The sequence below is a fragment of the Brevundimonas sp. DW-iso22 genome (genome assembly GCF_058725425.1).
On sequence record NZ_JBZXEB010000007.1, the window covers coordinates 1 to 220,587 of the forward strand.

General features: G+C 65.8%; 226 protein-coding genes, 3 tRNA genes, 1 riboswitch and 1 other annotated feature (1 of these 231 only partly in view). Of the genes, 126 read left to right on the forward strand and 103 right to left on the reverse strand.

Annotation, left to right across the window (positions count from 1 at the left end; all coding sequences use genetic code 11):
- Nucleotides 1-354 precede the first annotated feature (354 nt).
- The 5 genes from argB (at nt 355) to AC4PRM_RS12355 (ending at nt 3,895) form a co-directional block, all read left to right on the forward strand.
- Entirely contained in the window at nt 355-1,272 is a 918-nt protein-coding gene (gene argB / locus AC4PRM_RS12335; protein WP_373256215.1) for an acetylglutamate kinase, read from the forward strand.
- A complete protein-coding gene (locus AC4PRM_RS12340; RefSeq protein WP_492040094.1) occupies nt 1,269-1,943 on the forward strand; it encodes a pyrimidine 5'-nucleotidase in 675 nt (224 codons plus the stop codon). Before argB ends, AC4PRM_RS12340 begins: the two co-directional genes overlap by 4 nt.
- Nucleotides 1,940-2,800 carry a 2,3,4,5-tetrahydropyridine-2,6-dicarboxylate N-succinyltransferase gene (dapD, locus tag AC4PRM_RS12345; RefSeq protein WP_492040095.1) on the forward strand — a complete coding sequence of 287 codons (861 nt, stop codon included), beginning with the start codon at nt 1,940-1,942 and terminating at the stop codon, nt 2,798-2,800. Before AC4PRM_RS12340 ends, dapD begins: the two co-directional genes overlap by 4 nt.
- Before the next feature lie 91 nt (nt 2,801-2,891).
- On the forward strand, nt 2,892-3,128 hold the full coding sequence (locus AC4PRM_RS12350; protein ID WP_373256218.1) for a hypothetical protein: 237 nt from the start codon (nt 2,892-2,894) through the stop codon (nt 3,126-3,128).
- 77 nt (nt 3,129-3,205) lie between these two features.
- Nucleotides 3,206-3,895 (forward strand): Crp/Fnr family transcriptional regulator, encoded by a 690-nt coding sequence (locus AC4PRM_RS12355; RefSeq protein ID WP_492040096.1) that lies wholly within the window; start codon nt 3,206-3,208, stop codon nt 3,893-3,895.
- A gap of 6 nt (nt 3,896-3,901) precedes the next feature.
- Here the strand turns inward: AC4PRM_RS12355 and AC4PRM_RS12360 are convergent, their stop codons facing one another.
- Nucleotides 3,902-5,128 (reverse strand): PQQ-dependent sugar dehydrogenase, encoded by a 1,227-nt coding sequence (locus AC4PRM_RS12360; protein ID WP_492040097.1) that lies wholly within the window; start codon nt 5,126-5,128, stop codon nt 3,902-3,904.
- A 222-nt stretch (nt 5,129-5,350) separates the two neighbouring features.
- Between AC4PRM_RS12360 and AC4PRM_RS12365 the strand changes: the two genes are divergently transcribed.
- Nucleotides 5,351-5,427 (forward strand) — tRNA-Met (locus tag AC4PRM_RS12365).
- A 269-nt stretch (nt 5,428-5,696) separates the two neighbouring features.
- Here AC4PRM_RS12365 and AC4PRM_RS12370 read toward each other — a convergent pair.
- Entirely contained in the window at nt 5,697-5,885 is a 189-nt protein-coding gene (locus AC4PRM_RS12370) for a hypothetical protein (protein WP_492040098.1), read from the reverse strand.
- A gap of 50 nt (nt 5,886-5,935) precedes the next feature.
- A complete protein-coding gene (locus AC4PRM_RS12375; protein WP_492040099.1) occupies nt 5,936-6,199 on the reverse strand; it encodes a YegP family protein in 264 nt (87 codons plus the stop codon).
- A gap of 500 nt (nt 6,200-6,699) precedes the next feature.
- On the opposite strand from AC4PRM_RS12375, the gene AC4PRM_RS12380 reads away from it, so the two are divergent.
- The 3 genes from AC4PRM_RS12380 (at nt 6,700) to AC4PRM_RS12390 (ending at nt 8,108) form a co-directional block, all read left to right on the forward strand.
- Nucleotides 6,700-6,903 (forward strand): hypothetical protein, encoded by a 204-nt coding sequence (locus tag AC4PRM_RS12380; RefSeq protein ID WP_492040100.1) that lies wholly within the window; start codon nt 6,700-6,702, stop codon nt 6,901-6,903.
- A gap of 66 nt (nt 6,904-6,969) precedes the next feature.
- Nucleotides 6,970-7,635, forward strand: a complete 666-nt coding sequence (locus tag AC4PRM_RS12385; protein ID WP_492040101.1) for a hypothetical protein — start codon at nt 6,970-6,972, stop codon at nt 7,633-7,635.
- Between the two features lie 167 nt (nt 7,636-7,802).
- Nucleotides 7,803-8,108, forward strand: coding sequence for a hypothetical protein (locus AC4PRM_RS12390; protein ID WP_373256221.1), 306 nt, complete (start codon nt 7,803-7,805; stop codon nt 8,106-8,108).
- Between the two features lie 4 nt (nt 8,109-8,112).
- Here the strand turns inward: AC4PRM_RS12390 and AC4PRM_RS12395 are convergent, their stop codons facing one another.
- Nucleotides 8,113-8,676, reverse strand: a complete 564-nt coding sequence (locus AC4PRM_RS12395) for a TlpA family protein disulfide reductase (RefSeq protein ID WP_492040102.1) — start codon at nt 8,674-8,676, stop codon at nt 8,113-8,115.
- Between the two features lie 100 nt (nt 8,677-8,776).
- Between AC4PRM_RS12395 and argH the strand changes: the two genes are divergently transcribed.
- The 3 genes from argH to lysA are packed head-to-tail and all read left to right on the forward strand — an operon-like array spanning nt 8,777 to nt 11,672.
- The gene (gene argH / locus AC4PRM_RS12400) at nt 8,777-10,144 is read left to right on the forward strand and encodes an argininosuccinate lyase (protein WP_492040292.1); all 1,368 of its coding nucleotides are present in this window, start codon (nt 8,777-8,779) and stop codon (nt 10,142-10,144) included.
- 11 nt (nt 10,145-10,155) lie between these two features.
- Nucleotides 10,156-10,389 (forward strand): hypothetical protein, encoded by a 234-nt coding sequence (locus AC4PRM_RS12405; protein WP_373256223.1) that lies wholly within the window; start codon nt 10,156-10,158, stop codon nt 10,387-10,389.
- Nucleotides 10,390-10,397: 8 nt separating this feature from the next.
- Nucleotides 10,398-11,672 carry a diaminopimelate decarboxylase gene (gene lysA, locus AC4PRM_RS12410; protein WP_492040103.1) on the forward strand — a complete coding sequence of 425 codons (1,275 nt, stop codon included), beginning with the start codon at nt 10,398-10,400 and terminating at the stop codon, nt 11,670-11,672.
- On the opposite strand, the gene AC4PRM_RS12415 is transcribed toward lysA, so the two are convergent.
- Complete coding sequence (locus AC4PRM_RS12415; protein ID WP_373256225.1) at nt 11,669-12,202, reverse strand: phosphoribosyltransferase; 534 nt, start codon at nt 12,200-12,202, stop codon at nt 11,669-11,671. The genes lysA and AC4PRM_RS12415 overlap by 4 nt on opposite strands.
- On the reverse strand, nt 12,195-13,166 hold the full coding sequence (locus tag AC4PRM_RS12420; RefSeq protein ID WP_492040104.1) for an MJ0042-type zinc finger domain-containing protein: 972 nt from the start codon (nt 13,164-13,166) through the stop codon (nt 12,195-12,197). The genes AC4PRM_RS12415 and AC4PRM_RS12420 overlap by 8 nt, the downstream gene beginning before the upstream one ends.
- A 69-nt stretch (nt 13,167-13,235) precedes the next feature.
- Here AC4PRM_RS12420 and AC4PRM_RS12425 point away from each other — a divergent pair, with 69 nt between their 5' ends.
- From AC4PRM_RS12425 to AC4PRM_RS12440, 4 genes are read left to right on the forward strand one after another with little or no spacing between them, the layout of a single operon-like run.
- The gene (locus tag AC4PRM_RS12425; RefSeq protein WP_492040105.1) at nt 13,236-13,940 is read left to right on the forward strand and encodes a cell division ATP-binding protein FtsE; all 705 of its coding nucleotides are present in this window, start codon (nt 13,236-13,238) and stop codon (nt 13,938-13,940) included.
- A 23-nt stretch (nt 13,941-13,963) separates the two neighbouring features.
- A complete protein-coding gene (locus AC4PRM_RS12430; protein WP_492040106.1) occupies nt 13,964-14,818 on the forward strand; it encodes a cell division protein FtsX in 855 nt (284 codons plus the stop codon).
- Nucleotides 14,819-14,828: 10 nt separating this feature from the next.
- The gene (locus AC4PRM_RS12435) at nt 14,829-15,476 is read left to right on the forward strand and encodes a YdcF family protein (protein WP_373256229.1); all 648 of its coding nucleotides are present in this window, start codon (nt 14,829-14,831) and stop codon (nt 15,474-15,476) included.
- On the forward strand, nt 15,473-16,210 hold the full coding sequence (locus AC4PRM_RS12440; protein ID WP_492040107.1) for a lysophospholipid acyltransferase family protein: 738 nt from the start codon (nt 15,473-15,475) through the stop codon (nt 16,208-16,210). Before AC4PRM_RS12435 ends, AC4PRM_RS12440 begins: the two co-directional genes overlap by 4 nt.
- A 112-nt stretch (nt 16,211-16,322) precedes the next feature.
- On the opposite strand, the gene pdeM is transcribed toward AC4PRM_RS12440, so the two are convergent.
- From pdeM to AC4PRM_RS12455, 3 genes are all read right to left on the reverse strand, one after another.
- Nucleotides 16,323-17,054: a ligase-associated DNA damage response endonuclease PdeM gene (pdeM, locus tag AC4PRM_RS12445; protein ID WP_492040108.1), complete on the reverse strand. Its 732-nt coding sequence runs from the start codon at nt 17,052-17,054 to the stop codon at nt 16,323-16,325.
- Entirely contained in the window at nt 17,051-19,483 is a 2,433-nt protein-coding gene (locus AC4PRM_RS12450; RefSeq protein ID WP_492040293.1) for a ligase-associated DNA damage response DEXH box helicase, read from the reverse strand. The genes pdeM and AC4PRM_RS12450 overlap by 4 nt, the downstream gene beginning before the upstream one ends.
- A gap of 71 nt (nt 19,484-19,554) precedes the next feature.
- Nucleotides 19,555-19,773, reverse strand: a complete 219-nt coding sequence (locus AC4PRM_RS12455) for a hypothetical protein (RefSeq protein ID WP_492040109.1) — start codon at nt 19,771-19,773, stop codon at nt 19,555-19,557.
- Between the two features lie 227 nt (nt 19,774-20,000).
- Between AC4PRM_RS12455 and AC4PRM_RS12460 the strand changes: the two genes are divergently transcribed.
- Entirely contained in the window at nt 20,001-22,700 is a 2,700-nt protein-coding gene (locus AC4PRM_RS12460; RefSeq protein WP_492040294.1) for an ATP-dependent DNA helicase, read from the forward strand.
- A 7-nt stretch (nt 22,701-22,707) separates the two neighbouring features.
- Here AC4PRM_RS12460 and AC4PRM_RS12465 read toward each other — a convergent pair whose 3' ends face one another.
- Nucleotides 22,708-22,905, reverse strand: a complete 198-nt coding sequence (locus AC4PRM_RS12465; protein ID WP_492040110.1) for a hypothetical protein — start codon at nt 22,903-22,905, stop codon at nt 22,708-22,710.
- 402 nt (nt 22,906-23,307) lie between these two features.
- Nucleotides 23,308-23,826: a hypothetical protein gene (locus AC4PRM_RS12470; RefSeq protein WP_492040111.1), complete on the reverse strand. Its 519-nt coding sequence runs from the start codon at nt 23,824-23,826 to the stop codon at nt 23,308-23,310.
- Between the two features lie 138 nt (nt 23,827-23,964).
- Between AC4PRM_RS12470 and AC4PRM_RS12475 the strand changes: the two genes are divergently transcribed.
- Genes AC4PRM_RS12475 through AC4PRM_RS12490 form a run of 4 tightly spaced genes read left to right on the forward strand, consistent with a single transcriptional unit; the run spans nt 23,965 to nt 27,570 of the window.
- Entirely contained in the window at nt 23,965-25,167 is a 1,203-nt protein-coding gene (locus tag AC4PRM_RS12475; RefSeq protein ID WP_492040112.1) for a threonine ammonia-lyase, read from the forward strand.
- A complete protein-coding gene (gene bamJ, locus AC4PRM_RS12480) occupies nt 25,148-25,672 on the forward strand; it encodes a BamJ family beta-barrel-assembly machinery protein (protein ID WP_492040113.1) in 525 nt (174 codons plus the stop codon). Before AC4PRM_RS12475 ends, bamJ begins: the two co-directional genes overlap by 20 nt.
- Nucleotides 25,673-25,715: 43 nt before the next feature.
- On the forward strand, nt 25,716-26,729 hold the full coding sequence (locus AC4PRM_RS12485; RefSeq protein ID WP_492040114.1) for a UbiA family prenyltransferase: 1,014 nt from the start codon (nt 25,716-25,718) through the stop codon (nt 26,727-26,729).
- A gap of 10 nt (nt 26,730-26,739) precedes the next feature.
- Nucleotides 26,740-27,570, forward strand: a complete 831-nt coding sequence (locus tag AC4PRM_RS12490; RefSeq protein WP_492040115.1) for a DUF3298 and DUF4163 domain-containing protein — start codon at nt 26,740-26,742, stop codon at nt 27,568-27,570.
- A gap of 4 nt (nt 27,571-27,574) precedes the next feature.
- Here AC4PRM_RS12490 and AC4PRM_RS12495 read toward each other — a convergent pair whose 3' ends face one another.
- The 5 genes from AC4PRM_RS12495 to AC4PRM_RS12515 all read right to left on the reverse strand — a co-directional run bounded on the left by AC4PRM_RS12495 (nt 27,575) and on the right by AC4PRM_RS12515 (nt 31,211).
- Entirely contained in the window at nt 27,575-28,513 is a 939-nt protein-coding gene (locus AC4PRM_RS12495; RefSeq protein WP_492040116.1) for an alpha/beta fold hydrolase, read from the reverse strand.
- Nucleotides 28,514-28,546: 33 nt separating this feature from the next.
- On the reverse strand, nt 28,547-28,744 hold the full coding sequence (locus AC4PRM_RS12500) for a helix-turn-helix transcriptional regulator (RefSeq protein WP_373256239.1): 198 nt from the start codon (nt 28,742-28,744) through the stop codon (nt 28,547-28,549).
- Nucleotides 28,741-29,154 (reverse strand): hypothetical protein, encoded by a 414-nt coding sequence (locus AC4PRM_RS12505; RefSeq protein ID WP_492040117.1) that lies wholly within the window; start codon nt 29,152-29,154, stop codon nt 28,741-28,743. Before AC4PRM_RS12505 ends, AC4PRM_RS12500 begins: the two co-directional genes overlap by 4 nt.
- A gap of 70 nt (nt 29,155-29,224) precedes the next feature.
- The gene (locus AC4PRM_RS12510; protein WP_492040118.1) at nt 29,225-29,662 is read right to left on the reverse strand and encodes an acyl-CoA thioesterase; all 438 of its coding nucleotides are present in this window, start codon (nt 29,660-29,662) and stop codon (nt 29,225-29,227) included.
- Nucleotides 29,663-29,729: 67 nt separating this feature from the next.
- On the reverse strand, nt 29,730-31,211 hold the full coding sequence (locus tag AC4PRM_RS12515) for a SulP family inorganic anion transporter (RefSeq protein ID WP_492040119.1): 1,482 nt from the start codon (nt 31,209-31,211) through the stop codon (nt 29,730-29,732).
- Between the two features lie 54 nt (nt 31,212-31,265).
- Nucleotides 31,266-31,319 (reverse strand) — a sequence feature (sul1 is cis-regulatory element that is thought to sense ions involved in sulfur or methionine metabolism; They are found in Alphaproteobacteria).
- Between the two features lie 54 nt (nt 31,320-31,373).
- On the opposite strand from AC4PRM_RS12515, the gene AC4PRM_RS12520 reads away from it, so the two are divergent.
- The 3 genes from AC4PRM_RS12520 (at nt 31,374) to ypfJ (ending at nt 33,431) form a co-directional block, all read left to right on the forward strand.
- Nucleotides 31,374-32,030, forward strand: coding sequence for a class I SAM-dependent methyltransferase (locus AC4PRM_RS12520; protein ID WP_373256242.1), 657 nt, complete (start codon nt 31,374-31,376; stop codon nt 32,028-32,030).
- Nucleotides 32,031-32,087: 57 nt separating this feature from the next.
- Complete coding sequence (locus AC4PRM_RS12525) at nt 32,088-32,486, forward strand: hypothetical protein (RefSeq protein ID WP_492040120.1); 399 nt, start codon at nt 32,088-32,090, stop codon at nt 32,484-32,486.
- A 90-nt stretch (nt 32,487-32,576) separates the two neighbouring features.
- Nucleotides 32,577-33,431, forward strand: coding sequence for a KPN_02809 family neutral zinc metallopeptidase (ypfJ, locus tag AC4PRM_RS12530; RefSeq protein ID WP_373256246.1), 855 nt, complete (start codon nt 32,577-32,579; stop codon nt 33,429-33,431).
- A gap of 43 nt (nt 33,432-33,474) precedes the next feature.
- On the opposite strand, the gene AC4PRM_RS12535 is transcribed toward ypfJ, so the two are convergent.
- From AC4PRM_RS12535 to AC4PRM_RS12570, 8 genes are all read right to left on the reverse strand, one after another.
- Nucleotides 33,475-34,845 carry a sulfite reductase subunit alpha gene (locus AC4PRM_RS12535; RefSeq protein WP_373256247.1) on the reverse strand — a complete coding sequence of 457 codons (1,371 nt, stop codon included), beginning with the start codon at nt 34,843-34,845 and terminating at the stop codon, nt 33,475-33,477.
- Nucleotides 34,842-35,858, reverse strand: a complete 1,017-nt coding sequence (locus tag AC4PRM_RS12540) for an FAD:protein FMN transferase (RefSeq protein WP_492040121.1) — start codon at nt 35,856-35,858, stop codon at nt 34,842-34,844. Before AC4PRM_RS12540 ends, AC4PRM_RS12535 begins: the two co-directional genes overlap by 4 nt.
- A gap of 8 nt (nt 35,859-35,866) precedes the next feature.
- On the reverse strand, nt 35,867-36,679 hold the full coding sequence (locus AC4PRM_RS12545; RefSeq protein WP_492040122.1) for a DUF4198 domain-containing protein: 813 nt from the start codon (nt 36,677-36,679) through the stop codon (nt 35,867-35,869).
- Between the two features lie 15 nt (nt 36,680-36,694).
- The gene (locus AC4PRM_RS12550; RefSeq protein WP_492040123.1) at nt 36,695-37,222 is read right to left on the reverse strand and encodes a DUF2271 domain-containing protein; all 528 of its coding nucleotides are present in this window, start codon (nt 37,220-37,222) and stop codon (nt 36,695-36,697) included.
- A gap of 21 nt (nt 37,223-37,243) precedes the next feature.
- Nucleotides 37,244-37,897, reverse strand: a complete 654-nt coding sequence (locus AC4PRM_RS12555) for a PepSY-associated TM helix domain-containing protein (protein ID WP_492040124.1) — start codon at nt 37,895-37,897, stop codon at nt 37,244-37,246.
- Between the two features lie 54 nt (nt 37,898-37,951).
- Nucleotides 37,952-39,985, reverse strand: coding sequence for a TonB-dependent receptor (locus AC4PRM_RS12560; protein ID WP_492040125.1), 2,034 nt, complete (start codon nt 39,983-39,985; stop codon nt 37,952-37,954).
- An 82-nt stretch (nt 39,986-40,067) separates the two neighbouring features.
- Entirely contained in the window at nt 40,068-41,675 is a 1,608-nt protein-coding gene (locus tag AC4PRM_RS12565; RefSeq protein WP_492040126.1) for an ATP-binding protein, read from the reverse strand.
- Nucleotides 41,676-41,772: 97 nt separating this feature from the next.
- Nucleotides 41,773-43,191: a glutamate ligase domain-containing protein gene (locus AC4PRM_RS12570; protein ID WP_492040127.1), complete on the reverse strand. Its 1,419-nt coding sequence runs from the start codon at nt 43,189-43,191 to the stop codon at nt 41,773-41,775.
- 75 nt (nt 43,192-43,266) lie between these two features.
- Between AC4PRM_RS12570 and AC4PRM_RS12575 the strand changes: the two genes are divergently transcribed.
- The gene (locus AC4PRM_RS12575; RefSeq protein WP_487921559.1) at nt 43,267-44,088 is read left to right on the forward strand and encodes an LD-carboxypeptidase; all 822 of its coding nucleotides are present in this window, start codon (nt 43,267-43,269) and stop codon (nt 44,086-44,088) included.
- A gap of 219 nt (nt 44,089-44,307) precedes the next feature.
- Nucleotides 44,308-45,255, forward strand: coding sequence for an aspartyl protease family protein (locus AC4PRM_RS12580; protein ID WP_487921558.1), 948 nt, complete (start codon nt 44,308-44,310; stop codon nt 45,253-45,255).
- Here the strand turns inward: AC4PRM_RS12580 and AC4PRM_RS12585 are convergent.
- Nucleotides 45,252-46,469 carry an NAD(P)/FAD-dependent oxidoreductase gene (locus AC4PRM_RS12585; protein ID WP_492040128.1) on the reverse strand — a complete coding sequence of 406 codons (1,218 nt, stop codon included), beginning with the start codon at nt 46,467-46,469 and terminating at the stop codon, nt 45,252-45,254. The genes AC4PRM_RS12580 and AC4PRM_RS12585 overlap by 4 nt on opposite strands.
- An 88-nt stretch (nt 46,470-46,557) precedes the next feature.
- Between AC4PRM_RS12585 and AC4PRM_RS12590 the strand changes: the two genes are divergently transcribed.
- From AC4PRM_RS12590 to AC4PRM_RS12650, 13 genes are all read left to right on the forward strand, one after another.
- Entirely contained in the window at nt 46,558-46,869 is a 312-nt protein-coding gene (locus AC4PRM_RS12590) for a YerC/YecD family TrpR-related protein (RefSeq protein WP_373256258.1), read from the forward strand.
- A 9-nt stretch (nt 46,870-46,878) separates the two neighbouring features.
- Nucleotides 46,879-47,760 carry an ATP phosphoribosyltransferase gene (hisG, locus tag AC4PRM_RS12595; protein WP_373256259.1) on the forward strand — a complete coding sequence of 294 codons (882 nt, stop codon included), beginning with the start codon at nt 46,879-46,881 and terminating at the stop codon, nt 47,758-47,760.
- The gene (hisD, locus tag AC4PRM_RS12600; protein WP_492040129.1) at nt 47,760-49,067 is read left to right on the forward strand and encodes a histidinol dehydrogenase; all 1,308 of its coding nucleotides are present in this window, start codon (nt 47,760-47,762) and stop codon (nt 49,065-49,067) included. The genes hisG and hisD overlap by 1 nt, the downstream gene beginning before the upstream one ends.
- The gene (gene hisB / locus AC4PRM_RS12605; RefSeq protein ID WP_492040130.1) at nt 49,064-50,503 is read left to right on the forward strand and encodes an imidazoleglycerol-phosphate dehydratase HisB; all 1,440 of its coding nucleotides are present in this window, start codon (nt 49,064-49,066) and stop codon (nt 50,501-50,503) included. Before hisD ends, hisB begins: the two co-directional genes overlap by 4 nt.
- Nucleotides 50,500-51,102: an imidazole glycerol phosphate synthase subunit HisH gene (hisH, locus tag AC4PRM_RS12610; protein WP_492040131.1), complete on the forward strand. Its 603-nt coding sequence runs from the start codon at nt 50,500-50,502 to the stop codon at nt 51,100-51,102. The genes hisB and hisH overlap by 4 nt, the downstream gene beginning before the upstream one ends.
- A complete protein-coding gene (locus AC4PRM_RS12615) occupies nt 51,099-51,827 on the forward strand; it encodes a 1-(5-phosphoribosyl)-5-[(5-phosphoribosylamino)methylideneamino]imidazole-4-carboxamide isomerase (protein WP_492040132.1) in 729 nt (242 codons plus the stop codon). Before hisH ends, AC4PRM_RS12615 begins: the two co-directional genes overlap by 4 nt.
- A 31-nt stretch (nt 51,828-51,858) precedes the next feature.
- Complete coding sequence (hisF, locus tag AC4PRM_RS12620) at nt 51,859-52,626, forward strand: imidazole glycerol phosphate synthase subunit HisF (RefSeq protein WP_492040133.1); 768 nt, start codon at nt 51,859-51,861, stop codon at nt 52,624-52,626.
- Nucleotides 52,623-53,249, forward strand: a complete 627-nt coding sequence (gene hisIE / locus AC4PRM_RS12625) for a bifunctional phosphoribosyl-AMP cyclohydrolase/phosphoribosyl-ATP diphosphatase HisIE (protein WP_492040134.1) — start codon at nt 52,623-52,625, stop codon at nt 53,247-53,249. The genes hisF and hisIE overlap by 4 nt, the downstream gene beginning before the upstream one ends.
- Nucleotides 53,250-53,277: 28 nt before the next feature.
- Nucleotides 53,278-54,735, forward strand: coding sequence for a glucose-6-phosphate dehydrogenase (zwf, locus tag AC4PRM_RS12630; protein ID WP_492040135.1), 1,458 nt, complete (start codon nt 53,278-53,280; stop codon nt 54,733-54,735).
- On the forward strand, nt 54,728-55,447 hold the full coding sequence (pgl, locus tag AC4PRM_RS12635; RefSeq protein WP_492040136.1) for a 6-phosphogluconolactonase: 720 nt from the start codon (nt 54,728-54,730) through the stop codon (nt 55,445-55,447). The genes zwf and pgl overlap by 8 nt, the downstream gene beginning before the upstream one ends.
- The gene (gene edd, locus AC4PRM_RS12640; protein ID WP_492040137.1) at nt 55,447-57,339 is read left to right on the forward strand and encodes a phosphogluconate dehydratase; all 1,893 of its coding nucleotides are present in this window, start codon (nt 55,447-55,449) and stop codon (nt 57,337-57,339) included. Before pgl ends, edd begins: the two co-directional genes overlap by 1 nt.
- 57 nt (nt 57,340-57,396) lie before the next feature.
- The gene (gene glk, locus AC4PRM_RS12645; RefSeq protein ID WP_492040138.1) at nt 57,397-58,374 is read left to right on the forward strand and encodes a glucokinase; all 978 of its coding nucleotides are present in this window, start codon (nt 57,397-57,399) and stop codon (nt 58,372-58,374) included.
- 70 nt (nt 58,375-58,444) lie between these two features.
- Nucleotides 58,445-58,744, forward strand: a complete 300-nt coding sequence (locus AC4PRM_RS12650) for a hypothetical protein (protein WP_373256270.1) — start codon at nt 58,445-58,447, stop codon at nt 58,742-58,744.
- An 88-nt stretch (nt 58,745-58,832) separates the two neighbouring features.
- Here AC4PRM_RS12650 and AC4PRM_RS12655 read toward each other — a convergent pair whose 3' ends face one another.
- The 4 genes from AC4PRM_RS12655 to AC4PRM_RS12670 form a co-directional block, all read right to left on the reverse strand.
- On the reverse strand, nt 58,833-59,225 hold the full coding sequence (locus AC4PRM_RS12655) for a hypothetical protein (RefSeq protein WP_492040139.1): 393 nt from the start codon (nt 59,223-59,225) through the stop codon (nt 58,833-58,835).
- Nucleotides 59,222-60,517 carry a homogentisate 1,2-dioxygenase gene (gene hmgA / locus AC4PRM_RS12660; protein WP_492040140.1) on the reverse strand — a complete coding sequence of 432 codons (1,296 nt, stop codon included), beginning with the start codon at nt 60,515-60,517 and terminating at the stop codon, nt 59,222-59,224. The genes AC4PRM_RS12655 and hmgA overlap by 4 nt, the downstream gene beginning before the upstream one ends.
- A gap of 377 nt (nt 60,518-60,894) precedes the next feature.
- The gene (locus tag AC4PRM_RS12665) at nt 60,895-62,016 is read right to left on the reverse strand and encodes an acyl-CoA dehydrogenase family protein (RefSeq protein WP_492040141.1); all 1,122 of its coding nucleotides are present in this window, start codon (nt 62,014-62,016) and stop codon (nt 60,895-60,897) included.
- 4 nt (nt 62,017-62,020) lie between these two features.
- On the reverse strand, nt 62,021-63,205 hold the full coding sequence (locus tag AC4PRM_RS12670) for an acyl-CoA dehydrogenase family protein (protein WP_492040142.1): 1,185 nt from the start codon (nt 63,203-63,205) through the stop codon (nt 62,021-62,023).
- Nucleotides 63,206-63,334: 129 nt separating this feature from the next.
- Between AC4PRM_RS12670 and AC4PRM_RS12675 the strand changes: the two genes are divergently transcribed.
- Both AC4PRM_RS12675 and AC4PRM_RS12680 read left to right on the forward strand, forming a co-directional pair.
- Nucleotides 63,335-63,616: a DUF427 domain-containing protein gene (locus AC4PRM_RS12675; RefSeq protein WP_492040143.1), complete on the forward strand. Its 282-nt coding sequence runs from the start codon at nt 63,335-63,337 to the stop codon at nt 63,614-63,616.
- A 39-nt stretch (nt 63,617-63,655) separates the two neighbouring features.
- Nucleotides 63,656-64,318: a DsbA family oxidoreductase gene (locus tag AC4PRM_RS12680; protein ID WP_492040144.1), complete on the forward strand. Its 663-nt coding sequence runs from the start codon at nt 63,656-63,658 to the stop codon at nt 64,316-64,318.
- Between the two features lie 5 nt (nt 64,319-64,323).
- On the opposite strand, the gene AC4PRM_RS12685 is transcribed toward AC4PRM_RS12680, so the two are convergent.
- The 5 genes from AC4PRM_RS12685 to thiC form a co-directional block, all read right to left on the reverse strand.
- Nucleotides 64,324-64,749: an endonuclease domain-containing protein gene (locus AC4PRM_RS12685; protein ID WP_492040145.1), complete on the reverse strand. Its 426-nt coding sequence runs from the start codon at nt 64,747-64,749 to the stop codon at nt 64,324-64,326.
- A 177-nt stretch (nt 64,750-64,926) separates the two neighbouring features.
- Entirely contained in the window at nt 64,927-65,394 is a 468-nt protein-coding gene (locus tag AC4PRM_RS12690) for a hypothetical protein (RefSeq protein ID WP_492040146.1), read from the reverse strand.
- Between the two features lie 605 nt (nt 65,395-65,999).
- Nucleotides 66,000-66,932, reverse strand: a complete 933-nt coding sequence (locus AC4PRM_RS12695; protein WP_492040147.1) for a hypothetical protein — start codon at nt 66,930-66,932, stop codon at nt 66,000-66,002.
- 4 nt (nt 66,933-66,936) lie between these two features.
- Nucleotides 66,937-67,608, reverse strand: coding sequence for a hypothetical protein (locus tag AC4PRM_RS12700; protein WP_492040148.1), 672 nt, complete (start codon nt 67,606-67,608; stop codon nt 66,937-66,939).
- A 67-nt stretch (nt 67,609-67,675) separates the two neighbouring features.
- On the reverse strand, nt 67,676-69,505 hold the full coding sequence (gene thiC, locus AC4PRM_RS12705; RefSeq protein ID WP_492040295.1) for a phosphomethylpyrimidine synthase ThiC: 1,830 nt from the start codon (nt 69,503-69,505) through the stop codon (nt 67,676-67,678).
- 142 nt (nt 69,506-69,647) lie between these two features.
- Nucleotides 69,648-69,756: riboswitch (TPP riboswitch) on the reverse strand.
- 84 nt (nt 69,757-69,840) lie between these two features.
- Between thiC and AC4PRM_RS12710 the strand changes: the two genes are divergently transcribed.
- Entirely contained in the window at nt 69,841-71,085 is a 1,245-nt protein-coding gene (locus AC4PRM_RS12710; protein WP_492040149.1) for a bifunctional alpha/beta hydrolase/OsmC family protein, read from the forward strand.
- Between the two features lie 5 nt (nt 71,086-71,090).
- Here the strand turns inward: AC4PRM_RS12710 and AC4PRM_RS12715 are convergent, their stop codons facing one another.
- Nucleotides 71,091-71,702 (reverse strand): TetR/AcrR family transcriptional regulator, encoded by a 612-nt coding sequence (locus tag AC4PRM_RS12715; RefSeq protein WP_373256283.1) that lies wholly within the window; start codon nt 71,700-71,702, stop codon nt 71,091-71,093.
- Nucleotides 71,703-71,983: 281 nt separating this feature from the next.
- Here AC4PRM_RS12715 and AC4PRM_RS12720 point away from each other — a divergent pair, with 281 nt between their 5' ends.
- Both AC4PRM_RS12720 and cuyA read left to right on the forward strand, forming a co-directional pair.
- Entirely contained in the window at nt 71,984-72,397 is a 414-nt protein-coding gene (locus AC4PRM_RS12720; RefSeq protein WP_492040150.1) for a BLUF domain-containing protein, read from the forward strand.
- A 55-nt stretch (nt 72,398-72,452) separates the two neighbouring features.
- On the forward strand, nt 72,453-73,451 hold the full coding sequence (cuyA, locus tag AC4PRM_RS12725; protein ID WP_492040151.1) for a D-cysteate sulfo-lyase: 999 nt from the start codon (nt 72,453-72,455) through the stop codon (nt 73,449-73,451).
- Nucleotides 73,452-73,487: 36 nt separating this feature from the next.
- Here the strand turns inward: cuyA and AC4PRM_RS12730 are convergent, their stop codons facing one another.
- The gene (locus AC4PRM_RS12730) at nt 73,488-74,753 is read right to left on the reverse strand and encodes a DUF819 family protein (RefSeq protein ID WP_373256286.1); all 1,266 of its coding nucleotides are present in this window, start codon (nt 74,751-74,753) and stop codon (nt 73,488-73,490) included.
- Nucleotides 74,754-74,833: 80 nt separating this feature from the next.
- Between AC4PRM_RS12730 and cuyB the strand changes: the two genes are divergently transcribed.
- Entirely contained in the window at nt 74,834-75,508 is a 675-nt protein-coding gene (gene cuyB, locus AC4PRM_RS12735; protein WP_373256287.1) for a cysteate racemase, read from the forward strand.
- 509 nt (nt 75,509-76,017) lie between these two features.
- On the opposite strand, the gene AC4PRM_RS12740 is transcribed toward cuyB, so the two are convergent.
- Together AC4PRM_RS12740 and AC4PRM_RS12745 are read right to left on the reverse strand one after the other, a co-directional pair.
- Nucleotides 76,018-76,671 (reverse strand): response regulator, encoded by a 654-nt coding sequence (locus AC4PRM_RS12740; RefSeq protein WP_492040152.1) that lies wholly within the window; start codon nt 76,669-76,671, stop codon nt 76,018-76,020.
- Nucleotides 76,668-78,557 carry a sensor histidine kinase gene (locus AC4PRM_RS12745; protein ID WP_492040153.1) on the reverse strand — a complete coding sequence of 630 codons (1,890 nt, stop codon included), beginning with the start codon at nt 78,555-78,557 and terminating at the stop codon, nt 76,668-76,670. The genes AC4PRM_RS12740 and AC4PRM_RS12745 overlap by 4 nt, the downstream gene beginning before the upstream one ends.
- Before the next feature lie 186 nt (nt 78,558-78,743).
- Here AC4PRM_RS12745 and AC4PRM_RS12750 point away from each other — a divergent pair, with 186 nt between their 5' ends.
- The 3 genes from AC4PRM_RS12750 (at nt 78,744) to AC4PRM_RS12760 (ending at nt 81,823) form a co-directional block, all read left to right on the forward strand.
- The gene (locus AC4PRM_RS12750; RefSeq protein ID WP_373259043.1) at nt 78,744-79,196 is read left to right on the forward strand and encodes a peptidase S1; all 453 of its coding nucleotides are present in this window, start codon (nt 78,744-78,746) and stop codon (nt 79,194-79,196) included.
- Between the two features lie 77 nt (nt 79,197-79,273).
- Entirely contained in the window at nt 79,274-80,419 is a 1,146-nt protein-coding gene (locus AC4PRM_RS12755) for a TMEM43 family protein (RefSeq protein WP_492040154.1), read from the forward strand.
- A gap of 1,200 nt (nt 80,420-81,619) precedes the next feature.
- Entirely contained in the window at nt 81,620-81,823 is a 204-nt protein-coding gene (locus tag AC4PRM_RS12760) for a hypothetical protein (RefSeq protein WP_492040155.1), read from the forward strand.
- 27 nt (nt 81,824-81,850) lie between these two features.
- On the opposite strand, the gene AC4PRM_RS12765 is transcribed toward AC4PRM_RS12760, so the two are convergent.
- From AC4PRM_RS12765 to AC4PRM_RS12780, 4 genes are all read right to left on the reverse strand, one after another.
- A complete protein-coding gene (locus tag AC4PRM_RS12765; RefSeq protein ID WP_492040156.1) occupies nt 81,851-82,078 on the reverse strand; it encodes a DUF6894 family protein in 228 nt (75 codons plus the stop codon).
- A gap of 693 nt (nt 82,079-82,771) precedes the next feature.
- Nucleotides 82,772-82,933 (reverse strand): glycine zipper domain-containing protein, encoded by a 162-nt coding sequence (locus tag AC4PRM_RS12770; RefSeq protein WP_492040157.1) that lies wholly within the window; start codon nt 82,931-82,933, stop codon nt 82,772-82,774.
- Nucleotides 82,934-83,017: 84 nt separating this feature from the next.
- Nucleotides 83,018-83,254: a hypothetical protein gene (locus AC4PRM_RS12775; protein ID WP_374600386.1), complete on the reverse strand. Its 237-nt coding sequence runs from the start codon at nt 83,252-83,254 to the stop codon at nt 83,018-83,020.
- Between the two features lie 561 nt (nt 83,255-83,815).
- Nucleotides 83,816-84,268 (reverse strand): BLUF domain-containing protein, encoded by a 453-nt coding sequence (locus AC4PRM_RS12780; protein ID WP_492040158.1) that lies wholly within the window; start codon nt 84,266-84,268, stop codon nt 83,816-83,818.
- Nucleotides 84,269-84,565: 297 nt separating this feature from the next.
- Between AC4PRM_RS12780 and AC4PRM_RS12785 the strand changes: the two genes are divergently transcribed.
- Nucleotides 84,566-84,706, forward strand: a complete 141-nt coding sequence (locus AC4PRM_RS12785) for a hypothetical protein (protein WP_492040159.1) — start codon at nt 84,566-84,568, stop codon at nt 84,704-84,706.
- A gap of 200 nt (nt 84,707-84,906) precedes the next feature.
- A complete protein-coding gene (locus AC4PRM_RS12790) occupies nt 84,907-85,461 on the forward strand; it encodes a lipocalin family protein (RefSeq protein ID WP_492040160.1) in 555 nt (184 codons plus the stop codon).
- Nucleotides 85,462-85,488: 27 nt separating this feature from the next.
- On the opposite strand, the gene AC4PRM_RS12795 is transcribed toward AC4PRM_RS12790, so the two are convergent.
- The 5 genes from AC4PRM_RS12795 to AC4PRM_RS12815 all read right to left on the reverse strand — a co-directional run bounded on the left by AC4PRM_RS12795 (nt 85,489) and on the right by AC4PRM_RS12815 (nt 88,709).
- Nucleotides 85,489-85,899, reverse strand: a complete 411-nt coding sequence (locus tag AC4PRM_RS12795; protein WP_492040161.1) for a hypothetical protein — start codon at nt 85,897-85,899, stop codon at nt 85,489-85,491.
- 77 nt (nt 85,900-85,976) lie between these two features.
- Entirely contained in the window at nt 85,977-87,131 is a 1,155-nt protein-coding gene (locus tag AC4PRM_RS12800; protein ID WP_492040162.1) for a site-specific integrase, read from the reverse strand.
- A gap of 11 nt (nt 87,132-87,142) precedes the next feature.
- Nucleotides 87,143-87,439, reverse strand: a complete 297-nt coding sequence (locus AC4PRM_RS12805; protein ID WP_492040163.1) for a hypothetical protein — start codon at nt 87,437-87,439, stop codon at nt 87,143-87,145.
- Between the two features lie 107 nt (nt 87,440-87,546).
- Nucleotides 87,547-87,936 carry a hypothetical protein gene (locus tag AC4PRM_RS12810; protein ID WP_492040164.1) on the reverse strand — a complete coding sequence of 130 codons (390 nt, stop codon included), beginning with the start codon at nt 87,934-87,936 and terminating at the stop codon, nt 87,547-87,549.
- Nucleotides 87,937-87,959: 23 nt separating this feature from the next.
- A complete protein-coding gene (locus AC4PRM_RS12815) occupies nt 87,960-88,709 on the reverse strand; it encodes a Na+/H+ antiporter NhaA (protein WP_492040165.1) in 750 nt (249 codons plus the stop codon).
- Between the two features lie 74 nt (nt 88,710-88,783).
- Here AC4PRM_RS12815 and AC4PRM_RS12820 point away from each other — a divergent pair, with 74 nt between their 5' ends.
- The gene (locus tag AC4PRM_RS12820; RefSeq protein ID WP_492040166.1) at nt 88,784-89,014 is read left to right on the forward strand and encodes a hypothetical protein; all 231 of its coding nucleotides are present in this window, start codon (nt 88,784-88,786) and stop codon (nt 89,012-89,014) included.
- A 33-nt stretch (nt 89,015-89,047) separates the two neighbouring features.
- Nucleotides 89,048-89,371, forward strand: coding sequence for an HPF/RaiA family ribosome-associated protein (locus AC4PRM_RS12825; protein WP_492040167.1), 324 nt, complete (start codon nt 89,048-89,050; stop codon nt 89,369-89,371).
- Nucleotides 89,372-90,504: 1,133 nt separating this feature from the next.
- Here AC4PRM_RS12825 and AC4PRM_RS12830 read toward each other — a convergent pair.
- The 4 genes from AC4PRM_RS12830 to hemC form a co-directional block, all read right to left on the reverse strand.
- Entirely contained in the window at nt 90,505-91,020 is a 516-nt protein-coding gene (locus AC4PRM_RS12830) for a surface-adhesin E family protein (protein ID WP_492040168.1), read from the reverse strand.
- 178 nt (nt 91,021-91,198) lie between these two features.
- A tRNA-Thr gene (locus AC4PRM_RS12835) sits at nt 91,199-91,274 on the reverse strand.
- Nucleotides 91,275-91,315: 41 nt separating this feature from the next.
- Nucleotides 91,316-92,002: a uroporphyrinogen-III synthase gene (locus AC4PRM_RS12840; RefSeq protein WP_492040296.1), complete on the reverse strand. Its 687-nt coding sequence runs from the start codon at nt 92,000-92,002 to the stop codon at nt 91,316-91,318.
- Nucleotides 91,999-92,949, reverse strand: coding sequence for a hydroxymethylbilane synthase (hemC, locus tag AC4PRM_RS12845; protein ID WP_492040169.1), 951 nt, complete (start codon nt 92,947-92,949; stop codon nt 91,999-92,001). The genes AC4PRM_RS12840 and hemC overlap by 4 nt, the downstream gene beginning before the upstream one ends.
- On the opposite strand from hemC, the gene tsaD reads away from it, so the two are divergent.
- Genes tsaD through AC4PRM_RS12860 form a run of 3 tightly spaced genes read left to right on the forward strand, consistent with a single transcriptional unit; the run spans nt 92,948 to nt 95,588 of the window.
- Nucleotides 92,948-94,201 carry a tRNA (adenosine(37)-N6)-threonylcarbamoyltransferase complex transferase subunit TsaD gene (gene tsaD / locus AC4PRM_RS12850; protein WP_492040170.1) on the forward strand — a complete coding sequence of 418 codons (1,254 nt, stop codon included), beginning with the start codon at nt 92,948-92,950 and terminating at the stop codon, nt 94,199-94,201. The genes hemC and tsaD overlap by 2 nt on opposite strands.
- A gap of 8 nt (nt 94,202-94,209) precedes the next feature.
- The gene (locus AC4PRM_RS12855) at nt 94,210-95,208 is read left to right on the forward strand and encodes an NAD(P)H-dependent glycerol-3-phosphate dehydrogenase (protein ID WP_492040171.1); all 999 of its coding nucleotides are present in this window, start codon (nt 94,210-94,212) and stop codon (nt 95,206-95,208) included.
- Nucleotides 95,205-95,588 carry a Rieske (2Fe-2S) protein gene (locus tag AC4PRM_RS12860; protein WP_492040172.1) on the forward strand — a complete coding sequence of 128 codons (384 nt, stop codon included), beginning with the start codon at nt 95,205-95,207 and terminating at the stop codon, nt 95,586-95,588. The genes AC4PRM_RS12855 and AC4PRM_RS12860 overlap by 4 nt, the downstream gene beginning before the upstream one ends.
- A 3-nt stretch (nt 95,589-95,591) precedes the next feature.
- Here AC4PRM_RS12860 and AC4PRM_RS12865 read toward each other — a convergent pair whose 3' ends face one another.
- The gene (locus AC4PRM_RS12865) at nt 95,592-96,335 is read right to left on the reverse strand and encodes an SAM-dependent methyltransferase (protein ID WP_492040173.1); all 744 of its coding nucleotides are present in this window, start codon (nt 96,333-96,335) and stop codon (nt 95,592-95,594) included.
- An 82-nt stretch (nt 96,336-96,417) separates the two neighbouring features.
- Here AC4PRM_RS12865 and cobT point away from each other — a divergent pair, with 82 nt between their 5' ends.
- Both cobT and AC4PRM_RS12875 read left to right on the forward strand, forming a co-directional pair.
- A complete protein-coding gene (gene cobT, locus AC4PRM_RS12870; RefSeq protein WP_492040174.1) occupies nt 96,418-98,292 on the forward strand; it encodes a cobaltochelatase subunit CobT in 1,875 nt (624 codons plus the stop codon).
- Nucleotides 98,293-98,294: 2 nt separating this feature from the next.
- The gene (locus AC4PRM_RS12875) at nt 98,295-99,281 is read left to right on the forward strand and encodes an esterase-like activity of phytase family protein (protein ID WP_492040175.1); all 987 of its coding nucleotides are present in this window, start codon (nt 98,295-98,297) and stop codon (nt 99,279-99,281) included.
- Nucleotides 99,282-99,287: 6 nt separating this feature from the next.
- Here AC4PRM_RS12875 and AC4PRM_RS12880 read toward each other — a convergent pair whose 3' ends face one another.
- From AC4PRM_RS12880 to AC4PRM_RS12890, 3 genes are read right to left on the reverse strand one after another with little or no spacing between them, the layout of a single operon-like run.
- Nucleotides 99,288-99,872 carry a demethoxyubiquinone hydroxylase family protein gene (locus tag AC4PRM_RS12880; RefSeq protein WP_492040176.1) on the reverse strand — a complete coding sequence of 195 codons (585 nt, stop codon included), beginning with the start codon at nt 99,870-99,872 and terminating at the stop codon, nt 99,288-99,290.
- Nucleotides 99,850-100,380 carry a disulfide bond formation protein B gene (locus AC4PRM_RS12885; RefSeq protein WP_492040177.1) on the reverse strand — a complete coding sequence of 177 codons (531 nt, stop codon included), beginning with the start codon at nt 100,378-100,380 and terminating at the stop codon, nt 99,850-99,852. The genes AC4PRM_RS12880 and AC4PRM_RS12885 overlap by 23 nt, the downstream gene beginning before the upstream one ends.
- A 44-nt stretch (nt 100,381-100,424) precedes the next feature.
- Nucleotides 100,425-101,066, reverse strand: a complete 642-nt coding sequence (locus AC4PRM_RS12890; RefSeq protein WP_492040178.1) for an exopolysaccharide biosynthesis protein — start codon at nt 101,064-101,066, stop codon at nt 100,425-100,427.
- A 155-nt stretch (nt 101,067-101,221) separates the two neighbouring features.
- Between AC4PRM_RS12890 and AC4PRM_RS12895 the strand changes: the two genes are divergently transcribed.
- From AC4PRM_RS12895 to AC4PRM_RS12905, 3 genes are all read left to right on the forward strand, one after another.
- Nucleotides 101,222-101,662 (forward strand): VOC family protein, encoded by a 441-nt coding sequence (locus AC4PRM_RS12895; RefSeq protein WP_492040179.1) that lies wholly within the window; start codon nt 101,222-101,224, stop codon nt 101,660-101,662.
- A 3-nt stretch (nt 101,663-101,665) separates the two neighbouring features.
- Complete coding sequence (locus AC4PRM_RS12900) at nt 101,666-102,292, forward strand: DUF6655 family protein (RefSeq protein ID WP_373256325.1); 627 nt, start codon at nt 101,666-101,668, stop codon at nt 102,290-102,292.
- An 86-nt stretch (nt 102,293-102,378) separates the two neighbouring features.
- A complete protein-coding gene (locus tag AC4PRM_RS12905) occupies nt 102,379-102,702 on the forward strand; it encodes a TFIIB-type zinc ribbon-containing protein (protein WP_373256326.1) in 324 nt (107 codons plus the stop codon).
- On the opposite strand, the gene AC4PRM_RS12910 is transcribed toward AC4PRM_RS12905, so the two are convergent.
- Nucleotides 102,703-104,421: a hypothetical protein gene (locus tag AC4PRM_RS12910; RefSeq protein WP_492040180.1), complete on the reverse strand. Its 1,719-nt coding sequence runs from the start codon at nt 104,419-104,421 to the stop codon at nt 102,703-102,705.
- 189 nt (nt 104,422-104,610) lie between these two features.
- On the opposite strand from AC4PRM_RS12910, the gene chvI reads away from it, so the two are divergent.
- The 5 genes from chvI to AC4PRM_RS12935 all read left to right on the forward strand — a co-directional run bounded on the left by chvI (nt 104,611) and on the right by AC4PRM_RS12935 (nt 108,118).
- The gene (chvI, locus tag AC4PRM_RS12915; RefSeq protein WP_373256328.1) at nt 104,611-105,318 is read left to right on the forward strand and encodes a two-component response regulator ChvI; all 708 of its coding nucleotides are present in this window, start codon (nt 104,611-104,613) and stop codon (nt 105,316-105,318) included.
- Nucleotides 105,287-106,918, forward strand: coding sequence for a two-component sensor histidine kinase ChvG (chvG, locus tag AC4PRM_RS12920; RefSeq protein WP_487921514.1), 1,632 nt, complete (start codon nt 105,287-105,289; stop codon nt 106,916-106,918). Before chvI ends, chvG begins: the two co-directional genes overlap by 32 nt.
- A gap of 65 nt (nt 106,919-106,983) precedes the next feature.
- Entirely contained in the window at nt 106,984-107,343 is a 360-nt protein-coding gene (locus AC4PRM_RS12925) for an HPr kinase/phosphorylase (protein ID WP_492040181.1), read from the forward strand.
- Between the two features lie 86 nt (nt 107,344-107,429).
- Nucleotides 107,430-107,834, forward strand: a complete 405-nt coding sequence (locus AC4PRM_RS12930; RefSeq protein WP_292173642.1) for a PTS sugar transporter subunit IIA — start codon at nt 107,430-107,432, stop codon at nt 107,832-107,834.
- On the forward strand, nt 107,831-108,118 hold the full coding sequence (locus tag AC4PRM_RS12935) for an HPr family phosphocarrier protein (RefSeq protein WP_487921512.1): 288 nt from the start codon (nt 107,831-107,833) through the stop codon (nt 108,116-108,118). The genes AC4PRM_RS12930 and AC4PRM_RS12935 overlap by 4 nt, the downstream gene beginning before the upstream one ends.
- A gap of 55 nt (nt 108,119-108,173) precedes the next feature.
- On the opposite strand, the gene AC4PRM_RS12940 is transcribed toward AC4PRM_RS12935, so the two are convergent.
- Nucleotides 108,174-108,644, reverse strand: coding sequence for a peptidase S1 (locus AC4PRM_RS12940; RefSeq protein ID WP_492040182.1), 471 nt, complete (start codon nt 108,642-108,644; stop codon nt 108,174-108,176).
- Between the two features lie 103 nt (nt 108,645-108,747).
- A tRNA-Ala gene (locus AC4PRM_RS12945) sits at nt 108,748-108,823 on the reverse strand.
- Between the two features lie 154 nt (nt 108,824-108,977).
- On the opposite strand from AC4PRM_RS12945, the gene AC4PRM_RS12950 reads away from it, so the two are divergent.
- The 5 genes from AC4PRM_RS12950 to hisS all read left to right on the forward strand — a co-directional run bounded on the left by AC4PRM_RS12950 (nt 108,978) and on the right by hisS (nt 113,839).
- The gene (locus AC4PRM_RS12950; protein ID WP_373256334.1) at nt 108,978-109,298 is read left to right on the forward strand and encodes a YggT family protein; all 321 of its coding nucleotides are present in this window, start codon (nt 108,978-108,980) and stop codon (nt 109,296-109,298) included.
- Nucleotides 109,299-109,428: 130 nt separating this feature from the next.
- Nucleotides 109,429-110,307, forward strand: a complete 879-nt coding sequence (locus tag AC4PRM_RS12955; protein WP_373256335.1) for a 3-hydroxybutyryl-CoA dehydrogenase — start codon at nt 109,429-109,431, stop codon at nt 110,305-110,307.
- Nucleotides 110,308-110,316: 9 nt separating this feature from the next.
- On the forward strand, nt 110,317-110,886 hold the full coding sequence (locus AC4PRM_RS12960) for a phthalate transporter (RefSeq protein ID WP_373256336.1): 570 nt from the start codon (nt 110,317-110,319) through the stop codon (nt 110,884-110,886).
- A gap of 85 nt (nt 110,887-110,971) precedes the next feature.
- The gene (locus AC4PRM_RS12965) at nt 110,972-112,189 is read left to right on the forward strand and encodes a DUF418 domain-containing protein (protein ID WP_492040183.1); all 1,218 of its coding nucleotides are present in this window, start codon (nt 110,972-110,974) and stop codon (nt 112,187-112,189) included.
- Nucleotides 112,190-112,336: 147 nt separating this feature from the next.
- Nucleotides 112,337-113,839, forward strand: coding sequence for a histidine--tRNA ligase (gene hisS, locus AC4PRM_RS12970; protein ID WP_492040184.1), 1,503 nt, complete (start codon nt 112,337-112,339; stop codon nt 113,837-113,839).
- 286 nt (nt 113,840-114,125) lie between these two features.
- Here hisS and AC4PRM_RS12975 read toward each other — a convergent pair whose 3' ends face one another.
- Entirely contained in the window at nt 114,126-116,264 is a 2,139-nt protein-coding gene (locus tag AC4PRM_RS12975; RefSeq protein ID WP_492040185.1) for a M13 family metallopeptidase, read from the reverse strand.
- 177 nt (nt 116,265-116,441) lie between these two features.
- Between AC4PRM_RS12975 and AC4PRM_RS12980 the strand changes: the two genes are divergently transcribed.
- Together AC4PRM_RS12980 and AC4PRM_RS12985 are read left to right on the forward strand one after the other, a co-directional pair.
- Nucleotides 116,442-118,277 carry a cation:proton antiporter domain-containing protein gene (locus AC4PRM_RS12980; protein ID WP_487921507.1) on the forward strand — a complete coding sequence of 612 codons (1,836 nt, stop codon included), beginning with the start codon at nt 116,442-116,444 and terminating at the stop codon, nt 118,275-118,277.
- A gap of 235 nt (nt 118,278-118,512) precedes the next feature.
- Nucleotides 118,513-119,157: a TetR/AcrR family transcriptional regulator gene (locus tag AC4PRM_RS12985; RefSeq protein WP_373256341.1), complete on the forward strand. Its 645-nt coding sequence runs from the start codon at nt 118,513-118,515 to the stop codon at nt 119,155-119,157.
- A gap of 121 nt (nt 119,158-119,278) precedes the next feature.
- Here AC4PRM_RS12985 and AC4PRM_RS12990 read toward each other — a convergent pair whose 3' ends face one another.
- Entirely contained in the window at nt 119,279-120,394 is a 1,116-nt protein-coding gene (locus tag AC4PRM_RS12990; protein WP_492040186.1) for a Rieske 2Fe-2S domain-containing protein, read from the reverse strand.
- A 119-nt stretch (nt 120,395-120,513) separates the two neighbouring features.
- Here AC4PRM_RS12990 and AC4PRM_RS12995 point away from each other — a divergent pair, with 119 nt between their 5' ends.
- Together AC4PRM_RS12995 and AC4PRM_RS13000 are read left to right on the forward strand one after the other, a co-directional pair.
- A complete protein-coding gene (locus AC4PRM_RS12995) occupies nt 120,514-121,452 on the forward strand; it encodes an alpha/beta fold hydrolase (RefSeq protein ID WP_492040187.1) in 939 nt (312 codons plus the stop codon).
- A gap of 119 nt (nt 121,453-121,571) precedes the next feature.
- Nucleotides 121,572-123,692, forward strand: coding sequence for a transglycosylase domain-containing protein (locus AC4PRM_RS13000; protein WP_492040188.1), 2,121 nt, complete (start codon nt 121,572-121,574; stop codon nt 123,690-123,692).
- Here the strand turns inward: AC4PRM_RS13000 and AC4PRM_RS13005 are convergent.
- The 3 genes from AC4PRM_RS13005 to AC4PRM_RS13015 all read right to left on the reverse strand — a co-directional run bounded on the left by AC4PRM_RS13005 (nt 123,689) and on the right by AC4PRM_RS13015 (nt 126,397).
- Entirely contained in the window at nt 123,689-124,417 is a 729-nt protein-coding gene (locus AC4PRM_RS13005; RefSeq protein ID WP_492040189.1) for a M48 family metallopeptidase, read from the reverse strand. The genes AC4PRM_RS13000 and AC4PRM_RS13005 overlap by 4 nt on opposite strands.
- A complete protein-coding gene (locus AC4PRM_RS13010) occupies nt 124,383-125,663 on the reverse strand; it encodes a polyhydroxyalkanoate depolymerase (RefSeq protein ID WP_492040190.1) in 1,281 nt (426 codons plus the stop codon). The genes AC4PRM_RS13005 and AC4PRM_RS13010 overlap by 35 nt, the downstream gene beginning before the upstream one ends.
- Nucleotides 125,664-125,767: 104 nt before the next feature.
- Complete coding sequence (locus tag AC4PRM_RS13015) at nt 125,768-126,397, reverse strand: SCO family protein (RefSeq protein ID WP_492040191.1); 630 nt, start codon at nt 126,395-126,397, stop codon at nt 125,768-125,770.
- 53 nt (nt 126,398-126,450) lie between these two features.
- Here AC4PRM_RS13015 and AC4PRM_RS13020 point away from each other — a divergent pair, with 53 nt between their 5' ends.
- Both AC4PRM_RS13020 and AC4PRM_RS13025 read left to right on the forward strand, forming a co-directional pair.
- Complete coding sequence (locus AC4PRM_RS13020; protein WP_492040192.1) at nt 126,451-127,950, forward strand: ActS/PrrB/RegB family redox-sensitive histidine kinase; 1,500 nt, start codon at nt 126,451-126,453, stop codon at nt 127,948-127,950.
- Nucleotides 127,951-128,021: 71 nt separating this feature from the next.
- Entirely contained in the window at nt 128,022-128,588 is a 567-nt protein-coding gene (locus AC4PRM_RS13025; RefSeq protein WP_292172316.1) for an ActR/PrrA/RegA family redox response regulator transcription factor, read from the forward strand.
- A gap of 3 nt (nt 128,589-128,591) precedes the next feature.
- Here the strand turns inward: AC4PRM_RS13025 and AC4PRM_RS13030 are convergent, their stop codons facing one another.
- Entirely contained in the window at nt 128,592-128,858 is a 267-nt protein-coding gene (locus AC4PRM_RS13030; RefSeq protein WP_373256349.1) for a DUF6356 family protein, read from the reverse strand.
- Nucleotides 128,859-128,997: 139 nt separating this feature from the next.
- On the opposite strand from AC4PRM_RS13030, the gene AC4PRM_RS13035 reads away from it, so the two are divergent.
- Nucleotides 128,998-130,188, forward strand: coding sequence for an acyl-CoA dehydrogenase (locus AC4PRM_RS13035; RefSeq protein ID WP_492040193.1), 1,191 nt, complete (start codon nt 128,998-129,000; stop codon nt 130,186-130,188).
- A 106-nt stretch (nt 130,189-130,294) separates the two neighbouring features.
- Here AC4PRM_RS13035 and AC4PRM_RS13040 read toward each other — a convergent pair whose 3' ends face one another.
- Nucleotides 130,295-131,068 carry a DUF3313 family protein gene (locus AC4PRM_RS13040; protein ID WP_492040194.1) on the reverse strand — a complete coding sequence of 258 codons (774 nt, stop codon included), beginning with the start codon at nt 131,066-131,068 and terminating at the stop codon, nt 130,295-130,297.
- A gap of 147 nt (nt 131,069-131,215) precedes the next feature.
- Between AC4PRM_RS13040 and AC4PRM_RS13045 the strand changes: the two genes are divergently transcribed.
- From AC4PRM_RS13045 to AC4PRM_RS13060, 4 genes are all read left to right on the forward strand, one after another.
- Nucleotides 131,216-132,010 carry a response regulator transcription factor gene (locus AC4PRM_RS13045; RefSeq protein ID WP_492040195.1) on the forward strand — a complete coding sequence of 265 codons (795 nt, stop codon included), beginning with the start codon at nt 131,216-131,218 and terminating at the stop codon, nt 132,008-132,010.
- A complete protein-coding gene (locus tag AC4PRM_RS13050; protein WP_492040196.1) occupies nt 132,007-133,476 on the forward strand; it encodes a sensor histidine kinase in 1,470 nt (489 codons plus the stop codon). The genes AC4PRM_RS13045 and AC4PRM_RS13050 overlap by 4 nt, the downstream gene beginning before the upstream one ends.
- Nucleotides 133,477-133,517: 41 nt before the next feature.
- Nucleotides 133,518-134,819, forward strand: coding sequence for a trypsin-like peptidase domain-containing protein (locus AC4PRM_RS13055; protein WP_492040197.1), 1,302 nt, complete (start codon nt 133,518-133,520; stop codon nt 134,817-134,819).
- Nucleotides 134,820-135,134: 315 nt separating this feature from the next.
- A complete protein-coding gene (locus AC4PRM_RS13060) occupies nt 135,135-135,467 on the forward strand; it encodes a DUF2794 domain-containing protein (RefSeq protein ID WP_373256356.1) in 333 nt (110 codons plus the stop codon).
- A gap of 97 nt (nt 135,468-135,564) precedes the next feature.
- Here the strand turns inward: AC4PRM_RS13060 and AC4PRM_RS13065 are convergent, their stop codons facing one another.
- Nucleotides 135,565-136,320 (reverse strand): Bax inhibitor-1/YccA family protein, encoded by a 756-nt coding sequence (locus AC4PRM_RS13065; RefSeq protein WP_373256357.1) that lies wholly within the window; start codon nt 136,318-136,320, stop codon nt 135,565-135,567.
- A gap of 126 nt (nt 136,321-136,446) precedes the next feature.
- Here AC4PRM_RS13065 and thpR point away from each other — a divergent pair, with 126 nt between their 5' ends.
- The 8 genes from thpR to AC4PRM_RS13105 all read left to right on the forward strand — a co-directional run bounded on the left by thpR (nt 136,447) and on the right by AC4PRM_RS13105 (nt 142,872).
- Nucleotides 136,447-136,986, forward strand: a complete 540-nt coding sequence (gene thpR, locus AC4PRM_RS13070; RefSeq protein ID WP_492040198.1) for an RNA 2',3'-cyclic phosphodiesterase — start codon at nt 136,447-136,449, stop codon at nt 136,984-136,986.
- On the forward strand, nt 136,983-137,519 hold the full coding sequence (locus AC4PRM_RS13075) for a GNAT family N-acetyltransferase (protein ID WP_492040199.1): 537 nt from the start codon (nt 136,983-136,985) through the stop codon (nt 137,517-137,519). The genes thpR and AC4PRM_RS13075 overlap by 4 nt, the downstream gene beginning before the upstream one ends.
- A gap of 65 nt (nt 137,520-137,584) precedes the next feature.
- A complete protein-coding gene (locus AC4PRM_RS13080) occupies nt 137,585-138,829 on the forward strand; it encodes an NAD-dependent epimerase/dehydratase family protein (protein WP_492040200.1) in 1,245 nt (414 codons plus the stop codon).
- Between the two features lie 7 nt (nt 138,830-138,836).
- On the forward strand, nt 138,837-139,706 hold the full coding sequence (locus AC4PRM_RS13085; RefSeq protein ID WP_492040201.1) for an NAD-dependent epimerase/dehydratase family protein: 870 nt from the start codon (nt 138,837-138,839) through the stop codon (nt 139,704-139,706).
- 92 nt (nt 139,707-139,798) lie between these two features.
- Nucleotides 139,799-140,422: a hypothetical protein gene (locus AC4PRM_RS13090; RefSeq protein ID WP_492040202.1), complete on the forward strand. Its 624-nt coding sequence runs from the start codon at nt 139,799-139,801 to the stop codon at nt 140,420-140,422.
- Nucleotides 140,419-140,748 carry a winged helix-turn-helix domain-containing protein gene (locus tag AC4PRM_RS13095; RefSeq protein WP_487921492.1) on the forward strand — a complete coding sequence of 110 codons (330 nt, stop codon included), beginning with the start codon at nt 140,419-140,421 and terminating at the stop codon, nt 140,746-140,748. Before AC4PRM_RS13090 ends, AC4PRM_RS13095 begins: the two co-directional genes overlap by 4 nt.
- A 49-nt stretch (nt 140,749-140,797) precedes the next feature.
- Entirely contained in the window at nt 140,798-141,580 is a 783-nt protein-coding gene (locus tag AC4PRM_RS13100) for a tyrosine-protein phosphatase (RefSeq protein WP_492040203.1), read from the forward strand.
- Nucleotides 141,577-142,872, forward strand: a complete 1,296-nt coding sequence (locus AC4PRM_RS13105) for an anthranilate synthase component I family protein (RefSeq protein ID WP_492040204.1) — start codon at nt 141,577-141,579, stop codon at nt 142,870-142,872. Before AC4PRM_RS13100 ends, AC4PRM_RS13105 begins: the two co-directional genes overlap by 4 nt.
- Here the strand turns inward: AC4PRM_RS13105 and AC4PRM_RS13110 are convergent.
- The 3 genes from AC4PRM_RS13110 to AC4PRM_RS13120 are packed head-to-tail and all read right to left on the reverse strand — an operon-like array spanning nt 142,869 to nt 144,364.
- The gene (locus AC4PRM_RS13110; protein WP_492040205.1) at nt 142,869-143,414 is read right to left on the reverse strand and encodes a TadE/TadG family type IV pilus assembly protein; all 546 of its coding nucleotides are present in this window, start codon (nt 143,412-143,414) and stop codon (nt 142,869-142,871) included. The two genes, AC4PRM_RS13105 and AC4PRM_RS13110, sit on opposite strands and share 4 nt — an antisense overlap.
- A complete protein-coding gene (locus AC4PRM_RS13115; RefSeq protein WP_492040206.1) occupies nt 143,404-143,934 on the reverse strand; it encodes a TadE/TadG family type IV pilus assembly protein in 531 nt (176 codons plus the stop codon). Before AC4PRM_RS13115 ends, AC4PRM_RS13110 begins: the two co-directional genes overlap by 11 nt.
- Before the next feature lie 4 nt (nt 143,935-143,938).
- Nucleotides 143,939-144,364 carry a pilus assembly protein N-terminal domain-containing protein gene (locus tag AC4PRM_RS13120; RefSeq protein ID WP_492040207.1) on the reverse strand — a complete coding sequence of 142 codons (426 nt, stop codon included), beginning with the start codon at nt 144,362-144,364 and terminating at the stop codon, nt 143,939-143,941.
- A gap of 279 nt (nt 144,365-144,643) precedes the next feature.
- Here AC4PRM_RS13120 and AC4PRM_RS13125 point away from each other — a divergent pair, with 279 nt between their 5' ends.
- The 9 genes from AC4PRM_RS13125 to AC4PRM_RS13165 all read left to right on the forward strand — a co-directional run bounded on the left by AC4PRM_RS13125 (nt 144,644) and on the right by AC4PRM_RS13165 (nt 153,982).
- A complete protein-coding gene (locus AC4PRM_RS13125) occupies nt 144,644-144,814 on the forward strand; it encodes a Flp family type IVb pilin (RefSeq protein ID WP_373256367.1) in 171 nt (56 codons plus the stop codon).
- 118 nt (nt 144,815-144,932) lie between these two features.
- Nucleotides 144,933-145,445 (forward strand): A24 family peptidase, encoded by a 513-nt coding sequence (locus tag AC4PRM_RS13130; RefSeq protein WP_492040208.1) that lies wholly within the window; start codon nt 144,933-144,935, stop codon nt 145,443-145,445.
- A gap of 133 nt (nt 145,446-145,578) precedes the next feature.
- The gene (gene cpaB / locus AC4PRM_RS13135; RefSeq protein ID WP_487921486.1) at nt 145,579-146,499 is read left to right on the forward strand and encodes a Flp pilus assembly protein CpaB; all 921 of its coding nucleotides are present in this window, start codon (nt 145,579-145,581) and stop codon (nt 146,497-146,499) included.
- A complete protein-coding gene (locus AC4PRM_RS13140) occupies nt 146,496-148,085 on the forward strand; it encodes a type II and III secretion system protein family protein (RefSeq protein WP_492040209.1) in 1,590 nt (529 codons plus the stop codon). Before cpaB ends, AC4PRM_RS13140 begins: the two co-directional genes overlap by 4 nt.
- A gap of 8 nt (nt 148,086-148,093) precedes the next feature.
- Nucleotides 148,094-148,756: a CpaD family pilus assembly lipoprotein gene (locus AC4PRM_RS13145; protein WP_373256371.1), complete on the forward strand. Its 663-nt coding sequence runs from the start codon at nt 148,094-148,096 to the stop codon at nt 148,754-148,756.
- A 5-nt stretch (nt 148,757-148,761) separates the two neighbouring features.
- Entirely contained in the window at nt 148,762-150,351 is a 1,590-nt protein-coding gene (locus AC4PRM_RS13150) for a CpaE/TadZ family protein (protein ID WP_492040210.1), read from the forward strand.
- Nucleotides 150,352-150,471: 120 nt separating this feature from the next.
- On the forward strand, nt 150,472-152,007 hold the full coding sequence (locus tag AC4PRM_RS13155) for a TadA family conjugal transfer-associated ATPase (RefSeq protein WP_492040297.1): 1,536 nt from the start codon (nt 150,472-150,474) through the stop codon (nt 152,005-152,007).
- Nucleotides 152,008-152,013: 6 nt separating this feature from the next.
- A complete protein-coding gene (locus AC4PRM_RS13160; protein WP_373256373.1) occupies nt 152,014-152,991 on the forward strand; it encodes a type II secretion system F family protein in 978 nt (325 codons plus the stop codon).
- 10 nt (nt 152,992-153,001) lie between these two features.
- Nucleotides 153,002-153,982 carry a type II secretion system F family protein gene (locus AC4PRM_RS13165; RefSeq protein WP_373256374.1) on the forward strand — a complete coding sequence of 327 codons (981 nt, stop codon included), beginning with the start codon at nt 153,002-153,004 and terminating at the stop codon, nt 153,980-153,982.
- 14 nt (nt 153,983-153,996) lie between these two features.
- Here AC4PRM_RS13165 and AC4PRM_RS13170 read toward each other — a convergent pair whose 3' ends face one another.
- Genes AC4PRM_RS13170 through AC4PRM_RS13180 form a run of 3 tightly spaced genes read right to left on the reverse strand, consistent with a single transcriptional unit; the run spans nt 153,997 to nt 156,144 of the window.
- Complete coding sequence (locus AC4PRM_RS13170; RefSeq protein ID WP_492040211.1) at nt 153,997-154,431, reverse strand: SRPBCC domain-containing protein; 435 nt, start codon at nt 154,429-154,431, stop codon at nt 153,997-153,999.
- A gap of 36 nt (nt 154,432-154,467) precedes the next feature.
- A complete protein-coding gene (locus AC4PRM_RS13175) occupies nt 154,468-155,769 on the reverse strand; it encodes an MFS transporter (RefSeq protein WP_492040212.1) in 1,302 nt (433 codons plus the stop codon).
- 39 nt (nt 155,770-155,808) lie between these two features.
- Complete coding sequence (locus AC4PRM_RS13180) at nt 155,809-156,144, reverse strand: hypothetical protein (protein WP_487921482.1); 336 nt, start codon at nt 156,142-156,144, stop codon at nt 155,809-155,811.
- Nucleotides 156,145-156,423: 279 nt separating this feature from the next.
- On the opposite strand from AC4PRM_RS13180, the gene gcrA reads away from it, so the two are divergent.
- On the forward strand, nt 156,424-156,933 hold the full coding sequence (gene gcrA / locus AC4PRM_RS13185; RefSeq protein WP_373256796.1) for a cell cycle sigma 70 cofactor GcrA: 510 nt from the start codon (nt 156,424-156,426) through the stop codon (nt 156,931-156,933).
- Nucleotides 156,934-157,253: 320 nt separating this feature from the next.
- Here gcrA and apaG read toward each other — a convergent pair whose 3' ends face one another.
- Nucleotides 157,254-157,661, reverse strand: coding sequence for a Co2+/Mg2+ efflux protein ApaG (apaG, locus tag AC4PRM_RS13190; RefSeq protein ID WP_492040213.1), 408 nt, complete (start codon nt 157,659-157,661; stop codon nt 157,254-157,256).
- Nucleotides 157,662-157,741: 80 nt separating this feature from the next.
- Between apaG and AC4PRM_RS13195 the strand changes: the two genes are divergently transcribed.
- On the forward strand, nt 157,742-158,773 hold the full coding sequence (locus tag AC4PRM_RS13195) for a 2'-deoxycytidine 5'-triphosphate deaminase (RefSeq protein WP_492040214.1): 1,032 nt from the start codon (nt 157,742-157,744) through the stop codon (nt 158,771-158,773).
- 4 nt (nt 158,774-158,777) lie between these two features.
- Nucleotides 158,778-159,335, forward strand: a complete 558-nt coding sequence (locus AC4PRM_RS13200; RefSeq protein WP_492040215.1) for a hypothetical protein — start codon at nt 158,778-158,780, stop codon at nt 159,333-159,335.
- A gap of 8 nt (nt 159,336-159,343) precedes the next feature.
- Here AC4PRM_RS13200 and AC4PRM_RS13205 read toward each other — a convergent pair whose 3' ends face one another.
- Together AC4PRM_RS13205 and AC4PRM_RS13210 are read right to left on the reverse strand one after the other, a co-directional pair.
- Nucleotides 159,344-160,627: an MFS transporter gene (locus tag AC4PRM_RS13205; RefSeq protein WP_492040216.1), complete on the reverse strand. Its 1,284-nt coding sequence runs from the start codon at nt 160,625-160,627 to the stop codon at nt 159,344-159,346.
- On the reverse strand, nt 160,624-161,094 hold the full coding sequence (locus tag AC4PRM_RS13210) for a cupin domain-containing protein (protein WP_492040217.1): 471 nt from the start codon (nt 161,092-161,094) through the stop codon (nt 160,624-160,626). Before AC4PRM_RS13210 ends, AC4PRM_RS13205 begins: the two co-directional genes overlap by 4 nt.
- Before the next feature lie 47 nt (nt 161,095-161,141).
- On the opposite strand from AC4PRM_RS13210, the gene dapE reads away from it, so the two are divergent.
- Nucleotides 161,142-162,356 (forward strand): succinyl-diaminopimelate desuccinylase, encoded by a 1,215-nt coding sequence (gene dapE / locus AC4PRM_RS13215; RefSeq protein ID WP_492040218.1) that lies wholly within the window; start codon nt 161,142-161,144, stop codon nt 162,354-162,356.
- Here the strand turns inward: dapE and AC4PRM_RS13220 are convergent.
- Together AC4PRM_RS13220 and AC4PRM_RS13225 are read right to left on the reverse strand one after the other, a co-directional pair.
- A complete protein-coding gene (locus AC4PRM_RS13220) occupies nt 162,353-162,490 on the reverse strand; it encodes a hypothetical protein (RefSeq protein WP_373256384.1) in 138 nt (45 codons plus the stop codon). The genes dapE and AC4PRM_RS13220 overlap by 4 nt on opposite strands.
- Nucleotides 162,491-162,586: 96 nt before the next feature.
- Nucleotides 162,587-163,900 carry an amidohydrolase gene (locus AC4PRM_RS13225; protein WP_492040219.1) on the reverse strand — a complete coding sequence of 438 codons (1,314 nt, stop codon included), beginning with the start codon at nt 163,898-163,900 and terminating at the stop codon, nt 162,587-162,589.
- Nucleotides 163,901-163,991: 91 nt separating this feature from the next.
- Here AC4PRM_RS13225 and AC4PRM_RS13230 point away from each other — a divergent pair, with 91 nt between their 5' ends.
- The 8 genes from AC4PRM_RS13230 to AC4PRM_RS13265 all read left to right on the forward strand — a co-directional run bounded on the left by AC4PRM_RS13230 (nt 163,992) and on the right by AC4PRM_RS13265 (nt 171,938).
- Nucleotides 163,992-164,813 carry an ABC transporter permease gene (locus tag AC4PRM_RS13230; protein WP_487921473.1) on the forward strand — a complete coding sequence of 274 codons (822 nt, stop codon included), beginning with the start codon at nt 163,992-163,994 and terminating at the stop codon, nt 164,811-164,813.
- 39 nt (nt 164,814-164,852) lie between these two features.
- Nucleotides 164,853-165,491, forward strand: coding sequence for a hypothetical protein (locus AC4PRM_RS13235; RefSeq protein ID WP_492040220.1), 639 nt, complete (start codon nt 164,853-164,855; stop codon nt 165,489-165,491).
- Entirely contained in the window at nt 165,488-166,204 is a 717-nt protein-coding gene (locus AC4PRM_RS13240; protein WP_492040221.1) for a DUF2459 domain-containing protein, read from the forward strand. The genes AC4PRM_RS13235 and AC4PRM_RS13240 overlap by 4 nt, the downstream gene beginning before the upstream one ends.
- A gap of 63 nt (nt 166,205-166,267) precedes the next feature.
- The gene (gene rbfA / locus AC4PRM_RS13245) at nt 166,268-166,726 is read left to right on the forward strand and encodes a 30S ribosome-binding factor RbfA (RefSeq protein WP_492040222.1); all 459 of its coding nucleotides are present in this window, start codon (nt 166,268-166,270) and stop codon (nt 166,724-166,726) included.
- Between the two features lie 139 nt (nt 166,727-166,865).
- Nucleotides 166,866-167,798, forward strand: coding sequence for a tRNA pseudouridine(55) synthase TruB (gene truB, locus AC4PRM_RS13250; RefSeq protein ID WP_373256391.1), 933 nt, complete (start codon nt 166,866-166,868; stop codon nt 167,796-167,798).
- 90 nt (nt 167,799-167,888) lie between these two features.
- Nucleotides 167,889-168,158, forward strand: coding sequence for a 30S ribosomal protein S15 (gene rpsO, locus AC4PRM_RS13255; protein ID WP_287397201.1), 270 nt, complete (start codon nt 167,889-167,891; stop codon nt 168,156-168,158).
- A 261-nt stretch (nt 168,159-168,419) separates the two neighbouring features.
- A complete protein-coding gene (gene pnp / locus AC4PRM_RS13260) occupies nt 168,420-170,648 on the forward strand; it encodes a polyribonucleotide nucleotidyltransferase (RefSeq protein WP_373256392.1) in 2,229 nt (742 codons plus the stop codon).
- Nucleotides 170,649-170,747: 99 nt separating this feature from the next.
- Nucleotides 170,748-171,938: a CaiB/BaiF CoA transferase family protein gene (locus AC4PRM_RS13265; RefSeq protein WP_492040223.1), complete on the forward strand. Its 1,191-nt coding sequence runs from the start codon at nt 170,748-170,750 to the stop codon at nt 171,936-171,938.
- On the opposite strand, the gene AC4PRM_RS13270 is transcribed toward AC4PRM_RS13265, so the two are convergent.
- From AC4PRM_RS13270 to AC4PRM_RS13300, 7 genes are all read right to left on the reverse strand, one after another.
- Nucleotides 171,925-172,368 (reverse strand): putative signal transducing protein, encoded by a 444-nt coding sequence (locus tag AC4PRM_RS13270; RefSeq protein WP_487921467.1) that lies wholly within the window; start codon nt 172,366-172,368, stop codon nt 171,925-171,927. The two genes, AC4PRM_RS13265 and AC4PRM_RS13270, sit on opposite strands and share 14 nt — an antisense overlap.
- A gap of 83 nt (nt 172,369-172,451) precedes the next feature.
- On the reverse strand, nt 172,452-174,032 hold the full coding sequence (gene odhB, locus AC4PRM_RS13275) for a 2-oxoglutarate dehydrogenase complex dihydrolipoyllysine-residue succinyltransferase (protein ID WP_492040224.1): 1,581 nt from the start codon (nt 174,030-174,032) through the stop codon (nt 172,452-172,454).
- Nucleotides 174,033-174,087: 55 nt separating this feature from the next.
- The gene (locus AC4PRM_RS13280; protein WP_492040225.1) at nt 174,088-177,108 is read right to left on the reverse strand and encodes a 2-oxoglutarate dehydrogenase E1 component; all 3,021 of its coding nucleotides are present in this window, start codon (nt 177,106-177,108) and stop codon (nt 174,088-174,090) included.
- A 187-nt stretch (nt 177,109-177,295) separates the two neighbouring features.
- A complete protein-coding gene (sucD, locus tag AC4PRM_RS13285; RefSeq protein WP_492040226.1) occupies nt 177,296-178,198 on the reverse strand; it encodes a succinate--CoA ligase subunit alpha in 903 nt (300 codons plus the stop codon).
- A gap of 59 nt (nt 178,199-178,257) precedes the next feature.
- Complete coding sequence (gene sucC, locus AC4PRM_RS13290) at nt 178,258-179,448, reverse strand: ADP-forming succinate--CoA ligase subunit beta (RefSeq protein ID WP_492040227.1); 1,191 nt, start codon at nt 179,446-179,448, stop codon at nt 178,258-178,260.
- A 78-nt stretch (nt 179,449-179,526) separates the two neighbouring features.
- Nucleotides 179,527-181,065 (reverse strand): spinster family MFS transporter, encoded by a 1,539-nt coding sequence (locus tag AC4PRM_RS13295; RefSeq protein WP_492040228.1) that lies wholly within the window; start codon nt 181,063-181,065, stop codon nt 179,527-179,529.
- A 118-nt stretch (nt 181,066-181,183) separates the two neighbouring features.
- Nucleotides 181,184-183,454 carry a TonB-dependent receptor gene (locus AC4PRM_RS13300; protein WP_492040229.1) on the reverse strand — a complete coding sequence of 757 codons (2,271 nt, stop codon included), beginning with the start codon at nt 183,452-183,454 and terminating at the stop codon, nt 181,184-181,186.
- A 179-nt stretch (nt 183,455-183,633) separates the two neighbouring features.
- Between AC4PRM_RS13300 and AC4PRM_RS13305 the strand changes: the two genes are divergently transcribed.
- The gene (locus AC4PRM_RS13305) at nt 183,634-184,380 is read left to right on the forward strand and encodes a TetR/AcrR family transcriptional regulator (RefSeq protein ID WP_373256402.1); all 747 of its coding nucleotides are present in this window, start codon (nt 183,634-183,636) and stop codon (nt 184,378-184,380) included.
- On the opposite strand, the gene AC4PRM_RS13310 is transcribed toward AC4PRM_RS13305, so the two are convergent.
- A complete protein-coding gene (locus AC4PRM_RS13310) occupies nt 184,367-184,783 on the reverse strand; it encodes a DUF2141 domain-containing protein (RefSeq protein ID WP_373256403.1) in 417 nt (138 codons plus the stop codon). The genes AC4PRM_RS13305 and AC4PRM_RS13310 overlap by 14 nt on opposite strands.
- A 57-nt stretch (nt 184,784-184,840) precedes the next feature.
- On the opposite strand from AC4PRM_RS13310, the gene AC4PRM_RS13315 reads away from it, so the two are divergent.
- The gene (locus AC4PRM_RS13315) at nt 184,841-185,611 is read left to right on the forward strand and encodes a LytTR family DNA-binding domain-containing protein (protein ID WP_492040230.1); all 771 of its coding nucleotides are present in this window, start codon (nt 184,841-184,843) and stop codon (nt 185,609-185,611) included.
- Here AC4PRM_RS13315 and AC4PRM_RS13320 read toward each other — a convergent pair.
- From AC4PRM_RS13320 to AC4PRM_RS13330, 3 genes are all read right to left on the reverse strand, one after another.
- Complete coding sequence (locus tag AC4PRM_RS13320; protein WP_492040231.1) at nt 185,608-187,086, reverse strand: carotenoid oxygenase family protein; 1,479 nt, start codon at nt 187,084-187,086, stop codon at nt 185,608-185,610. The two genes, AC4PRM_RS13315 and AC4PRM_RS13320, sit on opposite strands and share 4 nt — an antisense overlap.
- Before the next feature lie 91 nt (nt 187,087-187,177).
- Nucleotides 187,178-187,600 carry a DUF2141 domain-containing protein gene (locus tag AC4PRM_RS13325; protein WP_492040232.1) on the reverse strand — a complete coding sequence of 141 codons (423 nt, stop codon included), beginning with the start codon at nt 187,598-187,600 and terminating at the stop codon, nt 187,178-187,180.
- A gap of 162 nt (nt 187,601-187,762) precedes the next feature.
- Entirely contained in the window at nt 187,763-189,040 is a 1,278-nt protein-coding gene (locus tag AC4PRM_RS13330; protein WP_487921455.1) for a YihY/virulence factor BrkB family protein, read from the reverse strand.
- A gap of 83 nt (nt 189,041-189,123) precedes the next feature.
- Here AC4PRM_RS13330 and prmC point away from each other — a divergent pair, with 83 nt between their 5' ends.
- The 6 genes from prmC (at nt 189,124) to AC4PRM_RS13360 (ending at nt 195,463) form a co-directional block, all read left to right on the forward strand.
- Nucleotides 189,124-190,017 (forward strand): peptide chain release factor N(5)-glutamine methyltransferase, encoded by an 894-nt coding sequence (gene prmC, locus AC4PRM_RS13335; protein WP_492040233.1) that lies wholly within the window; start codon nt 189,124-189,126, stop codon nt 190,015-190,017.
- A gap of 313 nt (nt 190,018-190,330) precedes the next feature.
- A complete protein-coding gene (locus AC4PRM_RS13340; RefSeq protein ID WP_492040234.1) occupies nt 190,331-191,332 on the forward strand; it encodes a DUF4167 domain-containing protein in 1,002 nt (333 codons plus the stop codon).
- Nucleotides 191,333-191,411: 79 nt separating this feature from the next.
- Nucleotides 191,412-192,770 carry a hybrid sensor histidine kinase/response regulator gene (locus tag AC4PRM_RS13345; protein ID WP_492040235.1) on the forward strand — a complete coding sequence of 453 codons (1,359 nt, stop codon included), beginning with the start codon at nt 191,412-191,414 and terminating at the stop codon, nt 192,768-192,770.
- 47 nt (nt 192,771-192,817) lie between these two features.
- Entirely contained in the window at nt 192,818-193,480 is a 663-nt protein-coding gene (locus AC4PRM_RS13350; RefSeq protein WP_492040236.1) for a DUF4893 domain-containing protein, read from the forward strand.
- A 5-nt stretch (nt 193,481-193,485) separates the two neighbouring features.
- Nucleotides 193,486-194,667 carry an FAD-dependent oxidoreductase gene (locus AC4PRM_RS13355; RefSeq protein WP_492040237.1) on the forward strand — a complete coding sequence of 394 codons (1,182 nt, stop codon included), beginning with the start codon at nt 193,486-193,488 and terminating at the stop codon, nt 194,665-194,667.
- Between the two features lie 52 nt (nt 194,668-194,719).
- Nucleotides 194,720-195,463 (forward strand): DUF4893 domain-containing protein, encoded by a 744-nt coding sequence (locus tag AC4PRM_RS13360; RefSeq protein WP_492040238.1) that lies wholly within the window; start codon nt 194,720-194,722, stop codon nt 195,461-195,463.
- A 3-nt stretch (nt 195,464-195,466) separates the two neighbouring features.
- Here AC4PRM_RS13360 and AC4PRM_RS13365 read toward each other — a convergent pair whose 3' ends face one another.
- Complete coding sequence (locus tag AC4PRM_RS13365) at nt 195,467-197,152, reverse strand: serine hydrolase (protein WP_492040239.1); 1,686 nt, start codon at nt 197,150-197,152, stop codon at nt 195,467-195,469.
- Nucleotides 197,153-197,400: 248 nt separating this feature from the next.
- Between AC4PRM_RS13365 and AC4PRM_RS13370 the strand changes: the two genes are divergently transcribed.
- Nucleotides 197,401-199,719: a TonB-dependent receptor domain-containing protein gene (locus tag AC4PRM_RS13370; RefSeq protein ID WP_492040240.1), complete on the forward strand. Its 2,319-nt coding sequence runs from the start codon at nt 197,401-197,403 to the stop codon at nt 199,717-199,719.
- Nucleotides 199,720-199,738: 19 nt separating this feature from the next.
- Here AC4PRM_RS13370 and AC4PRM_RS13375 read toward each other — a convergent pair whose 3' ends face one another.
- On the reverse strand, nt 199,739-200,380 hold the full coding sequence (locus AC4PRM_RS13375) for a LysE family translocator (protein ID WP_492040241.1): 642 nt from the start codon (nt 200,378-200,380) through the stop codon (nt 199,739-199,741).
- A 173-nt stretch (nt 200,381-200,553) separates the two neighbouring features.
- Here AC4PRM_RS13375 and clpB point away from each other — a divergent pair, with 173 nt between their 5' ends.
- The 3 genes from clpB (at nt 200,554) to AC4PRM_RS13390 (ending at nt 205,162) form a co-directional block, all read left to right on the forward strand.
- Nucleotides 200,554-203,142, forward strand: a complete 2,589-nt coding sequence (gene clpB, locus AC4PRM_RS13380) for an ATP-dependent chaperone ClpB (RefSeq protein ID WP_492040242.1) — start codon at nt 200,554-200,556, stop codon at nt 203,140-203,142.
- A gap of 139 nt (nt 203,143-203,281) precedes the next feature.
- A complete protein-coding gene (locus tag AC4PRM_RS13385) occupies nt 203,282-203,911 on the forward strand; it encodes a hypothetical protein (protein ID WP_492040243.1) in 630 nt (209 codons plus the stop codon).
- 84 nt (nt 203,912-203,995) lie between these two features.
- A complete protein-coding gene (locus tag AC4PRM_RS13390) occupies nt 203,996-205,162 on the forward strand; it encodes a helix-turn-helix domain-containing protein (protein WP_492040244.1) in 1,167 nt (388 codons plus the stop codon).
- On the opposite strand, the gene AC4PRM_RS13395 is transcribed toward AC4PRM_RS13390, so the two are convergent.
- Both AC4PRM_RS13395 and AC4PRM_RS13400 read right to left on the reverse strand, forming a co-directional pair.
- Nucleotides 205,159-205,344: a GrpB family protein gene (locus AC4PRM_RS13395; protein WP_492040245.1), complete on the reverse strand. Its 186-nt coding sequence runs from the start codon at nt 205,342-205,344 to the stop codon at nt 205,159-205,161. The two genes, AC4PRM_RS13390 and AC4PRM_RS13395, sit on opposite strands and share 4 nt — an antisense overlap.
- Nucleotides 205,345-205,521: 177 nt before the next feature.
- Nucleotides 205,522-206,679: a zinc-dependent alcohol dehydrogenase gene (locus AC4PRM_RS13400; RefSeq protein ID WP_487921445.1), complete on the reverse strand. Its 1,158-nt coding sequence runs from the start codon at nt 206,677-206,679 to the stop codon at nt 205,522-205,524.
- Between the two features lie 236 nt (nt 206,680-206,915).
- Here AC4PRM_RS13400 and AC4PRM_RS13405 point away from each other — a divergent pair, with 236 nt between their 5' ends.
- A complete protein-coding gene (locus AC4PRM_RS13405; protein WP_492040246.1) occupies nt 206,916-207,512 on the forward strand; it encodes a COG3650 family protein in 597 nt (198 codons plus the stop codon).
- 11 nt (nt 207,513-207,523) lie between these two features.
- Nucleotides 207,524-208,189, forward strand: a complete 666-nt coding sequence (locus tag AC4PRM_RS13410; RefSeq protein WP_492040247.1) for an SOS response-associated peptidase family protein — start codon at nt 207,524-207,526, stop codon at nt 208,187-208,189.
- A gap of 326 nt (nt 208,190-208,515) precedes the next feature.
- Here the strand turns inward: AC4PRM_RS13410 and prfA are convergent, their stop codons facing one another.
- Nucleotides 208,516-209,583: a peptide chain release factor 1 gene (gene prfA, locus AC4PRM_RS13415; RefSeq protein ID WP_492040248.1), complete on the reverse strand. Its 1,068-nt coding sequence runs from the start codon at nt 209,581-209,583 to the stop codon at nt 208,516-208,518.
- 169 nt (nt 209,584-209,752) lie between these two features.
- On the opposite strand from prfA, the gene AC4PRM_RS13420 reads away from it, so the two are divergent.
- Nucleotides 209,753-210,532, forward strand: coding sequence for a sulfite exporter TauE/SafE family protein (locus AC4PRM_RS13420; RefSeq protein ID WP_492040249.1), 780 nt, complete (start codon nt 209,753-209,755; stop codon nt 210,530-210,532).
- Between the two features lie 61 nt (nt 210,533-210,593).
- On the opposite strand, the gene AC4PRM_RS13425 is transcribed toward AC4PRM_RS13420, so the two are convergent.
- The 5 genes from AC4PRM_RS13425 to AC4PRM_RS13445 all read right to left on the reverse strand — a co-directional run bounded on the left by AC4PRM_RS13425 (nt 210,594) and on the right by AC4PRM_RS13445 (nt 217,130).
- Entirely contained in the window at nt 210,594-210,965 is a 372-nt protein-coding gene (locus AC4PRM_RS13425; protein ID WP_487921441.1) for a hypothetical protein, read from the reverse strand.
- A gap of 139 nt (nt 210,966-211,104) precedes the next feature.
- Entirely contained in the window at nt 211,105-212,265 is a 1,161-nt protein-coding gene (gene ispG / locus AC4PRM_RS13430) for a flavodoxin-dependent (E)-4-hydroxy-3-methylbut-2-enyl-diphosphate synthase (protein WP_492040250.1), read from the reverse strand.
- A gap of 60 nt (nt 212,266-212,325) precedes the next feature.
- Nucleotides 212,326-213,441, reverse strand: a complete 1,116-nt coding sequence (locus tag AC4PRM_RS13435; protein ID WP_492040251.1) for a helix-turn-helix domain-containing protein — start codon at nt 213,439-213,441, stop codon at nt 212,326-212,328.
- Nucleotides 213,442-213,550: 109 nt separating this feature from the next.
- Nucleotides 213,551-215,818, reverse strand: coding sequence for a phosphoenolpyruvate--protein phosphotransferase (gene ptsP / locus AC4PRM_RS13440; protein ID WP_373256427.1), 2,268 nt, complete (start codon nt 215,816-215,818; stop codon nt 213,551-213,553).
- 52 nt (nt 215,819-215,870) lie between these two features.
- Complete coding sequence (locus tag AC4PRM_RS13445; protein ID WP_373256428.1) at nt 215,871-217,130, reverse strand: aspartate kinase; 1,260 nt, start codon at nt 217,128-217,130, stop codon at nt 215,871-215,873.
- A 127-nt stretch (nt 217,131-217,257) separates the two neighbouring features.
- Between AC4PRM_RS13445 and ubiG the strand changes: the two genes are divergently transcribed.
- A complete protein-coding gene (gene ubiG / locus AC4PRM_RS13450; RefSeq protein WP_492040252.1) occupies nt 217,258-218,013 on the forward strand; it encodes a bifunctional 2-polyprenyl-6-hydroxyphenol methylase/3-demethylubiquinol 3-O-methyltransferase UbiG in 756 nt (251 codons plus the stop codon).
- Nucleotides 218,014-218,017: 4 nt separating this feature from the next.
- On the opposite strand, the gene AC4PRM_RS13455 is transcribed toward ubiG, so the two are convergent.
- The 5 genes in view from AC4PRM_RS13455 to AC4PRM_RS13475 are tightly spaced (at most 59 nt apart) and all read right to left on the reverse strand, a layout consistent with a single transcriptional unit that may run on beyond the window.
- Nucleotides 218,018-218,524 carry a GNAT family N-acetyltransferase gene (locus tag AC4PRM_RS13455; RefSeq protein WP_492040253.1) on the reverse strand — a complete coding sequence of 169 codons (507 nt, stop codon included), beginning with the start codon at nt 218,522-218,524 and terminating at the stop codon, nt 218,018-218,020.
- Nucleotides 218,524-218,955, reverse strand: coding sequence for a DUF1178 family protein (locus AC4PRM_RS13460; RefSeq protein WP_373256431.1), 432 nt, complete (start codon nt 218,953-218,955; stop codon nt 218,524-218,526). Before AC4PRM_RS13460 ends, AC4PRM_RS13455 begins: the two co-directional genes overlap by 1 nt.
- Nucleotides 218,952-219,791 carry a carbon-nitrogen hydrolase family protein gene (locus tag AC4PRM_RS13465; RefSeq protein WP_373256432.1) on the reverse strand — a complete coding sequence of 280 codons (840 nt, stop codon included), beginning with the start codon at nt 219,789-219,791 and terminating at the stop codon, nt 218,952-218,954. Before AC4PRM_RS13465 ends, AC4PRM_RS13460 begins: the two co-directional genes overlap by 4 nt.
- A gap of 9 nt (nt 219,792-219,800) precedes the next feature.
- On the reverse strand, nt 219,801-220,058 hold the full coding sequence (grxC, locus tag AC4PRM_RS13470) for a glutaredoxin 3 (RefSeq protein ID WP_373256433.1): 258 nt from the start codon (nt 220,056-220,058) through the stop codon (nt 219,801-219,803).
- Nucleotides 220,059-220,117: 59 nt separating this feature from the next.
- A protein-coding gene (locus tag AC4PRM_RS13475; protein WP_492040254.1) for a ComF family protein crosses the window boundary here: on the reverse strand, nt 220,118-220,587 show its 3' portion. 334 nt of this gene lie beyond the right edge of the window; the window shows 470 of its 804 coding nt (coding positions 335-804); the start codon falls outside the window, past its right edge — the gene reads right to left on this strand; its stop codon occupies nt 220,118-220,120.

Below are 220,587 nucleotides of genomic sequence, written 5' to 3' on the forward strand. Positions count from 1 at the left end.
AACCGGCGTCGATCGCACCGTACCAGCCGTTCGGCTCTGCCGAGGCCGTTCCGGCCGAAAGGGCGAGTGCGCCCGCGGCGCTTGTCGCCAGGATAAAAGTCTTAACGCGCATGGGGAAGTGCCCTCCGCAGCCCAAAATGAAGTCGTGGACAATCGACGGACCGCCACAGGTCCGCTCATAACAGGCCGCAATGTCAAGGTCGAGCCGTCCCTACGGTATTGCGATGCGACGTGGCGCCCACGCTACATCATAGTTGCATCACCAATTCACGCAACCAACGCCCGATGACACCCTCCGTTTGATAATGACATGGCCCCGGCTTGGCCTTAGTGACCCGACAGATGGACGAGACGATGCGCCAATCCGAAGACCGCGGCTGGGACACCGCCAAGACCCTGGCCGAGGCCCTGCCCTACATCCAGGTCTATGATCGCAAGATCGTGGTCATCAAATACGGGGGCCACGCCATGGGCGAGAGCACCGTGGCCAAACAGTTTGCGGCCGATGTGGTTCTGCTGAAGCTGATGGGCGTCAATCCCGTCGTCGTCCACGGCGGCGGGCCTCAAATCAGCGCCATGCTGGACAAGGCGGGCGTGAAGTCCAGCTTCGTCGACGGCCTGCGCGTCACCGATCCCGCTACGATGGAGGTGGCCGAGATGGTCCTGTCCGGCGCGGTCAACAAGGAGATCGCCCACTGGATCACCATGGCCGGCAAGGAGGCAGACGTGCGCGGCGTCGGCCTGTCGGGCAAGGACGCCGGCCTGCTGACGGTCGAGAAGACCAAACGCACCCAGCGCGACCCCGACAGCATGATCGAGCACGAGGTCGATCTGGGCTATGTTGGCGAGCCTACGAAGGTGGACCCCAAGCTGATCGCAGGCCTGATCGCATCGGAGACAGAGGACTGGGTGCCCGTCATCGCCCCGATCGGTGTGGCCGAGGACGGTCAGACCTACAATGTGAATGCCGACACGGTAGCCGGGGCCCTGGCCGGATCGTTGAATGCCAAACGCATGCTGCTGCTGACCGATGTGCCCGGCGTGCGCGGCGCGGACGGCGAGATCATCCGCCAGATGACGGTAGGCGAGGCGTCGAAGCTGATCGAAGACGGCGTCGCCACGGGCGGCATGATCCCCAAGCTGCAAACGGCCATGGCCGCCGTGCGCGCCGGGGTCGAGGCCGTGGTCATCCTGGATGGTCGCCGGCCGCATGCCATGCTGGTCGAGCTGTTCACCGAGCACGGTGCCGGCACCCTGGTGAAAGCCGGATGAGCCGTCCCGTCGGCGCTGGACTGGATCATGTCCGCCACTGGGTGTTCGACATGGACGACACCCTTTATCCGCGCGAACAAGGACTGATGTCGCTCGTTCAGGCCCGCATCAATGCCTTCGTGGTCGAGGCCGTAGGCATGGCCCCGGATGAGGCGGCCGTGCTGCAACGCCAGTTTCTGGACGAGCACGGCACGACCCTGGCCGGTCTGATGGCCAGCTACACCATCGACGCCGACCGCTTCCTGCATGAGGTTCACGACGTGCCCCTGGACGGGCTGGAGCCAGACCCGCGTCTGGCGGATCAACTGAAGGCCCTGCCGGGTCGATGCTATGTCTTTACCAACGGTGCGCGTGAGTATGCGCATCGGGTGTTGGCCCATCTGGGCATCGCCGACTGCTTCGAAGGGGTTTTCGCCATCGAGGATGCCGAACTGACGCCCAAGCCCGCACCCGCGACGTTTCGTAAGATGCTTGACCGGTTCAGCATTGATCCGCACCGCGCGGCCTTCTTCGAGGATACGCCCCGCAATCTGGAGCCCGCCAAGATCCTGGGTATGGCGACCATCCTGATCGGGGACGGCCATGGCAAGCCATTGGGCGACCACATCGACCACATCGCGCCCGACCTGCACGACTTCCTTTCCGACCTGAGCTTCAAGGACGCCGCATGACCGCGCATGCCGATCTGGAAACCGTCATCGAACAGGCCTGGGACAACCGGGCCGACATATCGACCGCCACCCACGGCGATGTCCGCAAGGCCGTCGAACAGGCGCTGGCCCTGCTGGATTCCGGTCAGGCGCGCGTCGCCTCGCGGGGTGAAGACGGCGTCTGGACGACACATCAGTGGCTGAAGAAGGCGGTGCTTCTGTCCTTCCGGCTGAATCCCAACGTCCGCATGGGGGCCCATGTCGGGGCGACCATGGGTCAGATCGACCCGACTCCCGGTCCCTACTGGGACAAGGTGCCGGTCAAATGGGCCAACTGGACCGAGGCCCAGTTCGAGGGTGCAGGCTTTCGCGCCGTGCCCGGTGCGGTGGCGCGTCAGGGGGCCTTCATCGGCCGCAACGTGGTGCTGATGCCGTCCTTCGTGAACATCGGGGCGTATGTCGATGAAGGCTCCATGGTGGATGCCTGGGCCACCGTCGGGTCCTGTGCCCAGATCGGCAAGAACGTCCATCTGTCCGGCGGCGCGGGCATCGGCGGCGTGCTGGAACCCCTGCAGGCCAATCCCACCATCATCGAGGACGGCTGCTTCATTGGCGCGCGCGCCGAGGTGGCCGAGGGCGTCATCGTGCGCGAGGGCGCGGTCCTTGCCATGGGCGTCTATCTGTCGGCCTCGACCAAGATTGTGGACAGGGCGACCGGCGAAGTCTTCCGCGGCGAGGTCCCGGCCTACAGCGTGGTGGTGCCTGGCGCGATGCCCGATCCGAACGGGGGTCCATCCTTGTATTGCGCTGTCATCGTCAAGCGCGTTGATGCCCAGACTCGCGCCAAGACCGGCGTCAACGAACTGTTGCGGGACTGAAGCGGGAACACCGTCTGGCCGCAAAGTGGCCAATCCGACAGACGATACCGGCAGGCAGCGCTAGAGATGCCCCTCAAGCGAGGGGGCTCCCATGCGCATCTACCAATTCCATTTCTTCGACCCGCGCGGCAATGTCCCGGCGCTGGATCTGGCCGAATACGAAGATGACGGCGCGGCCAGCCGCTCCGCGATGAAGCGACTGGATGAACATGCCAGTTGCCAGGGCGTGGAGCTGTACGAAGGCGATCGCCTTGTCCTGCGTGTCGAACGTGCGGGCGGCACGAAGCGCCCGAATACGTTCGTCCACGACCAGGCCCTTACGGCCTGAGAACCATCCTGACACGTCGTTTCGCCTAAGTCGGTTTCCGGCGGACGAACCGTCCAGCCATCGCCTATCGGGCGACTATGCATCAAGCCTTGCCGTCGAATGCCCTGCTCGCTGCCCTGTCGCCTGAAGACCGCGAGGCCCTGACCGGGGCGGCCACCCTCTTCCCCTTTAAGGTCGGCCACGTCTTCGTGGAGGCGGGCGAACCCGTTACGCACGTCTATCTGATCCGGCGAGGGATCGTTTCTGCCGTCGCCGCTATGGCGGACGGACGCACGGTCGAGGTCTTCATGGTCGGGCGCGAGGGCATTACCCACCCCGCCGCGAGTGCAGCGCCTGTTCGCACCTATTCGCGCCATGCCGCCCAGGCCGATGGCGAGGCCTGGAAGATCGAGGTCGGTCGGCTGCGCCAGTTGTGCCAGGAACGCCCGGCCATCCAGTCCGCCATCCTGTCCTATGCCTCGACCCTCCAGTCGGAGTTGGAGCAATCCGGGGCCTGTAATGCCCTGCACAGGGCCGAGCAGCGGTTCGCCAAATGGCTGCTGCGGTGTCACGACCGGCTGGACGGCGACACACTGAACCTGACTCAGGAATATCTGGCCGCCATGCTGGGGTCTCAGCGGACCACGGTGAATGAGGCCGCACAGGCCCTGCAGAAGACGGGGGCCATCACCTATTCGCGGGGTAAGATCACCATCATCGACCGGGCCATGCTCGAGCGTACGGCCTGCGAATGCTACAATGGACGCACCGCAGAGCCGCCACTCTGAACAGGCCTAGTTCGCGGTCGCGAGCCGGACCAGCTTGCCGTTCTGCTCGTCGGTAATGGCCCAAACGGCACCGTCCGACCCCACCGCCACGTCGCGCACACGCTCGCCCAGATCGGTCAGCAGGCGCTCTTCGCCGACGACGCGGTTATTCTCCAGCACCAGCCGCGCGATCTGCTTGTCCTTCAGGCCTGCAACCAGCAGATTGCCGTTCCAGCCCGGGAACATGGCCCCTTGGTACAGGGTCATGCCGCCCGGCGCGATGACGGGATCCCAGTAGTAGACGGGCTGTTCGGTGCCGTCCTTGGCGGTATTGCCCGCATTGATCGGGCCGCCACGATATTCGACGCCGTAAGCAGCATCGGGCCAGCCATAGTTCTTGCCCGCCTGATCCAGATTGATCTCGTCGCCGCCGCGCGTGCCGTGCTCGACGGTCCAGACGTCGCCGTTGGCGGCGATGGCGATGCCCTGGACGTTGCGGTGACCCAGGCTCCAGATCTCCGGCAAGGCTCCGTCCTGTCCGACATAGGGGTTGTCCTGCGGCACGGTCCCGTCAGCATTGATGCGGATGGTCTTGCCCATGTGTGAGCCCAGATCCTGGGCCTGGGGCCGCATCGGTGCATCGGACCGCTCACCCAAGGTGATGAACAGATGGCCATCGGGCGCGAAGGCCAGCGAAGAGCCGAAATGCTTGTCGCCGTCATAGACCGGCAGGGCGCGGAAGATGACCTGGGCGTTCTCCACGCTTGACCCATCATCCGACAGGCGGCCGCGCGCAACCGAGGTCGCATTGCCGCCGGTCCGGGCCTCGGAATAGCTCCAGTAGATCATGCGATCCTGACCGAACGTCGGGGCGATCACGACGTCCAGAAGGCCACCCTGACCGCGCGCATCCACGACGGGCAGGCCCGTGATCGGCTCGCCGACCACACCCTCGGCGGTGATGATGCGCAGACGGCCCGGCTTTTCCGTTACCAACCAGCGACCATCCGGCAGCATGGCCAGGCCCCAGGGGTGCTCCAGTCCCGAGGCGACGACCGTATGGGCCAGGGCCGCTTCGGTGCGGACGGCCGGAGCACGTGTCTGCTCAGGGAAGGCCGGGGTCTGGTTGGGCGCATTTGCCGGGCGGGTTTCAAGAGGGCCGCCGGTGGCAGCGGGCGCATCCTGGCCATTGGCACCACAAGCGGCGGCCAGCGTCAGGGAAGAAACAGTGGCTGCGAGGGCGATCAGGCGCATTGGGACACTCCGGCGGTCAGGTCTGGGATCGGGATTGGTCAAACAACGGTAGCGGCACCTTCGCCGTTCCGCGAGAGGATGATCGTACGATGCGACCGATCGCCTCTGGTCACGGCAACACCACGGCACCTTGAAACCGCCCGCGCCCGCCTATATAGGCGGGCCTCTTCCGGCGGACAGACCAGTTCCCGTCGGAACCTGAACGACTGGTTCGTCGATTGGGGCTGGATAGCTCAGCTGGTTAGAGCGGTGGATTCATAACCCACAGGTCGGCGGTTCAAGTCCGCCTCCAGCTACCACTCAATATACTTAGTTAAATCAACTGCCTAATGGGTCGATAACCAGCCTCATTCGGTCACCCAACGTATCTCTAATTTGTCCCGCCAATCGCGTTGAGCGTGAGCGCGAGCCATCGCCTCAACGATCCGCAAGAGGGCGGGGTCCAAGCCCTCGGGACTGGGTATTGGGGAAGGGCAGCAGGGGACAGTGGCGGTCATGGTCCACCGTCGCGGTATTACCGATTAAGGGTGCGTTTGCACCGAAGCTCTGGGCTTGTGGCAGACGGTTGCTATCCCTCGAACTCGGGATCGATCTCGCGCGCGACCTCTATGAGTTTGGCCAGGTCGGTGGCCGTATGGCGACCGGATTGGTCGCGATGCCAAGGGAACTGGTCGCCCAGCCTAGTCTCAATCTGCCAAATGGTGACGCCAGCGGGCCCACGCGGCGGCGTGACGTCGATGATACGAACTTCAGTCATGAAGTGTCCTTTTTGGAGAAGAGGGGTGCCAGGCGGCACCCCTCCCTACACTAACGAGTCATGAGAAGAGCGTTGCCGGCTCCGTAGAAGTTCGGGTCCAGCACCTCAGTGGCACCCAAGAGGGTGGCTCCAGGTTTATAGACTCCGACCCGACCGAACTCGGTGCGAAGGGTCCGCAGAGCATTGTCGCAGCCCGCTTCCCGTTCATACGCTTCGCCGCTTTCAGCCATGATGTTCCCGTTGTCGGACCAGAACCGCCAACGCCAGCCATCGGCTGCCCTCCATTTTTGTATTTTCAACTTAGTCTTCTCCACGGCTTGCGACTGCCCCTAAGCTGCGCTACCTGCGGATTGCACCCCGACAGAACGCTGCTCGGAACTGACGACATCGCCGCTGAACGGCGTCAGTTCGCTTAAGGCAGGAGAAGACTTCCCCTCCCAAACGCTGAGATGTGGGATAGCTTAACCATTTCGCAAGACCGGTCGCCCGCCCGTCCACAGGCGGGCGTTTCCTTTTGTCCGCCCGCGCCGCCCGCTTCGCATAACGCCCGATGTGCGCGGCACCGTCTAAGTGTGACTTATCGTCGGCTGTCGCCAACGAGCGAACAATGCAACACCAAATGCATAAACGTCGCCGTACCGCTTGTGTACCTCTTGTAGAGTCGGTTAAACGTTGAAAACGGTCTCCGCCAAAAACTCTTGACCATCAGGTTGAAAATCGCTAGGCGGCGCCCAAATTATGAACTCATTCCCCGTTAAGGGGTTTGGTTTAGTGAGTTGCGCAGATTTACGCGCACAGAAAGGAGGCCTTAAGAATGTCAGAAAAGCAAACGCTCGACGCGCGCTTCAAGGCCGATCGCGAAGCCGGGAAAGTGAAGGACCTCAAGTTTTTCCTTGCTCCCGTGTCGGAGATGACGGCCGAGGATGTATGTGGAGAAGTGAATCACTTCCTTGACGCGTACGAGAAGGGGAACTTCACTCGGATCGAATCCTGGAGTGATTCGAACCGCGTTCGATAACTCACCTTTCTGTGTGCTAGAACGAAAGGCTCCGGTTCGCCGGGGCCTTTTTTCGTTGGAGGAATAATGCAAATCACGTTGGAGGAGCTGGTCAAAGCCTTTCGCGAAGTGGCGAAAGTTCGCGAGGCCATGCGCGCCTACTGCGTGGGCCACGACGGCAGCAAACTGAGCTTGGACGACCTGACGGTTGCTATCAACGAATGTTATGGCATCAGGTTAGAAGCCGTTGAGATCAAGCCCCGGAACGGCAGCGTTCGCGGTTTGGTCATTACGCTCCCGAACGGCGAGGCCAAGGTTCTCATCCAACGCGGCTTGCCGGAGGACGGCCGCCGCTATGTTTTCGCGAAAGAAGCCGGTCAGATCATGATCGCAAATGGCGAAAACCTGACTGATCGCCCAAGCGGTATCATCGAATTTTATACTCAGGACGATTCGGCTCTTCCAAACGATGATGGCGTCGGCCAGGACATCCGGTCAGAAGAGCTTGCCAAGTTTATCGCGATCGAACTCCTGTTCCCTCGCCACTTACGTGATGGGGCCATCAAGCGCATCGCTGATAATGAAGAGAGCAGCCTCGAGCTCGCCGCCCAGTTAGAAATGCCAGACTACCTTGTCGAGTACGTGCTTAGCGATCGTTACCGTACAATTGCTGCCGCCGTATGGCAGCAAGTCGATGAGGCTGAAGCTCGAGTAGTCGAAATGATCTCGCCTAAAAAGGCTGTAGAGCGCTAGCATTAAGACTTCCGCTTTAACGGACGCATTTGCCGCTAAGCGCGTATGGCTATTATAGCATCAACCAAGTTGGGGGTCGGTACGAACCTGCCTCCAGCTACCATCGCCGCCGCAACCCCTCCAGACCTGTCGCGTTAACGGCCAAGGTTCAATCCTGGAGGACATTCATGCGTATTCGTATTCCCGCCGCCGCCGCCGCCATCGCCGCCCTGTCGCTGGGCATGGCTGCTTGTACAGAGTCCGAACAGGACAGGGCCGAAGTCGAGGCAGAAGCGGCGGCCGACACGGCCGGTGATGTCGCGGCGCAGGCTGGCGAAGTCATTGAGTCCGGTGCCATGAAAGCTGCCCAGGCCGTCGAGGAAGGTGCCAGCAATGTCGCCAATGAGCTGGAAGAGAACCAGGCCGAAGCGGCAGCAGAAGGTCGTGCCGGCGCAGTCAATCCTTCTACGGATGAGCGCGTACCGGCCAACTAATGGCTCAGCCCGGCTCCGCCAGAAGCGCCTCGACCAAGGCGCGAGCCTCGGGGCCGGCCCAGTCAGCACCGCCGGAATAGCTGGCCCGGACCCGCCCCTGACGGTCGATCAGGACCGTCTGGGGCATGGCCCCCTTGCCGGGCAGTTCAAACGGCAGTTGAAAACTTGGGTCGCTGTAGAACGGCAGCGGGGCGTGGTCGTCGATGAAGGCCGCGCCCGCAGCAATCTGATCGGGCGTCGCATCGACGTTGACCGGCAGGACAAGCAGGTCGGTACCCTCGTAGGCCTGCGCCAGGGTCGCCAGTGTCGGCATCTCTGTCCGGCACGGGGCGCACCACATGGCCCAGACATTGACCACCACGACCTTGCCGCGGAAGTCAGCCAGGGTCGCATCGGCTCCATCGCGAGTCTTGAACCCATGGTCCGGCGCGGACATCGGCGCGTCCGGAACGACCAGCGCGGCCAGCTGACCGGTGGCATAGCGGGACAGGTCGCTTTTGCCCGCCTGATGGGCGTATAGGGTGACACCCCCCGCGATCAGGCCCAGCAGCACGATCGCGGCTCCCACTGCCACTGCCTTCCTCGAGCCGTTCATGACCGAACCATCGACGCCTGCCCCCGACGCGGGGCGCGCGACCCAGACCAAGTCCGCGAGCGCCGGTCAAGACATGTGGGGGGGACGCTTTTCGTCGCGCCCCGCTGACATCATGCAGGCGATCAACGTCTCCATAGGGGTTGACCAGCGTCTGTGGGCCCAGGATCTGGCCGGATCGCGCGCCCACTGCCGCATGCTGATGTTGCAGTCGATCATCACCGAGGCGGATGGCCAGGCCATACTGGGCGGACTGGACACCATCGAAGCCGAGATCACGGGCGGCACGTTCCCTTTCCGCGATCAATACGAAGACATCCACATGAATGTGGAGGCGCGCCTGTCCGAACTGATCGGCGAGCCGTCGGGCCGGCTGCACACGGCCCGCAGCCGCAACGACCAGGTCGCCACCGATTTTCGCCTTTGGGTGCGCGACGCCTGCGACCGGGCGGTCAAACAGCTACAAGGCTTGCAGAAGGCCCTGCTGGTCCGCGCCGATCAGCATGCGGGTGACCTGATGCCCGGTTTCACCCACCTCCAGACCGCCCAGCCGGTGACCCTGGGCCACCATCTGATGGCCTATGTCGAGATGTTCGGACGGGACGCAGGGCGGTTCGCCGACGCCCGCACCCGCATGAACGAAAACCCGCTGGGAGCCGCTGCCCTGGCTGGATCGCCCTTTCCCATCGACCGCCACATGACGTCACAGGCCCTGGGCTTCGACCGGCCGATGGCCAACAGTCTGGACGCCGTGTCCGACCGTGACTTCGCCCTGGAAAGCCTGGCCGCCGCCTCCATCACCGCCGGGCATCTGTCGCGCCTGGCGGAGGAGATCGTGGTCTGGATGACGCCGATGTTCGGCTTTGCCAGCCTGCCCGACGACCTGACCACCGGCTCGTCGATCATGCCCCAGAAGCGCAATCCGGACGCCGCCGAACTGGTCCGCGCCAAGACGGGCCGCATCCTGGGTTCGCTGGTCGCCCTGTCGACGGTGATGAAGGGCCTGCCGCTGGCCTATTCCAAGGACATGCAGGAGGACAAGCCGCCGGTGTTCGAGGCCTTCGACGCCCTGACCCTGGCGCTGGGTGCCATGACGGCCATGGTCTCGGCCCTGCAACCGAACACGGAAAAGATGGCTTCGGCCGCGGGCGCAGGCTTCTCGACCGCCACCGACCTGGCCGATTGGCTCGTGCGCGAACTGAACCTGCCCTTCCGCCAGGCACACCATGTCACGGGTGCGGCAGTGAAACGGGCGGAGACCCTCGGCCTGGGGCTGGCTGATCTGCCGCTGGACGAACTGAAAAACCTGCATCCCGGCGTCACCGAAGCCGTGTATGAGGTTCTCAGCCCCCAAGCCTCCTGCGCCAGCCGCCAGAGCTTCGGCGGCACCGCGCCGGAACAGGTTCGCGCGCGCATCGCCGAGTGGAAGTCACGTCTCGCATGAAAGAGTTCACGATGAAGAAGGTCGTTCTGTTGGGCACTGTGGCGCTGTTCGCCGCCGGGGCTGCTGCCTGTGGTCGCATGGCCGACCTGGAGGCACCGCCCGCCCGTGAGACCGAACGCGCCCAGCGCGACGGCCGTGCGCCCAGCCTGCCCGAGCCCGCGACGGTCAACCGTCCGCCCAGCCAGATGCCGATCGACGGCGGCCCCAGCAGCCCCTTCGGCGGCTCGGGCTCCAGCCCCAACTAGGTCCGCGCTTGCACCATTTCGTTCTGAAGGACGGCGGGCTTTACGCCGAAGGCGTCGCACTGGAGACGCTGGCTGAGCAGGTCGGCACGCCGACCTATGTCTATTCGACTGCAACCCTGGCCCGGCATTACGGACTGTTGCGTGACGCGGTAGCGGCACATCGGTCCGCACTGGGCGACGCCCTGATCGCCTTTGCGGTCAAGGCCAACTCCAATATCTCGGTGCTGGCGACCCTGGCCCGAATAGGCTGCGGAGCCGATACGGTATCCGAAGGTGAAATCCGCCGGGCGCTGAAGGCGGGCGTGCCGGCCGACCGCATCATCTTCTCCGGCGTCGGCAAGACGGACGCCGAACTGGCCTTCGCCCTCGAACAGGGCGTACGCCAGATCAATGTCGAAAGCGGCGTCGAGCTGGACCGGCTGATCGCAGTCGCCACCCACAAGGGCCAGTCACCGGACATCGCCATTCGCGTGAACCCGAAAGTCGGGGCGGGCGGTCACGCCAAGATCACCACCGGAGGCGAAGGCGACAAGTTCGGCGTGCCGGTCGAGGAAGCCCTGGCCCTCTATGCCCGCGCCTCCGCCTCGCCGCATGTGACGCCCGTGGGCCTGGCCTGCCACATCGGCAGCCAGATCACGGACCTGGCCCCGCTGGAGGCCGCGTTCCGGACCCTTCGCGACATGACCCTGACCCTGCGGGCGCAGGGCCTGTCGGTGACCCGGCTGGATCTCGGCGGCGGGCTGGGCGTGCCCTATCACGGCCAGGCGGAGACCGCGTCGATCGCCGACTATGTCGCCATGTGCGCGCGCGTACTGGACGGACTGGAGGTCGAGGCAGCGTTCGAACCCGGCCGCCTGCTGGCCGCCAATGCCGGGGTGCTTCTCAGCCGCGTGATCCAGGTCAATGAGCGGGCCGACGGCCGTCGCTTTCTGGTGCTGGATGCGGCCATGAACGACCTGATGCGCCCGGCGCTGTACGACGCCTTCCACGAGGTCGTACCGGTTCGACCACACGGCGGCGACGCCTTATCCTACGACATCGTCGGCCCCGTCTGTGAGACCGGCGACACCTTTGCCCGCGATCGCATGCTGGCTCCGCTTCAGGCCGGCGATCTGGTCGCCTTCACAGGCGCGGGGGCCTATGGCGCAGTCATGTCCAGCGAATACAATTCCCGCCCGCTGGTGGCCGAGGTGCTGGTCGACGGCGACCGCTGGGCCGTCATCCGGGACCGGCCAACATATGAAGACATGTGGGCGCGGGAGCCGAAGGCGGACTGGCTCTAGTCCAGCGCGCACACATCCGGCAGGCCGCGCAGCGCGCCCGCGTGATCCAGCCCATATCCGACCAGGAACCGGTTCGGGGCGTCCCAGCCGACGAAGTCCGGCTCCGGCGCGCGCGGCAGGGGCCAGGGCTTCTTGGCGAAGACGGCGGTAACGACTTCGGAGGCACCGGCCGCCCGGGCGATCTTCACGGCCTCGGCCAGCGACAGGCCTGTGTCGAACACATCGTCCAGAATCAGGACGCGGCGGCCCTCGACCGAGCGTTGCAGCGGGGCATAGACGTCGATCCGTCCCCGGCTGGACTGTTCGTCGCCATAGGAGGCCAGCCATAGCGCGTCGAAGCGGACGTTGCGGCCCACGCGCGCCAGTGCCCGGGTCAGATCGGCGGCGAACCACAGGCCGCCCGTCAGCAGGACGACCGCCACCGTCTCGTCATCAATGACGGGGGCGATGCGCGCGGCCATGTCGGCGACGATGCGCTGAACCTCGGCCTCGGGCAGAAGGACGGTGGGTGTGGGTGCAGGGTCAGCCATGAGGGGCGGATACCGCCCCGCCACGGCTATTGTCGAGGGCCGTCGTGCTGACGTTGGTCGCCACCGCGTCGATCGGCTGCATATTCAGCGGCTCTGTCGAACTGGACGGAAGCGCAGGACGCAGCGCCCCGTCATCGGCGACAGGAAGCGGACGAGGGGCGGGTGCAGTTGCATGCTGAGTGGCTTCGCCGTGGTCGGCGGTCGGCCTTGCGTCATGCGGCTCAGCATGAGTTGGCTCAGATGTTTCGGTCAGGACAAAATCGACAGCCACACCACGACCCTTGCCGCCGGGGTCATCAACGATGCCGGCAAAACCCTGGACCTTGCCCGGCAGTACAGGGGCCGCGTCGATGCGCACGATGGCGTGGCCGATCTCGGCACCGTTCTCGTCCAGCAAAGCGACCCGCACCGGCGGCGCGACCCGCTCATTGTCCCTCACGTTCCGCAGGGCTCCAGAGATGACGATCTTGCCCGGATCGTTCGGCAGGGCCCGTCCCGTCAGCGCCTCGAAGTCCAGACCGGTCGGATTGACCTCCATCCCGACGGCCGCATAGGCGGCGGCCGTGCGCGGCATCATCTCCACGACCTCGACCCGGAACAGCCATGCAGCCCCAAGCAGAAGTGCGAAACCGGAGGCGATCCCAGCCCAGACCACGCCGTGGGTCGCGGCGCGCCTCAGGCGGCGCTGCTGTTCCACCTTGGCGCGGTAAGCCTTGGGCAGTTCGGGCGCGGGGGTCTCGGCCAGTGATTCGGATTCCGGCTCCTCGCGCTTGCCGAAGCTGGTGGTTTCCTGTGGGACAGTCTTGGCCACCACAGGCGGCGCTTCGCTGAGTTCCAGCGGCTCGTCCAGCGTCGCGCGCCAGGTGTGCTGGCACGTCTTGCAACGGACCGAGCGACCGCCCGGCCCGATCGCTTCATCGGGGGTGAAATAGCTGGTGGCGCATGACGGGCAGGTCAGTATCATGGGCGCTGACTGCGAGGCTCTTCGCCCCCTCCCGTCGCGGCGATCACACCGCGTCCTGATCCAAAATTCATGTCCGTCCAGCCCCGCCGCACGCCCGACACCGCCTCCGCCGCCGCGACCGTCCGCCTTGAGGGCGTGGGCTTCGGCTATGCGCAAACGCACCGCGCGTTGCGGGACATTAACCTTACCTTGCCTGCCGGCTCTTTCCATTTCCTTACCGGGCCGTCCGGAGCGGGAAAATCGACGCTGCTGAAGTTGCTGACCCTGGCCGAACGGCCAGTCTCCGGGCGGCTGCATCTGTTCGGCCAGGACGCGACGGCGGCGACGCGGCGCGAGCTGCCCGGTTTTCGCCGTCGCATGGGCATGGTGTTCCAGGATTTCCGCCTGCTGGATCACCTGTCGGCCTTCGACAATGTCGCCCTGCCGCTGCGCCTGACGGGCCAGAAGGCGTACCGGGCCGACGTCGAGGAGATACTGGCCTGGGTCGGGCTGGGCGACCGGATGGAGGCGCGACCCTCCACCCTGTCCGGTGGGGAGCAGCAACGGCTGGCCATCGCCCGGGCCGTGGTCACCCGCCCCGACCTGATCCTGGCCGACGAACCGACCGGCAGTGTCGATGCCGTCATGGCCGAGCGGCTGCTGAAACTGTTTCAGTCGATGAACCGGCTGGGCACCACGGTCCTGATCGCCAGCCATGACCAGGCCCTGGCCGAGCGGTCCGGGGCCACCCTGTTGCGGCTGGAGAGCGGTCGTCTGACAGGCGGTGATACATGATCGGCCGGCTGACCAGCAGCAGGATGAGCCTGCTGCCCCGTGACGCGGGCGGCGAGCGCTGGCTGGTGTCGCTGATCGCGGTGCTGTGTTTCCTCGCCTGTCTGGCCGCTGTCGGGGCCGCCGCAGCAGACCGGGCCGCTCACGGCTGGGCGCGCCAGCTGGGCACTGAGGCGACCGTACAGGTGCGGCCCCGCGTCGGCGAGACTGGGGCCGAGGCTGCCGCCCGCGCCGCCGAGACCCTGGCCGGGGTCACCGGCGTGGCCGAGGCCCAGACGATGGATCGAAAGACGGCGGAGGATCTGCTGCGGCCCTGGGTCGGGGATGCCGTCCTGCCCGACCTGCCCTTGCCCTATCTGATCACCGTGCGGCTGGACCGCGACGCCCCCGCCAGCGCCGTCACCCTCAGTCGCGCCTTGGCCGAGGCGGGGCTGGACGCCAGCGTCGACGACCACAGCCTGTGGCGCGGCGAGGTGGAACGGTCGGCGGGCCTGATAACGGCGCTCGCTATTGCCGCCTTCCTGCTGACCGCGGGTGCGGCGGGGGCGGCGGTCGTGTATGCGACGCGCGCAGGAATGGCGGCGCAAAGGGCGTTGATTGAGACGCTCAGCCTGAACGGGGCCTCCGACGGAGCCGTCGCCTGGCTGTTCCAGCGTCGATATGCCCTGTTGGCGGCCACGGCGGGGGCGATCGGTGCGGTCGCCGCCATGGCTGCGGCGTCGGCCCTGCGTCTGCTTGGAGGCACCGAGGGGATCACGCCGGCCCTGCCCGTGGCATGGAGCGATATCCTGCTGCTATCGCCATGTCCTCTGCTGGCCGCTACGGTGGCGCTTGTCGCGGCGCGCTTCACGGCGCTGGCGGGAATGAAGGACCGTCACTAGCTTGAAGCCCATGAAGTTTCTCACCTTTGTCGCCATCCTGGCCCTGATGTGGCTGGTCGGCCTGTTCGTCTTTGCCGAACGGGTGCGCGGCTTCACCCCGGCCGAGGACCCCGCACGCGCGGACGCCATCGTGGCCCTGACCGGGCCGTCGGCCGAGCGGGTCAATGTGGCCATCCGCCTGCTGGAAAACGACAAGGGCGACCGGGTGCTGATCTCGGGCGTCAATCGCGAGGTGCGCCGCCAGGAACTGCGCGCCCTGACCCCCGGCTCCAACCGTCTGTTCAACTGCTGTGTCGATCTCGGCTTCGAGGCGATGGACACCATCGGCAATGCCCAGGAGATCGCGGCCTGGGCCCGCGACAAGGGCTATACCCGCCTGATCGTGGTGACGTCCGACTATCACATGCCCCGGTCCATGGTGGAAATCCGCTCGGCCTATCCGGGCGTGGAGCTGACGCCCTATGCGGTCGAGACCCCGTCGCTGGACAACAGTGGCTGGTGGAAGGCGGCGGTCACGGCGCGGCGGATGACGCTGGAATACATGAAGTATCTGGCGGCTTTGGGTCGCGCGGTCTGGACGCGGGTCAGCGGCGATGCGCCCGCGCCGGTCGAACCCGCGTCCGATGACCAGACAGTCGAAGAGGCTGTCCGTCCATGACCACCTTCCGCTCCCTGCTGTTCGTGGTCTGGCTTTATCTGTCGATGGCGGTGTTCGCCGTCGGCCTGTCGCCCACCCTGCTGCTGCCCTATCGCGTCGCCATGACGGTGATCCGGGTCTGGGCCAAATTCATTCTGTTCGGCCTGCGCTGGATCGCGGGCGTGAAGGTGGAGTTCCGGGGGCTGGAGCATCGCCCGACGGGCGCGGCCCTGATGGCGGGCAAGCATCAGAGCATGCTGGACGTCATCGCGCCCTTCGCCATCCTGCCGGACAACTGTTTCATCATGAAGAAGGAGCTGATGCCGCTGCCCTTCTTCGGCTGGTTCGCCTGGAAGACGCGGATGATCGCCGTCGATCGCTCGGCCCATGCCAAGGCCCTTAAGGACATGGTCAAACAGGCCCGGGCCCGCCACGCCGAGGGTCGCCAGATCCTGATCTTCCCGGAAGGCACACGGGCCGAGGTCGGGGCCGCGCCCGACTACAAGCCCGGCATCGCCGCCCTGTACCGCGACCTCGACGTTCCTTGCACCCCCATGGCCACCAACTCCGGCGTCCACTGGCCCGCGCACGGGTTCCGCCGCTATCCGGGGACCGTGGTCTATGAGTTCCTGCCGCAGGTGCCTGCCGGTCTGAAGCGGGCGGAGTTTATGGCGCAACTGGAGGAGAGGCTGGAGGGGGCGTCCACCAATCTGCTCCCTCTCCCGGCGAGAGGGCTTGAGCCTCCGAGAGTGTAGCGATCGGCAAGGCGCAAGGGTGAGGGGCTACGGTCAGCGGCGGCTTCGCCGCTCCAACCAGCCGACCCTCATCCGGCGCTTGGCACCACCTTCTCCCTCAGGGAGAAGGATATCAGCGCAGTGTTTCCCAGCTCAACGCATGCACCCGGTCTCGCCCTAATGCGGCAGCCAGAGGCGCTTCGGTAAACAGCCCCGCTATCGCCGCGTCCCGCACATCCAGCCCGCCGGTGAACGCCCCGAAAGCCGGCAGCACAGCCCGGCGGCCATCCGTCACGAAGCAAGGGCGGCGCACGCTGCGTCGATAGGCGACGATGCGGGCGGCGGGGTGGAGGTGGCCGGCGATCTCGCCGGGCTGGACGCCACCCTGGGGTTCATGGATCAGGCGCAGTGAACCGAGGTTCATGGTCTGGATCACCTCGCCAGGCAGGGCATCGACCGATCCCGCCAGCGCCCCGATATCGTGATTGCCCTCCAGCCAGATCCAGTCGCGGCCCTTGGCCAGGCGGTCCAGTCGCTCCCGGTCGCCCAGAGCCATGCGCCCGATCGAGGCGGCGTCGTGGAAGCTGTCGCCCAGCAGCACCACCGAGGCGGGTTGCAGGGCCTCGATCTCCATCTCCAGCCGGTCCAGCGTGGCCGAGCTGTCATAGGGCGGCAGCATCTGGCCGCGCGCGGCGAAGGCCGAACCCTTCTCCAGATGCAGGTCCGCCGCGATCAGGGTCCGATGGTTGATGACCCACAGCGCTCCGGAGCAGCGCAGGACGCAGGGTTCACCCTCGATCAACACGCGAAGGCCACCACACGGATGCCGGGCCGGCGACAGGGTCTGGCGCAGGGCGGCGTTCATCGTGCGCCCTCCATCGCCGCCGGGGCTCCTTCCATGACCTCGGCCACCAGGGCCTCCAGCCCGAACTCGTGGGCGGTCTCGTCCAGGATCATCTCGGCCGCGCCACCGCCAACGCGTTCTCGCCCGATCTGGACCAGGACCGGCACGCTGAACGGCGAGGCCCGCTCCAGCGCGATGGGCCGGATGCGCCCCTGGATGCGGGTCAGCAACTGACCCAGCCGCGCGACGTCCAGCAGCCCCGAGGCCGCATCGGCGCGGGCGGTCTTCAGCAGCAGGTGGTCGGGTTGGTGGCGGCGCAGCACGTCGTAGATCAGGTCGGTGGAAAAGGTCACCTGCCGGCCCGTCTTCTCGGTCCCCGGCTGGCGTCGTTCGATCAAGCCCGAGATCAGGGCGCAATTGCGGAAGGTGCGCTTCATCATGAAGCTCTCTTCCAGCCAACTCTCCAGATCGTCGCCCAGCATGTCCGGCTCGAACAGGGCGTTCAGGTCCAGTCCGTCCATCGGCTTGATGGACCAGATGGCCAGGGCATAGTCCGTAACGACAAACCCCAGCGGCCCGACCCCCAGCCGGTCCAGCCGCCGCGTCAGCAGCATGCACAGGGTCGAATGGGCCAGGTTGCCCTCGAACGGATAGGCCACCATGAAATGCCGCGAGCCGCGCGGGAAGGTCTCGACCAGCATGGTCTCCTTGTCCGGCACGACCGAGCGTTCTTCCTGCAGCGCCAGCCATTCCTGCACATCGGGCGGCAGGACGCGCCAATGATCGCGGTCTTGGATCATGTCGCGGACGCGGGCGGCCAGCGAGGTCGACATCGGAAACTTCGACCCACCCCACGACGGGATCTTGGGGTCCTTGTCCTGGGCATAGGTCACGAGGGCGTCGGTGCCGGTGATCCCTTGGAACGCCCAGACCTGACCGGCAAACACGAAGGTGTCGCCGGGCGTCAGCTGTTCGAAATACCATTCCTCGGCCTCGCCGACCTTGCGCCCCCCCATCAATTGTTTGGCCGCCCCGCCGCGCCGCGAGGCCACGCGGATGTTCAGCGTCCCGGCCGAGACGATGGCCCCGACGTTCATCCGATGCCGCTGGGCCGTCTGGGCGTTGCGGACCTTCCATTTGCCGTCGCGCGTCCGCACGATCCGCGCGAACCGCTCATAGGTGCGCAGGGCATAGCCGCCGGTGGCGACCAGATCGACGACCTCCTCGAACTGCTCCCAGGTCAGGTTGCGATAGGGGCCGCAGGCCGTGACCTCGGCATAGAGGTCTTCCAGCGCGAACGGTTCTGAGCAGGCGCAACCCATGACGTGCTGGGCCAGGGTGTCCAGCGTGCCGGTGTGCACCGGCTCCCAGTCGAAGGTGTTCTCGGCCACCGCCTCACGCGCGGCCTGGCATTCCAGCATCTCGAACCGGCTGGCCGGCACCATCAGGGCGCGGCTGGGCTCGTCCAGGCGGTGGTTGGCCCGGCCGATCCGCTGGACCAGGCGGCTGGCCCCCTTGGGTGCCGCCATCTGGATGACCAGATCGACGTCGCCCCAGTCGATGCCGAGGTCCAGCGTGGAGGTGCAGACCACGGCTCTCAGATCGCCCCGCGCCATCGCCGCCTCGACCTTGCGTCTCTGCTCGGCGGCCAGCGAGCCGTGGTGAAGCGCGATGGGCAGGTTATCGTCGTTGATGGCCCACAGCTGCTGGAAGACGAACTCCGACTGCCAGCGGGTGTTGACGAAGATCAGGCTCATCCCCGCGTGTTTGATCGCCTCATAGACCTCGGGGATGGCGTGCTGGCCGGTATGCCCGGCCCAGGGGACGCGGCCGTCGGAGATCAGGACGTCCACCACCGGTGGGGCACCGGGGTCGCCGGTGACGATGGTCACCGAGTTGTCTCCAGCAGGAGCCAGCCAGTCCGCGATCATCGCCGGATCGTCCACGGTCGCGCTCAAGGCCACCCTTCGCATCCCCGGCGCGAACTGTTGCAGCCGCCCCAGCCCCAGGGACAGCAAGTCCCCGCGCTTGCCGCTCCAGATCGCATGCACCTCGTCCAGCACGACGCATTTCAGGTCGGCGAAATAGTCCCGTGCCCCGTCCCAGGCACAGAACAGGGCCAGCTGCTCGGGCGTGGTCAGCAGGATGTCCGGCGGGTTCTCGCGCTGGCGCTGCTTCTTGGACTGTTTGGTGTCGCCGGTGCGGCTCTCGACATGAATGTTCAGCCCGATCTCTCGGATCGGCGTCATCAGATTGCGCTCCACATCGGTGGTCAGCGCCTTCAGCGGCGACAGATAGAGCGTATGCACCCCGCTACCCGGCCCGAATGCGGGACGCGGCCCGCGCTCGGCCAGATCGATCAGACTGGGCAGGAACCCGGCCAGCGTCTTGCCGCCGCCGGTCGGGGCCACCAGCAACGCGTGTGCCCCCGCCTGACCCGCCGCGATCATCTCCAGCTGATGCCGCCGAGGCACCCAGCCGCGCTTCGCGAACCAGTCGGCGAAGAGGGGAGGAAGCGTCGTCACCCGCCGTACCGCGCGCCTTCGCAGTAGCCGCCTTCGGCCCAGCGCCCCCCCGAGTCGAGACAATAATCGATCGCCGCAGACTCGGAGCCCAAGAACCACCGCGCTCCAGCTATCACCGCAAGAAATAGAAGCGTGGCGATAATGACGATCCGCTTCAGCCGCTTGCGTTGTGAGCTGGGAAGGTTCGCCATGAATACGAAATAGAGCACGATCACTGTCTGCGCCAGATGTTCCCGTTCCGTTTCACGTCCCGAACCGCTATCTGTTGACGGTGACCCTCGACTCGCCTCTTTCCCGCACGGCCCCCACCGGCACAGAACCGTGGCTCGACCTGCCGCCCGCCTTGGCCGTGCCGCCTGGCGCTGGGGCGATCTGCGACGACAGCGGCCCGCGCAGGATCGGGCGGGGGGGGGCCGAGGGGGCGTTCACCACCAGCCCTGTCATGGTCGCCCATGCCAGTCTGACGGCGCGGCGTCTGGGGATTGCGCCGCCCGCCCGATCCGACGACCTGCTGGATGTGCTGGAGCTGTTCGCCTTCGTCCGGCCCGCGCGGTTCTGTGCGCCTTCGCCCAGTGGCCTGGCGCTTGCCATGGGGATGAGCGAGCCGAGGGGGGCGGAGGCGCAGGCTCAGGCGCTGATGGACGCCGCCGATGGCCTGCTGCGTGAACTGGCCGATCCGGCCTATCCGGGGCGGGAAGAGGCCTTCACCCTGGCCGAAACGCTATCACGCGCGGGCTGGAGCTGGGCGTCGCGGGTGACCGGGGCCTTGGCTCATCAGCCGATCCGCGATCGCGCCCATCGCGGTACGGGTCTGGACGCCTGGTCGCGCCTGCCGGAGTGGGAGGACGAGGCTCCGCGCGGCGAGGCCGGGTCCGCACCGGTCGATTCCGAATCCGCCCGCATCCGTCTCGAAAAACTGCTTCAGGCGTCCGGCCTGGACGAGACGCGCCCGACCCAGTCCGACTATGCGGCTGAGGCGGCCTATGCCTTTTCGCCGCGCAATGAGGAGGGTCGCCCTCGCGTCCTGCTGGCCGAGGCGGGGACCGGCACCGGCAAGACCCTGGGCTATCTGGCCCCCGCCAGCCTGTGGGCCGAGCGCAATCAGGGGGCGGCCTGGGTCTCGACCTATACCCGCGCCCTGCAACGCCAGATCGACCGCGAGAGCGCCGCCCTGTGGCCCGATCCCGCCGAGCGCAAGCGCAAGGCCGTGGTTCGCAAGGGACGCGAGAACTACCTGTGTCTGCTCAATCTTCAGGACATGATGCAGGCGGCCCAGCTAGGCAATGGCGACCTGATCGGCATGGCCCTGGTCAGCCGCTGGGCGATGCACAGCCGCGACGGCGACATGAGCGGGGGGGACTATCCCGGCTGGCTGCCTGGCCTGTTCGCCACCGCCCCCAGCGATCAGGCCAGTGCCGCCAATCTGGTCGACCGACGCGGCGAATGCGTCCATGCGGCCTGTCCCCACTACCGCACCTGCTTTGTCGAGAAGACCATCCGCGCCAGCCGCCGTGCCGACCTAGTGGTCGCCAACCACGCCCTGGTCATGACCCAGGCCGCCTTCGACGGGGCCCGCTCGGCGCGCGGCCTGAAACAGGACGGCGAGACCACCGCCCTGAAGCGCATCGTCTTCGACGAGGGCCACCACCTGTTCGACGCGGCCGACAGCGCCTTTTCCGCCTGCCTGTCCGGTCAGGAGGCCGCCGAGCTGCGCCGCTGGCTGCGCGGGCCGGAGGGGCGCGGGCGGCGCGGGCGCGGGCTGGAGCAACGGCTGGGCGACCTGTGTGCCGACAATGCCGAGGCGACCAAGGCACTTCAGGACGCCGTCCGGGCCGCCGCCCAACTGCCCGGTGAAGGGGTCTCGGGCCGCATCGCGCCTGCATCCGGCGAGGTCAATCCGATCGGACCGATCGAGCGGTTTCTGGTCGCGGCGCTGGAGCAGCTTCGCGCCCGGACCAGCGAGCAGTCCGGGCCAAGCGGCACCGAGTTCGGCATGGAGTGTTCCTTGCGCCCCGTGACCGACCCCGTGCTGGAGACGGCACGCGAGGCGGCCAGGGCCCTCGCCGATGTCGAGGCCCCGCTGCTGGCCCTGTCGCGACATCTGGAAGACATTCTGGACGACGAGGCCGCCGAGTTGGATGGGGCGGCGCGGGCGCGGATCGAGGGGGCACTGCGCGGGCTGGACCGCCGCGCTCGCATGACCCTGCCCGGCTGGCGCTCCATGCTGGCGGCGCTGGAGGTATCGTCGGACGAACCGGACCCCGATTTCCTGGACTGGCTGTCGGCCGAGGCCGCGTTCGGGCGCATCACCGACGTGGCCCTGCGCCGCCACTGGATCGATCCGACCGTGCCGCTGGAGGCTGCGGTCATCATGCCGTCGCACGGGGTGCTGGTGACCTCGGCGACGCTGTCCGATCCCCTGTCGGACGATCCGTTCGACATGGCCCGGCTGCGCACCGGCGCGGCTCGCCTGATCGAACCGGCCCGGACGCTGAAGGTCGAGAGCCCCTTCGACTATGCGACCAATACCCGGGTCATCGTCGTCAACGACCTGGTCAAGGACGACACCCGCCAGACGGCGGCGGCGATGCGGGAACTCTTCCTGGCGGCCGGTGGCGGGGGCCTGGGCCTGTTCACCGCCATCCGCCGGTTGAAGGCGGTCTACGAGCGGCTGGGACCCGACCTGGCCAAGGCGGGCATCCCGCTCTACGCCCAGCATGTCGATCCGCTGGAGGTGGGGGCCCTGGTCGACGTCTTCCGAGCCGAGCGGGACAGCTGCCTGTTGGGCACAGACGCCGTGCGTGACGGGGTGGATGTACCGGGCCGCAGCCTGCGCATCCTCGCCTTCGACCGCGTGCCGTGGCCACGCCCCGACCTGCTGCACAAGGCGCGGCGCGCGCGGTTTGGCGGCGGGCCCCAGGCGCGCAGCTTCGACGACGCCCTGGCGCGCGCCAAGATGGCCCAAGCCTTCGGTCGCCTGATCCGGCGCGCCGACGACAAGGGCGTCTTCGTCATGCTGGACGCCGCCGCCCCCACCCGCCTGTTCGCCAGCCTGCCGCCGGGCTGCGAGGTTCTGCGGATGGGTCTGGCCGAGGCGGTGGAACTCGTCAGCGGTTTTCTACCTGCCGACGAAGCGCTTTAGACAGATGTCAGCCGAACAGGGTCGTGCCGAAAACGGCAGCCATGGCGACGGCACCGCCGACGATGGCAACCACTGCACCAGCCACAAAGGCGGCCCAGGTGCGGGCCGCACGCTTGCGGCGGAAGGCACCGGTCTTGACCGAACGCAGCAGGACCATGGGCTTCTTGCCGAAGGCTTCGGACCCGGTGATGTTGTGCTGGGACATGGACGCGCTCCCTCTCAAATGGACGAACCGCGACCCAAGCGGGTCAGACAAGGCGAAACAAAGGCGAACGGGGTTCACAAACCATTCTGTGATCGGATGAACGGCGAAACTGAAGCATTTATGGAGGAGGCAAATTCAATACTTCACCCAGTGCCATTGCCCCCCAGCCAGTACAAAACGCGGCAGCGAACACTGCAGTCCCCAGCAGGACTTTGCGAGTGAACCCTTTGTGCTCATCCCGTGTGCGAAAGCGTGCGAACCACATTGGCATGAAGTGCCAGAAGGCCCACGCCCAGCCTAAGAGGCCGATAACCCAAGCAGCAATGAACACCAGTTGCAGGAGATCTCTAACGAAGATCACGGATCTGTCTGGCGTCATCACCTTGGGTCCAGACGTTCGCCCTACAGCGTCACCGGCACCCGCCGCCCGCCGCGCGTCTGGACCCGCTGCATCAGGACGATGGGGTCGCCGCCTGCGCTGACCGTGGCAATAACGAACCACTCGCCGTCCGGCAGGCCCGCATAGGCGAAGCGGTTGTTGGCGCAGGTCGCCTGGCGCACATAAGAGCGATAGTCCCCGTTCGGATCGGGCACATTGCGCGACCGCACGACGGAGGCCGGAAGCGCCGCACGATCCGTCGAACCGTACAGGATCTGGAACCGGTGACGGGTGTAGGGCGTAACGGGCGTCAGCACGACCGAGCCGGTGCAGGCAAAGGCCTGTCCGTCCCGGCGATAGTCGACACGTCCGTCGATAGAGGCCGGTCCCGAGCGTTCCGACCATGCAAAGTCAGCGGCACTGAAGGTCGAGGACATGGCCCCGCCATAGCCCCCACCGATCGGCGTGGTGGCGCAGGCGGCCAGAGTTCCGGCGGCGGCGAGGGCGATCATGGAACGGGCGAACGGCTTGAAGGCGGACATGGGCGGGTCTCCGTAAGCGTACGACTGGGTTGGCGCACAGAAGGCCCAAAGGGGTCGAAGGTCAAGGTTGCGGCCCGCCTTTCGCTGGGTCAAAAGCGGGCATCAGTCCGGCGTCAGACCGGACAGCAGGGACAGCCCATGAGCGTAACTTTCGATGACATCCTGGCCGCCCGCGACCGCATCGCCGGCCAGGTCGACCGCACCCCTGTGCGCCATTCGCGCCGTCTGTCGCAGCTGACCGGGGCCGAGGTCTGGGTCAAGTTCGACAATCTGCATTTCACCGGCAGCTTCAAGGAACGCGGGGCCTTGAACCGCTTGCTTCAGCTGACGCCGGACGAACGCAGGCGCGGCGTCGTGGCCGCCAGCGCGGGCAACCATGCCCAGGCCCTGGCCTATCATGGCGGGCGGCTGGGCATTCCGGTGACCATAGTCATGCCGGAGGGTACGCCCTTCGTGAAGGCCGATGGCACGCGGGCGCATGGGGCCACGGTGGTCATCAAGGGGCTGGATTTCACCGGCTCCACCGAAGAGGCGCACCGCCTGCGCGACGAGAAGGGCTATGTCTTCATCTCGGCCTTCGACGACGAAGGCATCGTGACCGGCCAAGGTGTCTGTGCCGTGGAATTCCTGGAAGACGCGCCTGATCTGGACGCCCTGATCATCCCCATCGGCGGTGGCGGCCTGATCGCGGGCTGCGCTGTGGCGGCCAAGGCTATGAAGCCGGATATCCGCATCTTCGGCGTCGAGGCGGCCATGTACCCCTCCTTTACGGCCAAACGCCGCGGCGAGACCCCGAAGTGCAGTGGTCAGACGATTGCAGAGGGCATCGCCATCAAGGCCGTGGGCGACATTCCCTTTGAAATCGCCGACCCGCTGATCGAAGACGTTCTGGTCTGTCAGGAGGCGGATTTCGAGACCGCCGTCTCCTACTACGCCACGCTGGAAAAGACGGTGGCCGAGGGCGCGGGCGCGGGTGGTCTGGCAGCCATGCTGGCCTATCCCGAGAAGTTCAAAGGCATGAAGGTCGGGCTGGTCCTGTGCGGAGGCAATATCGATGCGCGCATGCTGGCCGTGGTGCTGAACCGCGAACTGGTGCGCGAGAAGCGGCTGATCGTCTATCGCATCCTGGGCGACGACCGCCCCGGCATGCTGTCCAAGATGAGCGCGGTCATCGGCGGCCTGGGCGGCAACATCATCGACGTGGTCCACAACCGCCTGGCGCTGGATGTGCCGGCCAAGGGGGCGGAGTTCGACATCATGGTCGAGACGCGCGGCGCGGCGCATGCCGACGAGATCAGACAGGGACTTGAGGAGGCCGGTTATGCACTACGGATGGGCTAGGCCACTGGCCGTCATCGGAATGCTCGCGGCATTGTCCGCCTGCAACCGCGGCGAGGAAACGCCACCGGTCGATCCCGCCATCGCCGAGGCCGAGGCTTTCATGGTCGACAACGCCAAGGCCGACGGAATCCAGAGCACGCCGTCCGGCATCCAGTACAAGGTCCTGAAGTCCGGCCCGGCCGGCGGCGAAAGCCCCGACAGCAACGATCTGGTCAGCGTCCACTATGAGGGCACATTGACCGACGGCACGGTGTTCGACAGCTCCTACCAGCGCGGCATACCGGCGGTCTTCACCCTCAATGAGGTCGTGCCCGGCTGGACCGAGATCGTGCAGCGGATGAAGGTCGGTGACGAATGGCTGGTCTATATCCCGCCCGAGCTGGGCTATGGAGCGCGGTCGTCGGGGCAGATTCCGCCGAACTCGGTGCTGGTCTTCCGCATGGAGCTGCTGGCCATGGATAGGGTGCCGGGCGAGGCTCCACCTCGCAGCGCGGCGATGGGATAAAGCTGCCCTCCCGGTCGCAGACGGAATTGGCTAGAAGCGTCACATGACATCCGCCCCCCTTCCCGATGCCGGTTCGAACTGGGTGGACCAGCATGCGCCGGAGGGACTGAAGCCGTGGCTTAAGCTGGGGCGATTCGACCGGCCCATCGGCATCTGGCTTCTGCTGCTGCCGGGCTGGCAGGGGATTGCGCTGGCCTTGGGCCAATATCGCAAGACACCGGACCTTTATGACGCCTGGCTGGTGGCCGGATTTGCCATTGGAGCCTGTCTGATGCGGGCGGCCGGCTGCGCATTCAATGACATTGTGGACCGCGAGATCGACGCCCAGGTGGCGCGGACGGCTCAGCGGCCGATCCCGTCTGGCCGGATCAGGGTCCGGCAAGCCTGGGCTTTCGTGATCGGCTGCAGTCTGATCAGCCTGCTGATCCTGCTGACCCTGAACTTGACAGCCGTTCTGCTCGGCGTCGGATCGCTTGCGCTGGTCGCGGCCTATCCCTTTATGAAGCGGATCACCTGGTGGCCGCAGGCCTGGCTGGGTCTGACCTTCAACTGGGGCGCGCTGATGGGATTTGCAGCAGCGACGAGCAGTTTCGGCTGGTTAGCGATGCTCAATCACTGGGGCGCTGGTGGCGAGCTTGAGTATTTCCACTTGGATGGGGGTCGGCCTGGCCTGATCACCGCCGCAGCCGTCCTCCTCTACCTCGGCGGCGTGTTCTGGACCCTCGGTTACGACACAATCTATGCGCTTCAGGACATCGAGGACGACGCCATGGTCGGGGTGAAGTCCTCGGCGCGACGGCTGGGCGGCAATGTCAGAGACGGCGTCAGCCTCTTCTATGCACTGGCCGTTCTCTTTGCCGGTCTGGCGGGCGCGTTCGCAGGGCTCGGCCCCCTATTCTGGATGGGCCTGACGGCCTATGCAATTCATCTGGCATGGCAGACGCGGCGGGTGCGGGCCGAAGACGGCGCACTGGCCTTACGGCTGTTCCGATCCAATCGCGAGACAGGGTTCGTCCTGCTGATCGCCATTATTCTGGGTGCCGTATGGCCCATGTAAGGAGTTTCACATGAAGACCGTCCGCGCCCTGATCCTGACCGCCGCCGTCGCCGCGACCGTCGCCGCCTGCAACCGCGACCGCGAGACCGCGCCGGACGCCCCGGCACCAGACGCCGCTCCGGTCGTGGCCCCCGCCTCTGCTGCGGCCCCCATGAGCTTCGACAGCGAAACCCCCTATGCCAACGTCAAGCTGACCCTGCCCGACGCCATCAAGAGCCAGCCCGACCTGCACGCCAGTCTGTATGCCGGTGAGGTCCGCACCCTGCGCCAGTTTATCGAGGGCGCGCAGGGCGAACGCACCGAGGCCGGCTTCGATGAGGATCGCCCCCCCTATGAGAAGACCGTGACCGTCACCGCTGCGGGCGAGACCGGCGGCCTGCTCAGCCTCAAGCGCGTGGACTTCGACTATTCCGGCGGCGCCCACCCCAATACGCTGGCCAGCGGCCTGCTGTGGGACAAGACGGCCAAGCGGCAGATTTCCGGCACTGCCCTGTTCCGTACGGGAGCCGACATGACGGCGCTGGACCGCGCCCTGTGCGCCGCCCTGAACACGGCCAAGACGGCCCGGTCGCCGGGCAGCGCGCCTGTGACGCTGACCGGTTCCGACTGGTCCTGCCCCCGTGCATCAGCGACCCCCTTCGTACTGACCGGTGGATCGGTGCCGGGCAAGGCGGCGGGGCTGACGTTTCTAGTCGGCCCCTATCAGATCGGCCCCTATTCCGACGGGGCCTATGAGATCGCCCTGCCCGCCTCAACGTTCCGTACCCTGCTGGCTCCTCAATGGGCCGGGGAGTTCGCAGGCGATCTGAGCCGCGCGGGGGACGTCACCCCCACGCGGTAGGCGGTCATTCGGCCAGGAACCGATCCACGATGGCAGCGAAGCGCTCCGGCTGGTCGGCCATGATGAAATGGCGGCTGTCGTCGACCCGCTCCAGATGGACGCCCGGCAAGGTGGCGTATTCGCGGGTCCAGAGGCCGTCAGCCATGGCGGCAGGCGCACCGCCATTCGCATCCGAGGCATAGATCGCCCAGACCGGCGTGGTCATATTGGCCAGGGCCGGGCGCGCGTCCGTCGTCATGACTTCGCGGATGGCGGAGGCCAGGGCCTGACGATCAGAAGCCATGGACCAATCGACCATGGCGGAGCGGGTCGCAGGATCGCGGGCCAATCCCACGGCGCCTTGTGCCTGACCAGCCCGGAAGGCGTCGGCATCGGGGTTCAGCATGCTTTGCGCGGCCTGATCGGCGAACGGACGCGCCATCTCGGCCGTGACCTGTGGTCCGAACAGGGCGCTGAAGAAGGGCAGGCTGTCGACGCTCATGACCCGCCCGACCAGATCGGGATGCGCCTGTGCCAGCAGTATGCCGCTCAGCCCGCCCATCGAATGGCCGATGACGGCGGGCTTCTCCAGCCCTGTGTCGCGGATGTAGCGCGCCAGCTCCTCGATCATCGGCGCGACGAAGGGACCGTCGGCGTGGGTCCAGGGTTCGCCTGCGAAACCGGCCAGCTGGACCAGATGCATCCGGTGCGTAGCCTTCAACCGGTCCGCCTCGGTTCGCCAGACCTCGCGAGAGGAGGCGAAGCCGGGGATCAGGATGACGTCAGGGCCGGACCCGACCACCTCGACCGACATCCGGTCAGAATCAAAGGCAGGGGCTGCGACAGCGTCCGGTGCCTGAGCGAAGGCCTGCCCTACACCGACAGCGAAACAGGGGGCGCAGACGGCCAGTCCGAACAGGGCAGCACGCAGCCGGGGCCGCGCCTTGAAGAAGGCGTTCAACATATCAGTCTCCAGTTTTGAGGGTTGTCGCCGGCCTCAGCCGTGCGGGTTTTCGAAGATGTCTTCCACCGGCCGCTCGAACAGCACGGCGATGCGGTAGGCGAGGTCCAGCGAGGGGTCGTGCTTCTCGGTCTCCAGAGCATTGACCGCCTGGCGTGAGACCCCCAGCGCCTGACCCAGCTGTTCCTGGGTCCAGTTGCGCTCGACCCTCAGGAGTTTGAGGCGGTTCTTCATCCGTTGCTGGCCTTGATGAAGGGCGATACCGCGCCAAAGCTGGCCCAGAACAGCGGATAGATCAGCCAGGCGGGAATATGCGGTGCCGCCGCGAAACTCTCGGCAAAGCCCCAGAAGGTCGCCAGGGCCATGGCGATCCCGGCCGAGACGATGAATTGTTTGGCCGTCACCGCCCGAACGAATTCGTCGCTATCACGGATGAGGCTCAGCGTAGCCCAGATCTGACCGATGATCGGCGCGGACACGGCGGCGGCCAGGACCCATCCTGCGGGCTTTCCTATCACCTCGTCGAAGACGTCCGTCGCCATCATCGAAATGCAGACCAGCATATAGGGGATCATGAAGGCGAAGGTGCGCAACACATATCGACGGTGCGCCGCCGTCCCGCCCCTGGTCCAGACACTCAACATGACAGCCTCTCCTGACTTTGTGTAAGGCTCACCTTACATCAGCCATTTGTCATGTCAACCTGACTTTTCGTCAGGACGGCCTGACGTCGAGGGGATGGCCTTCGTACGCTTCGATCATGCTGACGACGAGGTCTGGAGGAGCCGTCTTTCCCGTCAGGGTGTCGACGCGGACATAGGTCAGGGCCACGTCCGCGATCAGCGTATCGTCTCGCCACATGGCAATCACGAACAGCAAACTGGTCCGCCCGCGATGGGCCACCCGCACCCCTATCGCAAGTTCATCATCAAACCGGGCCGACTGACGAAAGTTGACGTTGGCATTGGCGACGAACAGGTCCGACACATCAGCCCCGAACGCCCCGATGGCCCGCAAATATTCCGTTCCCGCCACGTCGGCGAACACCAGATAGTTGGGATTGAACACCACCCCTTGGGCATCCACCTCGCCCCACCGGACCCGCAGGTCATGAAAGAAGCGGAACTGGGCGCGTTCAGGCCGATCGTGCATTCAGGCTCTCCGTGACCCGTCCAGAATGACAAGCCACGGCCGGTGGTCAACACCCTCGACCGCCGCCCTAGTGCGCCGTCGCTGTCGGCAGATGGGCCTTGTCATGACGGCCGACCTTGTCGATCAGGGTCCGGCCGGCGGCGTTCATGCCGATGACCTCGACCTCGGCTCCTTGGCGGCGATAGCGGAAGACGACCTTGTCCACTGCGGCGACCCCGGTCAGGTCCCACAGATGGGCCTGCGTCATGTCGATCTCGACGTGGGTCGGATGGCCATGATGCTCGAAGGCGGCGGCAAAGACATCGGCGGAGGCAAAGAACAGATTGCCGGTCACCCGATAGCGCAGTCGACCTTCCTCCGGTGTCTCGATCTCCTCGACCAGGACGGTCTTGCCCACCTTGCGCATGAAGAAGATGGCCGACAGCACCACGCCCAGCACCACGCCCTTAGACAGGTCGTGGGTGATCACCACCGTCGCAGTGGTGGCGATCATCACGATGGAGGACTGGATCGGGGTAGAGCGCAGCTTCATCACCGAACCCCAGTCGAAGGTCCCGACCGAGACCATGATCATGACGGCCACCAGGGCCGCCATCGGGATCCGCGCCACCCAGTCCTGCAGCACCAGGATCAAGAACAGCAGAAACAGCCCAGCCCACAGGGTCGATAGTCGCCCGCGCGCACCGCTGGTCACATTGATGATCGACTGACCGATCATCGCGCAGCCCGCCATGCCGCCGAACAGGGACGAGGCGATGTTGGCGATGCCCTGGCCGCGCGTCTCGCGGTCCTTGTCCGACGGCGTGTCGGTGATATCGTCCAGCAGGTTGGCGGTCAGCAGGCTCTCCAGCAGGCCGACGAAGGCCAGGGTCGCAGATACCGGCGCGATGATCATCAGCGTCTCCCAAGTCAGGGGCACGGACGGGATGTGGAACATCGGCAGGGTCGACGGCATCTGGCCCATGTCGCCGACCGTGCGAACATCCAGCCCGCTCCAGATCACGAAGGCGCTCAGGGCCACGATGGCGATCAGCGGCGAGGGGATGGCCTTGGTAATGCGCGGCACGCCGTAGATGATGGCCAGCGCCACAGCCACGAGGGCAAAAGTCTGCCAGTTGGCCCCGATCAGTTCGGGCATCTGGGCCAGGAAGATCAATATGGCCAGGGAGTTGACGAAGCCGGTCATGACGCTGCGCGACACGAACTTGATGTACCGGCCCAGCTTGAACAGGCCGATGATGATCTGGAACACGCCGGTCAGAAGGGAGGCGGCAAACAGAAACTCCAGCCCGTGGTCACGCACCAGGGTGACCATCAGAAGCGCCATGGCCCCGGTGGCCGCGGAGATCATGGCGGGTCGCCCCCCCACGAAGGCGATGGTCACGGCGATCACGAAGCTGGCGTAAAGTCCCACCGCCGGATCGACCCCGGCGATGATCGAAAAGGCGATGGCCTCCGGGATCAGGGCCAGGGCCACGACGGTGCCCGCCAGCAGATCGCGGCGGGGATTGGCGAGCCATTGCTGGCGCGCGGAAGCGAGGATGGTCATTCGGTCCCGGTCAGTCTCATAACGGACCGGCGCAGTGCGCTTCGTGTCCGTTCAGGTTTCCCGAGGGATCGGCGCCCGGGATAGCCACCCGATCAAGCCGGGTCCTTGTGACGCCTTCGCAGATGCAGCAAAAGACCGAACTTGGCAAGGACCGACGACTTCATGACGATCGCCGACCCCGTGGCCTTCATCCGCGACAACACCCGCGTACAGACGGTGCCGCATGCGCCGGAAATCTCGCTGTGGCTGGCGGACGAGGTGACGCCGATCTGGCGACTGACCGAGGAAGCGCTGGAACAGATTGGACTGCCGCCCCCTTTCTGGGCCTTTGCCTGGTCGGGCGGACAGGGGCTGGCGCGGTGGTTGCTGGACAATCCGCAGGAGGTCGCGGGAAAGAGGGTTCTGGACTTTGCCACGGGGTCGGGCCTGGTCGGCATCGCAGCGATGAAAGCCGGCGCGGCATCTGTCCTTTGTGCCGACATCGACGCATTCTGCGAGGCGGCGGTGTCGTTGAACACGGAGTTGAACGACGTCGAGGCCGCGTTCACGGTTGAGAATCTGCTGGACGCCCCCGCGCCCGATGTTGATGTGATCTGCGCGGGCGACGTCTTCTATGAAAAGCCCATGGCAGAGCGCGTTCTGGTCTGGCTGAGCGAGGCGCAGGGGCGCGGCATCCGTGTGCTGGTCGGCGATCCGATCCGGACCTATTTTCCCGAGAGCGGCTTCGACCTGTTGGCCGAATATCAGGTGCCGACGACGCGCGAACTGGAAGACATGGCGGTCAAGCGCACGCGGGTTTGGGCGCTGAGCCCGCACTGACACGTCCTTCCAGCGGCTCCGCTTGGTGTCCGGGCCGGTCAGGATCATATTCAGCTCATGAAGCGTCTGTTGATCCTCCCTGCCCTGTTCGGCGTCACGGTGACAGGCGCAGCTCAGGCTCAGACCCCGCCGCCCGCTTGGCAGGTCCGCCCCGGCGCGCCAGCCATCGATGCCCAGCGCTATCGCGCGGACCAGAACCGGATGGAGATGGACCGTCTGCGGCTTCAGGCCGATCAGCGTCGGCTGGAGGCGCAGCTGGGCCAGATGGAGGCGCAGATCGCCCGCGACCGCATCGTCTCCGCGCGCCAGCCCGAGCCGGTTCAACCCGCGCCCCTGCCCGCCTTGCGCACCCCGGAACAGGAACGCGCAATGCGACAGGCCGCGGAACAGCGTCGCCGGTCGGATGCAGAGGCTGTGGGCCAGATCGACAGCTGGCTGGACCGCCCCTTGCCCTGAACAGCGCGATCGCACTGCATCCCTTCCCTGACTGCGGCGTTCCGGCCTAGCTTGGGCCATTGAGGGCTTCGGGGACGAGGGAGAACGAGCATGCGGTGGCAGGGCGGACGGCGTGGCGGCAACATCGATGACCGGCGCGGCATGGGCGGCGGCGTTGCTGTTGGCGGTCTGGGCATCGGCGGTCTGGTGATCGCCGCCATCGGCTATTTCGTGTTCGGTATCGACCCCTCCACGACCCAGCAGATCACCAGCCAGCTAGGCGGGGCCACCGCCTCCAGCGAACAGGGCCAGGCGGGCAGTCCCGAGGACCAGGCCGGTCAGTTCGTCGATGTCATCGGTACAAACATCGACGACGTCTGGCGCACCAAGATGGAAGGCTACCAGCCTCCCACCGTCGTCCTTTACGAAGGCGGTACGGGCACGGCCTGCGGCACCGGACAGGCCGCCATGGGCCCCTTCTACTGTCCCGCCGACCAGCAGGTCTATCTGGACCTGTCCTTCTGGCAGGAGCTGGAGACGTCCCTGGGCGGCTCGGGTGCCGAGTTCGCACGAGCCTATGTCATCGCCCACGAATACGGCCACCACGTCCAGACTCTGACGGGGACGTCTCAAGCGGCTCGGCGCGCGCAGCAACAGGCGCGGGGTCAGGCCGAAGCCAACCGCTATTCGGTGGCGCTGGAGCTTCAGGCGGACTGCTATGCCGGAATGTGGGCCCGAAATGCCTCGGCCGTGTCCAATGGTCAGGTGGCCGTTGAGGCAGGTGATCTGGAAGAAGGCATGCGCACGGCCTCGGCCATCGGAGACGACAATCTGCAACGACGCAGCGGTCGCGCGGTCCAGCCCGACGGCTTCACCCACGGCTCCTCGGCCCAGCGGGTCGCCGCCCTGCGTCGTGGCTATGAGACGGGCGATCCGGCCGCCTGCGATATTGACGGCATGGTCTGATCAGGACGAACGAAACGGCCCACCACACCCGCTGGTCCGAGCTCTAGTAGACGTCGCGACGATACCGTCCCGCTTCGCTTAGGGCCAGTAAACCCTCGCTGCCCAGCACCGCCTGTAGTGCTTCATGCACGCCCGCCGCCATGCCGTTCAGACTGCCGCAAACCATGATCGTGGCTCCCCGTTCGATCCAGTTAGCAACATCTGTCCCATGCTCATCGATCAAAGCCTGAACATAGCGGCCGTCATCTGCATCCCGCGAAAACGTGCGCTCCAGACGCGTCAAAAGACCCGACGCCAAGGCAGCCTGCAGCTCATCATCCAGCAGGGCGTCATGAGCGCGGGTACGCTCGCCGAACATCAGCCAGTTGCCGCCGTGAGCCCTCCCTTCACGTGCCCTCAGATGTGCTCGCAGACCCGCCAGGCCCGTGCCATTTCCGATCAGGATCAGCGGAACATCGACACCGGGCCCGTGAAAACTGCGGTTGGTCCGAATGCGCATGCCGATCTCGCCGCCGATTACGAGGTCGCCTGTTAGCCAACCGGAGCCCAGTCCCGGTGTCCCATCCGGCGCGATCATGCGGCGCACGACAAGGACGGCCTGACCTTCTGAGGGGAGAGACGCAACCGAGTATTCGCGGGAAAGAGCCGCATGGCTCTGGCGCGTTGGCAGGCCGATCTCCGCGATGTCACCGGCGACCCAGGCCGGCGCATGATCGATCGGTTCAAGAATGAGCCGCCAGGTTTCCCCGCCCGGGCTGCCGGGGTTCAAGTGAGTGCGATCAACTAACCTCCACCGATCATAGGCAGGCGGCGTCCAGTCCGTCTGGACGGCATGGCCGGTCAGCAGGCCAAGCTGATGCTGCCAGTGCCGGATCGCGCCAGTCTCTCCGTTGTCGACCTCGACCGTGTCGAACAGTCGGCTCGCGCCCGAGGCCTGTAGCCATCCGTCCAGCGCCCGGCCAAAACCGCAGAACCCGGCATACGTCCGGTCGCCCAACGCCAGCAGCCCGTAGCGCAGGCCGGAGAGGTCGGCGGGCGTGCTCATCTGCTTGCGTACAAACCAGGACATACTGTCGGGAGCATCCCCCTCGCCCGTTGTAGAGGCCACGATCAAGACCTGACCCACGCGTCGCAACTCCGCCGCGTCGACGTCGCCCAGTAGCACGACGCGCGTGGATGTCCCGGCCTCGGATAGACTGCGCGCGGTCATCCAGGCCAGTTCCTCCGCCAGCCCCGTCTGGCTGGCAAAGGCGACCAGCACGTCGGCCTGACCCTCTGTGGGGGCTAGGGCTGTAGCCTTGGCGGTGTCTCTGCTGCGAGCCAGTCTGCGCGCGACGACCACGGCGGCTATGACGGCCAACCAAAGCGCGACCGCCACGGCGGCCCACAGCCAGCGGACGGGATCGGCAGTCACTCCGCGCCCTCTTCCATCATGGCGATCATGGCGGGGCTGAGGTGTTCGGTCATGCCCTCGGCAGTTCGCACGATGAACAGGGCCGCCAGATCGGTGGCCTCGGCATAGGCGGGGCCATCCACTGGCCCCATGACCATCAGCGCTGTGGCCAGGGCGTCGGCGCGCATCGCGGTGTCGGCAAAGACGCTGACCGATGCCAGGCCGTGGGTCAGGGGCCGACCCGTACGACCGTCCAGCGTATGGCCATAGGTCTGGCCGAAGACATTGAAGCGACGGACCCAATCTCCGGAGGTGGCCACCGCAATGTCGAAAAGGGCCGCAAGTGTGCGTGGGCCCGGCGCGCCGGGCGCGGCCTGAAGTTCGCTCCACCAGGGACGGGCATCGGGCTTGACGCCCGCGCCCCGCAGCTCGCCGCCGATCTCCACCAGATGCGAGGTCGCACCCAGCGCCGTCAGCCGTTCGGAGACGCGGTCCACAGCATGGCCCTTGGCGATTCCGGACAGGTCCAGCTTCATGCCGCCGACCTGCTGCACCGCCCGCGCCTCGCGGTTCAGCCGCAAAGACCGCCAGCCGCTGACGGACAGGGCAGCCGCGATCTCCTCATCGCTCGGCAGGCCGGTGCGCGGGCCGGGCGGACCGAAGCCCCATAGATCGACCAGCGCCCCCAGCGTCGGATCGACCGCGCCGTCGGTGTCGTCGGCCAGGTCCATGGCCGCGTTCAGCACGGACCAGAACGGTTCGGACACAGCCCAGAAGCCTGCCGGAGCCGCATTCCAGCGCGACAGTTCCGACGTCGGGTCCCAATGGCTGAACAGGGCGATGATTTGCGCCAGTTCATCATCGATCGATGCTTGAAGCTCTGCACGCGTGCGACCGGTCGGCGCGACCAGACGCACCGACCAATCGGTGCCCATGCTCTGGCCCGCGAAGTCCCAGATCGTCCGGCCGGGCGGTCGCGAGGGAAGGCGGCCGTGGATCGGGATCAGGACGCGGTTGCCCGCGTCGCTCGGCATTGCGTCAGTCAGGGCAGCACTTCCACGACGCCGTTGTACTGGGCGCTGGCAGCCATCTGATCGCCCTGGGCGGGCGTCCGGACCGAGGCATTCATCCAGTACATGCCGGCCTCTGGCCAGGTGACGGTGAAGCTGCCGTCGGCGCCGGTCTTGACCGTCATCTCCTCGGGATTGTCGCGATAGCGGGTGCCGCCGCGTGCGATGGTGACGTCCAGATCGGCGGCGGGTTGGCCGTCGCGCACCAGTTTGAAGGTCGCGGCCTCACCGGCCACCAGGTCGTTGGGATGGGTCACGGGAACCAGCTCAATCCCCTTGCCGGTTGGAGCCAGGGCCGTCGTGCTCGGCGCACCCAGGGTCACGAAGGTTTCGATCCGGCTGTCGGAGCGGGTGGCCGACACATCGGTCGCGCCCGCCGGGATGGCCGCGGCCATCTCGACCTCCGTGCCGCGCCAGCGCTTCTGCTCGCCGTTTTCCTTGTAGCTCACCACGACGCCGCTCATGACATTGGCCACGCGCCAGGTGCCGGCTTGGGTCAGATGCAGGTCGAACGACGAGCGATAGCGGGCCCGCATCATGTTCTCGGGCGCAGCGGTCGAGCCGTCCGGGGCAGTGATGACCAGCCCGGCCAGATTCATCGCGGCATGGTCGGGGATGAAGACCCCGTTGGACATGCCCGCATCGAACCCGACCCAGGCGTCGGAGCCCGACAGGACGGTGGCGGTCGGGGCCAGCCAGGCGCGGTGAGCCTGGGCGGTGAGCGGCGCGGCCAGGGCGGCCAAGGCAGCCCCAATGGCGAGAGTGCGAGCGATCGACTTCTTCATGACGGTCCTTCCTGATTAGCGGGTGACGGTGACGCTGACCGCGCCCAGTTCGGTGGAGCCGGTAGCCCGGGCCGTATTGGCCCCGCCCCAGCGGAAGGGCACGCGCACGACTTCGCGTCCGCCCAGTTCGCGGGCGGCCTCGACGACCATGACATACTGACCGGCAGGCAGATCACGCAGGCGTGCACCTGGCAGGCTCACGGTGTGACGGCCAGGGGCCTTGGTGGCACTGGAGATGCCGTCGGCGGGCATGGTCATGGCGCGACCCCCGCGCCGCCACCAGGTCCGCATGTCCTTCAGCCAGTCCTTGCCGTCGCCCTCGTTATTGGCGGTCTGCTGATACCAGACGGCCAGTGTCCGCACGGCGATATTGTCCGGTCGCTCGATCCATACGGCCACATAGGGGCGGTGATAGGAGGCGCCCGACAGGCGCGGAATCTCGACCGACACATTCAGGTCGGCCGCCAAGGCCGGTCCGGCGACGGCGGTCGCGGCGGTAGCAGCCAGAACGGGCAGGGCGTGTGCGAGGGTGAGCTTGCGCATGGGCGAATGTCCGGTGAGCGGTCAGTGAATGAAGATGAGGGCGATGACGACGGGGATCAGCAGACCAAGCCCCAGCAACGGCCAGGTCGAGGGCCTCTGACGCGCATGCAGCCAGGTCAGGCCGCAACCGGTGACCGCAAAAACGATGCACGCCACGGCAAACACATCGATGAACCAGAACCAGACCGCCCCGGTGTTGCGCCCCTTGTGCAGGTCGTTGAGATAGGCGACCCAGCCTCGGGTCGTCCGCTCATGCACCGCCTCGCCCGTCGCGCGGTCGATCGTCAGCCACCCGTCGCCGCCCGGCTCGGCCAGGGCGACGTAGACTTCGTCCGGCGTCGTCTCGGTCGGGCGACCAGAGATGGAGACCTTCAGCGCTTCGGAGGCCCAGCGGGCGACGGCGTCGGGCACGGGATCGGTCGTCTCTTCCGGAAAGGCCTCCAGCCGCTCGACCAGGGGCGCGGGCAGGGTGGCGGTCTGTTCGGACACGACTGGCGTGGCCGGGATCGAGGCCGCGTGGTTCAGGGTGATGCCGGTGACTGCGAACAGGAACAGGCCGACCAGGCTGATCGCCGCCGAAATCCAATGCCACTGATGCAACTGCTTCAGCCAGAACGACCGTTTGGCGTTCAGGGCGGCTTTGGGCTTGGCAGGGGCTGCGGCGGTATCGGTCACCAGCGTTATTTGCCGAAAGTGAGAACCATTTGCAAGTGGGGGTCTGTGAGCCCTCTAACGCGCCAGTCTGATCCCGACGCGCAGCGTCTGCGGCGGGCCGAATGAGGCGACGCCCGTTCCCGTCTCGGCCACCTCGACATCGGCGTTGAACAGATTGTCGGCGGCCAACCAGAAAGTGGCCGACGGCGACGCCGCCCATTCCACACGCGCATCGACCGTCGCCGCGGCCTCGAGCACCCTGCTGTTCAGATCGTCCTCGAACCGGCGGCTCTCCCAGCGTGCGTCGGCGGCAAGGGTCAGGCGATCCATCGGCGACCATTCCAGCCCGGCCGTCGCGCTCCAGATCGGAGCCTGGGCCGGACGCAGGTCCGTCAGCTGCGCCGCCGCCGGGCCGCCGTCGACCCGCGCATCCGTGGCCGACACGGCCCCTCGCAGGGACAGAGTCTCGCTCAAGGCCAAGCGCCCGTCGACCTCCAGCCCCGTCGCCTCGATGGTCCCCGCATTCTGGCGCTGGCGCAGCACCCCGCCCGCCGGGACGAAGCCCGCGCGGGGGAAGGTGCCGGGCCCCTGGCCGATGGTGACGTTGACGATGGCGTCCTCGATCCGGTTCCAGAAGACGGTGGCCGACAGGGACGCGTTCTCCCCGCTCCATCCCCAACCGCCCTCCACGCCGGTCAGACGTTCGGGCTCCAGCGCCGCATTGGCCTCGGTCAGGTCGTTGCCGACGCGGAACGGTCGGTGCAGCTCGTTCAGGGTCGCGGGACGAAACCCGCTGTAGGCCGCCGCGCGTAAAGTCTGCCCGCCGCCCAGATCGCGCCTTATGCCCAGACGGGCACTGACCACCTCGCCCGACCGGTCCGGATCTGTCTCGTCCAGCGTCGGCAAACCCGTCGCCCGATCACGCTCGAACCGTCTTCCGTTGCTTGTGGACCAGCGGTCGTAGCGCAGGCCACCGGCAACCAGCCAAGGCCCCGAGGTCCATGACCCGTCGCCATAGAGCCCCGCCACCGTCGTCTCGCCGCCCGCGATCCGGTCACGCGTGAAAGCGCCGTTCATGTAGCGGAACCGCTCGCGCGTCTCGCCCTCGGCCAGCCGCGCATCCGCCCCGACCTCCCACTCCAGCCGCCCGCCGAAACCGGCATCCCCGATCCCGCGCAAGGCCGCGTTCACGCCCCAGCCGGTGGCAGGCGTCTCGAACTGATCGTTGGCGGGCGTCGTCGTGGCCCGGTCCGCCGAGACGGCCACGGAGGTATTGGCCAGATCGCTCTCCCGACGCCAGGCCTGCAACCGCCAGCCCGGCCGGTCGATCATCGGGGCTGTCGCCGCCGTCACGCTGAGGCTGTTGCCCGACGCTGTCGCCCGCGCCCCGGCCAGCCCCGAGCCGCGCTCTTCCTCGAAGGTCGAGGCGCGAAACGAGACCGTCGCAGCGCCCACCGGCACATCGGCCCGCAAAGCCGCGCTTTTCACCTCAAGATCGAGCGCCGTATCCGCCGCACCGGCCGCATCGCCACGCACCGGCACATAGCCGTCGCTGGTCTCATACAGGGCCGAGCCGACAAGCTGCACCGGCCCCAGCATCGCAACGCCCGCACCCGCTGCCCGCGCGCCGCCACGCTCGGCCAGCGACACATCCAGCACCGACCCACTGTCCCGCTCACGCAAGGCGATCACCCCCGTCAGCGCTCCGGCTCCATAAGGTCCCGCGCCCGCCCCGCGCACGATATCGAGACCGGACAGGCTTTCGGTCGGCACCTGGGACCAGATCACCCAGCCCCCGAAAGGATCGTTCAAAGGCACACCGTCCAGCGTCACCAGCGTTCGCCCGGCACCTGACGGCGCGATCGCCCGTAGTGATATGCCCTGGGTCGTCGGATTTGCCGCAAGGCTGGTCGTGCGCCGGAACAGCGACACGGCCGGAACCTGGGCCAGGGCCTCGTCCAGCCGCGCCTGATCCGAAAGATCGCCGACAGTCAGTCGCGTTACCGAAAATGCGGCTTCACTGGCGGCGGGAGGCAGCCGGGCGGCGGTGACCACCACCTCTGGCAACTGGGATACGGCGGGCGGAGGGGGAGGAGGAAGCTGGATCATTGCCCGCGACAATACCGCAAAGGCAAAGGGGTTGCGTGGCCCAAGACGAGTTAGGCCGCGTCAGAGCGACCCGCCCGGAACTTCAGGCCGCCCGCGATACCTCGGCGGCGACAGGCGTCAGGGCGCGTCGGATAGCCGCCAGAAGCACATCCGGCTGAATGGGTTTCTGAACAACGCCGTTCATGCCTGCCGCCAGATATTCGATTTCGTCACGCGGATCGGCATTCGCTGTCAGGGCGACGATGGGGATCAAGGCCTGCGTTGCGCCCGACGCCCTGATGGCGCGTGTCGCCTGCACGCCGTCCATGACCGGCATCTTCACATCCATCAGGACCAGGTCGAAGGGCCGCAGACCCACGCTTTCAAGGGCCTGCGCCCCGTCCTCGGCCGTTTCGTGCGTGCAGCCGAACATCTCCAGCAACTTGCCCGCGACGAACCGATTGGTGGCGTTGTCGTCGACCACCAGAACATGCAAGGTCTCGTGCGGCGTCGGTTCAGGCACCGCCTCAACCGCGCCGCGCATTTCCGGCCCGGCGCAGGGCAGGTCGAGTTCAAAGCGGAAGCGTGCACCACCCTGCGGCGATCGCTCCACAGCCAGCGCGCCCTGCATCCGCTCGACGATCTGGCGACAGATAGCCAGCCCCAGACCCGCTCCCGCCCCCTCGCGACCGGCCTTGCCTGTGTTGAAGGGCTGGAAGATGGTTCGCGCGGTCGCTTCGTCGATACCCGGGCCACTGTCGTCTATCGTTCCCGTCAATCCAACCACGCCATCGCGCCAGGCGCTGGCCAGATGGACGGAGACCTCACCGGCTCGGGTGAACTTCAAGGCGTTGCCGATCAGATTGTTGAGCAACTGCTTCAGCCGCATCTCGTCGCCCATGACCCAGTCATGACCGGTTGTGTCACAGCGAATACTCAGGATCAGGCCTTTCTCCTGGGCCCGAGGTGTCCACAGGGCAGCCAGATCCGCAGCGATGCCGTCGATGTGGACGGGCGCGGTCTCGAAACTCATCAGCCCGGCCTCGGCCCTGGACATGTCCAGAGCATCGGTCAGCAGTCGCAGCAGGCTGTGGCCCGAATCCAGAATGGTCCGCGCATAGGGCCGCATCGTCTCCTGGGTCAGCTCACGCTCCATCAGGGCGGCCACACCCAGTACGCCGTTCAGGGGCGTGCGGATCTCATGGCTCATCACGGCCAGAAACTCGGACTTGGCACGGCTGGAGGCGCGAGCCTCGGCCTCGGCGCGAACCAGGTCCTGGGCCAGTTCGCTCATGGCCTCTGCCCGGCGTTTGTGGATGGCGCTGCCGGCCTGAAGCACATGCACCCCCGCGCCGACGCCCAGATATCGGCCCGCCCGTGTGACCACGAAACCGTTCAGCAGCCCGCCCAGATTGGCCGCATCTATACTTTCGAACAGGATTTCTGCGTCTGCATCGGCGTCCAGCACGCGCGGACTAGCATCCATAAAGATCGATGCCGGGCGGCGGGCATACAGGGCGCGCCCGAACTCGGCGGCCATCTTCAGGGTAAAGGCATTGCGCTCGATAAGGCCCATCGGCCGCATCTCTTCATCGACAACAGCGATAACCAGAGTGTCCGCCTCACGCTGAAAGCGGTCGAAGACTTCGGCGCCGGGCGTGTCGGGGCCCACGGGGGGCGCGACGCTGGCAAAGTCTCCGATCCGGGCCATACGCTACTCCTGTGGGCAGCGAGCCATAGACGCGGGACCTTTAACGGCAGCTTTGCCGTTCATGAAACTTTCGCGATATTCTGTTTAAATACAGTCCTTAAGCGGACGGTTTCAGCCGCTCGACGAGGTTCGCTGCGAAATCGGACAGGGTGTCGTCCCGCGCGCCCATGACCACGATCCGGTCGCCCGCTTGCGCCAGCGCGATCAGGCGGTCGCCGCATGCCTGTCGCGTGGCCAGAGCCTCGGCACGATGATCATGGGCTCGCACGCCTGCCGCTATGTCCTCGCTGCCGACACTGCGATCCGTGGTCCCGCCATAGTATACGGGCTCTGGCATCAGCAGGACATCGTCGGGCCGCATCAGACCGGCGAACCCTTCGATGAACTCAGACTTCATCAGCTTCAGCGGTCCGAAGCCATGCGGCTGGAACAGGATCAGCAGCCGCCCGTCGAAGGCGTGCAGGGTCTTCAGGGTGGCGGCAATCTTGTCGGGGTTGTGGGCGAAATCGTCGATGACGGTGACGCCGCCGGCCGTCCCCACCACCTCCATGCGCCGCCGGATACCGGCAAAGGTCTCCAGCGCCGCGACCGCCTCGGCCAACGGCACACCCAGCGCCGTCGTCGCGCCCAAGGCCGCCAGGGCATTGGCGACATTGTGGGCCCCGGGCACATTGAGGGTCACGGGCAGGTTCGCGCCGCTTTTGCGATCTTTCAGCTTGAAGGTCATCCCTGTCGGCTGCGGCACCAGATCGTGCGCCGACAGATCGGCATCCTCGTTCCCCAGAGCGAAGGTCAGAACCGCATCAGGCCTCCCCGCCTCGACCAGGCCTTGTGCCAGAGCCGCCGTCTCCGGGTTGTCGAGGTTCAGGACAGCCCGGTCGGCCCGCCGGACGAAGCCGCCGAACAGATCGCGCAACTCCTCCATCGACTTGTGGTCCAGCGAGATATTGGAGACCACCGCCACCGTCGCGTCATAGGCGGCGATGGAGCCGTCCGATTCATCGACCTCCGAGACGAACAGGTCCTGACCGCCGATCAGGGCGCTGGCGAACGGGTGATCGCCATCGACAAAATTCCTCATCACCGCCCCGTTCATGACGGTCGGCGCGCGCCCGGCCTGATGCAGGATCCAGGCGACCATGCCGGTGATGGTGGACTTGCCGCTGGTGCCAGCAATGCCGACCGAGGTCGGGGCGGCGTTGAACAGCTGTGACAACATCTGCGGTCGGGTCACGATGCGTGCGCCGACCCGCCGGGCCGCGCCGATGTCGGGCACCGTATCCTCGACCGCACCCGTGGCGATGACGACCTGCTCAGCGCGGGTTACGCCCGATCCGTCCTGCGGATGCAAGGCGATCCCCTGACCGCGCAGCCAGTCGAACTTCTCCGGCGTGCGCCCCTGGTCGTTGGACCGATCCGAGCCCTCGACATGGCCGCCACGCGACTGAACGATCAGGGCCAGGGGCAGCATGCCCGAGCCGCCGATACCGCAGAAGAAATAGTCGTCTTGATGCACGCTTGATCTCGGGGGGCGAAACCGGGGAATGTCGGGCGGCCTGACTAGCACGGGCAAGGCGCGAGACCACACCCTATGAAGATCGGCATCGTCAACGCCAGCTCCCGCTTCGACCGCAGTCGCGCCGAGGCTGTCCATACCTGGATGGCCGATCATTATCCGGACGGCAGCGTGTCTGTGGTCTTTCACCCGGCCTGCTTCCTGAAACACGGGCATTTCGGCGGCGATGACGCGACGCGCGCCAGTGCCTTCGTGGAGTTCGCCAACGACCCGCGGCTGGATGCGATCTGGTTCGCGCGCGGCGGCTATGGGTCGTGCCGCATCGCGGAGGCTGTCCTGCCGCGCCTGACCGATGTGGCGCGGACCAAACGCTATCTGGGTTATTCGGATGCGGGCAGCCTGCTGGCCCTACTCTACAAGGCCGGTTTTCCCCATCTGGCCCACGGTCCCATGGCGTCGGACGCCGTGCGCGAGGATGCCGCCGCTTTTCGTGCACTGCGCTGGCTGACCAAGGGCGACCGCGAAGGGTGGGAGCCGACGCTGCACACCGATCCGCGGCCCGCTGTGGCCTTCAACCTCAGCATCCTGGACGCCCTCGTCGGCACGGCGCTGGAGCCCGATCTGACGGGGCACGTCCTGATGCTGGAGGATGTGGCAGAGCCGCTGTACCGGATCGACAGGATGATGTTTCACCTGACCGGCCAGGCGTCGATCCGCCGCGTTGCGGGCATCCGGCTGGGGCGGGTGTCAGACATCGTAGAGAACGATCCCGACTTCGGCCTGACGGCGGAGGAAATCGTCCGCTACTGGTGTGCGCGTTCCGGCATCGCCTGGCTGGGCACCGCCGACATCGGTCATGATACCGCCAACCGGATCGTGCCCTTCGGCCCGCGTTAGCCAGACTGTTCGCCTGTCGGGTGAAGGGGTTCGACGGCGCTCTGCACTCGTGGTCCTTTTGCCTTGCGTCCGGTTGCACACGGACGGCGAGCCGGGCGTCCGGGACGTCAGGTTCGGCCAAGGGGCCTGATGGATGTCGGGGGGCATCCATCAGGTCGCCGTTGCCCGCGACAAACGCGCTCTGGCATCGCCCCGCCCCAGCCGCCATGTTGAAGCGGCATGAACCGCCGCAACCTCCTGATCCGCGCCGCAGGACTGGCCGCCGTCGCCGGCGCGGCCTGGTGGGCCCGCGATAATCTGCTCTGGCCAAGGCCCGACCTGACCTTTGCCGACGGTCATGCGACGCCGTGGACCCCCTATGCTCGCCGAGCCAATGTGCCGACCATCCGGGCGACGATCGAGGGCCGGGACGTCATCGCCCTGATCGACACAGGGGCCCAGTATTCCGCCGTCGACCGCGCCTTCGTTGCCAGTCTGGGGGAGCGGCAGAGGTCGATGTTCGACATGCCCATGCTGGCCTATGGCGTCGGCGGCGGCTCCCAGGTCGGGCGCGGCACGACCCTGGACGTCGATCTGCCTGGACTGCAGATCGCAGGCCTTCGCGCCGCCATCCTCGATCTCGGTCCGCTGGCGGCCGAGGAGGGTCTGGCGACGCCACTGATCCTCGGGCGCGACGTGCTGGAGCATCTGATCCTGGCTCTGGATGCGGATCGTCGGCACGTCCGGCTGATCACGCCAGATGCCTTCGTCCAACCCGAAGACATGATCGAGGTGCCCGTGGTCCGGGACGGCAACGCCCTGAGCGCCGAGGTCACGATCGAGGGCAATGCGCTGCAGGCCGTCATCGACACAGGCTCATCTGCCCTGCTCAGCGTCTCGCAAAGGTCGGCCGCCGGCGTGGGCCTGCTGGATGGTCGCCCGCGCGAGAGCGGGATCAGCCTGGTCCTGGGCGGGGCCATGCGCGCCGATACCGTCGAGGCCCGCACCGTCACCTTCGCCGACCAGTTGTACCACCGCGTCCAGATCGGCGTCTTCGAACAGCCGCCCCTGCCGAACTTCCCCGACGGCTTGGTTGGGATGGAGGCCTTCACCGGGCGTCGTGCGGCCCTGGACCTGGGGGCCGGTCGGCTGCTGATCTCGCGGCAGCTCGACCTGACGGTGGGTTAGGCCGCCACAGCTTTCATCGACACCGACATGTCTGCCAGCTTGTCCGCATCCACCACAGTGGCTCGGGCGATCAGCTGCCGGCCCGCCATGAATTCGGCCGGCGCATTCACCGCCTCGACCGACACGATCCGGTCACCCGCCAGATGGAAGACGGCGAAACCGACGGGATCTGCATCAACGTCCGCCACACCGCGCACGATCTGGCGGTCGGCCCCGTCGGGCAGTCCCGCGATCTGCAGCTTCAGCTCATACTGGTCGGACCAGAACCACGGAACCTCGGGCGCGGGCGCGGGGCGTCCGGTGATGGCGGCGGCGGCCTGCTTGGCCTGCTCCAGCGCATTGGGCACGCTCTCCAGCCGGTGGCGTAGCGCCCCATGCACCGGGATCGGGCGGTGGGTCGCATCGCCTATGGCCCAGATGGCGGGGTCGCTGGTCCGCGCCGCCTCATCCACGACAATGCCGTTCAGGCATTCCAGCCCGGCCTGGTGCGCCAGCGCCTCATTGGCCATGGCCCCCACCCCGACCAGAATCGCATCCGCCTCGATCAGCTGTCCATCAGCCAGCCGAACGCCGTCCTCCTCGAACGCCGTCACCTCGGCCCCGGTCAGGATATCGACGCCCTGGGCGCGATGCCAGGCGGTGAAGAAGGTCGACAGGGTCTCCGACGCCACGCGGGCCAGCACCCGCTCCATCCGCTCGATCACGACGACCTCGGCCCCCAGGGCGCGGGCCGACGCCGCTGCCTCCAGCCCCACATAGCCACCGCCGACCACCGCCAACCGCTTGCCGGGCCCCAGCACCGCCTTCAGCCGTTCGGCATCCTCCAGCGTCCGCAGTTCGATCAGTTCGGGCCAATCAGCCCCGGGAATGGCCAGCTTGCGGGCCACCGAGCCGGTGGCCAGGATCAGGGCGTCATAGGTCTCGGTCGTGCCGTCCGAAAAGGCCACGCTGCGCCCCGCCCGATCGATGGCGGTCGCCGTCACGCCCAGCCGCAGATCGATATTCTGTTCGACATAGAAGCTGTCGGGCCTCAGCAGCAGATCGTCCCGCTCCGCATGTCCCTTCAGCCAAGCCTTGGACAGGGGCGGACGCTGATAGGGCGGCACGGTTTCCGATCCCGCCAGCACGATCTGCCCCTCAAATCCGTACTGCCGCAGCAGCGCCGCTGCCGTCCCGCCCGCATGCCCCGCGCCGATGATCACAACCTTGTCCATGAGGCTCAGATAGAGAGGCCTGCGACACCTTTCCATCCCGAACTTCGCCCCTTGACCGTTCCAGCGTTACACCATAGTGGAACGCTTCATGACCGACGCCGCGACCCGCCCCGCCGCCGACACGACCGTGAGCAGGGTCGCGCTCTATGACGCCCTGCTGACGCTGAAGACTCGCGAGGAGGTTCAGGCGTTCCTGAACGACCTGTGCACCCCGGCGGAACTGCGCGCCTTCGCCGAGCGCTGGGAGGTCGCCCGTCTGCTGGACAGCGGCGGCAAGTCGTATCGCGAAATCGCGGTGGAGGCCCATGCCAGCCCCACCACCGTCGTGCGGGTCGCCCGCTACCTCAAGGAAATGCCGCATCAAGGCTACCGCCTGGTGCTGGACCGGATCAAAGGCTGAGTTGATTACATGAGTACCGTGCAAGGGCGACTTCGCATCGCCATCCAGAAATCCGGCCGCCTGTCGGAACGCAGCCTGGACCTCGTCCGCGACGCGGGCCTGCGGGTCATCAAGGGCAATAACGACCTGCTGTATCGGGTGGAGAACTATCCGATCGACCTGCTGCGCGTCCGCGACGACGACATTCCCACCTTTGTGGCGGATGGCGTCTGTGACCTGGGCGTGGTCGGCGAAAATGTGCTGGAGGAGGCGCGCAACGGCGGCCCGGTGGCCGAGGTCGTCATGCCCCTGGGCTTCGGGCGCTGCACGCTGAAGATCGCCGTGCCCCCGACCCTGGCCTATGACGGCCCGGCATCGCTTGAGGGGCTGCGCATCGCCACCTCCTATCCCAAGATCCTGCGCCGCTATCTGAATGAGCGCGGCGTCGGCGCGGACATCGTCACCATGCGCGGGGCCGTCGAGGTCTCGCCCCGGCTGAAGCTGGCCAGCGCCATCTGCGACCTGGTCTCCACCGGCGCGACGCTGGAGGCCAACGGCCTGGTGGCCAAGGACACGGTGCTGGACAGCCAGGCCGTTTTGATCCGCTCACCCGTCGCCCCGGAACCGGGCCTGGCGCACCTGCTGGACAGCATCATCGAGCGGATGAGTGGCGTGGTGTCCTCGCAAGGAGCCAAGTACGTGATGCTGAACGCGCCGCGCTCGGCGCTGGATGCCATCACCGCCATCCTGCCGGGTGCAGGCTCGCCCACCGTCATGCCCCTGTCGGGCCGCGACGATGCCGTGGCCGTCCACGCCGTCTGTCAGGAGGCCGTCTTCTGGGAGACGCTGGAGAAGCTGAAGGCCGCCGGGGCCTCGGCCATTCTCGTCCTGCCCATCGAGAAGATGATGTGATGAAGCGCTTCGACTGGAATTCGCTGGACGACGTCGGCCGCATCGAAGCGCTCGCTCGTCCGCGCCAACGCACCGAAACCCGCGTCACCGACACGGTCCGCCAGATCATGGACGACGTGCAGGCCCGCGGCGGTCAGGCCGTCACGGACTGGAGCGTCAAGCTGGACGGTGCCCCGCCGCGTCGCCTGGCCCTGACCCCCGATGTCGTGGCCGAGGCGCGCTCCGCGCTGGCCCCCGCCGACACCCGCGCCATCCGCATGGCGGCAGAAAACGTCCGCATCTTCCATCAGGCGACGCGGCCCGAGGATTCCCAATGGGTCGAGATCACGCCAGGCGTCCGCTCGCGCTTGGTCTGGCGACCATTGTCCACCGTCGGCCTCTATGTGCCCGGCGGCTCGGCCCCTCTGTTTTCGTCCCTGCTGATGCTGGCCATTCCGGCCGAGGTCGCGGGCGTCGGTCGCCGCATCGCCGTGACCCCTCCGTCCAAGTCCGGTGCCCCTCATCCCGCCATGATCTTCGCCGCCGCAGAGGCCGGTCTGGACGACCTGTGGCTGGTCGGCGGGGCCCAGGCGATCGCCGCCATGACCTTCGGGGCCGAACTGGAGGACGGCACCATCCCGCCCTGCGACAAGCTGTATGGCCCCGGCAATGCCTGGGTCGCGGAGGCCAAGAAACAGGCATCGAACCGCCCCGGCGGTCCCGCCGTGGACATGCCGGCTGGACCCTCCGAACTGCTGGTCATCGCCGACCGCCGCGCCGATCCGGTTCTGGCCGCCGCCGACCTGCTCAGCCAGGCCGAGCACGATGCGGACGCCCAGGTCGTGCTGGTCTGTGACAGCGAGCGGATGATCGACGAAATCCTCGCCGAGGTGGACGAACAGATCGCCACCCTGCCCCGGGCCGACATCGCCCGCGCTTCCCTGGCCGAAGCCCGCGCGATCCGGGTGCCGGACCTGGACACCGCCTGCGCCGTCTCCAACGCCTATGGCCCCGAACACCTCGCGCTCCAGACCGAGGACGCCGAGACGCGTGTGGACAAGATCACCGCCGCCGGAGCCGTCTTCGTCGGGGCCTATGCCGCCGAGACGCTCGGCGACTATGCCGCCGGCCCCAGCCACGTCCTGCCCACCGACGGCGGGGCCAGGACTTTGGGCGGCGTCACCACGGCCAGCTTCATGACGTCCATGTCGGTGCAGTCGGTGTCCGAGAAAGGCGCGGCCGCCCTGGCCCCCGTCGCGGCCCGGTTGGCCCGGCTGGAGGGTCTGGAAGCGCACGCACGGGCGGCGGATCTGAGGGTCGAGGCATGATCGCCAACCTGCCCGCCCCTTTCGCGCCCCTCGTCTCCGGCGGCGAAGGGCTGGACCGCTATCCGGCCCAGCCCGCAGCGCTCGCCGCCCGCATGGCCGAGATCTATGGCGTCGCCATCGATCAGGTCCTGCCCGTGCGCGGCCTGACCCATGGGCTGGAGCTGGTCTATCGCCTCGCCGCGCGCGAGGGCATGGCCGTCGAGGCCCCGAAGGCCCAGCCCTATTCCACGCTGGCGGACATCTATGCCCGGCGCGGCACCACCGCCGAGACCGGGGCCGTCATCCTGCGCGCCCTCGGCTCGCCCGACGCCGTGGCCGAGATGGCCGAGCGGGTCGCCCCCGCCCTGCTGATCGTCGACGAAGGCATGGCCGAGTTCACCTCTGCCGCGTCGGCGGCCACCGTCATCGGCGACCACGCCAATCTGGTGGTGCTGCGCAGCCTGTCGCTGGCCTATAGCCTGGCGGGCGCGCGGGTCGGGGCGGCCTTGGGACAACCCCAGACCCTGGCTCGCCTGGCGTCGGTCATGGAACCCTACGCCCTGCCCGAGGTCAGCATTCGTCTGGCGCTTCAGGCCCTGGACCCGTCGCGCCTGCTGGAAACCCGCGAGCGCATCGCCGCCACGGTGCGCGAACGCGAGCGGCTCTCGAAAGCCATCGCCCGCGAGATGACGGTCGAGGCCGGTGTCGGCCCTGTCCTCATGGTCCGCCCCTCCGATCCCGCCGCCGTGCTGACAGCCCTGGCCCGGTTCGGCGTCGTGGCCGAACAGGCGGGCGAACGGTTGCGCCTGCCCGTCTCCTCGCGCCCGGAGATCAACGACCGCCTGCTGGCCGCGCTCGACCTGGCTCCCGGCCAGACCCGCGCCAACCGCACCGGACAGGCCGTACGCGACACCAAGGAAACCCGTATCGTCTGCGCCGTCGATCTGGACGCGACCGGCCCGGTCAGTATCCACACCGGCGTCGGCTTCTTCGATCACATGCTGGAGCAGGTGGCGGCGCACGGCGGCTTCTCGATCCGGCTGTCGTGCGAGGGCGACCTGCACACCGATCCGCACCACACCATCGAGGACAGCGCCATCGCCCTGGGTCAGGCCCTGAAACAAGCCCTCGGTGAAAGACGCGGCATCGCCCGCTACGGCTTCGTCCTGCCGATGGACGAGGCCAATGCCTCGGTGTCCATCGACCTTTCGGGTCGTCCCTATCCGCTGTTCGAGGGGACGTTCACGACGCCCTTCATCGGCGACTACCGGACCGATCTCACCGCCCACGTCTTCCGCTCGCTGGCCGAGGCCATGGGGGCGGCGGTGCACATCAGCGTCACCGGCAATGACGACCACCACAAGACCGAGGCGGTCTACAAGGCCTTCGGCCGCGCCCTGCGTCAGGCCATCCGCGTCGAGGGCGACGTCGTGCCGTCGACCAAGGGGGTTCTGTGATCCCCGTCACCGTCCTCTCCTACGGTGCCGGCAATGTCGCCTCGGTCCAGTTCGCTCTGGAACGGCTGGGGGCATCCGTGCGTCTGACCAGCGATCCCGCCGACATCGCCGACGCCGAACGATTGATCCTGCCCGGTGTCGGGGCCGCCGCCTATGCGATGGAGCGTCTGGAAACCCTGGGCCTGGTCGAGGCCATCCGCGCCTTTCCACGCCCATTGCTGGGCGTCTGCCTGGGCCAGCAACTGCTGTTCGACGCCAGCGCCGAGGGCGACGGCGTCGAGACTCTGGGGCTCATTCCCGGACACGTCACACGCTTCGAAATCGACCCTTCCCTGCCCGTGCCGCACATGGGCTGGTCCCGCCTGGAGGTCGTGCAAGACGACCCCCTGCTGGAGGGCGTCCAGCCTGGCGACTGGGCCTATTTCGTGCACAGTTTCGTCTGTCCCGACGGCCCGGCCACCCTGGCCCGCGCCGACTACGGCACCGTCGTCCCGGCCGTGGTTCGCAACGCCAACCGCTGGGGCTGCCAGTTTCATCCGGAGCGCTCGGCCAAGGCCGGGGCGCGCATCCTGCAAAACTTTCTGGGCCTGCCCGCATGATCGTCTATCCCGCCATCGACCTGAGAGCCGGCGTCGCCGTGCGCCTGATGCACGGGCGGTTCGATCAGGTGACCGCCTATGACACCAATCCGGCCGCGCGCCTGGCGGGCTTCGTCGCCTCGGGGGCCCAGTGGGCGCACATCGTCGATCTGGACGGGGCCGAGGCGGGCCACGCGGTCCAGCACGCCCTGATCGGCGAACTGGCCGGGGCCATCGACATCCGTATCCAGTCCGGCGGCGGGGTGCGATCCGCCGAGGATGTCCAGGCCCTGCTGGACGCCGGGGTCAGCCGCGTGGTGGTCGGTTCCCTCTCCGTCTCGGCCCCGAATACGGTCGCAGGCTGGCTGGAGCAGTTCGGGCCGGAGCGCCTGACCCTGGCCATCGACGTGCGCGCCGACGGCGAGCGCTGGGTGCCCTCGCTCAAGGGCTGGACCCAGGCGGCAGACATCGACCTGTGGGCCGCGCTGGACCGCTATCCGGCGGGGACCGCCAGGCACCTGCTGGTCACCGATGTCGGCCGCGACGGGGCCCTGACCGGTCCCAATCTGGAGCTGCTGACCGAGATCATCCTGCGTCGGCCCGACCTGAAGGTTCAGGCCTCGGGCGGCGTGTCCTCGCTGGAGGACCTGAAGGCCGCCCGCGCCATCGGCTGCGACGGTGCCATCGTCGGCCGGGCCATCTATGAGGGGCGGTTCACCGTGGACGAAGCGGTGGCGTTGCAATGACGGCCCATTTTGCATCAAGAAGGGCCGTCCAATGACGGCGAGACGCATCATTCCCTGTCTGGACGTGCGCGACGGGCGGGTCGTCAAGGGTGTCCGCTTCAAGGACCATGTCGACATGGGCGACGCCTCGGAACTGGCCGCGCGCTACCGCGACCAGGGGGCCGACGAACTGGTCTTCTACGACATCACCGCCAGCCCCGAGGGGCGCACCCTCGACTATGACTGGGTCAGCGATATCGCCCGGCTGCTGGACATCCCCTTCTGCGTGGCGGGCGGCATTCGCAGTGTGGAACAGGCCGCCCGCTGTCTGGACCACGGGGCCGACAAGGTCTCGATCAACTCCCCCGCCCTGGAACGCCCCGATCTGATCGGTGAGATGAGCGACCGCTTCGGTGCCCAATGTGTCGTGCTGGGTGTGGACTCCAAGCGCGCGGGCGACGACTGGGTCGTGCACCAATACACCGGCGACCCGACCGCCAGCCGGGGCGCGGGCCGCCGCACTCTGGACTGGATCGTGGAGGCGCAAGGCTTGGGGGCCGGAGAGATCGTGCTGAACTGCATGGACGAGGACGGCGTGCGGCGCGGCTATGACATCGCCCAGCTTCAGGCCGCCCGAGCCTGTCTGACCATTCCGCTGGTGGCCTCCGGAGGCGCGGGTGCGGCCGAGCATTTCCGTGATGTTTTCCAGCAGGCCGATGTGTCTGGAGCCCTGGCCGCCAGCGTCTTTCACTCCGGTGCCCTGGCCATCCCCGACCTGAAACGCCAGCTCGAGCGCGACGGCATAGAGGTAAGACTATGATCGACCCAGACACCCTCGACTTCGCCAAGGGCGACGGCCTGATCCCCGTGGTGGTGCAGGACGCCGCCACCCTGCAGGTGTTGACGCTCGCCTATATGGACCGCGCGGCCTTGGACGAGACGATCGCTTTAAAGGAAGCCACCTTCTATTCCCGCTCGCGGGGCGGGCGGTGGCGCAAGGGCGAGACCTCGGGCGACCGGCTGCATGTCGTCTCGATCACGCCCGACTGCGACGGCGACACCCTGGTGCTGAAGGTCAGGCCCGTCGGCAATGCCTGCCACCTGAACCGAGTCAGCTGTTTCGGCGACGAGGACGCGCCGGGTCTGGGCCGTATCGCCCGTCTGGAACAGACCATCGCCGAACGCGCGGCCGCCGATCCGTCGGAAAGCTGGACCGCCCGCCTGATCGCCGAGGGCCCCAAGCGCGTCGCCCAGAAGGTCGGTGAGGAGGGGGTCGAGACGGCCCTCGCCGGGGCCGCCGGTCCCGATGAGGAACTGACCAGCGAGGCCGCGGATTTGATCTATCACCTGCTGGTGCTGCTGCGATCGCGTAACTTGGTGTTTCAGGACGTGCTCGACGTGTTGGCCACACGCGCAAAACCGGCCAAAGACCCTGAGGGCTAGAGGGTCTGACGAGAGAGAAGGAGCGCAGATGGCGGCACTGGTGCTGTTCGGCGGCGGAGGCGATCTGGCCCTGCGGATGCTCCTGCCCTCGCTCTACTATCTGGAGCATGACGGCCTGCTGCCTGACGATCTGAAGATCATCGGCGCGGCCCGTTCCGAGGAAAGCCGTGACGACTATGTCGCCCGCGTCCGTCAGTCGGTCGAAAGCAAGGCCAGGGCAGACGACGCCTGGTCCGATGCGGCATGGGCCAAACTCGAGGCCCGCCTCGATTATCTGGCCGTCGACGCCACCTCGGCGCAAAGCCTGAAACCGCTCAAGGACAAGGTCGGCCCCGGCACCTGCACCAGCTTCCTGGCCGTCTCGCCGTCGCTGTATGCCCGCATCGTCACCGCCATGCGCGCCGCCGGCCTGGCCGAGGCCGACGACCGCGTCGTGCTGGAAAAGCCGGTCGGGCGCGACCTGGAAACCTTCCGCGAAATCGACGACGCCGTCGCCGATGCCTTCTCGGAACAGCAGGTGTTCCGCATCGACCACTATCTGGGCAAGGAGACGGTCCAGAACCTGATCGCCCTGCGCTTCGGCAACACCATCTTCGAGCCGCTGTGGAACAACCTGTCGATCGATCACGTCCAAATCACGGTGGGCGAGACCGTCGGCGTCGGGGACCGCTGGCCCTATTACGACGAGTACGGAGCATTGCGCGACATGCTCCAGAACCACATGCTCCAACTACTCTGCCTGGTCGCCATGGAGCCGCCCAGCGACCTTGAGCCCGACTCGGTCCGCAACGAAAAGGTCAAGGTGCTGCGCTCCCTGCGCCCAATCACCCATGACGAGGCCGAGCGCGTCACCGTGCGCGGCCAGTATGTTTCGGGCACCAGCGAGGGTCAGCCGGTCAAGGGCTATGACGATGAGCGCGGACTGGATTCGGACACCGAGACCTTTGTCGCCATTCGCGCCGACATCGACAACTGGCGCTGGGCGGGCGTTCCCTTCTTCATGCGCACAGGCAAGCGCCTGCCGGAAAAGCGCACCGAGATCGTCATCCAGTTCAAGGCCCTGCCCCACTCCATCTTCGACAACGACCGGGGCCAAGTGAAGGCCAATCGCCTGGTCATCGAACTGCAGCCACAGGAAGACATCTCGCTGTCGGTGATGAACAAGAAGCCGGGGCTGGACCAGCGCATGCAGCTTCAGCCCATCGAGATGTCCCTGTCCTGGGGTCAGAACGACAAGTCGGCCAAGCCGCCGCGCCGCCGCATCGCCTATGAGCGGCTGCTGCTTGACGCCCTGGCAGGCGACTCTACCCTGTTCGTGCGCCGCGACGAGGCCGAGCAGGCGTGGAAATGGGTCGATCAGGTCTCCGAAGCCTGGGAAGGTGCCGCCTTCAAGCCCAGGGACTATGTCGCCGGAACCTGGGGTCCACCGGAGGCCGATCTTCTGCTGGACCGGACCGGTCGGCGCTGGAACACCGGCAATGACTGATCACACCGCACCCGCCATCCGGGCCTTCGCCACCGGCACGGACTGGGCCGACGCCTGCGCCACCCTTCTGATCGACACCCTTGGCCAGGCCCTGTCCGAAACAGGCCGAGCCACCTTCGCAGGGTCCGGCGGCTCGACGCCTTCGCCTATCTATGCCCGGATGGCCGAAGCGGACCTCGACTGGTCCCGCATCGCCGTGACCCTGATCGACGAGCGCTATGTGCCCGAGACCTCGCCGGACTCGAACGCCGCCCTGCTCAAGCGGACGCTGCTGACCGGTCCCGCCGCCGCCGCGTCCTTCGTGCCGTTGTATCATGCCGAGGTCACCGTCGACCGGGCCGCCGCCCGCGCGGCTCAGGCTCTGGCTCCGCACGGCCGTCTCGACGCGGTCCTTCTCGGCATGGGGGAGGATGGCCATATCTGTTCCATGTTCCCCTACAGCCCGACCCTGAAGACGCTGCTGTCGCCCACGCTCAAGCCCACGGTTCTCGGCGTGCCGCAAGGCCGCGACGGCCTGGCCCCCAGCCTGGAGCGGCTGTCGATCAACCTGCCGTATCTGATGCAGGCGCGGCGTGTCGTTCTGGCCCTGACCGGTGCCGCCAAGCGCGACGTCTTCGAACGTGAAGCGGCGGGCGATCCCGCCATCCAGCCCATCGCCGCCCTGATCGCCGCCAAGGTCCCGCTGGATGTTCTGTGGACGGAGAAAGCCTGATGGCCAACCTGCACCCCGTCGTCGCCGAGGTCACCGCCCGCATCGTCGAACGCTCGCGCGCCACCCGCGCCGACTACATCCGCCGCATGGACGCCGCGCGCGACAGCGGGGCGGGCCGGGCCAAGCTGTCCTGCGCCAACTGGGCCCATGCCTTCGCGGGTCAGACCATTGCCGACAAGCTGACGGCGATGGACGGGTCCAAGCCCAATGTCGGCATCGTCACGGCCTATAACGACATGCTGTCGGCGCATCAGCCGTTCGAGCGCTTCCCCGCCGTCATCCGCGACGCGGTCCGCACCGTCGGTGCGACGGCACAGGTCGCGGGCGGCACCCCGGCCATGTGCGACGGTGTCACCCAGGGCCGTCCCGGCATGGAGCTGTCGCTGTTCAGCCGCGACCTGATCGCCATGTCGGCGGGCATCGCCCTGACCCACGACGCCTTCGACGCCGTCATGGCCCTGGGCGTCTGTGACAAGATCGTGCCCGGCCTGTTCATCGGCACCCTGGCGTTCGGCCACCTGCCCGTCGTCTTCGCCCCGGCCGGCCCCATGCCGTCCGGCATTCCAAATGCGGAAAAGGCCCGCGTCCGCGCCCTGTACGCCCAGGGCCAGGTCGATCGCCAGACCCTGCTGGACAGCGAGATCGGCAGCTACCATTCCCCCGGTACCTGCACCTTCTATGGCACCGCCAACTCCAACCAGATGATGATGGAACTGGGTGGCCTGCACCTGCCGTCCACCGCCTTCGTTCATCCCGAGACCGGCCTGCGTGACGCCCTGACCGCCGCCGCCGCCAGGCGCGCCGTCGAACTGGCTCGCAGTGGCGAGGGCCGGATGGCCGACGTCATCGACGAGAAATCCATCGTCAACATGATCGTGGCCCTTCTGGCCACCGGCGGCTCGACCAACCACGCCATCCATCTGGTCGCCATGGCGCGGGCGGCAGGCGTGCTCATCGACTGGACCGACATGGATCAGCTGTCGTCCGTGACGCCGCTGCTGGCCCGCGTCTATCCGAACGGCTCGGCCGACGTGAACGCCTTCCAGGCCGCCGGCGGCGTCGCCTTCGTGGCGCGCGAACTGGCCAACGCGGGCCACATCCATTCCGACGTGCACACCGTCATGGGCCAGGGCATCCACCACTATTTCCAGGAGCCGATCCTCCAGGACGGCGAACTGATCTGGAAAGACGGCGTCACGGAAAGTCTGGATACGGACATTCTGCGCCCCGCCTCCGACCCCTTTGACCGCGAGGGCGGCCTGCGGCTGGTCCAGGGCGATCTGGGCCGGGCCGTCATCAAGATCTCGGCGGTCAAGCCCGAGAACCGTATCGTCCAGGCCCCCGCCGCGGTGTTCGAGACCCAGGAAGACGCGCTTCAGGCCTTCAAGGACGGGAAACTGAACCGCGACGTCATCGTGGTGCTTCGTTTTCAGGGTCCCCGCGCCAATGGCATGCCGGAACTGCACAGCCTGTCGCCCGCGCTGGGCATCCTTCAGGACAAGGGCTTCAAGGTCGCCTTCGTCACCGACGGCCGCATGTCCGGGGCCAGCGGCAAGACCCCCTCCGCCATCCACGTCTCGCCGGAAGCTCTTGCCGGGGGCCTGATCGCTAACATTCGAGATGGCGACATCATCCGCCTGGATGCCGAGGCCGGGGTCCTGACCACGGTCGACATCCCCGATCTGGCCGGGCGCGGCCCCGTCGCACGCTCCAAGGTCCATGCCGAAGGCTCCACCTGGGGCTATGGCCGCGAACTGTTCGGAGCCTTCCGTCACGTCGTCTCGACCGCCGAAGAAGGGGCCAGCGTCTGTTTTGGCCTGCCCCCCGGCCAGACCGACCACAAAGACACGCCGCCCGACAACAACGTCAACGACCGGGCCGTGGACGCCTGAACCCCAAACGATCACAACGACCGGGCAACGGTCGGCTAGCTTAGTGAGGACTGCCTGATGACGGTGAACTGGGACAAGACCCTGCTGGTCGGGGACGTCGGCGGCACCAATGCCCGGTTCGCCATCGCCCACATGATCGACGGCAAGCCCGTGCTTGAGCATCACGAGAGCTTTCCGGCCTCGGAACACCCGACCTTCCTGGGCGGAGTCAAGGCCTTCATCGACGGCTGCGAGGTCAAGCCGACAGGCGGCGTCATCGCCGTGGCCGGGCCGGTCACCGACGGAGCCATCGACCTGACCAACTCGCCTTGGCAGGTTTCGGAGACCGAACTGGCCACCCTGGGCCTGAACCCCGTCAGACTGATCAACGACTTTGAGGCTCTGGCCTGGGGTGCCCCCGTCGTGCCGGAGGATCAGCTGGCTTCTCTAGGCGGTCCGGACGAGGGCGAGGGGCATTCCGCCATCGCCGTGCTGGGCCCCGGCACAGGTTTCGGCGTCTCGGCCCTGGCGCGCGATATTCATGGCAATGAAATCGCCATGCCGTCCGAAGGGGGCCACGCCTGTTTCGCGCCGGGCGATCCGATCGAGGACGAGATCCTGCGCATCCTGCGTCGCCGCTATGACCGTGTGTCCATTGAGCGGCTGATCTGTGGGCCCGGCCTGCTGAACATGCACCGCGCCCTGGCCGAGATCGACGGGCGCGAAACCCATATCGACGACCCGGCCCAGATCACGACCGAGGCGATGGAGAACCCCAACAGCGCCTGCGGGGCGACCCTGGCCCGTTTCTGCGCTGTCCTGGGGGCCGTGGCGGGCGACATCGCCCTGACCACCGGCGCACGCGGCGGCATCTATATCGCAGGCGGCATCGCACCGCGCATCCTGCCCTTCCTTCAGGCCAGCCCCTTCCGCGAGCGGTTCGAACGCAAGGGCCGGTTCGCTGACTATATGGCCGCCATCCCGACCAAGGTGATCCTGCACAAGCACGCCGCCCTGCTGGGCGCGGCTCGCGTGGCGTTCTCGGACGCCGGATGAAAAACTTCACGGGCGCGTGAACCGTTTGTGATCGGCGACGTTATTCCGGCCTCACTGGAGGAAACTACTCATGCGTAAACTGATCATCGCCGCCGCCGCTACCTTCGCCTTCGCTGGCCTCGCTGCCTGCGAAAACGCTGCCGAAAAGGAAGCCGGTGCACAGGCCGACGCCATTGAAGCGAACGCCAACGTCGAAGCGACCCAACTGGAAAACCAGGCTGACGCCGCTACGACCGATGCCGCGCAAGACGCTCTGAACGCCCAGGCCGACGCCGTGCAGGAAAATGCCGACGAACGCGCCGACGCCGTGGAAGCCGCTGCCGGCAACATGGACGGTGGCATGACCACCTCGAACACCCCCGCTCAGTAAGATCGGGCGTTCGCGTACCGGTCCCTGACCGGATGAACGATGTGAAGACCCCCGTCGCAATCGCGGCGGGGGTTTTTCGTGCCTGTCGTCAGTCGACGCAGATCGTCGCCTCGGCCTTGCCGCCCTCGACCGTGGTGTAGCAGCCGAAGCGGGTGCTGTTGGCCTGGCACTGGCCTACGGCAGCGGACCCGGCGTCGGGCGCGCCATTGACCTCTTCGATGCGGCAGTCGCCCTGGCAATCGTCTCCGTCCGTACAGCGACGACCGGCATCGGCGTAGGACACCACGCACTGCAAAGACTGAAGCCGTCCCTGCGGCAGCATCTTGCCGCCCCGGGCCGCACAGGCGGCCGCATCCGTGCCGGGCGCGGGTGTCTGCACCGCCGGCGTGTCGGTCGAGGCGGTCTGGGTCGGTGTGGTGGTCGGCACGGGTTGGCAGGCCGCCATCATCAGGGCTGCCGCCGCGATCAGTATACGCTTCATTCCACTCGTCCCTTGTCGAATCCGGTCCAGACGTCGTCGTAGTCCAACTGCATGGTCGGACTGGTTTGTGCCCATTCCGTGGTCCGGATCGGCATTCGGGTTTCGAACATGAAGGCCAGGGTGTTCTCGATCTTGACCGGCTTCAGATCCGCCGCGACCGCCTTGTCATAGCTGGCCTGGTCCGGACCATGTCCGCTCATGCAGTTGTGCAGGGACGCTCCGCCCGGCGCGAACCCGCCCTCCTTGGCGTCGTATTCCCCGGTCACCAGCCCCATGAACTCGCTCATGACGTTGCGGTGGAACCACGGCGGGCGGAAGGTGTCCTCGGCCACCATCCAGCGCGGCGGGAAGATCACGAAATCGCAGTTGGCCACGCCCGGCGTATCGGACGGGCTGGTCAGGACCGTAAAGATCGACGGGTCCGGATGGTCGAAGCTGACCGTGCCGATCGTGTTGAACCGCGCGGTGTCGTATTTGTAGGGCGCGTGATTGCCGTGCCAGCCGACGACGTCCAGCGGGCTGTGATCGAAGGTGGTGGTCCACAGCCGCCCCCCGAACTTCTGCACGCACTCGGTCGGCCGATCCACATCCTCATAGGCCGCGACGGGCGTCTGGAAATCCCGGGGATTGGCCAGGCCGTTCGAACCGATCGGTCCCAGGTCCGGCAGGCGGAAGGCCGCGCCATAGTTTTCGCAGACATAGCCCCGGATCGGGCCATCGCACTCCACCCGGAACCGCACCCCGCGCGGAATGACGACGATCTCGCCCGGCCGCGTGTCGATGCGTCCCATCTCAGTGACAAAGACCTGATGTCCCGCCTGCGAGACGATCAGCAGTTCGCCATCGGCGCAGTAGAAGACCCGGTCCACCATGGACCGGTTAGCGGCATAAAGGTGGATGCCCGTCCCGGCTCCCGCCTCCGCATCGCCGTTGCCGCCATAGGTGACCAGCCCCTCGACCCAGTCGGTCGGGTGATCGGGCATCGGCAGGGGGTCCCACCGCATCCGGTTGGGCGACGGCGGCGCATCGTGGAACGGCCCGGACCGCACGCGACCCTGGGCAAAGGGCTTGTAGGCCGGATGCTGGGCGCTGGGTCGCAGGCGATACAGCCACGACCGCCGGTTCTCTGACCGCGGTGCGGTGAAAGCCGTCCCCGAAAGCTGCTCCGCATACAGCCCCATCGGCACCCGCTGCGGCGAGTTGCGCCCCTCCGGCAAGGCTTCCGCCACCGCCTCGGTCGCGAAATGGTTGCCGAAACCGGACATGTATTCAGGCGCGTTGGCTCGCGTCATAGGCGTTCTCCCTTGGCGTAGGGTTTAGCGGGGCTCTCCCGCCGCGTCACCCACTGCCGATGCCTGTGGGGTGAGACGGACCGAAACGCGGATGGTTTGCGCGCCGATCAGGTCTTCGGAAGGCGAGCGCGTTCGTGCGATGGGCAAATTGCTCACAAAGCGCTCTGCAATGCCACGTGTTGCCACGGTGTCGGGCTCGACCGAAAGGATAACGCACCGTTCAAAAGCCCTATCCCGGCTGGGCAGCGGATGTTTCACGCAATCAAGCGTCACCCTCGGTCGGGCGGCATCAGCGGGTTCTGTCGCGGGCACAGTGGAGCATCCTGCTGACGCGAATGCCGCGATTATCAGCCCCACTCCACCTGCCGATTTCATCCTCAGAACCCCTTGGCCCGCGCCAGCCGTTCCGTATGGAACCCTGCATCCCCCAGCAGTTCGTTCAGCACCCGCACCCGCTTCATGAAGAGGCCGACGTCGAAGGCATCGGTCATGCCGACGCCGCCGTGCATCTGAACCGCCTCCTGCACCGCCAGTTCGGCGACGCGACCGGCCTTGGCCTTGGCGACCGAGACGGCCAGACCTGCATCCTCGCGTCCCGCATCCAGTCGCTGCAAGGCCCCCAGAACGGCGGCGCGGGCCAGTTCGATCTCGGTGAACAGATGGGCCGAGCGGTGCTGCAGGGCCTGGAACTCGCCGATCAGTTTGCCGAACTGTTTCCGGGTCCGCAGATACTCCAGCGTGGCCTGAAACGCCTGATCGCCCGCCCCGTTCAGCGAAGCCGCCGCGCAGGCCCGGCCCAGGTTCAGCGCGCCTTCCAGCAGCCCCTCGCCGCCATCGACCGCACCGACCACCGCGTCCGCATCGACCTCGACGTCGGTCAGCGTCACCCGCGCCGCATTGTGGGCGTCAACCATGACCGTGCGCTCGATCTCGACCCCCGCCGTCTTCGGATCGACCAGGAACAGCGTCAGCCCCTCATCCGTCTGCGCCGCCACGATCATGGCGTCAGCGATATGGCCGTCCAGCACGAAGCCCTTGGCTCCATTCAGTTTGAAGCCATTGCCCGATCGCTCCGCCGTGGTGGCTATTGCCGAGGGTCGATGCTTGGCCCCCTCGTCGACGGCCAGCGAAAGGATCGCCTCGCCCGCCGCGATGCGGGGCAGCCAGGCCGCCTGTTGCTCGGTCGACCCGCCATCGATCAGCACCTTGGCCGACAGCACGCCTGACCCCATGAAGGGCGACGGCGTCAGGGTCCGGCCCAACGCCTCAGCCACCACGCCCGCCTCGACCGCGCCCAGGCCGGTGCCGCCGTGCTCCTCGGGGATGATGACCCCCGCAAACCCCATCTCGCCGAACGCCTTCCACAGGTCGCGCGAGACGCCGTCGGCATCGTGGCTGTCACGCAGGGCCCGCAGATGGGCGATCGGCGCATTCTCGTTCAGGAAGCCATCGGCGGCCTCCTTCAGCATGGTCTGCTCTTCGGTCAGGATCAGCGGCAAGGTCTCAGGCTCCCGGCAGTTGCAGCAGGTGTTTGGCGATGATGTTCAGCTGGACCTCGCTGGTCCCCCCCTCGATGGAGTTGGCCTTGGTCCGCAGCCAGTCGCGGGCGGCGGTGCCCTCGCGCGAGCGTTCGCCTTCCCACTCCAGCGCATCCGAACCGCCCGAGGCCATGATCAGCTCGTGCCGCCGCTTGTTCAGCTCGGAGCCATAGTATTTCAGCATGGAGGCGATGGCGGGGTGGGCCTGACGCGCCTTGACCTGATCCCCCACCCTTTCCATCGACAGGTTGAAGGCGGCCATGTCGACGTCCAGATCGGCGATCCGTGCACGGAGGATGGGGTCGTCCAGACGCCCGTCGTCATCCAGCCCGACGCTGTCGCCCGCGACCTGGCCCAGCGGCCGTCCGGCCCCCAGGCTGCCCATGGCCCCGATCATCGTCCGCTCATGGGCCAGGAGCGCCTTGGCCACGTCCCAGCCGCGGTTCAGCGTGCCGACCAGGTTTTCCTTCTCCACCCGCACATCGTCGAAGAAGGTCTCGCAGAACGGGCTCTTGCCGCTGATCAGGACGATGGGGCGGGTCGAGACGCCGGGGCTGGCCATGTCGAACAGGACGAACGAAATCCCCAGATGCTTGGGCGCGTCCGGATCGGTCCGCACCAGGCAGAAGATCCAGTCGGCCTTGTCGGCATAGCTGGTCCAGACCTTCTGGCCGTTGACGATCCAGTGGTCGCCGCGATCCTCGGCCTTGGTCTGGATGGCCGCCAGGTCGGACCCCGCGCCGGGCTCGGAATAACCCTGGCACCAGCGGATCTCGCCGCGCACGATCTCGGGCAGGAAGCGCTTCTTCTGTTCCTCGGTGCCGAACTGCAGCAGGGCCGGGCCCAGCATCCAGATGCCGAAGGACGACAGCGGCATCTGGGCGTCGATGCGGCGCATTTCGCTGGCCAGGACCTTGGCCTCCTCGCGGCTCAGGCCCCCGCCGCCATATTCCGTCGGCCATTCCGGGGCGGTCCAGCCGCGCGCGCCCATGACCTCCATCCAGCGCTTGTGGGCCGGGGTCCGATAGGTGGCGTTGCGCCCGCCCCAGACCCGGTCCTCTTCGTTCTCCAGCGGCCCGCGGCATTCGGCGGGGCAGTTGGCCTCCAGCCAGGCGCGCGTCTCGGCGCGGAAGGTTTCCAGATCGGACATGACGGCCTCGCTTGCTTCCAGAGCGAGGACGTTAGCCGGTCCTTTTTGACAACGGAACCCACGATTTGACACATGGCGAAACCCGGCCAAGGCCCCATATCCCCGGCACACCCCTCACAGGAGACGACGATGGTTCAGGCGACATGGAACGGCACGGTGATTGCCCATAGCGACGACACCGTGGTGGTCGAGGGCAACCACTACTTCCCGGCAGATGCCATCACTGACGGCGTTCTGAAACCCAGCGACACCAAATCCACCTGCCCCTGGAAGGGCACGGCCAGCTATCATACCGTCGTCGTGGACGGTCAGGAGAACCGCGACGCGGCCTGGACCTATCCCGAGCCCAAGGACGCGGCCAGGGAGATCAAGGGCCGTATCGCCTTCTGGAAGGGCGTCACCGTCGCCTGACCCTCACCCCCTCTCTCCCCCTCTAATCAAGGCCCTCGCATGACCCGAACCCTCAGCATCGACTTCGTCTCCGACGTGGTCTGTCCCTGGTGCGTGGTCGGCCTGGGCGGGCTGGAACAGGCGCTGGCCACCGTCCGGGCCGAGGGGATAGAGGCGACCGTCACCTTCCAGCCGTTCGAGCTGAACCCCGGCATGGCCCCGGAGGGTGAGAACATCGGCGAGCACATCGCCCGCAAATACGGCTCCACCCCCGAACAGTCGGCCGCCAACCGCGCCATGATCACCGAACGGGCCGAGGACGCCTGGCCGGGGTTTGCGATGCGGATGGGTCCCGACAGCCGCATCTGGAACACCTTCGACGCCCACCGCCTGCTGCACTGGGCGCACGAAACCGGCGGCGCCCCCGCCCAGCGCGCGCTGAAGGAGGCCCTGTTCCGCACCCACTTCACCGACAACCGGTCCTTGACCGATCCGGACGTGCTGGCCGACGCCGCCGCGGCCGCCGGCCTGGACCGGGCCCGCGCGGTCGAGGTCCTGTCCGACGACCTGTATGCGCCCGCGGTCCGCGCCGCCCAGGCCCTGTGGCGCGCCCGCGGCATCTCCGCCGTCCCCGCCGTCGTCATCGAGGGCCAGTATCTGATCAGTGGCGGCCAACCGGCCGAGGTCTTCGCCGAGGCGCTGCGCAAGGTGGCGGCGGCGTAGCTGGCTTAATCCTCCCCCATCGGGGGTGGAGGAAGGGTCGCATGCGACCCGACGACCGGACCGCGAAGCGGTGGAGGGGGCACACCCTCGACCCGCTGCCTTATGGCGAACAACACGCCCTCCAGATTCCCCATCACATCCCTCGCCGCGACGCGGTACACCGCCACCCCGCGCAGGTTCAGCCACGCCGTCCGCCGCGCATCGTGCGCCATCTGGTCCGGATGTTCGTGCCCTTGCCCGTCCACCTCGACCGCCAGCCCCGCCGCCTCGCAATAGAAATCGAGAATGTAGGGCCCGATCGGATGCTGCCGCCGAAACCGCGCGCCAGCCAGCTTGCGTCCCCGGATCGCCTGCCACAACACCACCTCCGGCAGCGTCAGCTTGCGCCGTAGCTCTTTCGCACGCTCGACGGTTTTCTGCGGCGGATACATGGAACGACGCTACCAAATCCTCCCCCATCGGGGGAGGTGGCTCGAAGCGCAGCGGAGAGACGGAGGGGGCTAGCAGCAGCACCAGTCTCCCAAACACCGCACACGCATCCAGCCCCCTCCACCGCGAAGACGCGGTCCCCCTCCCCCGATGGGGGAGGATTTAGAAACAGAGTCCACTCAGTCCACTCGGTCCACTTCGGCGGGTGAGTGGAGGTAGTCCCAGCGGCGTTGTTCCTGCTCCATCGCCTGATCCTCCTCGACCGCCTCGGCGTCGAGGATGAGGCGGACGCGGCGCCAGCGCAGGGCCTCGGCCGCCTGGCCGCGCAGGACGGCGCGCTGCATCCGGCGCCAGGCGACGAAGGACAGCTGGCGCAGCTCGACCCGGTCCAGGTCGCCGTCGATCTCGTGTTCCAGCAACACACCCTCGTCATCGGGGTCCAGGGTGTTTGGCGGGGTGCAGGGCTGGTCCGTGCGCCGCCAGCCCTCGCGCGCCGCCCGGTTGCGCATGGCCGTCAGCCCCACCCCGTGCCGCCGACAGACCTCGATCCCCGGCAGGCCCGACAGATAGTCCTCCCGCACCCGCCCCCAGACCTCATCCGGCGCACTGCGCCCCTTGCCGTACAGCGTGGGTGATCCGTCTGCCATCTGTCTGCCTCCCCGTTTGCGAACGGAGGCAGGGCTAGCATGCGGCTACGTCAGGATCGGTCGTAGGGCCTGCGGTAGAGGCGCTGCGGGTGGCACGCTGGATAATACGGGTGCCCGCCGTGGTGGTGGAAGGGAAGTGGCTGATCTCGTGCGGAAGCCGGCGGTAGTGTTTGAGGAGGCGTTGCGGGAGATGTCCTGGGAGAAGTGAGTGAGGGGCAATCAAATCGCTATTGGATCGGGCTGCAATTATATGCGACTGAATCCCTTGATAATCACCACATTGATCAGGTTGAATTATTCGCGGTCAATGTCAGCGCATTCTTGGTTCACCATTTGGAAACCGTGTTTGTTGGTTGACGTTTAAACGCTAGAGCCATACATAGACATCTGACGACGTGGGCTTAACGCCAGCATCGGATATGGGTTGAAACTTCGGTTTGGGCCCTTTCTGAGGGAGATGCTGTCGGGACGCCTCATCCTAGTTGCCGGGCTATTGGTACCTAACACTGGCAATGAAGACACGAGAGCCGAGCGCTCAATCGTCCATCGACCCTCACAGCTGAATTAGGTTCCCCTTGCGCCCCATAGTCGGTGCGAGGGGATGCCTATCTCAGGCAATCATCAATCAATACATTGATGTAGCGTCCTTTGGGACGCTTCGTTGCGATCTTCTCATTTGGGTCGCATCGGCAATAAAACGAGTAATCGCCGCCCAAGTCGCTACGATCACCGGGCCGAACGTCCCAATGAAATTCGTCGTGATAGCTACAGCCAAGCCGATAGTGTTTTGAGAGCGCCAGTGCCGGATCGTGTTCGTCGGATGCGCTACCGTGGCGAGCATTACCTTTGGCCGGAGCGAACCGTAAATCCGATCGAGCTTTGAAGTTATTCTGACTCTTGTCCCAATTTTGGCGGCGGAATGCTGTTGCAACTTTGTCTGGCTCAGCGCTTCCAAGTGCGTTGAGCAACATCTTGTCTACCAGTCGTCCGGCTCCGAAATTCAAGGGAGGGAGAAGGAAAGGGCTCGCTCCTTGGCCATACGATTGTGCAATTCTTGGCAAGGCAGCGACGGCCGCACGGATGGCAGCCTCCAAATAGGCCGCCGTTCCTTCCGCAGCGCCGTAAACCCCCTGAGGAATTTCGATGGCGTAGGTCGAAAAATGCAGGCGTTTCAATAGGCGACCTGAGTCGGGACCCGCCTGATAAGCGAGGATGAGATAGTCCGGCTTTTTTAGGCTGCAGGTACTAGCATTGGTTTTTCTGCAAGGCTTTTTTTCATTAGCCGTCAGGGCGCAACCTGCGTTGGAGTGGCGGCAGAAGCCTAGCGGCCGACTGCTTGATCCGAACGCCGCATCGCTTAAGCCATCCAGCGCATCGTCGATATCTAGATCCGAATAGCTGGCAGCCCTACTAGCGCGCATCTTCGCGGCTTGAAAACGAAACAAATAGCCGTTTGGGAAGCGGCCTTCCAAACGTGCAAGGGTTGCGCGTCGCACGCTGTCGGGCGCACCCACGATGGCTACGGCGGTGAGGGCCATGACGTTATTGGCCGATGAGTTTGGCCAACAAATCTAGGCTCAGGTTGAAATCTTTCCGCTCGTTGGGCGGGATGGCCGCGACAAGTGATCTTATTGCAGCGAGACCGGCGTTGCCCTCTTCTGTGCCAAGTGTCTCTCGGTTCGGTTTCAGAGGACGAAGTAACGTTTCGTGGTCCACTCCGTTTGCATTGGCCCAGCTAGCGATCGATTCTTCGATTTTCTTGATACGCTGGGGGCGATCACCGTCGTCTGGAACGATCAGCGAGGTGGGCACTTCGCGTGCGTTCGGATCAGAACTCGTGTCGGACGAGTCTGTGAAGCTGAATGGTGGTAGCGTTCGAAGCCACCGCTTTAATCCTTGATCCAAAGTTTTGGAGAACGCCGAAAATACGGCCGCGTCGTATCGACGTTTTGTGCCAGCCGGCGGAGAGGTCGATAGGGCAACTTCAATGTCCGGCCCGTCTCCATGAATCTGGAGTTGATGGCCGTAGGTATCGCGAAGAACTTGGCTGAGTGGCTTGGAACCAAGAACTGCTCGGATCGATATCTGGTGCCGCTTTGCAACTAGTTGCCCTAGGCGAGCGAGAGACAGCGGGCCGCCGCCCTCTTCCTTAAGCAAAGCAACGGCGGCCTCAGCAATTGCCGCCGGTGTCATAGCGATTTGATTTGAATCCAAAACCTAGCTCCCAGCCCAGTGGATAGCCTTACATGCCGTAGATCGGTGATTCAACCGATCCGATAGCTCACTCCTTCACCTCCACCACCCCGCCCCCGGCGCGGAACTTGGCCGACATCTCCGCCATCCCGGCCTCCGCCTCGGTCAGCGAGCCGCCCGCGTCGTTCTGGGCCTGCGCATCCCTGCGGATGTCCTGGCTGATCTTCATCGAGCAGAACTTGGGCCCGCACATGCTGCAGAAATGGGCGGTCTTGTGGGCCTCTTTCGGCAGGGTCTCATCGTGGTATTTGCGGGCGGTTTCGGGGTCTAGGCCGAGGTTGAACTGGTCTTCCCAGCGGAACTCGAACCGGGCGCGCGACAGGGCATCGTCGTGCAGGCGGGCGGCGGGATGGCCCTTGGCCAGGTCGGCGGCGTGGGCGGCGATCTTGTAGGTGATGACGCCGTCCTTGACGTCCTGACGGTCGGGCAGGCCGAGATGCTCCTTGGGCGTGACGTAGCAGAGCATGGCCGTTCCGAACCAGCCGATCATGGCCGCGCCGATCGCGCTGGTGATGTGGTCGTAGCCCGGCGCGATGTCGGTCGTCAGCGGCCCGAGCGTATAGAAGGGCGCCTCGTGGCAGTGTTTCAGCTGCTCATCCATGTTGGCCTTGATCTTGTGCATCGGCACGTGGCCGGGGCCCTCGATCATGACCTGGCAGCCCTTGGCCCAGGCGATCTTGGTCAGTTCGCCCAGGGTGCGCAGCTCGGCGAACTGGGCCTCGTCATTGGCGTCGGCGATGGAGCCGGGACGCAGGCCGTCGCCGAGGCTGAACGACACGTCGTAGGCCCGCATGATGTCGCAGATCTCTTCGAAATGTTCGTAGAGGAAGCTCTCGCGGTGATGGCTGAGGCACCATTTGGCCATGATGGAGCCGCCGCGCGAGACGATGCCGGTGACGCGCTTGGCCGTCATGGGGATGAAGGGCAGGCGCACGCCCGCGTGGATGGTGAAATAGTCCACGCCCTGTTCGGCCTGTTCGATCAGGGTGTCGCGGTAGACCTCCCACGTCAGGTCCTCGGCGACGCCGTTCACCTTCTCCAGCGCCTGGTAGATCGGCACGGTGCCGATGGGGACGGAGCTGTTGCGGATGATCCAGTCGCGGATGTTGTGGATGTTGCGGCCCGTCGACAGGTCCATGACGTTGTCGGCGCCCCAGCGGGTGGCCCAGACCAGTTTGTCGACCTCGTCGTCTACGCTGGACAGGACGGCGCTGTTGCCGATGTTCGCATTGATTTTGACGAGGAAGTTGCGGCCGATGATCATCGGCTCGACCTCGGGGTGGTTGATGTTGTGCGGGATGATGGCGCGGCCGCGGGCGATTTCCTGACGCACGAACTCCGGCGTCACGAAGTCGGGGATGGAGGCGCCGAAATCCTCGCCGTCGCGGATGCAGGGGCTGTTCTGCTCGCGGCGCAGGTTCTCGCGGATGGCGACGTATTCCATCTCGGGCGTGATGATGCCGGCCTTGGCGTATTCGTACTGGGTGACCGGGCGGCCCTCGACGCCCTTGAAGACCCGGTGGTGCGAGGTGTCGAAGCGGGGGGCCAGGTTCTTGCCGCTGGCATGGCCGTTGTCCTCGGGCTTGACCTCGCGGGGGTTGGCGACGGGTGCGATGTCGCCGCGATCCAGCTGCCAGGACGACTTCACCCGCGGCAGGCCGCGCTTGATGTCGATGGTGACGGTCGGGTCGGTATAGGGGCCGGAGCTGTCATAGATGGTCACCGGCGGCTCGTTCGCCGACGGGTGGACGGCGACCTCGCGGAACGGGACCCGGATGTCGGGGTAGAGCTCGCCGGCCACATAGACCTTGCGACTGCCCGCCCGCTCGCCGGTCGGGATGGTGCCGGTCTCGCGCATGACTTCGTCACGGGCGTCTTTCAGAGCCAGTTCGACATTGGGCTCTTCGGGTGGGGTGTTGGTGACGTGGATGTTCATGGCGGCCTCTGGTGCAAGAGGGCTCCGCCGACGTCGGGCGCGGGGTCCTGTGGCGAGGGGCCGGTGGACCGCGTGTTACTCATCCCTTCGCCGGCATGACCCGGATCAGGTTCGACGGGTCAGGCGGCTACGCCAATCTCAGCCGCTTAGGTGCGACCCCCCGGAGAACGACGCGACGATAGGCGCATGGTCGGGGGCTGTCCATTCCTGACGCCGTCGCAAAAGATCGCCTAAGGTGCCGCTTCAGGAGAGACGACATGCAGAGCGACCCCTTCGACTTCACCTGTGACGACGGCCGGACGGTGCACGGGCGGCTGGACCGGCCGGCGGGCCAGGCGCGCGGCTGGGCCCTGTTCGCCCACTGCTTCACCTGCGGGAAGGACAATCTGGCGGCGACGCGGATCAGCCGGGCGCTGGCGGCGCTGGGGGTCGGGACGCTGCGGATCGACTTCGCCGGGATCGAGACCGGGGCCGAGCCCATGCCCCACGGCTTCAGCACCGATGTCGATGACCTGATCGCGGCGGGTCGGCATATGCAGGCGCACGGCTGTACGCCGCAACTGCTGGTCGGCCACAGCCTGGGCGGGGCGGCCGCGATCGCGGCGGCCGGGTCGCTGGACTGTATCCGGGCCGTGGCCACCATCGGCGCACCGTTCGACGTGGCCCATGTGCTGAAGCTGCTGGGGCCCGGCGTGCACGATCTGGAACACGGCGAGACCCACCGCGCCGACGTCGGCGGGCGGCCCGTATCGGTGGGCGCGGGCTTTGCCGACGACCTGAAGGCGCAGGACCAGGCGGCGCGGCTGGCCCGGCTGAACAAGGCGCTGCTGGTGCTGCACTCGCCGCTGGACCAGACCGTCGGCATCGAGGAAGCCAGCGGCATCTTCGGCGCCGCGAAACACCCCAAGAGCTTCGTCTCGCTGGATCACGCCGACCACCTGCTGAGCCGTGCCGAGGACGCCGACTATGCCGCCGGGGTGATCGCGGCCTGGGCCTCCCGATATCTGGACAGGGTCGAACCGCCCGTCGATGCCGCGCCCGCCGACGGCGTCGTGCGGGTCGCCGAAACGGGACAGGGCAAGTTCCAGGTCCAGGTCCAGGCGGGCGGCGCGGTCCTGATGGCCGACGAGCCCGTGGCGGTCGGCGGCCTGACCAGCGGGCCGACGCCCTACGAGTTGGTGGCGGCGGGTCTGGGGGCCTGCACGGTCATGACGCTGCGCCTCTATGCCGAGCGCAAGGGCCTGCCGCTGGCCCGTGCCTCGGTCGAGGTGCGGCACCAGAAACGCACGGGCCAGACGCCCGCCGATGTATTCGAGCGCGTGCTGACGCTGGACGGCGATCTGGACGAGGACCAGCGGGCCCGGCTGCTGGAGATCGCCGACAAATGCCCGGTGCACCGGACGCTGGAGGGCGGATCTCACATCGCGACCGTGGCGGCTCCGGAACTGCCCGCAGAGCCGGAGTGCGCGCATTTCCAGGCGATGGAAAAGGCCTGCGACTGAGGCGGCTAGTCCGGCCAGGCGGCCAGCAGGTGGCCGATCGCATCCTCGATGCGGGCGCAGCCGGCATCGTCCAGCACCACGCCCGAGACGCTGCCGCGCGTCTGGCTGGCCAGCGCCAGCGCCTGGACGGCGGCCATCAGCACGGCATTCAGCGCAGGCACGTCGGTGCGGGGCGGCGTGCGCAGGCGGGGGCGGCGCTCGCGCATCCAGGCCTGAAGCACCGCATTGCGCTCCGCCTCGATCTCGCGCAGCAGCGGACTGTCCTCGACCATGCCCCAGGCCATCAGCCGCAAAGCCAGCGGGCTGGCCCGCAGCGCGGCGAACCAGGTCAGCAGGCCGTGATGGGCGAAGGCGCGCGGGCTCTCGGCCTCCACGGGCGGGACGGCGGCCAGATGTGCGACGAGATCGGCATGGGCCTGGCGCGCCAGCAGGCGGACCACGCCATCGGTGCCATCGAAGTAGCGGTAGACCAGCTTGCGATCACAACCTGCCTGGGCGGCGATGGTCTGGACATTCAGCCCCGTGAAGCCGTCGCGCAACAGCACCGCCTCGCCCGCCTGAACGATGGCGGCCTCGGTCGCGGATCGGTCTCTCAGTCGCACGGTCGAATCGGCCATGCGTCAGGATCACGCCGGACAGCGGCGAGAGCAAGCGGACTTCCGAAGTAAAGGGTGCGGCCCGGCCAGCCGACGGGGGGACGTGCGACCGGGCCGCATGGACATGTCGAGCGCGCATCGCCGCAGGGTCCACCCTACAAAAGTCGTTCTGCGAAAAACCGTTCCCCGTTTGACGGATGGTGTGCGCACAACTCCATCCAAGCTCAAAAGCAGGCCGCGCAAATTATGCCTCGCAACCGTCTGTCCGCGTCGTCATTATTCCGCTGAAAGAGAGAGTTACCATGAGCGCACGGCTGGAACGGCTGGTCTATGAAAGCACGGCAACAGGGTCGACCGGCTCGCTGACCAATCTGGCGACGATCTTGGCGGAGTCGCAGCGCAACAACGACCGGGATGGTCTGACCGGGATTCTGGCCGCCCACCGCGACCGCTACATTCAGGTCATCGAAGGCACTTCGTCGACGCTGGATAGCCTGTTGGGACGACTTCAAAAGGACCCCAGGCACCGCGCCCTGAAGATCATCAGCCGTGAACCCATAGAGACCAGGAGGTTCGACGGCTGGAGCATGGCCAGTGCGCGGATCACACCGGCACAGGCCACAGCGCTGGATCGCGTGATCGATCAGGAAGCGCCCACACCTGATCGGATCGTTGACCTGCTAGGCGAGGCCCTCGACACCGCACCGGTGAACTGAGGTCGGCAAATCGGAGCCGGCGAGCTAGAAGAGGCATCACCTCCGGAGCCCGCCCATGCATCTCGCCCGTTTTCCCCGTGTCCGCCTGGCCCATCTGCCGACACCGCTGGAGCCGCTGCCGCGACTGTCGGAGGCGCTGGGCGTCGAACTGTGGATCAAGCGCGACGACTGCACCGGCCTGGCCGGCGGCGGCAACAAGACACGCAAGCTGGAGTTCCTGCTGGGCGACGCCTTCGAACAGGGGGCTGACACGCTTGTGACCCAGGGCGCGGTCCAGTCCAACCATGTGCGCCAGACGGCGGCGGCAGCAGCGGCCCACGGGCTGCATTGCGAGGTCATCCTGGAAGAGCGGACCGGGTCGAAGGCTACCGACTATGTCCACAACGGCAACGTCCTGATGGACCGGCTGTTCGGCGCGGGGATCCGCTTCGTCGACGGCGGATCGGATATGCCGGCCGAGCTCGAGAAGACGGCGGCAGAGGTCCGGGCCCGCGGCGGTCGGCCCTATATCATCCCCGGCGGCGGCTCCAACCCGATCGGGGCTCTGGGCTATGTGGATTGCGCGCGAGAGATCGTGGTCCAGGCCGATGAGCTTGACCTGCCCATCGACCGGATCGTGACCGCGACGGGCAGCGCGGGCACCCACGCCGGGCTCGTGGCCGGACTGGCGGTCATGGGGGCGGACATCCCGGTGCTGGGCATCGGGGTGCGGGCACCCAAGCCGAAACAGGAAGAGAATGTCCTGAAGCTGGCCCGCCAGACGGCTGCCCTGCTGGGTCGGCCCGACGCGGTGACGGCCGAGATGGTGGTGGCTGACTGCGACTATGTCGGCGAAGGCTATGGCCTGGTCGATGGCGCGGTGATCGAGGCGCTGAAACTGGCCGCGCGGACCGACGCCATGGTTCTTGACCCCGTCTATACGGGCAAGGCGATGAAGGGGCTAATCGCCCTGGCCAGGGCCGGACGGTTCAAGGACGAGACCGTGGTGTTCCTGCATACCGGCGGGGCGCAGGGCTTGTTCGGCTATCAGGGTGAGCTGGAGGGGACGCTGTAAGCGGGTTGGCTCCGGCCGGCCTTAAGGCGGCGCGCTCTAAGCGCCCGCCGCAATCTGCATCATGACCAGACCCGTGAACCAGGCCGCGGCCGTGCCCACGATGTAGCCGACGACCGCCAGAAGGACGCCGACCGGGGCCAGGGACGGATGGAAGGCTGCAGCCGCCACGGGCGCGGACGCGGCACCTCCGATATTGGCCATGGACCCAACGCCGAGGAAGAAGCTGGGCGCGCGAATCAGGAAGGCCATGCCGAACATCAGAGCAACGTGGACCAGCATCCAGACGCCGCCGATCAGGAAGTAGACAGGGCTATCCAGAATGGCCCCGATGTTCATGTTCAGACCGACAGTAGCGACCAGCACATAGACAAAGACCGAGCCGACCTTGGCAGCGCCCGGCCCCTGCAACTTCCTCGCGCCCGTGAAGGACAACGCTACACCGATCACCGTGGCAATCAGCACCAGCCAGAAAAAGCTGGAATCAAACGACAACCTCTGGGCCCAGTCGAAGCTGGCCCCGAACCAGGACGACAGGGGGTCGGCGATGGCGTGGGCAAGGCCGACGGCACCGAAGCCTACGGCAAGAATGAAGATCAGGTCCTTGAGGCTTGGGATGCGGGCGTGTTCGGCCTCATAGGCCTCGGCCTTGTCCCGGACCCGATCAACGGCGCTGGCATCGGCGCGAAACAGCTTGTCCATCCGGCGCTGGTTGGCGGCGATCCACAGGACGACGGCCATCCACAGATTCGCCACGACCACATCGACCGCGATCCAGATGGAGAAGGTGTCGGGGCCGGCCCCATAGATTTCGTACAGAGCCGTCTGATTGGCGGAACCGCCGATCCAGCTGCCGGCTACGGTGGCCATGCCGCGCCATATGGCCTCTGGCCCCGCACCCATGAGGTCAGGCGCGATCCAGCTGGTCAGCAACAGGGCCACTGGCCCACCGATCATCACCCCCAGGGTGCCGGTGGCGAACATGATCAGGGCCTTGGGCCCGAGCCCGAACACGGCTGGCAGGTCTGCCGAGACCGTCAACAACACCAGGGCCGCCGGCAGCAGAAAGCGCGAGGCTACGAAATAGAGGCGCGAGGCCTCCGGATCCACCACGCCGAAGGTCGTCAGCAGCGAGGGCAGGAAATAGCAGAGCAACAGTGCCGGAACGACCGCGAAGAACCGCTTCGCCCATGGATGCGTCAGGCTGGACGCCCAGAAGACACCCCCCAGTATGACCGCCAGCAGACCCAGGACGACGGCATCATTGGTGATAAGGGCCGTCGCTTCAGCAGCGTCTGTCGGCATGGTGTTTCCCTGTCGTTTCCGCGCATAAGGACGATGGATCGCCCGTTTGGCAAGGCGACCGTCAGTTTCAGGAGCATGTTATGGCAAAGGTGTTGGGCGTTCTGGGCGGCATGGGGCCCGCTGCGACCGTGGCCTTTCTGGCGCGGGTGCAGGCTTTGACGCCGGCCCAGGGCGACGCCGATCACATCCGCATCATCGCCGACATCAACCCCCAGGTACCCGACCGCAACCGACAGGCTGACGCCGCAGAGGCGGTCCTGGGCCAGATGGCCATGCGGCTGAGGGATGCCGGGGTTCAGGTCCTGGCCATGCCGTGCAACACCGCCCATGCCCAAGCGGCGGGAATCAGGAAGGTCGGCCTGCCCTTCATCGACATGATCATCGAGACGACGGAGGCGGCGCTATCGGCTACGGGCGACGCCGCGCCCAGGAAAGTCGGCGTCCTGGCTACGCCAGGCGGCGAGGCACTTTACACACGCTCGCTTCAGTCCAAGGGCTGCAAGATCGTGCGCCTGACCGGACCGGACCGCGAGACCTTCATGGGCTGCATCCATGCCGTGAAACGCGGTGACACCGGCGAGGCCCCACGCGCTGAAATGCGCCGTCTGGCGGCAGCGCTGGTCGCGGCCGGAGCCGAGGTCGTCATCGCGGGATGCACGGAAGTGCCGCTGCTGCTGGATGCCGACGGCGTGTCCGTACCTTTGGTGGATTCCGCCGAGGTTCTGGCCCAGGCCTGTGTGCGGGTCTGCGGGTGATCCGCCTAACATCCCTGGAACGGTGGTGCCTCTTAGGTGACTCGAACACCTGACCCCATCATTACGAAGTCTAAGAAAGCACGGGGCTGGAAGCTATGCCCAGCATCGGTTCTGACGATTTCAGCAGCTCGCGCAATCGCAGACCCACCCCCTTCCCAGTCCGGGCTGATGTGTCGATCGGGACGTTCTGAAGTTTACGCGCTTTAACGTGGGAAACCCCAAAATGCTGACCTGCCCTATACCTACGTTCGGCCTGATTTAGCGAAGGTTGACCTCGTAAACGATCTTATCGACGAACGTGTTCGCCTTCTTTTCGGAGGCGTAGATTCGGAGAAGGAATACTGCAGCCATCCATGAGTTGGGAAAGGGGGAATAGCGGTGCGAATGCCTTTACTACAGCGAATCTGTCCGCGATTGCAGCCTAGTATCGACGCATTCAGAAGACGAGCACATGCCTAAATAATGCAGCGAGGCTCCACACGCGATTGACAGCGACGAGCTGGCACCGGTTACAGGAGAAGCTGTCCCCGGCGCATGGCGACGTAGACGGCCTCGCCGCGCGATGTGACTTCCAGCTTGCGATAAATGGCCTTGACGTGATTACCCACGGTTAGGGGCGATATGCCTAGCGAGCGTGCGGCTTCCTTATAGCTTTGCCCGCGAGCGAAGACGGTCAGGAGTTCGACCTCCCGGCGCGTCAGGCTCTCTGCCGCGACGGCCGGAGGCGACTCCTCAACGTCCGACTGGCGCAGCCGATCCAGCAGGTAGACGGCGGCGGACGCGCTGATCGGGGCACCGCCCATCAGGGTTACATGGATGCCGTCCAGAATGGTTTCCGGCGCGCTGTCCTTGAGCAGATAGCCGTCGGCGCCTGCCCGTAGAGCCGCCACCACGGTGTCGCGATCCCCGAAGGCTGTCACCACCAGAACCTTGCAGTCCTGGGCCGCCTTCAACGTCCTGATAAAATCCAGCCCGCTGCCGTCGGGAAGCCCGATATCGGTCAGGACCAAATCGACGTTTCGCTCGAGAATGGCCTGCGCTTCCGCGATGGAGCCCGCCTGGGTGTCCAGCGCCAGACCGGGATCGCTAAGGATGATCTCTACGAAATGGGCGGCCACATTCACGTCGTCCTCGAGCAGGGCAATGCGTCTGGGCTCGGTCATGACCTGTCCGGAGTGGCATTGAGCGGCAGGACAAGGACGATCGTTGTGCGATTGGCCTCGCGGTTGCTTTGGAGGCTGGCTCCGATAGCGGCGGCCCGCGACTGCATGTTGCGCAGTCCATGTCCGGATTTGGCCGCATCACCCATCCCGTGAGGTCCATTGTCGCTGATCGACAGGCGGACGCCGCCGTCAGGCTCGGGTGCCACCACAATCTCGAGACGGTCCCCGCCAGAATGCTTGAGCGCATTCGTGACGGCCTCTTGCAGGATGCGGAAAACCTGCAGGACAGCCCGGGGCGGATAGTCCGGCAGGGGCGTATCAAGCAGCGTCGTCCAGGTGAAGGCAAAGCCGGCACGCTCGACAAGCGGACGCGAGCGTTCCTGAAAGGTGGTCAGGGCGGACGCCAGGGATTCACCGACGGAGTCCATGGAGTCGATCATCAGCCGCATCTCGTCGATGACGGATTGCAGGCCCTCGGCCATAGAGGCGGCATCGACCTTGCCGCGACGGGCGGCGAGCAGCATGCCCATCAGTTGACTGCCCAGACCGTCGTGCATGTCGCGCATGATGCGCCGCCGCTCCTCCAGATGCGCTTGCTGACGGAACAGTTCGCTCTCGCGGGCGCGGGCTATGGCCAGCTCCGCCTCGCGCGCCTCGAGCGTTTCGGACAGGTAGGTGTTGAGGCTGACCGTCGACTGGAAAAGGCGGAAGTTGCGCTGAACAAAGGCCACGATCAGTGCGAACAGCAGGACCGGCGCAGACTGGACGACATACTGCCCTGTGTTCAGGCCCAGGTGCTGACCCAGGGCATCCAGCACGATGCAGACGGCGATGATGCTCATCAGCGCCGCTTCCAGAAGCCGGGTTTCACCTGAACGAAACGCGTGCCAGCCCAGGCGTACCAGCACCCCGGCCCCGAGCGCCGTTGTGTACCAGGTCCAGATCTGGGCCGGGACATCGAACCCTTCCGGCATGGGCCGATAGACGAGCCAGAAGATGCTGATCAGGACGAACACCAGCCAAGAGGCCACCACGAACAGTTGCAAACCGCGTGAAGGCCGCCCCGTCCAGGTGTCGACAAAGCCCAGCAAGGACGCCGACAGCAGGCTGTTCAAGCCGAAGAACAGGACCATCCGCAGCGTCCCGCCGATCGGCTGATCCAGAACAAGGGCATAGGCCGCCAGGCCGGTCCAGGTGAAGCAGACCGTGGCCAGCCAGGCAGCAAACAGACGATTCTCCGCGCGCCAGATCAGGAGCATGGCGAACAGCCCCAGAAGGAAGGTGGTCCAGCCCGCGATCAGGAAATAGTCCCCCTGCTGCCACAGCCGGCGTGCGGCCCAGGGCTGGACCTGATCGAGCGGGGCGAGGATGGGGGAATAGAGGTCGGTGTAGGGATAGCCGTCGCGCACGATCACATAGGCGATGGTGTTGGAGCCTGCCCTCAACAGTCCCGACGGGATGCGAACGACCTTGCCCTGCTGACCTTGGAAAGTCTGGCGACCAAACTTCAGGCTGCCGTCGGCGACCACAATCGACCCGTTCACAGCAACCAGCATGTTGTCGACCTGATGATAGGTCAGCATGCCCAGCCCGCGAGCCGGTACGGCCTCCAGGTCGAAATTCATCTGCAAGGAGGCATAGACCGGCTCGCAGCACAGGGTGTGGGGCAGGTTCACCGAGGAATGCGCCGCGCCCTCGGCGGCTTCCAGGGACGGGACCTCAAGTGAGGCTATGCGTGCATTGGTCAGCTCGATCTTGTCGAGGTCGCGCGAGGGAGGAATCGACAGAAGCGGCTGGTAGACCGCAAACCAGAACGCCGCCTGGACGACGATGACGGTGATCGCAATCCGCGTCAGGCGCTGCAGACGATCGGTATTTCCAGCCATGCCCCCCCCAGCTTTAATCCGACACCCCCGCCGCGACCCGTTGGTTTGCCAATCACGGGCGACCCAAGCGCAACAACCGATGTTCGGCGACCGCCATATACGTGGTGGTAGCCATACGGCCAAGCTGAGTCCTATCAAGGCCATAGCCGACATAACGTCGCTCCATGAACCTGCTGAGGATCCATCATGAAAACCATCGCACTTGTCGCCGCTTTGGCCACGCTTGTGGCTGGACCCGTTGCCGCCCAGAACGCCGGGCTGACCGCCAACTATGGCGAGATCAGTCTGCGCTCGGGCTTCACCCCCGACCCCTACCGCGTCCAGGTCACGGCCGGCGGTTCTGTGAATGGCGGTGCCCTGCCCGGCTCGTGCACGGGCATGATCAGCGAGGCCCCCGATTTCGAGGTCAGTTATTCCGCCGGCAGCCTGCCGCTGGTGTTCCGCACGCTGTCGTCGTCGGACACGACCCTGATCATCAATGGCCCGGATGGCAGCTGGTCCTGCGATGACGACAGCTACGGCGACGGTGACGCCGAGGTGCGCTTCAACCGGCCCCAGAGCGGCACCTATGACGTCTGGATCGGCACCTTCGGCGGCGGCACATCGTCCGCCACGCTGCTGATCACCGAAACGCCCTGACGGCGGTCGAGCGGGGCTGGCAATGAGGCCAGCCCCGCCTCCGCGACCCAGCAACATCGTCCATTCGGAGGGCTGTCATGCCTCGAAACACAACCGTGGTGACGCGGCGCAACTACCTGCAGCGGCTTGGGGACAGCCTGGTCGGCACGCTGATCGGCATCGTCCTGATCCTGGCCAGTGTCGCCGTTCTCTTCTGGAATGAAGGGCGCGCCGTCGAGGCAAGCCGCGGTCTGGCTGCCGGCGAGCGCGTGGCCATCGCCTTGTCCCAACCGACCGTCTTGCCGGCGAACGAGGGCAAGCTGGTGCACCTGACCGGTCCGGTCGTCACCACTTCGACCCTCACCGATCCGGACACCGGGGCCGTCTTCCCCGCAGCCCTCGGGGTGCAGCGCAGGGTCGAGATGTTCCAGTGGATCCAGACCGCGTCTTCGCAGACCCAGGACAAGCTCGGGGGCACGCAGGAGACCACGACGACCTACAGCTATGCGCCCGGCTGGAGCGACACCCCCCAGGACAGCTCGACCTTTGCAGAGCCTCAGGGACATGCCAACCCCACCTTTGGCTTCCGCTCCCAGGCCTATTTCGCTGCCGACGCCAGGCTGGGTGGATTTGCCGTTTCACAGAATGTGCTCGAGCAGGTCCCGGCTGAAACGCCCATACGCCCAGAAATCATCCCGCAAGGCTGGACGCAGACAGAGGCAGGGCTTTATCGCGGCACCGGCTCCGCCGCTTCACCCAGAATCGGCGACATACGCGTGACCTACCAACAGCTGCCATCCGGCACTGTCATGTCCGCTCTGGGGGAGCAGTCGGGCGGTGAGTTGGCGGGATGGACGCCGCCAGGGAGCCGTTACACCCTGCTGAAGGCACGGGCGGGTTCATTCTCGGCGGCCGCCATGTTCGCCGATCAGAAGTCCAGCGAGGGGCTGGCGACCTGGGCACTGCGGGGCGTCGGATATGTGATGGCGATCGTCGGCTTCCTGATGCTTCTGGGTCCACTGTCTGCGCTTGCGAATGTCGTCCCCTTCATAGCCACCCTGCTGGGGACAGTGTCGGGGTGGATCGGCTTCATGCTGGCCACAGTCCTGACCACGGGCACCATCGCCCTGGCCTGGCTGGCCGTGCGCCCGCTTCTCGCGATTGGCCTGCTGGTCGCCGGTCTGGGTCTGTGGCTGGCCGTGCGCATGCTGGGTCGCCCTGAGCCGCGCTCGTCAAGGGGATAGATATCCGAGCGGCGCTAAAGGGATAAAGGTTTTACCCAGCTCGGAGGGCCGGCCTTCCCGTTTTTTTGCTTTTAGGAATTAGCCAGCTCTCACGATCGAGATCCACATTCTCCCAGTGGGCATCCAACAGTTCGCGCACACGAGCACTGGTCAGCAGCAGAAGGCCGACAATATGCTGCAGCTGAGGATTCTGCGTACTGGCAGACACTGTGTGTCCAAGCCACCAGCTGGATGCGTTCCCACTGGGTACCCACGCGACTCTCTTGCCAAAGTGCCTCCCGCCCATCACGGGACGGCTTCCTGTCTAGTGCTACTCTGGAAAGGTGGTGCCGCTTAGGTGACTCGAACACCTGACCCCATCATTACGAAATCTAGGAAAGCGCGAGGCTGAAACCCAAGCCGGGCATAACTTTCTGACGATTTCAGCAGCTCGCGCAACCGCAGACCCAACCCCTTCCCAGTCTGAGCTGATCCGGTGATCGGGGCGTTCTGAAGTTTGCGCGCTTTCACGTGGGAAACTCCAAAATCCCGACCTGCGCCATACCTGCGAAAAGGATTCGCACGAGCCAATCGCGCCCTCGCCGATCCAATTCCTCGGGCTGCTCGTCACCTGAATGGAGACGTCGTGTCATGGTTAGCAGGAGCCCCTGATCGGCTGGCCCGAGGTCTCGCAGCAACTTCTGAAGCCGCTGGTGCACCGACTAAGGAAATGTCTTCCCTTCACACCGTCAATAACTTGCCACGCTACTAGGACACGGGAATACCGCCCCGCACCGTCCTCAACCACCCTTGACGCCCCCCAAGCGCCGGCGTCTGCGCTCTAGTCTCCCGTCACTCGCGCACTCCGGCACATGAAAATAGCTTTTGCGGCAACGGGCAATCTATCCGAACGGCAAGCCCGCAAGCAGATACACTGGCTGGATACCCAGTTTAACAGGTCGCAGGGCGAGCTTGAGCTTCTCGGCACACTCTTAGTAGGTCTTTGCGCACGCTGCCAAGGGTCAGGTATGCAATCTCGACATTGCTGTAGCCCTCATTCTTCAAAGCCCGGTCAATGTCTTTGCTGACTTTGAACCGGCCTGAGCGTGCCAGTTCGAACGCGCGTTCCATCGCAGACTGTCGCACTGTTCGCTCTCCCCTAGGCTGGAACCGCAGATTCGAAGCGTTGAATTCTGCATAACCTCTGCCATACAAACGCGCATGGTTGAACCCCGAGTTGAGCTGCTGCGCCTGTTAAAGCGGACACTAACTCAGTGCCGCGAGACGCAGGATTTCTGGCTCGACAACGATTTTCGTCTGACTGTAGGTGGCATCGACATCACTGAAGCGGAGCGAGCAGCGGCCGATCAGCGGATTGAGCATCTCGAGAACTTGATTGCTGCCATGGAACGCGAAGGCGGTTAGCCGTACGGTGCTGATGCTCTCGTGTCTTCAGCCAGCCACCTTCGCCTGGACCGTCAGAATGCCAATCGTCTTTTCTTCATCGCGGACAACAATCTCAAGAATCTCGCCGTCCCATAGATGAGGCGCTCGACTAGGGGTCAACTCCGAAACGACCCGGATAGCCGCCTGTCGGGCCGCGTCGCGATCCTCTAACACCTCCCCGTCGTGGTCGATCACGTGTTCACCGTCGAGGGTGTCAAAGAAATAACGGGGCATAGTGCCTTAATCCGGCGTGGATTACCCGGTTCCACTGAACCGACAAGCTTCGACGCCTGTTCGCTCGGTCGACTACCAACTAAGGAGCCGACGTGCGCGCGATCTCCGATGCTCGACCAGTTTCGCCATCACCCCTATCGGCATCAGCTTGCTGACTGGTGTCAGTCTCCTGATCAACGTGGGGGCTTTGAAGACGGGGCTTCACAATCGCAAGCGCCAACACCAACGCTGCCAAAGCCACAAGCCCGGCCAAGATAAGTAGCCCATTCCATCGGTTGTGCTCCGCATCTTTCAATCGGTCTGGCATTTTGTGCTCCCTTAGGGGCAAGAACGCGTGAGAGCCGCGATAGCATCATTACCGTGGCTTCAACGTTTTGACAGGGGTAGGCAACTTGCCAGCGGCGCTCAACTGCCGCTGCTTAGCCTCAGCGAGTATCTGACGAACGATATCTCCACCGCCGAGGATGGGCATCGGCTCGCCAAACGTCGCTCTCCACTGTCGGTCGAGTTCCTGATCTTCCTTCGTGAGCGGGCTTTGCATCATGCCATTTTGGTAGGCCGACCATGGCGCGAAAATGGCTTTGCACCTACTTCCACGCAGGGCCCATCCATAATCTCTGGCGACGTCAATCAGGGTTTCCAGTACCTTTGACGGCAACGCTAGCTGAGCGGCGTTGCTCGCACCAGGAGCCCTTAGCCCGCGTCGCGTTTCCAGAAGGCGGACGTCATCCCCATGCCGATGGCCACGCCGATCGCGAGCCAAACGCCGATGTTGTCGGTTGCGGCTCCAATAGCGATCCCGGCACCTATCCCCGCGGCCAATGGCATCCACCTTTTGAAATCATTCTTCGACACTGTTGGCCTCCTTATCGCCATTGCGGCACTTGCGGCCAAATCCTGCTACTCGCGAGACAAGTGCTGGTCATTATCAGGCCTGGGTCAATGCCGGGGGCCACTCATCATCTTCTGGACGACAGGGTCCATCAGCGAGGCGACCACTTCTAGGTCGAATGCGTTTTCAGCCTCGGTTAAGTCCGCCAGCACACGCGGTTGGTTCTGTCTTATGGTCGATAAACGATAGTGGCAGCCACCGGCCCGTCCGAAGGACTTGGGCTCACCAACCTCGAAAAGTCTCACCCCCGCCTCTTCACGCAGCAGCTTTTTAAATGAAGCCATAACGATACCTCCTCGGGCAAAATATCATCACAAGGTGGTTCAGTTGTCGAATCGGGCGCCCTAGAGCGAGAGTGCGGAGTGCCGACCACAAGTTAGGGCGGACATTGACTGGACCATTCAGCGATCATAGCCCGGACATATGAAGGTTGCCCGCCAAGCTCTATTTCACTGCCTTATTGGAGTGGCGATTGCTCTCTTGTCGACGTTCGTTGCCTCCCGCTCCGCCTTGGTAGCGTACCCGGAAATTTTGGGCTGTGAGAAAGGATGCAACGTTGTAGCGACAGGATGGCCCTTCACATTTGTGAGCGACTATCTCGGTATGTCGGTGGTCAACAGCGCAGATATTACGGAGGTCTGGTTTGCAGCGGATCGCTTTTCCTGGGAACCGTTCCTGCTGAATGTAGGGGTATGGGCTCTCGCGTCTTCTGCCATAATGTGGGTGACTCGCCGCATTATCCGAACGCCATAGGTCCACGCGTAAATAGCTGCGGAACGGCGGGCGTGATGCGAATGATGGACTCAGCGGTAACCGCGATACTGAAACACCGGTTTATGGAACTCTCAGCCAGTGATCATCTCTGCGTCTCGACTTACGCGGGCCATATCCAACCTCATTCTTAGGGAGAGACCGTAAGGGGATTCACAACCTTCAACTAATCGCTTCAACAGCGCTGCATGTGCCGGACGCACCTTCGGCGTTTCCATGATCCAGGAGGTGAAGGCCCGGTCGGTTGATAAATCGGTTCCAAGAACGCGCATATTGCGGTGTCTGCCATCGTCCGCCAATCGAGATTCGAGGGCAGCGCGTCCTCCTGTGGAGGATTGATGCGCCCGAGCGCAGTCAGCCATCACCTCTATCGCCTGCTGTGTCGAACCTTCAGCCAGCCCGCTTCCGGTGACTCCCCAAGGCGACGACGACGTGTCATCGTTTCGTTTGAGAGGGAGATCGCGATGTCCAGTTTTACCGATGAAGACCGTCGCCAAGAAGCTGCCCGACGTCAGCGGCAGAGACACGACGTGACCCACCCAAACACCACGGAGTGCATCGTTTGCGGGCTTCGGTTCGCGTCACATGAAGCAACCGACCCTGACAACCCGATCTGCCCGGTCTGCCTATAAAGGTGGACGACCTTTATCCGGATGGGGCGCTAAGTTTGATCGAGGGCAGTCGTGATTAAGCGGGCGATAGTTCTGGCATCTGTTTTTGTTCTTGCGTCTTGCGGATCGTCTGACGGCGTTGAAGGCTATGATGCCCTGTCGAACTTCGTGGCGGACAATCGGGTTGGCGGAGGGTCAGATCAGTGGATCGAAATGATCACCGCGACGGGCACCTCGGAGCGTGTCGGTTTGATCTTCGGCTACATGGACGATCATCAAGCCTGCCTTGAAGCCGTGGCAGGAATGCAGGAAGCAAATCCCGGCCGCGTCTACGTCTGCACGCCCGCCAACTAAGCGCCGGCTGAATGAGGACCCACACGAGCTCACGCGCCTTGATAGGAGCGGGCATATCTCGGGCTTGACGTGAACGTCGAGGCGGTGACCACTGATCTCTGCGGTGCAATGTACACCGCAAGGCGGCCTGGCTCACGATGCCCCCTGCTGAAGAAGCCAGGCCGCCACCGTCTCTCCGAAGAAACTTCCGGGAAATGACAATGCCAATTAAACGCGTTTTCCCAATCGCGCTCGTTGTCGGTGCTGCAGTAGCCCTCTCTGCCTGCGCTACGTTCCAGCGAGGTCCCGTCGGCAACGCCGCCGTCCCGCAGCCGACCAAGGCTGTCGATCTAAACCGATATGCTGGGCTCTGGTACGAGATCGGCCGCTACGAGAATGGCTTTGAACGTGACTGCGAGGGCGTGACGGCTCGCTACACTGTCCGCGATGATGGCATCGTCGAAATCCTGAACACCTGCCGCCAGGGCGGTGTCACCGGCACGAGCAAGAGCTCTAGCGGCAAGGCCAAGATCGTAGAGGGTAGCGAGAACGCCAAACTGAAGGTCTCCTTCTTCGGGCCCTTCTACGTCGGCGATTACTGGGTGCTCGACCGCGCCGACGACTATTCCTGGTCGATCGTCGGAGAGCCATCAGGTCGGTATCTGTGGCTACTCACTCGTACGGCCCAACCGAGCGACGAAACGCGCGAGACGATCATGACCCGCGCACGCGATCTCGGTTACGATATGAGCCTGATCCGCGCGACGCAGCATTAGTCGATCAAGCAGACACTTCGCTCAACGTCATTTGCGGGAGTACGGAGCGTTCTGCACCGTCCAGACCGGGTGATGGCGCTGGATCATCGGCGTCCTCAATTGCCGAGCAATCTCCCGAGCATGTTCAACATTGCCGCCAGTCTCCAGGACCTCCAGCTCAAGCACATCAAGGTTTTTGAAAATCAGCTTGCCTGCATGATGATTGCGGCCGCTGACGCCGGTCCGGGTGAGATCAGCCAGTCTCTTTGCAATTCCTCGAGACCTGTCCACTGCCGTGCCGAGCGCCATGATCTGGCCTCGCAGCGTAAATCGAAACAGGCCCACCCTATGCCTCAGCTGGGATTGAGTCTTTCGCAGACCACCGGGAACATGCTCCCACTCTCGGTCCCATTCATCGATACTCATGGGACCGATTAACAGTGGCTGGTGCTTGGTCATTGTGGTGCTTTCAAAAAAAAATAAGGGAGCCCCGCCCCGCGCACCAGCCGAAGCCAGCGCACGAGGCGGGGTAAAGGTTAGGCCGCAGCCTGTTTCGCCGCGCCGGCCTCGACGGCGGCCAGCAGGGTGTCATTGGCGAGGTGGGAATACCGCTGGGTCGATTGGTAACTGGCATGACCCAGCACCTTGCCGACAGCGAACAGATCGACGCCGCTGTTGACCATGAAGGACGCCGCGGAATGCCGCAGATCGTGGATCCGCAGGCCGGGCAGCTTGGCCGCCTTCCTGGCCGTCTGCCATGAGTGCTTGATGGACACGAACGGCACGAGGGTGTCCGGATTGGGCACCAGCCATGGGCAGTTCTTGAAGCGTGGTAGGGCTTCGATGATCGCTATGGCATCCTTCGGCAGCGGCACATGGCGAGGCTTTCCTGTCTTGCTGGTCGGGATGAGCCAGGACTGTCGATCAACGTCCACGTTCTCCCATCGGGCGTCCAGGAGCTCGCGCACCCGGGCACCCGTCAGCAGCAGTAGGCCGACGATATGCTGCAACTGGGTGTTCTGCGACGCCGCCACAGCTTCGCGTAGCCGGGCCGCCTCCTCTGCCGACAAGAACCGTTCACGCGCATTGTTGAGGGGTTTCCTCGCAATGCCCCGCGTGGGATTTTTGTCGGTGCCCGGTATGTCCCAGCGCTGGCCGAGGACATAGGACCGCCCCAGCAACACCCGCATCCGCTCGACCGTCGCGGGTGACAACCCGGCAGCAAGTTTTGCGGCCAGGAACTGACTGACGCCCCGCGGGGTGATCTCGGTCAACCGCATCTTGCCGAAATGAGGCAACAGGTGGTTGCGCATGCAGGCTTCCATCGTGTCGTAGGACTTCAGGTGAAGCTTGGCGTCGGCGAGGTGCATAGCGGCCAGTTCACGATAGAGCGGGATAGCCTTGGCTTCTGCCTTTGCCGCGCCGGGGTCGCCGCCCATGACGACATCAGACCGCAGTCGCTCCGCCGCCTTCGCCGCCATTGCAAAGGAGATGTCCTCGACACGGCCGATCTTGAACTGGCGCTGACGACCAAACTTGTCGACGTAGCGGAAGTAGTAGGTCCGACCGCCCGAGACGCGGACTTCGAGGACGAAACCTTTCCGAACAGAACAGTAGTAGTCGGTTTTGTTCTGGCCAGGCTTACAAACGGCGGTGGTCACGAACGCATGGTCGAGTTTGGCTTTGGCCATGATGAGTTCCTTTATTGTTTTCGGCGGGCATCCAGGCGTGGCATCGCGTCAGAGCGTACGTCGTAGCTGTCGAGGTCGAAATAGACCCGGTCTCCGACGTTGACGACGAAGTCCTGTTCGGAGCCGGCAGCAGGCGCGCCCATGTTGTTGCCACCGATATTCTCGTTGCCTGAATACTGAGGATTGCCGGCAGGAGGCGGGGTGTTGCCAGCACCCGTATCAGCAGGGGTGCGCGGGCTGCACGCTGCCAGGGCGGTCAGAGCTACACCGACAGCAGCAGCGCGCATAAGGCGAGAGGTGTTGATCATCGTTCGTCTCCTTGGGTTAATGGATTTCATGCCCAGCTTCGCTTTGCGGGGTTGGGAGTCGGGCATCTCTTGCGAACCGCCCGGTAACGCGGCGTTCAATCGTGCGGTCATGCGACTAGCCAAGTGATTGCGATCCCGGCAGCGACCGATGGCAGGCCGATCAGCCGGACAGCCGGCTCCGAGATGCGACGGGACCACCAGACTGAGTAGGCTGAGTGCCAGCGCCTCGGCAGCGCCAGAAGAACCAGCGCCGAGATGATGAGAAAGCCTCCGAAGACGACGAAAGCCTGCTGCACAGAGGTGGCGCTGGCGCTCAGGATGAACGCCACACCGACGATAATCCTGATGACCAGTTCACCGACATGGATAGAGCGCGTGCTTCCCATTTTGGCCAACGGCGCAAGCGCCAGTCGAGGCATGGTCAGCATCAAGATTCCGAGGCAGCACATCCAGAGGCCGGCCAGCCCGACGGCCAACTTGGCCGCTGCGATGATCATGGGATGATCCATGGCGGCGATCCCTAGGACCGAGCGTCCGTGCCGATCGGTTCGACATCCGGATCGGCCGCAACGGGATCTACCTCGCGCCGACGGCTGGCCATCCCAAGCACGATAGCCGCACCAAGCGCCGATAGGATCGAACCGCCGATGACGCCCAGTTTGACCTCGATCTGCTCAGGCGAATCGACCGCCCCGGGGAAGGCGAGGACGCCAATGAACAGGCTCATGGTGAAGCCCACGCCACAGAGCATCGAGATGCCGTAGACCTGCAACCAGCTGGCTCCGGTCGGCCGTGCACCGATCTTGAGTGCCGACGCCAGCCAGGCCATCCCCATCACGCCGATCTGCTTGCCGACGAACAGCCCAAGCGCGATCGCGATGACCAGCGGAGCGAACGCCTGATCCATGGACAGGCCGGCGAATGACACCCCGGCCTTCGCAAAGGCGAAGAGTGGTAGGACCAGAAAAGCATTCCAGGGATGCAGATCGTGCATCGCTTCCTTAAGGGGGCTTTGCAGGTCCTCCTTGCGCGCGGCGATCGGGACAATCATCGTAAAGGCGACGGCCGTCAGCGACGTGCTGATCCCGGACAACACCGTCAGATACCAGACCAGTGCAAAGCCCAGGACCCAGAACGGGGCGGGGACGCGGAAGCGGTGCGCGACCAGACCTCCCGCCACCAGAAAGCCGAGCGCCGCGAACAGGGGCGTCCAGTTCGCTCCGTCGCTGAAAAGCACGGCGATGAGGGCGATGGCCCCGAGGTCACCCAAGCTTGATCGTGGTCACATGTTTTCGCGGCAACCGTCACCGTTCAGCCGGGTTGGTTTGGGGTACCGAAAACAGAATGGAGACCGCCATGTCCGATCCGGACACGTCCAAAGAGGCTGCCCAGGTGGAGCCCGCAAAGCTTGCCGCAGAACTGAAAGCTGAGGCCAAGTCCAGCGATCATCCGGCCGCCGGCCAGACGGCAAACGATGGCATGAACCCGACGCCCAATGGCTCGATCGCCCCGTCCGGCGCATTCGATGCCGAAGGCCAGCGGCCTGTTCTTGAGCGTTCGCGCAAGGCGCGCTGAAACAAACCTCAACGACATCAACTTGGAGAAATCATGGAAATTCTGATTAACATGTCCAACGCCGTCGACGGCACCGGCGGCTTCGCCAACGCCATGGAGGCCACCGCGCGCTCACGTCTGTCGAGGTTCGCCGACCGTCTGACGCGTGTCGAGCTTCATTTTTCGGACCACTCGTCGCAGCGTGACGTCGGCAACGACAAGCGATGCGCCGTCGAAGCACGTCTTGCTGGTGGCGATCCCATCACCGTGACCGACGAAGCCGCCACACTAGACGGCGCGGCCACCGGCGCACTTTCAAAGATAACGACTGCGCTAGAGCGGCATATCGGCAAGTCTACGAACCGCAAGGGCCACTAACCAAGATCGCAAAGCGGCTAGCTTTCGTATCAGGCAGCCTTTCAACTCCATGGACGATAGCTAGCCGCGCCCAACCCACCGTCCGCTTCGCTTCGCTACCCCACGCCTTCGCCTCAACTGCGATGGTTCGGGCGACGTGTTTCTGGCCGATTGCATGGCTGTTTAACCAACAGGCACCAACGCGAATGTCGCGGTGTCAGCTCTCCTCACCGCCATCGCCCGTAGCCTCCGCGATCACGCTCTTTCATCCCCAGCCGTCACGCTACGAGCTTGTGGTCATTGTGATTGGTGGACGAGGAAACATGAACCATTGGACCATTTTTCATGCTTCAGATTCGAACGCGTCGCTTGGCGTTGATCCTCTCGTTGTCATTCGGCGCATCCGCCGTTAGCGCTTGTGCAACCTCGCCCCTGCCGCCCGGCGTAGATCTTAGCCGTACCCAGGTGAACCAAGGCGGGACGACCTTTCGCCAAGGTTTAGGGACGGCCGCAACTGCACCGCTGGATGATCTGAACCTGCGCCGCAAACACGTGCCCGAGGTCCTCGTTGAGGCGCGACGGGATCCGTATTCCATTGAGCACTTGCGACGGTGCAGTGACATCCGCGCTGCCATCACCAATCTGGATGATGCGTTAGGACCTGACGTTGATCAGCCGCAGCCCCCCACATCCACTGGTGATGATGCTGCCAATGCCGCCCTCGCCATGGTGCGAGATACCGCGACCGATTTCATACCGCTGAGAAGTTGGGTGAGAAGGCTTTCAGGGGCTGATGCTCACGATCGGGAAGTTCAGGCCGCGATCCGCGCCGGACTGGTCCGGAGGGGTTTCCTGAAAGGCATCTCATGGCAGCGACAATGCCGGGCCTAATGGGCGAGCTGCTGCCGCAGGCGGCCTGATTGCTGCCCCTTTCGCTGGTCTCATCACTAAGTGCGTTCCGGCAAAAGTGCTGACCTATGCGGTCGGGTCGCTGCTGGTGCTGGTTTCGATATTCCAAGGATTGCAGTTGGCAGGTGTGCTCGCTTGATTGGGAATCGGCGCTGCCGGTTCGGCGTCGGATGTCCGCTTTCCACCCATAGCGGACGTTCGGGATGTCCGCTTTGCGCTCTGGTAGTTGGTTCAGCGGTAGCGTCTCAATCAGCTTGAAGCTCTCTCATGATATCCATCGCTTGTTCGTCGGAGATCATGAACTCGCCCTCGCATGCAGCGGCAGTTTGCGCAGCACCTAGGAAGCCTGGTCGGTCATAGGTCCATTCAGCCTCGTCGCTGTCCTCAGACGAGTTTGTACCGGTCAGATTATTGCCGGCGTAAAAAGTCATCGCGATGATTCTGGCTTTGCGGTCTGCACAATCGGCTTCTCGAAGCAGGAGAACAGAACGGCCGTACTCTACGAAGGGCGTGTCCGGTGACAGCGCATCCCAGCGAAACCAAGCGCGCGCGATGTTGCCGTTTCTGCGTAAACTCGACCTGTCCATTACAGATAGGGTGTCCTGGTCGGACCAGACGATATCGCGAGGCGCGACGTCTATATGCTCAATCTGCCAAGCGATTAGATCATCGTCGACTGGCCAAGAGGGCTGATAGCCATCCTGAGCGGCGACCTGCGGTGCCCATACAAGTGCCATCGCGCTCAAAAGCAGCATCTTCATAGAAGCCCCCATGTTTCACGAGGTGTTATAACTTTAGGTCGCAGGCGCTGCCATAGTCTCGTACGGACCAAACACGACGGACGTTCGCACGCCGACAACGACCACGCGTCATTTTGAGGCCCCGGCGTGCCCCAGAAACAACACTGGCCCAAAGGCACCTGCTAAGTCATTGAAAAGGTGGTGCCGCTTAGGTGACTCGAACACCTGACCCCATCATTACGAATGATGTGCTCTACCAGCTGAGCTAAAGCGGCCCGGCGCGGGCGGGAACCGGCTCGCGCGAGAGAGGCGCTCTTTATACGCCGGGCGCGGGCTTGCCAAGCGCCTCCAGCATCCCCGTTTCACTGGGGTGGTCGGCGATGCGCAGATCGACGGCCGACAGGTCGTTCAGGGGGACGGCCGCCTGCTCCGAAATGGCCACGATCAGCCGTCCTTCGAACGCCTGCGGTCCCAGAGCAGCCAATGCCACCGCCGCGCGGGGCGAATGGATCATTATAGCGTCGATGCTCTCGGGCGCATGAACCCCGGTCTCGACCGCCTCATAGACCGACACGGTCTCGACCCGGACACGGCCGGTCAGCAATCTCGCAAGATCGGCCACCGGTTCCTTTGCCACTGCGGCCAGTAGCCGCTCGTGAGGGTGCATTGCCCGCGACACCAGATTCACAAGATCGCTGACGGAGCCATTGGCCGAAACAACATCCGCAAACCCAGCGTCGCGCGCCGCCCCGGCCGTCGCATCACCCACGGTCAATACCCGGCGGTCGCGTCTGGGGGTTAATGCGGCGAAGGCTGCTACGCCATTGATGCTGGTGAAGGCGATGGCCGCGCAGTCATCCAGATCGGGCGCAGGCTGCGGAAGTGGGCGGATGGCAAGCAGCGGACAGACAACCGGTGTCCAGCCCGTCTCCCTCAACCGCCCGGCTGTGCGCGACGCGCCCGGCTCGGCGCGGGTGACCCAGACGAGGGAAGGGCCGGTCAGAGGTCCACCCTCTGATCGCCCGCCAGCGCATGAACCTCGGCTCCCAGACGAAGGCCCAGCGCGCGCGCCTGCGGGCCGGCGTCCTCCGCCTCGATCTCGAACATCTCGCCGCCGCGCCGCCAGCGGGTCGAACCGTCGGGGGCCAGCATTTCCGTCGTGAGCAGCAGCCGCCCGTCCGCTATCTCGGCGTGCGCACCCACCGCAGTGCGACACGAGCCTTCCAGAGCGGTCATCGCGCCGCGCTCGGCCTCGATGGCCAGGGCCGTCATGGGGTCGTTCAGCGCCGTAACCCAGGCCGCGCCCAGGTCCTCGGCCCGCGTCTGCAAGGCCAGCGCCCCCTGCCCCGGCGCCGGCAGAAATCGATCAAGCGACAGCCGTTCCCGGATCACGCTCTCGAAGCCCAGCCGGTTCAGGCCTGCGGTGGCCAACAGTATGGCGTCGAACTCGCCTTCGGCGAGCCTCCGCAGTCGCGTATCCACATTGCCGCGCAGCATCTCGATCTGCAGGTCCGGCCGCAGGGCCAGGGCCTGGGCCTGCCGGCGCAAGGAGGCCGTGCCTAGACGCGCGCCCATGGGCAGCTCGTCGAAGCTGGGGACCACATCGCTGATGAAGGCGTCGCGCGCATCCTCGCGCACCGGCACGGCGGCGATGCACAGCCCCGTGGGCTGGTCCGCCGGCATGTCCTTCATGGAATGGACCGCCACATCGACGCGGCCATCCAGCAGGGCCTCCTCGATCTCTTTGGTGAACAGGGCCTTGCCGCCGATGTCCATCAGACGGCGATCCTGCACCCGGTCCCCGGTCGTCACGATCTCGACCAGAGGTACCGCCGCCTCGATATCCGCCTCCGGCACACCCAGGGCGCGGCCGATGGCGCGCTGCATCATGCCCGACTGGGTCAGGGCCAGTTTGGAGCGACGCGTGCCGATGCGGACGAGTGGGGTCATGCGGGTGACGGGAACCGTTGCGGAACAGGAACGAGGTCGCTACCTCGACCCCATGAGTATCGGCGCGGACTATAGCAGCGAGACAGGCCGGGCAACCGACGCGACGTCGCTGCCCCTCGTCTCCATCCCGCCGCTTACAGTTCTGGGCCTCGAAACCAGCTGCGACGAAACCGCCGCCTCGGTCGTGCGTCTGGCCACCGACGGCAGCGCGACCGTTCTGTCGTCCGTGGTCCACAGCCAGATCGAGGACCATGCGGCCTTCGGCGGCGTGGTGCCCGAGATCGCGGCCCGAAGCCATGTGGAGATGATCGACGGTGTTGTCCGCCGTGCGATGGCCGAGGCAGGTCTGGGCTATGAGGCGCTGGACGGCGTCGCCGCCACCGCCGGGCCGGGCCTGGTCGGAGGCGTCATGGTCGGCCTCGGCTTCGGCAAGGCCGTAGCTCTGGCCCGCGACCTGCCGCTGATCGCGGTCAACCATCTGGAGGGGCACGCCGTCTCCGCCAGGCTGGGCCAGCCGGTCGATTATCCCTTCCTGCTGCTGCTGGTCTCGGGCGGGCACTGTCAGTTGCTTGAAGTGCGCGGCATCGGCGACATGACCCGGCTGGGCACCACCATCGACGATGCGGCGGGCGAGGCCTTCGACAAGATCGCCAAGGCCCTGGGGCTCGGCTATCCCGGCGGTCCGGCGCTGGAGAAGCTGGCGGCATCGGGCGACGGCTCGCGCTTCGACCTGCCGCGAGCCCTGCTGGGCCGCAAGGACTGCGACTTTTCCTTTTCGGGCCTGAAGACCGCCGCCTCGCGCCTGGCACAGACCTGTGAGACCCAGCAGGACAAGGCCGACCTGGCCGCCGCCGTCCAGACCGCCATCGCCCGCCAGCTCAGCGAACGCGCGGACCGGGCGATGAAGGACTATGCGACCCATGACAGCGCCATCGCCCTCAAGCAGCCTCACCCAGCGGGCGAGGCGTCAGGGCCACCTCTATTTGTCGTGGCCGGCGGCGTCGCCGCCAACACGACCATCCGCGCCACGCTGGAAGCCACGGCGGCCAAGAACGGCTTTGCCTTCCTGGCCCCGCCCATGGCCTATTGCACCGACAATGCGGCGATGATCGCGCTGGCGGGGGCAGAGCGGCTGCGGCTGGGGCTGGTTTCCGACATCGACACCGCCGCCCGGCCACGGTGGCCACTGGACGAACACAGCGCCCTGACAGCCCCGACGCACGCGCCGGGCCGCAAAGGGGCCAAGGCGTGAGGATGAGCATGGAATTTCGCACCGCAGGGGTGATCGGCGCAGGGGCCTGGGGAACGGCCCTGGCCCAGGTCGCCGGTTCGGCCGGTCTGGACGTGCTGCTGCAGGCGCGCGAGCCGGATGTGGTCGAGAGCATCCGCGACCGCCGCATCAACGAGGCCTTCCTGCCCGGCATCACGCTGGATGACCACGTGGCGGTGACCACCGAACTGTCCGATCTGGCGCACTGTGACCTGATCCTGGCGGTGCCCCCGGCCCAGTACATGCGATCGACGCTGACAGCATTTGCACCCTTCCACCGCGCGGGCGTGCCCGTCGTCCTGTGTTCGAAAGGGATCGAGCGCGGCTCGCTGAAGCTGATGACCGACGTCCTGGCCGAGACCCTGCCGCATGCGCCCGCCGCCGTCCTGTCCGGTCCCAGCTTTGCAGGAGAAGTGGCGCGCGGCCTGCCCAGCGCCGTGACCCTGGCCTGCGCAGACGAGGCCTTGGGCGAGCGGCTGATGGAGACGCTGTCCGCCCCGGCCTTCCGTCCTTATCTGGCGACCGACCTGATCGGCGCCGAGGTCGGCGGGGCGATCAAGAACGTCCTGGCCATCGCCTGCGGCATCGTCGAGGGGCGGGGCCTGGGCCGCAGCGCCCACGCTGCCCTGATTACGCGCGGCTTTGCCGAAATGACCCGGCTGGGCGTGGCCCTGGGTGGCCGGGCAGAAACGGTCGCGGGCCTCTGCGGCCTGGGCGACCTGGTCCTGACCTGCTCCAGCCCCCAATCGCGCAACATGAGCCTGGGCCTCGCTCTCGGTCAGGGCCAGACGGTTCAGCAGGCCCTGGCCGGCAAACGCTCGGTGGCCGAGGGCTATGAGAGCGCGCCCGCTGTGCGCGAACTGGCCGCCAGGACCGGCGTCGACATGCCCATCTCGCTCGCCGTCGCGGCCCTGCTGAACGGCGAGACCACCGTCGATCGGGTGATCGAGGACTTGCTGTCGCGCCCGCTGAAGGTCGAACGGGATTGAGCGACGCGCCTCCGCCTGCACCCGAACGCGCCCGTGTGTGGAAGACCCCGCCCAATGTCGCCCTGTGCGCCGAGGACGACATCGTCGATCCCGGTTCGCGCGGTTTTGTCCTCCAGATCGGCGAGGCCTTCTTCCACGGCTTCGTGGTCCGCAAGAATGGACAGGTGGCGGGCTATATCGACCGTTGCCCGCACGCCGGCTATCCGCTGGCGATCGAGCTGGATCGCTATCTGACCCCAGACGGGGCGCTGATCCTGTGCGGTTGGCACGGCGCGGTGTTCGAGCCACTGAGCGGCCTTTGCACCGGCGGCCCATGCGCTGGCGGGCGACTGACGCCCTGGCCGGTTCAGATCGTGGACGGAATACTGCGCACGGCCTGAGGCCTATTCGGGTACCCGGAACAGATAAAGCCCGAAGCCGATCAGGCCGTGACCGAAGTCGAACACCGCCTGCATCCTGTCGGCATGGAACCGCACGGTCTCGGCCTCGGCCGCATCCGGATGCGCCTCCAGCCAGCGTCGCGCCGCCCCGACCGCATCACTTGCATAGGCATCGAACACCGGCTGTGACGAGATTTCACGCCACTCCGGTACAAGGCCAACCGTCGCGGCCGCAGCGACCCAACCCATATCGTCCGTGTACTGATTTGTCGCCTCGACCACCTGCCTCAGCGGTGCCGGCGGCTCGGCCAGCCAGACCAGATCTCCCCATAACAGCCAGCCCCCCGGCCTGATCCGTCGCTTCAGAAAGGCGAACCCCGCCTCCGGCGTCGGTCGCCCCTCCCCCGTCAGATTGGTGGTCCCCAAGGCCACGATCAGGTCTAGCGGCTCGATCCCTTCCAGCACCTGCGCCGCCGACCCGACGACCAGATCGACCTCCATCCCCGCCGCCGCGATCCGCTCCGCCGCCAGTTCCGCCATCACTGGATCGAATTCGATCGCCGCGACATCCAGACCGAATGCCTGACTCATCCGGATTGCCACGCCGGCATTGCCCGTCCCGATGTCCGCCACCCGCGCCCCGGCTGACAGTCCAGTCCGCGCCACCGCCGCCTGTATTGTCGCCATGTTCACGCCATTGCAGACGTCGAGGGCTTCGTAGGCGATGCGGCCGAATGTCGTGGTCATGGGGTCTTGTCGCGTGGACCCGGCGGGCGTTCAAGGGTCGCGGCCACCTTCTCAGACCCGTTCCAACAGGCTAATCGACCGCATGGCCTCTGCCGATACTCCTGCCGACATCTTCAAGCGCGCCCTGGCCCATGCGGCAAGGGCGCTGGCCGAGCAGGCGGAGCTGGAGGTGACGTTCGGGTCGGACGGGCCGCGTCTGTCGAACGGCGTCCTGACCCTGCCGCATCCGCCGCGCGATCCGTCGGCGGGCGACAGCGCCACCCTGCGCGGCCAGGCGGACCGGCTGGCGCTGCGACTGGCCAATCATGACGAAGCGCTGAATGCTCGCCTGCGGCCGATAGATACTCTCGCCGCCGATGTCTTCGAAGCCGTCGAACAGGCACGGGTCGAGGCCGTGGGCTCGAAGTCGCTGGCCGGGGTCCGCGCCAATCTGAATGCGGCCCTGCTGACCCGGCTGGAGAAAACCGGAGCCTTGCGCGTCAATGAGGCCGCGCGGGTGCCGGTCGCCGAGGCCGTCGCCCTGCTGGTCCGCGAGCGCCTGACGGGTCAGCGCGCCCCGGATGGAGCGGGAACCCTGCTCGATCTGGTCCGGACCGATCTGGAGACCAGGGCCGGGCGCAAGCTGGACGCCCTGGCCGAGGTGGCCGACGACCAGACCGCCTTTGCCGACCGGCTGAAGGATGTGCTGCGCGCGCTGGACATGGACCCCGGCGACGGGCGTGGCGACGACCGCTCGGACAATGACGGCGAGGACGAGCCCGACCCGCAGGAGCCCGATCCGTCCGACGATCAGACCCAGGACGACGAAGACGAATCGGGCGCCGGCGACCAGTCGATGGAGGGCACCGCCGACGATCAGGAGGCCAGCGACGAGCGCGACAGCCGCCCCGACGGCACGCCCGCCGATCCCGACGGCGAGGCTTCCGACGACGGCCCGGAGATGAACGAGGGGGCCCTGCCCAATCTCCAGCAGAGCCAGGACGACGGACGCGCCATCGATGCCTATCGTGTCTTCACGACGGCCTTCGACGAGGTGGTGGACGCCGCCGGGCTGTGCGATCCGATGGAGCTGGAACGACTGCGGTCCCTGCTGGACCAGCAGTTGACGGCCCTGTCCAGCGTGGTGTCGCGTCTGGCCAACAAGCTGCAGCGCCGCCTGATGGCGCAGCAGAACCGCAGCTGGCATTTCGATCTGGAAGAGGGCGTGCTGGACACGGCCCGCCTGACCCGCGTCATCACCGATCCGACCAGCCCCCTGTCGTTCAAGGCCGAGAGCGAAAGCCCGTTCCGCGACACGGTCGTGACCCTGCTGCTGGACAACTCCGGCTCGATGCGGGGGCGGCCGATCATGGTGGCGGCGGTCTGTGCCGATATCCTGGCGCGCACCTTGGAGCGCTGCGGCGTCAAGGTCGAAATCCTGGGCTTCACCACCCGCGCCTGGAAAGGCGGCCAGGCCCGCGAGGCCTGGATCACGGCGGGCAAGCCGGCCAGTCCGGGGCGACTGAACGACCTGCGCCACATCATCTACAAGGCGGCGGACGCGCCTTGGCGGCGAGCCAAGAAGAACCTGGGCCTGATGATGCGCGAGGGCCTGCTGAAAGAGAACATCGACGGGGAGGCCCTGACCTGGGCGCACGACCGGCTGAAGGCGCGGCCCGAAAGCCGTCAGATCCTGATGGTCATTTCCGACGGCTCGCCGGTCGACGATTCCACGCAGTCGGCCAATGCGGCCCTGTACCTCGACAAGCATCTGCGTCAGGTGATCGAGCGGATCGAGACCCAGTCGCCCGTCGAGCTGATCGCCATCGGCATCGGGCATGACGTCACCCGCTGGTACCGTCGCGCGGTTACCATCGTCGATGTCGAGCAACTGGGCGGTGTCATGGTCGAGAAACTGGCCGAACTGTTCGAGGCCGACGACAAACCGACACCTGCCCGCCGCCGCCGCGCGGCCTGAGCATGCGGCTTCCGTCACTGAGCGTCCTGTCACGGCTGGTCCCCGCCTTCGCTGCCCTCGCCATCGCGGCATGCGCCGGGACATGGCCGCTTGTTCCGCCGACGATCCCGCCCGGCTGGACGCCCGCCAGCCCGGGCATCCGTCCCGCTGGCCTCGGCCTGCCCGGTGGTGCCCGGCTGGCTGAGGGCGTGCGGTTCGCGGGTGGTGTCGAACTTGTACTCGAAGCGGGCTCGCCCCTGCACAGCCTGTCGGATCTCAAACTGATCGGCGACGGTGGCTTCGTCAGCGTCAGCGATGCAGGCGACCTGGTGCACGGACATCTGGTCTTGAACCGCGGTGGAAGGCTGGTCGGTGTGACAGGCCTGGCCTGGCGACGACTCACCTTGTCCGATGGTACGCCCATCGCGGACAAGGCCGATGGCGATGCCGAGGGGCTTGCCATCACAGACACCGGCGACCTGCTGGTCAGTTTCGAGCGCGACCATCGGATCTGGAACTATGGACCGGCGGCAGCCCCAGCGAACAGCCCAACGCCTGTGCGACACCCCGACGTCGTCTTCAGCTCCAATGACGGCATGGAAGGCCTGTCAGCGCTCGACGCAGGCTGGCGGGTGGCGGGCGAATCCGGCGGTGTCTGGGACTGCACGCCCGCCGCCTGCGTTGTCGTCGCGCCTGTACCCGAGGAAGCTCTGGATGATGGGGCCTATCGCATCACCGGCATGGATCGTGACCCGTCTGGTGATGGCGTCTTCATCGTCCAGCGGTCTTATCGCCCGCCACTGGATGCCCGCGCTCAAGTCCGGCACATGACCGCCGACGGCACGCTTGGCCCGGTTCTGATCGAGCTAAAACTGCCTGGCACAACCGACAATTTCGAAGGTGTCGCGGCTGTGGCCCATGACGACGGGACTCGCCTCTACATCCTGTCCGACGACAACAACAATCCGGCCCAGCGAACGCTGCTGCTGGCGTTCGACATTCAACCCTGAAGACCGTCAGACCTTTTCGCTGACCTTGATCGCCACCTTGCATCCCGCCTTGATCACCGCGCTCAGCAGCCGATAGGCCGGGGCCTCGCGGCTGCCGTGTTCGATGGCGTGGTCGTGATGGGCCAATTCCTCATCGCGGAAAACGGTCAGTTCAGCGGCCAGCGCGGGGTCACTGTCAGACAGTTCGGCGATCTGATCGGCATAGTGTTTCTCGATCACGTCCTCGACCGCCTCGGTGCAGGCATGGGCCGCCTTCTCGCCCATCAGGGCCGTGCCAGCACCCAGCGCCAGTGCCGCCAGTCGCCAGACAGGGGTCATAACCGTGGGCCGGACCCGCTCGTCATTCAAAAGGGAACCGAAACGGGCCAGATGCACCGCCTCCTGGCCCTGCATCTCGGACATATCAGCGGCGATTCCGGCCTTGCCTTTTCGACCTTCAAAAACAGCCTGCTGGGCGCGATAGATATGGACGGCGGCGTATTCGCCTGCGTGGTCGACACGCAGGATTTCAGCGCGTCGTCGGCGGCTGGCCCCCAGACCGGGGCGCGGCAAGGGACCGCGACGGGTATCAGCTTCGAGGGGCACGGGCATCCTTGGGCCTCTTGGCGGCAAGCAGGCTGAACGCGGCCAGGACGACCGAGATCACGGCATTCCACCCTGCCATGCTGATACCCGCAAAGCGCCACGCCACGTCGCCGCAGCTGACCACTGGCTCGACGGCACCGGTGCCCAGCATGAAATCCACCGCCTGGCTGGCATCGACAGTTCCGCCCATGCAGGTCGCGGGCAAGGTCCACCAGTCCATCTCTCCGCCCATATGGAAGACGGCGGTAACGGCCCCGGTCGTGAAGATGAGGGCCAGCAAGAAAGCCGCAACGCGCGGTGTGCCCCGACTGCCCCGGCTGATCAGATGCCATCCCGTGGCCATGGCCGCGACCAGAACGGCACCCCAGTAAACCTCGCGCTGTTTCAGACACAGATTGCAGGGATCAAGCCCGCCAAACCGCTCAAAGGCATGGGCCGCCCCCAGGAGGGCAAGCGACGCCAACAGCGCGAAGGCGGTCCACCACCGGGTCAGGAGACGATAGGTTGCTCTCATCGGACCCCGTTCATAGCGGGGCTGCGGGCTGCCGTCGATGTGTCTTACCCGCCGAAGCGCGCGATCAGCGAAACCGCCCAGCCCGCGCCGACGAAGAAGCCGACACCGACGATGATCAAGGCTGTGGCCCAGGCCGTCGCCACGGTCGCGCCGGCGGCCACAAACAGTCCGTCGCGCTGGATCAGTCCCACCGACAGCAGGCTCAGGGCCACAGAAGGCACTGTATTGGTCATGGGCAAGACGATCGTAAGAGTCGCCAGGATCATGAAGAAGGCTGCGGCTCGTTCTGCCCAGCCTTCAGCGAAGATTCTCAGACGAGGGCGAGACAGGCGCTCGAGCCAGCCCATGCGCTTGGTGGCAAAATCAGCCATCCGCTCCAGCCATGCCTTCGTCACGCGTCGCTTGAGAATGGCCTCGGGCAGCCAGGGCTCGACCCGGCCAACCAGCATCTGTCCCGCCAGCAGAAGAATTGGAATGCCCACGATCTGCGGCACGCCATACAGAGCCGGGACGAGGCACGGGATCGCCAGAATCAGGATCATCAGACCGAAGGCCCGTTCGTCCAGCCGGTCACGAATTTCGCGAAGGGTGAGGCCATCGGGGCCGCTGATGGCCGCCAGATCGGCCACCAAGGCAATGAAGCTCTGGTGGGGATTGTCGACATGCTGGTCGTTATGATCGGACATGGGGCCTGCGTTTCGGACTGCGGCGGGTGGTTAGCCGGAATTCTGTGGCAGGGCGAGGGCAAGCGCCGTTGTCGTAACGGGCCGTGAGTCGCGAGCCTGACATTCTATCGCTATACAGCCGCACTTCCGCCCCATCACCTAAGGATACGGACGTCATGCGCTACCTTCACACCATGGTCCGGGTCGCCGATTTGGATGCGTCCCTGCATTTCTATTGCGAGTTGCTGGGCCTGACGGAGGTCCGGCGTATGGAGAACGAGCAGGGGCGCTATACGCTTGTGTTTCTGGCCGCGCCTGCTGACCAGGCACGCTCGGTAGCTGAACGGTCTCCCGAGGTAGAGCTGACCTTCAACTGGGACCCGGAAGACTACGAGGGCGGTCGTAATTTCGGACATCTGGCCTACAAGGTCGATGATATCTATTCCGCATGCGCCCGCTTGCAGGCCGGAGGGGTGACGATCAATCGTCCGCCGCGTGATGGCCGCATGGCCTTCGTGCGTTCGCCTGACGGCATCTCCATCGAACTGTTACAGGAGGGGGAGCCACTGGCTCCCGCTGAACCCTGGGCTTCCATGTCCAATACGGGGAGCTGGTAAGGCATGACGTCTGCGGCCCGCGCGCGCGCGCTCACAGCCCTGGCAGCAGCGGCTGCTTTGTCCGCCTGCGCCTCTACGTCCGAAACCTATCCGTCGCGCACGGCGACCGAGCAGTTGCTGGTGGCGCGTGCCGCTGACCGGGCCGTCGATGGGCTGACCCTGCCCATCCCCGTGGGGTCCAAGGTCTTCGTCGATGAACTCTATTTCCGGGCCGAAAGCGCCCCCTATGCGGTAAGCGCCATTCGCGCGGCCCTGTCGGAAGCGGGCTATTTCATCGCCCCGTCCAAAACCGAAGCTGATGCCGTATTCGAAATCCGGGCCGGGACCCTTTCGCTGGAGCAGATGCGCCGTGTCTTTGGCCTCCCGGAAATGCGGGTGCCGATCAACGACAGCTTTAACGTCGTCTCACTGCCTGAGCTTTCGGTCTACAGTCGACGGGATCGGGTAGGTGTAGCTGAGTTTTCCGGCTTCCTCTACGAGCCCAAAACGGGCGCACCGCTCGGCGCTGTCATTCCGATGACGGGCGAGTTCAACATCCGCAGCCACAAGCTTTTCATGATCATCGCCTGGGGCCAGCAGCGCCTGTCGCCGGGCGATCGCGATCCGGGTGACAGCTGGCTCCAGTTCTAGCCTGCCAGCAGCGCGGCGCATCGCCACTCTGGCGGAACATACAGACGGTCGCTAGCTTTACCGCTGACACTACACAGGAGACGACGATGCCACTGCTGATGTGCCCCAATGACAACTCTGCCATGCAGACGCTGGATCGGGATGGCGTGCAGTTTGACATGTGTCCGTCATGCCGCGGTGTCTGGCTGGATCGCGGCGAGCTGGAAAAACTGATGGCTTCTGCCACTGAGGACGGCCGCGCCTCGGCACCCGCTGCGCCTCCACCCCAGCAGAATTACGCTCCACCCCCTCAACAGCAGTCACAGCCCTGGGGCCATCAACAGGGGTATCGCGAGCAGCGCCCGTACCGGGATGACGATTACCGCTACAAGAAGAAAAAGCGCGACAGCATCTTCGACATCTTCGACTGATCAGGCCGCCAGTCCGGCCGCCCGCATGAGGGCCTTGATCGGGATGAGGTCCTGCGGCGAGCGCGACAGCACTTCGCGGTTTTCAGGCTGACGCAGCAGCTTCAGCGCCTCAGCCTTGGCGCGGTCGGCGACGGGGCCAAGCGGCGCGGTTTCGCCTGCTGCCATCTTCAACAACGCTGCCAGTTTCTGATGCAGCGAGGCCTTTGCCCGTGTCATCATGTGGATCAAGCGCGCCTCGGCCTCGACTCCACCGCCAACCAACCCGATGGCTGTCACGATCTCCTGTTCCTCGCGCTCTGCCAGAGCGCACGTCATCACGGCACGCTGCAGACCAGCCAGGATCATGAGAACCTGAGCAGGCGATCGTCCGCCGGCCCCGGACCTCATCTCGCTCTCGAAGCGCAGCGAGTTGATGCACGCCGCCAGCCACCGCGCCGCCGAACGTTTATTGGCATTGCCAGTGACATTTTCACACAACCGGGTCAGCGATTCGGCCTCGCACAGGACCGTATTGCAGGACGCCACATAGGCAGCGACGAAATCGGCGGTGATGATGCTTTTTGAACGTTCGCTGAAGGCGGATTGAACCTCTTCAAGCGTCAGCAGCCGACCCGCTGTCGCCGTGAGAACCATGGCCAGGGTCCGCATGATATCGATTTCGCCGACAGCATCACCTGGCCGCAGGCGACGCGGGCTCATGAGTTCACGCACCACCATGCGGGCCAGCGTCGAGGCCAGCAGCGGAAACTGACCCTCCTGCAACCGCTCGCCCAACCGCGCCGCAGGACCGGTCACCGCCGGTATCTGCAAAGCCAGCTTTTCGTCCTGGGCGATCAGGGCTGACACTTCCCTGGGAGCAACCATACGCACCACAGCGGCCAGCGAGGCCCCCTGGTCCAACGCGGGCCCCAGCACATCGGCCAGGCTGGTGCGCGTTGCCAGTATTTCACACAGGATCTGCTCGATCGGGACCATGACCAGTGCGTGGGGCGGCCCATCCATCGGTGCGCCTTCAGCCAGATCCATCAGCTTGTCGACCCGGGCCCGGCCACCCCGAATCCCCTTCAATGCACGCGCGACGACACCGCCCATGACGAATCCGCGCTCGGCCTTTCCCGCCAGACGATGGGCCAGATCGGCGATGGATCGCTCTTCAAGGCCGGGAAAACTTCCGCGCCGTCCAGCCGCCACCACACGCTCGAGAGTGCGCTCCGCCAGCTTCTGGTAGTGCCGCACCAGGTCGTGGACGGGCTGCCCGACCGATTGGCTCTCCGGCACCGCCACCTTCTGGATTGCATGTTGGAGTTCAAGGCCCGACGCCTCGAGCTTTTCGGCCAGGTCTGGTCGGTGAAGCAACTCGAACGGGGTCACGCCCTGACGCTTCAGCCAATCTTCCAGAACCCGCCCGATCGTCTCGCGCGCCAGGGGCTCGTACAAATCCGTCGGTGCCAGGCAGCGTGGGCCGTTCTGATCCTCAGACACCAGACGCTTCCGCTTGATCTCCGGTGCCCCCTTGGTCAGCAGGGTCAGGCTGTGGAACTCCATCGTGTCGGGGTCCAGCGTTTCCTTGGTCACGCGAACAGCGGCCGCGCGATCATCCCGCAGCAGTTCCTCGGCGGTCTGGATCGCCACAGCCCGTTCTTCAGTCGCCATCTGGAGGGCCCAGGGTGCCGGAGCGGTCTTGCGGATATAGACCTCGTAGTGAATCGAACCGGCCATGCCACACTCAACGCTGTTATGCTGCGACACTGGAGTGAAAGCCTTTAAGGCGGGGTTTCATTGCGCAAAAGAACCCGGCGGCCCATGTTTGCGCCGCATTCTTGCTGATGCTCCGTATCGAACGGTTACGCTTGTCGCGCGTTGATGCGATCAGTGCATCCACTTGACGACTGCTGAGGAGACCGCCCTTTGGCCAATATCACCCTGGTCGACGACGACGAGAACATCGTGGCATCCGTGTCCCTGGCGCTGGAAAGCCATGGGCACAAGGTCACCGCCCACCACGACGGTGCCGCCGGGCTGGAGGCGCTTGAAACTTCGCCGCCTGACCTGGCCATACTGGACGTCAAGATGCCCCGTATGGACGGCATGGAGGTGCTGCGCCGCCTGCGCCAGACCAGCCAGATCCCGGTGATCATGCTGACCTCCAAGGACGAGGAGATCGACGAAATCCTGGGCTTCAACCTTGGTGCCGATGACTACATCCACAAACCCTTCAGCCAGCGGCTGCTGATCGAGCGGGTCAAGGCGCTGCTGCGCAGGACAGGGGCTGACGGTGGCGAGCCCGAGCCCGCAGCAGGCGAAGGCGGCTCCAAAGCCATCAAGCGCGGCAAGCTCTCTATGGACCCGGCCCGTCACGAGAGCACCTGGGAGGGCAAGCCCGTCAAGCTGACGGTCACCGAATTCCTGCTGCTCCAGGCCCTGGCCCAGCGGCCCGGTTTCGTGAAGAGCCGCGACAACCTGATGGACGCCGCCTACGACGATCAGGTCTATGTCGACGACCGCACCATCGACAGCCACGTCAAGCGGATGCGAAAGAAGTTCCGGGTGGTCGATCCCGAGTTCGACGCGATCGAGACCCTGTATGGCGTCGGATACCGCTACCGCGAAAGCTGATCCGTCCGAAAAGGACGTGTCCCCGGGTCGCCGGCGGCTTGGCCGTTTCGGCGGCTCGCGGCTGGGCGGCTTCATACTGGCTCTCAACCTGCTCAGCCTGCTCATCCTGCTGGGCGGAGCCCTGGCCCTGAATGAGTGGACGCGCGGCCTGATCGAGTCGCGCCAGCAGACCCTGACCGCCCAGGCCGAACTGCTGGCCAATGTGCTGAGCCGGCAAGGGGTGACGACGGGCGAGCCCACGCCAGCCTTCGACGCGGTGGAGGCCTCAAGGCAACTTGTCGATACATTCATCCCGAATGGGCAGCGGGCTCGGCTCTATGACCTGGACGGCCTGCTGGTAGCCGACAGCTATCTGGTGACGGAGTCCATACCGGGCTCGGCCCTGCCTGATGCGCGTCCCGCAGGCACCCCACCATCACCCGATCAGCCCGAAACTGCCGAACGCAACAGCCGCCGGGTCGAGGAGGCCCGGCGCGAACTGGCCGAAGAAGTCGATGGGGCACTGGACGGCCAGAACCAGGCCGGCGTTCGGATGAATGAATCGGGCGACCGCGTCGTTTCGGTCTCCATACCCGTCCGGCATGTGCGTCAGGTCCTGGGCGTGCTGACGTTGGAAGCGGGCGACGTTGAAGAAACCCTGGCTGCCCAGCGGCTGGCCTTGATGCCGTTCGCCCTAGTCGCCCTGGCCGTCAACATACTGGGCTCTCTGGTGCTGCACCTTTTCGTGGCCCGTCCGATCATGCGGCTGTCGGCGGCGGCCGATGCAGTGCGGCTACAGCGGGCCCGCGCGATCTCCCTGCCTGATCTGGACGGCCGCAAGGACGAGATCGGCGATCTGGCCCGCTCGCTGGAGACCATGACCGAAACCTTGTCTGACCGGATGGATGCCATCGAGGCCTTCGCTGCCGACGTCAGCCACGAGATCAAGAACCCCCTGACGTCGATCCGCTCGGCGCTGGAAACCTTGCCGCTGGTCAAGACCGATGCGCAGCGTGAGAAGCTGACAGGTCTGTTGCAGCAGGACGTGCGACGCCTCGACCGGCTGATCACCGACATTTCGAACGCCTCGCGGCTGGATGCCGAGTTGAACCGTGACAGACCTCGCGCCGTGGACCTGACCGTCCTGTTGACCGAGATCACGGGGGTCTATTCCGCCGGTCACAAACCGGGCGAGGCGCGAGTCATTTTCTCGCCGCCGTCAGAGACGGTCCGCATCACCGGCCGCGACGGGCCCCTGGGCCAGGTGTTCCGTAATCTGATCGACAATGCCCGCTCGTTCAGCCCCCCAGAAGGGCAGGTCAGGATCACGCTGCATCGCAGCCTCGACCCCGACAGACCTATCAACGTGACCATCGATGATGACGGCCCTGGCATTCCGCCCGAGAACCTGGAGACGGTGTTCGAGCGTTTCTACACCTCGCGACCGCGCGGCACGGCCTTCGGGGCCAACTCTGGCCTGGGTCTCTCCATCGTGCGCCAGATCGTCGAGGCCCATGGCGGAGAGGTGCGGGCGATGAACCGGGCTGGAGCCGATGGCACGACCGAAGGCGCGCGCTTCGAAGTTGCCCTGCCCGTTATTGCCCAACCACGACGCGGATGAGCGACCAGCCCCGTCATGCGACCACGGTGGCACTGCACAGGTCGGGTCGCGGCTGGATCGGCGTCTTGCTGACCGGGCCGTCCGGCGCGGGCAAGAGCGATCTGGCTTTGCGTCTGCTCGAGCGCGGCGCGCGTCTGATTGCAGATGACTACACCCATGTCTTTGCTGCCGGTGACGATCTGTACGCGGCCGTTCCTGAACGGATCGAAGGTCGAATGGAGGTGCGCGGGGTCGGGATCGTCAATAAGCCGACAAGGCCTTTTGTCCGGCTGGGCTTGATCGTGGACTTGACGACGGACGCCATAGACCGCTTGCCAGAGCCGCTATTCGAACGCATCGCCGGGCGCGATCTTCCGCGTATCAGGCTGAATGGATTCGAGGCCTCGGCGGTCGAAAAGGTCACAGTCTTGTCACGACGACTTTAACCCCGCGCAGACTTGGGCTATTCCGCGCGGCTTGCGGCACGTCGAAGGGCGGTCGGAATGCGGGGCGTGAGCTTGGTATACCTGTCATGATCGGCCTGGTAATCGTCACCCACGGGGGGCTGGCCTCTGAATTCCTGTCGGCCATGGAGCACGTCGTCGGCCCGCAGCGCGGCGTCGCCGCCATCTGCATCGGCCCCGAGGACGACATGGAACGTCGCCGCCGCGACATCGTCGATGCGGCCCGCGCCGTTGACGATGGCGACGGCGTCATCCTGCTGACTGACATGTTCGGCGGCACCCCATCCAACCTGGCCATCTCCGTGATGGAAGAGACCCACGCCGAGGTCATCGCCGGGCTGAACCTGCCCATGCTGATCAAGCTGGCGGGCGTGCGTGGCCGCGAGCCACTGGAAGCCTGCGTGGCCCACGCCCAGGATGCGGGGCGTAAATACATCTCTGTCGCCTCATGGGTCCTGCAGGGCGAGAAATGACCGATACCGCCGCCCAGGCCTCGGCGACCGCCAACATCTGCAACACCCGCGGCCTGCACGCGCGGGCCAGCGCCAAATTCGTGAAGACGGCGTCAGCCTTCGAATCCGACATCCGCGTCACCCGAGACGGCGTCACCGTCAACGCCTTATCGATCATGGGCCTGCTGATGCTGGGAGCCGGAAACGGCTGCACCATCGACATCGTGGCCGAGGGCGACGACGCTCAGGATGCCATCGACGCGCTGATGGATCTGGTCGCCCGCCGCTTCGACGAAGACCAGTAGAAAGCCCCGACGGTGAACCGCCGGGGCTTCTGAGGCTCAGGCGGACTTTATCGGCTCAGGGCGTCTCGGTGATCAGCAGGGTCGCCGCTGCCGTCGAACCGCCAAAGGTGCCAACCCACACATCGTAGGTGCCGCTCTGAGGGCGATTGAAGCGCACCTCGGCATCCAGGTCGCCATAGCTGTCGTCGTCACAGGACCAGGAGCCGTCTGGGCCATTGATGATCAGGGTGGTATCGACCGACGACAGCGTCCGGAACACCAAGGGCAGGCTGCCGGCACTGTAGCTCACCTCGTAGTCCGGGGCGTCACTGATCATGCCCACGCAAGCTTCCGGCAACGGGGTGTCCTCATAGGCATCGATGGACCCGCCCGCCGTGATCGAGACACGATGCGGATCAGGCGTGAAACCGTTGTTCAGACTGACCGATCCGAAGTTCGCCTTCAGACTGGCGTCCTGCGCCAGAACCACCTGTGGCGCGACAACGATCGCCGCCACAAGGGCGACTGCACCGATGATCCTGTTCATTGTAGTCGTCCCCTCAAATTCCGATGAATTAACCCTCAAGTCGTCATCGCGCCGCCAAGCTTGGCCGTCAAGTCTGGATAACGCTGTAATGGAGCATAACGCCTGGTGGAGCCGAGGGGAGTCGAACCCCTGACCTCGTCATTGCGAACGACGCGCTCTACCAACTGAGCTACGGCCCCTTTTCAGGGATGCAGGCGAGCGCGGGACATAGGGGGGTCTAGGCCGGGGTGTCAACGGGCGCAAAGCCAGCCGCATCTGCGGCGTCGGAAACCTTGGCTTGGAGGTGCATGTGCCGCTAGAAGCGGGGATTATCTTGCAGGGAGCCTTTGCGGCATGGCGGCGATCATCGGATTTGTGTTCTTCATCCTGGGGGCACTGCTTCAGCTCTTGCTGCTGGCGATCATCGTGCAGGCGATCCTGAGCTGGCTGTTCGCGTTCGACGTGATCAATCACCGCAACCGGTTCGTGGCCCAGATCGCAGACTTTCTGGACCGCATCGTCGGGCCGGTGTTGGCCCCGTTTCGCCAGATCATCCCGCCGCTGGGTGGCATAGATATCTCTCCCATCATCGTCATTTTGATCATCCGCGGTATCCAGATTTTCCTGCTGCCCGCGTCGCAGGCGGCTCTGCTGAGCCTGGTCGGAGCCTATTGATCGAAAGCGGCCTTGAGGCCACGCCTGGTCGTGATCGTGCTACGGCGCGATATCCGGTCTTGCGCGGTCTGGTCACCGTCCTAAGGTGCCGGTCCGACAGGGCCAGGGGCCTGCCAGACCGCCGGACTTCATGACCACGATAAGAACAGTCGCCATAATCGGCGCGGGCCAGATGGGTTCGGGGATCGCCCAGGCGATCGCAGCCGGTGGCTATTCGGTCGTCCTGTACGACGCCGCTCCGGAGCGCGTGCCCCAGGCCCAGGCCGCCATTGCCGCCAGCCTGGCGCGCCAGGTTGAGCGCGGCCTGATCGATGCGACTGCCGCCGATGCCGCCCAGTCGCGCATAGCCCCCGCCGGCTCCTTGGCCGAAGCGGCCAAGGCGGATCTGGTCATCGAGGCTGCGGTCGAGGACGAGGCGATCAAGAAGACCCTGCTGGCCGAACTGGTGCCCCATCTGGGGGCAGACACCCTGCTGGCCTCCAACACCTCGTCCATCTCCATCACCCGCCTGGCCTCGGCGACCGACCGGCCGGAGCGGTTCATCGGCCTGCATTTCATGAAGCCGGCCCCCGTGATGAAGCTGGTGGAGATCATCCGCGGCATCGCCACCTCGGCCGCCACCTATGAGACGGCTGTCGCCTTCGCCGAGAGCCTGGGCAAGACCACCACCAATGCCGAGGACTTCCCCGCCTTCATCGTCAACCGCATCCTGGTGCCGATGATCAACGAGGCGATCTATGTGCTGTACGAAGGCGTCGGCAATGTCTCGTCGATCGACAAGGCGTTGAAGCTGGGGGCCAACCATCCGATGGGGCCACTGGAACTGGCGGACTTCATGGGTCTGGACGTGGTACTGGCCATCATGAACGTGCTGTACGACGGCCTGGCCGACAGCAAATACCGGCCCTGCCCGTTGCTGGTGAAATATGTCGAGGCCGGGTGGCTGGGACGCAAGTCCGGGCGCGGCTTTTACGACTATTCGGGCGAGACGCCCGTGCCGACCCGCTAGGGCGAGCGGATGAGCGACGCCGCGACACCGCTGAACCTGCCCGGCCGGGAACGCGTCACCTGGCGCAAGGAGCCGCACCGCATCGTCCTGGCCGCACTGGCGGGGGCCTGCTGGCCGCCCTTGATCCTGACCCTGCCGATCTGGAGACCCGCCGCCGACAACTGGATGCCGGGGCCGGAGATGGACTGGCGCCTGCTGGTCCTGCTGATCGGTCTGGTCGCCGTGCCCGGCTTCATGCGCTTGGTGGAGCGCGAGCGTCAGCGCGACGGGCGTCCGGCGACGCGGCTGGCCGTCATCTGGCGGTTCCTGTTGTACGGCGGGCTGCTGGCGGCCGCAGTCGCAGCGGCGGCAGCGTTGATCATGTCGGTGACCGGATCGCTGGAGGCGGGAACGCCGGGACGAGCAGCGGGTGCGACCGAGACGACGTTGCTGATCTATGGCGTCGGCGGCCTGCCCATCGCCGTGCTGGTCGGCGTCAGCTATGCCCTGTGGGCCGGCTTCTGCGTGGCCTTTCTGGCCTTCCGGCCACAGCCCGAGGTGCGCGACCGCCTGGGCGTCATGGATCGCCGCAAGCGCTAGAGCCCGGCACATTACGCGGAATTCAGTTTTCGATCCCGCTGTCTGATGTAAAACGTCCTTGTCTTCATTCTCGGGGGAGCAGGACATGACAGACGCCACCATGACGGCCGCGCCATCGGCGACGACGGAGCGCATTTTCAATCTGGACATGCTGCGCGGACTGGCCGTGCTGGGCATTCTGGCGGTCAACTGTCTGGCCTTCGCCTGGCCCGGCGAGATCATATCCATGCGCGAGGCCATGCCGTTCGCCGTCGATGGGGCCAATGAGACGGCGCTGTGGGTCGAGCGAGTCTTCTTCGAGGGCAAATGGCGGACGCTGTTCTCCATGCTGTTCGGGGTGTCGATCTTTCTGGTCGGGGGCGAGCGGTCGAACGAGGAGCGGGGTGCCCATTTGCAGCGCCGCCTGCTGTGGCTGCTGGCGTTCGGCTTGGCCCACGGCGTGCTGATCTGGTCCGGCGATATCCTGCTGCACTATGCCTACTGCGGCTTCATCATGATGATGATGCGCTCTTGGTCGGCGGGGCGGCTGATCAAGGTGGGCGGCGGCGTCATTTTGGGCCTGTCGCTTCTAAGCGGGCTGACGCTTTGGGGCTGGGGGGCCATGCCCGCAGAAATGAGCGCCGAGATCCGGACGAGCATGGGCGACAGTCTGTCGCCCGCAGGCACCCTGGCCAAGATTGAGCAAGTCCGTGGGGGAGGCTATTTCCTCTACAATCTGGTGAGCTGGATTCAGTATCAGATGGCTAGCGCCATCCTGATCCCGATCACCGTGTCGCTCATGATGCTCGGGCTCGGGCTCTTCAAGTCTGGCTTTCTGTCGGGTCGGGCACCGGTCTGGACCTATGTTCTGGCGATCGGCCTCGGTGCCGCCAATCTGATCGGTCTGGGAATCCTGATGGGTCAGAATCTGGCCGCGCCGGTGGAGGCGGATCCGACGCGCGGGTTGGCCGGCCTGTTCTCAGCCTTCGCCGTCGTCATCACTGTGGGCTATGTCGCCGGGCTGGTTCTGCTGGCCAAGACGCCGGTCAAGGCTGTGCTGGCGATCTTCGCGCCGGTGGGGCGGATGGCCTTCACCAACTATCTGATGACCAGCGTGATCTTCGTGCTGCTGGCGGTCATGCCCGGCGGGCCGATGATCTTTGGCCGCGCCGAGCCCGGGACGTTGTGGATGTGGGTGGTCGGGGTGTGGGCCGTGCTGATCGTCTGGTCGCCGCTGTGGCTGTCGCAGTTCCGGATGGGGCCGTTCGAATGGGTCTGGCGCAGCCTGACCCAGGGACGGCGGCTGCCCCTGCGCAGGTCTTAGGGATGAGGGATCAGGGATGAGGGATGAGTGGAGGCACCAGTCTGCGCGTATGGGTATGCGACGATATCGCAAAAACCTCGTCCCTCTTGCCTGGTCCCTCGTCCCTATCCCCTAGAACCTCGCCTCTCGTCCCTCTAAAGACCGGGCATGACCGACCCGACCGAGACTGCCCCCGCCCGCCCCGAGGCCCGCAATCCGCGTGGATTTGCCGACCGACGCGGGCGCGACCTGATCGCCGAGCGCCGCATCGTGCGCCAGGTGTCGGAGGTCTATGAGCGCTGGGGGTTCGAGCCGCTGGATACGGGCGCGTTCGAATATGCCGACGCCCTGGGCAAATTCCTGCCCGACGCGGACCGGCCGAACGAAGGCGTCTTTGCGCTTCAGGACGACGATGATCAGTGGATGGCGCTGCGTTACGACCTGACCGCACCGCTGGCCCGGTTCGCGGCGCAGAACTGGGAGACGCTGCCAAAGCCCTTCCGCCGCTATGCCTTCGGATCGGTGTGGCGCAATGAGAAGCCCGGTCCGGGCCGGTTCCGCGAGTTCACCCAGTGCGACGCCGACACCGTCGGCTCGGACCGGCCCGAGGCCGATGCCGAAATCATCGCCATGGCGGGCGAGGGGTTGCGGGCCGCAGGCCTGGACACGGATCAGGCCGTGATCCGCGTTTCGAACCGCAAGCTGTTCGACGGTCTGTTCGAGGCGGGCGGGGTGACCGATCCGGTCCAGAAGCTGACGGCGCTGCGGGCCATCGACAAGTTCGACCGCCTGGGCTGGGAGGGGGTCGCGGCCCTGCTGGGCGAAGGGCGTCTGGACGACAGCGGCGACTATACCAAGGGGGCGCAGCTGCCACTCGGTGTGGCCACGACCATCGAGGCTTTCCTGGCGTCAGCCGGAGATGCGGGGCTGAGCCGTGCGGGCACACTAGATGCGGTCGCGAGTGCAGGCGGGCTGGGCGCGATCGGCGAGGCGGCGCTGAACGAGTTGGCGGCCATCGATCAGGCGCTGAATGCGATGAAGGTGGGCCAGGATGCGGTGCGGTTCGACCCGACCATCGTTCGCGGGCTGGAATACTATACCGGTGCGGTCTTCGAGGCCGAACTGCTGCTGGAGACCACCGACGACAAGGGCCGCGCCGTGCGCTTCGGCTCCATCGGTGGCGGCGGTCGCTATGACGATCTGGTCGCTCGTTTCACGGGCGAGCGGTTGCCGGCGACGGGGTTTTCGTTCGGGGTGTCTCGTCTGGCCTCGGCCCTGAGAGCAGCGGGGCGCGCAGACGATGCTGCGGTGCGCGGGCCGGTCGTGCTGATCGTCTTTTCCGACGCCGACATGCCGCACTATCTGGAGGCCCTGGCCGAGCTGAGGAATGCGGGCATCGCCGCCGAACTGTATCTGGGTCGGGCGGGCATGAAGGCGCAGATGAAATATGCGGACCGCCGGGGATCACCCGCCGCCGTCATCCTGGGCGGCGACGAGATCGCGGCGGGCACCGTGACCATCAAGGATCTGGACGCGGGGCGGGCCGCCGCCTCTGCCGTCGCGGGCAATGAAGCCTGGAAAGCCGAGCGTCCGGGCCAGTTGTCTGTCGAGCGGGGCCTGATGGTCGAGACGGTTCGCCGTATTGTTTCAGCAACGCTTGGAACTGCGTAAGTTATCGTCGATAACCTGCGTCTGAAGACTGGTATTGCCTGTCCAATCATTGACTTGAACGCCGATTTGTCGTCATTTGGTCGTACTCGGAAGCGCAGCGTTTCGGCGCAGCAGCTCCTGGAGGCGTTTCGGGGAGGAAACGTCCGCTCCTTAGAGAGCGAAAGAAAGCCCGCTGCGTCGTATCCCCCGCAGCGGGCTTTTTCGTGCCTGATGCCTAGCCCGGGCCGGACATGAAAAAGGCCGGAGCGTTTCCACTCCGGCCCTCATCAACTTGATCCGCCAGTCGCTACCAGATCCGGACGCGCTGGTCCGAAGGTAGGTAGTAGGCAGCGTCCGGCTCGACGTCGAACGCCGTGTACCACTCGTCCACATTGCGAACAGGACCGATGACGCGGAACTCGGCCGGACTGTGGGGATCGGTGGCGATCTGCTGCTTCAGGGCATCTTCGCGGTATTTGGACTGCCAGACCTGGGCCCAGCCGTAGAAGAAGCGCTGATCACCGGTCGTGCCGTCCAGGATCGGTGCCTCGGCTCCATTCAGCGACAGGCGATAGGCGGCCAGACCCACGGCTACACCGGCGGCGTCGCCGATGTTCTCACCCATGGTCAGTCCGCCCTGCACATTGAAGCCGGGGATGGGTTCAAACTGGTCGTACTGGGCGCCGAGGCGCGTGGTCAGGGCATCGAAATTGGCCTTGTCCTGCGGCGTCCACCAGTTGCGCAGCACGCCGTCGCCGTCGGACTTGGAGCCCTGGTCATCGAAGCCGTGGCCGATCTCGTGACCGATCACGCCGCCGATTCCGCCATAGTTGACCGCCGGGTCGGCATCCGGATCGAAGAAGGGCGGTTGAAGGATGGCGGCCGGAAAGACGATCTCGTTATTGGTGGAGTTGTAATAGGCGTTCACCGTCTGCGGGGTCATGCCCCACTCATCCTTGTCGACGGGATCGTTCAGGCGGTTCAGTTGATAGTTCCACCGGAACAGGCCGGCCCGCTCGATATTGCCGAACAGATCGTCGGGGCGGACTTCCAGATCGGAGTAGTCACGCCACTTGTTCGGGTAGCCGATCTTGACTGTGAACTTGTTCAGCTTTTCTTCTGCCGCCGCGCGGGTCTCGGCGCTCATCCAGTCGTAGGTCTCGATCCTGGCAGCCAGGGCCAGGCGCAGGTTGGCGACCAGTTCTTCCATCTTGGCCTTGGATTCGGCGGGGAAGTATTCGGCCACATACTGGCGGCCGACGGCCTCGCCCAGCATGCCCTCGGCATGGCTGATGCCGCGTTTGTCGCGGGGGCGCTGCATGGGTTGGCCCTGCAGATCGCGCGAGCGGAACTCCCACTGGGCGTCTGCAAAGCGTTTTGACAGCTGACCTGCGGCATCGTCGGTGGTGTGGAAGGCCTGCCAGGCCTGGATCGTTTCCATCGGCGTCTCGGCATAGATGGCGGCGATCAACGGCATGGCCGTGTCCTGACGCACGATCAGGCGCGGTACCTCGCCGACGCCTACAGCAGTGTAATAGTCCTGCCACGGGAAGCCGGGGGCCTCCTGGGCAAGCTGGGCGATGGTGTATTCGTTGTAGGTCTCGTCGCGGTTGCGGTTCTGGATCGGGGTCCAGTGCGCTTCGGCAATCCGGGTCTCGAAAGCGACGATGGCGGCAGCGCTTTCGACCGGGTTTTCCCAGCCGATCATCTCCAGCATGCGGGCGACATAGGCCTGATAAAGCACCTTCTTGTCGGCCCAGCGCTGCTCCAGATAGTAGTCGCGGTTGGGCAGGCCGATGCCCGACTGTCCGGTCGAGACGACATAACGGGTCGGAGCCTTCTGGTCGGTCGAGATGCCGGTGCCGAAGATCGACCCGCCGATGCGGCCCTGGGTCTGGCCCATGTAGACGGCAGCCTTGTCATGGGTGTCGGCGGCGCGGATGGCGGCCAGATACGGAGCCAACGGCTGGGCATCCAGCGCCTCGATCCGTGCCTCGTCCATATAGGCGCGATAGGCGTCGGCAATCTTCTGCTCATCCGATCCCGCAGTCAGGTCGGTGCGGGCCGCCAGGGCGTCAATCATGACCTTGACCCGGTTGTCCGACAGTTCGCGCAGCAGATTGAACGAACCGTAGGACGTGCGATCCGAAGGGATCTGCAGGCGATCCAGCGCGGCACCATTGGCGTAGCGAAAGAAGTTGTCGCCGGGGTTCACAGAGGTATCGCGCCCGGCCAGATCAAAGCCCCAGGTGCCGTATTTCGGTGTTTCCGTGCCCTGATAGCCCTGTACGGTCGCGCCGTCGGCAGGTGCCTGAAACAGTTCGAAGACGGTGCAGGCCTCGTCGATGCAGGTGTGGTTGTGACCGTCGTCACTGAAATGCTGGGCCTGGGCGGCGGCAGGAAGGAGCAGGGCACCGATCGCGGCACCAAGGAGCAGGGTTTTCATCGTCGACTTCACCGTGATTGTTCAGGGGCTTCAGTGTCGGCGCGGACCCTACGCCCCGAATTTGCCTCCGTGACCTGAATTTTTTGTCATGAATGGATTTAAAGCCTGTGCTGCAAGGGTTTCGCTTGGCCTAGCCTGCGCATCGACCGATAGTGCGCCGCAACAGGCGGGAGCATCATGGCGGGCGGGCACGGCGGCGGAGAATACAAGGACCTGGTGGTCTTTCTGGCGGCCGCAGGCGTGGTCGTGCCCCTGTTCAACCGGTTAAAGATCAGCCCGGTGCTCGGCTTCCTGGCTGCCGGCGTACTGCTGGGCCCGCAGGGCCTAGCGCGTCTGACCGACACCGTCCCGTGGCTGAGCTGGCTGACCATTTCGGACGCCGCCCAGATTCGCTCGTTGTCGGAACTGGGCGTGGCCTTCCTGCTGTTCATGATCGGGCTGGAGCTGTCTTGGGAACGGCTCAAGGCTATGCGTCGGCTGGTCTTCGGTCTGGGCCTGACCCAGGTCGCGGCCTGCACGGTCGTACTGGGCGGCATCTTCATGTTGATGGGCCAGTCGCTGGTTGCTTCAGCCGTGCTGGGCATGGGGCTGGCCTTGTCATCGACAGCGGTGGTCATGCCGGTCATGGCGGAGCGCGGGCGCGTGACCACAACCAGCGGCCGGGCGACCTTTTCCATCTTGCTGGCTCAGGATCTGGCCGTCGCGCCGATCCTGATCACGGTCACGGTTCTGGCTGCACTGGCTCAGGGTGCTGCCACGGCGGGCGGCGACTTCGATCCGGCGGTGCTGAGGCCTGCGCTTCTGACCCTGGTTCCCGCCGCCATTGGCCTGGCGTTGCTGGTCGCGCTGGGTCGGCTGGTGCTGCGCCCCATGTTCCGCTCCGTGGCGAAGGCCAAGGCCAAGGGACAGGGCCAGGAGATGTTTGTCGCGGCAAGCCTGCTGGTCGTCGTCGGCTCGGGACTGGCGGCCCAGGCTGCGGGTCTGTCGATGAGCCTGGGGGCCCTGATTGCCGGGCTGCTGCTGGCGGAAACAGAGTTCAGGCGCGAGGTCGAAATCTCGATCGAGCCGTTCAAGGGGCTGTTGCTGGGTGTCTTCTTTGTCGGGGTCGGCATCGGACTGGACCTGGATGCCGTCGCCGCCAACCCGTGGGGCGTGTTCGGCCTCGCCGCCCTGCTGACGGGGGTCAAGATTGTCCTGATCTTTGGTGCAGCCCGCTTCTGGGGACTGAACAATCGCACCGCCATAGAGACAGCGCTGGTCCTGGGTCCGGCGGGAGAGTTCGCCTTCGTCATCTTGGGTGCCGGGGTGCTGGAGGGCATCGGTTCGGCGGCCTTCACCCAGACTGCCCTGCTGGCCGCGACCATCAGCATCTTTACCATTCCGCTTATGGCCTTGATCGCCAGTCGCCTGACGAGGCGGGTAGAAGCCGCGCACCCCGAACTGCCGCCCGAGGCAACGGTGCCCGTCGACACCGAAAATCAGGTCCTGATCGTCGGATTTGGTCGCGTCGGGCGGCTGGTAGGCGAAATGCTGACCGAGCACGGACAGGCGTTTCTGGCTATCGATGCCAACCCGTCGACGGTGTCAAAGGGGCGAGCAGAAGGTGCCAATGTCTTTTATGGCGATGCCGGGCGTGAGGAGATGTTGAGGCTGTGCGGCATCGACACAGCGCGCGCGGTCATCGTCACCATGGATGCGCCAGGCAAGGTGGACGAGGTTGTCGTCGCTGCGCGCGCCCTGCGGCCCGACCTGATCCTGATTGCCCGCGCCCGCGATGATCGCCATGCGGAACGCCTCTATCGGCTGGGCGTCACAGACGCCGTGCCTGAAACCACAGAGGCCAGCCTGCAGTTGGCCGAGAACACGCTTGTCGATCTTGGCGTGCCCATGGGACTGGTCCTCGCCTCCATCCACGAGCGTCGGGACCGCTACCGAAAGCTGTTTCAGGCCGCCATGCCAGACGGACAACAACCACGGCGACCCCGCGCGCTGCGCGCGACAACCCGTCGTTGATGCGCGCCGCCTGAAAGTCGCGGCTATCCTCAGCTTAACCTTCCCGAGACGGGTTCCATTAATCTGTGCACCCCAATTTGGTCATCGTTCGGTGGTCAACAGCCGCGCTGTCCGGAAAGACGTTCGGTGCGCTGATGCGGCCGTATTCCATTCCTTCCGTCACTTCGGTGATCCTGTTTCACGCGGCGTGTGCATGATGCCGCCAGTCGAGTAACCGTTTATGCGAGATTCCGCTTTGACCTCCCCCCAGACCAACGCAGACATCGACGCCCCACGCCTCAACCGCCGTCAGGCCGCCAAGGTCCGCACGCGGGGCAAGGTTCTGGAAGCGGCCCGCACCCTGTTCGCGGAGCGCGGCTATGACGCCGCCACTATTCGCGACATCGCCAAGGGTGCCGGCATGTCGACAGGCGCGGTCTTTGCCAACTTCCAGGACAAGTCCGAACTGTTCGAGGCCGTGTTGGCCGAAAATCTTGAAGGCACACTGGAAGCTTTTCAGACTGCGGCGAAAGAGGACGGCCGCGCCAGCGACCGCCTGACGGCCGCCCTGTCGGTCGGCTATCATCGCGGCCTGGAGCACCTGCCGCTTGTTCAGGCGATCTTTGCCCGGGCCTGGTTCCAGCCGGAAGACGCCAACGAACGCCAGCGCGCCATGGCCCGCCCGTTTGTTGAAGCCGTGGCCGGCATTCTCCAGGCCGGTATCCGCGAAGGCGAATTGCGCCAGGACATTGATGTGACGCTGATGACCCGGATGATCTGGGAAATCTACATGTCCAACTACCGTCATGCCGCGTACGACGGCTGGAGCATGGAAGAGCTGACCCCGCACGTCCGCAAGCAGATGGACCTGATCCTGTCAGGTCAGCTGACCAGGCAATAGTTCGAAAGAAGGCCCGTCGGTTCGCCGGCGGGCCGTTTTCTGGGCGCTATCGCTCCCGACTTGGTCGCTCGCTGCTTGAGCGCGAGTTAGCTCGCATCCAGCGCCTCATCGCGGGCCAGGGTTAGCTCTTCCACCTCAGAGTCGCGGCCTTGACGGGATTGGCGAAGGGTCGCTGTTCGGCGCGGCTCTTGATCCATTCGCGCTTCAACTGCTGATACCATTTCGCCTGTTTGTCGGCGTCGTCGATCCAGATCAGGGCCGGATCGTAGCGCAGGCCTTCGTTCTGCAGGTTCACCATACCGCCGTCCTGTTTCAGGAAGGCCCGCACACCCTGGCGCAGGAACGGCTTGGCGATGCCGAACACCCAGTGGTCGGACCAGAATATCTGGGTGATGCGGGTTTTCGTCTCCGTGACCGGTGTCAGGCAGGTCAGGGCCAGGACCTGCTTTTCACCCACCTGAATGTGCTCCCAGCGATAGCCGGGCAGGCGAAAGGTGATCTCGGTCGCCGGAGCCCCGCCCAGAATCTTGTAGGCCCGGCTGTTGGACGAGGGGGCGTGGCGGACCATGGCAAAACCGAGGTCACGCGGCTCGAAGGCCTTCGACTTTTCATGCATCGAATGTTCGGAGCGCCACCACCATTGCTGATGCACATACGGGCCATGGGCGGGGTCCATCAGGCCGACGACGGCGTGGTCGATATGGCTGTCGAAATCCATCGCCTCGACCAGTCTGGCCTCGCCGCCGACCACGCCGGGGAAGACGGGCGGTTCGTGATCCGGCTCTGCGGGGCTGCGCGGATCGGACGTCATCCAGACGAAGATCATGCCTTGGCTCTCGCGGACCGGATAGGACCGGACACGGATGCGCTCGGGCTCATAGGCCTGATCTTCGACAAGGGAGGGAATGGCGGCGCAGACACCGTCGGGGCGGAAGCGCCAGCCGTGGTAGCAGCACTCGATCGTCTCGCCCTCGCCCGGCTTGTCGACCAGACGCCCAGCGGATAGGGGGGCGGCGCGGTGCGGGCAGATGTCGCGCATGCCATAGACCTGGCCCGCCTTCGTCCGACCGATCAGGACCGGCTCGCCCAGCAGCTCGTGCCGCTTCATGTCGCCGGGCCTCACCTCGCGCGACAGGGCGACGAAATACCAGGTGTCCAGCACGAACCCCTTGCCGAAGGCCGTAGGCGCGGGCGAAGGTCGGGCGGCGGCGGAGAGATCGGCGGTATCGGCGGGCATGGGCCCATCGTATTGGGCTTCAACGCGCTTGTCGCCTGTCAGCGTCGCGCGATAAAAAAAGCACTTTACATAATAAAGTGAAGTGGTATTGAGCGGTCATCGTCGGGAGGACAACACGCATGAACAGAGCCCTTACCTTTATCGCCGCCGCCATTCTGGCGACCGCGGCCACCCCTGCCCTGGCCCAGCACGCCGACCATGCCGGTCACGCCGGTGCCGACCACGGCCATCAGCATGCCGACTTCGAATCCGGTCGTTTCCATGTCCGCGTCGACGGGCCGGAACAACCGATCGGCGACATCATCCTGATCCCCGGCCTGTCGTCCTCGCCGGAAGTCTGGGATGGGCTGACCGAGGCGCTGAAAGATCGCTACCGCATCCACCGCATCCATGTTCAGGGCTTCGCCGGTGCCCCGGCCGAGGACAATGCTCAAGGCCTGGTGGCCACGCCCGTCGCCGCCGATCTGGCTCGCTACATTCGCCAGCAGCAACTCGACAAGCCGGTGGTCATCGGCCACTCGATGGGCGGTACCATCGCCATGATGCTGGCGGCGCGTCAGCCCGCACTGGTCGGCAAGCTGATGGTGGTGGACATGATCCCCTTCATGGGTGCCATGTTCGGCGGACCGCAGGCCACGGCCCAGAGCGTCCAGCCCATGGCCGACATGGTCGCCACCGGCATGCGTAGCTCGCCGCCCGAAGCCTGGGAGGCCCAGGCCTCCCAGACCATTGCCGGCATGATCAACACCGAGGCTGCGCGCTCCGGCCCCATCCAGGATAGTGTGACCAGCGATCAGAACGTGGCGGCGGCGTCGATGCGCGAGCTGATCACCACGGACCTGCGTCCCGAACTGTCCCGCATCACGGCTCCAACCGAGGTGCTGTACGTCAAGTTCAACGACGCCCGCATGACCGATGAAGTCACCGACGGCATTTATGCCGCCTCCTTCGCCAATCTGCCCGGCGTCACGCTGAAGCGAATCGACGACAGCGCCCACTTCATCATGCTGGACCAGCCGGAACGCTTCCTGGCCGAGGTGAACGCGTTTTTAGACTAGCCCTTCGAACGGCCATGCTTTCGGCGGAAACGGTGCTCACGATCGTGTGAAACGGGGGGCACCGTTTCCGTATGCCGCGCGACCCGCTATGACCGGGCATCGGCTTGATGAGGGTTGCAATGGCGGGTTCAGGCGCGCGTTTCGGTAATGAGTCCAGTCCTGCCCCCGACGGCCGCAAGCCGAAGCGGACCGGGTGGAAGCGCTTCTTCTACTGGAGCGCGGTTCTGGCTGTCTGGGCGCTGATTTTCCTGGTGGTCTTCTTTGCCGTCTTTGCGCGCGACCTGCCCAGCACGGCCAGCCTGTACAATGTCGATCGCCAGCCCTCAATCACCTATCTGGATCGCAACGGCGCTCTGATCGCGGTGCGCGGCACCCAGATGGCCCCGCCCGCCGATCTGGATAGCCTGCCCGACTATGTGCCCGCCGCCTTCGTGGCGATCGAGGACCGGCGCTTCTATGGCCACCCCGGCTTCGACCCCATCGGCATGAGCCGGGCCATGGTCGCCAACATCCGCGCGGGGCGCGTGGTCCAGGGCGGTTCGACCCTGACCCAGCAACTGGCCAAGAACCTGTTCCTGTCGCCCGACCAGAACATGAAGCGCAAGGTTCAGGAGCTGATGCTGGCCGTCTGGCTGGAGATGAAATTCTCCAAGAAGGAGATCCTCGCCCTCTATCTGAACCGGGTCTATTTCGGTGCCGGGGCCTATGGCATCGAGTCGGCGTCGCAGCGCTATTTCGACAAGGGGGCCAAGGATCTGACGGTCGGTGAGGCCGCGCTTCTGGCCGGTCTGCTGAAGGCTCCGTCGCGCTATTCGCCCGTGTCCGAGAGCGAGCGGGCGGCCGGGCGGGCCACGGTCGTGCTGAACGAAATGGTCGAGGCGGGCGTGATCACGGTGGAGCAGCGCGACGCCGCCGCCGCCACGCCGGTTCGGGTCTCGCGCACCCTGGCGACCCAGCACGCCCAGTATTTCGTCGACTGGCTGGATCGCCAGATCCGCGAACTGGTCGGCGAACCGACCGAGGACCTGGTGGTGGAGACCACGCTGGACCTGACGCTGCAGACCTCGGCCGAGCGGGCCGTGCGGCGCATCCTGGATCGCGACGAAGGCAAGGGCGTGGAACAGGCCGCCCTAGTCGCGCTGGACGGCGACGGGCGGGTGCGGGCCATGATCGGCGGGGCATCTTACGCCGACAGCCAGTTCAACCGCGCCACCGAGGCACGGCGCCAGGCGGGATCGGCCTTCAAGCCGTTCGTCTATCTGGCCGCGCTGGAGGCGGGCTATACGCCCGAGAGCCGCGTCGTGGATCAGCCCATCACCATCGGCAACTGGTCGCCGCGAAACTATTCCGGCAACTTCATCGGCGAGACGACCCTGGCCAATGCCGTGGCCCAGTCGACCAATACCATCGCTGCCGGTCTGGCCGACCAGATCGGGCGCGACAATGTTGCTCGCACCGCACGCCGTTTGGGGATCACCAGCCGGATCGGGCTGGAGCCGGCCATGGCCCTGGGGGCCGTTGAGGTCAGCCCGCTGGAGATGGCCCAGGCCTATGACGCCTTCGCCAATGGCGGTCGCCGCGTCAGCGCCTATGGCATCAGCCGCATCCGCACGCCGCAGGGCCGGGTGATCTATCAGCGCGACGCGCGCCAGGGGGCACCAGTACAGGCGATTTCCAACCCCTTCCTCTATTACCAGAACCAGATGCTGCGCGGCGTCGTCACATCCGGCTCGGGCCGGTCGGCGGGAATCGCGGGGCGCGATATCGCGGGCAAGACGGGCACGACCTCGGACTACAAGGACGCCTGGTTCGTCGGCTATACCGGCGGCTTCGTCACCGCCGTCTGGGTCGGCAAGGATGACAATACGGCGATGCGCGGCATCACCGGCGGCTCGTCCCCCGCCGCTATCTGGCGCGGCTTCATGGAGGCGGCTCTACCCCGTCTGAACGCTCCGGCCATTCCCGACGGCCCGGCCATGCCCGAAGGCTGGCAGCCGCCGACCCCGATCGGGCAGATGCTGGAAGAGATCGGCGATCCTTACGGCGACAATCCTCCGGCACTGGTTGATGAGGGCCTGTACGACGAGCCCTCGGCACCTCCGGCACGGAGCGATCCGTACGGACCGCGCGATCGCGAGCCTGCGGTGGTCCGTCCGACGGCCCCGCAGCCACAACGGCCCGACGAGCGTCAGCTGGAACAGCGCCAGCCCGAGCGTCGCAACGAGCCGCTGTTTTTCTAACGCCCCACGGCGTGCAGGGCCGTGCCATTGTCCTTGAGCCAGCGGCGATAAGGACGATGATCGCCGATCAGGTCGTGGACGACCGACCAGTAGGCTGGGCTGTGGTCGGCGTGGACGAGATGGGCCACCTCGTGAGCGGCCAGATAGTCGACCACCGCATGCGGAGCCATGATGACCCGCCAGCTGTAACGGATGGTGCGGTTGTGCGGACTGCAGGAGCCCCAGCGCGATTTCGGATCGGCGATGGAGATTTTCACCGCTCCCTTGCCGGCTTTGAGACCGAGCGTCTTCAGATGCACATCGGTGCGGGCCTGAAGCGTGTCGCGGGCGATGCGTTTGAACAGGTTTTCGACACGGCGGGCAAAGGCCTCGCCCTCGCCGCCGGACAGGATGACGGGGCCGTCGGCGTCCTCGGTCAGTCGGGCGGCCCCGGCACCGGGCACGGCGAGCAGCCGGGTCGGCCGGTCGAACAGAGGAAGGACCCCGCCGGAGACTATCGGCGTGCCGGGCCGGCGCTGGGCCAGGCGATCCAACATCCAGTCCGTCTTGGTGCGGGCAAAGGCCACGACCTCGCCCAGCTTGCGCTCGCTGGGCGCGATCAGGACCGCCTCGCCCGCGCGCCCGTCGATGCGGATCGACAGGCGGCGGGCGCGGGGATTGACCGACAGCCGGGCGGCGACGCCAAGCGCTTCAGGCGGCAGCCGCTGGCCGTTCCGGTACTGCACTGACCACCTCATGGGCCGCGATGAAGTCGCGGACGCGCGGATAAATGTCGTCGCGGAACCGGCGACCGTTGAATACGCCATAGTGGCCGACGTCGGGATGGACATACAGCACGCGCTGATCGTCGGTCAGGCGCGTGCACAGACCATGCGCCGCTTGGGTCTGGCCGACGCCGGAGATATCGTCCTTGGCCCCTTCGACAGTCATCAGGGCGATGTCCGTGATCTTGGTCAGATCGACCTTGCGCCCGCGATGCTCCAGCAGGCCGCGCGGCAGCAGATGCTGCTGGAAGACGATGTCGATGGTCTGAAGATAGAACTCCTCCGAGAGGTCCAGCACCGAGAGGTATTCGTCGTAGAATTCCTCGTGCTTCTCCACCCCGTCGCCGTCGCCCGAGACCAGGTCCTGGAAGTAGCGGTGGTGGGCGTCGATATGCTTGTCCTCGTTCATCGACATGAAGCTGTAGAGCTGGACGAAGCCTGGATAGACGCGTCGCCCGAACCCCGGATAGGGCCAGGGCACGGTGTGGATCATGTTCGACTTGAACCAGGCGAAGGGCTTTTCCTCGGCCAGTTCATTGGTCACCGTCGGCGACAGGCGCGCATCAATGGGCGAACCCATGAAGGTCATGGAGGCGGGCCGGTTGGGGTCGTTGTCCTCGGCCATGAGGGCGCAGGCCGCCAGGACCGGGGGCCCGGGCTGGCAAACACCGACGACGTGGGCCCGCGGGCCGATGGCGGCCAGCATCTCGCGCACGTGGTCAATGTAGTCGGAGAAGTCGAACCGCCCTTCCAGCATCGGCACCTGACGGGCGTTGGACCAGTCGGTGACATAGACGTCGTGGTCCTGAAGGAAGCCTTCGACCGTCCCGCGCAGTAGGGTGGCATAGTGGCCCGACAGGGGCGCGACGATCATCACCGACGGGGCCGCCGTCGGCTTTCCGGCGCGTTTCAGGTCGCCGATGTTGCGGGCAAACCGGATCAGCCGGCACCAGGGCGAGGACCAGACGATCTGCTGGGTCGTACGCACCGGGCGATTGTCGACGGTAATGACGTCCAGACGCCAGTCCGGCTTGCCATACCGGCGCGTCACGCTCTCGAACAGTTCGGCCGAGGCGAAGGCGGTGCGGCCGATGGCGGTGTCTGCAGCGGGGTTCAGCGGCGACGACCAGAAGGTCCGGGCCATCTGGGCCCCAATCCGGAAGGGCGAGGCGGAGGCGTAGGCGAGTTCGTGCAGCGAATACAGCATGTCGATCCTGGTCGGCGACCGCGAACGGTCACGATACGGCACAGCAGCATATAGTGTGCCGCACTGCAAAATCATTAGCGTCGATCACGCAGTTGTGGGGAGCCCTATCCCCGCGCCATATTGCGCTCGATGACGTCGGCAGCCTGCTGGGGTCCCATGTCATGGGCCAGGGGTGCGCGGAACCTGCCGTCCGGGCCCATAAGATAGACGGTCAGCGAGTGGTTCATGGTGTAGCCCTCGCCTTCTCCGACCTGGCTGTAATAGGCGCGGTAGGCGTCGGCGGCGGCGCGGACCTGTTCGGGCGTGCCAGTCAGGCCGATGACGCCCTCGGGAAAGCCGTCGGAGGACAGATAATCCTTCATGGCCTGCGGCGTGTCGCGGGCGGGGTCGACCGTAATAAAGATGACCTGAACGTCCTTTGCCTTGTCACCCAGCTGACGCTGCGTCGCCTCCAGAGCCGCCAGTGTCGTGGGGCAATAGTCGGGGCAGTAGGTGAAGCCGAAGAAGACCAGCGACCATTTGCCGTTCAGGATCGACTGATCGACCGGCTGGCCGTCCTGATTGACCAGCTGGAAGGGGCCACCGACCTGGGGCTGTCCGGTCCCGGTTTCGGTGAAGGTGACGGCGTCCGTCGTCTGGCTGCGACCGCCGACGACGACCAGGGCGACGACCGCGATGGCGGCGGCGATGGCGATACAGGCCCCGGCGAACAACAGGATGGAACGGCGCGGCATCGTGACCCTCATGGAACATGCGTAAACACAGCAAGCCGGGCTATAGAAGAGGCGTGAGCCAGACCCAAGCCCCGTTTTCGTCGCAGCCGAGCCCGCCCGAGACGGGCCGTTTCGGCGGCTGGCGCAACCTGCCCCGCCGCAGCCGGGGTCTCAGCCTGCGCACCCTGATCATCCTGCGCTGGATGGCCATTGCGGGCCAGAGCGCCACCGTGGCGGTGGCGACCGGCTGGCTGCATTTCGACCTGCCGCTGTGGCCGTGTCTGGCCGTGATCGCCGCCAGCGTGGTGATGAACCTGAATGCCACCGCGCGGCTTAAGCGATCGGACGGCGCGGTCGCCGACGGGCGAATGACGGCCCTGCATCTGGGGTTCGACATCCTGCAACTCAGCCTGCTGCTGGGCCTGACCGGCGGGTTGCAGAACCCGTTCAGCCTGCTGCTGGTCGCGCCGGTGACGGTGGCGGCGGCCTCCCTGCCGGGGCGTCAGGCGGTGCTGATGGGCCTGCTGGTTCTGGCCGCGACGGTGGCGCTGTTCTTCATGTCCATGCCCCTGCCGTGGCAGGCGGGGACAGAGCTGGAACTGCCGCCTTTGTACCGGTTTGGAACGGGCCTGGCCCTGGTGACGGGCGTGGTGTTTACCGCCGCCTATGCCTGGCGGGTGGCGGCGGATGCGGAGAAGCTGGAACTGGCCCTGGCCACCACCCAGGATGTGCTGCAGCGCGAACAGCGGCTGGCGGCCCTGGGCGGACTGGCGGCGGCGGCGGCGCATGAGCTGGGCACGCCGCTGGCCACCATCCAGGTCGTGGCCAAGGAGTTGCTGCGGGCGTCGGTCAAGGATGGCCCGGCGGCGGAGGATGCCGCCCTGATCCTGCAACAGGCGGAGCGGTGCCGGGGGATACTGAAGCAGCTCTCGCAACAGCCCGAAGAGGGCGACGCCTCCTTTGCCGAGGTGGGGCTCAAGGGGCTGCTGGAAGAGGTAACCGAGCCGCATCGGGGTTTTGACCTGGCCTTCGACGTCTCGGTACGCACCGCCTCCGGAGAGCCCGAGCCACGGGTCCGTCGCCTGCCCGAGGTGATCCACGGTCTGTCGACCCTTGTGGAGAACGCGGCGGATTTCGCGGGGTCGAAGGTGCGGGTACGCGCCCTTGTCGATGCGGGCTTCATCGAGATCGAGATCGTCGATGACGGGCCGGGCTTCCCCGCCGACATTCTGCCCCGACTGGGCGAGCCCTATGTGACCAGTCGACCCCAGGGGAAGGCGCGCCGGGCGTTGGCCGCCCAGATCGCCTCCTCCGTTGCAGCCGCTACGCCGGGGCGCAAGGGGCGCAAGGCCAAGACGATGCCTGCGCCGGAGCCGGTGGCGATTGCGCCCAGTCAGGGGGGCATGGGGCTGGGCTTCTTCATCGCTCGCACCCTGCTGGAGCGGACCGGCGGCAAGGTAGCGGTGGGCCCCGGTGAGGGGGCGACCGATCGCAGCCAGCCGCGCGGGGCCCGGGTCGCCGTGCGGTGGCCCAGACCGGCGCTTGAGGTGGCGACCCAGGACCTCCCGGCGTAGTGTCGCACCCCTGACGCTGAACCTTGACCGCAGTCGTATCGTTACCGATGTCCCTGCCAAGGAGAACACCGATGGCCGAAGTCGAGACGAGCACCGAAGACCGCATCGCCGCCCTGGCGGACAAGAGCCTGCTGCTGCTGGACGACGACAATGCGCTGCGCACACGCCTGGGCCGGGCCCTGGAAAGCCGGGGGTTCGAGGTGACGCTGGCAGCGTCCCTGGCCGAGGCGCGCGATGCGTTGAAGACCGCGCTACCGGCCTTCGCCGTGCTGGACATGCGGTTGGAGGACGGCAACGGGCTGAAGATCGTGGAGGCCATCCGGGACAGGCGTGAGGACGCCAAGATTGTCATGCTGACCGGCTATGGGGCCATCGCCACGGCAGTCGCCGCCGTCAAGGCCGGTGCCGTGGACTATCTGCAGAAGCCCGCCGACGCCGACGACGTGGTCAAGGCCCTGTTGGCGACCGGCGAAGCGCCCGAGCCCCCCGCCAATCCGATGAGTGCGGACCGCGTGCGCTGGGAGCATATCCAGCGGGTCTATGAGCTGTGCGACCACAATGTCTCGGAGACGGCGCGGCGACTGGGCATGCACCGCCGCACCCTGCAACGTATTCTGGCCAAGCGCGCGCCTCGCTAGGCCTTACAGGCCAACGTCCCAGACGCCCGCGTCACGCATGCGGGTCTCGCGCGCCTCGTCTGCCCGGCCGCCCAGGTCACGCGCCATACCCCGAATGGATTCCGAGACGGTGCTCTTGTGCAGCCCCGGGATCAGGGCGTGGGTGAAGGCGCAGGCCGAAAGCCTGAGCAGCTTGAAACCGTAGCGGGAAGACGCCGCCATATGCTGGAAATAGGTTTCCTCTACCTCGCGCGGGTGGTCGGCGAACAGGCGCTTCAGGGTGCGGATCATGCGGACATCCTAACCTGCGACGGCGCGGGCCTCTACCCGCCACGCTCATTCTGTCCTAAACCGCGCGCCAGAACAGGGGTTCGATCGTCGTATTCGCCCACGATCGCATGAGGCCCCGCGACGCTTCAGGGACGACACCATGGCTGATGGCAGCACCAATCCGCAGAAGACGTTCCGCTGGGACGACCCGCTGGACCTCTCTGGACGGTTGACGGAGGACGAGCGGGCTATCCAGGACGCGGCGCGGTCCTATGCCCGTGACAGCCTGCTGCCTCGCGTGGTCGAGGCGTTCCGCGACGAAACCTTCGACCGGACAATCATGACCGAGATGGGCCAGATGGGGTTCCTCGGGGCCATGCTCCCGGAACAGTACGGTGGCTCGGCCGTCAGCCATGTCGCCTATGGCCTGATCGCCCGCGAGATCGAGGCGGTAGACTCAGGCTATCGTTCGGCCATGTCGGTACAGTCGTCGCTTGCCATGTATCCGATTTATGCTTTCGGCTCCGAGGAGCAGAAGATGCGGTTCCTGCCGAGGATGGCAGCGGGCGAGCTGGTCGGCTGTTTCGGCCTGACCGAGGCCGACGGCGGTTCGGACCCGGCCTCGATGAAGACCAAGGCGGTGAAGGTCGAGGGCGGCTATCGCCTGAACGGTGCCAAATACTGGATCACCAATTCGCCGATCAGCGACCTGGCGGTGGTCTGGGCAAAGCTTGACGACACGATCCGGGGCTTCATCGTCGAACGCGGCATGGACGGCTTCACCACCGACAAGATCGGCGACAAGCTGTCGTTGCGGGCCTCCATCACCGGCGACATCGGCCTGAACGACGTCTTCGTGCCGGAAGAGAACCTGTTGCCGGGCGTGAAGGGTCTGCGCGGGCCGTTCAGCTGCCTGAACAAGGCGCGCTATGGCATCGCCTGGGGGGCGATGGGCGCGGCCGAGGCCTGTTTCCACCTGACGCGCGACTATGTCGGGGAGCGGATGCTGTTCGGTCGTCCGCTGTCCAGCCGCCAGCTGGTGCAGAAGAAGCTGGCGGACATGCAGACGGAAATCTTCCTCGGCTTCGAAGGCGCGCTGGCGCTCGGTCGTCTGCTGGATCAGGGAGCCTGGGTGCCCGAGGCCATCTCGATGATGAAGCGCAACAACTGCGGCAAGGCGCTGGATATCGCCCGCGTCGCCCGCGATATGCACGGCGGGGCCGGCATCACCGGCGAGATGCACGTCATGCGCCACGCCATGAACCTCGAAACCGTCAACACCTATGAGGGCGCGCACGACGTCCACGCCCTGATCCTGGGCCGGGCGATTACGGGCGAGAGCGCTTTTTAGAAAAGGGCGCTAACGCTCGCGCCGCGGGCGCTCGCTGCTTGAGCGCGGGCCCTCCACCGCTTTGCGGTCCCCCTCCCCATCTGCGATGGGGAGGAGACGGTGGCAATCAGTCTTTCGGCGGCTCGGCCCGCGTGCCGGTGTTGATCTCGGGCACATAGAGGCCGGTGACCAGGCGGGTAGCGAAGCCGGCAGGCTGGGTGCGCGGGCCATAGGCCGCGCACGGGTCCGGATAGGCGATGGGGCGCACGGCCCGGCCCGTGGGGGCGAAGGCGTCGCCGACGGCATCGCCGAAGGGCTCGGCCATCTGCAGGGCGTCACCGACACGGGATAGCGAGGGGCTGTCGACGCCGACCACATTGGCATTGCGGGCCCAGGCGAGGGCAGCGACCTGCATCCCGCCCGGCGCGACCAGTTCCGCCTCGGCGGCGAGGCCTCCCGTGGTACCGGGCACGCGCAGGGTACCGGGCCCGGGGATCAGGACATTTGCGATAGCGGCGACGCCCGAGCCAGCAGCTCCCGTGGGGTTGATGCCGGTCACGGCCGTGCGCACGCGGGCGGCGTTGGCGGCATCGTTCACGACGGTGAACCGCTCGCTCATCTCATAGCAGACCTGACGGTCGACCTCGCGCAGGACCAGGGCCCGATCGGCCTCGGATAGGGCGTCGCCCGCGCCGGCGACCAGGACCGAGGGCTCCAGATAGACCTGCTCCACCGCCGTGGCCGCAGCCTCGTCGCGTCGCTCGCGGATCGAGGCGCGCAGAGTGTCGTCGCGGATCGTCAAGCCATCATAGGTGCTCAGGAACCCGGCGTTGGCGGCAGGCGCAGTCTGGCAGGCGGCGAGGGAGGAGCCCGCGAGCAGAAGAAGGGCGATACGCTTCATGATGGAAACCTGTCGATGGGAGAGACGCGCGCTGTAACGCGCATCCGTCAGAAAGGATCATGTTTCCCTGGATTGTCTTTGACCCACAGCCCCCTATCGTCCGGCCTCAGGATGGGAGACCTGATCGTGGACGGAGAAACGATGCCGATGTCCGAGACAGACGCCTTCGCTCAGCTTGGCGTGGTCTTCGCGGGGCGGCACGCCCTGCTGCTGGAAGACGATGCGGCGCTGTCGGCCCATGTGTCCGACAGATTGCTCGCGGCCGGGTTTGAGGGCGTGCGCCGCGTCGAGAGCGGCGAGGAAGCCCTGGCGGCGATCAAGGACGCGCCCTTCGACGTTCTGATCCTGGACCGGATGACGCGCGCCCTGGACGGGCTGGAGACGTTGAAACGTATCCGCTCAGGGGACAGCCTGTCCTATGATGCCCCGGCCCTGATGCTGACCGCTCTGGGAGCCGAACGGCAACGGGTCGAGGGACTGATCGCCGGGGCGGACGACTATCTGTCCAAGCCCGTCGGCGACGAGGAACTGCTGGCCCGGATCGCCGCCCAGCTGCGCCGCGCCGCGCGGCGGGCCAGGCCCGCCGGAGCGGATCTGATCAACGGACCATTCCGCCTGGCGACAGGCGCCCGCACGCTGAAGCTGGAGATTTGCGGTAAGTCGCGTCTGATCGAGCTGTCGCCGCTGGAGTTTGCCATCGTCAGCGAACTGATGGGCGCAAGAGGGCAGCCGGTGACCAAGACCATGCTGTGGGAGAAATGCTGGGTGGAGTGGACCTTTCTGCCCGACAATTTTGTCAACATCATCGATGCCCGCATCAGCGCCCTGCGGCGACGGTTGAAGGAACAGGTGCCCGAACTGGGCGAAGACCTGCACCCCCTGATCGTCTCGGCCCGCAGCCAGAGCCTGATCTTCCGCGAACTGTCCGACAGGACAGAATGACGCCGGCCCGCAGGCGAGACCGATTGACCCTGGGCGGCCTGCGCCGCTGGCTGGGACAGGGCACCTCGACCCAGTTGGTTGTGGGAATGGCCATCGTGGCGGCCTTGGCCCTGACAGGCTCGCTGTATGTGACGGGTGCGGCGGTGCGGGTGGATCAGCGCGAACAGGCAGCGTTGGCTGCACTGGATGACTATGGCTCCATGGTCCAGAAGCTGGGCATCGAGACGGGCCTGGGCACCGCGACACTGACTGAAGGCGATACCGCCTTCCTGGCGGGCTGGCTGGCCACCTTCCAGAGCGGCAATGCGCGAGGTGCACAAAGCCTGGAGGAGACGTGCCGTACAGGGCGCGGCGGGGCGGGCGTGCGCTATATTCGCTCGCCGGTCGGGCCGCCGGTAGGCCTGGCCGCTCTGGCCACGACACAGGCGGATCGCGCACCAGAGCTGGGCGAGGATGTCTATGTCGTCGCCCTGGCCAAGGGAGTCGTTTGTCCGAATCGTGCGGTCGAAGTGGTGGCCGTGCGTCGCCCTGTCGGACCGCTGGACATCATCGTGGGCCGCGTCGTCGATCGTTCGGGCGAGGCCTGGGGGCGGGCTGTGATCGTGGTCATCGGGGCCGGGCTGGCACTTCTGGCCATCGGGCTGGGCGCGGCCAGCTTCGCACGGCAGCGCCTGACCCGAGCCGTGACGGAGGTCAGCCAGGCGCTGGATCGGGCCGGGATCGGAGACTTTTCATTGAGGGCCCCGGAAACGGCCGTTGCCCCCGAGCTGACGGAGCTGACCGGCCATGTGAACGGCACGCTGGATCGGCTGGAGGAACTGCTGAGCTGGTTGCGGGATTCGGCCGACCAGCTGGCGCATGATTTCCGCACGCCCCTGGCCCGCGCGAGCGCAAGGCTGGACCGGCTGAAGGAGGCCGAACTGTCGCCCGAGGCCCGACGACTGGCCCAGGAGGTCAAGGCCGACCTGACGCAGCTGACCCGCGCGATGAACGAGGCCATGACCCTGCGCGACGGCGAGGCCTGGGTGTTCGAGACCATCCGTCTGGATCAGCTGGCTACTGCAGCCGCCGAACTGTACGAGCCGCTGGCCGAGGAGCACGGCGCAACCATCCGCGTCGTGGCCGAACCGGTCGAGGTGCTGGGCGTGCGGTCGCTGTTGCAGCGCGCCGTGACCAATCTGGTGGACAACGCGGTCAAGTTCTCACCGGACGCCGGCGTCGTCACCCTGACGGTTGCCAGAAACGGCGACCGTCCCTTCCTGTCGGTCGCGGATCAAGGCCCGGGTTTTGCGCCCGAGGCCCTGAGAGACCCCGCTGCGGCCGTATCCATGGCCGTCGCGCAGGGGCGGGAAAGCCACGGTATGGGGCTGGCCTTCGCGCGCACCATCCTGAAACGCCATGGGGCCAGCATGACGATTGGTGACGCCGCGCCGGGGGCGGTCGTCACGGCGCAATTCTCACGCTAGGGTTCATAACTGGACAACAGAGGTGTGCGATGCGGCGTTTCATGATCCGAGCTAACAGGCTGTCGGCTCTTGCGCTGATCGCGGCGGTGCCACTGACGTTCGCCCTGCCCGCTGCCGCCCAGGATCCGATCTTCTTCGACAACCAGCGGGGCGTGTTCAGCTTCGCCACCGGGCTGGAGCAATCCTTGCCCGCTGTGGTGCAGGTCACCACCCTGGCCCAGTCCAGCGGGCCGACGTCCGGCGAAAATGATCCCAAGCCCATCTCCAGCGGATCGGGCGTGATCGTCGATGCGGGTCAGGGCATCATCATCACCAACAATCATGTGGTCGAAGGCGGAGGCAAATACACGGTCGACCTGCTGGACGGGCGGCTGTTCGATGCCACCCTGGTCGGCACCGACAAGGCGACCGATCTGGCCGTACTGAAGATCGAGGCGACGGGCCTGGCCCAGGTCGAGGTGGCCGATTCCGGCACCCTGCGGACCGGCGACCTGGCCTTTGCCGTCGGCTATCCGCTGGGGCTGGATCAGACCCTGACCATGGGTGTCATCTCCGGCCTGGGCCGGTCGGGCATGGGCGACCGGATCGAGGACTATATCCAGACCGATGCGGCGGTGAACTCCGGCAACTCGGGCGGGCCGCTGCTGGACAGCCGGGGCCGGTTGATCGGGATCAACACCTCGATCCTGTCGGGTGGTGGGGGCGGCAACGATGGCATCGCCTTCGCCGTGCCGACCCAGATCATGCTGTATGTCACCAATCAGTTGCGTGAGACCGGAGAGGTCAAGCGCGGCAAGACAGGGGCCATCCTGGGCTCGCTGAACGCCACACGCGCTCGCAGCTTTGGCCTGCGGATCGTGCGCGGGGCGGTGGTGGAAGATGTGGCCCCGGGCTCCAGCGCCGATTTTGCGGGCCTGAAGCGTGGCGACATCCTCACGCGCATCCATGATCGCGCCGTCTCGAACGCCGGGACGGTCAATGCCACCATCGGCATCGCCGCACCGGGCACGGAACTGGCCGTGGTCTATCTGCGCGACGGGCAGGAATTGCGCACGACCCTGACGGTCGAGGCCTCTACGCCGCGCGATGTGACGGTCGGGGCCGAGGCTCTGATCGGACGCGGGGCCTCGGTGCGGGCGGGGTCGGATGGGCTGGTCGTGTTCGCGGTCGAGGGCGGTTCGTCCGCCGCCAATGCCGAGCTGATGGCCGGCGACGTGATCCGGTCGGTCGAGGGACGCCTTGTGACCACACTGTCGGCCCTCGGTCAGGCGCTGGGCGGCGAGGGTCAGCGTCGCGTGGTCGTCGAGCGCGGCGATGAAACGCCCACCCTCACACTGCAATAAGGGACCCTACACCAGACAGCAAAACGCCCGCCTAGCCGGAGGGGGGAGATGGCTGGGCGGGCGTCTCTGCTTTGGAGGAAGCATCGGCCCACCAGAGCCCATTATGGAGTGATCCAGGGGGGCTGGGGGGGCTGTTCAGGATCCGGGACCGCTCCGGACTCTGGCGAGCCGATGAGACAGGTGTCACCCTCCATGACGGCGGGCGATGGGCCGAATGGCGGCGATTTCGTGTTCGGGCATTTTTATTGACCAGGCGACGTTCGGTCGGCTCCGGATACTCTGGCATTTGGCCGGGTACGGCCTAATCTGGGAGGCATGAACGATGTCGCCGATCTGTCGTCTCAGGCCGGGCCGGTCTTCTTCGACCGCACCGAGCTGGCCCTGATCCTGAGGGTCTATGGACGGATGGTCTCGGCGGGCGAATGGCGGGACTATGCGATGATCGGGCATAAGGAGGTTGCGGAGTTCGCGGTCTTCCGCCGGTCCGGCGACGCGCCCCTGTACCGGATCGAGAAACGTCCGGCCCTGCGTCTGAAACAGGGGCAGTGGGCGGTCATCGGCGAAGGCGGCATCATCCTGCGCCGGGGACGCGAGCTGCCGCAGGTGCTGCGTGTGTTCGACAGTCGCAAGTTCCGGGTGGTGGAATAGAAAAGGGCCCCGGCGTTTCCGCCGAGACCCTGTCCAAAACACACATTGCGCTCAAGCAGCGAGCCGCCGCGCGTGGAGCATTAGCGCACTAAAGCGATCACCTACGCCCACCGAACAGTGCCAGCAGAAACTGGAACATGTTGATGAAGTTGATGTACAGGCTCAGCGCGCCGTAGCTGGTGGCCACGCCCATGGCGTTGCGATCGCCGCCCAGGGCATAGTAGGTCATCTTCAGGCGCTGGGTGTCGTAAGCGGTCAGGCCGGCGAAGATCAGCACGCCGAGGGCACTGATGATCAGCTGCATCATGCCGTTCTGCAGGAACATGTTCACCACCGAGGCGATGATCAGGCCGATGACGCCCATGATCAGGAAGCTGCCCATGCCGGTCAGGTCCTTCTTCGTCGTATAGCCGAACAGGCTGAGCGCGCCGAAGGCGGCCGCCGTGATCAGGAAGGTCTGGACGACCGAGGCCCCCGTATACATCAGCACGACCGTACCCATGGACGCGCCGATCAGGGCCACGATCAGCCAGTAGAGGCCACCCGCGCTAGCCGCCGTCGGGTTCTTCATGACAAAGTTGGAGCCCAGCAGAACGACCAGCGGCGAGAAGGCCACGATCATGCCCAGGATGGTGAAGCCGGTCAGGCGGGTCACGCCGTCGGGAAACACCTGGGTCGCGAACAGCAGGTCGCGCACCGCCGGCACCGAGCCCGTGATATAGGCCAACACGGCCGAGACCAGCAGGCCCAAGGCCACCTTGTTGTAGACGCCCAGCATGAAGCTGCGCAGGCCCGCATCGACCGACATGTCGGCGGTGACGGGGGCGGAATAGCCGTTTCTGAAATCGCTCATCGCGAGATCGTCCTCCAAATCGAGCCGGGCGAACCCCGGCCTTTGCGATAATATCGGGCGTGATCAGCCCTTCCGCAAGGAAAACCGGACTTGGGGCAAAGGCTGCATCCCGCTACGAACAGTCGCATGATCCGTCTGTTCACCGCCCTGTCGATCCCTGAGGATGTGGCCGAGACCCTGGCCGCACGCCAGACCGGCCTGCCCGGCGCACGCTGGCGGACGGCCGAACAGCTGCATGTCACCCTGGCCTTCTATGGCGAGATCGACGAGCGCCGGGCCGACGATCTGGCTCTGGAACTGGAGCGAGCGCAAGCGGGCGGTCCGTTCGAGATCGAACTGGCAGGGGTCGGCGCGTTTGGGGATGCGCAACGCAGCCACACCCTGTGGGCCGGGGTGGCGCCGTGCGAGCGGCTGAATGTTCTGGCCGCTCGTTGCAAGGCGGCGGCCGAACGGGCGGGCGTGACGATGGAGAAGCGGACCTATCATCCGCATGTCACCCTGGCCTATCTGAACAGCCAGACCGACCAGGCCAGACTTGGAGCCTGGGTGACCCAGAACAATCTGCTGCATTCACCGCCGATCCGCATCGACCAGTTCGGCCTGTATTCCAGCACGCTGAAGAGTGACGGCAGTCTGTATCAACTCGAGCAGGTGTACCGCCTATGACCGGACCCATCCTTGAAACCGAGCGCCTGACCCTGCGCCCCACGGCGATGGAAGACTTCCCACGCTGGGCCGAGCTGATGGCCGATCCGGCGACGGCGCGCTTCATCGGCGGAGTGCAGCAGCCCCCCGCGACCTGGCGGGCGATGATGTCGATGGCGGGGGCCTGGAGCCTGACCGGCGTTGCGATGTTCTCGGTGATCGAGCGCGAGACGGGGCTGTGGCTGGGCCGGATCGGGCCGTGGCAGCCGCTCGGCTGGCCCGGCACGGAGGTGGGCTGGAGCCTGCATCCCGACGCCCACGGCAAGGGCTATGCGATGGAGGCGGCGGTCGCCAGCATCGACTATGCTTTCGACGTGCTGGGATGGACCGAGGTCATCCACTGCATCGATCCGGACAATGTGCCGTCGCAGAAACTGGCCGAACGTCTGGGCTCCACCAACCGGGGTCCCGGGACCTTGCCGGCGCCGTTCGAGACGGCGCGTGTCGACATCTGGGGCCAGAGTCGGGATCAATGGCATGTGCGCGCGCGTTAAGGCCACGCTTTGCGCGCCCCTGCCCTTCGGCTAACGAGACGGCAGGGGCAAGTTTGGAAGGGTCGATGATGCGCGTACTGGTTCTGGGTGGTGACGGCTTCTGCGGCTGGCCGACGGCGCTGCACCTGTCAGCACGCGGCTGGGACGTCTGCGTTGTCGACAATCTGAGCCGCCGCAACATCGACAACGAACTGGAAGTCCAGTCGCTGACGCCCATTCGCTCCATGGGCGAGCGGATCGCGGCCTGGCAGGAAGTCAGCGGCAAGACCATCGACTTCGTCAACATGACCGTCGGCAAGGAGTTCGACCGGCTGGTCTCACTGATCCGCGACTGGGCACCCGACAGCGTCGTCCATTTCGCCGAACAGCGCGCGGCCCCCTATTCGATGAAGTCGGCGCGGCACAAGCTGTACACGGTCGACAACAATCTGAACGCCACCAATCACCTGCTGGCCGCCATCGTCGAAAGCGGCCGCGACGTGCATCTGGCGCACCTGGGGACCATGGGGGTCTATGGCTATACGACCGCCGGCCTGCGTATCCCCGAGGGCTATCTGAAGGTCACGGTGGACACGGATTTCGGCCCGACCGAGCAGGAGATCCTGTTCCCGCCGAACCCGGGGTCGATCTATCACATGACCAAGACCCAGGATGCCCTGCTGTTCCAGTTCTATGCCAAGAACGACGGCGTGCGGATCACCGACCTGCACCAGGGCATCGTCTGGGGCACCCAGACCGAAGAAACACGCAAGGACGAGCGGCTGATCAACCGGTTCGACTATGACGGCGACTATGGGACGGTGCTGAACCGCTTCCTGATGCAGGCGGCGGTTGGCTATCCGTTGACGGTGCATGGCACGGGCGGGCAAACCCGCGCCTTCATCCATCTTCAGGACACGGTGCGCTGCGTCGAGCTGACGCTGAAGAACCCGCCGAAGACGGGGGATCGGGTCAAGATTCTGAACCAGATGACCGAAAGCCGCCGGGTCCGCGACCTGGCCGGGATGATCGCCGGGATGACGGGGGCGGAGGTGCACAACGTCCCCAATCCGCGCCAGGAGGCGGACGAGAACGAGCTGGTGGTGGCCAATGACCAGTTCCGAGATCTGGGCCTGAAACCCATCACCCTGGCCCAGGGGCTGATGGACGAGGTGACCGACATCGCCCGCCGCTATGCCGACCGGGCCGATCCGGCCAAGGTGCCGTGCGTGTCGACCTGGAACAACAAGCGCGCCGAGGCGGTGAAGACGGAAACGGCGGTCGCGGTAACGCCGCTCCGCCCGGCCACGCCCCGCGCCGTCTCGGCCTGACACCTTCATGACCCACGTCGCCGAAGCCTCATGCCTGCTGATCTTCGGTGGCGGCTGGCTGGGTGAGGCCGTCGCCAAGGCGGCTGTCGCGCGCGGTGACCGCGTCGTCCTGACCAGTCGCGATCCCGCGCGAAGGGCAGAGCTGGCGGCCTCCGGTTTCGAGGCCATCGATCCCACCGACGCGTCGGCCCTGACGCAAGCTGTTGGCACGGCGAAAGCTATCCTCGTCACCGCACCGCCCGGGGCATCGGGCTGTCCGGGGCTGGAGGCCCTGGTGCCTGCGATCACCGCATCGGGGGCCTATCCGGACTGGATCGGCTATGTCTCTTCCACCGCCGTCTATGGCGACCGGGACGGAGGCTGGGCGTTCGAGGACGACGCGCTGAATGCCGCCAGCCTGGAGGGCGCGCGGCGGGTGCGGGCCGAACGGGACTGGCTGGATGCCGGGCAGGGGATGGGGCTGACGGTGCAGATCTTCCGCCTGCCCGCGCTGTATGGACCCGGCCGCTCGCCGATCGAGCGGCTGAGAGACGGCACGGCGCGACGGGTGCGCAAGCCCGGACAGGTGTTCAACCGCATCCATGTGGACGACGTCGTCAGCGGCCTGTTCGCCTCGATGGCCCGCCCGCAGCCGGGCCGGGCCTACACCCTGTGCGACGATGCGCCCGAAGCGGCGGACGTGGTCATGGAGTGGACCGCCGCCCAGATGGGCCTGCCCCAGCCGCCCGAGGTGGATTGGACCGATCCGTCCGTCAGCGACGGCATGCGGCGCTTCTATCTGGACTCCAAGCGGCTTTCGAACGCCCGGGCCAAGGCCGAGTTGGGTTGGCGGCCCAATTATCCGACCTACCGCGAAGGCCTGAAAAGTCTGATGTGAAGCCGCAAGCCGCCCCACACGACCTCGCCATGACAATGGACTTTACAATACAAAGCACTTGTCGTAAGTCCTCGGTCAAGGAGGACTTCATCATGACCCACGACCCTATCGACACCCCCAATGACATCGCCTGGATGCGGCAGCTGGCCGAGGAAGGCGCGCAGACACCTATGCGCGGCGGCTCGTTCCTGATGACCGGTGGATTGGTCTTCGGAATCGCAAGCCTGTTCCACTGGGCCTTTGCGACCGGCCTGCTGCCGGGCGGTATGGACGCCGTCTGGACCCCTTGGCTGGCGTCGGGCCTGATCTACGCCGCCTTCATCGCCATCGCGACGCCTCAGCTCAAGCGGACGGAGACGGTCCAGACGACGGCCAACAAGGCCTCAGCCATCGCGTGGTCGGCCATGGGTTGGGGCATCTTCGCGATGTTCGTCTCGATGGTGGCTCTGGGGTGGAAACTCGGTGTGGATACCATCCCCGTGATCTCCGCCCTGATCCCGTCCATCATCATGGTCTTCTACGCCACCGGCTGGGCCGTCAGCGCCGTCATGCACCGCTCGCGGGCCATGTGGATCCTGTCGATCGCCAGCTTCATAGCCGCACCCGTCCTGGCCCTGTTCGCGGGCAGCACGGCACAGTACCTGGCCTATGCGGCCGCCCTGATCGGTCTGATGGGCCTGCCCGGCTACATCTTCATGCGGGCGGCCGGGAAATGAGCGAGCCTGCGGCAAAGGTCGAAGAGGCGTTCGACATCAACCGCATCGACGACGTCATCCACGGACGGGTTCGCCTGGGGATTATGGCGATCCTGTCGGGGGTGGAGAGCGCGGACTTCAACACGCTGAAGACCCGGCTTTCGGCCACGGACGGCAATCTGTCGGTGCACCTGCGCAAGCTGGAGGATGCCGGGTTCGTGGCGGTGACCAAACGGTTCGAGGGCCGAAAGCCCCTGACCGAGGCGAGCATGACACCCTCCGGACGCAAGGCCTTCATCGCCTATCTGGATGCCATGCAGGGGCTGGTGAACGCACCCCCCACCTGAGACATCGATGCGGTGGCGAGCGGTCATGACGTGGGCTAGACATCCCGTCATGACCGACCGGATTCATCGCTTCGACGACCTGGATAATTTCCGTGATTTCGGAGCCTACGATACGGCGGCGGGGCGTCGGCTCAAGACCGGCCATCTGTTCCGCGCCGGACATCAGGCCCGGGCCAGCGAGGCGGATCTGGAACGGCTGGAGGCCTTGAACATCGCCACCGTGGTGGACCTGCGCCGCCCCAGTGAACGACGCGATCAACCCTCGCGGCGGTGGACCAGCTTCGACGGACTGGTGATCGAAAGCGATCTGGACGACGGCGGCGAGGCCCCGCACATGCGGTTCCTGCGCGAGGCCGAGCTGACCCCCGTGTCCGGCCGGGCCTTCATGATCGACACCTACAAGACCCTGCCGTTCGACGAGGGGCATCTGGATACCTTCAGCCGCTATTTCCGCGCCCTGGGCGACAGCGATCGGCCCGTGCTGATCCACTGTGCCGTCGGCAAGGACCGCACCGGGACGCTGGCGGCCCTGACGCATCACCTGCTGGGCGTGCACCGCGACGACATGATCGCGGATTATCTGCTGACCAATACCGCCGTCGATCTGGAGGCCCGTGCCCCGGCCATCGCCCGGCAGCTGGAGAAACGCACGGGCCGCGTGGCCTCGCATGAGGCGGTCGTCGCCTTTCTGGGCGTCGATGCCGTGTTTCTGGAGACGGCGCTGGCGACGATCATCGCGCGCCACGGCTCCATCGATGCCTATCTGGAGCAGGCGCTGGGTGTGGACGCTGGCTTGCGCGACCGGATCGGCGAGCGGCTGAGCGCGGCATGAGCCTGACGGCGCGTCATGTCCGGACGTGCGACTGGCGCGAGCCTCTGGCCGTGGCCAATGGCCTGAGGGACTACGACGGCCTGCTGGCCCTGTTGTCGGATGGCGGCGTTCTGGGACGGCGGTCCTTCGTGGCCGCCGATCCGGACCGGGTACATATCGGGGCCCTTGAACACAGCGGTCACCTCGACGCCTTGCGCGATCCCGAGTTCACCACCGGGGTCGTGGGTTTGATCGCCTACGACGCAGGTGCGCGACCGGCGACGGGGATGCGCCCCTCCGACTGGCCTGACCTGATGCTGGCCCGCTATCCGTCCATGCTCGTGTTCGACCACGAGGTCGGGGTCGTAGAGGCGATCGGGCGGGGACGCGATGAGGCGCAAGCGACGCTGGCCTGCGATCGCGCGGTGGGCTGGCTGGAGACGGCGAGAGCGCCGGACACGCCCTCGGTACCCGCGTTGACGTTCGAGGCGGAGGACGAACCGCATGTCTATCGCACCGCCGTCGCAGATGTCGTGAACCGCATCGCGACCGGCGAGCTATTTCAGGCGAATATCGCCAGGGCCTGGTCAGGCGAACTGAAGCCGGAAGCCGATCCATTCGACGTACTGCTGCGGCTGGCCGGTCGCGAAGCGGCATTCGGGGCTTATTGGCGGATCGGTGACCGGGCTATCGTATCCAACTCGCCCGAACTGTTCCTGACCTTCGAACCGGCGGACGGTCGGATCAAGACGCGACCGATCAAGGGCACGCGCATGCGCGATGATGATCCGGTGCGCGATGCGGCGCTAGCGACCGATCTGTGCGACAGCGCCAAGGACCGGGCCGAGAACCTTATGATCGTCGATCTGATGCGCAACGACCTGTCACGGGTGGCGGCACCTGGTTCGGTCCGCGTCGAACGGCTGTTCGAGATCGAAAGTCACCCAACGGTTCACCATCTCGTTTCCACCATTGTGGCGAAGGCGACGGACGGCACGACAGCGGCGGACCTGATTGAGGCGACCTTCCCGCCCGGCTCGATCACAGGTGCTCCCAAACATCAGGCCATGAAGGTCATCGCCATCCATGAAGGTCCGCGCGGTCCCTGGTGCGGCAGTCTGTTCCACATTGACGGGGACCGCGCGCTGACATCATCGGTGCTGATCCGGACAGCCGCCTTTGAACGCCCGGGCCAGGTCTGGCGATTCCGGACCATGGCCGGTGCCGGTATTGTGGCCGATAGCGATCCATATTCCGAACTGGCCGAGACCGAGGCCAAGATACGCGCGCTACGCGAGGCTCTGGTCGGCTAGCAGTCCGAACAGATCACCTTGTCGACGATGCGGGGCCGCAGATAGTAGGTGCGCTCCAACTCGGTAACGGTCGGCAGGAACCGATCAACCGGCGAGTCGTAGTCGTAAATAGACTCGGACATAATCAAGCTTTCGCCGTTATTGATCAGGCCCGCAGGCACAACGACCGTGCCGGTACGAGGAGCCATGCCGCGGGCAAAGCTCCAGTCCACCCGCACCACGCCTGTATTGTCGCGCGTGATGCTGGAGACACGCGTCTCCAGAGGGCCGGGCGAAAACGGCTGCATCACCTGATTGCCGATGTTGAATATGTCGTTCAGCTCGCTTCGCGACAGCGACTGCGCCCGCGCGGTCAGGTCAGCCACCATCGAGGTGACGTGGCTCATCCGCTTGTGTGCCATATGGGCCTGACAAAGCTCAGCCATGCCGAAATAGAGCAGGATCATGACCGGAGCCAGAAGGGCAAACTCTACGGCAGCGACACCGTCCTGGTTACGCCCGAACTGTCGCGGGGAATGAAAACCCTTGGCTTTACGGCTCATTTCGGAACGCCGTGATGGACATCAGTCGCGCGCTTCCATCACCCAGCCGCGAAAGGGCCTGGTTCAGAAACACAGTGACCAGCGGCTGGCGGTACCAGACGCGAACAACGACAAGACTGTTGATCGTGCCCGGATCGAACAACAGTTGCGAATCGTCAAAGGTGGTGCCGTCGACCATCGGGTCAGGCGGAACCGTGGCGAAAGCGGGAATAACCCGCACATCAATACTGATGCGCTCCTCACACTGGGTGGCGAACACGCTCATACGCCCGCACAGATCGTCGCGAAACTCACCGGCAGTCATGTTCGCGGACTGCGCCTGGCCTGTGCGGATCAGCCGACTGCTGTCGAGCATGGCGTTCGACAACACGGAATCCAGCGTGAAGATCACACCGAGTTCCAGCAAGGCAAACATCATGAAGCTGAACGGCAAGGCGACCATTGCAAACTCGACCGCCGCGGCACCTTCGCGCCTGCGTCGGCGCTGACCGCCCGGCTGTCGCTCATGCCGACGCCACATGGCCTTACTGCGAAGGGGTCGAGGACGCCGAGCCCCCGCCAGCTGCACTGCGCACGCTTGGAGAGCACGAGGATCCGCATGCCATCTCGGTCGCCTGGCCACCACGCCAGACGCGCACGCGACCAGTGCCGGTGCCCTCGCTGACCACGATTTGGCGTTGAAACACGGTACGACCTATGGCGTCCACAGCCACGATTTCGGTGATGCCGTAGCCCTTGCCCGTAATGTACAGCGTGTTGGAGTCCACCACCGTCACATCAGCGATCAGCGGATTGCCGACAATGACCGAACCCGCAGCAGCGCGAAGCGGAATGCGCATGGCCTGATCGATGCCTACGCTGAGAGGCGCTGACTGGGCAGCGGCCAGGGCCGGCGTACAGATGGCCGCCAGACTGAAGACGGTGGCGATGACAGTGTGTGGGCGAAACATGGCGTCGACTTCCAATGAACGGGCGCGCGCGTGAGCGTTGGCCGATCATCGGTCGCAATCCTCAACAAACGCTAAAGGTCGCGACGCATCATTCCGAATACAGCAGACGTAACCAAAACCGTCTGCAAATTCAGCTCATAAAGGTAAATTTCAAAGTAACCATGACGCACTACCTCACCTTAACTTCGGTCGGTGTTTATAGGCATTGTTACGGGGGTGAAGCGGGCGACCGACCTCTCCCACAGTTGTCCGCTAGACCTTTTTTGAAAGAGAACAAACATGACCAAGTTCATTTCCAAGTTCGTGTCCGACGAGTCGGGCGCCACCGCCATTGAATACGGCCTGATCGCCGCTCTCATTGCCGTCGTCATCATCGGTGCCGTCACCCTCCTGGGCGAGAACATCGACGCGGCCTTCAACGAAGTGGCCGGTGCCATCGGCGGCGCCTGATCCAGCCTGTTAGTATGGATCAGAAGGGGCCGGAGCGGAAACGCTCCGGCCCTTTTCTTGTCCTGCGTCGGGCACACGAGCAACCGGACCTTAACCGCTGGTCTCTAACGTGCCCGACATGGATACCTTGATCCTCCTGACCCTGTCCGTCATGCCGGCCCTGACCATTGTCGCGGGGCTGAAAGACATCACATCCATGACGATCCCCAACTGGATCTCTGCTGCGCTAGTCATCGGTTTCTTTCCAGCAGCGCTTGCTGTCGGCCTCTCACCGATGACGATCCTGGCTCATGTCGGGATCGGGATGGCGGCGCTGATCGTGGCCATGGTGATGTTTGCCCTTCGGGTATTCGGCGGTGGCGATGCCAAACTGATGGCCGCGACCTGCCTTTGGATGGGCCTTGCCGGGACCGGGCCCTTCGTACTGTGGACGGCTGTCATAGGGGGTGTGTTTGGCCTCGCACTTATTCTGGCACGCCAACACGCCCAGCCACTGGTCGCAGGCGCTCCGGCTTGGTTTGGCACTCTGATGACACCGAAGGGTGACATCCCGTATGGCGTGGCGATCGCTGCTGGAGCCCTGATGGCGTATCCGACTTCCCCGCTGATCCAGGCATTTCTGGCGCGCTGACCGAACCGCGATACTCCGAAGAACAACGGTCGCCGCGTTTAGGGGGGCGTTAACCCCCGGCCCTCATGATTGTTAACGGTAGAGCGCCACAGGACCAGTTCCTGACAAGGGTGCGATCCTGCCGGAGATCGTGATGAAGCCTGCAAAAATCGCCGTGATAGCTGTAGCCGCCGTCGCCGCCATCGGCTTGGCCCTGGTGGTCCGCGCGATGGGGTCGGGTGGGCAGCCCACCGCCGTCGCCACTGCAGCCCCTGTCGACACGCGGCCAATGGCGCAAGTTCTCGTCGCGGCCAAGGATCTGGCTCCCGGCCAGCGCCTAACCGACGCCGATCTGGCCTGGAAGGAATGGGCCGTTGACGAGGTCAACCCGGCCTTCATCACCGACGGCTCTGTACCTATTCCCACTGCCGCCGAACCAGACCCGGCGGCCGAAGAGCCCAAGCCGAAGGGAGCAGTCGCCACTGTGACCCGCGCGGCCACCAACCTGGCCACCGGTGGCGCCAAAGCCGACTATGTCGGCTCCGTCGTGCGGGAACCCATCCTCGCGGGCGAGCCCATCATCGCTCGCAAGATCGTTCGTGCGGGCGACAGCGGCTATATGGCCGCCTATCTGGAACCCGGCATGCGCGCCATGTCCATCAGCATCGCCGTCGACACTGCGGCCGGCGGCTTCATCCTGCCCGGCGACCGTGTCGATGTGGTCCTGACGCGCGAAACCAACTTCGGCAATGTCGGCGCCACGGAAGGCGACCGTGCAAAATTCTCCTCAGCTACCGTTCTGCAGAACATCAAGGTTCTCGCTATCGATCAGTCGACTCGTGCGGGAGATGATGCCCAGACCGTAGTCGGTGCCACCGCAACCCTGGAAGTGGCACCCAAGGATGCAGAAGTTCTCGCCCTGGCAAAGGCCGAAGGTGAACTGAGCCTTTCGCTACGCTCCTACGCCGATACGGGCGGCCCTTCCGGCCGCGCTTCGGCACCCGCACGTCAACAGCAACCTTCCGCCGTTCGCATCTATCGCGGCGGCGCGCCCGAAGTGGTGGTCGTCCAATGAAACAGCGCCTCCTCGCCGGTTGTCTGGCGATCCTGACGGTCGCCGCCATTCTCCCCTCCGCGTCGACATCGGCACAGGCGCAGTCCCGATCGGCCCTTCCGATGGGGGCCGGGGCCCAGCTGATTAATCTGCCGCGCGGCTCATCCATGGCAGTCGACCTGCCCGCCGACGCGCGGGACGTGATTGTGCCCAATCCCGTTGTGGCAGAGGCCATGCTTCATTCGCCGCGCCGCATCACCATCATCGGACTGCAACCCGGCGAGACCGACGCGGTCGTGCTGGACGCCTCGGGGCGAACGATCCTGTCGTTGAGAATCCGCGTCGACGCCGGCGTTTCGGCGCTTCAAGACACACTGGCGCGCATGATGCCGGGTTCACGCGTTCAGGCCGAGGCAGTCAATGACAGTATCATCCTGACCGGACCGGTCGGCAGCCCCGGCGAAGCGGATCGAGCCACCCAGGTCGCACGGGCATTCGTGTCCGCGCCTGAAAAGATCATCAACATGATGACCATAGCCGGTTCCGATCAGGTCATGGTCAAGGCCCGTGTGGTCGAGGTTCAGCGCAGCGCCATTCGACAACTGGGGCTTTCGACGAATGTCGTGATCAATGACGGCAACCAATCTTATGGGTTGGGCCGATCCAATACTTACGGCGTGAATGGGTCGTCGTTAGGCGGGTCCGGGCTGTGCTACGGGCAGACGGGACGCACCCAGAGCAACACAAGTTCCAATGGCCAGACAATCAATACCCAGTCGGGCAACTCTGTTACCGAAGTCGTGGAGGTCCAGGGCCCAGGCGGGACGACCACAACAACCACAACAACGTCGGGTGGCACGACTGGCAACGTCATCAGCAATCTGGTCAGTTCAGCCTTCCAGACTGTTCTCGGCACCAATGCGAACGCCTGTCTGCAAGCCTTCGAGCGGGCAGGTCTGGTACGCACCTTGGCAGAGCCCAATCTGACCTCGGTCAATGGCGAGGATGCTGAATTTCTCGCCGGCGGCGAGTTCCCCGTGCCAACAGGTCGTGACAACGACGGCAATATCCAGATTACCTTCAAGCCCTACGGTGTCCGTCTGGCCTTCCGTCCGATCGTACTCTCGGAAGGAAGGATATCGCTGCAGCTTTCCACCGAAGTATCCGAACTCTCGACCCAAGGTGCCTTCACCCTCGGCGGGTCCGCAGCTAACGCCCTTGTGATCCCCGCCCTGAGTGTACGGCGCACGTCCAACACGGTGGAGCTGCCGTCCGGTGGATCGCTGATGATTGCAGGGATGCTCAAGGAAGACACTCGCCAGACGATCGATCAACTCCCTGGTATCGGCAATCTACCTGTCCTGGGCTCGCTGTTTCGCTCCAGAGACTACCTCTCCGGCGAGACTGAATTGGTGATCATTGTCGAGGCCTACATCGTATCGCCGACGTCGCCCTCACGGATGCAGACTCCGGCTGACGGGCTTCAGTTTGCCAACGACGCCCAGACCATCCTGCTTGGTCAGATGGAACGTCAGTTTTCTCCCGACTCAACGGTGGGCGGCCCCTCCGACAACTGGGTCGGCCCGGTGGGATATGTGATCGAATGAGGTTCCCCGTGAGAACACCCATCCTCTTGATCAGCACACTTGCGCTGGGTCTGTCAGGCTGCGCCGGTTCAGCAAGTCTGAACGACATGCCGGTCACCCCCCTGTCGCAGTATGTGCTGCAAGTCGAACCGGACGTGGACCGTATCGCTCTTGCCGTGCATGATCACGGTCTCTCGGCCAATCAGCAGGATGCACTGCGCAGCCTTGTCGGTCGCTTCGCCGCTTCGCAAGCGTCTGTACTGAGGATTGAGGCCCCCTCCGGAAATGACCCCGTCGCTGCGGCCCAGGCCTATGCGACGCGCGACGCCATTCAAGCCATGGGCGTGCCCGGAGACCGGATTCAGATTGTCGGCTACCACGCACCCGACGCGCGCGCTCCTGTGCTTGCCGGCTTCGAGGTCCTTCGGGCGTACATCCCTGACTGTTCTACGGAGCCAAGAAGCCCGAGAGCCAGGACACCCGACGGCAAGACGGGGGGGTTCGGTTGCTCTGTCACCGCCAATATGGCCGCTCAGATCGCCAACCCGCAGGACATTCGCACGCCTCGCAGCCTGCAACCTGCGGATAGCGGTCGCGCGGCAGTGGTCTTCGCCCGGTATCGCCAGGGCCAAACAACGGCCGCGCCCCAGGAGACACTTGTCCGGGGTCGCGTCGCTGAAGCCGTGGAATAGATCAGATGAGCAACGCCTTCGCCCCCCGCGCCTTTGAAGATTTCGACGAGGACTTCGACCTGGACATGGGCAATGACCAACCGATGCCATCGGCCGCTGCGCCCAATGGCATGGTCGTGGCACCGGGCGAAATCGATGGCGATCAGCGGCAGCCGCTGCGCTTTACCGCACCAGCCGGAAGCGTTCCGGCCACCGCCACCATGCCCGCTCCCGACACATTCCCGGTCGAGCCTGACCCCGCCCCTGCGCCAGTGCGTCAGGTAGAAACCGGCGGCTTCGACCCCGTCGGCGATTTGGTGTCCGGCGCGGCTGCGGCCTTCTCGCCGCCTGTGGCCATGAGCCATACGCCCGAGGTTTCGGTTCCGCGGATCGCCATCCATGTCTTCGCCGAGCGCCAGGACACATTGGCTGCTGCAGAACGAGCCGGTCAGGACCGGCGTTTGTCGCGCGCCACGACCCAGATCCGGATCGGCGGCATTCCCGCGGCAGTCGAGGCCTATCAGCACGAGCCGACCCCGCCCCTGATCGTCGTCGAATGCCTGAGCGATCCGCAGCGTCTGCTGTGGGAGGTCGATCAACTGGCCGAGGTCTGCGACGCAGGGACCAAGGTCGTCGTGGTGGGCCCCACCAATGACATCCTGCTGTTCCGGGAGCTGATGCGGCGCGGGGTCAGTGAATATCTGGTCGCTCCGCTACAGCCACTGCAACTGATCACCGCCATCGGCGGCCTGTTCGCCGATCCGGCCCAGCCCTTCATCGGCCGCTCGATCGCCTTCGTCGGCGCCCGAGGCGGATGTGGTGCCAGCTCTGTCGCGCACAACACCGCCTATGCCCTCAGCGAGAAGATCGGGGCCAATACGGTCATCGTCGACTACGACCTGCCCTTCGGCACTGCCGGCCTGGATTTCAACCAGGACCCGCTGAGTGGCGTCGCCGACGCCCTGACCCAGCCTGACCGGCTGGATGCCACCCTGCTGGACCGGATGATGGTGCGCTGCACCGACAAGCTGAGCCTGTTCGCAGCGCCAGCGACGCTGGACACCGACTGGGACATCTCGGCCGATGCGTTCGAAGAGGTGACCAGCCAGATTCGCTCGACCGCCCCCTTCGTCATCCTGGACCTTCCGCACCTGTGGTCCGGATGGATGCGCCGGACGCTGATTACGGCCGACGAGGTCGTGGTCGTGGCCACGCCCGACCTGGCCAGCCTGCGCAATGCCAAGAACATGATGGATCTGATCCGTCAGGGTCGCCCCAATGATGCGCCGCCGCGCCTGGTCCTGAACCAGGTGGGTGTGCCGGGACGTCCCGAAATACCCGCCAAGGAGTTCGGCGCGGCCCTGGGCGTTCACCCCAGCCTGATCATACCATTCGATCCGAAGACCTTCGGCACCGCCGCCAACAACGGTCAGATGATCGTCGATGCCGGGGCCAAGTCCAAGGCCGCCGAAGCCTTCCAGACCCTGGCCCAGATCGTCTCGCAACGCGAATTGCCGCAGGCCCAGCCCTCGAAGATGCGGGCCCTGCCCGCACCCGCTGGTTCCAAGCCCGCCAGCAAGTCGCTGTTCGCCGGCCTGTTCAAGAAGAAGTCCTGATCCGTGTTCGGCAAACGCACAGGTCAGCCCGGCAGCCCCCCACCCGCAGCGCGTTCGCCATCGGCCGCGCCCACTGCAGCGGCCATGCCGAAGCCGGTATTGGGCGGCAACGACGATCTGATGCTGGACGAGGCTCCGGCAGTTCAGCCGCAGGCCTTTGCATTCGGCAGCACCGAATCCATCGCCGCCGCTGAAGTTCAGCAGCGCAAAAAGGACAGCTACACCGCCAAGCCTGCCTCCGAGGCCGCCGATCGCCTTGATGCCCTCGCCAATCGCCCGCGCGAGGTAGAGGCCAAGCCCAAGGATGGACCGGGTCCGAAGTCCACCCCGGGCTTCGAGCAGCTGAAGAAGGCCGGTGCCGTCGCCGAGATCGTGCGCGAGCAGTCCGACTATTATCACGCCACCAAGACGACCATCTTCAACGCCCTGATGAACACCATTGACCTGGCCCAGCTGGCTGGTCTGGAGACCAAGGCGGCAGCGGAGGAAATCCGCGACATCGTCGCCGAACTGGTGGCGATCAAGAACGTCTCCATGTCGGTGGCCGAGCAGGAACACCTGGTCCAGGACATCGTCAACGATGTGCTGGGCTATGGTCCGCTGGAGCCGCTTCTGGCGCGCGACGACATCGCCGACATCATGGTCAATGGTGCGGGCCGGGTCTTCATCGAGGTCAACGGCAAGGTCCAGCTGACCAATATCCGCTTCCGCGACAACGCACAGCTGATGAACATCTGCCAGCGGATCGTGTCGCAGGTCGGCCGCCGCGTCGATGAAAGCTCGCCCATCTGCGACGCCCGTCTGGCCGACGGCAGCCGCGTCAACGTCATCGCGCCGCCACTAGCCATCGATGGCCCGACGCTGACCATCCGGAAGTTCAAGAAAGACAAGCTGACGATGAAGAACCTGGTGGAGTTCGCCTCCATCAGTCCCGAGGGTGCCCGCGTTCTGGGCGTCATCGGTGCGTCGCGCTGCAATCTGGTCATCTCGGGCGGTACCGGCTCGGGCAAAACCACCCTGCTCAACACCCTGACGGCCTTCATCGACCCGACCGAGCGTGTCATCACCTGCGAGGATGCCGCCGAACTGCAGCTGCAGCAGCCGCACGTCGTCCGTCTGGAAACCCGCCCGCCCAACCTCGAAGGTCAGGGCACGATCACCATGCGCGATCTGGTCAAGAACTGCCTGCGCATGCGTCCCGAGCGGATCATCGTCGGCGAGGTCCGCGGACCGGAAGCCTTCGACCTGCTGCAGGCCATGAACACCGGCCACGACGGCTCCATGGGCACGCTGCACGCCAACAGCCCGCGCGAGGCCATCAGCCGAATGGAATCCATGATCACCATGGGCGGCTACGGCCTGCCGTCGAAGACCATTCGCGAGATGATCGTCGGCTCGGTCGACGTCATCGTTCAGGCCGCCCGCCTGCGCGACGGATCGCGCCGGATCACCCACATCACAGAGGTGGTCGGTCTGGAAGGCGATGTCATCGTGACCCAGGACCTGTTCGTCTACGAAATCACCGGTGAGGACGAGAACGGCAAGATCGTCGGCCGTCACCGCTCGACCGGCATCGCCCGACCCCGCTTCTGGGACCGTGCCCGCTATTATGGCCTGGAGCGTGAACTGGCCGAGGCCCTGGACGCGGCGGAGTAGACGCGGATGTTGCCCATACTTGCCGCCGTTCTGGCCTTCATCACCATCGGGGGTTTGGGCTGGGTCTTCGTCGGGGGCGGAGATTCCAGCGAACAGGCCCTGAAACGCGCGCAGACCTTTACCGGCACCGCCAGCGGAAACGCGGCCGTACGAAAGGCAGCCGCAGCCAACACACCCGAGGCACGCCGCAAGCAGATCATGCTGCAGCTGCAGGAATCAGAGCGACGCGAACGAAAGGCACGCGTGACCATCGCTGCCAAGCTCAAGCAAGCCGGACTGAAGATGCCCGTCAGCCTGTTCTGGATTTTGAGCGGCGTCACAGGTGTGTTCTTCGTCCTGCCGCCTCTGATCTTCGGACTGAACATCTTCATCGCACTGGGCATCGGCTTCGTCATGGGATTGGGCCTGCCGCGCTGGATCGTCGGCTTCCTGGGCAAGCGCCGGCGGGCGAAGTTCTCTGCGGCTTTTGCCGATGCCGTCGACGTCATTGTGCGCGGCATCAAATCCGGCCTGCCGGTCCACGACTGCTTCAAGATCATCGCCAAGGAAGCCCCGCTCCCGCTGGGCCCGGAGTTTCAGACCCTGGTCGAGGGTCTGGGCGTTGGTCTGACGCTCAGTCAGGCCCTGGACAAGATGTACGAGCGCATGCCGACGCCGGAGCTGAAGTTCTTCACTATCGTCATCGCCATCCAGCAGAAAACCGGTGGCAATCTGGCCGAGGCCCTGAACAACCTGTCCGTGGTGCTTCGCGCACGACGGATGATGGGCGAGAAAATCAAGGCCCTGTCGTCCGAAGCCACGGCCTCGGCCGGTATCATCGGCTCGCTGCCGCCAGCGGTCATGATCCTGGTCAGCCTGACGACCCCGGATTACATGTCCAAGATGTTCACCGAAACGCGCGGTCAGTTCATGCTGCTGATCGCGGTTCTCATGATGACCCTCGGGGTGTTCGTCATGAAGAAAATGATCTCGTTCAAGTTCTAAGGGCCCGGACATGAGCGACATCATCGCCTTCTTCACCAATATCCAGAACCTGCTGAGCATCGGCGTGGGCGTGCTGGTCTTCGCCACCGTGATGACGCTGCTCTCGGCCATGGGCGGCGGGGCCAAGCTGGAGGGACGGATGAAAGCCGTCGCCATACGCCGGGATGAGCTGAAGCGCCGCTCGCGCCAGGCAATCGCCAGCCAGAATGCTCCGGGTGCCCTGCGCCATACCGACGACGGCTTCAAGAAGACGGTCGTCGAGAAGCTGAACCTGTCAAAGATGCTGGAGGATCCCAAAGTCGCCGACCAGATGGCGCAGGCAGGCTTCCGTGGCCCCAAGCCTCTGACGACCTTCTACTTCTTCCGCTTCTCGATGCCTTTCGTCCTGATGACCGTCGCGGCCCTGTACGTCTTTGTGCTGAACGACTTCGGCCAGCCGGTCACGATCCGCCTGGGCATCGTCATTTTTGCCGCTGCTATCGGCTTCTATGCACCCAATCTCTATCTTCAGAACCGCATCTCAAAGCGCCGCGTCTCCATCATGCAGGCGTTTCCCGATGCACTCGACCTGCTGCTGATCTGCGTCGAGGCCGGTATGTCGATCGAGGCGGCCATCACCAAGGTCAGCCAGGAGATCGGTTCGTCGTCCATCGACCTGGCCGAAGAACTGACCCTGCTGTCGGCAGAGCTCAGCTATCTGCCGGACCGACGGATGGCATATGAAGGCCTGGCCAGGCGGACCAATCATCCAGGCGTGAAGTCGGTGGCCACAGCCATGACCCAGGCGGAGACCTATGGCACACCGTTGTCGACGGCTCTTCGCGTCATGGCCAAGGAAAACCGTGATCTGCGTCTGTCCGCCGCCGAGAAGAAGGCTGCCGCCCTTCCGGCCAAGCTGACAGTGCCGATGATCCTGTTCTTCCTGCCGGTTCTTTTCATCGTCATCCTGACTCCGGCGATCATCAGCATCCAGGATACGATGGCGAAGTAAGGACTGGCCTCGCTTCAGCCCTGGACAGCCGAACGCCAGGCTTCGGCGACCGTCTCGACAGCCGTGCGCAAAGTCTTCTTGTGCTTGTCGAAATACATTTCGCCGCGCAGGCCGGTGAAGATGTAACCGTTGGAGACGATGCTGCTGCCTGGCTCCAATTCCTCGATCTCGAAGTATCGCATCGACTGAAACCACAGACCGCGCTTTTCGGTCCAGACCAACTGGGAGTTAGGTTGCCAGTCGCTAACGCGGGCCTCGGCCGCACGCGGTGCAAGACCCGGTATGGTTTCGGTCAGACGAACATCGCCACCGAAGGCAATAGTTCCGCTGAGACCCGTCTCGACGGGATTCCAGCGATCCCAGCCATCCAGTTCCTCGATGACGGCCCAGATGCTCTCGACGGGAGCCTGGATGCCGAAGCGTTTTTCGATACGTGCGATCGTGGTCATGCCGCTGATCTGGCATGACTTCCGGGCAAGTTAAAGTCAGCGATTGCCTTCGGGGCCGGGCTGCGACGCCGGGGGCGTTTCCGGCGAGGGCGTCTCGTCGCGGCCCGGCAGGTCTTCTGGCCCCGTCTTCAGTCGCACGCTGACGAAGCACATGATCGTCGCGACGGCCAGCATCAGGGCGTTGGCGATGAAGGGTGCCGGTTCGCTGAGTTCGTACAGCGCCACCCCGATCACCGGCGGAGCCAGGAAGCTGAGACCGGCCAGCGACATCATCAGCCCGGCCACGGCCCCCTGCTCATGCGGGCCGACCGCCAGGGACGAGCCGGCGGTAAAGCCGGGCCGGGCGAAACCGACGCCCATGGATACCACCGCATAGCCCATGACCACGCCGTAATAGCCGGGCGAAGCGATGCTGAGCACATTGCCCACCAATGCCAGACCCGCGCCCCAGCGCATCAGATCGCGCGGTTGCAGCTTCAGCAGCGGGATCAGCCCCCATTGGGCCAGCAGGGTCGCCGCCGCGCCCGCGAACATGGCCAGGGCGATGAAGGGCTGGCTCTGGCTGACGGCCGTTCCGGTCGCGGCCAGTTCGTCGATGATGTGGAAGCCCAGCACCGAAATATTGACCGCCTGCGCCCCGGTGATCATCAGGCCGTACAGCAGATAGTCCCGGACGCGCGGGTCCTTCCAGAGACCTTTGCCGGTGGTATCGCGCCGTCCACTGGGCGATGGCGTCCGCGCCACATCGCCGCTGGGCAGGCGACGCCAGACCACGATCAGGGCGATCAGCCCCATGGCTGCAAACCCATACATGGGCCCGGCCAGACCGATCAGCGGCAGAACGAAGAGCGGGGCCAGGGTCGGACCAATCACGGTGCCCAGCCCCTGGGCCGAGGCCAGCAGGGACATGGCCTGCGTCCGCTGTTCCGGCGTGGTCCGGTCGGCGACATAGGCCTGGGACGCAATCGGGGCCGCCGAGCCGAACACGCCATAGACGGTGCGCGCCACGGCCATCAGCACAAAGGCCAGCCCAACACCCAGCCAGCGCTCCAGCCCCGCCGTCGTCGCCAGGCCGAAGCCGGTCATCGACAGCACAAAACCGGTGAGCCCGATCATCATGACCTTCTTGCGCCCCAGCCGATCCGAAAGCCGCGCCCAGAAGGGCGAGGCCACCGTCCACATCAGGGCGGAGATGGCGAAGGCCCCGGCCACGAGCGTGTCGCTCAATTCGAACGCGCGGCCGATATTGGGCAGAACCGACTGCAGGGCCATGTTCCCCGCCGCCGCGATCAGGCTGACGCAGAACAGGATGGCAAAGGCGGGCGAGCGGAGGTTCACAACCCAGTCCTAGACCCGCCGCCGCAACAGGTCACCCCATCATAGGGGCGGAAAGGCCTTCAGCCGCCGGTCGTCGTCCAGCCCCAGTCGCGCCTTGACCTCGAACAGATCTGCTCCGGCCGGCACGATCAGCAGGGCCTTGGGATTGGCGGCATTGACGGCCACCACCGCATTCTTCGGGCAGACGTCGAAACAGTCGGTACTGACCACGGCCAACTCAGCTTTACGTCCCTTGCCCGCCTTCAGATATTTGCGCAGCGCCTTCTTCAGCGTCTTGTCGCCGTCGGGGCCGAAGCCGCCGTCCAGCTTCTTCTGACATTTGCGACAGACCAGAACGACGTCGCGCCAGCGGGTTTTTGCGGTCTTCAGGGCCATGTCCGCCAGATCGCCGTTCCGCACGCTCGACGCAAGGGCGGCGTTTCAACGCGCCTAGAGCGAAATCTGGAGCCTGATTCACGGCATCAGCGGAATCGCGAAGCGATTCTTCCTCAGCCGATCAGGCTCTAGGATTAACCATACCAGATGTAGTTCCTGTGGACGGACCGAATCGCACATCTTGCGTGGATTAAGCGCTCGTTTACGATTGGTGGTAGGTCGAGACCTTCGGAGGGATGTCTGGACCCCATATATTGAATCCGTACCCCGGAGGGCATGATGACCGCAGGCTGGACAGAAGATCGCGTCGGCGCGTTGACGAAGCTGTGGCTGGAGGGTCAGTCGGCCAGCCAGATCGCCAAACAGCTGGGCGGCGGCGTCACCCGCAACGCCGTCATCGGCAAGGTGCACCGCCTGGGCCTGTCGGGCCGCGCCGCGCCGTCGCAGCCCGCACGCGCCACCTTCCGCACTGCGCGTCCTCGCCCCGCCCCTCAGGCGACGCAGGCCCCCTCGGCCCCGCGCCGCATCGAGGCGGTTCAGCCGCGTCCGGCCGCGCCTTCGGTGCCCGCGCCCATGCCCGACCTGCCCGGTACCGCCACGGTGATGACCCTGGGCGCGCACATGTGTAAATGGCCGATCGGCGATCCTTCGTCGTCCGAGTTCACATTCTGCGGCCGCCGGGCCTCCGAAGGCGTCTACTGCGTCGAGCACGCCCGCGTCGCCTACCAGCCCCAGGTCCGCAAAGGCGGCTCCAACGATCTAGCCCGAAGCCTGCGGCGTTACATCTAAGGGCGCTAACGCTCGGCTCGCGGAGCCTCGCTACTTGAGCGCGGTCGCGAGCGAACACCCATCCTGCATTTCCGGCGCTCAAGCAGGCGACAGCCGATAGCGCCCAAAGAAATGTCACGAATGGCTCCTAGAGAGCCGCCCTCCGCCTCGGCGATGCATCCGCATGCGCCGTCGAGTGACTGGGGCGGGGCTGCGGTTATCCGGGTTGACGCAGCCCCTCACCATTCTTTTGGGGCCTACCGCTCGCGACGCGGTCGCTTGCTGCTTGAGGCCCCACGGTGTTCGTGGTCGGGCCACCCAGACCGGCTCTAGCCACTCCCCTAGTTCAAAACCCGCCTTTGCCCCGGCACGTCTAGGCTAAACGCCGGGATGGCGGCGTCGAAACTGCGCCCCTCGCTATCCGTCATCGCATAGCTGCCGACCATGGAGCCCGACGGTGTCGTCAGAGGGCAGCCGGAGGCGTAGGTGTAGCTGCCGCCCGGCGCGATCACCGGCTGCTCGCCGACCACGCCGGGACCGCGCACGTCCTCGACCTGGCCGCGCGCGTCGGTGATGATCCAGTGGCGGGCCATCAGCTGTACCGACACCCCGGTCAGGTTCACGATCTCCACTTGATAGGCCCAGACCCAGCGCCCGGCATCCGGGTTCGACTGGCCCGCCAGAAAGCTGGGGCGGACGCGGACGACGATGCCGTCGGTCTCGGCTTCATAGGCGGGGGTGTCGTGCATCGCCCTATCGTCCGCCGCAGGGGCGAAACGTCAAGCGTCAGAGGGGGAGACACGGCGCGAATTCGTGTAAGTCGGCTCCCATGCAGTCCATCGACCTTTCCGTTGCGGGCATCCTGCCCTGCCAGTCCATCGAGACCCTGATCGCCACCGGCGCGATCGCGTCCGACACCCCCTTCGAGGCCGATCAGGTCCAGCCGGCCAGTCTGGACCTGCGCCTGTCCAATGAAGCCTGGCGGGTCCGCGCCAGCTTCCTGCCCGGTCAGCGCAAGGTTCTGGACCGGATCGCCGACGTCTCCATGCATCCCATCGATCTGTCGGGCGGCTATGTGCTGGAGAAGGGCTGTGTCTACATCGCCCGGCTGCAAGAGCGGCTGAGCCTGCCCAGGGGGCTGATCGCCCGCGCCAACCCCAAGAGCTCGACCGGGCGCGTCGATGTCTTCGTGCGCCTGCTGACCGATCAGGGGGCCTCGTTCGACGACGTGGCCGAGGGCTATGACGGGCCGCTGTATATGGAGATCGCGCCCCAGACCTTTTCCATCCTGGTGCGGCCCGGCACGCGGCTGAACCAGCTGCGGCTGAAGGCGGGCGAGCCGCCCAAGCTGGAGACCCGCAGCGTCGGCGTCGATCTTCAGGCGGGCGACAATGGCATCGTCGGCTATCGCGGTCGCCGCCATGCGGGCGTTGTCAACATGGACCACATCGATGGCCACGACCCGCGCGACTTCTGGGAGCCGCTGACCCTGCGGCGCGGCGAGCTGCTGCTGGACCCGGGCGAGTTCTATATCCTGGCCTCGTCCGACGACGTGGAAATCCCGGTCGATCAGGCCGCGGAGATGACTCCCATCGATCCTTCGGTGGGCGAGTTCCGCGTCCACTATGCCGGCTTCTTCGACCCGGGCTTCGGCACGGACGAGGCGCATGGGGCGGGGTCCAAGGGCGTGCTGGAGGTTCGCACACATGACACGCCGTTCCTGCTGGAACACGGCCAGATCGTCGCCCGCCTGGTCTATGAACCCCTGACGGAACGCCCCACCCGCCTGTATGGCGAAGGCGGCAGCCACTACCAGAGCCAGGGCCTGAAGCTGAGCAAGCATTTCAGGGTGTGGGGCTAAGGCGATGGGGGTCGAACTGGGTTCAGATGAGACGTTGATCTGGCGCGGACAGCCCACTCAAGGGCTTCGATTTTCCCCACAAGACATCTTTGCCGTGCCATTCGCTGCTCTTTGGCTGCTGCTGGTTATCGTCATGTTCGGCTTCGTGTTGACGGATGCTCAGGATGTCGATCCGTTTGCCTATCTCATGCTGCCAGTTTTCGTGGTGATCGGGCTCTACATGCTCGTCGGTCGGTTTGCCGTCGACATCGTCGCTCGCCGGCGCACTCATTACATGCTTACCGATCAACGCGCCGTCATCGAAAGTGGGCTGTTCACGGCGCACAGAGCATCGGTCAACCTGGCCGCAGCCGCAGAGATACAACTCCAGGGCGGCAGGAAGGGTCGAGGCTCCGTGAAGTTCGGCGCGACCAATGTTTTCTATGCGATGATCCCGCCAAGTTGGCCGGGAGCCGCCGCTTTTTTGCCGCCGACCTTCCATGACATCGCTGATGCGGAGCGCGTCTACAATCTGGCTGTAAAGGCTCAGAGAGATGCGATGCGACATGGTCGGACACGCTGACGACCCCCCTAACTCAGCCGATCCGCTTTCCTCAGACTCGGGAACACCTTGGCCCAGATCCCCGTCGCCGCCAGCGCCCCAAAGCCACCGAATACCGCCGCACCCACCGGCCCCAGGAAGCGCACAGCGACGCCGCTGTAGGCCTCGCCCAGTTCGTTGGAGGCACCGATGAACAGCATTGAGACGGACGACACCCGCCCGCGCATGTGATCGGGCGTGGCCAGCTGGATCAGGGTCTGACGAATATTGACGCTGATCATGTCCGCCCCGCCGCCGATGAATAAAGCGAGCGCACTGAGCCAGACAAAGTGCGACAGGCCGAACGTCAGGGTGCTGAGCCCGAATACGGCCACGGACGCGAACATCCACAGCCCGCCGTGCCGCACGATCGGAAACCGGCTGAGATACAGCGCCACCAGCAGGGCCCCGACCCCGAACGACGCCCTCAGCAGGCCGAACCCTTCCGGCCCCACATGCAGGATGTCGCGCGCGAAGATCGGCGTCAGCAGGGCCACCCCCGCCAGCAGCACCACGATCAGGTCCAGCGATATGGCCCCAAGCACGATCTTGGTCTTCCACACATAGTCCAGCCCTTCCTTGACCAGGGCCAGGGGGGACACGCCCGTGTCGGTGAAGATCGGCCGCCCGCTGGTACGGATCAGCAGGATCGAGCCGATGGCCAGAAAGAAAAGACCCATGGCCACGCCGTAAGCCCACGGCACGCTGAACCCGACGATGACACCGCCCAGGGCCGGGCCGGCGATGGCCCCGGTCTGGAAGGCGATGGACTGGGCCGCGATGGCGGGCGGCAGGGCCTTGCGCCCCACCACCATCGGCAGGAAGGCCTGGCTGGCCGGAGCCAGGAACGCCCGCGCCGCCCCGAACACCGCCGCGACGGCCAGCAGGCCCCATAGCGGGGGATTGCCGTGCAGCGCCATCAGCAGAAACCCAAGGGCGCACAGGGACTCCACGAAGACCGAAATGGTCACCGTGTGCTTGCGGTCGCGCCGATCTGCCATCGCCCCGGCGGGCAGGGTGAAGGCCAGCAGCGGCAGGAACTGACACAGCCCCACCAACCCAAGATACAGGCTGGCTTCGGCGATCGGATGATCCCGCCGCGCGATCTCATAGACCTGCCACAACAGGGCCGAGGACTGGATCTGTATCCCCAGCACCGCCGCCACCCGCCCCAGCCAAAGCAGGCGGAAGTCGCGGATGGCCCAGGGGCTGGACGGTTCGCCGGGGGGCGACGGCGGTTGAACGGGTTCAGTGGTCTCGATGGTCTCGGTCACGTGCGGCGATCGACTTTCGGAAAGGGGGTGCCGTCGCGGCGCAGAAACACATCCTGCCGGAACACCATGTCGATGTCTGGATAGTCGCCGTTGTCGCCGCCCGGCACGCGGGTGCCGACCTCCAGCAGAACGGCCTCTGCGCCTGACCGGTTCTCGATCTTGTGACCGTTGGGCACGCCCGCCTTGAAGCCGGCACAGTCGCCGGCGCGCAGAACGGTTTCGCCCTCATCCTCGATCAACACGACCTCGCCGGAGACGACCCAGACGAACTCGTCCTCGCCCTCGTGCCAGTGTCGCTGGCTGGACCAGGCCCCATCCGGCAGCCGCAGCAGATTGACCCCGAACTGATCCAGCCCGACGGCGTCGCCCAGCCGCCAGCGGCGGCGCGGCTTGCAAGGCGCGGCGAACTCTTCAGGATAGCCGGTGCCGTGGCCGGTGGGTGCGGCATCGATGTCGATCTTGGGCATGATGACGCTCTTTGCGCGGGTCGGGCCTTTGCGTAAAGCTTGGCACCATGAGCGCCCCATCACATCCCGTAATCGATCCTGTCGAACTGACGCGGGACCTGATCCGCATCCCCTCGGTCACCCCGGCCGACGAAGGCGCGATGGATGTGCTGGAGCGGGCGCTGACGGGTCTCGGCTTCACCTGCCGCCGCATGCGCTTTGGACCCGCCTCAAGTAGCGAAGCGGTAGGCGACAAGGATGTCATCGAGAACCTGTACGCCCGGCGCGGCACCGCCTCGCCCAATCTGTGTTTCGCCGGTCATACCGATGTGGTGCCGACGGGGCGGGTCGAGGCCTGGTCGTCCGATCCTTTTGCCGCCGAGGTGAAGGACGGTGTCCTGTATGGACGTGGGGCGGTGGACATGAAGGGCGGCATCGCGGCCTGGACGGCGGCCGTGTCGCGGGTGCTGGCCCAATCTTCCGAAGAGGGGCGAGAGCCAGCCGGCTCGCTGTCCTTCCTGATCACCGGCGATGAGGAAGGCCCGGCCCTGCATGGCACCAAGCGAGTGGTGGAGGCCCTGATGGCCGAGGGCGAGGTCATTGACGCCTGCGTTGTCGGAGAACCGTCCTCGCAACAGGCCCTGGGCGACATGATCAAGGTCGGGCGGCGCGGCTCGCTCAACACCTGGATCACGGTCCACGGCAAACAGGGTCACGTCGCCTATCCGGACCGGGCGGCCAATCCCGCGCCTGTGATGGCCCGCTTGCTGGCCCGGCTGGCCGACCACGAACTGGATCAAGGCTATGAGGCGTTTCAGCCCTCGAACCTGGAAATCACCACCATCGACATCGGCAATTCGGCCACCAACATCATTCCGTCAGAGGCAAAGGCGCGGCTGAACATCCGCTTCAACCCCTCCCATACGGGCGACGATCTGATCGCCTGGCTGAACAGCGTCGCGGGCGAGGCGCAGGCGGACAGCGGCCTGCGGATCGAGCTGGAGCATCTGTGCTCGGGCAATGCCTTTCTGACCCCCGCCGGCGATTTCGTGACGGCGGTGCAGGAAGCGGTGGAAACCGAGACCGGTCGCCGCCCCGTCGCCTCGACCACCGGCGGCACCTCCGACGCGCGTTTCATTCGGGCGATGTGTCCAGTGCTGGAACTGGGTCTGGTTGGCCAGACCATGCATCAGGTCGACGAGCGGGTGCCGGTCGCCGAGCTGGAGGCCCTGACCGGCGTCTATGAGCGGGTGATCGAGGCGGTGATGGCGCGACTGGCCTAGCCCAGCCAGTTCAGCACCAACAGGGCCGCGCCGAAGACCGCAGCGAACGAAATGCAGAAAAAGAGCCCCTCGCGCACGGGGCCGCCACGACGATGCCGCGGCATCGGTGGCAGATTGACTGGCAACTGGCGCATCCACGCCTCCTGAACCGTCCGATCCTGGACGGTACAGAAGACTGCGCTCGATCGGTTTCCGACCCGTTGACGATCATGGTTTCCGCGAACAATGTTTCACGAACGCTCCAGGAACCGCAACGCCGTCAGGACATGAGCCCGCACCCCGACCGGCAGCACGGCCTCGTTAACATCGAAGCTGGGCGAGTGGTTCGGCGGTGAGGTCGCCGGATCGACGCCCTCGGCACTGCCGCCCAGGTGGTAGAAGACCCCCGGCACTTCCTGCGACAGATAGCTGAAATCCTCGGCCACGGTGGTTTCCGGGCTGGCCGGATTGACCTTGCCTGACCCGGCCGCCTCTTCCAGCACGGGGGCCAGCCAGGCGGACAGTTCTTCGTCGTTGAAGACCAGGGCCGCGTTCTGGCGAACTGCGAACTCGGCAGTAGCCCCGTAGGCCTCGGCCACATGGCCGACCGCGGCCTCGGTCCGGCGGACCAGATCGTCACGCTGGGTGATGTCGAAGGTGCGCAGGGTGCCCGACAGCACGGCCCGGTCCGGAATAATGTTGTAGCGGACCCCCGCATCGATCGTGGCGATGGTAAAGACGGTCGGCGTCGTGGTCGGATCGATGGTGCGCGCGGTCAGGGTGTTGATCGTCTCGATGACCTGCCCCGTCACGGCGATGATATCGACGCCCTTCCACGGCCAGGCCCCGTGCGTCTGGCGGCCGTTCAGGACGATGTCCACCCGGTCCGACGCCGCCATGAAACCGCGCGGGCGATAGAAGATGGTCCCCGGTCGCCCCGGCACGACATGCAGGCCGAAGATGGCGTCGGGGCGCGGATCCCTCAGCGCCCCTTCCTCGATCATCAGGGCTGCACCGCCCTTGGGTTCTCCCGGAGGGGCCCCTTCCTCGGCGGGCTGGAAGATGAAGACGACCGTCCCGGCGATCTGATCCTTCATCCCGGCCAGAACCTCTGCGGCCCCCATCAGCATGGCGACATGGGCGTCGTGGCCGCAGGCATGGGCCACCGGCACGCTATTGCCCATATAGGTCCCGGTCGCGGTCGAGGCGAAGGGCAGGCCCGTCGCCTCCTGCACCGGCAGGGCGTCCATGTCCGCCCGCAAGGCCACCGTCTTGCCGCGACGGCCTCCGCGCAGGATGCCGACGACGCCGGTGCGCCCGACCTCCGTGCGGACCTCCAGCCCCAGCCCCCGCAGATGCTCGGCCACCGCCGCCGCCGTGCGCGTCTCAGCAAAGCCCAGCTCAGGGTTGGCATGGAAGTCGCGGCGCCAGGCGATGACGCGCGGATTGACCGCCTGCACCGCCGCCTCGACGCTGGCGACCGGAACCGCGTCCTGGGCTAGGGCGGTCCCGCCCGAAAGCGCAAGCACGACGGACGAGGCGAGAAGCAGGTGGCGCAGGCGCATGTCGGGCTCCGGAGCAGGAATAGTGTCCGTTCGCAGGTTGCGGGCATGTCAGGGGGTTGCGCAAGGGCCGTCGAACCGCGATCTGGCGGGGATGACCGATCTCAGCTCGACCCGTCCCTCAGGTTTGCCGCAACCGCGTCGCTACGACGGGGTCAACTGGGTGGGGGTCAAGACCCTGTACCTGCGCGAGGTGCGCCGGTTCTGGAAGGTTGGGGCCCAGACGGTCGCCGCGCCGGTGGTGACCACGCTTCTGTACATGCTGGTCTTCGTCGTCGCTCTGAGAGATTCCCGCCCACCCATCGACGGCACGCCGTTCGCCGAGTTCGTCGCCCCCGGCCTGATCATGATGGCGATCCTGAACAATGCCTTCGCCAATGCCTCCTCCAGCCTGATCCAGGCCAAGATCATGGGTACGGCGACCGACTTTTTGACCCCGCCGCTCAGCCCGCTGGAGCTGACGATCGGCTTTTCCATGGGGGCCGCCACGCGCGGCATCGTGGTCGGAGCGGTGACCGCCGTCTGCGTCATGCCGTTCGCGCGACTGGGCCTGGCCAATGTCGCGGCCATCCTGTGGTTCAGCCTGACGGCGTCCTTGATGATGGGGATGCTGGGCGTCTTCGCCGGGCTCTGGGCCGAGAAGTTCGATCAGCTGGCGGCGGTGCAGAACTTCCTGATCATGCCGATGACCTTCCTGTCCGGCACCTTCTACCTGGTCGGCAACCTGCCCGAGCCGTTTGCGACCATCAGCCATTTCAACCCGATCTTCTACATGATCGACGGCTTCCGCTTCGGCTTCATCGGCCATGCGGAGGGCAATGTCTGGGTTGGCGTCGCGACCAGCGCGGCCCTGACCGTCATCGGGGCCTACGCCTGCTGGCGCGTGTTCAAGTCCGGCTGGCGACTGAAAAGCTGAGTCTTCGCAAGCCCGTCTCGCCTCGTTAAACTGTGGTCGATGACCGCCGCCCATTATCCGTCGCAGAGCTCCTCGGCCCGCTGGCTGATGCCGCTGAATGCGGTGCTGGCGGTGGTGTGTCTGGTGCTGTTCCTGCTGGCCATCGAGCAGAGGCAGGCGGTTCAGGCCTGGCATGCGGTGCGCGACGGAGCCGCGCCGACGATGCAGCAGGCAAGCGACTGGCTGAATGTGCGGACATCCGATGTACGCGAGGCGATGGATCCGACCCCGCCCGTGGCCGCCGATCCCGTGGACGTCATCCTGACCGGGAGGTTCGTGTCGATCGACGGCGGGTCGCCGATGGTCGCCGCCTTCGAGGGTTCGCGCGTCACCCTGAACGACCAGACGCTGACCACCCGCCCCCTGCGCATCGCCGCCGGGTCCGACATCTTCACGCCCGGCCGGACCTTTGCCGAGCGGCTGAAGGCGCGAGCCGATGCCCAGATCGAACTGCGTGAAGTCATACCGACCGACCAAGCGAGCACCGTCGCGCCCTCAGCGTTATGTGCAGGTGCAGCGCCCACGACCCTGGCCCTGCTGCACCGCCAGCAAACGATCGATCTGATGCTGTTCTCGCAAGGCACCGAAGCGTCGTCCTTGGGCGAGCCGTGCGCCGTCTGGGCCTTGAAGGCGCAATGAGCCAAAGGCGCAGGTCCAGCCGCACCGGGGGCGTCCTGGCCCGAACGATTCTGGCCGCCCTCGCCGGCACCGTCGCCGCCCTCTGGACCTGGACCGCAGCGGGCGATCCAGGGCTGGCAGCGCGACCGGGCGAGGCGACCACCCGGGTCCATCTGCTGAACAACGGCTTTCACACCGACCTGGCCGTGCCACGCGCCGCCCTGACCCAGCGCCCAGGACCGCTGGGCGAAGCCGCGCGGTCGCTGGCCCCCGGCGACTGGATCCTGATCGGCTGGGGCGATGCCAAATTCTATGTCGATCAGAGCCCGATGGAGGGTCGGTTGCTGGACGGCGGCCGTGCCTTCTTCGCGCCCGGCAATCGCTCGGTCATCATGCTGGATCCGGACCAGACCGATCCGACGACGCGCTTCGCCGCCGCCAACCGCCACACCCTGACCCTGTCGCCCCGCGCCCTGACCCGGATGCTGGACCACATCGAGGCCTCGCTGGACTTGACCGACGGAGCCGCCCGCATCGCGGCCAGCCGCACCGGCGACGACGCCCGCTTCTATGCCAGCCACGAACATTTCTGGATTGGCCGTCTGTGCAACAACTGGAGCGCGGGCGTGCTGAATGCGGCTGGGGTGACGGTGCGCCCCCTGCGGTCCGTCACAGCGGGCGAGGTCATGAACGCCACCCGTGCTAGGCTAGACTTGGACGGCCCCGAGGCCTAGACCCCGCCCCTTCGCTTTTTCGAGCCGGGTCCGAGCCCCGGCAAGCGACGAGGAGATATCGCCATGAGTACCCGCAGGTCCAAACCCGCCGCCAAGGCCGGCACTGTCAGCCAGCGCCAGCTGCGCGCCTCCGAAATGATCCGCCACGCCCTGGTCGAGGTCATGCGCGAGAACGAGATCCATGATCCAGCCCTGACCGGCGTCTCAATCACGGTCAGCGAGGTGCGTCTGTCGCCCGACCTGAAACACGCCACCTGTTTTGTCGAACCGCTGGGCGCGGGCGTCGAGACGGCGCCGGTCGCAGGCCATGAGTCCGAGATCATCAAGGCGCTGAACAATCATGCCAAATTCCTGCGCGGTGCGCTGGGGCGGCACATCGACATGCGCTTCACGCCCGACCTGCGCTTCCGCCACGACGAAAGCTTCGTCGCCGCCGAACGCCTGAACCGCCTGCTGGACGATCCCCGCGTTCGGGCCGACGTCTATGTGTCGCCGTTCAAGGATGACGAGGAAGAGCAATGACAATCCTCCCCCATCGGGGGAGGGGGACCGCGTCTTCGCGGTGCAGGGGGCTAGCCGCGGGTGCCGGAGTCTGGGCCGAACCCCCTCCGTCGCTGCGCTTCGCTTCGCGCCACCTCCCCCGATGGGGGAGGATTTAAGGATGGCCCGCAAGAAGCGCGGGGACGTCGTCAACGGCTGGGTCTGTTTCGACAAGCCGTTCGAGATGGGGTCGACCGAGGCGGTGTCGAAGCTGCGGCGGCTGTTCAATGCCCAGAAGGCCGGTCATGCCGGCACACTGGACCCGCTGGCCAGCGGTATCTTGCCTATCGCCCTGGGTGAAGCAACCAAGACCGTGCCCTTCCTGATGGATGCGGAGAAGGTTTACCGGTTCACCATTAACTGGGGCGTCTCGACCGACAGCATCGACCGCGAGGGCGAGATTGTCGGACGGTCCGATGTGCGTCCCAGCGTCGAGGCGGTGGCAGCGGCCCTTCCGTCCTTCGTCGGCGACATCGACCAGACCCCGCCGCGCTTTTCCGCCATCAAGGTCGACGGGCAGCGCGCCTATGACCTGGCCCGCGACGGTGCGGAGTTCGAACTGGCCAGCCGCCGCGTGACCATCCACGAGGCCGCCGTGACCGACGCGCCGGATGCCGACCATGTCGAGATCACTATGCGGACCGGCAAGGGCGTCTATGTCCGCTCGCTGGCGCGCGACCTGGCGATCATGCTGGGGGCCGAGGGGCATGTTTCGGCCCTGCGGCGCGAACGGGTCGGGCCGTTTTCAGTCGATAACGCTGTGACACTGGATATTCTGGCCGATCTGGTGCATAGGGACGCCGCCTCGGAAGGCTTGCTTCCCGTTGCGACCGCCCTGGACGACATCCCGGAGCTGGCCGTGACGGATCAGGACGCCTTCTCGCTTCGGCAGGGACGGCCGATCGTACTGCTCCCCAGACAGGTCGAAACACTCAAGGGTCAGCTTCACGGCGACGCCCGGACGGTTTCGGTTTTTCTGGGCCAGACGCTCGTCGCTCTCGGTCAGTTGCGGGCCGGTCGCCTCGAACCCGACCGCGTATTCAACCTGTCCTGACGTATCCCTGCGGGGACCGAAGGGACACTTCCGCGCTCAAGCAGCGAGGCCTCGCAAGGCCGAGCCTTGGCGCACAGAAAGGAAGCTACGATGTCGATTACTGCTGAACGCAAGAACGAAGTCATCGCCGAGAACGCCCGCTCCGCTGGCGACACCGGTTCGGCCGAGGTCCAGGTCGCGATCCTGTCGGAACGCATCGCCAACCTCACCGAGCACTTCAAGACCCACAAGAAGGACAACCACTCGCGCCGCGGCCTGCTCAAGATGGTCTCGCAGCGTCGTCGCCTTCTTGACCACCTGACCAAGGTCGATCGCGAGCGTTACACCGCCCTGATCACCAAGCTGAACCTGCGCCGCTAAGGTGTAGTTCGCGGAAACCGTTTCGAGGCGCGGGCCATGTCCGCGCCTCTTTCCGCACCTAGAGCCTACCCGCGCGCAGCGGTTCGTGACTGCGCAGACGCGAGGGCCATACCGGTCCTCTTCCACTCCCGGATCGACCGCCATGGGGCGGCGCTCCCAGGATCGAAGGACTGAACACCCGACGCATCCGCACCCACTGATGGGACCCCTTTTGGGACGGCTTGGGCGGAATACGCCGCCCAGCACACGAAAGACGAAAACATGTTCGATATCAAACGCAAGACGATCGACTGGGCCGGCCGCCCGCTGACGCTGGAAACGGGCCGTATCGCCCGCCAGGCCGACGGTGCCGTTCTGGCCACCTATGGCGAGACCATTGTCCTGGCCACCGTCGTCTACGGTCGCGCGCCCAAGCCGGGCCTGGATTTCTTCCCCCTGACCGTCAACTACCAGGAAAAGACCTTCGCCGCCGGCAAGATCCCGGGTGGCTATTTCAAGCGTGAAGGCCGTCCGACCGAGAAGGAAACCCTGGTTTCCCGCCTGATCGACCGTCCGATCCGCCCGCTGTTCGTCAAGGGCTTCAAGAACGAGACCCAGGTCGTCGTCACCGTGCTGCAGCACGACATGGAGAACGATCCCGACATCGTCGGCCTGGTTGCCGCCTCGGCCGCCCTGACCATCTCCGGCGTGCCCTTCATGGGCCCGATCGGTGCCGCACGCGTCGGCTACATCGACGGCGAATACGTCCTGAACCCCACCCTGGACCAACTGCCTGACAGCCAGCTCGACCTGGTCGTCGCCGGCACCCAGGACGCCCTGATGATGGTCGAATCCGAAGCCAAGGAGCTGTCGGAAGAGATCATGCTGAACGCCCTGATGTTCGCGCATCGCGGCATGCAGCCCGTGATCGACGCCATCATCGAAATGGCCGAGCACGCCGCCAAGGAGCCCTTCGACTTCCAGGCCGAGGACCATTCCGACGTCGTCACCGCCATCCAGTCGCTGGTCGGCGAGGACATCAAGTCCGCCTATACCCACGCCGGCAAATACGAGCGCCGCACGGGTGTCGACCTGGCCAAGAAGAAGGCCGCCGAAAAGCTGGTCAAGACCGAAGAGAACCCCGACGGCGTCGATTCCGCCAAGTTCGGTGCGGCCTTCAAGGAATGCGAAGCCCACGTCCTGCGTCGCGACATCATCGACAATGGCCACCGCGTCGACGGCCGCGCCCTGGACAAGGTGCGTTCGATCGTTTCGGAAGTCGGCGTCTTCCCGCGCACCCACGGTTCGGCCCTGTTCACCCGCGGTGAGACCCAGGCGATCGTGGTCGCCACCCTGGGCACCGGCGAGGACGAGCAGTACGTCGACGCCCTGAGCGGCACCTACAAGGAGAAGTTCCTCCTGCACTACAACTTCCCTCCCTATTCGGTCGGCGAGACCGGTCGGATGGGCGGCGCAGGCCGTCGGGAAATCGGTCACGGCAAGCTGGCCTGGCGGGCGATCCGTCCCATGCTGCCGTCGTCGGAAGACTTCCCCTACACGATCCGCATCGTGTCGGAGATCACCGAGTCCAACGGTTCGTCCTCCATGGCTTCGGTCTGCGGCGCCTCGCTGGCGCTGATGGATGCGGGCGTACCGCTGGTTCGCCCGGTCTCGGGCATCGCCATGGGCCTGATCCTGGAGCCGTCGGGCGAGTTCGCCATCCTGTCCGACATCCTGGGTGACGAAGATCACCTGGGCGACATGGACTTCAAGGTGGCCGGTACGCGCGAAGGCATCACCAGCCTGCAGATGGACATCAAGGTTGCCGGCATCACCGAAGAGATCATGCGCAAGGCAATCGCCCAGGCTTCGGCCGGCCGCCTGCACATCCTCGACGAGATGGACAAGGCCATCGACGGTGCCCGCACCGAACTGGGTGAGTTCGCGCCCAAGATCGAGTCGATCAAGGTTCCGACCGACAAGATCCGCGACATCATCGGCACGGGCGGCAAGATCATCCGCGAGATCGTCGAAAAGACCGGCGCCAAGATCAACATCGAGGACGACGGCACGGTGAAGATCGCCGCATCGGACCAGGAAAAGATCGACGCCGCCAAGGCCTGGATCACCTCCATTGTCTCCGAGCCCGAGCCCGGCACCATCTACACCGGCAAGGTCGTCAAGGTCGTCGACTTCGGCGCCTTCGTGAACTTCTTCGGGGCCAAGGACGGTCTGGTTCACGTGTCCCAGATTTCCCTGGAACGCGTCGCCAACCCGGCCGACGTTCTGAGCGAAGGCCAGGAGGTCAAGGTCAAGTTCCTGGGTATGGACGATCGCGGCAAGACCAAGCTGTCGATGAAGGTCGTCGATCAGGAAACCGGTGAGGACATCACCGACAAGATCAACGCCGAACGCGCCGAACGTGGCGAGGCCCCGCTGTCCGACGACACCGGCGGCCGTCCCAAGCGTGAAGGTGGCGGTGACCGTGATCGCGGTCGCAGCCGTCGCTAGAACGCGGCGACTTCGCTGAATGAACGAGGCCCCGGTGGAAACGCCGGGGCCTTTTTCGTGGTTCTTCTCCCGACGGACGGTCGGGCTATAAGGTCCGTCATGACCCAGTCCTCAGGCCCGCTTGTCGGCATTCGCGTCCTCGACCTGTCCCGCGTTCTGGCGGGGCCTTGGGCGACCCAGACCCTGGCCGATCTGGGGGCCGAGGTGATCAAGATCGAACGGCCGGGCACCGGTGACGACACCCGCCAGTGGGGCCCGCCCTTTACGCAGAAGGCCGACGGCTCGCGCGGCGACGCGGCCTATTTCCTGTGTGCCAACCGGGGCAAGAAGTCGGTCGAACTGGATATCGCGACGCCGGAGGGCGCGACCGCTATCCGCGATCTGGTCGCGTCCTGCGACGTGCTGGTCGAGAATTTCAAGACCGGAGGGCTGAAGAAGTACGGTCTGGATTTCGCCAGCCTGTCGGCCATCAACCCCCGACTGGTCTATTGCTCCATCACCGGCTTCGGCCAGGACGGGCCGGATGCCCACCGCGCCGGTTACGACTATATGATCCAGGCCATGGGCGGGCTGATGTCGGTCACGGGCCAGCCGGACGGCGCGCCGGGGGCCGAGCCGATGAAGGTCGGGGTAGCGGTGGTGGATCTGTTCACCGGCCTGTACGCCTCCAACGCCATCCTGGCCGCCCTGATGCATGCGCGGGCCACCGGCGAGGGCCAGCAGATCGACATCGCCCTGTTCGATGTCCAGGCGGCCATGCTGGCCAATCAGGCGTCCAACTATTTCGTCTCCGGCACGGCCCCGAGCCGCATGGGCAATGCCCACCCCAATCTGGCCCCGTACCAGCCCTTTCCGTGTACGGACGGTATGGTCGTGATCGCCGTCGGGAATGATGGGCAGTTTCGCGCACTGGCACAGGCTTTGGGCGCGCCCGGCCTTGGCACCGACCCCCGCTTCGTCACCAATGCCCTGCGGATTGAGCATCGTGCCGCCATGACGGCGGAAGTCTCGGCCCTGACGGCCGGTCACGACATGGCAGGCCTGATGGCGCTTCTCGAGGCGGCGAACGTCCCTTGCGGCCCGGTCAACACCATCGATCAGGTCTTCGACGAGCCCCAGGCACGGCACCGCGGGCTGGAGATCGAACAGGCCCGCTCCGACCTGACCCACCCGGTCCGCACCGTCGCGTCGCCGATCCGCATGTCGAGGACGCCCGTCGAATACCACCGCGCCCCGCCCGCCCTAGGCGCGGATACGGACGAGGTGCTGGGTCCACTCAGGGCGGATTGAGCACCAGTTCCAGGGCCAGCCACACAGCCCCCGCGATTACAGCAAACAGCAGGCCGGCCAAGAGCATGCCCTGCCAGGCAATGGGCCGGAACCGGCGCGGCAGGCTGGTGCCCCAGAAGCCACCGGTGGCAAAGGCCGCCAGCGCCATCACTGATCCTGCCGCTTGGGTCCCGCCATCGACCGTATCCAGATCGTCGCCCTCATCGCTGGCGAACTCGCCTGACCTCGCCCGCGCCAGAAGATCTCGCGCCTGCTCCGCCACCGAGGCAGGCCCCATCAGACGGATGCCCAGCGCACGCTGCATGAGTGGATCCACCGTGGTCTGGAACCGCTCGGTGACGCTGACCTCGATCCCATGCGACGCCAGAAACGCCGCCGCCAGATCGGCTTCATAGACGTCGGTGAAGCGGACGATTTCAACCAAGGCCATGGTCGAACCCTAACACAGCCGCTTCAATTGCGAACGGCGGATCCTGGGACCCGCCGTTGATTAGTCTGGATATGGGGCGACCCCTAGAGGTCCAGCAGCGCCCGGGCCGGGTCTTCCAGCAGGTCCTTGACGCGGACCAGGAAGGTCACGGCTTCCTTGCCGTCGACGATGCGGTGGTCGTAGCTGAGGGCCAGGTACATCATCGGGCGGATTTCTACCTGACCGTTCACGGCCATCGGGCGCTGGACGATGTTGTGCATCCCCAGGATGCCCGACTGCGGCGCGTTCAGGATCGGCGTGGACATCAGCGACCCATAGGTGCCGCCGTTGGTGATGGTGAAGGTGCCGCCCTGCAGATTGTCCAAGGTCAGGTTGCCGTCGCGGGCGGCCTTGCCTAGGGCCCCGATACCTTTTTCAATCCCGGCCAGCGACAAGGTGTCGGCGTCCCGCAGGACGGGCACGACCAGCCCCTTGTCCGTGCCGACGGCCACGCCGATGTCATAGTGGTTCTTGTAGATGATATCGGTGCCGTCGATCTCGGCATTGACCGCCGGGATCTCCTTCAGCGCCGCGACCACCGCCTTGGTGAAGAAGGACATGAAGCCCAGCTTGACGCCGTGGCGCTTTTCGAAGGCGTCCTTATACTGGGTCCGCAGGGCCATGACATTGGTCATGTCCACCTCGTTGAAGGTGGTCAGCTGGGCGGCGGTGTTCTGCGATTCCTTCAGGCGGCGAGCGATGGTCTGACGCAGGCGCGTCATCTTCACGCGCTCCTCGCGTGGCTGGTCTGCGCGCGGGGTGGCCGGTGCAGCCGCCGGGGCGGGGGCCGCAGGTGCGGCAGCGGCGGGCGCAGTTGCCGATCCGATGGCGGCCACGGCATCGGCCTTGGTCACATTGCCCTTGGGACCGGTCGCCTTCAGGTTGGCGGCATCCAGATTGTTCTCGGTGACCACGCGCTGGACGGCGGGCGACAGGTGCGGGGCATCGGACGTGATCTGGGCCGAGCCGCTGTTGGCCGAACCGCCGCTGGCGGCGGCGGCGGCAGGCGCAGGAGCGGCGGATGCAGCGGCACCTGAGGCCGAAATGCTGCCGATCTGCTGGCCAGGCGTGACGGTCGAGCCATTGTCGACGCTGATAGTCAGGACGCCGTCGGCGGGCGAGGAGACCTCCACCGCCACCTTGTCCGTCTCGATCTCGACCAGCAGTTCGTCCTTCTTGACCGTGTCGCCGCTCTTCTTCAGCCAGGTGCCGATGGAGCCTTCGGCGACGCTTTCGCCCATGGTCGGTACGGCGATCGGCAGGCTGTCACCACCCGAGTCGGAGGCTACCGGCGCATCGGCACGGACGGTGTCGGCGGGCGCTTCGGCCTTGGCGGAGGCATCGGCTTTTTTCGCGGCGGGGGCAGCGGCGGCGGGCGCCGCAGCGGACGCGCCCTCGCTGATCACGCCCAGGACGGTGTTCGGCACGACCGTGTCGCCATCAGCCGCCTTGATCTCGCTCAGGGTGCCGTCGGCGGGCGCGACCACTTCCAGCGACACCTTGTCGGTTTCCAGCTCGACCAGGACTTCGTCCTTCTTCACCGCATCACCGACCTTCTTGGTCCATTTGGCGATGGAGGCTTCGGAGACGGATTCGCCGAGGGCGGGGGTCAGGATGTCGGCCATGTCGGGTCCAGGCTTTCGGTAAGGGCGTCAGGTCAGTGTGGCAGGCGAAACGGTGTCAGGCGAGGGCTTCGGTCGTGAAGGCTTCCAGTTCCTTCAGGTGGCGGCTCATCAGACCCGCCGCCGTCGAGGCCGAGGCCGGGCGGCCGACATAGCGGGCGCGCTTGGCCTTGATGTCGAGCTTCTCCAGCGTCAGTTCAAGCCATGGATCGACGAAGGTCCAGCCGCCCATGTTCTTGGGCTCTTCCTGGCACCAGACCAGCTCGGCCTTGGGGAAGCGCGCCAGTTCGGTCATCAGCGACTTCATCGGCCAGGGATAGAACTGCTCCAGGCGCAGGAAATAGACGTCATCCACCCCTTTGCCTTCCTTGGCCGCCTTCTCGCGGGCATCCAGCAGGTCGTAATAGACCTTGCCAGAGCAAAGCACGACGCGACGGATGTCCTTGTCGGCCTTGATCTTGATGCCCGAAACCTCGGGGCGCGTCTGGGCGTCGTCGTGCAGCACCCGGTGGAAGGACGACCCCTCCGCCATGTCGGCCAGGGTCGAGACCGCCTTTTTGTGACGCAGCAGGCTCTTGGGCGTCATGATGATCAGCGGCTTGCGGAACGGCCGGTGCATCTGTCGACGCAGGATGTGGAAGTAGTTGGCCGGGGTCGTGCAGTTGGCGACCTGCATATTGTCCTCGGCACAGGCCTGCAGGAACCGCTCCAGACGCGCCGACGAATGCTCCGGCCCCTGGCCCTCATAGCCGTGCGGCAGCAGCATGGTCAGGCCGCACATGCGCAGCCATTTGCGTTCGCCCGAGCTGATGAACTGGTCGATCACGACCTGGGCCCCGTTCACGAAGTCGCCGAACTGGGCCTCCCACATGACCAGGGTGTTGGGGTCGCTCAGCGCATAGCCGTATTCGAAGCCCAGTACGGCCTCTTCCGACAGGGCGGAATCGATGACCTCGAACTGGGACTGGCCGTCGCCCAGATTGTTCAGCGGCACATAGCGCGCCTCGGTCGTCTGATCGACGATGCCGGAGTGACGCTGGCTGAAGGTGCCGCGCACCGAATCCTGGCCCGACAGACGGACCGGGAAGCCCTCGGTGAGCAGTGAGCCGAAGGCCAGGCTCTCGGCCGTGGCCCAGTCGATGTTCTGGCCCGTCGTGATCATCTCGCGGCGGCCATCGATGACGCGCTTCAGCGTCTTGTGGATGTCGACCTGGTTCGGAATGGTCGTCAGACGGTGGCCGATGTCTTCCAGCCTGGCACGGGGCACGGCCGTTTCGCCGCGACGCTCGTCGCCCTCGGGCAGGCCGACGCCCTTCCATTGACCGTCCATCCAGTCGGCCTTCTTGGCCTCGAAGCTCTTGCCCGCATCGAACTCGGCATCCAGGAAGGCCTCGAAACGGGTGACCTCGGCCTCGACCTCGGCCTGGGTGATCACTCCCTCCTCGACCAGACGCTTCGAATAGATTTCACGCGTCGAGGGCAGGGCGCGGATCTTCGAATACATCAGCGGCTGGGTGAAGGTCGGGTCATCGCCCTCGTTGTGGCCGAAGCGCCGGTAGCAGAACATGTCCACCACCACGTCCTTGTGGAATTTCTGGCGGAACTCGGTGGCGACCTTGGCGGCGAAGACAACGGCCTCGGGGTCATCGCCGTTGACGTGGAAGATCGGCGCCTGAACCATCAGGGCCACGTCAGACGGATACGGCGAGCTGCGGCTGTTGCGCGGGCTGGTGGTGAAGCCGATCTGGTTGTTGATGACGAAATGCATCGTCCCGCCGGTGCGATAACCCTTCAGCCCCATCAGGGCGAAGCATTCGGCCACGACGCCTTGCCCTGCGAAGGCCGCATCGCCGTGGATCAGCAGGGGCATGACCTTGCTTCGGTCCAGCGCCCACTGCTCTTCGGGGATACCGACATTGGCTTCGCGGATATCGAACGCCTGTTTGGCGCGCGCCTTGCCCAGCACGACGGGATTGACGATCTCGAGGTGCGACGGGTTGGCGGTCAGCGACAGGTGGACCTTGTTGCCGTCGAACTCGCGGTCCGACGAGGCGCCCATGTGGTATTTGACGTCGCCCGAGCCCTCGATGTCGCTGGGCACGGTCGAGCCGCCCTGAAACTCGTGGAAGATGGCGCGGTAGGGCTTGCCCATCACCGCCGCCAGGGTGTTCAGACGACCGCGGTGGGCCATGCCGATGACGATCTCGTCGACGCCCAGGGCCCCGCCGCGTTTGATCATCTGCTCCAGCGCGGGCACCGCCGCCTCGCCGCCATCCAGACCGAACCGCTTGGTGCCGGGAAAACGCTTGTGCAGGAACCGCTCGAAGCCCTCGGCCTCGATCAGCTTGTTCAGGATGGCCAGCTTGCCCTCCCTGGTGAAGGCATTCTCGGCGAATTTGTCGGGGCCCTCGAACCGCTGCTGCAGCCAGGACTTCTCCTCCGGCTCGGCGATATGCATGAACTGGATGCCGATATTGCCGCAGTAGGTGCGCTTCAGGATCTCCAGCACTTCGCGGATGGTCCCGGTCTGCAGGCCCAGCACGCCGTCCAGATAGATGGGCCGGTCCAGATCGGCCCCGCTGAAGCCATAGAATTCCGGCGTCAGCTCAGGGTTTTGCACCGCCTGTTCGATGCCCAGCGGGTCCAGATTGGCCTGCAGATGCCCGCGCACGCGATAGCTGCGGATCAGCATCAGGGCGCGGATGGAATCGTGAGCGGCGGCGCGCACGGCCTCGGCCGAAATGTCGGCGGGCGCTGAGGTGGCGGGAGCGGCGGCAACCGGCGCGGCTCCGGGCTTCTTCGGGTCAGGCTTGGGCGCAGGCCAGCGGCCATCGAACACCGCCTCGGCCTCGGTCGGCTCCGATGTCACCGGACGACCCCAGCCGCCGGCTGCGCCAGAGGCCTTCACCGTCTCGGCATTGTCCCGAAGTTGGTCGAAGAAGGTGCGCCATTCGGCAGAGACGGAGCCCGGATCGGCAGCCCACTGCGCGTGCAGGTCCTCGATGAAGGCGGCATTGGAGCCATAAAGGAAACTGGTCTCGGCAAAGACCTGATTCAGTCGGCCGGCATCGTCCGCCATGTTCGTCTCGTCGTCCCTTCGGGCCCCACGGTCACAACCGCGTGAAGCCAGCGCAATGCATATAGGCGCTGTTTCCTGACGGGTCATGACCGAATGGGGGCAAACCGGCATGAATTTGGTCGCAGCCCCAAAGAAAAACGCCCCCGACCTTGGTCGGGGGCGCCCTCAGATGGACCGGACAGGCCCTTTAGCCCTTCAGCACTTCCACCAGGGTCTTGCCCAGGCGCGCGGGCGACGGCGACACGCGGATGCCCGCCGCCTCCATGGCCGCGATCTTGGATTCGGCATCGCCCTTGCCGCCCGAGACGATGGCACCGGCGTGACCCATGGTGCGACCGGCCGGGGCCGTGCGTCCCGCGATGAAGCCGGCCATGGGCTTGGAGCGGCCCTTCTTGGCTTCGTCGATCAGGAACTGGGCGGCGTCTTCCTCGGCCCCGCCACCGATCTCGCCGATCATGATGATGGAGTGGGTCTCCGGGTCGGCCAGGAACAGTTCCAGCACATCGATGAACTCCGTGCCCTTGACCGGGTCGCCGCCGATGCCGACCGCCGTGGTCTGGCCCAGGCCCTCATTGGTGGTCTGGAACACCGCCTCATAGGTCAGGGTGCCCGAACGCGAGACGATGCCGACATTGCCCTTGGAGAAGATGCTGCCCGGCATGATGCCGATCTTGCACTCGTTGGGCGTCAGGATGCCGGGGCAGTTGGGGCCCAGCAGGCGCGATTTGGAGTTTTCCAGACGGCGCTTGACCTTGACCATGTCCATCACCGGAATGCCTTCGGTGATGCAGGTGATGAAGGGGATCTCGGCCTCGATGGCCTCGATGATGGCATCGGCCGCGCCCGACGGCGGCACATAGATGACCGAGGCGTCGGCCCCGGTCGCGTCCTTGGCGTCCGCGACCGAGGCATAGATCGGCAGGGTCTCGCCGTGCGATCCGGTCCAGGTCTGGCCGCCCTTGGTCGGGTGCACGCCACCGACCATCTGGGTGCCGTGATAGGCCAGCGCCTGTTCGGTATGGAAACCGCCCGTCTTGCCGGTCAGGCCCTGGACGATGATCTTGGTGTTCTTGTCGACGAGAATGGACATGGGTCTATCGATCTCTGGAATGTGTCAGTCAGCAGGGCGGTGGCGGTGAGGCTGAAGCCTCAGCCGACCGCCGCGACGATTTTCTGGGCGGCGTCGTCGAGGTCGTCGGCTGACGTAATGGCCAGGCCGCTCTCGTTCAGGATCTTCTTGCCCAGTTCGACATTGGTGCCTTCCAGGCGGACGACCAGCGGCACCTTCAGGCCCACTTCCTTCACGGCCGCGACCACGCCCTCGGCGATGACATCGCACTTCATGATGCCGCCGAAGATGTTGACCAGGATGCCCTGGACGTTCGGGTCGGCGGTGATGATCTTGAAGGCCGCCGCGACCTTCTCCTTGCCGGCGCCGCCGCCGACGTCGCAGAAGTTGGCGGGCTCCTTGCCGTACAGCTTGATGATGTCCATCGTCGCCATGGCCAGGCCCGCGCCGTTGACCATGCAGCCGATGTTGCCGTCCAGGGCGACGTAAGCGAGATCCCACTCGGACGCCTCGATCTCCTTGGCGTCTTCCTCGGTCTCGTCGCGCAGGGCCTTGATGTCCTCGTGGCGGAACAGGGCGTTGCCGTCGAAGCTGACCTTGGCGTCCAGAACGCGCAGGTGGCCGTCCTTCATGACGATCAGCGGGTTCACCTCCAGCATGGCCATGTCGGTCTGGGTGAAGGCCTTGTACAGGATGGGGAACAGGCTCTTGCCGTCCTCGGCCGCATCGCCGCTCAGGCCATAGGCGGCGTTGATCGTGGCGACGTCGGCTTCGGTCACGCCGGTTTCCGGGTCGATGACCACGGTCTGGATCTTCTCAGGCGTGTCATGGGCGACGGCCTCGATGTCCATGCCGCCCTCGGTCGAGACGACGAAGGCGACCCGGCCATGCTCGCGGTCGACCAGCAGCGAGCAGTACAGCTCGCGCTCGATGTCGGCCCCGTCCTCGATGTACAGGCGGTTGACCTGCTTGCCGGCATCGCCGGTCTGGGCCGTGACCAGGGTGTTGCCCAGCATTTCCCGGGCATGGGACACAGCTTCCTCGACCGAGAAGGCCAGGCGAACGCCGCCCTTGGCGTCCGGGCCCAGCTCCTTGAACTTGCCCTTGCCGCGCCCGCCGGCGTGGATCTGCGACTTCACGACATAGAGCGGGCCGGGCAGGGACTTCGCTGCCGCCTCGACCTCGTCGACCGAGGTGACGGCCACGCCCGCCGCAACCGGCGCGCCAAAGCCCTTGAGAACCTGCTTGGCCTGATATTCGTGAATGTTCATGGAGGAGCCGTCCCTGGGGAAAAAGGTCGCCGTGCTTATAGGCGGCGACCGTTCGCAGGTGCAACCGTCCCCGCGACCTTAGTCGACCCAGTCCTTCTTCAGGGTGCGCGACGCCCCGATCAGCAGGATCGACGCCAGCACATAGAAACCCATGCCGGTATAGATGGCCCAGCGCAGGCTTTCGTCCCCGAAGCGGGGGGCCAGCAGGTCGCTCATCCAGCCGAAGTAGAAGAAGCCGACGGCGATCCCCAGCAGATTGTTCATCAGCAGGAACAGGGCCGAGGCCGTTGTGCGCATGGCCGGCGGCACCAGATGCTGGACCGCCGCCGTGATCGGCCCCAGCCAGGATAGGTTCAGCCCCGTCGGGATCAGGAAGATCAGGAAGGCCATGGTCAGACCCCAGGCCTTGTCCGCGCCCGGCATGATCTGTTCGATCACCCAGGCCGAGTTCATGGCCAGGATGAAGCACGGGGCCGAGATCAGGAAGGCGATGGCGGGCACCAGCGGATAGGCCCCCTTGCCGCGCTTGGCCAGCTTGTCGGCGATCATGCCGCCGCCCCAGATGCCCGCGATGCCGCCGATCAGGGCGATGCCGGAATAGTACCAGGACACCTCCGTCAGGGTCATGTCGAAGCTGCGGATGAAGAACAGCGGCAGCCAGCCGGCGATGCCATAACCGCAAACCGAGGATGATGCGGCACCCAGCGCCAGCAGCCAGAAGCTCTTCTTGGGCACGACGACCGAGGCGGTCGCCCGCGCGATGAACAGGGAGATGCCGATCACTCCGGCCAGCAGGGCGCCGAACCCGGCGGTCAACCCGGCGGATACAGCCCCGGCCGTGATGGCCTGGACCAGGCCGGTGGCGGCGGCGATGGCGGCCACGACCATCATGACGATGGCGGTGATGGCCCCGACGCGCGAGGTGCCGTGCATGACACCGGGGCGAACCTGGGCGACCGGCGGCGGGGGTGCGATGCGGGCCGCATCCTGGCCCCCGCGCGGCGGATCCTTGACCGTCAGGCGCAGCAGGGGCGCGACCAGCAGACCCAGCAGGCCCACCACGATAAAGGCCGTCTGCCAGCCATAGGCCACGGCCAGCAGACCGCCGACCAGCGTGCCCGCCGCCGTCCCCAGAGGAATGCCGAAGGCGAAGGCCGCCAGCGCCCGCGCCCTCTGATGCGGCGGGAAATAGTCGGCGACCAGCGAATAGGCCGGGGCCACGCCCCCCGCCTCGCCCACGCCCACGCCCATACGGAACAGGAACAACTGGCCGAACGATCCGGCCACGCCGCACAGGGCCGTGAACCCGCTCCAGACCGCCAGGGCCCCGGTCATGATCCACACCCGGCTGTAGCGATCGGCCAGCCAGGCCAGCGGAATGGCCAGGGTCGAATAGACCGAGGCGAAGGCGATGCCGCCCAGCAGGCCGAACTGGCTGTCCGACATGTTGAAATGCGCCTTCAGCGGCGCGGCCAGAATGCCGATGATCTGGCGATCCACGAAGTTCAGCATGTAGACCAGGATCAGGATCGCCAGCACATAGAAGCGATAGCCGCTCGAGGGCACCGGCACCTCTGGCGTGTCGGGCTGTGCTGCGGCGACGTCCGTGGTGCTCATGGCGTGTCCCTCGATGTTTTCTTGTCTTTGAACGAACCGTAGCGGCACCGTTGGCCACCGCAACGAAAAAGGGCGGCGGCCCTTGCGAACCGCCGCCCTGATCGAAAACCTCGGTCGCCTAGTAGCGGGCCGACAGCTTGATCATGAAGGTCTGGGGCGCACCGTAGTAGGCGGTGCGGATGTTGCCGACCGAGGAGAACTCCTGGGCGTCTGTCCGATAGACCTCGTTCAGGATGTTCTGGCCATAGACGCCGACGGTGTAGCGACCCGAGACATCGGTCCAGGCCACGCGGGCATCGAACAGCCAGTAGTCGTCCTGGAACATGCCGGGCAGTTCGACCGCGCTGTTGACCGGCGTGTTGTCGACGGCCAGCGCCATGCGGCTGCGGTACTTGGCGACCGCGCCGAAGGTCACGTCGCCACCGCCGTTTGGCACATCGGCGACATACTGGATGCCGTACCGGGCGGTGACGCGGGGCGAGAAGGCCGGTTCCTGGAAGGCGCGGCTGCCGCCAAAGGCCGTGAAGCGGGCATCGGCGAACTCGCCATATTCGGCGTCCAGAAGACCGATCTGGGTGTCGATCGTCAGGTTCGAGGTGATGGCAAAGGTGCCCTCGACCTCAAGTCCCGAGATTTCCAGATTACCGGCGTTGATCACGCTCAGCACGGGCGCTGGCAGGTTGGTGATCGGATCGACATCCAGACCGGACACACGCGCCTGGAAGTCTTCGTATTCCGTGGTGAAGGCCGCAACATTCAGGCGCAGGCGGTTGTCATAGCCGGTGGCCTTGAAGCCGATCTCAAAGCTCTCTGCAGTTTCCGGCGCATAGAGCGTCGCTTCGGCAGCCGAGTTGGCCCGGCCATTGTAGCCGCCCGACTTGAAGCCCTGCGAGAAGCGGCCGTACAGCATGACGTCGTCCGTCAGCTGATAGTCCACCGAGGCCATGAACGACGTGTCGTCGAAGCTGGCGACCGGGGGGGCAAACGGGAAGGTCGCATTGAAGGCCGGCAGGGCGCTGAAGAAGGTCGAGGTCGTACGACGGTAGTCCTTCTCCTCCTCCGTGTAGCGAACGCCACCCGAAATGCGCAGGGCATCGGTCAGGGCATAGGTCACATTGCCGTAGGCGGCCTTGGACGTCGTCTCCAGCGTGTCATCGACGGTGCGCAGGAAACCGGAGTTGAGGAACAGCGGGCCTAGCAGGTCGTCGGCATAGGCCTCCTGATGCGAATCGATGTTCTCGCGCAGGTAATACAGGCCGCCGACGGCCGTCAGCGGACCGGAATCGTAGGTCAGTTGCAGTTCCTGGCTGAACTGGTCCTGATCGACGGCGACCAGCGCGCTGGAAACTTCGCGCGGAGTGGCGTCGAAGTCGATGTAGTCGTCGGTGTTCAGGCGGCGATAGGCGGTGATCGACTTCAGGCTCAGGGCATCGCTGATGTCGTAACCGACGTTCAGCGCCACACCGCGCGATTCCAGACGGGTCTCGTTGGGCAGGCCGGGATCGACCTCGGTTTCGAAGTTATAGCCCGGCAGCGGGGTCGGTACGGCCACGATCACCTGCCCGCTGGACCCGACCAGGGTGTTGGTGTTCTGACCGACCGTCAGGCCAGCGTCGTCATGTGAATAGTCGGCGGTCAGATCGACGCGCAGGTTCGACATCGGGTCCCAGGCCAGCGTAGCACGGACGGCCTGGGTGTTCTTGTCGTTGTATTCCGCGCCCGTGACCGGGTTGGTGACATAGCCGCCACGCTCGGAATGCAGAGCCGACAGGCCAAAGGCCAGGGTGTCGCTGACAGGGCCGGAGACCGCACCCTGGATGTCGATCATGTCGTAGCTGCCGTAGGCGACCGAACCGCGCGCACGCAGCTCCTGCCCTGGACGGCGCGACACCAGACGCAGCGCGCCGCCGATGGTGTTCTTGCCGTACAGCGTGCCCTGGGGTCCGCGCAGGACCTCGATCCGCTCCAGGTCCAGCAGATCGAACTGGCTCCCCCGGATGCGGCTGTAATAGACGTCGTCGACATAGACGCCGACGGCCGGGTCGAAGGTCTGCAGCGCGTCGGGCTGACCGATGCCGCGGATGTAGATATTTGTGGCGTTAGACGAGCCGCGTCCCTGCACCAGGTTCAGGTTGGGCACCGAACCCTGCAGGTCCGTGACCTGGGTTGCGCCTGTGCGCTCCAGGGTTTCGCCCGAGAAGGCCGAGACGGCCAGCGGGGTGCGTTGCAGCGACTCACTGGTCCGGCGTGCCGTGACGACGATGTCTTCCAGACCCGTCACGTCTTCCTGAGGCGCAGTGGCGACAGGAGCGGTCTGGGCCATAGCCAGGCCGGACATCACGCTCCAGGCGGCGCCGGTGAGCAATGCGGTCTTTATGTAGCGATTCATGTTTAGCCCCAATCCTGATGTTTCGACCCGGACGCCTGTTTTATTCAGCGTTCAATGATTTTCCGCGAACGTAACCGCTTTCAGCCTGCTGTCAAACGGCGACGCTTGCGTAAGGACACGGGGCGATCGACCTGTGGCGCCGTTGCCATGACCCGCGAATGCGGCCTAAGCCTTGGCGCATGACCCGTATCGTAGCCGCCCCGGATGCCGAGACTGCGCCTGCGCCCAAGCCTGTGCCCGTGGTCGTGCCCGCCCGGCGCGGCCGTCCGCGAAAGACGGCGGTGCCGGGGGTGGCCGATACGCGTGACCTGATCCTGGATGCGGCCGAAGACCTGTTTTCCAAGCACGGCTTCTACGGGGTCACCATCCGCGAAGTGGCGCGCGAGGCGGGCGTCGATACGGCCCTGATCCACTATTATTTCGCGGCCAAACGCGGCCTGTTCGACGCGGTCTTTCTGCGGAGGGCAGAGGTCTGGAACAACGAGCGGGTGGACGCCATCAACCGCTACGCCGCCGACCATGCCGGGGCGATGACACTGGAGGGACTGCTGGAGGCCTTCCTGCGCCCGCCGTTCCAGTGGTCCCTGAAGGGCGGGCCGGGCTGGAAACATTATTCGGCACTGGTGGCCCAAACCAATGCCAATCCGGCATTCGGCGGCGAGACCATGGCCCGCTATTTCGATCCGGCCATCCATCGACTGATCGAACTGATCAAACAGGTTCTACCGGGCGCGAGAGAGGTCGACCTCTATTGGGCCTGGCATAATCTGTCGGGGGCGCTGACCCTGACCCTGGGCGAGACCGGGCGTCTGGACAGGCTGTCCGGGGGGCTGTGCCGCTCCGGCGACCTCGAGACGGCATCCGACTATATGGTGCGCTTCGCCGCAGCAGGCTTCCGCGCAGTCTGCGGGCCTAGCGAAGGGTAATGGCCTGACGCGTGCCTGTGGCCGGCAGATCGAAGGCAGCAGCCTCGAACGACGGCGGCCCGAACCGGCCCCTGGCATTGCGCGAAAACCCGTAAGCTTCCTTGGGCAGGCCGATCGGCCAGGTCGACAGCCGCCCGTTGCCGTCGGTGTCGTGGAACACGGCCACCACATAGCGCCCCGGCTCAAGGTCCGTCAGGGTCGTGGTCGTCACCGGTCCGGTCCTGTCGACCATGGCCGTCCGCACCGCCCCGGCGTTACGCCTCAGGCTCTCGGCGTCGCGATAGACGGCAATGGCGATTCGCCCGCCTGACGCCTCGGTCGTCAGCGACAGGGTCAGATCCCCGGCCAGAGCCGGGCTGGCGCTCAGCAGCGCGGCGGCCACGGCCATCGATAGCGTCTTCATCCGGGCTCCGTTTCGTGGTCTCAAAGGGCGAACGATACTTCGGGGGGCCTTTATCGCATGAGCGCGACGCCGACGACGCACGATGTCGTGCGCATCGCCATCGACCGCAGTTTCCTGCGCGGCATCGGCGTCGCCCTGGCGGTCGGCCTGATGCTGGCCCTCACCAGCGCCTTTGGCATGAGCGGCCTGTCTTTGACGGCACGGCTGGCCTACTGGCTGCCGCTGATGCTGGCCGGGGCCATCTGGGGCGAGGTCTGCTCCCGGCTGGTGGATCGCTGGATCGACATGGACCGGCGGCCCTGGCTGTCGGTGGTCGCCTTGACCGTTGTCATGTCAGGCCCCCTGTCCGTCCTGGTCTGGGCCGTGACCCGCAGCGTGTTCGACGGCGGCACAGGGGGCCTGCTGGACTACCTCGGGCCGGTCGTCATCGTGACCACGGCGGTCAGCACGCTGAATGTCTTCCTCTCGCGCAAGCCGGTCCAGACCCATGCGGCCCCGGTCGATGGCTCGGCCCCTGCCCGCTTCCTTGACCGCCTGCCGATGAAGCTGAAGGGCGCGACCATCCGGGCGGTGGAATCCGAGGACCACTACCTGCGCATCCATACTGACAGGGGCTCGGACCTGATCCTGATGCGGCTGTCCGATGCCCTGATCGAGCTGGAAGGTCTGGAGGGGGCCCAGACGCATCGCGGCTGGTGGGTCGCACGCGACGCCGTGCGCGGGGTCAGCCGGGGCGACGGCCGCGCCACCCTGACGCTGGAGGGCGACATCCAGGCCCCCGTCAGCCGCCGCTACGCCAGGGCCCTGCGCGACGCAGGCTGGTACTAGGCCCAGCATCCGTGGAAGCCGGCGGGCAGGGCCACATCGGCCCGCCAGGTGCAGACCGGCCCGTCCGAAACGTGCGCCGCCTCGAACACATGCAGTTCAGTCACCCCGCGACGCAGATTGATCGACGGCGCGACCAGCCAGGCCTCGCCCTCGCCTGACCGCCCCGGTTGGGGTACGAAGACCGCCTCCTCCATGATCTGGCCGTCACCGAACTCGAACGCATCCGATCGCCCGGTCTGCCAGTCGTGTACGGCCAGTCCGGTGGGCAGGGGGCGCCTGCCGCGTTCGCCCGCCACATGGACGGTCAGCCGACGCTCCAGTCCGGCCCGGCGCGGATCGCCCTTGGGGAATTCCGCTGTCACGCCCGACTTGACCATCTCGGCCCGGCCATCCGTGTGCAGGGTGATGAGCGACAGCTGGGCCGGCTCGCCCGGTACCGTGCCGCGCCCCTCGACCAGCACGCGGGCACCCTCGACCGCAAAGGCCACGTCCTTGCCCGCCGCCAGGTCGAACTGGATGGCTCCGTCCGCACGCTCCCCGGCATCGCCCAGGTGGAAGAAGCTGAAGGTCGGCAGTTCGTAGATGCGGCGGCGTCTCAGATCCGCCTTGTCCACCACCATGACCTGGGTGCCCATGTCGGCGTGCCAGGCGAATTGGCTGGCATAGGGCATGCCCGCATGGTCGAAGACCCAGGGCTGCATGACGATGATCAGATGCCGTTCCGTGGCGGTGAAGTCGTGCATATAGCTGGCGCGGGGCAGCTGGATCACCTGGGCGTCCCGCAGGCTGCGATCGGCGTTCAGGTGCCAGACCACGGCCTTGTCGCCGTTCATGCCGATGTTCCAGATCGTGCCGTCCGGCGCATACCGGGGATGGGCCTGGAACGGCATGCCCTTCAGATCATCCCTCAGGGCCACAAAGCCCCCCGTCGACAGGTCCGACCCCGACATTTCCAGCGGCGAGCCCCCTTCCCACAGGGCCCAGACCTTGTCGCCCGCCGTCATCACCGCCGTATTGGCGGCATTGGCGTCATCGTTGGAGCCGATGCGGGCCCGGCTGTCTCCGACCGTGCCAAAGCCCGGGGTGACCACGGCGTCGATCTCGGTCTCATGCCGGCGCTTGGGTGTGTCGGCGAACTTCGCCTCCAGCGTCGCCCGCCCGCCGTCGATGCGGAAGGCGCGCATCAGTCCGTCGCCGTCAAACCAGTGGGTCGCGCTGCCGCCCGCCCGCCGGAACTTGCCCGGCCCGTTGCGGAACAGCGTGCCCGCCAGCCCGGCCGGGGCCCGGCCCCGCACCAGGTTCAAGGCGCGCGGCGCGACATCAGCCTCCAGGTCCGCCGTCGCCAGGGCCCAGTCGGCGCTTCCCCAGTCCGCACTGGCCTGCATCGCCGCCATAGCCCGCACCGTCTCCGGCGTGACCACGGCAGCCGACAGGGCGGCGGCTCCCATCATGAATGAGCGACGAGAAGCGAGCATGGCGGACCTCGGGGGATCGTATCTGTTGTCAGGAAGAAGGGGGAATGGCCTCAAGCAGGGAGCCGCCGCGCGGCGACCGTTAGGCCCCACATCAGCGAATGCTGATCGTCTGAGCTGTGGCTCCACTCACGGCGAAGTGCGCACGATCCCATCCGGCTGGGCCCATGCTGCCCCGTGCATTGTTGGAAAAGGCATAGGGTTCGACCGGCATGCCGAAGGGGTTGGTGTCCATCCGGCCATTGCCGTTGACGTCGTGGAACGCCTTCACCGCATAGTCGCCGGCGGGCAGGTTCTCGAACACGGCCACGACGGGACCCGAGGCCGGCAGGGCCGTGGCTGCCACGGGGGCACCGCCGGAATAGGTGGCTTCGGAGTTGAAAACCGAGATCATCACCGTGCCCGTGGTCGCTCCGGTTTCGAACGTCAGGGTCAGGGTGTCACCCGCCGGTTCGGCCGAGACGGCGCTGGCTCCCAGCATCAGGGCGAAGGCGGTGGTTGCGGCGAAACGGATCATGGCGGGCGTCCTGTCGATGAGAGACCCGACCACCGGGCCTTTCGATGCCCAGACCGTGCCGCCGTACGTCAGTCTACGCCACGCCGTTTGCGGCCTTGCCCGCCGCTCGTTCGCCAATGAACACGGGTGTTCGTTCACGAAACGCGAACGGACAGCCTGCCGTCAGCGTTCGTCCTGATCTACGCCCGTGTCGCGCCGGACCTTCCGTCTCAGAACCCTGTCGGCCAGCGCCTCGGCATGCTTCAGCGTAAAGGCGAGCGCCGCCGGATTGCCGCGCCGCGGCCCGACGGAATCGGCCATGACCGCCCCCCGGTCGCCCAGAGGCGCAGGCGCGCCCGTCGTCGTATCCAGCGCCGTCTGATGCTCGATCTCGGCGTTCAGCTTGGCCCCCATCAGGATGATCTGCACGGACAGCCAGGTCCACAGCAGGAAGCCCATGATGGCCGCCAGTGGGCCATAGGAATCGGTGCGCACGAAGTTGGTCAGGTACCAGCTGAACACGAACGACAGCAGCACGCTGACCACCGCCGCGAAAACGGCTCCCGGGGTCAGCCAGCGCCACCGGGCCCGCGCCCGGCATGGACCCGTCCGATAGATCAGGGTCAGGGCCGCCGCATAGCCGACGAACAGCAGCGGCCATCTCAGCGGGGCCAGATAGGCCCACTCGTCCTGTAGTCCGAACAGGGCCAGAAAGATCGGCACCCCCACCACCAGACCCGCGCTGATCATGACGGCCAGCAGGCCGGACACGGTGAAGGCCATGCACAGCAGGTTGTAGGTGACGATGTTGCGCTTCTCGACCTCGTGATAGGCCAGGTTCAGCCCGTAGAAGAGCGTCTTGATCCCGTTGTTGGCGATCCACAGCGACAAGGCCAGGGTCCACACCAGGGTGAAGGTCAGCTGGCTGTTGGAGTTGCCAGCCAGCCGCGCCATCTCGTCCCCCAGGAACTGCACCACATTGCCGGGCAGGAAGGCATAGAGAAAGCTCAGCCGCCCCCAGGCATCCGCCGGATCGGCGAACAGCCCGTAGATGGTGACGAAGGCCGCCAGCGTCGGAAACAGCGACAGCAGGATGAAGAAGGTCACGCCCCCGGCGACGAAGCCGACGCGGTCGCCGAAATAGCCCATGGCCACGCGCCAGGTGATGTCGATCCAGCCCTTGCGCGGTATGTGATGCGGGTGTTCGGCCAGCCGCCCCCGACCCGGTTCCTTGGCATCGAAGTCATGCGGCTGCGGCGGGGCGGGTGGCAGGATTTCAGGCCGTGCCGGGCGAAGCTCGACACCGAACTTGTGCCCGCGCGTATAGAGCAGATGCGCCGCCCCGGCCCCCGCCGCCAGGCCGCCCGCGACCGACGCCAGCAGGCGCCAGACGCCCAGACCCTTTTCCGGGCCTGTCCCGTCATCGGGATGGGCGGTCGATCGGTCCGGCTTTCTGGTCATCCCGCGCACAACGATCCATCCTGCGGACGCGTTCCTGCACCCTGCGCTTGATATTCCCTCAAACCCGCGCCAAGGCCAGCGTCATGACCGAAACATCCGCTTCTCCCACCTTGGTAACCGCCTGGAAGGCCGCGACGGCGCGGCTGAAGGCCGGCCAGATCGATAGCCCCTCCATCGACGCCCGACTGTTGCTGGAAGTCGCTACCGGCGCGGGCCGGGCCGACATTCTGACCGATCCCTATCGCGCTCTGACGCCGGAGCAGCAGGCGACGCTGGACGGCTATGTCGAGCGCCGCCTGAAACGCGAGCCTGTCTCGCGCATCCTGGGCAAGAAGGGCTTCTGGAAAATCATGCTGAACGTTACCCCCGACGTTCTCAGCCCGCGCCCGGACACCGAGGCCATCCTGGATGTGGTCATGCTGGCGTTCGCGCCGCATCAGGCCTTCACCATGATCGACCTGGGCACCGGCTCGGGGGCCATCCTTCTGGCCACCCTGGCCGAGCGGGCGGGGGCGCGCGGCGTCGGCACCGACATCTCGTTCGAGGCCCTGGCTGTCGCTCGGGACAATGCCGCCAGCCTGGATCTGGACGGTCGCTGCGACTTCCTGCGCACAGAATGGGCGGCGGGCATGGCGGACCACAGCTTCGATCTGGTCGTCTCCAACCCGCCCTACATCCCGTCGGACGACATCGACGGACTGGACCCCGAGGTCCGCGATCACGATCCACGCCTGGCCCTGGACGGCGGCCCCGACGGGCTTCAGGCCTATCGCGACCTGGCCCCCGAGATCCAGCGCATCCTCAAGCCCGGCGGCATCTTCGCGGTCGAGATCGGCTGGGACCAGGGCCCGCAGGTCAAGGCCCTGTTCGAGGCGCAGGGGTTCGCCGACGTCATCGTGGTCAAGGACCTGTCCGATCGCGACCGTGTCGTCACCAATGGCCCCGACCCCCGGACCAATCCCATTCCGAAGATGTAGCTTCGGTCGCAAGGTCCGCCTACGATTAGCCCTTGGAAACGCCACGATCCCGCGCTACATCATCCTTGTCTCCCACCCAAAACGCACGCCTTGGACCGCTTCTGGCCCAGTCTCGCGCGTCCGGGCCATGTGAAGGTCGGGCCGGTCGCCCGGCGGACCACGGGGCGGCAACGGATTTCCGATCACATCGTCAGCGGGGATTGGCCTCGCACGAAACGGAAGACGACCCCGGACGGCGACAGGCTGCATCATCTTGCAGGCCCGCCCTCCCTCACGAAAAGCACGGTAAGCTCCGATGAGAGATTTCAAGGGCATGAAGCGTCAACGCGGACGCAACAGAAAGCCCGGCCAGGGCGGCGGCAACAACCACGCCAACGCCACCAACCCCAACCGGTCCTGGGACTCGCAAGGGCCCGAGAACATCAAGGTCCGGGGCAACGCCCAGACCGTCTATGAACGCTATATGCAGCTGGCGCGCGATGCGTCGGCCGGCGGCGACCGCGTTCTGGCCGAGAACTACACCCAGCACGCCGAACACTATTTCCGCGTCCTGCGCGCGCTTCAGCCCTCGCGTCCCGTGTCCGAGATCGCCCAGCGCGAACTGGCTGGCCAGGGCTTCGACATCGACTTCGAAGACGAAACAGGGGCCCAGGCCGCCGCCATCATGGCCGCCGAGAAGGCCGAGGCCGACCGCGTCGCCGCTGCCGAGGCCCGTCAGCGCGAACAGGAAGAGCGCCAGGCCGAGCGTCAGGCTCAGGGCGGCGACCAGCCCCGCCGCGAATGGCGCGACCGTCCCGAGCGCAATGATCGCGATCGCGCCGAGCGTACCGACGACCGCGAACCGCGCGAGCCTCGGAATGACGGCGAAGGCCAGGCCAATGCCTCTGGCGAGCCACGTGAAGGCGGACGCCGCGAAACCCGCCGCGAACGCTGGGAACGTCGCCGCGCCGAGAATGGAGGCCGCCGCTTCGAGAATGATGGCGAAGGGGACGAAGGCGAAACCTCGTCGTCCGAAGCCGCCGCCAGCGAAGCCAGCGAGTCCGCTTCGGCTGCGGTTCAGGAGGCTTCCGACGTCAAGGAGCGCCCCGTCCGCGAGCGCCGTCCGCGCCGCGACGCCCCGCGTGCCCGCGAGGACGACGCCGACGAGGCCCCGTCCGCCCTGCCCGGTTTCCTGACGCGCCCGACGTCTGCCCCGGTCGCTGCGGCCCCCGTTGTCGCTCCTGCCGAAGCCGGTGAAGATGCCGTCACCGAGGCTCCGGCACCTAAGCGCCGCGCCCCGCGTCGCAAGGTCGAGGCCGCGCCCGCCGAGGACTGACCACCACCTCAGGTCGCATTTTCATCATCGCTCAATCTATTCGCGCCAGAGTTGTCAGGCGTGGATGGAGACGCGTGCGATGGAAATGGTTCTGTTCCTGACGGCAATCCTGCTCACCGGCTTGCTGGGCGCGGTTCGGCTGGCGATGCGGGCCAGAGCCGAGGCCGTTCGGCTCCGCGCCATCAATAACGCTCTCGAATCCCGCGTTGCCGAACGTACCCGCTGCCTGCGCCAGGCGCTCGACGCCGCGGGAGAACAGGCCCAGGCGTTAGCAAGCGCCAACCAGGCTCGCGCCGACTTCCTGTCGGGCATGAACCACGCCCTGCGCACCCCACTCCACGCCGTCATCGGCTTTGCCGACCTGCTGACCCGGAATGCCGACCAGGAGCCACTGACCCGCAAACAGGGTCGCGCCGTCTCCGAAATCCGCGTCGCCGGATCTCGCCTGCTCGGCCTGATCGATCGCATTCTGGATTTCTCGGACATCGAAGCCGGGGCTGTGGCCCTGTCGATGCAGAGGGTCGATCCCCTGCTGATCGTGCGCCAGGCGGTCGAGGCCATGCGGGCCGAGGCCGAAGCCCTTGGCGTTACCCTGCAAGCGCCTGCCGCCAGTCCTGGCTATGCCGTCGCCGCCGACCCGGACCGGCTGCGTCAAATCCTGCTCAACCTGCTGTCCAACGCGGTGCGCCACAATCTGCGGGGCGGGACGGTCCTGATCGAGGTGCGCCAGGTCGGCGACCGGATCACGATGGCTGTTCACGACAATGGGCCGGGGATCGCACCGGAAAGACTGGAAAGCCTGTTCCAGCCCTTCTGTCGGCTGTCGCCCCTGGAAAATCGGCCTGACGCGGACGGCCAGATGGTGCTGGGCGTCGGCCTGGCCGTCGCGCGGCGTTTGGCCCAGGCCATGGGCGGCACCCTGACCGCAGCCAGCACGCCGGGCGAAGGGGCCAGTTTCACACTAGAGCTCGCCGTCGCCCTGGCATCCGCCAACCCGATCGAGGCCGAAACGGAAGACACCGCCTCCGGGGCGGAACTGTCAGACATGACCATCCTCTACATCGAGGACAATGCCGCCAACATCACCCTCATGCGGCACGTCATGGGAGCACTGGGCCCGGCGCTGCACATTGCGGAAACCGGCACGCAGGGCCTGGATCTGGCCCGCGATCTGCGGCCGGACATCATCCTGCTGGATATCCACCTGCCCGACTTCGATGGCTTCGAGGTCAAGGCCCGGCTCGCGGCGGACCCCTTGACCCAGGACCTTCCCGTGGTCGCCCTGACCGCAGGGTCCAGCCCCACCGATGCCCGGCGCGGGTGTGATGAAGGCTTTGCCGCCTGGCTGACAAAGCCATTGGACATCGCGTTACTGGCCAGCACCCTGCAGCAGGTTGCCGCATCAAGCCCACCCCCGGCGCGACGTCGCGCGGCTTGACCTTCACGGCACGGGATGGCCCTTAGGGGTCTGGTCCAGGAGTGCCCATGCCGCATCTGTTTCGATCCAGCCTTCTGCTCGCCGTCGCCGCCACGGCCCTGGCCGCCTGCGCCACCCCGGTGCCGCCGGTGCCGCCCGTCCCGCCCCTGCCCGGCCAGACCGCCGAGACGACCCTGCGGGACTGGCGCGGCATCGTCACCCGCGCGGACCGCGACCGTTTCGACCGTCGAGATGCCGCCTGGCGCGACGCCCTGCGCCAGGCACGCAGCCTGTCCGGCTCCGGCGACCTGGCCTCCACCGGAGCCCTGATCGATCCCGATGCCGGCATTGATGGCGTCACCCCGCCCGTCGGCGACTATCGCTGCCGCACCGTCAAACTGGGGTCTCAGGGTGACGACGAAGGTCTGGGCTATGTCGTCTACGGCTGGTTCGCCTGCCGGATCGAGGAGACCCCGACCGGCCTGAAGTTCATCAAGCGCACGGGCTCCCAGCGCCCCTCCGGCCTGCTGTTCCCCGAGAACGACGGTCAGATGGTCTTTCTCGGCTCCATGGCCCTGGGCAATGAGCCTGCCGCCAATTCCTACGGACGACAGCCCGACCGCGACATGATCGCCGTCCTGGAGCGGATCGGCTCTGCCCGCTGGCGCCTGGTCATCCCCTGGCCAACCGCAGAGTCCAGGCTGGACCTGATCGAGCTGGTTCCCGCCTGAAGACCGTGCAGCATATCGCGGTCGTCGGGGCCGGCCCCTCCGGCCTGGCCTTCGCCCTGATGCAGGCGCGCGAAGGGCGGCGGGTCACCCTGTTCGAACGGTTCGAGGCGGCGGGGCCCGTCGGCGCAGGCTTCATGCTGCAACCCTCGGGTCTGGCGGTCATGGACGACCTGGGTCTGACGCCGGACGTCACGCGACTGGCGCAACCCATCGACCACATCTTCGGCCGGGAGGCGCGTCGCGGCCGGGTGGTTCTGGACGTCCGTTACAGCGACCTGCATTGCCCGCGTCAGGCCCTGGGCGTCCACCGCGCCGCCCTGTTTCACGTCCTGCATGAGGCGGTGGTGAAGGCCGGTGTCGAGATCGTCACCGGGCGTGAAATGATCGCGGCCCATGCCGGCCGACTGACCGACGGGGCGGAGCGTCAGACCCCCGCTTTCGATCTGATCGTGGACGCCTCAGGGGCCCGTTCGCGCATCGCCGCCGACTATGGCGCGCGGCCTCGCCCCCTCGCCTTCGGGGCCCTGTGGGGGACGGTGCCCTGGCCCGGCGCACCGTTCGACGAAACCGCGCTGCAACAGGTCTATCGCGGCGCTTCAAAGATGATCGGCGTCCTGCCCGTCGGCACCCGTCCGGGCTCGGACGATCGCCTGGCCACCTTCTTCTGGAGCCTGAAGGCCGGGGACCACGTCGCCTGGCGCACGGCCGGGCTGGAGCGCTGGAAGGACGAGGTGCGCGCCCTCTGGCCGGAGACCGCCCCGATCCTCGACGGCATCCACGACCCGGATCAGATGACCCTGGCCCGCTATGGGCACCACACTCTGTGGCGGCCCTTCGCTGACCGTCTGGCCATCATCGGCGATGCTGCCCATTCGACCAGTCCGCAGCTGGGTCAGGGCGTCAACATGGGTCTGCTGGATGCCCAGGCCCTGACCACAGCCCTCCGGACCCGCGAGGACCTCTCATCGGCGCTTACTACCTATGCCCGCAGCCGCCGCCTGCATCTGAGCCTTTATCAGGCCCTCAGCATCGGGTTCACGCCATTCTATCAGGCCGACGGTCGTCTCAGGCCCTGGATCCGCGACCACATCCTTGGCCATGTCGCCCGCCTGCCGCTGGCTCCGAGGTTGCTGGCCGCCACGGTTTCGGGGCTGCTGCTGGACCGACGGTCTCTGAGCCGGGACTGAACCGCAGGCCATTCCGGTCGTTGATCACGGCGAACAGTCCGGAGCTTGCCTGATGCGTACCGTCCTCGCCGCCGCCTCGACCGCCGTTCTCCTCGCCGCCTGCGGCCAGGGGAATGCCCCGTCGCAAAACGCGGCGAGCTCCGGCGACCAGGCCGACACGGTTACGCAACCGGACACCAGCACTCCGGCCGCGTCGACGCCTCCCGCCCCGTTGCCCACGACCGACCCCGCCTCGAGCCCGGGCGAACAGGGCGGTACAGACGACTGGCGCCAGGTCGTGACCGCCGCCGACGCTTCCAGCCTGTCACGGCTGGACCAGGCCTGGCGGATGGCGCGGGCCGAGGCTGACGACAAGGGGTTCGCCGATGATGTCACGGCTCTGGGGCCGCTGGTCGACCCCAATGCGGGCCAAGCGGGCCGCCTCCAGCCCGCACCGGGCACCTATCGCTGCCGCACCATAAAAATGGGCACGAAGACCGAAGTCGGCCTGGCCTTCAATGCCTATCCCTTCTTTCAGTGTTCGATCGAGCTGACCCCCGGTGGCGACCTGACCCTGACCAAGACCACGGGGTCCCAGCGCACGCGCGGCCTGCTTTATCCGGACACGGATCGTCGCCTGGTCTTCGTCGGGGCCCAGGCCTGGGGCATGGATGAAACCGGCTTTCCTCGCTACGGCCAGATGCCGGAACGCGATCAGGTCGGCGCGTTCGAACGCATCGGCCCCAACCGCTGGCGTCTGATCATTCCCTGGCCGCGCGTGGAATCGAAGCTGGAGATTCTTGAACTGGTGCGCTGACAATCAGACCTTCGTCAGCCGCAGGTCGTGATAGTCATAGCTGAAGTCCGCGTCCGGACTGACGGCCTTCATCGTGGCCGAGACGGGCGCGCCGTTCTCGATCGTGAAGGTGATGAAGGCATCCTCCTCGCGCTTGTCGGCGAAACGGGTGCGCAGGGTGTCGCCGTCATAGGGTTCAAGCGGGCCGGTCAGCGCTTTGGTTCGAGAAAAACCTATCTCAAGATAGGGTGAGCGGGGGTGGTTAGGTCTCTGGACGCGAGTCGTAGAGTAGATTGGCCCCTCAATTACGATGTCGCCATACCAGGGATCGCGCCATGTCCCGACGTAGGCCTCCAGCGGCAGTGACGGCGGTGCCCCCGCCGCCTGTTTGGCATCGATCTCGGTGGCGGCGGCAATGGATTTGACATCACCCTCGGCCCGCAGCCGCGCGCTGTCGGCGATCCAGTCGAAGGCCGGGAACGTCCGATCCTGACCCAGGATGATGTCGATGATGCCGCTGCGCAGAGCCCGCAGCAGGTAGCTCTCCTCCGCATTGGTGAAGTAGGAAAAGCCCGTCTTGCGCCCGGGCAGCAGGACCGTGCCGGAGATATAGCCGGGCGCACCCCCGCCGTGGGTGATCATCCGCTCGCCGCGATAATCCATCACCTGCCAGCCCATGGCATAAGTGGCCGCGATCGCCCGTCCCGGCATGTCAGGCGTCGGCCCGCCCGAGTTGGAGATGATAATGTTGGGTTTCCACATCTCGTCGGCCCGCGCCTCGGCATACAGGCGCGTGCCGTCGGGCAGGAGGCCCTTGTTCAGCTGCACGGCAATCCACTTCGCCCAGTCCACGGGGTTGGTGACGAACCCACCGGCTGCCCCGGCCGAGGTCCAATTCCACACCTCCTGGATCGACTGGCCGATGACCTGGGTCTCGCCCTGATAACGCAGCGGTGGCCCGATCCGGCCGTGCGGCAGGGCCGAGACCGCCGGGTCCGCGCCCGCCATCACAGGCAGGGTCTCGGTCATGCCCAGACGGTCGAGGATGCGCGTCTGGACGAAATCCTCCCACGCCATGCCCGATGCCGCCGCGACGACCTCGCCCGCCACCACAAACATCAGGTTGCAGTAGTTGTAGCCAGCGCGGAACGCCCCCTCGATGGGCACATGCGGCACCGCCGCCATGATCTCGGCCCGCGTCCGATCGCTGTTGGGCCAGAACAGCAGGTCCCCGGCCCCCAGGCCGAACCCGATCCGGTGACTGACCAGATCGCGCACCGTCACCAGATCGTTCAGCTCGGGTTTCGACAGGGAGAAACCGGGCAGGTAGGTCCGCACCGGCTCGTCCCATTTCACCTTGCCCTCGTCGATCAGGATGGCCAGGGCCGCACAGGTCACCGCCTTGGTATTGGAGGCGATGGCAAAGCGGGTGTGCTCGTCGATGGGCGTCGCATCGCCCTGGCGGCGGACGCCATAGCCCCGGGTCAGGGCTGCCTGTCCGTCTGCAACCAGCGCCACCGATACCGCAGGCTGGTCCGGGAATGCGGCCATCGCCCGCTTCACGAACCCATCCACCTGATCTGCCAGCGACGCCCCTTCATTGGCTGCGGTCTGAGCCCACGCCCTTGCCGGCAACATCGCCGCACTGGCCGCCCCCATGCTGGTGAACAGGGCGGTGCGGCGGGTGGGGCGGACGGGACGAACAGGCATCGGGCAACTCCGGCTTCACGAAGGTCCAGACCTATCGTGCCGCAACCCTCAGCGCCAGTTCCCGTCCAGATCTTGAAGGTATCAGGGATATCGAAGTGTTCGAAAGTATAGATGACCGATCTGTAATGTTCGGCCCGTGCGCTATCTCGCCTTGATCATGACACCGAAGTAACTCGCAACGCGGTCAAGGAGGCTTTACGTCACCGGAAACAGCACCGCGTTATGTGACCGGTGCATCGGGGGTTCTCATGACGTCGTTCAAATTCATGCTGTTGGTCGGCACCGCGCTTGCTGCCACGTCGGGCCAGGCTCTCGCCCAGACGCCGCCCGCAACCCAGACGCCGCGCCCTGCGCCTGCAACGACGGCCCCTGCTACGACGGCTCCGGCCACTGCGACCCAGACACCAGCGCCCGCTCCGGTGCCCCAGACGCCGCCTGCGACCGAGGCAGCTCCGCCGGCCGAGGAAGACGAAGAAGAAACGGCTCTGACCGACGTCGTCGTCACTGCCCGGCCGAACGACGTCCGTACCTCCATCGATTCAACCAGCTACAGCCTGGCCAACGACCTTCAGGCCACCACCGGCACCCTGGCCGACGCCCTGCGCAATGTTCCCTCGGTCGAGGTCGATCCGGACGGTAACGTCAGCCTGCGCGGCGACGCCAACGTCACCATCCTGGTCGACGGTCGCCCCTCGACCCAGTTCAACGGCCCCAGCCGCGGCCAGATGATCCAGCAGATTCCGGCGGACCAGTATGCTCGCGTCGAGGTCATGACCAACCCTTCCGCCGCCTATAGCCCCGAGGGCTCTGGCGGGGTCATCAACCTGATCACCAAGCCCACGACCGTGCGCCCCGGCGTCACCACCAACGGCTCGGTCCGCGCCAATATCGGCGATGACGGCCGCTACAACATCGGGGCCAACGTCGCTCACGTGAACGGCAAGATGACGCTGTCCGCCGACGTCGGCGTGCGCCACGACGGCTTTGCCGCCGAGGTCGAGCGCGTGCGTGAAACCCTGGACACCGGCTCGGGCCAGTTCCTTCAGTCGCGTACCACCCAGAACAATGACGGCGCATCCGACAATCTCTATGTCCGGCTCGCCGCCGAATACAATTTGGACACCAATACCCAGCTGGTCGCCGAGCTGCGTCACACGGATGTCGATGTGAACGTGGACGCCCTGACCCTTTACGAGGCCGATGCTGCGGGTGGCGGCATTGCCTCGGCCTATCGCCGGGACACCAGCGGCGGCTTCGAGGGGCAGTTCTCCGGTGCCACGGCCCGCGTCGTGCGCCGCTTTGGCGAACAGGGGCACGACTGGACCAACGAAATCCGTTTCGATCGAAACGAATTCGTATTCGGCGGCGACACCTCCGTCGATCAGCAGGTTCCGGCGGCCGCGCCCTTCTTCGAGGTGATCAACAACCAGAACGAACAGGACCAGATCGGCGTCACCAGCGCCTATGTCCGCCCCTTCTCGAACGGTGCCCGCCTGCGCCTGGGCTATGAGCTTCAGGCCACCATGCTGGAGCTGGACAACTCCGTCGCGCGCGGGCCGGACCGGGCGGCCCTGACGCCGGACCCGACCGTGTCCAACATGTTCAATGTCGATCAGACGGTGCACGCCGTGTACGCCACCTATGAGCGGCCCTTTGGCGAGAAGCTGTCGGCCCAGTTCGGCCTGCGCCTGGAACAGGCCAATCTGGATCTGGATCAGGTCACCTCCGACATCCAGACCTCGCAGGACTATTTCCGCGCCTATCCGACCGGTCATGTCTCCTATCAGCTGGACGACACCCAGACCCTGCGCGCCAGCTACAGCCGCCGCATCCAGCGGCCCCAGCCGGGCGACCTGAACCCCTTCCTGACCTATGGCGATCCGCAGAACCTGCGCTCGGGCAATCCCGACCTGGAACCACAGGAAACGGATGCCTTCGAGTTCAGCTGGCAGAAGCGGGTGCAGCAGACCTTCTACCAGGCCACCCTCTATTACCGCGACACCCGGGACGCTTTCACCCAGGTAACCAGCGATCTGGGCGACGGGGTCTTCCTGACCCGTCCGGAAAATCTGGGCTCCAGCCGCTCGACCGGGCTGGAACTGGTCGCCAACGGGGCCCTGCATCCCAAGCTGCGCTACAACGCCAGCGTCAACGTCTTCCGTCAGGAGATCGACGCCTCGGGCATTCCGGGTGCGGTGGACTCCGAGGCCGACAGTATCTCGGGCCGCCTCAGCCTGAACTGGCAGCCTACGGCCGAAGACTTCGTCCAGCTGTCCGGCATCTGGGCCGGGGACCAGCTGCTGGCCCAGGGCACGCGCGAACAGTCGACGCTGGTCAACTTCGGCTATCGCCGCAAGCTGAACGACAAATGGTCGCTACAGATGACGGTGCGCGATGTGTTCGACGACTTCGGCTCGACCACCACCATCGACACCCCTGCGTTCCGGGACCGGACGGACCAGACCTTCGGCGGCCGCGCGGCCTATATCGGCCTGACGTGGAATTTCGGCGGTGGCCAGCGTCGTCCCGAACAATTCGACTTCGCCCCGCCCCCCACCGGCGGCTGATGTCAGCCAGGCGCGGGCCTCAGGTCCGCGTCTCCCAGGCCAGCCACGCGGCGACCACGACCAGACCGCCGGCCATCACCGCGCGCATGGCGGGCCCCTGCATCCGCCGCAGGATCAGCCCCGCCGCCCCGGCTCCGCCCAGCACGATCAGGCTGTGCACCAATACGGCGACGGCCAGATGCAGGCTGCCCAGCGTCAGGGCCTGCGTCAGGGGCGCGCCGTGACCCGGCCGCATGAACGTCGGCAGCAGCGCCACATAGAAGACCGCCGCCTTGGGGTTCAGCAGATTGCCCGCCAGACCGCGCAGGAACAGCCCGCGCAGGGTCCGCACGTCCGGGGTCGGGTCGGTGGCTCCCGGTTCGCGCCACGCCTCCCACGCCAGCCACAGCAGGAACAGCACCCCCGCCCAGCGCAGGGCCTGATACAGCGGCGGCCAGGCGGCAAAGACCTGCGTCAGGCCAAAGGCCGCCGCCACCATCCATATCGCCAGCCCCAGCGTCACCCCCGCCACCGCCGCGAACCCGGCCAGCCGCCCGCGCGCCACCGACACCAGCGCCAGCCATCCCATGTTCGGCCCTGGCGTCAGCTCGATAAGGGCCACGGCCAGCAGAAAGGGGCCGATGACGGCCGGGTCGACGGGCCATGCGGAATGCGGGATCACGGGCGGCCTCCTCTGGCGATCAGCCTAGGCCTCGCCTGCCCGCCGCGACAGTCCTGATCGTGACCTGCGCCACCCCCTTGTGTGACCCGATCGTCACACCCACCTCGATCACAGCGGCGCGTCGCTCAGTGGAGGGCGGGCCGGACCACATCCGCCTGTCCAAGGGGACCCCTATGAACCTCGACCTCTATTCAGACCGCGCCAAACAGGCCGTCCAGTCGGCCCAAAGCCTGGCCCTCGCCCGCCGCCACCAGCAGTTCGCGCCCGAGCATCTGCTCAAGGTGCTGCTGGAGGAGCGCGACGGCCTGGCCCGCAACCTGATCACCGCCGCAGGCGGCGACGCCGCCAGGGCCGAGGCCGCGACCGAGACCGCCCTGAAGAAGCGCGCCCAGGTCAGCGGCGGCAATGGCCAGCTCTATCTGGACGGCGACACCGCCCGCGTCTTCGCCGCCGCCGAGGAGGCGTCCAAAAAGGCAGGCGACGCCTTCGTCACCACCGAACGCCTGCTCAGCGCCATCGCGCGCGAGGGCGGCACGGCCCGCGAGATCCTGAAGTCCGTGGGCGCCACGCCTGACAAGCTGGACGCCGCCATCGCCGACATCCGCAAGGGCAAGACCGCCGACAGCGCCGGGGCCGAGGACGGCTATGACGCCCTGAAACGCTATGCCCGCGACCTGACCCTGGCCGCCGCCGACGGCAAGATCGATCCCGTCATCGGCCGCGACGAAGAGATCCGCCGCACCATCCAGGTTCTGGCCCGCCGCACCAAGAACAACCCCGTCCTGATCGGCGAGCCGGGCGTCGGCAAGACCGCCATCGTCGAGGGTCTGGCGCTGCGCATCGTCAACGGCGACGTGCCCGAATCCTTGCGCGACAAGGTCGTCATGGCCCTCGACATGGGCTCGCTCATCGCCGGCGCCAAATACCGCGGCGAGTTCGAGGAGCGGCTGAAATCCGTCCTGGCCGAGGTCACGGCGGCCGAGGGCGGCATCATCCTGTTCATCGACGAGATGCACACCCTGGTCGGGGCCGGAAAGGGCGACGGGGCCATGGACGCCTCCAACCTGCTGAAACCCGCCCTGGCGCGCGGCGAGCTGCACTGCGTCGGGGCCACGACCCTCGACGAGTACCGGAAGTATATCGAGAAGGACGCCGCCCTGGCCCGCCGCTTCCAGTCGGTCTTCATCGACGAGCCGACGGTCGAGGACACGGTCTCGATCCTCCGTGGACTGAAGGAAAAATATGAGGTCCACCACGGGGTCCGCATTTCCGACAGCGCCATCGTCGCCGCCGCCACCCTGTCCAACCGCTACATCACCGACCGCTTCCTGCCCGACAAGGCCATCGACCTGATCGACGAGGCGGGCAGCCGCGTGCGCATGGCGGTCGAATCCAAGCCCGAGAGCCTGGACGAGATCGACCGCCGCCTGGTCCAGCTCAAGATCGAGCGCGAGGCCCTGAAGAAGGAGACCGACAAGGCCTCCATCGCCCGGCTGGAAAAACTGGACGACGAGATCGACGACCTCCAGACCCAGTCCGACGACCTGACCGCCCGCTGGAAGGCAGAGAAGGACAAGGTCGGTCAGGGGGCCCAGCTGCGCGAGACCCTGGACCGCCTGCGCGCCGACCTGGCCCTGGCCCAGCGCAATGGCGACCTGGCCCGTGCGTCAGAGATCGCCTACGGCCAGATCCCCGGCATCGAGAAACAGCTGGCCCAGGCCGAAGAGAACGAGGCTGACAAGTCCGGCCCCCTGACGCCAGAGGTCGTCGACGCCGAACAGATCGCCGCCGTCGTCAGCCGCTGGACCGGCGTCCCGGTCGAAAAGATGCTGGAGGGCGAGCGCGAGAAACTGCTATCGATGGAGGACGCCCTGCGTCACCGCGTCGTCGGCCAGGACGCGGCGCTGGAGGCCGTCTCCGACGCCGTCCGCCGCGCCCGCGCCGGCCTGAACGACCCCAACCGCCCGCTCGGCTCCTTCCTGTTCCTGGGCCCGACCGGCGTGGGCAAGACCGAGCTGACCAAGGCCCTGGCCGCCTTCCTGTTCGACGACGAGGCCGCCATCACCCGCATGGACATGTCCGAATACATGGAGAAACACTCGGTCAGCCGCCTGATCGGTGCCCCTCCCGGCTATGTCGGCTATGACGAGGGCGGGGCCCTGACCGAGGCGGTGCGCCGCCGCCCCTATCAGGTGATCCTGTTCGACGAGGTCGAAAAGGCCCACCCCGACGTCTTCAACGTGCTGCTTCAGGTGCTGGACGACGGCCGCCTGACGGATGGTCAGGGCCGCGTCATCGACTTCAAGAACACCCTGATCATCATGACCTCCAACCTGGGATCAGAGGCCTTGGCCGGTCAGGCCGAGGGCGACGACGTCGAGAGCGTGCGCCCCTATGTCATGGACCAGGTCCGCGCCCACTTCCGGCCCGAGTTCCTGAACCGCATCGACGAGATCATCCTGTTCCGCCGCCTGGGCCGCGAACAGATGGGCGGCATCGTCCGTATCCAGCTGGCCCGGTTCGAGAAGCTGCTGGCCGACCGCCGCCTGACCCTGGCGCTCGACGACACCGCCACCGCCTGGCTCGCCGACCGCGGCTACGACCCGGTGTACGGGGCGCGTCCCCTGAAGCGCGTCATCCAGAAGGATCTGGTCGATCCGATCGCGAGAAAACTGCTGGCGGGCGAGATCGAGGACGGCAGCGTGATCGCGGTGTCAGCGGGTGCGGACGGGTTGGAGATCGGGAAGGCGCGGGTGCATTAGCGGCGCAAAGTTGGCACTTGATATTCGGACGTTCGCAAGATATGAGTCGGTTCGTCATTTTTGCGAAGGGTCGGCGATGTCGCGGCGCGAACCTCTTAATCCGGTGCAACTTCTTCTCCGGGGGCCAAGTAGCGCGGTCTTGATCCAATTTTTCCGCGCACTGTCGGAAGAGATCGACGCTGCGTTCTCCAACGCCACTGTGATCATTCCGATTGATGAAAAGGGCCGACCCGCCGTTCAGGCCAGAGGGTCAACTCGACGCTGGCAATTAGACCTCGCCGTCCGTCGCGCCGCCGAACGTGCGGGACTTGAGGCAACGACAGGATTTACGGAGCCGCCGTCTTGGTCGTTCCCCCTTCTTCATCTCGGGGCGTTTTCTGTGACTCTCGGCGTTGTCGACCGGAAACGTTCGGGACGAGTGCTGCGTGCCAAAGGCAAGTATGTGAAGCAAATGGTGGCCCGGAACCGCCCGCTCGACCCCCAACTGCCCCTCTTTGACGAGCGTGAGACAAAGGTTCCCCGGCTCATCCCGTCGGGGACTTTTGGGGCGATGATCGTAGTTGAGTACTCAGCGACACAGCCTGACGCCCCCATATACGCTGGCTTCTACATCCCGTCGCATGACCTGACACAGGCATATTACAGCTATTCCCTATTCGATCTTATGGTCGAACTCCGGGATGCGGATGCGGCGGTTAAGAAGCCTGCGCGCCGAACGGTCGCCCGAAAGAAAATCGTTCTGAAACGAAACCCGAAGAACAAAGACTAAGTATGCGTTTGATATCAAAGCCAATGGACGTGGGGGTCTAGGATGCCCGCGAGGGTCGAAGGATTCGTACCGGGTCGTCTGAAGATGGCCCGGGAGGCTCGCTTGCTTCGTCAGACGGAGCTTGCTGAGCGTATTGACTGGTCGGAGTCCGCAGTCTCCAAGTGGGAGAACCCAAACTCGACGCAGTCGCCAGAACCGGCCGCTATCCCCGTTTTGGCGAAAGTCTTGAGCGTAGAGCCGACTTGGTTTTTTAAGCCGGTCGAACGCGGCAGCCGTGCGGCGTTTTTTAGATCGTTGAAGCGGAGCCTTGGTCAACTCCGGGATAAGGCAGAAGCCAGGCTTGGTTTCGTTGAAGCGATAGAGGAAACCCTGAGTGACTATGTCGACATGCCCGATGTCGACGTCCCCGACTTCATGGATGGCCGTGACTTCAGGACGCTTCGACTGCCCGATATTCAACGCATCGCAGATGACCTTCGAGATTATTGGGACCTAGGAGATAGCCCCATTGATGATCTCCTGCTTCTGATCGAGAACGCTGGCATTGTTGTTGCTGAAGACAATATCGGTTCGGCGGATTTAGATGGTGTGTCTCGATGGTCTGAAGTCAGCCAGCGACCTTACATGCTGTTGGCGAGAGACAAAAATGTGGGGGTACGCAGGCGGTTCGATGCCGCCCATGAACTCGGCCATATCATTCTCCATAGACAGGTCAGTTCGATTGATCTGTTTGAAAACTTCGCGCTCATTGAAGAGCAGGCAATGGCCTTTGCTGGTGCATTTTTACTTCCTGAGCAGTCGTTTTCTGACGACCTGTTCTCGAACTCCTTGGAGGCGATGGTCCGTATCAAGGAGAAATGGAAAGTATCAGTCGCGGCCATGATCATGCGCCTACGGGCAATTGAGCGCGTTACACCCGAGTATGAACGTCGCCTCTGGCAGTACTACAGTTACAGAAGGTGGCGGGGAGGTGAGCCGCTTGATGATAGCCTGCCAGTAGAGGGTCCTGTGAACCTAAAGACATCGATCGAGATGATCGTGGGCGAAGGCGGAGTCAGACGGTCGGAATTGTTGAGGGATATCGGGTTGTCTGCGGGTGATGTTGAAACACTCGCGGGCTTGAATGAGGGCTTTTTTGCTCCGTCTGAGGCAAACGTCGTAAGGCTGGAGCCTCGGCTGAAGCCTAGAATAGAAGGCCTGGCTGGACCCGGCGGGAGGGTTTTCCCGCTCCGTCCTGGAGCAAAAAGCTAGGTAGAGCTTGACGGCTTCATCGGTCTTCGCACCGCCTCCGCCGCCACCCGATCCGTCCAAGCCTTCTTGCAGGCCGCATAGGCCGCGCTGTCCTGCGGATGCAGGGCCGCGCAGCGGGACTTTTCGGCCTCATAGGCAGCGGCCGTGGCGGGCTCGGCGCGCAGGCGGTCGCGGAAGGCCAAGGCACCAGGGGATCATGGCATCCCCGCGCGCATGGATGTGCAGATGATTCGCCCGCTCGACCGTCTGGGGATCGTCCGGCGTCGCAGCGGACGCCCAACCGATCGACCGCCTGAAAGACCAAGACCCCCGCGTCTCCACGGGGGCCTCCGGTCTCCTCGCCGCCGGGCACCCCCGGCCTAGGGGTTGATGACCACCTTCACGCAGCCGTCGGACTTCTCCTGGAACATTTTGTAGGCGTCCGGGCCGTCTTCCAGCTTGATCTTGTGGGTGATCAGGAAGCCGGGGTCGATTTCCCCCTCTTCGATCTTGCGCATCAGGGGTTCCAGATAGCGCTGCACGTGGGTCTGGCCGGTCTTGAGGGTCAGGCCCTTGCCGACGAAGGCCCCCATCATGGTGGGGATGACGCCGACAAAGACGCCGGGCAGGCTGATCGTGCCGCCGGGGCGACAGGCGACGATGGCCTCGTTCAGGGCGTAGGGGCGCTCCATCTTGCCCGCGACGGTCTCCTGGACCTTTTCCATCAGGCTGCCCGAGCCGTGGCTTTCCAGGCCGACGGCCTCGATCACCGAATCCGGGCCAACGCCGTTCGTCATGGTCTTGATCCGCTCCTGCAGGTCGCCCTCGGAGAAGTCGATGGTCTCGGCCCCGGCGTCGCGGGCCAGTTGCAGCCTCTCGGGCACCTGGTCGATGGCGATGACGCGCTCGGCCCCCATCATGAAGGCGCTGCGGATGGCGAACTGTCCGACGGGGCCGCAGCCGAACACCAGGACGGTCTGGCCGGGCTGGATGTTGGCGTTCTCGGCCGCCATCCAGCCGGTCGGGAAGATGTCGGACAGGAACAGGACCTGATCGTCGGTCAGGCCGTTCGGCACCTTGATCGGCCCGACGTCGGCATAGGGGACGCGCAGATATTCGGCCTGTCCGCCCGGGATGCCGCCATACATGTGGGTGTAACCGAACAGCCCGGCGGTCGGGTAACCGATCTGTTTCGCCTGTTCCGCGCCATTGGGATTGGATCGTTCGCAAACGGAATAAAGCCCGCGCCTGCAGTAGTCGCACTCGCCACAGCTGATGGTGAAGGGCACCACGACGCGGTCGCCGACCTTCAGCTTGGTGTTGTCCTTCCCGACGGCGACGACCTCGCCCATCGTCTCGTGGCCCATGACGTCGCCGGACTTCATGCCGGGCACGAAGCCGCCGTACAAATGCAGGTCAGACCCGCAGATGGCGCAGGAGGTGACGCGGATGATGGCGTCGCGGCCATCCTGAATTTCGGGGTCGTCCACCGTCTCGCAGCGGATGTCACCCTTGCCGTGCCAGCATAACGCTTTCATGGTCGTCTCCCTGTCGATGAACAGTGAGAAGGTTCGGCGCAGACGCGCGTTCCCCACAAGTACTCGTTTTTTATGGCTCCGCTTGGACGGCGTCCCCCCATCACCGGCATCACCTCCACCCCGTCGCAGATGAAGATCGACATGTGCGGATGGCCGTCGAGCAGGCGCATGGCGGCCTTTGCATCCCCTTTGTATCATGGGACGTTGAAGGGCGAACCGACACGAAAGGCCCTGCCATGATCCGCTCTGCCCTGTCCGTTTCCCTCCTCCCGATGCTGGCCCTCGCGCTGACCGCCTGTGGCCAGCCCGATACGCCCGAGCCTGCACCCCCGGCAGCGACCGCCCCCGCCGTTACGCCAACCTCGCCCCCAGTCCCCTCACAGGCCGCGCCCGCCGGGCTGGAGACGGCGCTTCGCGGCCTGCACGCCGAAGACGGAGCGCTGACCTATGCCCAGGCGTCCGTCGATCTGAACGGCGACGGCACGGACGAGGTCCTGGCCTATGTCATGGGGCCGATGGTCTGCAGCTCGGGCGGGTGCAACCTCTATGTGCTGTCGCCAGACGACGGGGATGGGGGCGAGGGCTGGCGCGTGGTAACCCGCACCAGCGTGACCCAGGCGCCCGTCGGCGTCCTGACCACCTCGACCAACGGCTGGCGCGACCTGGCCGTCTCCATCAGCGGCGGCGGGGCTGACGCCGGCTGGGTGCGCCTGACCTACGACGGTCGGACCTATCCGACCAATCCCACCGCACCGCCCGCCACGCCCCTGGACGGTGCGCCCGACGTCACCCCCCTGATCGCGTCCGAACCCGACGCCCGCCCGCTGCCCTAGGCGGCGGGCCGATGTGCGCCTCCTATGAATCCCGGTTCTCGGTGCGACAGCTGGTCGATGCCTTCGCCCATGCAGGCATAGATGTCGGGATGGACGGCGGCGGCCTGCCCAATCTGGAGCCACGCGAAGAGGTGCGTCCGACCGAGGCCGACCGGATCGTCCGGGCCGCCCCCGACGGGCACGACCGCGCCTTGCTGGCCCCCGCCCGGTTCGGTCTGAAGGCCTCTGCCCCCAAACGCCCGCCCGTGATCAACCTGCGCTCCGAGGGGCGCGGTGTCTCCAATGCGGCGGCCTCGGGCCGGGCTTTGCTGCCGGTCTCGGGCTTCTATGAGTTCACCGGCGACACCTATCCGAAGACCCGCTGGCGGCTGTCGGACGCCGGTGGCGCGGTGCTGATGCTGGCCTGTGTCTGGCGTGCGGGGGTCGGGGCAGGTGGCGAGGGTGACGTCGACGGTTTCGCCCTGCTGACGGGCGAGCCCGGGCCCGACATCGCTCCCTATCATTCGCGCGGCGTCATCCCCCTGCCGCCCGCCTCATGGGCCGACTGGCTGTTTGACCGACGGCCCGCCGCCGACCTGCTGATCCCGCCGCCCGCCGGGACCCTGATCGCCACCGCCGCGCCCCGGCGTTCCCCCTCCCGTAACGACGGACAGACCCCAACCCTTTTCGATCTCTGAGAGGTCCGGGAGCGGTCATTCCGGGGACAGATCATCCGGTCCTTCCGGGCCCCGAATCGGCCCTTCTGGACCCTCGCCCGGCGGTCATGCGACCGTTTTCCTCAGCACGCCTCCGGCCCGTGGTAGAATGCCCGGCGGTCCCCCTGAGGGCCCACGCCTGCGGTCTTTGACAGTCCCCTTCCGCACCGCCGCCCCAAGGCCGCAGGCGGACTCCCACACATCGCCGCATCATGACGCGCGCGGCGGTTCCGTTTTCTGGCTCATGGAGACACTGGACCCCAGGGTGGACCGAGTGGACTGAGTGGACTCTGTTTTTCGTCCGGCCTTCAGCCCATCTCGGCTTCCAGATCGGCCAGACGCGCGGCCTGATCCTCCGCGATCAGGGCGTTCAACAGGGGGTCGATGTCCCCCTCCAGTATCTGCGGCAGGCTGTGCAGGGTCAGGTTGATCCGGTGGTCGCTGACCCGCCCCTGCGGGAAGTTGTAGGTGCGGATGCGTTCGGACCGGTCGCCCGACCCGACCTGGCTCTTGCGCGTATCGGACCGGGCCAGATCCTTGGCCTGGCGCTGCATGTCGTACAGCCGCACCCGCAGGTTCTTCATCGCCTTGTCGCGGTTCACATGCTGCGACTTCTCCGACGACGTCACCATGATGCCGGTCGGCAGGTGGGTGATCCGCACGGCGGAATCGGTCGTGTTGACGTGCTGGCCGCCGCTGCCCGACGCGCGGAAGGTGTCGATGCGGATGTCCTTGTCGTGGATCTCGATCTCGACATCTTCGACCTCGGGCAGCACCGCCACCGTCGCCGCCGAGGTATGGATGCGGCCCTGCGATTCCGTCGTCGGCACGCGCTGCACCCGGTGCACCCCACTCTCGAACTTCAGCCGGCCGAAGACGCCGTCGCCCGTGACCGTGGCGATGACCTCCTTGAAGCCCCCGGCGTCACCCTCGGTCAGGCTGTCCACCTCGACCCGCCAGCCGCGGCTCGACGCATAGCGACTGTACATGCGGAACAGGTCGCCCGCGAACAGCGCCGCCTCGTCCCCGCCCGTCCCGGCCCGCACTTCCAGCACGGCGCTGGCGTTCTCGTCCGCATCGCGCGGGGCCAGCAGCAGCGCTACCTCCCGCTCCATGTCGGGCAGGGTCTCGCGCAGGGCCTGAAGCTCCTCCGCCGCCATCTCGGCCATCTCGGGATCAGACGCCATGGCCTCCAGATCGGCCATCTCCGCCCGGGTCTTCGCCAGGGCCATGACCGCATCGGCCACCGGCTTCATCTCGGCGTGCTCCTTGGACAGGCGCACGATCTCCTGGCCGTCCGTGGCCGCACCCATCCGCGCCTCCACCTGGTGGAAACGGTCGAGAACCTGATCGAGCCGGGCCTGGGGCAGTCGCAAGGCAGCAAATCCTGGGTCTTGAAAAGGGGCGGAGCCTTACCCCGCCGCGTCCCGCCTGTCGATGCGCAGCCCCGGCCGCAGAATTCGGCTGCTGGCCCGTAACGCTTCGTCTCATGGCGCATTACATCGAATCTGGAGCTCGCGACGCGCTGCTTCCGTCGGGGGCTGAATGGACACCTTCCTGCTGTTTCTGATGGTCGGCCTGCTGGCCCAGGCGATCGACGGAGCCCTGGGCATGGCCTACGGCGTCATTTCTTCGTCGGTGCTGCTGGCGCTGGGCGTGCCGCCCGCCACCGCCTCGGCCAGCGTCCATGCCGCCGAGGTCTTCACCACCGCCGCCTCGGCGGGCAGCCACGCCTGGCACCGCAACATCGACTGGCGGCTGCTGCTTCCCCTCGCCATCGCCGGGGTCATCGGTGGGGCGCTGGGGGCCTATGTGCTGTCGGGGATCGAGGGCGACGTGATCAAGCCGTTCGTGATCGCCTATCTGGCCATCGTTGGCATCTGGATCCTGTGGCGGGCCGGACATGACGCCAGGCCACGCCGCCTGCCCGCCTGGGTCATGGCTCCGGTCGGAGTGGTCGGCGGGTTTCTGGACGCCATCGGCGGCGGCGGCTGGGGGCCCACGGTCTCCTCCGCCATGGTTGGGGCCGGCCAGGAGCCGCGCCGCGCCATCGGCACGGTCAATACCGCCGAGTTCTTCCTGACGGTGGCCATCAGCGCCACCTTCGTCTGGGCCCTGGTCACCGGCCACTGGGAAGAGGCGGGCGCACTGGAACACCACTTTGCCGCCGTGGCAGGCCTGGTCGTGGGCGGCCTGATCGCCGCCCCGTTTGCGGGCCTGATCGTCAAGAAGGTGCCGCGCAAGGTCCTGACCTATGCGGTGGGTTTCCTCCTGCTGATCCTGTCCGCCTTCCAGGGCCTGCAACTGGCGGGGGTCATCGCCTGACATGAAAAAGGCGGGACCGGCACCGCCGATCCCGCCCTCAAAACACACATCAAGTCACAGCCTAGTGCATACCGTAGGTCAAAGGGGTTAGAAGCGCGTTAGGAACGCGGAAGACGAGGTCTGCGTTAGCCGGGTTGTCGCAACGCTTTTCATTGTAGATCGTCATGAGATGCTCTTTACGACGGTCGGCAATCTGCATGGCGTCACGCGCCGAAAAGTAGTTTCCGACTGCTGCGGGCCAGAAGAATAGCACAGCTCCGACGTTGGCTGCATTCACGCCCTGGTCGCTTTGACCATCCTTCGTGATTTCTTCCAACTTGACGAACTCGGCCCGCAAGCTTGTGCAGGTCATGGCCCTATCGCCTGGCTGGACAACGCTGACGCGTTCGGTTGTGGTGCAGGCACCAAGCAGCATCGTGGCGGCGAGCGCCATCGCAGTTTTCTTCACAGGATTCCCCCAAGGAACTCTCCGCAAAACACGGAGATCACTGGTCGTGACTAAACGTCGAACACCGGTGTGTCTAGGAAGCTATGCAAGCTACAGAGGTGATCTTTGGAGTTGAGCTCAACGGCTACTCCGCCGCCTCCAGCATAGCCTGCTCCGCCGCCCGCGCCGCATCCAGCTCCGCTGCCTTGGCCTCGACCTGGGCGACGATCTCCTCGATCATGCCGTCGTTGTGCTGTTTGTGGGCGATCTTGCCGTTCAGATAGACCATGCCGGACCCGGCACCCCCGCCGGTGAAGCCCACGTCGGTATAGAGTGCCTCGCCTGGCCCGTTGACGACGCAGCCGATGATCGACAGCGACATGGGCGTGGTGATATGGGCCAGCCGTTCCTCAAGTTTGCCGACCGTCTCGATGACGTTGAAGCCCTGACGCGCGCAGGACGGGCAGGCGATGATGTTCACGCCCCGGTGCCGCAGGCCCAGCGATTTCAGGATGTCGAAGCCGACCTTGATCTCCTCAACCGGATCGGCCGCCAGCGACACGCGGATGGTGTCGCCGATCCCTGCCCACAGCATGGACCCCATACCGATGGCCGACTTGATCGTGCCGGTGCGCAAGGGGCCGGCTTCGGTCACGCCCAGGTGCAGCGGGCAGTCGATGGCCTCGGCCAGTTGCTGATAGGCGGCGACGGTCAGAAAGGGGTCGGACGCCTTCACCGAAATCTTGAACTCGTGGAAGTCGTGATCCTGCAGGATGCGGGCGTGGTTCAGGGCGCTCTCGACCATGGCGTCGGGGCAGGGCTCGCCGTATTTCTCCAGCAGTTCGCGCTCAAGAGACCCGGCGTTGACGCCGATGCGCATCGAACAACCATGGTCCTTGGCCGCCTGAATGACCTCGCGGACGCGGTCGGGCGAGCCGATATTACCGGGGTTGATACGCAGGCAGGCGGCACCCGCCTGGGCCGCCTCGATGCCGCGCTTGTAGTGAAAATGAATGTCGGCCACGAGCGGGACCCGCGATTCACGCACGATGGTCCGGAAGGCCTCGGTGGATTCGACATCGGGACAGGAGACCCGGACGATATCGGCCCCGGCCTCTTCAAGCTGACGAATCTGCTCCAGGGTCGCGGCCGCGTCCGAGGTCAGCGTGTTGGTCATCGACTGGACGGTGATCGGCGCGCCGCCGCCGACGGGCACATTGCCAACCATGATCTGACGACTCTTGCGCCGCTCGATATGCCGCCACGGACGGATGTGACCCAGTTCGGAGGAGTGATCAGCGCTCATGATGCGTCCAATATAGGGGATGCCTGTTCACAAGACCACGACAGCCGACGTCGCAAGCGGTCAGCGCGGAGACGTCACTGGTGCGACAGGTACCGCAGACGGGCTGATGGGGACGACCGGGGTCTGAGCAGACGGTCTGGTGGCCGCCTGACGGGCAGCCTGAAGCTGGGCCTGACGTGTACGTTCCGCATTTTCTTCGGCGGCCTGCCGGATTTGCGCTTCGGCACGGCTGTTGAACTGGCTCAGCGGTACCTGCAGCGCAGGCATGACGCCCGCATATTCGCCGTTGATGTAGACGTCGAACGCGGTCGGCTCGGACACGTCGAGCGTAGCCGACACGCCAATCGGCGCACGCCAGGCGTCACCCTCGGTCAACTGCCGCGCAAACAGCACACGACCGTCGGCCAGCCGCACCACGATATTGGCCGCCTTGGAGGCCTGAAGCACGACATGGGAGGCGGTGGCGGGGGCCCCGTAGAGAGCTCCACGCGGGTTGAAGGCCTTGCGCACCGGCGTAGCCGAGGCTGCTGCGGCTGCCAGCTGTTCGGGTGTTGCGGGGGCGACGCCCGTCATCTGCAGTTCAAGCCCCGGTGTGACGTAAAGTTCAGGCACGGTCTGATCGGCGGGTGCCGGGGCGGGACCGGACAGCCTCAGACCCGCCTTGTCCACGGATTTATCCGTCGCCCAGTTTGGCGGCACCTGGGCGATATCCGACGGGCGCGGGGCCTGGACCAGGCTGACCCGCTGAAAGATGTTCCAGCCGACGACGGCCAGCAGCAGCAGGCCGCCTACCGCTGCCAGGCGTCCGGAGTTCCGCTTCACATCCTCATAGGCGATGCCGGACGGGGCCTGTAGCGGTACTGTCGGATCGGGGCTTTCGCGCTTGAAGCGCTCGACCGCCGACTGTTCGTCCAGCCCCAGAGCCGCCGCATAGGAACGGACGTAGCCGATCGAGAACACCCTGTTGGGCAGTATGGAAAAATCGTTCTGCTCGATTGCGGTCAGATAGCGGGTGTGCACCTTGGTCTGGGTCGAAAGTTCGGCCAGGGATCGCCCGCTACGCTCGCGGGCCGCGCGCAAGGCGTCGCCCAGCGTCAGTGCATCCTCGACCGAGGCGTCGGCGGGATCGGCGCGAGGCCCCAACTCTGCGGAGGTTGCCCCCCTTTTCACCGCCATCAGGCCCGCCCTCGTCACCGGCGTATCGAAGAATGGATTGGGGCCTGCGACCGCGTCAGAGCCCTGCCGCGTGCATAGAACACAGGCCGCGCCGCTTCAACGGCAGGCGTTAAAGGATGACGTTCAGCTTGCGGGCCAGCGATTCCAGCTCGCCCCGGATAGAACCAGCCGAGGAGCCCAGCAGGCCGCTCATGGCGCGGCGCGCGGCCGTCAAATCGGCGGACAGGATCATCCGCTTGACTGGCCCCACTCCACCCGCCGGAGCCGACAGCCGGGTGAAGCCCAGCGTCAGCAGGGCAAAGGCTTCCAGTGGCCGACCCGCCAGTTCGCCGCAGACGGAGACAGGCGTGCCGGTGTCGGCACATTTCCGCTGGATCTCGGCCAGGGCCCTCAGTGCAGGCGGCGACATCGGATCATAGCGATCCGACACCAGCGGATTGGTCCGGTCGGCGGCGAACATATACTGGAAAAGGTCGTTCGTCCCCACCGAGACGAAGTCCGTCAGCGGCAGCAGTGCATCCAGATGCCATAGCAGTGACGGGCATTCGATCATGGCTCCGACCCGCAGAAGGGCGGGCAGCTCGCGCCCGCGTCGCCGGGCCCAATCGCACTCGACATCGACCAGCTCGCGCGCGGCCCTGAACTCGTCGACCGTAGCGATCATGGGAAACATGACGCGCAGTTCGCGTCCGGCACCTGCCGCCAGAAGGGCGCGCAACTGCAATCTCAGAAGGCCCGGCCGGTCCAGACCCAGGCGAATGGCGCGACGACCCAAGGCGGGGTTCTCCTCCCGCTCCGTCTCCAGATAGGGCAGAACCTTGTCACCACCGATATCGAGCGTGCGGAAGGTGACGGGGCGGTCGCCGGCCGTATCCAGCACCAGTTTGTAGAGCGCCGTCTGACTGTCCAGACGCGGCAGCTCCTCGGACACCATGAACTGGAATTCGGTGCGGAAAAGGCCGATGCCCTCGGCCCCCGTCTCGTTCAGGTTCTCCAGATCGACCGCCAGGCCCGCATTGGTCAGGACCGTGATCCGCTGGCCATCGAGGGTGACGGCATCCACGTCTCGCAGCTTTGCAAACTCGGCCTGCCTTTGGCTGCGCACCTCCATGCGCGACTGCACGGCGGCCAGCATGTCGGGACGAGGCCGCAGATAGGCCTCGCCTGTCTCGCCGTCGACGATGACCTGATCGCCTTCGGACAGGCGGTCGCGCAGGCCCATGAGGCGGCCGACGCAGGGAATCTGCAACGCCCGCGCCACGATGGCGGCGTGGCTGGCGGCCGAGCCCTCTTCGAGCAGCAGGCCTCTCAACTTGTGCCGGGGATATTCCAGCAGGTCGGCGGGCCCCAGGTTGCGCGCCACCAGGATGGCGTCGTCGGGCAGGTCGCGCTCGCCCGGCTTGTCCCCAGCCAGGAACCGCAACAGGCGGTTGGCCAGGTCCTCGAAGTCGTGCAGCCGCTCTTTGATATAGGGGTCGCGGGCCTGGGCGAAGCGAGCGCGGTGTTCGTTGCGCACACGATCGACGGCGGCCTCGGCAGTCAGGCCGGTGCGCACTGCCTCCTCCAGCGACCGGTTCCAGCTGCGGTCGTCGGCGAACATCCGGTAGGTTTCCAGCACCTCGAACGACTGGCCCGCCAGCTTGACGCGGCCGCCCTCAAGCATGGCGTCGATGTGGGCCTTCAGCCCGATCAGGGCCTCGCGCAGACGGATTTCCTCCACCTGCTGGTTTTCGGCCAGCAGGTTTTCCGGCGGCACCGGGGCCTCGTGCAGTACGACGTGGCCATAGGCCAGACCCTCGGCGAACCGCTGGCCCTTCAACCGCTCCGGACGGTGCGGAGCTACTTCAATATCGCGCAGTTCGTCCTGGGCCAGCAACTCGCCCGACGCCACCGTCTCGGCCAGGACCATGGCGATGGTCTGGATGTCCTCGACCTCTTCCTCGTCATAGCGCCGTTCGGAGCGGTTCTGGACGACCAGCACGCCGATGGCCCGGCCGCCGCGCAGCAGGGGCGCGCCCAGGAAGGCGTGATAGGGGTCTTCGCCCGTTTCCGGACGGTAGGAAAAGCTGGGGTGGGACGGGGCGTCCGACAGGCTGATCGGCTGGGCGGTGCGGGCGACTTCGCCCACCAGGCCCTCGCCTGGGCGCAGGCGGGTATTGTGGACGGCCTCGGGCTTCAGACCCTGGGTGGCGAACAGTTCCAGCTCACCCGACGACCGGCGCAGATAGATGGAGCAGACCTCGGCCACCATCGACTGGGCGATGGTGCGGACCACGTGGTCCAGACGCTCCTGGGCCGGAGCCGCACCGGCCATCGCCTCGCGGATCTGGCGAAGCAGGCTGCGCGGCCCCCTCGTCGTCAATCCGCCAGCCGCCAATCCGCCCTCCCGTAAAGCTCACGCCGCAAATGGGCGCTCGATGTGACTATTCCTAGACCGCTTCCAGACCGTATGCGGAATGAAGTGCGCGGACGGCCAGTTCCGCATAGGCGGCGTCGATCAGGACACTGATCTTGATCTCGGACGTCGAGATGGCCTGGAACTTGATGCCCTTGTCGGCCAGGGCGCGGAACATGGTCTGGGCGACACCGGCATGACTGCGCATACCGACGCCGACGACCGAAACCTTGGCCACGTCCTCGTCAACGCGAAGCTCCTCAAAGCCGATCTGGGCCTGTTCGGCCCGCATCAGTTCCGCCGCGCGCTGCGCGTCTCTGCGACCTGTCGTGAAGGTCAGGTTGACGGTGCCTTCCGTGCGGGCCTGGCTCTGGACGATCATGTCCACATTGACGCTGGCCTCGGCCAGGCGGGTGAAGACATCCGCCGGAGCGTCGGTGCGGTCCGCCAGCCCCAGCAGGGTGATGCGGGCTTCGTCACGGCTCATGGTCACGCCGGATACGATACGTTTTTCCACGATTTCCTCCTCGTCGCAGATCAGGGTGCCGGCATTGGCGGGCAGCGCGCCATTCTCGTCAGGTTCGATGAAGCTGGACAGGACCCGTACAGGCACCTGTTTGGCCATGGCCAGTTCGACGGATCGGGTCTGAAGCACCTTGGCCCCCAGCGAGGCCATTTCCAGCATCTCTTCGTAGGACACCTTTTCCAGACGCCTGGCACGGCTCTCGATCCGCGGGTCGGTGGTGTAGACGCCGTCCACGTCGGTATAGATGTCGCACGGGCATGACAGCGCCGCCGCCACGGCGACCGCAGACGTATCCGAGCCGCCGCGGCCCAGGGTGGTGATCCGCCCGCCGCGGGTCACGCCCTGAAAGCCTGGAACAATGGCGATCTCGCCCGCGTCCATTGCGGCCCCCAGAACCTCGCCCGGCACATCCTCGATACGGGCGCGGCCGTGGGCGTCGTCGGTCAGGATGGGAATCTGCCAGCCCATCCAGCTGCGCGCATTCAGCCCCATGTTGCGCAGGGTCAGGGCCAGAAGGCCCGCCGTCACCTGTTCGCCCGAGGCCACGACCACGTCGTACTCGTCGTCCGACATCGCTACGCCCTCGCCGGGTCGGCCCGCGCCGTCGGTCCAGGCCACCAACTCATTGGTCTTGCCCGCCATGGCCGAAACGACGACGGCGACCTGCTTGCCCGTCGCGGCCTCTGCGGCGACGATCCGGGCAGCACGGCGGATGCGCTCAAGGTCGCCCATCGAGGTGCCACCGAATTTCATCACCAGCCGCGTCATTTCAGCGTGTCGTTCCCTGTGCCATGAGGCTGTATGGTATCGAATGGCGTCAGGGTTCACTCCCGCAGCCACGGTTGCTTCTAACGACCGGCGGACGACGCGCAAACCCCAAAGGCAACAGGGTCTTATGGACACCAACGACGCCCAGGCCTCCGGCCCCTCGATCGACCCCGCCGATGTGGCGAGGTTTTCGGCCCAGGCCGAGACCTGGTGGGACGCGCGTGGACCATTCGCGCCTTTGCACAAGTTCAACCCGGCGCGGTTGCAGTTTGTGCGGGATCGGGTCGCCGAGCGGTTCGGGCGAGACATCCGCCAGCGCGAGGCCTTCGCAGGTCTGAGCCTGCTGGACGCAGGCTGCGGCGGGGGGCTAATCGCTGAGCCGATGCGGCGGCTGGGCTTCGAGGTGACGGCTGTCGACGCCTCGTCCGAGAATATCGGAACCGCTCGCGCCCATGCGCAGATGACCGGCCTGGACATCGCCTATCGCGCCGCCACGGTCGAACAGCTGGAGGCCGAAGGGGCCGGGCCGTTCGATGTTGTGCTGACAATGGAGGTCATCGAACATGTCGCCGATCCGGAAGGCTTTGTGCGGGCCTGTTCGCGGCTAGTGAAGCCGGGCGGGATCATGATCGTGGCTACCCTGAACCGTACGCTGAAGGGTCTGCTGCTGGGCAAGGTCGCGGCGGAATATGTTCTGCGCTGGGTACCCGCAGGCACCCACGACTGGCGACAGTTTCTGAAGCCCGACGAAATCCGCACCATGCTGTCGGCCGAACCGGTGACCGTCACCGGCCCCTATGGCCTGGAGTATGAACTTCTGAACGACCGCTGGAGCGAGGGCGAGGCCGACATCAACTATATGATGATCGCCACCCGGGACTGAGCGCCTAAAGTTCACGCACCATGTAGCGAGCGTCGTCGCCATAGCTGGCCAGTTTCGCGGACAGCTCCGGTGAGGTGACGGGGTGAAAGCCCATCCGCTGCCAGAAGGCGGTCGCGTCATTGACGGCGACCAAGGCCATCATCGTCCAGCCGTCCGCCCGCACCTGATCGACCAGCCGTTCGACGATACTGCGGGTATGGCCACCGCCTCGCACGGCGGGATCAAGCGCCAGATCGTGCAGATAGATGCGGTCGGCCTCCGCCGGAATCGCCTCGATAAGGGTGTTCAGAGCGGGAGCGGTCTCGCCCTTCCAGGGATAGGCGAACAGATAGCCACGCACGGTGTCGTCAGCCCCTGCCAGCACGAACGACATGGCCGGGCTGAGCGCCAGTCGGTTCTCGAAACAGGCCCGGCTTTCGAAGTGATCGGGAAACGACAGCCGCGCAACCCTGACGACGCCGTCGATGTCTGCGGTGGTCATTGGACGCCAGGCCAGCGGAGCGGCGGCCATTAATGCGCCTTGGACGGGTCGGGCGGCAGGACGGGCAAAGGGGCGCAAGGTACGCCGTCATCCCGCAGTTTCTTCACCTCGGCGGGTGTCGCCTCGCCGTAGATTTCGCGCTTCTCGGAGCGGCCTTCGTGGATGTCGCGGGCCTCGCGGGCGAAGGCGTCGCCGACGTAGTCGAAATTCTGTTCGACATGGGATCGGACCTCCCGGGCGGCCTGCATCATCATGGTCTGGAGGGCGGCGGGATCGGCAGACACCGCTGACTTGCGCGTGCCCGCGACGGCGGGGGCCATGATCTGTTTGCCGATATCGCGCGAGCCGCAGAAGGGACACTCGACCAGACCGCGCTCCGCCTGATCGTCATAGTCGGCGGAGGCGCTGAACCAGGCCTCGAAGCCGTGGTCATGCTCGCATTTCAGGGCATAGCGGATCATGCGGTCGGCAGGGCGAAGTCGCGGTCGTGGGTCAGCTGCGGCACGGCCTCCCGTGCCCGCGCCACGGCATCGAAATCCAGGAGGGCGAACAGCACGCCGGGCGCGTCGTCGTCCAGCCTGGCGACTACCTCGCCCCATGGGGCCACGACAGTGGAACGACCCCAGGTACGACGCCCGTCCTCATGCGCACCGGCCTGGGCCGGGGCCAGGACATAAGCCCCGCTTTCGATTGCGCGCGCGCGGAGCAGCGTCTCCCAGTGCGCCTCACCGGTCGGCACGGTGAAGGCCGCGGGCACGGCAATCATCGACGCTCCCGCCTTGGCCAGCGCACGGTGCAGATGACCGAAACGCACGTCGTAGCAGATGGTCAGCCCCAGCTTGCCCCAGGGCGTGTCGGCCACAACGGCGGCATCGCCCGGCCGGATCGACGCACTTTCGCGCCAACGCTCGCCGGTGGGCAGATCGACATCATAGACGTGCAGTTTGTCGTATGTGCTGACCACAACGCCGGTGTCATCGATCAGGATCGAGCGGTTGGCCGCCCTGTCGTCGCCCTCGTGCCCGGATTTGACGATGGCCGAACCGATCAGCAGCCAGACCTTCAGCTCCCGCGCCAGATCGCGCAGTCCCTGCACGACCAGATCTGCGTCGGCATCGGCCAGAACGGCGTCACGTGCGGCGCGGTCTCTGATCAGGAAGTTGGTCGCCTCGGGTGTCAGGATCAGCTGAGCGCCGCCTGCCGCCGCTTGCCGGATCAGGGGCAAGACGTGGTCCAGCGCAGCCTGCGGCGTCGCGGGCGTCCGGGTCTGAATCAGGGCGATGTTCAGGCTGCTCATCGCGAGGTGTCAGGCCGCCAGCAGCGGATCGAGACCGCCGCGCGCATCGAGCGCATGCAGATCGTCGGAGCCGCCGATGTGTTTCTCGCCCACAAACACCTGCGGGAAGGTCATGCGCCCGCCCGAACGCTGAATCATTTCCTGCTTCTTCTCCGGATCGTTGGAGGCGACGATCTCGGTGAAGTCCACGCCCTTCTTGTCCAGCAAGGCCTTGGCCGCCGTGCAGTAGGGGCAGCCGGGTTTTGTGTAGATGACGACGTCAGCCAAGGCGGTTCTCCGAATGTTGGGGTCTGATCCTAACCGCAGTCGCGGCTGGTGGTTGCCCCCTATGTAGGCAATTCCCTAGCAGTTCGCACCCTCGCGATCACCGCCAGATCGACAGCGCGTGCCCCGCCCTGCAGAAGCGCCCGCGCGCACGCCTCTGCGGTCGCTCCGGTGGTCAGCACGTCGTCGATCAGCAGGATGCGCCGCCCCTTGATGCGACGTCGCCCCGCCTCGGTGACGGCAAAGGCCGTCTTCACGTTCAGCCGACGCCCACGCAGCGACTTGCCGCCCTGGCTTGTCGTATGGGTCTGGCGCACCAGAGCGTCAGGCAGGTAGTCCAGCCCGCTGGACGCCGCCAGTGGACGGGCGATCTCTGCGGCCTGGTTGAAGCGACGCGATATCAGACGCAAGGGATGCAGCGGCACCGGCACGACCGCATCCGCCTCAGTCAGCAGGGGCGCGGCCGCCCGACTGATCCAGCGCGCGAACAGGGGCGCAAAAGGCTGATGATCGCCATGCTTGAACTTCAGCA

Bases quoted from the DNA above. Each gene is read 5' to 3' on its own strand.
- argB (WP_373256215.1), top strand. From the start codon at position 355: ATGCGCCAATCCGAAGACCGCGGCTGGGACACCGCCAAGACCCTGGCC.
- AC4PRM_RS12340 (WP_492040094.1), top strand. From the start codon at position 1,269: ATGAGCCGTCCCGTCGGCGCTGGACTGGATCATGTCCGCCACTGGGTG.
- dapD (WP_492040095.1), top strand. From the start codon at position 1,940: ATGACCGCGCATGCCGATCTGGAAACCGTCATCGAACAGGCCTGGGAC.
- AC4PRM_RS12350 (WP_373256218.1), top strand. From the start codon at position 2,892: ATGCGCATCTACCAATTCCATTTCTTCGACCCGCGCGGCAATGTCCCG.
- AC4PRM_RS12355 (WP_492040096.1), top strand. From the start codon at position 3,206: ATGCATCAAGCCTTGCCGTCGAATGCCCTGCTCGCTGCCCTGTCGCCT.
- AC4PRM_RS12360 (WP_492040097.1), bottom strand. From the start codon at position 5,128: ATGCGCCTGATCGCCCTCGCAGCCACTGTTTCTTCCCTGACGCTGGCC.
- AC4PRM_RS12370 (WP_492040098.1), bottom strand. From the start codon at position 5,885: ATGACTGAAGTTCGTATCATCGACGTCACGCCGCCGCGTGGGCCCGCT.
- AC4PRM_RS12380 (WP_492040100.1), top strand. From the start codon at position 6,700: ATGTCAGAAAAGCAAACGCTCGACGCGCGCTTCAAGGCCGATCGCGAA.
- AC4PRM_RS12385 (WP_492040101.1), top strand. From the start codon at position 6,970: ATGCAAATCACGTTGGAGGAGCTGGTCAAAGCCTTTCGCGAAGTGGCG.
- AC4PRM_RS12390 (WP_373256221.1), top strand. From the start codon at position 7,803: ATGCGTATTCGTATTCCCGCCGCCGCCGCCGCCATCGCCGCCCTGTCG.
- argH (WP_492040292.1), top strand. From the start codon at position 8,777: ATGTGGGGGGGACGCTTTTCGTCGCGCCCCGCTGACATCATGCAGGCG.
- AC4PRM_RS12405 (WP_373256223.1), top strand. From the start codon at position 10,156: ATGAAGAAGGTCGTTCTGTTGGGCACTGTGGCGCTGTTCGCCGCCGGG.
- AC4PRM_RS12415 (WP_373256225.1), bottom strand. From the start codon at position 12,202: ATGGCTGACCCTGCACCCACACCCACCGTCCTTCTGCCCGAGGCCGAG.
- AC4PRM_RS12420 (WP_492040104.1), bottom strand. From the start codon at position 13,166: ATGATACTGACCTGCCCGTCATGCGCCACCAGCTATTTCACCCCCGAT.
- AC4PRM_RS12425 (WP_492040105.1), top strand. From the start codon at position 13,236: ATGTCCGTCCAGCCCCGCCGCACGCCCGACACCGCCTCCGCCGCCGCG.
- AC4PRM_RS12430 (WP_492040106.1), top strand. From the start codon at position 13,964: ATGAGCCTGCTGCCCCGTGACGCGGGCGGCGAGCGCTGGCTGGTGTCG.
- AC4PRM_RS12435 (WP_373256229.1), top strand. From the start codon at position 14,829: ATGAAGTTTCTCACCTTTGTCGCCATCCTGGCCCTGATGTGGCTGGTC.
- AC4PRM_RS12440 (WP_492040107.1), top strand. From the start codon at position 15,473: ATGACCACCTTCCGCTCCCTGCTGTTCGTGGTCTGGCTTTATCTGTCG.
- pdeM (WP_492040108.1), bottom strand. From the start codon at position 17,054: ATGAACGCCGCCCTGCGCCAGACCCTGTCGCCGGCCCGGCATCCGTGT.
- AC4PRM_RS12450 (WP_492040293.1), bottom strand. From the start codon at position 19,483: ATGATCGCGGCGGGTCAGGCGGGGGCACACGCGTTGCTGGTGGCCCCG.
- AC4PRM_RS12460 (WP_492040294.1), top strand. From the start codon at position 20,001: ATGGTCGCCCATGCCAGTCTGACGGCGCGGCGTCTGGGGATTGCGCCG.
- AC4PRM_RS12465 (WP_492040110.1), bottom strand. From the start codon at position 22,905: ATGTCCCAGCACAACATCACCGGGTCCGAAGCCTTCGGCAAGAAGCCC.
- AC4PRM_RS12470 (WP_492040111.1), bottom strand. From the start codon at position 23,826: ATGTCCGCCTTCAAGCCGTTCGCCCGTTCCATGATCGCCCTCGCCGCC.
- AC4PRM_RS12475 (WP_492040112.1), top strand. From the start codon at position 23,965: ATGAGCGTAACTTTCGATGACATCCTGGCCGCCCGCGACCGCATCGCC.
- bamJ (WP_492040113.1), top strand. From the start codon at position 25,148: ATGCACTACGGATGGGCTAGGCCACTGGCCGTCATCGGAATGCTCGCG.
- AC4PRM_RS12485 (WP_492040114.1), top strand. From the start codon at position 25,716: ATGACATCCGCCCCCCTTCCCGATGCCGGTTCGAACTGGGTGGACCAG.
- AC4PRM_RS12490 (WP_492040115.1), top strand. From the start codon at position 26,740: ATGAAGACCGTCCGCGCCCTGATCCTGACCGCCGCCGTCGCCGCGACC.
- AC4PRM_RS12495 (WP_492040116.1), bottom strand. From the start codon at position 28,513: ATGTTGAACGCCTTCTTCAAGGCGCGGCCCCGGCTGCGTGCTGCCCTG.
- AC4PRM_RS12500 (WP_373256239.1), bottom strand. From the start codon at position 28,744: ATGAAGAACCGCCTCAAACTCCTGAGGGTCGAGCGCAACTGGACCCAG.
- AC4PRM_RS12505 (WP_492040117.1), bottom strand. From the start codon at position 29,154: ATGTTGAGTGTCTGGACCAGGGGCGGGACGGCGGCGCACCGTCGATAT.
- AC4PRM_RS12510 (WP_492040118.1), bottom strand. From the start codon at position 29,662: ATGCACGATCGGCCTGAACGCGCCCAGTTCCGCTTCTTTCATGACCTG.
- AC4PRM_RS12515 (WP_492040119.1), bottom strand. From the start codon at position 31,211: ATGACCATCCTCGCTTCCGCGCGCCAGCAATGGCTCGCCAATCCCCGC.
- AC4PRM_RS12520 (WP_373256242.1), top strand. From the start codon at position 31,374: ATGACGATCGCCGACCCCGTGGCCTTCATCCGCGACAACACCCGCGTA.
- AC4PRM_RS12525 (WP_492040120.1), top strand. From the start codon at position 32,088: ATGAAGCGTCTGTTGATCCTCCCTGCCCTGTTCGGCGTCACGGTGACA.
- ypfJ (WP_373256246.1), top strand. From the start codon at position 32,577: ATGCGGTGGCAGGGCGGACGGCGTGGCGGCAACATCGATGACCGGCGC.
- AC4PRM_RS12540 (WP_492040121.1), bottom strand. From the start codon at position 35,858: ATGCCGAGCGACGCGGGCAACCGCGTCCTGATCCCGATCCACGGCCGC.
- AC4PRM_RS12545 (WP_492040122.1), bottom strand. From the start codon at position 36,679: ATGAAGAAGTCGATCGCTCGCACTCTCGCCATTGGGGCTGCCTTGGCC.
- AC4PRM_RS12550 (WP_492040123.1), bottom strand. From the start codon at position 37,222: ATGCGCAAGCTCACCCTCGCACACGCCCTGCCCGTTCTGGCTGCTACC.
- AC4PRM_RS12560 (WP_492040125.1), bottom strand. From the start codon at position 39,985: ATGATCCAGCTTCCTCCTCCCCCTCCGCCCGCCGTATCCCAGTTGCCA.
- AC4PRM_RS12565 (WP_492040126.1), bottom strand. From the start codon at position 41,675: ATGGCCCGGATCGGAGACTTTGCCAGCGTCGCGCCCCCCGTGGGCCCC.
- AC4PRM_RS12575 (WP_487921559.1), top strand. From the start codon at position 43,267: ATGAAGATCGGCATCGTCAACGCCAGCTCCCGCTTCGACCGCAGTCGC.
- AC4PRM_RS12580 (WP_487921558.1), top strand. From the start codon at position 44,308: ATGAACCGCCGCAACCTCCTGATCCGCGCCGCAGGACTGGCCGCCGTC.
- AC4PRM_RS12585 (WP_492040128.1), bottom strand. From the start codon at position 46,469: ATGGACAAGGTTGTGATCATCGGCGCGGGGCATGCGGGCGGGACGGCA.
- AC4PRM_RS12590 (WP_373256258.1), top strand. From the start codon at position 46,558: ATGACCGACGCCGCGACCCGCCCCGCCGCCGACACGACCGTGAGCAGG.
- hisG (WP_373256259.1), top strand. From the start codon at position 46,879: ATGAGTACCGTGCAAGGGCGACTTCGCATCGCCATCCAGAAATCCGGC.
- hisD (WP_492040129.1), top strand. From the start codon at position 47,760: ATGAAGCGCTTCGACTGGAATTCGCTGGACGACGTCGGCCGCATCGAA.
- hisB (WP_492040130.1), top strand. From the start codon at position 49,064: ATGATCGCCAACCTGCCCGCCCCTTTCGCGCCCCTCGTCTCCGGCGGC.
- AC4PRM_RS12615 (WP_492040132.1), top strand. From the start codon at position 51,099: ATGATCGTCTATCCCGCCATCGACCTGAGAGCCGGCGTCGCCGTGCGC.
- hisF (WP_492040133.1), top strand. From the start codon at position 51,859: ATGACGGCGAGACGCATCATTCCCTGTCTGGACGTGCGCGACGGGCGG.
- hisIE (WP_492040134.1), top strand. From the start codon at position 52,623: ATGATCGACCCAGACACCCTCGACTTCGCCAAGGGCGACGGCCTGATC.
- zwf (WP_492040135.1), top strand. From the start codon at position 53,278: ATGGCGGCACTGGTGCTGTTCGGCGGCGGAGGCGATCTGGCCCTGCGG.
- pgl (WP_492040136.1), top strand. From the start codon at position 54,728: ATGACTGATCACACCGCACCCGCCATCCGGGCCTTCGCCACCGGCACG.
- edd (WP_492040137.1), top strand. From the start codon at position 55,447: ATGGCCAACCTGCACCCCGTCGTCGCCGAGGTCACCGCCCGCATCGTC.
- glk (WP_492040138.1), top strand. From the start codon at position 57,397: ATGACGGTGAACTGGGACAAGACCCTGCTGGTCGGGGACGTCGGCGGC.
- AC4PRM_RS12650 (WP_373256270.1), top strand. From the start codon at position 58,445: ATGCGTAAACTGATCATCGCCGCCGCCGCTACCTTCGCCTTCGCTGGC.
- AC4PRM_RS12655 (WP_492040139.1), bottom strand. From the start codon at position 59,225: ATGAAGCGTATACTGATCGCGGCGGCAGCCCTGATGATGGCGGCCTGC.
- hmgA (WP_492040140.1), bottom strand. From the start codon at position 60,517: ATGACGCGAGCCAACGCGCCTGAATACATGTCCGGTTTCGGCAACCAT.
- AC4PRM_RS12670 (WP_492040142.1), bottom strand. From the start codon at position 63,205: ATGTCCGATCTGGAAACCTTCCGCGCCGAGACGCGCGCCTGGCTGGAG.
- AC4PRM_RS12675 (WP_492040143.1), top strand. From the start codon at position 63,335: ATGGTTCAGGCGACATGGAACGGCACGGTGATTGCCCATAGCGACGAC.
- AC4PRM_RS12680 (WP_492040144.1), top strand. From the start codon at position 63,656: ATGACCCGAACCCTCAGCATCGACTTCGTCTCCGACGTGGTCTGTCCC.
- AC4PRM_RS12685 (WP_492040145.1), bottom strand. From the start codon at position 64,749: ATGTATCCGCCGCAGAAAACCGTCGAGCGTGCGAAAGAGCTACGGCGC.
- AC4PRM_RS12690 (WP_492040146.1), bottom strand. From the start codon at position 65,394: ATGGCAGACGGATCACCCACGCTGTACGGCAAGGGGCGCAGTGCGCCG.
- AC4PRM_RS12695 (WP_492040147.1), bottom strand. From the start codon at position 66,932: ATGGCCCTCACCGCCGTAGCCATCGTGGGTGCGCCCGACAGCGTGCGA.
- thiC (WP_492040295.1), bottom strand. From the start codon at position 69,505: ATGCGCGAGACCGGCACCATCCCGACCGGCGAGCGGGCGGGCAGTCGC.
- AC4PRM_RS12710 (WP_492040149.1), top strand. From the start codon at position 69,841: ATGCAGAGCGACCCCTTCGACTTCACCTGTGACGACGGCCGGACGGTG.
- AC4PRM_RS12715 (WP_373256283.1), bottom strand. From the start codon at position 71,702: ATGGCCGATTCGACCGTGCGACTGAGAGACCGATCCGCGACCGAGGCC.
- AC4PRM_RS12720 (WP_492040150.1), top strand. From the start codon at position 71,984: ATGAGCGCACGGCTGGAACGGCTGGTCTATGAAAGCACGGCAACAGGG.
- cuyA (WP_492040151.1), top strand. From the start codon at position 72,453: ATGCATCTCGCCCGTTTTCCCCGTGTCCGCCTGGCCCATCTGCCGACA.
- AC4PRM_RS12730 (WP_373256286.1), bottom strand. From the start codon at position 74,753: ATGCCGACAGACGCTGCTGAAGCGACGGCCCTTATCACCAATGATGCC.
- cuyB (WP_373256287.1), top strand. From the start codon at position 74,834: ATGGCAAAGGTGTTGGGCGTTCTGGGCGGCATGGGGCCCGCTGCGACC.
- AC4PRM_RS12740 (WP_492040152.1), bottom strand. From the start codon at position 76,671: ATGACCGAGCCCAGACGCATTGCCCTGCTCGAGGACGACGTGAATGTG.
- AC4PRM_RS12745 (WP_492040153.1), bottom strand. From the start codon at position 78,557: ATGGCTGGAAATACCGATCGTCTGCAGCGCCTGACGCGGATTGCGATC.
- AC4PRM_RS12750 (WP_373259043.1), top strand. From the start codon at position 78,744: ATGAAAACCATCGCACTTGTCGCCGCTTTGGCCACGCTTGTGGCTGGA.
- AC4PRM_RS12755 (WP_492040154.1), top strand. From the start codon at position 79,274: ATGCCTCGAAACACAACCGTGGTGACGCGGCGCAACTACCTGCAGCGG.
- AC4PRM_RS12760 (WP_492040155.1), top strand. From the start codon at position 81,620: ATGGTTGAACCCCGAGTTGAGCTGCTGCGCCTGTTAAAGCGGACACTA.
- AC4PRM_RS12765 (WP_492040156.1), bottom strand. From the start codon at position 82,078: ATGCCCCGTTATTTCTTTGACACCCTCGACGGTGAACACGTGATCGAC.
- AC4PRM_RS12775 (WP_374600386.1), bottom strand. From the start codon at position 83,254: ATGGCTTCATTTAAAAAGCTGCTGCGTGAAGAGGCGGGGGTGAGACTT.
- AC4PRM_RS12785 (WP_492040159.1), top strand. From the start codon at position 84,566: ATGATCACCGCGACGGGCACCTCGGAGCGTGTCGGTTTGATCTTCGGC.
- AC4PRM_RS12790 (WP_492040160.1), top strand. From the start codon at position 84,907: ATGCCAATTAAACGCGTTTTCCCAATCGCGCTCGTTGTCGGTGCTGCA.
- AC4PRM_RS12795 (WP_492040161.1), bottom strand. From the start codon at position 85,899: ATGACCAAGCACCAGCCACTGTTAATCGGTCCCATGAGTATCGATGAA.
- AC4PRM_RS12800 (WP_492040162.1), bottom strand. From the start codon at position 87,131: ATGGCCAAAGCCAAACTCGACCATGCGTTCGTGACCACCGCCGTTTGT.
- AC4PRM_RS12805 (WP_492040163.1), bottom strand. From the start codon at position 87,439: ATGATCAACACCTCTCGCCTTATGCGCGCTGCTGCTGTCGGTGTAGCT.
- AC4PRM_RS12810 (WP_492040164.1), bottom strand. From the start codon at position 87,936: ATGATCATCGCAGCGGCCAAGTTGGCCGTCGGGCTGGCCGGCCTCTGG.
- AC4PRM_RS12820 (WP_492040166.1), top strand. From the start codon at position 88,784: ATGGAGACCGCCATGTCCGATCCGGACACGTCCAAAGAGGCTGCCCAG.
- AC4PRM_RS12825 (WP_492040167.1), top strand. From the start codon at position 89,048: ATGGAAATTCTGATTAACATGTCCAACGCCGTCGACGGCACCGGCGGC.
- AC4PRM_RS12830 (WP_492040168.1), bottom strand. From the start codon at position 91,020: ATGAAGATGCTGCTTTTGAGCGCGATGGCACTTGTATGGGCACCGCAG.
- tsaD (WP_492040170.1), top strand. From the start codon at position 92,948: ATGCGGGTGACGGGAACCGTTGCGGAACAGGAACGAGGTCGCTACCTC.
- hemC (WP_492040169.1), bottom strand. From the start codon at position 92,949: ATGACCCCACTCGTCCGCATCGGCACGCGTCGCTCCAAACTGGCCCTG.
- AC4PRM_RS12855 (WP_492040171.1), top strand. From the start codon at position 94,210: ATGGAATTTCGCACCGCAGGGGTGATCGGCGCAGGGGCCTGGGGAACG.
- AC4PRM_RS12865 (WP_492040173.1), bottom strand. From the start codon at position 96,335: ATGACCACGACATTCGGCCGCATCGCCTACGAAGCCCTCGACGTCTGC.
- cobT (WP_492040174.1), top strand. From the start codon at position 96,418: ATGGCCTCTGCCGATACTCCTGCCGACATCTTCAAGCGCGCCCTGGCC.
- AC4PRM_RS12875 (WP_492040175.1), top strand. From the start codon at position 98,295: ATGCGGCTTCCGTCACTGAGCGTCCTGTCACGGCTGGTCCCCGCCTTC.
- AC4PRM_RS12880 (WP_492040176.1), bottom strand. From the start codon at position 99,872: ATGCCCGTGCCCCTCGAAGCTGATACCCGTCGCGGTCCCTTGCCGCGC.
- AC4PRM_RS12885 (WP_492040177.1), bottom strand. From the start codon at position 100,380: ATGAGAGCAACCTATCGTCTCCTGACCCGGTGGTGGACCGCCTTCGCG.
- AC4PRM_RS12890 (WP_492040178.1), bottom strand. From the start codon at position 101,066: ATGTCCGATCATAACGACCAGCATGTCGACAATCCCCACCAGAGCTTC.
- AC4PRM_RS12895 (WP_492040179.1), top strand. From the start codon at position 101,222: ATGCGCTACCTTCACACCATGGTCCGGGTCGCCGATTTGGATGCGTCC.
- AC4PRM_RS12900 (WP_373256325.1), top strand. From the start codon at position 101,666: ATGACGTCTGCGGCCCGCGCGCGCGCGCTCACAGCCCTGGCAGCAGCG.
- AC4PRM_RS12905 (WP_373256326.1), top strand. From the start codon at position 102,379: ATGCCACTGCTGATGTGCCCCAATGACAACTCTGCCATGCAGACGCTG.
- AC4PRM_RS12910 (WP_492040180.1), bottom strand. From the start codon at position 104,421: ATGGCCGGTTCGATTCACTACGAGGTCTATATCCGCAAGACCGCTCCG.
- chvG (WP_487921514.1), top strand. From the start codon at position 105,287: ATGGCGTCGGATACCGCTACCGCGAAAGCTGATCCGTCCGAAAAGGAC.
- AC4PRM_RS12930 (WP_292173642.1), top strand. From the start codon at position 107,430: ATGATCGGCCTGGTAATCGTCACCCACGGGGGGCTGGCCTCTGAATTC.
- AC4PRM_RS12935 (WP_487921512.1), top strand. From the start codon at position 107,831: ATGACCGATACCGCCGCCCAGGCCTCGGCGACCGCCAACATCTGCAAC.
- AC4PRM_RS12940 (WP_492040182.1), bottom strand. From the start codon at position 108,644: ATGAACAGGATCATCGGTGCAGTCGCCCTTGTGGCGGCGATCGTTGTC.
- AC4PRM_RS12950 (WP_373256334.1), top strand. From the start codon at position 108,978: ATGGCGGCGATCATCGGATTTGTGTTCTTCATCCTGGGGGCACTGCTT.
- AC4PRM_RS12955 (WP_373256335.1), top strand. From the start codon at position 109,429: ATGACCACGATAAGAACAGTCGCCATAATCGGCGCGGGCCAGATGGGT.
- AC4PRM_RS12960 (WP_373256336.1), top strand. From the start codon at position 110,317: ATGAGCGACGCCGCGACACCGCTGAACCTGCCCGGCCGGGAACGCGTC.
- AC4PRM_RS12965 (WP_492040183.1), top strand. From the start codon at position 110,972: ATGACAGACGCCACCATGACGGCCGCGCCATCGGCGACGACGGAGCGC.
- hisS (WP_492040184.1), top strand. From the start codon at position 112,337: ATGACCGACCCGACCGAGACTGCCCCCGCCCGCCCCGAGGCCCGCAAT.
- AC4PRM_RS12975 (WP_492040185.1), bottom strand. From the start codon at position 116,264: ATGAAAACCCTGCTCCTTGGTGCCGCGATCGGTGCCCTGCTCCTTCCT.
- AC4PRM_RS12980 (WP_487921507.1), top strand. From the start codon at position 116,442: ATGGCGGGCGGGCACGGCGGCGGAGAATACAAGGACCTGGTGGTCTTT.
- AC4PRM_RS12990 (WP_492040186.1), bottom strand. From the start codon at position 120,394: ATGCCCGCCGATACCGCCGATCTCTCCGCCGCCGCCCGACCTTCGCCC.
- AC4PRM_RS12995 (WP_492040187.1), top strand. From the start codon at position 120,514: ATGAACAGAGCCCTTACCTTTATCGCCGCCGCCATTCTGGCGACCGCG.
- AC4PRM_RS13000 (WP_492040188.1), top strand. From the start codon at position 121,572: ATGGCGGGTTCAGGCGCGCGTTTCGGTAATGAGTCCAGTCCTGCCCCC.
- AC4PRM_RS13010 (WP_492040190.1), bottom strand. From the start codon at position 125,663: ATGCTGTATTCGCTGCACGAACTCGCCTACGCCTCCGCCTCGCCCTTC.
- AC4PRM_RS13015 (WP_492040191.1), bottom strand. From the start codon at position 126,397: ATGCCGCGCCGTTCCATCCTGTTGTTCGCCGGGGCCTGTATCGCCATC.
- AC4PRM_RS13025 (WP_292172316.1), top strand. From the start codon at position 128,022: ATGGCCGAAGTCGAGACGAGCACCGAAGACCGCATCGCCGCCCTGGCG.
- AC4PRM_RS13030 (WP_373256349.1), bottom strand. From the start codon at position 128,858: ATGATCCGCACCCTGAAGCGCCTGTTCGCCGACCACCCGCGCGAGGTA.
- AC4PRM_RS13035 (WP_492040193.1), top strand. From the start codon at position 128,998: ATGGCTGATGGCAGCACCAATCCGCAGAAGACGTTCCGCTGGGACGAC.
- AC4PRM_RS13040 (WP_492040194.1), bottom strand. From the start codon at position 131,068: ATGAAGCGTATCGCCCTTCTTCTGCTCGCGGGCTCCTCCCTCGCCGCC.
- AC4PRM_RS13045 (WP_492040195.1), top strand. From the start codon at position 131,216: ATGTCCGAGACAGACGCCTTCGCTCAGCTTGGCGTGGTCTTCGCGGGG.
- AC4PRM_RS13050 (WP_492040196.1), top strand. From the start codon at position 132,007: ATGACGCCGGCCCGCAGGCGAGACCGATTGACCCTGGGCGGCCTGCGC.
- AC4PRM_RS13055 (WP_492040197.1), top strand. From the start codon at position 133,518: ATGATCCGAGCTAACAGGCTGTCGGCTCTTGCGCTGATCGCGGCGGTG.
- AC4PRM_RS13060 (WP_373256356.1), top strand. From the start codon at position 135,135: ATGAACGATGTCGCCGATCTGTCGTCTCAGGCCGGGCCGGTCTTCTTC.
- AC4PRM_RS13065 (WP_373256357.1), bottom strand. From the start codon at position 136,320: ATGAGCGATTTCAGAAACGGCTATTCCGCCCCCGTCACCGCCGACATG.
- thpR (WP_492040198.1), top strand. From the start codon at position 136,447: ATGATCCGTCTGTTCACCGCCCTGTCGATCCCTGAGGATGTGGCCGAG.
- AC4PRM_RS13075 (WP_492040199.1), top strand. From the start codon at position 136,983: ATGACCGGACCCATCCTTGAAACCGAGCGCCTGACCCTGCGCCCCACG.
- AC4PRM_RS13080 (WP_492040200.1), top strand. From the start codon at position 137,585: ATGATGCGCGTACTGGTTCTGGGTGGTGACGGCTTCTGCGGCTGGCCG.
- AC4PRM_RS13085 (WP_492040201.1), top strand. From the start codon at position 138,837: ATGACCCACGTCGCCGAAGCCTCATGCCTGCTGATCTTCGGTGGCGGC.
- AC4PRM_RS13090 (WP_492040202.1), top strand. From the start codon at position 139,799: ATGACCCACGACCCTATCGACACCCCCAATGACATCGCCTGGATGCGG.
- AC4PRM_RS13095 (WP_487921492.1), top strand. From the start codon at position 140,419: ATGAGCGAGCCTGCGGCAAAGGTCGAAGAGGCGTTCGACATCAACCGC.
- AC4PRM_RS13100 (WP_492040203.1), top strand. From the start codon at position 140,798: ATGACCGACCGGATTCATCGCTTCGACGACCTGGATAATTTCCGTGAT.
- AC4PRM_RS13105 (WP_492040204.1), top strand. From the start codon at position 141,577: ATGAGCCTGACGGCGCGTCATGTCCGGACGTGCGACTGGCGCGAGCCT.
- AC4PRM_RS13110 (WP_492040205.1), bottom strand. From the start codon at position 143,414: ATGAGCCGTAAAGCCAAGGGTTTTCATTCCCCGCGACAGTTCGGGCGT.
- AC4PRM_RS13115 (WP_492040206.1), bottom strand. From the start codon at position 143,934: ATGTGGCGTCGGCATGAGCGACAGCCGGGCGGTCAGCGCCGACGCAGG.
- AC4PRM_RS13120 (WP_492040207.1), bottom strand. From the start codon at position 144,364: ATGTTTCGCCCACACACTGTCATCGCCACCGTCTTCAGTCTGGCGGCC.
- AC4PRM_RS13125 (WP_373256367.1), top strand. From the start codon at position 144,644: ATGACCAAGTTCATTTCCAAGTTCGTGTCCGACGAGTCGGGCGCCACC.
- AC4PRM_RS13130 (WP_492040208.1), top strand. From the start codon at position 144,933: ATGGATACCTTGATCCTCCTGACCCTGTCCGTCATGCCGGCCCTGACC.
- cpaB (WP_487921486.1), top strand. From the start codon at position 145,579: ATGAAGCCTGCAAAAATCGCCGTGATAGCTGTAGCCGCCGTCGCCGCC.
- AC4PRM_RS13140 (WP_492040209.1), top strand. From the start codon at position 146,496: ATGAAACAGCGCCTCCTCGCCGGTTGTCTGGCGATCCTGACGGTCGCC.
- AC4PRM_RS13150 (WP_492040210.1), top strand. From the start codon at position 148,762: ATGAGCAACGCCTTCGCCCCCCGCGCCTTTGAAGATTTCGACGAGGAC.
- AC4PRM_RS13155 (WP_492040297.1), top strand. From the start codon at position 150,472: ATGCTGGACGAGGCTCCGGCAGTTCAGCCGCAGGCCTTTGCATTCGGC.
- AC4PRM_RS13160 (WP_373256373.1), top strand. From the start codon at position 152,014: ATGTTGCCCATACTTGCCGCCGTTCTGGCCTTCATCACCATCGGGGGT.
- AC4PRM_RS13165 (WP_373256374.1), top strand. From the start codon at position 153,002: ATGAGCGACATCATCGCCTTCTTCACCAATATCCAGAACCTGCTGAGC.
- AC4PRM_RS13170 (WP_492040211.1), bottom strand. From the start codon at position 154,431: ATGACCACGATCGCACGTATCGAAAAACGCTTCGGCATCCAGGCTCCC.
- AC4PRM_RS13180 (WP_487921482.1), bottom strand. From the start codon at position 156,144: ATGGCCCTGAAGACCGCAAAAACCCGCTGGCGCGACGTCGTTCTGGTC.
- gcrA (WP_373256796.1), top strand. From the start codon at position 156,424: ATGACCGCAGGCTGGACAGAAGATCGCGTCGGCGCGTTGACGAAGCTG.
- apaG (WP_492040213.1), bottom strand. From the start codon at position 157,661: ATGCACGACACCCCCGCCTATGAAGCCGAGACCGACGGCATCGTCGTC.
- AC4PRM_RS13195 (WP_492040214.1), top strand. From the start codon at position 157,742: ATGCAGTCCATCGACCTTTCCGTTGCGGGCATCCTGCCCTGCCAGTCC.
- AC4PRM_RS13200 (WP_492040215.1), top strand. From the start codon at position 158,778: ATGGGGGTCGAACTGGGTTCAGATGAGACGTTGATCTGGCGCGGACAG.
- AC4PRM_RS13210 (WP_492040217.1), bottom strand. From the start codon at position 161,094: ATGCCCAAGATCGACATCGATGCCGCACCCACCGGCCACGGCACCGGC.
- dapE (WP_492040218.1), top strand. From the start codon at position 161,142: ATGAGCGCCCCATCACATCCCGTAATCGATCCTGTCGAACTGACGCGG.
- AC4PRM_RS13220 (WP_373256384.1), bottom strand. From the start codon at position 162,490: ATGCGCCAGTTGCCAGTCAATCTGCCACCGATGCCGCGGCATCGTCGT.
- AC4PRM_RS13225 (WP_492040219.1), bottom strand. From the start codon at position 163,900: ATGCGCCTGCGCCACCTGCTTCTCGCCTCGTCCGTCGTGCTTGCGCTT.
- AC4PRM_RS13230 (WP_487921473.1), top strand. From the start codon at position 163,992: ATGACCGATCTCAGCTCGACCCGTCCCTCAGGTTTGCCGCAACCGCGT.
- AC4PRM_RS13235 (WP_492040220.1), top strand. From the start codon at position 164,853: ATGACCGCCGCCCATTATCCGTCGCAGAGCTCCTCGGCCCGCTGGCTG.
- AC4PRM_RS13240 (WP_492040221.1), top strand. From the start codon at position 165,488: ATGAGCCAAAGGCGCAGGTCCAGCCGCACCGGGGGCGTCCTGGCCCGA.
- rbfA (WP_492040222.1), top strand. From the start codon at position 166,268: ATGAGTACCCGCAGGTCCAAACCCGCCGCCAAGGCCGGCACTGTCAGC.
- truB (WP_373256391.1), top strand. From the start codon at position 166,866: ATGGCCCGCAAGAAGCGCGGGGACGTCGTCAACGGCTGGGTCTGTTTC.
- rpsO (WP_287397201.1), top strand. From the start codon at position 167,889: ATGTCGATTACTGCTGAACGCAAGAACGAAGTCATCGCCGAGAACGCC.
- pnp (WP_373256392.1), top strand. From the start codon at position 168,420: ATGTTCGATATCAAACGCAAGACGATCGACTGGGCCGGCCGCCCGCTG.
- AC4PRM_RS13265 (WP_492040223.1), top strand. From the start codon at position 170,748: ATGACCCAGTCCTCAGGCCCGCTTGTCGGCATTCGCGTCCTCGACCTG.
- AC4PRM_RS13270 (WP_487921467.1), bottom strand. From the start codon at position 172,368: ATGGCCTTGGTTGAAATCGTCCGCTTCACCGACGTCTATGAAGCCGAT.
- odhB (WP_492040224.1), bottom strand. From the start codon at position 174,032: ATGGCCGACATCCTGACCCCCGCCCTCGGCGAATCCGTCTCCGAAGCC.
- AC4PRM_RS13280 (WP_492040225.1), bottom strand. From the start codon at position 177,108: ATGGCGGACGATGCCGGCCGACTGAATCAGGTCTTTGCCGAGACCAGT.
- sucD (WP_492040226.1), bottom strand. From the start codon at position 178,198: ATGTCCATTCTCGTCGACAAGAACACCAAGATCATCGTCCAGGGCCTG.
- sucC (WP_492040227.1), bottom strand. From the start codon at position 179,448: ATGAACATTCACGAATATCAGGCCAAGCAGGTTCTCAAGGGCTTTGGC.
- AC4PRM_RS13295 (WP_492040228.1), bottom strand. From the start codon at position 181,065: ATGAGCACCACGGACGTCGCCGCAGCACAGCCCGACACGCCAGAGGTG.
- AC4PRM_RS13300 (WP_492040229.1), bottom strand. From the start codon at position 183,454: ATGAATCGCTACATAAAGACCGCATTGCTCACCGGCGCCGCCTGGAGC.
- AC4PRM_RS13305 (WP_373256402.1), top strand. From the start codon at position 183,634: ATGACCCGTATCGTAGCCGCCCCGGATGCCGAGACTGCGCCTGCGCCC.
- AC4PRM_RS13310 (WP_373256403.1), bottom strand. From the start codon at position 184,783: ATGAAGACGCTATCGATGGCCGTGGCCGCCGCGCTGCTGAGCGCCAGC.
- AC4PRM_RS13315 (WP_492040230.1), top strand. From the start codon at position 184,841: ATGAGCGCGACGCCGACGACGCACGATGTCGTGCGCATCGCCATCGAC.
- AC4PRM_RS13320 (WP_492040231.1), bottom strand. From the start codon at position 187,086: ATGCTCGCTTCTCGTCGCTCATTCATGATGGGAGCCGCCGCCCTGTCG.
- AC4PRM_RS13325 (WP_492040232.1), bottom strand. From the start codon at position 187,600: ATGATCCGTTTCGCCGCAACCACCGCCTTCGCCCTGATGCTGGGAGCC.
- AC4PRM_RS13330 (WP_487921455.1), bottom strand. From the start codon at position 189,040: ATGACCAGAAAGCCGGACCGATCGACCGCCCATCCCGATGACGGGACA.
- prmC (WP_492040233.1), top strand. From the start codon at position 189,124: ATGACCGAAACATCCGCTTCTCCCACCTTGGTAACCGCCTGGAAGGCC.
- AC4PRM_RS13340 (WP_492040234.1), top strand. From the start codon at position 190,331: ATGAAGCGTCAACGCGGACGCAACAGAAAGCCCGGCCAGGGCGGCGGC.
- AC4PRM_RS13345 (WP_492040235.1), top strand. From the start codon at position 191,412: ATGGAAATGGTTCTGTTCCTGACGGCAATCCTGCTCACCGGCTTGCTG.
- AC4PRM_RS13350 (WP_492040236.1), top strand. From the start codon at position 192,818: ATGCCGCATCTGTTTCGATCCAGCCTTCTGCTCGCCGTCGCCGCCACG.
- AC4PRM_RS13360 (WP_492040238.1), top strand. From the start codon at position 194,720: ATGCGTACCGTCCTCGCCGCCGCCTCGACCGCCGTTCTCCTCGCCGCC.
- AC4PRM_RS13365 (WP_492040239.1), bottom strand. From the start codon at position 197,152: ATGCCTGTTCGTCCCGTCCGCCCCACCCGCCGCACCGCCCTGTTCACC.
- AC4PRM_RS13370 (WP_492040240.1), top strand. From the start codon at position 197,401: ATGACGTCGTTCAAATTCATGCTGTTGGTCGGCACCGCGCTTGCTGCC.
- clpB (WP_492040242.1), top strand. From the start codon at position 200,554: ATGAACCTCGACCTCTATTCAGACCGCGCCAAACAGGCCGTCCAGTCG.
- AC4PRM_RS13390 (WP_492040244.1), top strand. From the start codon at position 203,996: ATGGCCCGGGAGGCTCGCTTGCTTCGTCAGACGGAGCTTGCTGAGCGT.
- AC4PRM_RS13400 (WP_487921445.1), bottom strand. From the start codon at position 206,679: ATGAAAGCGTTATGCTGGCACGGCAAGGGTGACATCCGCTGCGAGACG.
- AC4PRM_RS13405 (WP_492040246.1), top strand. From the start codon at position 206,916: ATGATCCGCTCTGCCCTGTCCGTTTCCCTCCTCCCGATGCTGGCCCTC.
- AC4PRM_RS13410 (WP_492040247.1), top strand. From the start codon at position 207,524: ATGTGCGCCTCCTATGAATCCCGGTTCTCGGTGCGACAGCTGGTCGAT.
- AC4PRM_RS13420 (WP_492040249.1), top strand. From the start codon at position 209,753: ATGGACACCTTCCTGCTGTTTCTGATGGTCGGCCTGCTGGCCCAGGCG.
- AC4PRM_RS13425 (WP_487921441.1), bottom strand. From the start codon at position 210,965: ATGGCGCTCGCCGCCACGATGCTGCTTGGTGCCTGCACCACAACCGAA.
- ispG (WP_492040250.1), bottom strand. From the start codon at position 212,265: ATGAGCGCTGATCACTCCTCCGAACTGGGTCACATCCGTCCGTGGCGG.
- AC4PRM_RS13435 (WP_492040251.1), bottom strand. From the start codon at position 213,441: ATGGCGGTGAAAAGGGGGGCAACCTCCGCAGAGTTGGGGCCTCGCGCC.
- AC4PRM_RS13445 (WP_373256428.1), bottom strand. From the start codon at position 217,130: ATGACGCGGCTGGTGATGAAATTCGGTGGCACCTCGATGGGCGACCTT.
- ubiG (WP_492040252.1), top strand. From the start codon at position 217,258: ATGGACACCAACGACGCCCAGGCCTCCGGCCCCTCGATCGACCCCGCC.
- AC4PRM_RS13455 (WP_492040253.1), bottom strand. From the start codon at position 218,524: ATGGCCGCCGCTCCGCTGGCCTGGCGTCCAATGACCACCGCAGACATC.
- AC4PRM_RS13460 (WP_373256431.1), bottom strand. From the start codon at position 218,955: ATGATCCGCTATGCCCTGAAATGCGAGCATGACCACGGCTTCGAGGCC.
- AC4PRM_RS13465 (WP_373256432.1), bottom strand. From the start codon at position 219,791: ATGAGCAGCCTGAACATCGCCCTGATTCAGACCCGGACGCCCGCGACG.